The sequence below is a fragment of the Bacteroides sp. 14(A) genome, assembly GCF_000526555.1.
Taxonomy (GTDB): Bacteria; Bacteroidota; Bacteroidia; order Bacteroidales; family Bacteroidaceae; genus Bacteroides; species Bacteroides cellulosilyticus.
Genome location: NZ_JAGH01000002.1, coordinates 403700 through 634385, shown reverse-complemented (window position 1 = coordinate 634385; position 230686 = coordinate 403700). Strand labels below are relative to the sequence as shown.

The 230686-nt window shown below is 42.1% G+C and carries 151 protein-coding genes and 4 pseudogenes (2 of these 155 cut by a window edge); 93 read left to right on the top strand and 62 right to left on the bottom strand.

All coding sequences use genetic code 11. The features are described from left to right. Nucleotides 1-2232: the 3' portion of a DNA mismatch repair protein MutS gene (gene mutS, locus K429_RS0110110; RefSeq protein WP_033160351.1), read on the top strand. The gene continues 357 nt to the left of window position 1, outside the view; only the last 2232 of its 2589 coding nucleotides appear in the window; its start codon lies beyond the left edge, outside the window; the stop codon is at nucleotides 2230-2232. Between the two features lie 31 nt (nucleotides 2233-2263). On the opposite strand, the gene K429_RS0110105 is transcribed toward mutS, so the two are convergent. Beyond that, complete coding sequence (locus K429_RS0110105) at nucleotides 2264-6337, bottom strand: hybrid sensor histidine kinase/response regulator transcription factor (RefSeq protein ID WP_026366818.1); 4074 nt, start codon at nucleotides 6335-6337, stop codon at nucleotides 2264-2266. Between the two features lie 226 nt (nucleotides 6338-6563). Here K429_RS0110105 and K429_RS0110100 point away from each other — a divergent pair, with 226 nt between their 5' ends. Both K429_RS0110100 and K429_RS0110095 read left to right on the top strand, forming a co-directional pair. Beyond that, on the top strand, nucleotides 6564-10172 hold the full coding sequence (locus K429_RS0110100) for a glycoside hydrolase family 38 C-terminal domain-containing protein (RefSeq protein WP_026366817.1): 3609 nt from the start codon (nucleotides 6564-6566) through the stop codon (nucleotides 10170-10172). A gap of 35 nt (nucleotides 10173-10207) precedes the next feature. After that, nucleotides 10208-11614, top strand: a complete 1407-nt coding sequence (locus K429_RS0110095) for a hypothetical protein (RefSeq protein ID WP_026366816.1) — start codon at nucleotides 10208-10210, stop codon at nucleotides 11612-11614. Between the two features lie 65 nt (nucleotides 11615-11679). On the opposite strand, the gene K429_RS0110090 is transcribed toward K429_RS0110095, so the two are convergent. Beyond that, nucleotides 11680-12768, bottom strand: coding sequence for an acyltransferase (locus tag K429_RS0110090; protein ID WP_022209628.1), 1089 nt, complete (start codon nucleotides 12766-12768; stop codon nucleotides 11680-11682). 91 nt (nucleotides 12769-12859) lie between these two features. Then, nucleotides 12860-14809 (bottom strand): glycoside hydrolase family 97 protein, encoded by a 1950-nt coding sequence (locus K429_RS0110085; protein WP_026366815.1) that lies wholly within the window; start codon nucleotides 14807-14809, stop codon nucleotides 12860-12862. Nucleotides 14810-15012: 203 nt separating this feature from the next. Here K429_RS0110085 and K429_RS0110080 point away from each other — a divergent pair, with 203 nt between their 5' ends. From K429_RS0110080 to K429_RS0110040, 8 genes and pseudogenes are all read left to right on the top strand, one after another. Then, nucleotides 15013-15525, top strand: a complete 513-nt coding sequence (locus tag K429_RS0110080) for a hypothetical protein (protein ID WP_026366814.1) — start codon at nucleotides 15013-15015, stop codon at nucleotides 15523-15525. Nucleotides 15526-15841: 316 nt separating this feature from the next. Further along, a complete protein-coding gene (locus K429_RS0110075) occupies nucleotides 15842-17782 on the top strand; it encodes a discoidin domain-containing protein (protein WP_026366813.1) in 1941 nt (646 codons plus the stop codon). Between the two features lie 97 nt (nucleotides 17783-17879). Then, nucleotides 17880-18320: a DUF1573 domain-containing protein gene (locus K429_RS29410; protein WP_026366812.1), complete on the top strand. Its 441-nt coding sequence runs from the start codon at nucleotides 17880-17882 to the stop codon at nucleotides 18318-18320. Between the two features lie 308 nt (nucleotides 18321-18628). Further along, a pseudogene (locus tag K429_RS0110060) lies at nucleotides 18629-19147 on the top strand (bacteriocin fulvocin C-related protein); the annotation flags it as partial. A 38-nt stretch (nucleotides 19148-19185) separates the two neighbouring features. Beyond that, the gene (locus K429_RS0110055) at nucleotides 19186-20229 is read left to right on the top strand and encodes a TlpA disulfide reductase family protein (RefSeq protein WP_197031238.1); all 1044 of its coding nucleotides are present in this window, start codon (nucleotides 19186-19188) and stop codon (nucleotides 20227-20229) included. Beyond that, on the top strand, nucleotides 20226-21803 hold the full coding sequence (locus K429_RS0110050) for an O-antigen ligase family protein (RefSeq protein WP_026366808.1): 1578 nt from the start codon (nucleotides 20226-20228) through the stop codon (nucleotides 21801-21803). Before K429_RS0110055 ends, K429_RS0110050 begins: the two co-directional genes overlap by 4 nt. 161 nt (nucleotides 21804-21964) lie before the next feature. Then, the gene (locus tag K429_RS0110045) at nucleotides 21965-22684 is read left to right on the top strand and encodes a hypothetical protein (protein WP_155923397.1); all 720 of its coding nucleotides are present in this window, start codon (nucleotides 21965-21967) and stop codon (nucleotides 22682-22684) included. A gap of 59 nt (nucleotides 22685-22743) precedes the next feature. Continuing rightward, nucleotides 22744-23511 carry a hypothetical protein gene (locus K429_RS0110040; RefSeq protein WP_026366806.1) on the top strand — a complete coding sequence of 256 codons (768 nt, stop codon included), beginning with the start codon at nucleotides 22744-22746 and terminating at the stop codon, nucleotides 23509-23511. A 216-nt stretch (nucleotides 23512-23727) separates the two neighbouring features. Here K429_RS0110040 and K429_RS0110035 read toward each other — a convergent pair whose 3' ends face one another. The 6 genes from K429_RS0110035 to K429_RS0110010 all read right to left on the bottom strand — a co-directional run bounded on the left by K429_RS0110035 (nucleotide 23728) and on the right by K429_RS0110010 (nucleotide 30440). After that, nucleotides 23728-24003, bottom strand: a complete 276-nt coding sequence (locus K429_RS0110035) for a Txe/YoeB family addiction module toxin (protein ID WP_026366805.1) — start codon at nucleotides 24001-24003, stop codon at nucleotides 23728-23730. After that, entirely contained in the window at nucleotides 23991-24281 is a 291-nt protein-coding gene (locus K429_RS0110030) for a type II toxin-antitoxin system Phd/YefM family antitoxin (RefSeq protein WP_026366804.1), read from the bottom strand. Before K429_RS0110030 ends, K429_RS0110035 begins: the two co-directional genes overlap by 13 nt. A 253-nt stretch (nucleotides 24282-24534) precedes the next feature. Then, nucleotides 24535-25377, bottom strand: coding sequence for an alpha/beta hydrolase (locus K429_RS0110025; protein WP_026366803.1), 843 nt, complete (start codon nucleotides 25375-25377; stop codon nucleotides 24535-24537). A gap of 19 nt (nucleotides 25378-25396) precedes the next feature. Continuing rightward, nucleotides 25397-27682, bottom strand: coding sequence for a GH92 family glycosyl hydrolase (locus K429_RS0110020; RefSeq protein WP_026366802.1), 2286 nt, complete (start codon nucleotides 27680-27682; stop codon nucleotides 25397-25399). Nucleotides 27683-27915: 233 nt separating this feature from the next. Next, nucleotides 27916-29676 (bottom strand): AAA family ATPase, encoded by a 1761-nt coding sequence (locus K429_RS0110015; protein WP_007211236.1) that lies wholly within the window; start codon nucleotides 29674-29676, stop codon nucleotides 27916-27918. A gap of 125 nt (nucleotides 29677-29801) precedes the next feature. Next, on the bottom strand, nucleotides 29802-30440 hold the full coding sequence (locus tag K429_RS0110010; protein WP_022208499.1) for an HU family DNA-binding protein: 639 nt from the start codon (nucleotides 30438-30440) through the stop codon (nucleotides 29802-29804). Between the two features lie 338 nt (nucleotides 30441-30778). On the opposite strand from K429_RS0110010, the gene K429_RS0110005 reads away from it, so the two are divergent. Then, nucleotides 30779-32044, top strand: a complete 1266-nt coding sequence (locus tag K429_RS0110005) for a VapE domain-containing protein (RefSeq protein WP_026366801.1) — start codon at nucleotides 30779-30781, stop codon at nucleotides 32042-32044. Between the two features lie 93 nt (nucleotides 32045-32137). Here the strand turns inward: K429_RS0110005 and K429_RS0110000 are convergent. Then, a pseudogene (locus K429_RS0110000) lies at nucleotides 32138-32977 on the bottom strand (IS3 family transposase); the annotation flags it as partial. Continuing rightward, a complete protein-coding gene (locus tag K429_RS0109995; protein ID WP_025726501.1) occupies nucleotides 32962-33483 on the bottom strand; it encodes a helix-turn-helix domain-containing protein in 522 nt (173 codons plus the stop codon). The gene K429_RS0109995 and the pseudogene K429_RS0110000, both read right to left, overlap by 16 nt. A 151-nt stretch (nucleotides 33484-33634) precedes the next feature. Between K429_RS0109995 and K429_RS0109990 the strand changes: the two genes are divergently transcribed. Then, complete coding sequence (locus tag K429_RS0109990; RefSeq protein WP_025726057.1) at nucleotides 33635-35293, top strand: IS1182 family transposase; 1659 nt, start codon at nucleotides 33635-33637, stop codon at nucleotides 35291-35293. 125 nt (nucleotides 35294-35418) lie between these two features. Here K429_RS0109990 and K429_RS0109985 read toward each other — a convergent pair whose 3' ends face one another. The 22 genes from K429_RS0109985 to rbsK form a co-directional block, all read right to left on the bottom strand. After that, nucleotides 35419-36561 carry an acyltransferase gene (locus tag K429_RS0109985; protein WP_026366800.1) on the bottom strand — a complete coding sequence of 381 codons (1143 nt, stop codon included), beginning with the start codon at nucleotides 36559-36561 and terminating at the stop codon, nucleotides 35419-35421. Nucleotides 36562-36627: 66 nt separating this feature from the next. Further along, nucleotides 36628-38784 (bottom strand): TIM-barrel domain-containing protein, encoded by a 2157-nt coding sequence (locus K429_RS0109980; RefSeq protein WP_026366799.1) that lies wholly within the window; start codon nucleotides 38782-38784, stop codon nucleotides 36628-36630. Between the two features lie 34 nt (nucleotides 38785-38818). After that, entirely contained in the window at nucleotides 38819-40855 is a 2037-nt protein-coding gene (locus K429_RS0109975) for a beta-L-arabinofuranosidase domain-containing protein (protein WP_026366798.1), read from the bottom strand. Between the two features lie 7 nt (nucleotides 40856-40862). After that, nucleotides 40863-43388, bottom strand: a complete 2526-nt coding sequence (locus tag K429_RS0109970) for a glutaminase family protein (RefSeq protein WP_026366797.1) — start codon at nucleotides 43386-43388, stop codon at nucleotides 40863-40865. 72 nt (nucleotides 43389-43460) lie between these two features. After that, the gene (locus K429_RS0109965; RefSeq protein WP_026366796.1) at nucleotides 43461-44432 is read right to left on the bottom strand and encodes a DUF4973 domain-containing protein; all 972 of its coding nucleotides are present in this window, start codon (nucleotides 44430-44432) and stop codon (nucleotides 43461-43463) included. A gap of 24 nt (nucleotides 44433-44456) precedes the next feature. Then, nucleotides 44457-46490, bottom strand: a complete 2034-nt coding sequence (locus K429_RS0109960) for a RagB/SusD family nutrient uptake outer membrane protein (protein ID WP_026366795.1) — start codon at nucleotides 46488-46490, stop codon at nucleotides 44457-44459. Nucleotides 46491-46502: 12 nt separating this feature from the next. Beyond that, nucleotides 46503-49616, bottom strand: a complete 3114-nt coding sequence (locus tag K429_RS0109955) for a TonB-dependent receptor (protein ID WP_231501838.1) — start codon at nucleotides 49614-49616, stop codon at nucleotides 46503-46505. A 5-nt stretch (nucleotides 49617-49621) separates the two neighbouring features. Further along, nucleotides 49622-50965, bottom strand: coding sequence for an IPT/TIG domain-containing protein (locus K429_RS0109950; RefSeq protein WP_026366793.1), 1344 nt, complete (start codon nucleotides 50963-50965; stop codon nucleotides 49622-49624). A gap of 83 nt (nucleotides 50966-51048) precedes the next feature. Further along, nucleotides 51049-53523, bottom strand: a complete 2475-nt coding sequence (locus K429_RS0109945; protein WP_026366792.1) for a glycoside hydrolase family 3 C-terminal domain-containing protein — start codon at nucleotides 53521-53523, stop codon at nucleotides 51049-51051. A gap of 31 nt (nucleotides 53524-53554) precedes the next feature. Continuing rightward, the gene (locus K429_RS0109940) at nucleotides 53555-56029 is read right to left on the bottom strand and encodes a glycoside hydrolase family 3 C-terminal domain-containing protein (RefSeq protein ID WP_026366791.1); all 2475 of its coding nucleotides are present in this window, start codon (nucleotides 56027-56029) and stop codon (nucleotides 53555-53557) included. A gap of 25 nt (nucleotides 56030-56054) precedes the next feature. Continuing rightward, nucleotides 56055-57761: a family 43 glycosylhydrolase gene (locus tag K429_RS0109935; RefSeq protein WP_026366790.1), complete on the bottom strand. Its 1707-nt coding sequence runs from the start codon at nucleotides 57759-57761 to the stop codon at nucleotides 56055-56057. 36 nt (nucleotides 57762-57797) lie between these two features. Further along, entirely contained in the window at nucleotides 57798-58502 is a 705-nt protein-coding gene (locus tag K429_RS0109930) for an SGNH/GDSL hydrolase family protein (protein ID WP_007211220.1), read from the bottom strand. Between the two features lie 14 nt (nucleotides 58503-58516). Continuing rightward, complete coding sequence (locus K429_RS0109925) at nucleotides 58517-59980, bottom strand: glycoside hydrolase family 125 protein (RefSeq protein WP_026366789.1); 1464 nt, start codon at nucleotides 59978-59980, stop codon at nucleotides 58517-58519. A gap of 29 nt (nucleotides 59981-60009) precedes the next feature. After that, a complete protein-coding gene (locus K429_RS0109920; protein ID WP_026366788.1) occupies nucleotides 60010-61209 on the bottom strand; it encodes a glycoside hydrolase family 76 protein in 1200 nt (399 codons plus the stop codon). A 557-nt stretch (nucleotides 61210-61766) separates the two neighbouring features. Beyond that, the gene (locus K429_RS0109910) at nucleotides 61767-63392 is read right to left on the bottom strand and encodes a trehalase family glycosidase (protein ID WP_026366786.1); all 1626 of its coding nucleotides are present in this window, start codon (nucleotides 63390-63392) and stop codon (nucleotides 61767-61769) included. Between the two features lie 89 nt (nucleotides 63393-63481). Further along, the gene (locus tag K429_RS0109905) at nucleotides 63482-64474 is read right to left on the bottom strand and encodes a nucleoside hydrolase (RefSeq protein WP_026366785.1); all 993 of its coding nucleotides are present in this window, start codon (nucleotides 64472-64474) and stop codon (nucleotides 63482-63484) included. Between the two features lie 25 nt (nucleotides 64475-64499). Continuing rightward, nucleotides 64500-65441 (bottom strand): nucleoside hydrolase, encoded by a 942-nt coding sequence (locus tag K429_RS0109900; RefSeq protein ID WP_026366784.1) that lies wholly within the window; start codon nucleotides 65439-65441, stop codon nucleotides 64500-64502. Nucleotides 65442-65452: 11 nt separating this feature from the next. Further along, nucleotides 65453-67066, bottom strand: coding sequence for a hypothetical protein (locus tag K429_RS0109895; RefSeq protein WP_155923396.1), 1614 nt, complete (start codon nucleotides 67064-67066; stop codon nucleotides 65453-65455). Nucleotides 67067-67073: 7 nt separating this feature from the next. Beyond that, nucleotides 67074-68795 carry a RagB/SusD family nutrient uptake outer membrane protein gene (locus K429_RS0109890; protein ID WP_081750861.1) on the bottom strand — a complete coding sequence of 574 codons (1722 nt, stop codon included), beginning with the start codon at nucleotides 68793-68795 and terminating at the stop codon, nucleotides 67074-67076. 12 nt (nucleotides 68796-68807) lie between these two features. Beyond that, complete coding sequence (locus tag K429_RS0109885; protein WP_081750860.1) at nucleotides 68808-71900, bottom strand: TonB-dependent receptor; 3093 nt, start codon at nucleotides 71898-71900, stop codon at nucleotides 68808-68810. A gap of 124 nt (nucleotides 71901-72024) precedes the next feature. Beyond that, nucleotides 72025-73029 (bottom strand): GRP family sugar transporter, encoded by a 1005-nt coding sequence (locus K429_RS0109880; protein WP_022392447.1) that lies wholly within the window; start codon nucleotides 73027-73029, stop codon nucleotides 72025-72027. 24 nt (nucleotides 73030-73053) lie between these two features. Further along, the gene (gene rbsK, locus K429_RS0109875; RefSeq protein ID WP_007211206.1) at nucleotides 73054-73962 is read right to left on the bottom strand and encodes a ribokinase; all 909 of its coding nucleotides are present in this window, start codon (nucleotides 73960-73962) and stop codon (nucleotides 73054-73056) included. 307 nt (nucleotides 73963-74269) lie between these two features. Here rbsK and K429_RS0109870 point away from each other — a divergent pair, with 307 nt between their 5' ends. After that, a complete protein-coding gene (locus tag K429_RS0109870) occupies nucleotides 74270-75811 on the top strand; it encodes a hypothetical protein (protein WP_022208727.1) in 1542 nt (513 codons plus the stop codon). Nucleotides 75812-75861: 50 nt separating this feature from the next. On the opposite strand, the gene lgt is transcribed toward K429_RS0109870, so the two are convergent. The 6 genes from lgt to K429_RS0109835 all read right to left on the bottom strand — a co-directional run bounded on the left by lgt (nucleotide 75862) and on the right by K429_RS0109835 (nucleotide 80781). Beyond that, nucleotides 75862-76695, bottom strand: a complete 834-nt coding sequence (lgt, locus tag K429_RS0109865; RefSeq protein WP_022208728.1) for a prolipoprotein diacylglyceryl transferase — start codon at nucleotides 76693-76695, stop codon at nucleotides 75862-75864. Nucleotides 76696-76723: 28 nt separating this feature from the next. Next, the gene (locus tag K429_RS0109860) at nucleotides 76724-77632 is read right to left on the bottom strand and encodes a ketopantoate reductase family protein (RefSeq protein WP_022208729.1); all 909 of its coding nucleotides are present in this window, start codon (nucleotides 77630-77632) and stop codon (nucleotides 76724-76726) included. Between the two features lie 13 nt (nucleotides 77633-77645). Further along, on the bottom strand, nucleotides 77646-78749 hold the full coding sequence (ychF, locus tag K429_RS0109855) for a redox-regulated ATPase YchF (RefSeq protein WP_007211200.1): 1104 nt from the start codon (nucleotides 78747-78749) through the stop codon (nucleotides 77646-77648). A 115-nt stretch (nucleotides 78750-78864) separates the two neighbouring features. Then, complete coding sequence (locus K429_RS0109850) at nucleotides 78865-79611, bottom strand: TonB family protein (protein WP_007216621.1); 747 nt, start codon at nucleotides 79609-79611, stop codon at nucleotides 78865-78867. 10 nt (nucleotides 79612-79621) lie between these two features. Continuing rightward, complete coding sequence (locus K429_RS0109845; RefSeq protein WP_007216622.1) at nucleotides 79622-80248, bottom strand: HD domain-containing protein; 627 nt, start codon at nucleotides 80246-80248, stop codon at nucleotides 79622-79624. A 140-nt stretch (nucleotides 80249-80388) separates the two neighbouring features. Further along, nucleotides 80389-80781, bottom strand: a complete 393-nt coding sequence (locus tag K429_RS0109835) for a DUF3836 domain-containing protein (RefSeq protein ID WP_026366780.1) — start codon at nucleotides 80779-80781, stop codon at nucleotides 80389-80391. A 117-nt stretch (nucleotides 80782-80898) separates the two neighbouring features. Here K429_RS0109835 and K429_RS30665 point away from each other — a divergent pair, with 117 nt between their 5' ends. Further along, the gene (locus K429_RS30665) at nucleotides 80899-81042 is read left to right on the top strand and encodes a hypothetical protein (protein ID WP_165440435.1); all 144 of its coding nucleotides are present in this window, start codon (nucleotides 80899-80901) and stop codon (nucleotides 81040-81042) included. Between the two features lie 18 nt (nucleotides 81043-81060). On the opposite strand, the gene polA is transcribed toward K429_RS30665, so the two are convergent. Then, nucleotides 81061-83886: a DNA polymerase I gene (polA, locus tag K429_RS0109825; protein ID WP_026366779.1), complete on the bottom strand. Its 2826-nt coding sequence runs from the start codon at nucleotides 83884-83886 to the stop codon at nucleotides 81061-81063. An 86-nt stretch (nucleotides 83887-83972) separates the two neighbouring features. Between polA and K429_RS0109820 the strand changes: the two genes are divergently transcribed. Continuing rightward, entirely contained in the window at nucleotides 83973-84947 is a 975-nt protein-coding gene (locus tag K429_RS0109820) for a polyprenyl synthetase family protein (protein WP_007211194.1), read from the top strand. On the opposite strand, the gene K429_RS0109815 is transcribed toward K429_RS0109820, so the two are convergent. The 7 genes from K429_RS0109815 to mnmG all read right to left on the bottom strand — a co-directional run bounded on the left by K429_RS0109815 (nucleotide 84948) and on the right by mnmG (nucleotide 92074). Continuing rightward, entirely contained in the window at nucleotides 84948-85652 is a 705-nt protein-coding gene (locus tag K429_RS0109815) for a DUF1266 domain-containing protein (protein WP_026366778.1), read from the bottom strand. A gap of 331 nt (nucleotides 85653-85983) precedes the next feature. Next, on the bottom strand, nucleotides 85984-86886 hold the full coding sequence (gene deoC, locus K429_RS0109810) for a deoxyribose-phosphate aldolase (RefSeq protein ID WP_007216626.1): 903 nt from the start codon (nucleotides 86884-86886) through the stop codon (nucleotides 85984-85986). After that, the gene (locus K429_RS0109805) at nucleotides 86873-87211 is read right to left on the bottom strand and encodes a nucleotide pyrophosphohydrolase (protein ID WP_026366777.1); all 339 of its coding nucleotides are present in this window, start codon (nucleotides 87209-87211) and stop codon (nucleotides 86873-86875) included. Before K429_RS0109805 ends, deoC begins: the two co-directional genes overlap by 14 nt. Next, complete coding sequence (gene dtd / locus K429_RS0109800) at nucleotides 87211-87663, bottom strand: D-aminoacyl-tRNA deacylase (protein WP_007216627.1); 453 nt, start codon at nucleotides 87661-87663, stop codon at nucleotides 87211-87213. Before dtd ends, K429_RS0109805 begins: the two co-directional genes overlap by 1 nt. Before the next feature lie 101 nt (nucleotides 87664-87764). Then, the gene (uvrC, locus tag K429_RS0109795; RefSeq protein WP_026366776.1) at nucleotides 87765-89591 is read right to left on the bottom strand and encodes an excinuclease ABC subunit UvrC; all 1827 of its coding nucleotides are present in this window, start codon (nucleotides 89589-89591) and stop codon (nucleotides 87765-87767) included. 26 nt (nucleotides 89592-89617) lie between these two features. Further along, nucleotides 89618-90142, bottom strand: a complete 525-nt coding sequence (locus tag K429_RS0109790) for an adenine phosphoribosyltransferase (protein ID WP_007211188.1) — start codon at nucleotides 90140-90142, stop codon at nucleotides 89618-89620. Between the two features lie 57 nt (nucleotides 90143-90199). After that, the gene (gene mnmG, locus K429_RS0109785) at nucleotides 90200-92074 is read right to left on the bottom strand and encodes a tRNA uridine-5-carboxymethylaminomethyl(34) synthesis enzyme MnmG (protein ID WP_007211187.1); all 1875 of its coding nucleotides are present in this window, start codon (nucleotides 92072-92074) and stop codon (nucleotides 90200-90202) included. A gap of 1492 nt (nucleotides 92075-93566) precedes the next feature. On the opposite strand from mnmG, the gene K429_RS29835 reads away from it, so the two are divergent. The 34 genes from K429_RS29835 to K429_RS0109595 all read left to right on the top strand — a co-directional run bounded on the left by K429_RS29835 (nucleotide 93567) and on the right by K429_RS0109595 (nucleotide 156780). Next, nucleotides 93567-94556, top strand: coding sequence for a zinc ribbon domain-containing protein (locus K429_RS29835; RefSeq protein WP_026366774.1), 990 nt, complete (start codon nucleotides 93567-93569; stop codon nucleotides 94554-94556). Nucleotides 94557-94606: 50 nt separating this feature from the next. Next, complete coding sequence (locus K429_RS0109765; protein WP_026366773.1) at nucleotides 94607-98074, top strand: protein kinase; 3468 nt, start codon at nucleotides 94607-94609, stop codon at nucleotides 98072-98074. A gap of 15 nt (nucleotides 98075-98089) precedes the next feature. Next, nucleotides 98090-101419, top strand: coding sequence for an AAA family ATPase (locus tag K429_RS0109760; RefSeq protein ID WP_231501837.1), 3330 nt, complete (start codon nucleotides 98090-98092; stop codon nucleotides 101417-101419). Between the two features lie 30 nt (nucleotides 101420-101449). Continuing rightward, entirely contained in the window at nucleotides 101450-102076 is a 627-nt protein-coding gene (locus tag K429_RS29830) for an FHA domain-containing protein (protein WP_081750859.1), read from the top strand. Between the two features lie 63 nt (nucleotides 102077-102139). Further along, nucleotides 102140-102889 (top strand): PP2C family serine/threonine-protein phosphatase, encoded by a 750-nt coding sequence (locus K429_RS0109745; RefSeq protein WP_007216636.1) that lies wholly within the window; start codon nucleotides 102140-102142, stop codon nucleotides 102887-102889. Between the two features lie 124 nt (nucleotides 102890-103013). After that, entirely contained in the window at nucleotides 103014-103595 is a 582-nt protein-coding gene (locus K429_RS0109740) for a hypothetical protein (protein WP_007211176.1), read from the top strand. Between the two features lie 306 nt (nucleotides 103596-103901). After that, nucleotides 103902-104609, top strand: a complete 708-nt coding sequence (locus K429_RS0109735) for a DUF2589 domain-containing protein (RefSeq protein WP_026366769.1) — start codon at nucleotides 103902-103904, stop codon at nucleotides 104607-104609. A gap of 53 nt (nucleotides 104610-104662) precedes the next feature. Next, entirely contained in the window at nucleotides 104663-105295 is a 633-nt protein-coding gene (locus K429_RS0109730) for a DUF2589 domain-containing protein (protein ID WP_026366768.1), read from the top strand. A gap of 236 nt (nucleotides 105296-105531) precedes the next feature. Then, nucleotides 105532-105987 carry a DUF2589 domain-containing protein gene (locus tag K429_RS0109720; RefSeq protein ID WP_026366767.1) on the top strand — a complete coding sequence of 152 codons (456 nt, stop codon included), beginning with the start codon at nucleotides 105532-105534 and terminating at the stop codon, nucleotides 105985-105987. 240 nt (nucleotides 105988-106227) lie between these two features. Further along, entirely contained in the window at nucleotides 106228-108045 is a 1818-nt protein-coding gene (locus K429_RS0109715) for a glycoside hydrolase family 2 protein (RefSeq protein ID WP_026366766.1), read from the top strand. 21 nt (nucleotides 108046-108066) lie between these two features. Next, the gene (locus K429_RS0109710; protein ID WP_026366765.1) at nucleotides 108067-112017 is read left to right on the top strand and encodes a two-component regulator propeller domain-containing protein; all 3951 of its coding nucleotides are present in this window, start codon (nucleotides 108067-108069) and stop codon (nucleotides 112015-112017) included. Nucleotides 112018-112168: 151 nt separating this feature from the next. Then, a complete protein-coding gene (locus tag K429_RS0109705) occupies nucleotides 112169-113461 on the top strand; it encodes a Gfo/Idh/MocA family protein (protein WP_026366764.1) in 1293 nt (430 codons plus the stop codon). Further along, complete coding sequence (locus tag K429_RS0109700) at nucleotides 113458-113706, top strand: hypothetical protein (protein ID WP_007211166.1); 249 nt, start codon at nucleotides 113458-113460, stop codon at nucleotides 113704-113706. The genes K429_RS0109705 and K429_RS0109700 overlap by 4 nt, the downstream gene beginning before the upstream one ends. 41 nt (nucleotides 113707-113747) lie before the next feature. Further along, a complete protein-coding gene (locus K429_RS0109695; protein WP_007216643.1) occupies nucleotides 113748-115166 on the top strand; it encodes a Gfo/Idh/MocA family oxidoreductase in 1419 nt (472 codons plus the stop codon). Nucleotides 115167-115204: 38 nt separating this feature from the next. After that, nucleotides 115205-116545 (top strand): DUF1080 domain-containing protein, encoded by a 1341-nt coding sequence (locus tag K429_RS0109690; RefSeq protein WP_026366763.1) that lies wholly within the window; start codon nucleotides 115205-115207, stop codon nucleotides 116543-116545. 82 nt (nucleotides 116546-116627) lie between these two features. Further along, nucleotides 116628-117473 carry an FAD:protein FMN transferase gene (locus tag K429_RS0109685; protein WP_007211163.1) on the top strand — a complete coding sequence of 282 codons (846 nt, stop codon included), beginning with the start codon at nucleotides 116628-116630 and terminating at the stop codon, nucleotides 117471-117473. Nucleotides 117474-117856: 383 nt separating this feature from the next. Continuing rightward, complete coding sequence (locus tag K429_RS0109680; RefSeq protein ID WP_026366762.1) at nucleotides 117857-121186, top strand: TonB-dependent receptor; 3330 nt, start codon at nucleotides 117857-117859, stop codon at nucleotides 121184-121186. Nucleotides 121187-121197: 11 nt separating this feature from the next. Next, nucleotides 121198-123018 (top strand): RagB/SusD family nutrient uptake outer membrane protein, encoded by a 1821-nt coding sequence (locus K429_RS0109675; protein ID WP_007211160.1) that lies wholly within the window; start codon nucleotides 121198-121200, stop codon nucleotides 123016-123018. A gap of 94 nt (nucleotides 123019-123112) precedes the next feature. Further along, entirely contained in the window at nucleotides 123113-124663 is a 1551-nt protein-coding gene (locus K429_RS0109670) for a sulfatase (protein ID WP_026366761.1), read from the top strand. A gap of 51 nt (nucleotides 124664-124714) precedes the next feature. Beyond that, nucleotides 124715-125677 carry a glycoside hydrolase family 43 protein gene (locus K429_RS0109665; protein ID WP_007211158.1) on the top strand — a complete coding sequence of 321 codons (963 nt, stop codon included), beginning with the start codon at nucleotides 124715-124717 and terminating at the stop codon, nucleotides 125675-125677. Nucleotides 125678-125864: 187 nt separating this feature from the next. Continuing rightward, nucleotides 125865-129890: a hybrid sensor histidine kinase/response regulator transcription factor gene (locus K429_RS0109660; RefSeq protein ID WP_026366760.1), complete on the top strand. Its 4026-nt coding sequence runs from the start codon at nucleotides 125865-125867 to the stop codon at nucleotides 129888-129890. A 537-nt stretch (nucleotides 129891-130427) separates the two neighbouring features. After that, nucleotides 130428-131531, top strand: coding sequence for a glycoside hydrolase family 105 protein (locus K429_RS0109655; RefSeq protein ID WP_007211155.1), 1104 nt, complete (start codon nucleotides 130428-130430; stop codon nucleotides 131529-131531). A gap of 51 nt (nucleotides 131532-131582) precedes the next feature. Then, the gene (locus K429_RS0109650; RefSeq protein ID WP_033160348.1) at nucleotides 131583-134303 is read left to right on the top strand and encodes a sugar-binding domain-containing protein; all 2721 of its coding nucleotides are present in this window, start codon (nucleotides 131583-131585) and stop codon (nucleotides 134301-134303) included. A gap of 9 nt (nucleotides 134304-134312) precedes the next feature. After that, the gene (locus tag K429_RS0109645; RefSeq protein WP_026366758.1) at nucleotides 134313-136175 is read left to right on the top strand and encodes an FAD-dependent oxidoreductase; all 1863 of its coding nucleotides are present in this window, start codon (nucleotides 134313-134315) and stop codon (nucleotides 136173-136175) included. Nucleotides 136176-136212: 37 nt separating this feature from the next. Next, nucleotides 136213-137361: a glycoside hydrolase family 130 protein gene (locus K429_RS0109640; RefSeq protein WP_026366757.1), complete on the top strand. Its 1149-nt coding sequence runs from the start codon at nucleotides 136213-136215 to the stop codon at nucleotides 137359-137361. Nucleotides 137362-137425: 64 nt separating this feature from the next. Further along, complete coding sequence (locus tag K429_RS0109635) at nucleotides 137426-138532, top strand: glycoside hydrolase family 105 protein (RefSeq protein WP_007211151.1); 1107 nt, start codon at nucleotides 137426-137428, stop codon at nucleotides 138530-138532. Between the two features lie 25 nt (nucleotides 138533-138557). Next, entirely contained in the window at nucleotides 138558-141530 is a 2973-nt protein-coding gene (locus K429_RS0109630) for a glycosyl hydrolase 115 family protein (RefSeq protein WP_022209895.1), read from the top strand. 269 nt (nucleotides 141531-141799) lie between these two features. After that, a complete protein-coding gene (locus K429_RS0109625; RefSeq protein WP_026366756.1) occupies nucleotides 141800-144346 on the top strand; it encodes a glycoside hydrolase family 31 protein in 2547 nt (848 codons plus the stop codon). 299 nt (nucleotides 144347-144645) lie between these two features. Beyond that, the gene (locus tag K429_RS0109620; protein WP_026366755.1) at nucleotides 144646-147399 is read left to right on the top strand and encodes a trehalase family glycosidase; all 2754 of its coding nucleotides are present in this window, start codon (nucleotides 144646-144648) and stop codon (nucleotides 147397-147399) included. Between the two features lie 327 nt (nucleotides 147400-147726). After that, complete coding sequence (locus tag K429_RS0109615; RefSeq protein ID WP_007211147.1) at nucleotides 147727-150849, top strand: TonB-dependent receptor; 3123 nt, start codon at nucleotides 147727-147729, stop codon at nucleotides 150847-150849. A gap of 34 nt (nucleotides 150850-150883) precedes the next feature. After that, a complete protein-coding gene (locus K429_RS0109610; protein ID WP_007211146.1) occupies nucleotides 150884-152704 on the top strand; it encodes a RagB/SusD family nutrient uptake outer membrane protein in 1821 nt (606 codons plus the stop codon). Nucleotides 152705-152712: 8 nt separating this feature from the next. After that, a complete protein-coding gene (locus K429_RS0109605; RefSeq protein ID WP_007211145.1) occupies nucleotides 152713-153744 on the top strand; it encodes a family 43 glycosylhydrolase in 1032 nt (343 codons plus the stop codon). A gap of 65 nt (nucleotides 153745-153809) precedes the next feature. Further along, nucleotides 153810-154736: a family 43 glycosylhydrolase gene (locus tag K429_RS0109600; protein ID WP_081750903.1), complete on the top strand. Its 927-nt coding sequence runs from the start codon at nucleotides 153810-153812 to the stop codon at nucleotides 154734-154736. 22 nt (nucleotides 154737-154758) lie between these two features. Next, a complete protein-coding gene (locus K429_RS0109595) occupies nucleotides 154759-156780 on the top strand; it encodes a hypothetical protein (protein WP_026366753.1) in 2022 nt (673 codons plus the stop codon). Nucleotides 156781-156959: 179 nt separating this feature from the next. On the opposite strand, the gene ybeY is transcribed toward K429_RS0109595, so the two are convergent. Both ybeY and K429_RS0109585 read right to left on the bottom strand, forming a co-directional pair. After that, on the bottom strand, nucleotides 156960-157370 hold the full coding sequence (gene ybeY, locus K429_RS0109590; RefSeq protein WP_007211142.1) for an rRNA maturation RNase YbeY: 411 nt from the start codon (nucleotides 157368-157370) through the stop codon (nucleotides 156960-156962). A 19-nt stretch (nucleotides 157371-157389) separates the two neighbouring features. Beyond that, a complete protein-coding gene (locus K429_RS0109585) occupies nucleotides 157390-158622 on the bottom strand; it encodes a nucleoside recognition domain-containing protein (RefSeq protein ID WP_026366752.1) in 1233 nt (410 codons plus the stop codon). 208 nt (nucleotides 158623-158830) lie between these two features. On the opposite strand from K429_RS0109585, the gene K429_RS0109580 reads away from it, so the two are divergent. The 19 genes from K429_RS0109580 to K429_RS0109495 all read left to right on the top strand — a co-directional run bounded on the left by K429_RS0109580 (nucleotide 158831) and on the right by K429_RS0109495 (nucleotide 183427). After that, nucleotides 158831-160789 carry a sialate O-acetylesterase gene (locus tag K429_RS0109580; RefSeq protein ID WP_026366751.1) on the top strand — a complete coding sequence of 653 codons (1959 nt, stop codon included), beginning with the start codon at nucleotides 158831-158833 and terminating at the stop codon, nucleotides 160787-160789. Between the two features lie 271 nt (nucleotides 160790-161060). Continuing rightward, nucleotides 161061-163055 carry an ATP-binding protein gene (locus K429_RS0109575; RefSeq protein ID WP_026366750.1) on the top strand — a complete coding sequence of 665 codons (1995 nt, stop codon included), beginning with the start codon at nucleotides 161061-161063 and terminating at the stop codon, nucleotides 163053-163055. Nucleotides 163056-163101: 46 nt separating this feature from the next. Continuing rightward, entirely contained in the window at nucleotides 163102-163803 is a 702-nt protein-coding gene (locus K429_RS0109570) for a DNA alkylation repair protein (RefSeq protein ID WP_026366749.1), read from the top strand. 587 nt (nucleotides 163804-164390) lie between these two features. Continuing rightward, nucleotides 164391-166337, top strand: coding sequence for a histidine kinase (locus K429_RS0109565; RefSeq protein ID WP_231501836.1), 1947 nt, complete (start codon nucleotides 164391-164393; stop codon nucleotides 166335-166337). A 183-nt stretch (nucleotides 166338-166520) separates the two neighbouring features. Beyond that, complete coding sequence (locus tag K429_RS0109560; protein WP_026366747.1) at nucleotides 166521-167168, top strand: response regulator transcription factor; 648 nt, start codon at nucleotides 166521-166523, stop codon at nucleotides 167166-167168. A 12-nt stretch (nucleotides 167169-167180) separates the two neighbouring features. Then, on the top strand, nucleotides 167181-168071 hold the full coding sequence (locus tag K429_RS29405; RefSeq protein ID WP_155923395.1) for a DUF5683 domain-containing protein: 891 nt from the start codon (nucleotides 167181-167183) through the stop codon (nucleotides 168069-168071). 24 nt (nucleotides 168072-168095) lie between these two features. Next, on the top strand, nucleotides 168096-169166 hold the full coding sequence (locus K429_RS0109550) for a carboxypeptidase regulatory-like domain-containing protein (protein ID WP_026366745.1): 1071 nt from the start codon (nucleotides 168096-168098) through the stop codon (nucleotides 169164-169166). 49 nt (nucleotides 169167-169215) lie between these two features. Continuing rightward, nucleotides 169216-170667 (top strand): hypothetical protein, encoded by a 1452-nt coding sequence (locus tag K429_RS29400; RefSeq protein ID WP_026366744.1) that lies wholly within the window; start codon nucleotides 169216-169218, stop codon nucleotides 170665-170667. Nucleotides 170668-170704: 37 nt separating this feature from the next. After that, nucleotides 170705-171250 (top strand): L,D-transpeptidase, encoded by a 546-nt coding sequence (locus K429_RS0109540; RefSeq protein WP_155923394.1) that lies wholly within the window; start codon nucleotides 170705-170707, stop codon nucleotides 171248-171250. Nucleotides 171251-171357: 107 nt separating this feature from the next. Beyond that, nucleotides 171358-171555, top strand: coding sequence for a TonB family protein (locus K429_RS31165; RefSeq protein WP_007211113.1), 198 nt, complete (start codon nucleotides 171358-171360; stop codon nucleotides 171553-171555). 20 nt (nucleotides 171556-171575) lie between these two features. Next, the gene (locus tag K429_RS31160; protein ID WP_253298468.1) at nucleotides 171576-171659 is read left to right on the top strand and encodes a hypothetical protein; all 84 of its coding nucleotides are present in this window, start codon (nucleotides 171576-171578) and stop codon (nucleotides 171657-171659) included. Between the two features lie 60 nt (nucleotides 171660-171719). After that, on the top strand, nucleotides 171720-173111 hold the full coding sequence (locus tag K429_RS0109530; protein ID WP_026366742.1) for a hypothetical protein: 1392 nt from the start codon (nucleotides 171720-171722) through the stop codon (nucleotides 173109-173111). Nucleotides 173112-173369: 258 nt separating this feature from the next. Further along, a complete protein-coding gene (locus K429_RS0109525; protein WP_022209876.1) occupies nucleotides 173370-174239 on the top strand; it encodes an energy transducer TonB in 870 nt (289 codons plus the stop codon). 550 nt (nucleotides 174240-174789) lie between these two features. Beyond that, nucleotides 174790-176421: an ATP-binding protein gene (locus K429_RS0109520; RefSeq protein ID WP_026366741.1), complete on the top strand. Its 1632-nt coding sequence runs from the start codon at nucleotides 174790-174792 to the stop codon at nucleotides 176419-176421. A gap of 123 nt (nucleotides 176422-176544) precedes the next feature. After that, nucleotides 176545-177576: a Holliday junction branch migration DNA helicase RuvB gene (gene ruvB, locus K429_RS0109515; RefSeq protein ID WP_007211106.1), complete on the top strand. Its 1032-nt coding sequence runs from the start codon at nucleotides 176545-176547 to the stop codon at nucleotides 177574-177576. Nucleotides 177577-177705: 129 nt separating this feature from the next. Next, nucleotides 177706-178002 (top strand): endonuclease domain-containing protein, encoded by a 297-nt coding sequence (locus K429_RS28585; RefSeq protein WP_226810676.1) that lies wholly within the window; start codon nucleotides 177706-177708, stop codon nucleotides 178000-178002. A gap of 144 nt (nucleotides 178003-178146) precedes the next feature. Beyond that, entirely contained in the window at nucleotides 178147-179592 is a 1446-nt protein-coding gene (locus K429_RS0109505; protein WP_022209873.1) for a lipopolysaccharide biosynthesis protein, read from the top strand. Nucleotides 179593-179645: 53 nt separating this feature from the next. Then, a complete protein-coding gene (locus tag K429_RS0109500) occupies nucleotides 179646-181016 on the top strand; it encodes a TIGR00341 family protein (protein WP_022209872.1) in 1371 nt (456 codons plus the stop codon). A gap of 275 nt (nucleotides 181017-181291) precedes the next feature. Then, a complete protein-coding gene (locus K429_RS0109495; RefSeq protein ID WP_026366740.1) occupies nucleotides 181292-183427 on the top strand; it encodes a S46 family peptidase in 2136 nt (711 codons plus the stop codon). Between the two features lie 33 nt (nucleotides 183428-183460). Here the strand turns inward: K429_RS0109495 and K429_RS0109490 are convergent, their stop codons facing one another. Beyond that, nucleotides 183461-185773, bottom strand: a complete 2313-nt coding sequence (locus K429_RS0109490; RefSeq protein ID WP_026366739.1) for a TonB-dependent receptor — start codon at nucleotides 185771-185773, stop codon at nucleotides 183461-183463. A gap of 280 nt (nucleotides 185774-186053) precedes the next feature. Here K429_RS0109490 and K429_RS0109480 point away from each other — a divergent pair, with 280 nt between their 5' ends. Continuing rightward, a complete protein-coding gene (locus K429_RS0109480; protein WP_007211098.1) occupies nucleotides 186054-187733 on the top strand; it encodes a tetratricopeptide repeat protein in 1680 nt (559 codons plus the stop codon). 79 nt (nucleotides 187734-187812) lie between these two features. On the opposite strand, the gene ahpF is transcribed toward K429_RS0109480, so the two are convergent. The 3 genes from ahpF to K429_RS0109465 all read right to left on the bottom strand — a co-directional run bounded on the left by ahpF (nucleotide 187813) and on the right by K429_RS0109465 (nucleotide 191330). Beyond that, nucleotides 187813-189372 (bottom strand): alkyl hydroperoxide reductase subunit F, encoded by a 1560-nt coding sequence (gene ahpF / locus K429_RS0109475; protein ID WP_026366738.1) that lies wholly within the window; start codon nucleotides 189370-189372, stop codon nucleotides 187813-187815. Between the two features lie 348 nt (nucleotides 189373-189720). Continuing rightward, nucleotides 189721-190287, bottom strand: coding sequence for an alkyl hydroperoxide reductase subunit C (gene ahpC / locus K429_RS0109470; RefSeq protein WP_007211096.1), 567 nt, complete (start codon nucleotides 190285-190287; stop codon nucleotides 189721-189723). 116 nt (nucleotides 190288-190403) lie between these two features. Then, complete coding sequence (locus tag K429_RS0109465) at nucleotides 190404-191330, bottom strand: hydrogen peroxide-inducible genes activator (protein ID WP_026366737.1); 927 nt, start codon at nucleotides 191328-191330, stop codon at nucleotides 190404-190406. Nucleotides 191331-191546: 216 nt separating this feature from the next. Between K429_RS0109465 and K429_RS0109460 the strand changes: the two genes are divergently transcribed. Together K429_RS0109460 and K429_RS29820 are read left to right on the top strand one after the other, a co-directional pair. Further along, nucleotides 191547-192038 (top strand): Dps family protein, encoded by a 492-nt coding sequence (locus K429_RS0109460; protein ID WP_007216682.1) that lies wholly within the window; start codon nucleotides 191547-191549, stop codon nucleotides 192036-192038. An 81-nt stretch (nucleotides 192039-192119) separates the two neighbouring features. Further along, a pseudogene (locus tag K429_RS29820) lies at nucleotides 192120-192362 on the top strand (hypothetical protein); the annotation flags it as partial. Between the two features lie 1239 nt (nucleotides 192363-193601). Here K429_RS29820 and K429_RS0109445 read toward each other — a convergent pair. From K429_RS0109445 to K429_RS0109435, 3 genes are all read right to left on the bottom strand, one after another. Continuing rightward, nucleotides 193602-194405, bottom strand: coding sequence for an IS3 family transposase (locus K429_RS0109445; protein ID WP_231501878.1), 804 nt, complete (start codon nucleotides 194403-194405; stop codon nucleotides 193602-193604). A gap of 50 nt (nucleotides 194406-194455) precedes the next feature. Further along, entirely contained in the window at nucleotides 194456-194617 is a 162-nt protein-coding gene (locus K429_RS30870) for a hypothetical protein (RefSeq protein ID WP_231501835.1), read from the bottom strand. Between the two features lie 373 nt (nucleotides 194618-194990). Beyond that, on the bottom strand, nucleotides 194991-199298 hold the full coding sequence (locus K429_RS0109435; protein ID WP_026366735.1) for a two-component regulator propeller domain-containing protein: 4308 nt from the start codon (nucleotides 199296-199298) through the stop codon (nucleotides 194991-194993). Nucleotides 199299-199451: 153 nt separating this feature from the next. Here K429_RS0109435 and K429_RS0109430 point away from each other — a divergent pair, with 153 nt between their 5' ends. Further along, complete coding sequence (locus tag K429_RS0109430; RefSeq protein ID WP_022208186.1) at nucleotides 199452-202490, top strand: TonB-dependent receptor; 3039 nt, start codon at nucleotides 199452-199454, stop codon at nucleotides 202488-202490. Nucleotides 202491-202513: 23 nt separating this feature from the next. Further along, nucleotides 202514-204394 carry a RagB/SusD family nutrient uptake outer membrane protein gene (locus K429_RS0109425; protein ID WP_026366734.1) on the top strand — a complete coding sequence of 627 codons (1881 nt, stop codon included), beginning with the start codon at nucleotides 202514-202516 and terminating at the stop codon, nucleotides 204392-204394. A gap of 217 nt (nucleotides 204395-204611) precedes the next feature. On the opposite strand, the gene K429_RS0109420 is transcribed toward K429_RS0109425, so the two are convergent. The 5 genes from K429_RS0109420 to K429_RS0109400 all read right to left on the bottom strand — a co-directional run bounded on the left by K429_RS0109420 (nucleotide 204612) and on the right by K429_RS0109400 (nucleotide 210414). Then, on the bottom strand, nucleotides 204612-205478 hold the full coding sequence (locus K429_RS0109420) for a DMT family transporter (RefSeq protein ID WP_007211083.1): 867 nt from the start codon (nucleotides 205476-205478) through the stop codon (nucleotides 204612-204614). An 80-nt stretch (nucleotides 205479-205558) separates the two neighbouring features. Next, the gene (locus tag K429_RS0109415; RefSeq protein WP_007211082.1) at nucleotides 205559-207532 is read right to left on the bottom strand and encodes a DEAD/DEAH box helicase; all 1974 of its coding nucleotides are present in this window, start codon (nucleotides 207530-207532) and stop codon (nucleotides 205559-205561) included. 106 nt (nucleotides 207533-207638) lie between these two features. Beyond that, nucleotides 207639-208706, bottom strand: coding sequence for a tyrosine-protein phosphatase (locus K429_RS0109410; RefSeq protein ID WP_022208189.1), 1068 nt, complete (start codon nucleotides 208704-208706; stop codon nucleotides 207639-207641). A gap of 185 nt (nucleotides 208707-208891) precedes the next feature. Beyond that, nucleotides 208892-209821, bottom strand: a complete 930-nt coding sequence (locus K429_RS0109405; RefSeq protein ID WP_007211080.1) for a carbohydrate kinase — start codon at nucleotides 209819-209821, stop codon at nucleotides 208892-208894. After that, on the bottom strand, nucleotides 209809-210414 hold the full coding sequence (locus K429_RS0109400) for an SIS domain-containing protein (protein WP_022208190.1): 606 nt from the start codon (nucleotides 210412-210414) through the stop codon (nucleotides 209809-209811). Before K429_RS0109400 ends, K429_RS0109405 begins: the two co-directional genes overlap by 13 nt. A gap of 155 nt (nucleotides 210415-210569) precedes the next feature. Between K429_RS0109400 and K429_RS0109395 the strand changes: the two genes are divergently transcribed. Both K429_RS0109395 and K429_RS29815 read left to right on the top strand, forming a co-directional pair. Next, a complete protein-coding gene (locus K429_RS0109395) occupies nucleotides 210570-211817 on the top strand; it encodes a pitrilysin family protein (protein ID WP_007211078.1) in 1248 nt (415 codons plus the stop codon). Between the two features lie 305 nt (nucleotides 211818-212122). Beyond that, nucleotides 212123-212323 carry a hypothetical protein gene (locus K429_RS29815; RefSeq protein ID WP_231501834.1) on the top strand — a complete coding sequence of 67 codons (201 nt, stop codon included), beginning with the start codon at nucleotides 212123-212125 and terminating at the stop codon, nucleotides 212321-212323. A gap of 126 nt (nucleotides 212324-212449) precedes the next feature. On the opposite strand, the pseudogene K429_RS28575 reads toward K429_RS29815, so the two are convergent. Further along, nucleotides 212450-212892: pseudogene (locus tag K429_RS28575) on the bottom strand (DUF6266 family protein); the annotation flags it as partial. Between the two features lie 552 nt (nucleotides 212893-213444). Between K429_RS28575 and K429_RS0109380 the strand changes: the two are divergent. The 17 genes from K429_RS0109380 to K429_RS0109305 all read left to right on the top strand — a co-directional run. Continuing rightward, entirely contained in the window at nucleotides 213445-215457 is a 2013-nt protein-coding gene (locus K429_RS0109380; RefSeq protein ID WP_026366732.1) for a hypothetical protein, read from the top strand. 135 nt (nucleotides 215458-215592) lie between these two features. Continuing rightward, a complete protein-coding gene (locus K429_RS0109375) occupies nucleotides 215593-216873 on the top strand; it encodes an alpha-L-arabinofuranosidase C-terminal domain-containing protein (protein ID WP_026366731.1) in 1281 nt (426 codons plus the stop codon). 2 nt (nucleotides 216874-216875) lie between these two features. Further along, the gene (locus K429_RS0109370; RefSeq protein WP_026366730.1) at nucleotides 216876-218819 is read left to right on the top strand and encodes a transglutaminase domain-containing protein; all 1944 of its coding nucleotides are present in this window, start codon (nucleotides 216876-216878) and stop codon (nucleotides 218817-218819) included. A gap of 37 nt (nucleotides 218820-218856) precedes the next feature. Continuing rightward, the gene (locus K429_RS0109365; RefSeq protein WP_026366729.1) at nucleotides 218857-219963 is read left to right on the top strand and encodes a hypothetical protein; all 1107 of its coding nucleotides are present in this window, start codon (nucleotides 218857-218859) and stop codon (nucleotides 219961-219963) included. Between the two features lie 154 nt (nucleotides 219964-220117). Next, entirely contained in the window at nucleotides 220118-220357 is a 240-nt protein-coding gene (locus K429_RS0109360; protein ID WP_026366728.1) for an NVEALA domain-containing protein, read from the top strand. Continuing rightward, on the top strand, nucleotides 220341-221417 hold the full coding sequence (locus K429_RS0109355; protein ID WP_026366727.1) for a BF3164 family lipoprotein: 1077 nt from the start codon (nucleotides 220341-220343) through the stop codon (nucleotides 221415-221417). The genes K429_RS0109360 and K429_RS0109355 overlap by 17 nt, the downstream gene beginning before the upstream one ends. A gap of 40 nt (nucleotides 221418-221457) precedes the next feature. Continuing rightward, nucleotides 221458-221769, top strand: a complete 312-nt coding sequence (locus tag K429_RS0109350) for an NVEALA domain-containing protein (protein WP_007211069.1) — start codon at nucleotides 221458-221460, stop codon at nucleotides 221767-221769. 33 nt (nucleotides 221770-221802) lie between these two features. Beyond that, complete coding sequence (locus tag K429_RS0109345) at nucleotides 221803-222810, top strand: BF3164 family lipoprotein (protein ID WP_197031237.1); 1008 nt, start codon at nucleotides 221803-221805, stop codon at nucleotides 222808-222810. A 335-nt stretch (nucleotides 222811-223145) separates the two neighbouring features. Then, the gene (locus tag K429_RS0109340) at nucleotides 223146-224027 is read left to right on the top strand and encodes a DUF1573 domain-containing protein (protein WP_026366725.1); all 882 of its coding nucleotides are present in this window, start codon (nucleotides 223146-223148) and stop codon (nucleotides 224025-224027) included. 6 nt (nucleotides 224028-224033) lie between these two features. Beyond that, nucleotides 224034-224639, top strand: coding sequence for a hypothetical protein (locus K429_RS29395; protein WP_007211065.1), 606 nt, complete (start codon nucleotides 224034-224036; stop codon nucleotides 224637-224639). A 136-nt stretch (nucleotides 224640-224775) separates the two neighbouring features. Continuing rightward, nucleotides 224776-225117, top strand: coding sequence for a BF3164 family lipoprotein (locus K429_RS31270; protein ID WP_007211064.1), 342 nt, complete (start codon nucleotides 224776-224778; stop codon nucleotides 225115-225117). A 40-nt stretch (nucleotides 225118-225157) separates the two neighbouring features. Further along, nucleotides 225158-225718, top strand: coding sequence for a hypothetical protein (locus K429_RS0109330; protein WP_026366724.1), 561 nt, complete (start codon nucleotides 225158-225160; stop codon nucleotides 225716-225718). Continuing rightward, complete coding sequence (gene lepB, locus K429_RS0109325; RefSeq protein WP_026366723.1) at nucleotides 225718-226608, top strand: signal peptidase I; 891 nt, start codon at nucleotides 225718-225720, stop codon at nucleotides 226606-226608. Before K429_RS0109330 ends, lepB begins: the two co-directional genes overlap by 1 nt. After that, a complete protein-coding gene (locus K429_RS0109320; RefSeq protein WP_044096599.1) occupies nucleotides 226590-228275 on the top strand; it encodes an O-antigen ligase in 1686 nt (561 codons plus the stop codon). Before lepB ends, K429_RS0109320 begins: the two co-directional genes overlap by 19 nt. Nucleotides 228276-228307: 32 nt before the next feature. After that, nucleotides 228308-228745, top strand: a complete 438-nt coding sequence (locus K429_RS0109315) for a hypothetical protein (protein ID WP_026366721.1) — start codon at nucleotides 228308-228310, stop codon at nucleotides 228743-228745. 31 nt (nucleotides 228746-228776) lie between these two features. Beyond that, complete coding sequence (locus tag K429_RS0109310; protein ID WP_118434428.1) at nucleotides 228777-229748, top strand: BF3164 family lipoprotein; 972 nt, start codon at nucleotides 228777-228779, stop codon at nucleotides 229746-229748. Nucleotides 229749-229912: 164 nt separating this feature from the next. Further along, nucleotides 229913-230686 carry the 5' portion of a 6-bladed beta-propeller gene (locus tag K429_RS0109305; protein ID WP_231501833.1) on the top strand. 366 nt of this gene lie beyond the right edge of the window, so the window shows 774 of its 1140 coding nt (coding positions 1-774); it begins with the start codon at nucleotides 229913-229915; its stop codon lies off the right edge, out of view.

Here is a 230686-nt window from a genome sequence, read left to right as displayed (position 1 = left end):
TTCCTGGCTGCCGTACATTTTGGTAAGGGAACGTGCGGTGTGGCATTTCTCGATATATCTACGGGTGAGTTTCTTACAGCAGAAGGGCCTTTCGACTATGTAGACAAGCTATTGAATAACTTCGCGCCCAAAGAAGTACTTTTTGAACGTGGTAAGCGGGGGATGTTCGAGGGAAATTTCGGAAGTAAGTTCTTTACTTTCGAACTAGACGACTGGGTATTTACAGAGACCACCGCCCGGGAGAAACTTCTGAAGCATTTTGAAACGAAGAATCTGAAAGGTTTTGGTGTAGAGCATCTCAAGAATGGTATCATCGCTTCGGGAGCCATCCTGCAATATCTCATTATGACGCAGCATACCCAAATCGGGCATATCACTTCTTTGGCACGTATTGAAGAAGATAAATACGTCCGTCTGGATAAATTCACGGTCCGTAGCCTTGAGCTGATAGGCAGCATGAATGATGGAGGCAGCAGCTTGCTGAACGTGATTGATAAGACTATCAGTCCGATGGGTGCCCGTTTGCTGAAGCGCTGGTTGGTGTTTCCGTTGAAAGATGTACTGCCTATCAATGAACGCTTGAATGTAGTGGAATATTTTTTCCGTCAGCCGGATTTCAAAGAACTGATCGAAGAACAGTTGCATTTGATAGGTGATCTGGAACGTATCATCTCTAAAGTGGCTGTAGGACGTGTTTCTCCTCGTGAAGTAGTTGCATTAAAGGTAGCTTTGCAGGCTATTGAGCCTATTAAGGAAGCTTGTCTGGAGGCGGATAATGCTAGTCTGAACCGTATCGGTGAACAACTGAATATCTGTAAGTCCATTCGTGACCGCATTGAAAAAGAGATTAATAATGATCCTCCGTTGCTGATAAACAAAGGTGGTGTTATGAAGTCAGGCGTCAATGCCGAATTGGATGAATTACGCCAGATAGCTTATTCCGGTAAAGATTATCTGCTACAGATACAGCAACGGGAAAGTGAACTGACTGAAATTCCCAGTCTGAAAATTGGTTACAACAATGTATTCGGTTACTATATTGAAGTGCGCAATACACATAAGGATAAGGTACCACAGGAGTGGATACGTAAACAGACCTTGGCCAATGCCGAACGTTACATTACACAAGAGCTGAAAGAGTACGAAGAGAAAATTCTCGGCGCCGAAGATAAGATATTGATACTGGAAACCCAGCTCTACATGGAATTGGTGCAGGCTCTAAGTGAGTTTATTCCTGCCATTCAGGTGAATGCAAACCAGATCGCGCGTCTGGACTGTTTGCTGTCTTTTGCCAATGTGGCACGTGAGAATAACTATATACGTCCTGTCATCGAAGATAACGATGTTCTGGATATCCGCCAGGGACGACATCCGGTTATCGAGAAGCAACTTCCCATAGGAGAGAAGTACATTGCCAATGATGTGGTGCTGGATAGTAGCTCGCAACAGATCATCATCATTACCGGTCCGAACATGGCGGGTAAGTCTGCATTGCTGAGACAGACGGCGTTGATAACGCTACTGGCGCAGATTGGCAGCTTCGTACCTGCTGAGAGTGCACATATCGGTTTGGTAGATAAGATATTTACCCGTGTAGGTGCCAGTGATAATATCTCTGTCGGAGAGTCTACTTTCATGGTGGAAATGAACGAGGCGGCTGATATTTTGAATAACCTTTCTTCGCGCAGTCTGGTGCTTTTTGACGAGTTGGGACGAGGTACGTCTACGTACGACGGTATTTCTATTGCCTGGGCAATTGTAGAGCATATCCATGAACACCCTAAAGCCAAGGCACGTACGTTGTTTGCTACGCACTATCACGAGTTGAACGAGATGGAGAAAAGCTTCAAGCGTATCAAGAACTACAATGTTTCCGTTAAGGAGGTGGATAATAAGGTCATTTTCCTGCGTAAACTGGAACGTGGCGGTAGTGAACACTCCTTTGGTATCCATGTGGCAAAGATGGCAGGTATGCCGAAAAGTATCGTAAAACGTGCGAATGACATTCTGAAACAGCTTGAGGCGGACAATCGTCAGCAAGGTATTGCAAGTAAGCCGATGGCGGAAGTAGGAGAGACGCGTGGCGGTATGCAGCTTAGCTTTTTCCAGCTAGAAGATCCTGTGCTCTGCCAGATACGTGACGAGATTTTGAATTTAGATGTGAATAATCTGACCCCGCTGGAGGCATTGAATAAATTGAATGATATTAAGAGGATTGTAAAAGGGAAGTAAAGCTTCCCTTTTTTATTCTTATCCAGTGACGCTATTCGTTGATAGAATCCATATCTGTCAATTCTTTCTTCACACTATCCTTCTGCTGTTCCCTATATTGGCGTGGTGGCATACCGAAACGCTGGGAGAATAACTTATAGAACGTTCCGCGGTTATTGAAACCTGTCTTGTCCATAATTTCCTCAATGGTATAGTTCTTTGTCAGCAACAGTCGCTCGGCCATTGTGAGGCGATATTCTTTGATGATATCAGCAGGAGATTTGTCTGTTATAGGTTTTAATTTACGGTAGAACTGACGGGTGCTATAGCCCAGGTCACTGCTCAATAGTTCAACGGATAAGTCAGGGTTTGTGATATTCTTTTCTATGGTTTCTATCACCTTATCCAGGAATTCCTGATCTTCTTTGTGGATACAGTTCCCGTTTTCCACTTTGAATGAACTGAATATGGAACTATAATATTCTTTCAGGTCCGATTCTCTTTTAATCAATCGGTAGACTACTTTCTCTAAGTATTTTACATTGAAAGGTTTCGTCACATACACTTCTGCACCAGCCTCAATGCCTTTCACCTGATCGTCTTCGTGATGAAGGGCAGACAGTAGAATGAGTGGAATATGGCTCCATAACTTGTTTTGCTTGATTTTCTGGGCAAAGGAAAGCCCGTCTATTTCAGGCATCATCACATCTGAAATAATCAGATCCGGCTGCTTCAGTTCCAGGCTGGTCAAAGCTTCTGCAGCGTTATTGAAAGATAATACATTGTATTTATCTACAAATATTTCCGAGACGAACCATAACATAGAAGGATCGTCGTCAATGATCATAACCGTGTGCTTGGAAGTGTCAAAATTAACAGTGGTCTGTTCCAGTTCCATGGGCTCCGTATTTGTATTCAGAGGTCCTGTTGCATACACTTTTTGGGGTGTTTCTGCTTCCTGTGCAGTGGGCGATAGTTCCGGTAAAGTGACTGTAAATGTAGTTATCTCATTCTGAATACTGCTGACATTGATTTCACCGTTCAACAGAGTAACCATATTCTTACAAATAGCCAATCCCAGCCCATTCCGTGAATTCTTGCCATTCATTTCAAAAGAATCCAATATCTTATAGCGATCGAATATCTTTGCAAGATTCTCTTTCGCTATCCCCTTTCCTGAGTTGGATATATTAAGGGTTAGAAGCTGGTTTTCTACTTTCAGACCGATGGTGATATTCCCTTCTTCCGGAGTATATTTGAAGGCATTTGAGATCAGGTTATTGACGATCTTACTGAAACAACTGATATCCGTATTCCATTCAATGTCCGGTTCAATATCCAACCGATAGTTCAGATTCTTATTTTCAGCCAATTCACAGAAGGATTCCGCTATGTTCCGGAGTTTGTCTGATACGGATAATCTTTGGATAGAAAGCACCTTATGACCGGTTTCCAGCCTGCGGAATTCCAGCAGTTCCAGAATCAAGCCATTCAGTTTTTCTGTATTCTGCTGTATCATCTTCCCGTATTTGCGGATGTACGAATCAGATTGCGGGTAGGCAAGTATCTTTTCGCACGGACCATAAATCAGCGTCAGTGGCGTACAGAATTCATGAGTGATGTTGGTAAAGAAGCGCAGCTTGGATTCATAGACTTCTTCTTTCTTTTCCCGGTTCAATTTCTCAATCATGCGGTGCTGCTTCCGGCGGTATTGATGAACTATCCTGTAAACAGCAAGAATGCAGAACAAAGCGATTAATATGAAATAGAGAATATATGCCCAATTACTTAAATACCAGGGAGGAGTAATCTGAATCAGAAGTTTCTGCGGTTCGCACTCTTTTCCATTCATGTTATTCTTGTATTTCACTAACAAAGTATATTGTCCGGGTGCAAGATTGGAGAAGATGGCGCTGGCCGATGTTCCACTTTCTATCCATTGGCTGCTTACTTCGTCCAATTTGTAAGAATAAGAGTAATTGTTACCATTTATATAATCTATTGCCATAAAGTCGATGCAGAAGAAGTTCCGGCTATAATCCAGCTGAAGTATCTTCTTTCCTTTTTTGTCGTGGAGAAAATCATGAATATTGTATTCTTTTCCGAAGATAGATAATCCCTTTAGGTTTATTTGAGGCATATAGTCTGCCATAATATAAGCATTAGGCTTGACGGTAACAAATCCGTTTGTCCCTCCGAAGAATAAAGTTTCGGTCCGCGAGTCTTTATAGAAAGCTCCATCACTGAATTCAGTGACTTCCAGTCCGTTTTCCCGGTCGTAAGTCTGCCCGGTATTGGTTTTAGGATTGAACTTTACCAGTCCTTGATTCGTGCTGATCCAAAGGTTATTTTGCTGGTCTTCCAAAATGCCATGTACTGTGTTGTTTGAGAAAAGGTCAGCCCTGTCATGATAATGTGAGTAATCTTCATTGAAGTGAAGTAGTCCGGAACTGGTTCCCAGCCAATATCCTTTCTCATTTTTATAAATGGCGAAAATATCATTGGCTGTCTGACTGTTCACTACATTATCAAACCTGTATGGAGTTAGCTGTTCGGTTTCGACATTGAGCCGGTAGGCTCCATAGCCACGATTACCGAACCAAAGGATAGAATCATTCTCCTGGAAGGAGGTAAAGAAATAATTGGAAGCCATACGCCCGTCATCCAGAACAATTCTGGTAGCCGATTTAACGGAAGGAGAGCTACCGGCTTTATCCAAAATAACTTTTACGATACCTTCACCTACAGTGGATACCCATAAAGTGGTATCATTTAATTCGTTGATGGAGTGTACATATTTCACCTTCTTTCCATCGGCTATCACTGTAAACGCTTTCAGTTGTTTATTCTGGTATGAATAGTAGTTAAGCCCGTTTTCCGTTCCAATCCATAGCCTGTTCGCAGAACCGGGGGCAAAGCAATAGACGGTGTTGTCGGTTAAGGTACTGTTGCTGATGGAGATCCGGTCGAAAGAAACTGCTGCATTGGTTTCCGGAGAATAATTCCTGATACGCAATATACCTCCTCCTTTGGTTCCTATCCATAAGGTTTGTTCCTCGTCGTAGTAAACGGTACGTACGGGGTTGTTTATCTGGTATACAGGAGTATCCAGCAGTGTATTGGTAATGGAGAAAGCATCATTGAAATACATGTATACCCCTTGTCCGTCTGTTCCTATCCAAACAATATCCTGATATTTGTCCTTCATCAGACAGAAGATGCCGGAATGGATTTCTGTATCTTGCATCTGGTATTTTATTTTCTGATCGGACATATATTTCAATACGATCAATCCGCTACTTTTGAAGCCAATGTAATAGTCGTTTTGTTGTTTGATGATGGAAGAAACTTCTCCGCGTGTTTCGACTTCTGCTTTGAGATCTGCAATAAAGTATTGCTGTTGATTTCCGAAGTCATATTCATAGAGTGAGTAGGTCTTATCGATGAAATAGACCAGGTCTTCTTCTGCGAATGCCCATAATAACTGTTCGGAATGTTTGAAAAGATTGTTTGGGGTGAGGGCTATCTCTTCTTTATTCTTGATTATCTGATAGCTGCGGGTGTCATTATTCGAAGTGAATACCCATAGAATATTGTTTTTGTCGATGATAGTGGATAATACGTGTCCGAATGCTATTTGAGGTACTTCCAACTTTTGGAAGAGTTGTTTTTCCGGTTGATAGTAATAGATATATCCGTCGTCTTTTACAATGAAAAGGTCATTATCCCTGCTTTTTGCCATATAGTTCTTGTCTTTGAACTCCGTAAAGCTTTTGGATATCTGGAGTTTGGTATCCAGACGGTCCAGTCCATAGTTGGTCTGTATCCATAATACATCCTTTTCAGTCTCCATGATGTCGTTAATCAGGTTTCCGGATAATGGGGCTTTCGTCGGGTTGACAGGATTATATACATGGATATTGGTGCCGTCGAAAATATTCAGACCATCACATGAACCGATCCAGATGACTCCCTGATGATCCTGGTAAAGGGATAAGATAGCACTGTTGGATAAGCCGTTTTTGTTTGAAAATTGCCGTAGACTGTATGCATGAATCAAATGCGGAAAGCAGCATAAGATGCAGATAAGCAGTGAAACTTGAGGGAAGTAGTGTTTGTTTTTCATATCTGTATATCGGACTAATTAGGTATTGCAAAGATAGAGATTTATGGTAGGATATGGTTGGGAAGCATAGAAAAAAGAGTAATACTTTTCTGACTTTTTTGTGCGTTTTACAGCCATAGCCATGTAATTACACTTTTATGGCATAAATATAGGTATGCTTTTAGGCAAGTGCCGCTATTTTTGCGATTGATAAATATCTGTATTATTCACAATAGAATATTTTACTATGAAATTACCAGTTATCCTATTAGCATCTGCGCTGCTTTGTTCAGGTAGTATGCATGCACAGAGTGCAAAACCGGAGAAAAAAGCGAAAGCTTATATGGTGGCAGATGCCCACCTGGATACTCAATGGAATTGGGATGTCCAAACCACCATCAAAGAGTATGTTTGGAATACCTTGTCCCGTAATCTGTTTTTGTTGAAGAAGTATCCCGATTATATCTTCAATTTTGAAGGAGGTGTCAAATATGCTTGGATGAAAGAATACTTTCCCAGTGAATATGAGCAACTCAAAGCATTTGTGCGTTCAGGTCGCTGGCATATCAGTGGCAGTAGTTGGGAAGCATCGGATGTGCTGGTACCCTCTGTTGAGTCTTCCATTCGTAACATCCTGCTTGGACAGGAATATTACAGAAAAGAGTTCGGGACAGAAAGCACGGATATTTTCTTGCCCGACTGTTTTGGCTTTGGCTGGACGTTGCCTACTATTGCCAAACATTGCGGTCTCATCGGCTTTTCTTCGCAGAAACTCGACTGGCGTAACCATCCTTTTTATGGAGAGAGTAAACATCCTTTTATGCTTGGATTGTGGAAGGGGATTGACGGTTCTTCTATTATGCTTGCTCATGGCTATGATTATGGTAAGCGCTGGAATAACATTGACCTGTCGGAAGATAAGGAATTGTTGGGACTGACTAAGCGCACTCCATTGAATACGGTTTATCGCTATTATGGTACGGGTGATACGGGTGGTTCTCCCTCAATAGGCTCTGTCAGTTCTGTAGAGAAAGGTATCAAGGGGAACGGTCCGTTAGAAATAATCAGCGCAACGAGCGATCAGTTATTCAAGGATTATCTTCCTTATGAAAAACATTCGGAATTGCCCGTTTTCAACGGTGAATTGCTGATGGATGTACATGGAACCGGATGTTATACTTCGCAAGCTGCCATGAAGCTTTATAACCGTCAGAATGAACTTTTGGGAGATGCTGCCGAAAGAGCGGCCGTAGCAGCGGATTGGTTGGGTATAGCCGGTTATCCGGGTGAAAGTCTGACAGAAGCATGGAAGCGTTTCATTTTCCACCAATTCCATGATGACCTTACCGGTACCAGTATCCCACGTGCTTATGAGTTTTCGTGGAATGATGAATTGCTTTCATTAAAGCAATTTTCAGGTGTTCTGACAGCTTCGGTAGGGGCTGTTTCTGAGAAAATGGATACTCGCGTCAAGGGGATTCCGGTTGTGTTCTACAATGCACTCGGATTTCCGGTTACGGATGTAGCGGAGGTAGCGATTGAAGCTCCCAAATTCCCTAAAGGTGTCAGTGTTTATAATGCGGAAGGCAAGCAAGTTGCTTCCCAATTACTTTCTTACCGGAATGGAACTGTGTATTTATTGATAGAAGCAACTGTACCTGCTACAGGATATGCCGTGTATGATGTCCGACTTTCCGGAAGCCAGAAGCAGGCAGATTCTTTTGTTTCAGAAACAACAGTGGAGAACTCTGTTTATAAAATCTCATTGGATAAGCAGGGAGATATAATCTCGCTTTACGATAAGAAAAATAATAAAGAACTTGTTAAGGACGGCAAATCTATTCGTCTGGCTCTTTTTACTGAGAATGAATCCTATAATTGGCCAGCTTGGGAGATTCTGAAAAAGACTATTGACCGTGCACCTGTTTCTATTACTGAAGACGTGAAAATGAATCTGTGTGAGAATGGTGCCCTGCGCAAGACTTTGTGTATAGAAAAGCGCCATGGCAAATCGTTGTTCCGTCAGTATATCCGGCTTTACGAGGGAGAATTGGCTGACCGTATAGACTTTTACAATGAGATAAACTGGCAGTCAACGAATGCACTGCTGAAAGCAGAATTTCCCTTGAATGTTGATAATGAAAAGGCGACCTACGATCTGGGTATAGGCAGCGTTCAGAGAGGTAATAATATATTGACCGCTTATGAAGTATATGCCCAATATTGGGCGGATTTAACCGATAGTGACGGCAGTTATGGTGTTTCTATTATGAATGACAGTAAATATGGCTGGGATAAACCTGATAATCATACACTCCGCCTGACATTGCTTCATACACCCGAGACTAAGAACAACTATCCGTATCAGGACCGTCAGGACCTGGGATATCATACTTTCACTTATAGTTTGGTAGGACATGCCGGCGGTTTGGACAAGGCGCAGGTCGTTAAGGAGTCTGAAGTATTGAATCAGTGTCTGAAGGCTTTTGCTGCCGAGAAACATTCCGGAACATTGGGCAAAGCCTTCTCTTTCGCATCTTCGGACAATAGTAACGTTGTCATCAAAGCTTTGAAGAAAGCGGAAAGTTCGGACGAATATGTGGTGCGTGTGTACGAAACGGGTGGCAAAGCTCCACAAAATGCAGTGCTGACATTTGCAGGAACTATTACAAGTGCCGTTGAAGCGGATGGTACGGAGAAGAGTATAGGAAGTGCGGACTTCAGCGATAATCAGCTGGAAGTCTCCATACAGCCCAACAGCATCAGGACCTATAAAGTCCGTTTCAATGATAATAAGAAGGAAGAATTGCGATGCGAACAACTGCCTCTCAATTATGACCGTAAATGTTTCAGCTGGAACGAATTTCGTTGGGAGGCTAATTTCGAAGCCGGTTATTCTTATGCCGCTGAATTAATACCTGCCGATATAACTGTTAATCGTGTTCCTTTCCATCTGGAAACAAAAGAAGAAATGAATGGTATGTTATGTAGCGGAAATACCTTGCAACTGCCTGCCGGACATTCCTATAACCGTTTGTATATACTGGCTGCTGCGGCAACTGCTGAAGAAGATGTTAGAGGCGTATTCCAGGCAGGGAAGAATTTGCAGGAGATTGTTGTTCCTTCTTATACCGGTTTCATCGGACAATGGGGACATACAGGCCATACACAAGGCTATTTGAAAGATGCAGAAGTGGCCTATGTCGGTACACACCGCCATTCCGCTGAGGGAGATCATGCTTATGAGTTTACTTATATGTTCAAGTTTGCCATTGACATCCCTGCTAAAGCAACTGAGGTTATCCTGCCCGATAATAAAGATATTGTTATTTTTGCTGCTACATTGGTTGAAGAACCATATGCACCTGTTAAAGCACTATCTACTTTATTCCAGACTGCCAATGAAGATGATACCAGCTTGCAGAAGACAGCAGAACTGAAGATCAATCTGTTGAAACCGGAACATATCGTTGCTTGGTCGGGATATACCAACGACAATGAGAAACCTGCATTTCTCATTGATGGAAACGAGAATACTAAATGGTGCGATACCTCTATGCTTCCTAACTATATTGATTTTGATTTGGGAATGGAAAAGGAAATAAGCGGTTGGAAGATGGTGAATGCTGCTCAGGAAAGCTATTCTTATATCACTGGCAGCTGCTTCTTGCAAGGCCGGAATAACCCGAATGAAGCATGGCGCACATTGGACTTTGTAACCGGAAACAAGCAGAATGTTATCAACCGTTCTTTGGGTAAGACTGAGAAGGTACGCTATCTGCGTCTGTTGGTTACTCAACCGGTACAGGCCGCTAATGGCAAGGACACACGTATTTATGAGTTTGCAGTTTTTTAATAAGTATATAACATTATATCAATAACGAGAATATTATGAAAAGTCTTTTTGTTCTAGCTTCAGCTTTTTTCATAGCGGCAGAAGTAAATGCTCAGCAACTGACAACGGAAACTCCGTTAGTCGATAAAGCCTTTACACTTGCCACTAAGACATTATATAAAAATGCTCCTGACAGTTTGATTAAAGCCGGAGGGCAATATGGCGGTGAGTGGACACGTGATGTTTCCATCAATGCTTGGAATGCTGCCAGTCTACTTATACCGGAGAAAACCGCTTATTCTCTCTGGAGTGTTACAATCGATGACCGGAAGTTGATAGGACATCAATACTGGGATCAGATTATCTGGGTTATGGCTGCCTATGATTTCTATCTGAAAAACAACGATCTTAACTTTCTGAAACAAGCTTATATAGCTTCTGCTAATACAATGAAGAAATTGGAGAAGGAAGCCTATGATGAGAAATACGGTCTATTCACAGGCCCTTCGGTTTTCAACGACGGTATTGCCGGATATGAAGAGCCCATCTACGAACCTACCAATAAATCTTCTTATGTGTTGGACCATCCAGGATCAAAGACTATCAAGTGTTTGAGCACAAATTGTATTTATTTTCGAGCATATGAGTTGTTGGCTGATATGGCACGAGTGTTAGGAGATAAGAAGAATATTAAGGAATATAAGCAAAAGGCCTCTATCCAAAAGGAAAATATACGTAAATATCTCTATGATAAGAAACAGAACCGTTTGAACTATCTGATTGATGGAAATGGCAAAGTGCATGCTTATCAGGAAGGATTGGGTATTTCTTTAGCTATTTTGTTCCAGGTTGTGACTCCTCAGGAAGCAAAAAAAATCATCAACGGAGTTTATATGGGAAAATACGGTTTGCCTTCCATTTATCCAGCATTTAAACGTTTCTCAAAGGAGCATCCCGGTCGCCATAATCAGATTGTGTGGCCATTTGTCAATGGCTTTTGGGCGGATGCCTGTAGCAAGAGTGGACGAGATGACATCTTCATGAAGGAGATGATGAATCTTGCTGATTTAGCCATCAATAAGGGTAATAACTGCTTTTATGAAATATATAATGAGGATACGGGCAAGGTTGATGGAGGCTGGCAGCAGGGTGGCCAATGGAATTCTGTATATGATCAGACTTGGTCGGCTACGGGGTATATAAACATGGTTTTCAGTGGTTTGCTTGGTATGTCATTTTCAACTTCGGGGGTAACTTTTGCACCCAACTTTAAGTTGATGAAAGATTTGGGTTTTAAAGAACTTAAAGACTTGCGTTATCAGATGGGGACATTGGATGTTAAGATGGTAGGAACAGGCAGTAAGCTATCCACCATGCTGGTAAATGGTGTTAAGTATAACTTAAAGAACCCCATTGTCGCTACTCAAGGCCGGACAATCATAGAATTTGTAATGGCAGAATAGGCCATTATAAATGGTCACCCTCATGCTGAGAAGCGAGGCCAACTGAGCGAAAGTGTATTTGATATTTATCCTATTATCCATTTACTGCCCGGTATAAATGAGATGATCTTTGCTGTTACGAAACAGCAAATGAATGTACTCACTGCAATACAAGGTATAGCCGCAACGGTAGGCAGTGCCAGAGTGTGTTTGAATACTGTTACCCACAACCCGAGCCAGAATATATGCATGAGATACATGCCATAGCTGAGTTTTGATGCTTCTGTTAGAATTCGTGGGGGATTTGGGCGATTGATGCATGTGAAAATAAGGAATGTACCCGTTGTAAGAAGCACACAATTGATTGTACAGAAAGCCCATCCTATTTCTATTACAGGTGTGGAAAGAATTTCTCCGGGCACAGCCTGGATATAGAATGAATAAATGGTCCATACAGCTCCGATAATCATTAGAATACCTCCTACGGTGAGACGTTTGGAACGGTTCCATGTAAGGTGAACACGTATGTAATGTGCCAATACGAGGTATCCCAGATAGCCTGAGAAATACCATAGCATGTGGTACTCATTCCAGAAACATTGCCCCCATACTTCACCACACCAGCGGTTGAGATACGGCATACATGTTGATAACAGGAATAGCCCAATGAAGAAACGCTCTTCTTTCTTTGTGGCTTTACTCAGCCACGGTGATATGATGGGTATGAACAAATAAAGACTGATCAAAGGATACATAAACCATAAGTGTCCGGCCTGTGATGGGAAGTTCAGTAATATTCGCGACATATCGTTCAATGATGTCTCTCCATTGATCGCTCCCCACAACATTGGTAAGGTACTATAGAGTATCATGAAAATAAAAAATGGTGGCAGGATGCGTAAGCAGCGCTGACGGTAAAATTGCCATGTGGTCTGTTCTTTTTTCATCGGTGCAAGGAGGAAGGCGGAAACAATCATGAATAGTGGTACTGCCATGCGTGAGAAACCGTCGTAAACTGCTACCCATAGCCGGTCTGTTTCACTGGCCAAATAAGACTGAGGTCCTACCATATCTGTAGATCCGGCAGCGCCATAAAAGTTTTCACTGGCGTGGACCAAAATGACAAGGAAACATGCGAATACGCGTACATAATCTAAAAAAACAATACGTTTCATTTTTTATTTGAGTATTTCTGTTAATAATTTTGTGTTAAAGTAATTCTCAGGGGGAGGAGATTCAAAAAACTTCTCCGGATTAACTGTTAGATTATTCAATTACAGCTGCAAAACCACCATTGCGTGCCAGACTTATAGTTAACTTATCTCCCTTTCTAAGTGTACGCTCTTTCATACGATAATCCATAGCTTGGCGGTTAGCGTTTATTCCGTCTTCAAAGGAGGTCATACGGTAGGTTTGTCCTTCTTTCAGGAAGTTCAGGTTTAGTTCAAAGTCTCGTTGTTGCTCTCTATTATTGGTCATGCCACCGATATACCATTTATCTCCTTTGCGTTTGGCTACGATAGCGTATTCGCCAACTTTGGCTTTCAGAGCAATGGTTTCATCCCAAGTTTGTGGCACTTGGGTGATGAAGCGTGTACATTCGTCGTTACGGTAGTAGAGAGTTGGATTGTCTGCCATCATTTGAATTCCGCTTTCGAATATAATGAATAATCCCATCTGATAAGCGCGTGTACCGATACTGGCTGAATTGGGACGCTCGGAACGATAGATCTCCGGTTGCATACTCAGCATAGCGCCCGGAGTATAATCCATCGGGCCTACTGCATTTCTCATGAAAGGCAGATAAACGCTATTGTCCGGTTGGCATCCACCCATTTGCTCCATACCTCTTACTCCTTCATAAGAAAGGACATTGGGGTATTTGTATTCCAGACCTGCCGGTTTAAATGATCCGTGGAAATCGACGAACAGATGATGTTCGGCTGCTTCTTTGGCAACTCTTTCATAATAGTTTACCATCCATTGGTCGCTTCTGTCCATAAAATCAATTTTGACACCTTTCACACCCCATTTTTCAAATGTCTCGAACAAACCGAAGTTCTTTTCTACCGTTAACCATGTCAGCCAAAGTACAATTCCTACATTCTTTTCTTTACCGTAGCGGATAAGTTCATGAACATCCACTGTTGGATTGGGAGTATAAGGATCTCTTGTGGACATGGCCCAGCCTTCATCCATGAGGATATAAGGTATTCCATAGTGGGCGGCAAAGTCAATGAAATATTTATAAGTATCCAGATTACAGCCTGCTACAAAGTCTACATCCGCTCCGTAAGGGGTGGCACCATTCCACCATTCCCAGCTTGCCAATCCCGGTTTAATCCAAGAAGTATCCTTCAATACATTTTTTTGTGCGAGCTGATAGGTCATGGTATTCTCTATTAATTGTTCGTCGTTTGTGCTGATGACAAAGTAGCGCCAGGGGAAACTGCGTTTTCCATTGGTTCGGGCAATGTAGCTTGCTTCTTTCTCTATTTTGAGGCTACGGTCTCCGTCTTCACCGAATTCCAGAGGAACTTTAGGAAATATGGAAGACATGCTGTTATCGCCATTACTCTTAAAAAACAAAGCCGGATAGTCTGTCAAATCTGATTCACTGATCAGGATTTTATATTCTTTCTGTGTATCTATAAGTACAGGTAGGAGTATCATTGGATCTGACGTTTTCCATTCATTACTTTGTATGTGGCGGTACTCTTCTTCATAAGCTGTTTTAAAACCGCCCGGTTGCTGCACATGAAGCAGATAATTCTCCGGGAAGTTTATCTGAAGAGTTTCGCTGTTCACATCGATTATTCCTTTCTTATCTGTAATGAAACGATAGGCGACTCCGTCATTGAATGCACGGAATTCAATAGAATAATCTCCTTTGAATTTTAGTAGTAGTTGATTGTATGTGTTGGATACGATGGAATATTTTAGTGGAATTACCGGTGTAAGAGATTCGTTTATGCTTTTTCTGCTTACTTTTGTGAGTTTAGGATTGCTTCCCAATTGTTGGTTACCTACTTCCAATCGAAGAGCACATTGTTGCAGCAATATGTCGTTCCTGTACATCACGTCGTACTGAATCTTATCTGAAAGGTTAATGACTATCCGGAGGTTACCATCCGGTGATTGAAGTTCGTGTGCTTTTTGTCCGTACATGCACAGGATTGTGCAAAAACTTAGTAATAAAAATGATAGTTTTTTCATGATAATAGTCTTTGATTTCCTAATTTGCAAAGGTAGCGTGTGACATGAATAACCTAGTTATAGATTTGTGACATTATAGTACGTTTCCAGCCTTGTTAGATCTGTTATGCTATGATTCGTACTTTTATGTCGTCAATACGTTCATGTATTTGTGTATGGGCAGTTACCTTTGCATTTTAGTAAATAATTTAATAATTACTTTTATGTTGAAAACTACTATTTTACCAGTAAGTAAAAAGAAGCAGGTATTTTTTTATTTGAAAAGTCTGTTTATGATTGTATCTGCTACTTTCTTTTTGTCGAGTTGTAGCTCTAATAGTGATGTTCCAGTACCGGGCAATTTAATCAATGCGTTTGCTTTGATTGATTGGGATAATGTTCCGTTGCCTGAACTTACCCAAGAGGAAACTGCGTTGGTTGATTCTATTTCTAAATTGAAAGAATTTGTTGAATATCGTAAGTGTAATAAAGAGTTGATGAAGAAGATTACTCCTTATCTTGCAAAGATGAGTCCGGAAGAACAGGACGAACTTCGTAAGAATGGTACAGATAGTCTTTATTTATCGGAGTTTTCAGATAGAGTTCAGTCTCAATTGGATATTAAAGAAGAATTGAAGGCTATTGAGAAGGCTTATAAGACTTATGAAGAAGAAATAAAGGAACTGCAGTTGTCCGCATTCGAGAAAGTTGCATTGATGATAAAACTTTTTCAGTAATTGTTTTATCTATGGAATACATATTATTGAAACTTACCGATAATGCTGTGATCACAGTTGTTATGGCTATAAATAATATCAGGTAATTAGATTTCTGAGGAAGGAGCAAAAAACGGATAGATATGGACCGGATTGTGCATTGCGTGTAGTATACTTATGTGCGTAGTCATGATAATCTGGTGGTGCTATGTTGTATTGGAGGTTACTTTTGGTATTTGAGTGGAAAGGCCTATGCTGCTTTAAAAGAATAAGGTGCAACTTTGCGTATGGATTCAGATAGATAGAATCATTTTGAAAAACGATAAAATATAATGCGATGAAATTATCTACATTATACATATTACTCATTCCTTTGTTATTGTCGGGATGTTTTCATAGCGATATGCGATTGGAGAAGGCTTTAGTGCTGGCAAAAGAAAATCGTCAGGAACTGGAGAAAGTTCTGACTTTTTATAAAGACGATTCCTTAAAATTAGAAGCTGCTAAGTTTTTGATTAGGAATATGCCGGGGCATTATTCTTATACGGAAGCTATAGACACCTATTATAATGCTGTAGAAGTGCTTTTGGATAAGAGATACCCTATTAAAGATACCCGGGATTCATTGGAGAAGCTATCGAAGAGTTTTGATGCTTCTGTCTTCAAGACCGTTCCTGATGTGGAGGTTGTCAAAGCGGAATTGCTAATTGCAACTATAGAAGAAGCTTTCATGCATTGGAATTATGGAGATTGGGCTACCCAATTGACTTATCAAGATTTTTGTGAGCTTCTTCTACCTTATAAATCCATAGAGCTCCAACCACTTGACAATTGGAGAACACTTTATTTGGGACACTATAATGAAGGACTGGATGAATTGCAGTATTGTGACTTATATAAAAATTCCATAGTGCGAGCCGTGTGTGAAGTTAATAGAAACTTGCGAAATGGTGTGCAGCCTTATCTGTTGGAATATGATGCACCTATGATCCATCGGTTGTCAACAAAGATGAGAATTTCCTTTGGCGTTTGTGATGACTATGTGCAAATCGCTACTTCTGTCGTGAGAAGTAATGGTGTTCCTGTAGCCATTGATTTTACTCCGCAGTGGGCTGCGCGTGCTTCGGGACACTCATGGAATGTTATACTACCCAACAATGGAAAGTGTATGCCGTTTAGCGGAGTAGGCTCCGATCCGGGAGAACCACACATGCCTGATGAAAGAATGGCTAAAGTCTATAGGCAAACGTATGCGATCAATCCTGCTGTAGAAGAATTGGTTGAATCAGAAAAAGAAGAAAATCTACCCAAAACTTTTAAGACTCCGTTTTTTAAAGATGTTACTTCCGAATACATGCATTGCAGTGATATTGTGCTTAAAATTGAGAAGTGTAAGAACAAGTTTGTCTATTTATCGGTGTTTAATAATCGTGATTGGTTTCCGATAGCTTTTAGTAAAACTAAAAATGGGAAAGCGGTATTCAAAGATATGGGGCGTGATGTCGTTTATCTTCCTGTCAGTTGTGAGGATGGCGAGACAAAGCCGATTGGGGAACCTTTCTTACTTACAGCCAGAGGGGAAATAAAAGTATTGACGCCGCAAATGGAGAAAATACAAACGGTAGTTCTTTCGCGAAAATATCCATTATACAAGCATGTGTACGAAATATCTCAAAGAATTGTTGGAGGTATGTTTCAGGCATCTGATTATGTGGATTTTAAAGATACAGTGAACTTTCATAGAATAGAAAAGTGGGGTACAAGAGGAGAAGAAGTGGAGATTCGTTCCAGAGGGGCATATAGATATTGGCGATTCTTTAACCCGAGGGACTCACATTGCAATGTTGCCGAAATAGCATTCATCGATAGAGCTACCCATCAGCCGGTTTATGGTGACATTATTGGTACAGAAGGTTCTTGGCAGAATAACCCTGCTAAATGTAAAGAAGCGGCTTTCGATAATGATTTATTGACTGCTTTCGATGGGTCCGATGGGGTACAAGCATGGGTCGGAATGGACTTTGGCAGACCTGTTGATATTGAAAAGATTATTTATACTCCTCGTGGGGATGGTAATACTATTGAGATAGGTAATGAATATGAGCTTTTTTATTGGGGAAATGATCAATGGAATTCGCTCGGGAAAAGGGTAGCTACGACGGTAAGGTTACAATATGATAATGTACCAACGGGAACACTCTATTGGCTAAGAAATTTAACGAAAGGAAAGGAGGAGAGGGTGTTTGAATATAAAGATGGAAAACAGGTGTTTTGGTAGAATATTGCTTTTGCTAAATTATCTTTACATATATGAAGAACTCATATTTTATGAAAGATAGATTAAGTGTTTAACTATTTAATTACATGATATAATAATGAAAATATTTATTTTAATCCTAACTATAGTTGTTGCTTTAGTTGGATGTGCAGGAAAAGAAAACAATCAAAATAGAACAATTATTGCTATTGGAAATAGTAAGTCATCTAAAGATTCTTTAGCTGCTTATTTAGTGATTAGTCCTTCTAAATATGATTTTGGTACAATTAGCCAAAAAGAGCACCCTGAGTTGAATATCTATTTTAATATAGAGAATAAAGGAAGATCTCCTTTAGTAATCCAAAAAGCAGATGTTTCCTGTGGATGTGTATCTGTGGATTATCCTCAATATCCTATACCTTCTCAGGAGAAAACAAAATTGTTGGTGCATATAAAAACAACAAAGCAGTTAGAAACTTTTAATAAAGTTATTTTTATTAAATCTAATGCCAATAATGACGTTGAATTGATAAGAATAAAGGGGCGAATAACTAGGTAATGTTATATTATTAACTTAAAATCAAAGAATAAAAATACAATTATAATTCGATTATTAATTATCAATTATTTAAGGAATACTTATATGAATCGTTTAATATTTAAATAGGAAATTATGAATAAATTATTTAAAGGAGTGATGTTGGTTTGTTTTTTTACACTTTTTTCTTGTCAACAAGATGAGATGCTCTATTCTTGTGATCCTGAGGTTAATGAATATATAAAATCAAATCTTTCAGATATACAAACTATGTCAAGAAACAGGTTTCTTGAAATTGAGAGAGATTTACAACCGAGTATTTTAATGCATTTACTCCAGAACAAAAACAACTTATTTGGATTGAAAAATTCCAAAACATATTATCTCTGAGATTGACAAATAAAGAGAAAAAACACATTGAGTTATTAATTCAATATATAAATGAGAATAGGCTGTATTTTGAAGAACCAAAAGCATATGAAGATGATATCGCTATATTTGCTTATAAATGGACTCAATATGCAATGAATGTGTTAATGTGGGATAAGGAAATTATCTATAACATAGTATATGATCCGAGTACAGTCGTCCAAGATTCTCAAAATAGATTCATTATTCCTGAAGAAAATACTCATACAATGAGAGTCGGTATAACTTCTGGAAGATTAAAAACACGAACAGAACAAGACCCTCCTCCCTCAGTTAAATGTTCTTGTAACACAGGAGTTGATGACTGCGGCACCACTGGATTAATGACTTGTAAAAAGTGGGATTGTATTGCTATATATGGTTGTGGTTTCTTGTTTCAAGCTGTTTGTGATGGAGGATGTTATAGGAATGATTTATGAACACAACAATAGATATTTAAATGATAAAATTTGTTGTTATGGTATTATTTATATGTTGGGAGAATATTGCTTTCTCCCAAATTCATTATGTGGTTCAGGGAAATTTAAGTGAAGATTTTGATGGTAAGAAAGTTTGTCTTGTTTTGCTGGAGGAAGATAACTTGATAAGCGACAGTACAGTGATCATCGATGGAAAGTTCTCTTTTAAGGGGGAGTTGCTCCAATCTTGTTGGGTAGCGGTGCGAATAGATGGTTTAAACGGTATCTTTCTTGTATTAGAAGACGGAACTATACGTATATCTATTGATAATAACCATGTAAAATGTGAAGGAACATTAACCAATGATACATTTCAAAAGTATTGGCAAGAATATCAAGCACTGAATCAAAGTATTTTGGAGAATTATAAAAGGTTGGACAGCTTAAATGTGTACGGTACAGAAAGGAGGGAACTAATAAAACTGCTTCATGACCAAGAAGTAGAAAAAAAGAAAAACTTTGTAAAAGAAGTGGTGCATGATAATCTTGATAATATCATTCCAGCGTTTTGGCTCCGTCTTTTCCAAGAACTGATTACGGTAGATGAATTAAAAGTGATGTTAAGTAAAGCTTGTCTTGAACTGAAGACGAACCGTTTTATTCAAAAATTGGAAAGCGTCCAACAAGGTTGTTTCTATGTTGATGCTGAGTTAGAGAAGCTTGATGGCACAAAGATTAATCTGTCTCACTTTGTGGGAAAAGGTAATTACCTTTTAATTAATATATGGGCTTCATGGTGTGGCGCTTGTATTGCAAAATTTCCAGAAATGAATCTTATTGGAGAGAAATACTATGATTGTGGATTGAGAATTCTTACGATTTCAATAGATCGAGATAGGGAGAATTGGCGGAAAACTTTACAAAGACTTAAACCTCCCGGTAAACAAATGCTGGCAAATTACTCATTTGTCAATACGTATGGGATTAATAAAATTCCTGCATTAATGTTGGTTTCACCAGAAGGTGTGCTTATCAGGAAAAATTTTAGTATAACTGAATTAGAGAGAATTATAAATAATGAGAGGATAAATCATAGAAAATGAACACAATGAAGGTCTTCATTAATATAGAACACTGCCTTTTGGGGCTATTATGTACTATCAGCTTATTCGCTTATTCACATAATATGACTGATACCTTTATTGTGCCTAAATGGTGTTTTACAATTGGTATGTTGCTGTTGAGTACGTTTGTATTAATAATAAGGAAATGGTGCAATAAGCCATCTCTGATTGACTTATCAATATCTAGTTATATTATAATTGCAAGTTGCTTCTTTCAAGCGCTGTACGGCTGGGGGCAATGGTTGCAATGGGTACCTTCGAATAGTATTTATAGTATAACTGGTAGTTTTGACAATCCAGCGGGCTTTGCAGTAAGTCTTGTTGCAGGGTTACCATTTGCCTTATGGAGCTATAAGAGTATAAAAAGCAAAGCAGTACGAGTAGGCATTTATCTGACAGTTTTCATTATTATTTCTGCAATAATTTTGTCGGGATCACGCTCTGGGGTGATGAGTGTGATGGCTATTGCTGGGGTGTGCGGGTATAAATACATCCCTTTGAAGTCGAAAATAAAAGCCTCACTCATAATCGGCATTCTTTGCGTTATTATGATTGGGGGCTATTTCATGAAAAAAGGCTCTGCAGATGGCCGTTTGCTTATTTGGAGATGTTCATGGGAGATGTTTAGGGATGCTCCATTAGCAGGAAATGGAATCGGTTGTTTTAGGGCACATTATATGGATTATCAGGCTGATTTCTTTAAATTACGCTCAGATAGCGATTATGCAATATTGGCTGATAATGTGTTGTCACCTTTTAACGAATATCTGTCTTTACTGCTTAATTATGGAGTGATAGGGTTGCTTATCTTATTTGTTCTTTTCATGTTTCTGCTATATTGTTATCGAAATAATTGTAGATGTGATAAGCAAATGGCAATGCTTTCTTTGATAGGAATTGCAGTATTCTCACTATTTTCCTATCCGTTTACTTATCCGTTTGTGTGGATTATAGCATGTTTAGATGTATATGTAATAGTCAGGGGTACTTTTGCTTTTACAGTATCGGTGATATGGAATAAATCATTTTATATTTTACTGATGCTTCTCTGTTTAGGTGGAGGTTACAAGCTATATCAGCGTATAGATGCGGAGTATAAATGGAGAAAGATTGCTTATTTTACGACAGAAAAGAATTTGGATATGTATGTTGAGCTAAACTCTGTATTAGGTGGAGATCCTTACTTCTTGTATAATTATGCTGTGGCACTTCTTGATATGAACCGTATAGACGACAGTTTAGAGAAAGCGCTGCAATGTCGAGATTACTGGGCTGATTATGACTTGGAACTACTTTTAGGAGATATTTATAAGTCTCGAAAAGAATATGAAATAGCAGAGGAATATTATAAAAAAGCATCTCTTATGTGTCCTTGTCGTTTTATACCTTTACAACAAATGTTTGAATTATTCAAAGAAATAGGGGATGAAAAGAAAGCATTGGAAGTTGCTGAGAAGATTATAGAGAAACCTATTAAAGTAAAGTCTCTCATTATTTCGCAAATTAAATATAAAATGAAACGAGCATTGCAGAAATCTGGAGCTCAAATATGATATAGAAATTGATTATTAACTTTATAATTGCAATTAAGGAAAATAAATAGTGGAGTGTAGGATGGAGGTAGGGTAATACTCTAAGATATACGTAGTTTGTGTATACCTAAATAATGTAGAATCAAAATTACCATATAATATACAGAATAGAAAAGCTAAAAATGAAAAAGAATAAATTTGTTTGTTTAGTATGTATGATGTCGTTGGTTTCGTTAATTTCTTTGATTGGTTGTCAACAAGAAGAATCATTTGGCGAAGTGTGTGATAATGGAGATTATTTGAGTCTTCCTTCAAATGTGAATTATAATCAACTAACGAATGCAGATTTAAAAATATTATTTCAAGCATTTGCTCGTTTGGAAATACGAGAAAATGAAGATGGATTATTCGAAATAATTCAGAATCAAGGTATGGATATAAATATTTCTAGAGATTTGTTCGATTATTTTATGTTTATTAAAGAAGGTTCTAATGAAAGCATTTTATCTGACATTCATTTTGCCAGAAATAGAGTTCAGACTAGACAAGAAGAAGGAAGTGCCAATACTGATTGTGTGGCTCAGAGCATTGCTTATGCTACCGGAAAGAGTTATGGTGAGGTTAATTCATGGATTACTACAACGTATGGAAATAATGGGGTGCCTTCTGATAAATTTTATTTTACCATGAATCATTTTAATAATGGTGCACAGGTTTCATTTTCAATGTTTAATAGTATGTCTATTTCAGAGAGTAAAAAATATATAATAGTGATTAATCTTTCACATGCAGTAACTGTGGAATATAAATCAGGTAACAATATTATGTATTGGGATGCACAAAATAATCGAAGAGGCTTTTGCACTACTTCTAGTGTTACTCACATTTATGAACTAAGATAAAATATAGTTAAGCATGCAGGGGAATAAAAATACTCCTGCATACAAAAGCAAATTAAATTATGAAAATACTAATCTCATCATTCATAATCCTACTTCTTTCTTCAGCAAGTGTATATGCTCAGGGCTATCTTTTCAGAATGCACCGTTTTTATTGTACAGAGTTATTCAACATTGAGTTGAAAAAACCGAAAGGATTTAAAGTAATTAATGGACTTACTCCATTCAGAGTAAATGAGCAAAGACCTATAGGTATGTTTTATCAGATGGTCTTGTTGTCTAAGGATAAGGATTGCTTAATTCTCTTTCCTTGTTTTGATACATTTCCGAGTCATAGTATTGCTGCAAAAAGTATGGTTTATGGAGAAGTTGAAGCGGCATTGGGGGTAAATCCTGACAGTAGCACAAGAATAAAATTGGTTAATGATAAGTTTATGATTCAAGGGGCATCGGATTCAAAATCGAACAACGAAATGACTGAATTAGATACAGCTCAATATGTAAGTATAGTTGCTAAAGCTAATATGGAAGATTATTTTAACGCCGATACGGTATTTCTCTTTAAAGTTCGTCTTCCTAAACCTTATAAGGAGGTTTATAGTGAATGTATAGGAATAAATGTGATTAAAAAAGGATATCCGTCTTCAATGATGAAGATTCTATTGACTGAGGAAGGTAAAAAGAAAGAAGAAGAATATACACGGCTTCTTTTTAATAGCATACATTATGGTGATATTCTTTCGGATTTTAGTCTTGAAAAGAAAGCAAGAATTATTGAAAAAATGAAATATAGGTTCATATTTCATGGAAAGAAGTATGAGTCTTTTTGATTATAATGTCAGTTTATAGGCTATTTAGAAGTTTCTATTATTATAGCTTAGAATTATATAATTATGTCTTTAAAATTATGAATTTCTTCTTGAGTCTATCAGACTTTTATAACGACACTTACAAAGAGTTTACTTTCTATGATAAAGATCCTTCTTACTAAAAAAGGACATCTAACTTAAAAGATGTCCTTTTCAATTAATGTATATGGTATAGCGCTACTTCTTGGAATAATGAAATCTCATAGAGAAGATGTGAACCTCAATTATATCATCATTCACAGAGTAGACAAGACGATGTTCAGCACTGATTCGTCTTGACCATTTACCTGCCAATTCATATTTTAGCGGCTCTGGCTTTCCTAATCCTGTGTAGGGATGTTCTGCAATGTCATTCAGCAAAGCTGCGATTTTATTCAGAATAGCTTTATTGCCACTTTGTGAGAAGTAAAGATATTCCTTTCGTGCTTGTTCTGACAATGTTATTCTGTACATGACACCCTATTTAAGAAATCATCTATGCTTTCTCCTTCATTTTGTGATATAAAATTGCCATTCCTTATGTCTTCTTCGCCTTTGCGTATGGCCTCCATCATTTCAGGTGAGGACATGATATATTCAGTTTCTCTTAAAGAGTTATATTCATCCAGAGAAATCATCACTACTCCCTTCCCATTTCCGCGATTAATAATTACTGTATCGCAATCGTCAACTACTGCGTCAATGTACCCTTTTAGGTTCGCTCTTAAATCTGTATAATTAGCTGTTCTCATAATTCTTCCTTTCTGTTATATTATAATGCAAATATATGTACTTATATGCGTACTTGCAAGTTTAATTAGTTAATATTTGGAACTATCAAAAAATGAGTTCTCTACCAACTATCCGTTCGGAATGGTACCATAGGTAACTCTCCCGATCCACCAATATTTCCCGGCTGATAATCCTTGAAACAATAGCGTACTGCTACGGGATGAGAGACTTTATCCGAGGAAATCACCTAGGAAGAGTGCTATATATTCAAGTCTACTTTTCAGACTCCCGATTACGAATATATTCCAGTAAAATGTAGTGCGCGGGGCGCGACATTGTACCATGATCGAATCCGTCCAGTTCGTAGAGATAAGCTGCCGGATGGCCTGTTAGCTTAAGCATACGCCACATATAAGCATTTTCTTCGTAGCGGCCCAACATTTCACGTTCACGATCACCACAAATCAACAGAATAGGCGGACAATCTTTGCGGACGTAGTATAAAGGAGCAGCCTCATCAATCAATGGCTGAAGATCGGATATGCCTCTGTCTCTACGGTTTTGGAAGTGTGTGATCATCTGTCCACTGAATGGTATGAGCGCTGCAAACTTATCAACATCTACATCATATTTAGCCAGACGTCGTTTGTCTAACCCTATCATGGAGACTAAGTAACCGCCAGCGGAATGTCCGGCTAAGTAAATTTTGTTGGGGTCTCCTCCATAACGTTCGATATTCTTCATTACCCAGGCAGCCGCTGCGGCAGCATCATCCACGCAATCATCAGTAGTGATACTGGCGTTTATGGCTTTAGGGTCCTTGTTGCCTGCGCAGAGACGGTAGCTTACCCCGACAATACAGAGACCTTGCCCTTGCAGCTCTCTCGGGAGCTCACGGTCACCTACCGTCAGTCCCCCGCCGTGATACCATACTACAGTCGTAAAGTTTGCTTTATTTGCCGGATAGTAAACATCTAGCAAACATTTCTTCTGTACATACTCATTCTTGCTATCGGGACGATAACTGATAGCCTTATCCGTTCTGTATTCTTGTGCCAGAAGTGTACCTGCACATAGCAGCAGGTACATTAACCAAAGTGTTCTTTTTCTTTTCATATTGTTTGATATATCATGATTATTCCTCTTTATCTGAGAAAGAATAGGGGAAGCTATCTGGTTCTGTTCCGCGTTTATAGTTGGGTTGGCTGTTCATGTCGAACCTGATTTTGGCACCTTTTATCAATAAGGAGTGGTTCAGATAATTCTTGTCATACTTCTTGCCATTGTATCGTACATCACTGATATAGCGGTTTTCATCGCTGTTTAGGGGCGCAGAAATCTCGATAGTTTTGCCATTTTCCAGATGTATCTTGGCATTTCTGAAGAGTGGTGCGCCCAACACGTATTCGTCCGTACCCGGGCAGACGGAATAAAAACCTAATGCCGACATGACATACCAGGCTGAAGTCTGTCCGTTATCTTCGTCTCCGCAATATCCGTCAGGGGTTGGCTGGTAAAGACGATTCATCACTTCGCGTACCCAATACTGTGTTTTCCAGGGTTGCCCGGCGTAGTTATAGAGATAAATCATGTGTTGTATGGGCTGGTTGCCATGTGCGTATTGCCCCATGTCAATGACCTGCATTTCGCGCATTTCGTGTATCAGGCTTTGCCGGGTATTAGTGTTTGCGCCGAATACGGGCGGCGTAGTAAATACAGAGTCGAGCATAGCAACAAAGTTCTTGTCACCTCCCATCAGGTTAATTAAGCCCCGCATATCATGGAATACGGACCAGGAATAATGCCAGCTGTTTCCTTCAGTGAAAGGTCCCCACCATTCCACCGGATCGAAGTGCTGCGGGAAGTTGCCGTTGCGGTCTTTGCCGCTCATCAGGCGGTAAGGAGCATAGAACAGGTTCTTATAGTTCTGGCTGCGTTTCTTGTAGATGTCCAGTTCCGATGCGGGTCTGCCCAGTTTTTTCCCCATCTGATAGATACACCAGTCATTGTAGGCGTATTCAAGGGTACGGGCGGCACTTTGACCGATATCGGAAGGTACATATCCCAATTCATTGTATTCCTTGTAGCCCATGCGGCCGGAAGAAGGAACCGTGGGATGCTGGTTGTTTGCTCCATGCAACAAACCTTCATACATTTTCTCGGCATTCTGTTTGATGTTGCCTTTCACATAGGCATCTGCCACTACTGATGCGGAATTATTGCCTACCATGCAGTCGCGATGTCCCGGACTGGCCCATTCCGGGAAGAAACCACTCTCCAGATAGGCATTCAGGAAACCTTCTTCCATTTGTCGGCTCATGGAAGGGTATATCAGGTTAATCATTGGGAGTTCTCCGCGGAAGGAATCCCAAAAGCCGGTATCTGTAAAGAAGCGTCCGGGCATCACCTTGCCGGTGTGCGGGCTATAATGCAGGATGTTTCCCGCCGCATCAATCTCATGGAACGTCCGGGGAAATAAAACGCTGCGGTATAAACAGGAGTAGAAGGTGCGAAGTTGATCTTCGCTGTCCGATTCAACCTCTATTCGTCCGAGTACTTCGTTCCAGCGTTCTTTACCTTTCAGCTTTAGTTCTTCCAGATTCATTGAACCGAGTTCTTTCAGATTCTGTTCAGCCTGTTCGGGACTGATGAAAGAAGATGCGATCCGGGCACATACTTTTTCTCCCTTGCGGGTGGCGAATCCGATAATGGCGCCGGCATGATTTTCTTTAACGTCTGGTTGGCCTACTTTGATTTCACCATTGCTTACGGTTGCCGAGTAAGTGAAGGGCTTGTCGAAAGTAATGGTGAAGTAGTTCTTAAAGTTGGCCGGTACGCCACCGCTGTTTTTGGTCGTGTAGCCGATGATCTTATTCTCGGCCGGAATAACTTTCACATACGAACCATTGTCGAATGCATCAATTACTACATAAGAATCCTTGCTCTCGGGAAAGGTAAAGCGGAATATGGCTGCCCGCTCCGTAGGTACGATTTCTGTTGTAATATTGTGATCGGAGAGGAATGCGCGGTAGTAATAGGGCGTCGATACCTCAGATTTATGATTGAACCAGCTTGCACGCTTGTCCTGGTCGAATACGGGCTCACCTGTAATGGGCATGATGGCGAACTGTCCGTAGTCGTTTATCCAAGGGCTGGGTTGATGTGTTTGTTTGAAACCTCTGATACGGTTAGATGCATAGGTATAAGTCCATCCTTCTCCCATCTTTCCGGTTTGTGGGGTCCAGAAGTTCATCCCCCAGGGCATTGCGATGGCAGGATAGGTATTACCATTGGATAATTCGAAACTGGAGTCTGTCCCTACTAGTGGGTTTACATAGTCTACTATATCTTTCTTGCTTTGGGAGAATAAGAGAGAACTGGCTCCCAATAAGAATGATAAGAAAAGAATCTTTTGTTTCATGTTATTGGATTTATTGATATAATATTTCCTGCAAATATGGTGGTTTATAGTGATTTGCGTGTTATACATTTGTGACGTATATGTCTTCTTTCGTGACAATTAAAAAGAACTTTGCAGATAATTCAGTACGCACTGATTATCTGCAAAGTTCTTTCATCTTTCATTGTTGTCTCATTCATTGGCTTTTCCGCTGAAACTGCCGTCTGAAGGATGGGGAAGTGCTTTCAGGAAGATTACATTACTTCCTCGCACACCCGCATTTCCATCCCTTTATATACCACTACAATCTTGTGCAGTTGGGTGTGGCCGATGGCACGTTTCACTGTGTCCGTGTCGGCGTAGCGGTTGGCTTGGACAATGGCTTCTTGGCGTAATTCTTCCACGCGTGTTTCGGGGTCTTTATACTTGGCATACTTCAGTTCCACGATGTAACTGTGCGTCATGTCGGAGTAAATCTCCAGCATCGGACAGAGGAAGATGTCGACATATCCAGCCTGCGTGTCCTGTTCGGAAATGGGACGATAGAAGCGGTTCTGAGCAGTCATGGCGAGGGTGAAACCGTGGACGAAGAATTCGCCCTTTTGCTTGTCGCGCTGTGAGGCATAACGTTTCAGGCAGTCGGCGATGTAGTCGAAGTAAGCTTTCCAATCACCCCGATAGGCTAATGCGCTGGATAGTTCGCTCTTTTCATAGCTGCTGAAGCTGAGGTCGGCATCGTTGTAGGTATTCAGCAGATAGGTGTAGAGTTGTTCCTGTACCACCATGTTGGGGATGGTCAGTTTGGTTTTTCCTTCGTGCATGCCGCTGATGGTGAGCATCCCGAAATAGTAGAGCAAGCTCACGAAATTATCAGGATTGGTGATACTGGCGGCAGGGAAGCCGTCTTTCAGATCACCGGTGATAAATCCCTGGCTCACTAAAGTCTGAATGATGGAAGCGTCATGGGCAAATTCCTTGTCCTTGCGGATAAGCATGCGCAACTTCTCGTAGTCGATGCGGATATTGCTTTCTATCATGTTTTGCGGTGCTTTACCGCGTATAATGTAGTTTTTGACGAAGTAGAGCACCATATTGGAATTGTACATTGTGGTTTCACCGTAACAATCCTGCGCAAAACAGTAATTGTCGTACCATGGTTTCATCATTTCTATCAACTCGTCAACGGTATGATGGAAAGGGCTGGTGGTAGAATAATAAGTCAGCATTTCGCGTACTTCCTCTTCCGTGAAACCCATCATTTGATTGAAATCCGGTGAGAGTGAGTAGTTAGTACCGATGTTGAATCCGCTGGTCAGGTCGTCCATCGTCACGGGGCTTACACCGGTGATGAAGCAACGCTCGATACTGGAATAGGTGCCTGCTTTCACCTTGTTGAATAGATTCCGCAAATAACCTTCGCCATGCGTCTCGTCAGTGTATCGGCGTAAACTTTCGGGATTGGAAAGGATAGCATTGGTGAAGTGGTCGTATTCATCGATGAAGAGATACATTTTCTGTCCGGCACGCTCGCATGCCTGATAGATGAATTCCAGTTGCGCTACAGCTCCGCTTTTGGTGTGCAGTTCTTCCCAGGTGTCCGGGGGGAGGAGGTCGGCATATTTCTTACAAAAACTCTCGATGGTAGTACCGCAGTGTTCATCCAACCCTTTGCGGTAATCATTCAGCTCGCCGCTGATGCCGGAAAAGTTGAGATAGAGCACGAGGTAGCTATTTCGGTTCGGTGTGGGGTGTTCACCAATGTAGAGGCCACCAAAGAGGTCATCGAACTTATCGCGGGTGTTTACATCGTAGTAGTGTTGCAATATGTTCAGTGTCAGGCTCTTGCCGAAGCGTCGCGGACGGATGAAGAAAAAGAAACGATCCGCCTGTTCTATCAGGGGGATAAAGCGGGTTTTGTCTACATAATAATAGTCTTCGCGGCGAATAACCGCAAAGTTCATCATTCCGTAGGGAAGTCTCTTTCTGTTCGGTACTATATATTCCAATGGATCCATTTTCTGTCCTCCTACTATTGTTTTTTAATCTGTTGCTTTGTAGCATAACGACACAAAGATAACAAAAGTTCTTATAGCGACGATGCGTTTTCTTTCACTTATTTTGAAGGGAAGTGTTTCTAACTTTATCTCTTGAGTTCCGCATCCCTCGACATACCGTAATATCCCGGCATGGGGCGATAGATCGGCTGTGCACGTCTTCCTACATTTGTCAGTTTGCCCTCTTTTTGCAATCGTTGCAGATGGTTGTTGGCGGTGGTGCGTGCCATGCCGCATAATTCCTGGAAATCGATGCGAAGCAGCAGTTCATGTTCCGCGAAATACTCTTTCAAGCGCATATCTATCTCTACTTCGGAGAGTCGCAGGGAGTGGCGCGTGTATTTACTTTGGGTGGCTGTAACACCTGCCAATGCGGCTTTCAGACGAATGTCCGGGCGAAAACTAACGCCTTTCAAGCGTAGTTTCAAATGCTTGTTCTTGGTCTTGCGGGTCACTTTCTGTGTGGCCTCCAAAGTGGGGGAAAAATAGCCCAATCCCTCGATGTGCACCTCCCGACCTTCGCGTAGCTCTTCTCCGCAAAGCTGAGTTAAAGTGTCTATTGCGCTTTTTGCATCACCCACGCTGAGCGAACTGCGTTCGTGTACCCGATAATATAATTGCTCCATGCTCACTTTGCCGTTGAGCAACGGGCGGGGATGCAGCCCTCTTTCTTCCGATTCCCCTTCCGCGTTGGGGTTCTCGTACCAATCGTAAACTATTGCCATAATGCTTGTTTCTTAATGCTTTAAATGTATATACTTGTTGACTCGAAGGTGCTGTCTTGAAAGTGAACCACTGGAGTCGGTCGAGTGAATGACTGGAGTTGGTAGAATGAGTGACTGGAGTTGGTCGAGTGAACAACTGGAGTGGGCCGTTTATAAGTCAGCATACAAAGATAGTGATATTAGTAAGATTTACCTATGAAAGTCCTTACTTTCTTTCTAACTGTGTTCTCTGAAAAATAGTTGATGGAATGCTTGCAAAGCGCTTTCTCGTTGTAGTAAATTCGTAGCGTTGGTACTGACAAAACGAAACCTGTTTACTATTAAAATGAAAAGAAGTTATGAAAAAGAAATTAATGACATTGGAACAAGGTCGCTTGTTGCGCGAGGCACAACAGTTGTTGGCTTTATCGGAAAGGCAGAAAGCGAGAAAGAAAGCACCGGAGGCGTCGGAATCCGGAGACAGCACGAATACAACGGTTCGCCTGACGAGACAGGTTATGGATTTTCTGACGAAACGTTATGATTTCCGTTATAATCTGTTGACGGAAGAGACCGAATTCCGTCCTGCCGGGCAGCGTGATTTCGCTTTCCTGCCTGTTGGTAAGCGAAACCTGAACGCTTTCTGCATTGAGGCTCATGCTGAGGGTATCCCTTGCTGGGACAAGGATTTGAATCGCTATATCTATTCTACTTACATTCCCGATTATCCCCCCTTTCAGCTCTATATGGAGGAATTGCCACAATGGGACGGCGTTGACCGGCTGACACAGCTCGCCTTGCGGGTTTCCGACTGTCCGCATTGGGTGCAGGGATTTCACATCTGGATGCTGGGGCTTGCCGCGCAGTGGTCGGGGCTGGCAGGCATACATGCCAACAGTGTGGCGCCTATTCTTGTAAGTCAAGAGCAGGGACGGCAGAAATCCACATTTTGCAAGTCATTGATGCCGATGGTTCTGCGGCGATATTATGTGGATAATTTGAAGCTTACTTCGCAAGGGCAGGCGGAACGCCTTTTGGCGGAAATGGGCTTGCTGAATATGGACGAGTTTGATAAGTATGCCGAAAGCAAAATGCCGTTGCTGAAGAACCTGATGCAAATGTCTGACTTGAATATTCGTAAGGCCTATCAGCAGAGCTTCCGCCAACTGCCTCGTGTCGCCTCTTTTATTGGTACCAGTAACCGTTTCGACTTACTTACCGACCCTACGGGAAGCCGCCGTTTTCTTTGCGTGGAAGTGGAGCGGGTGATCGATTGTACCCATATAGAACATGACCAGATTTATGCACAACTGAAGGCGGAACTGCTTGCGGGGAGGCGTGATTGGTTCACCAAAGAAGAGGAGCAGGTGTTGCAGGTGCAGAATGAGGCGTTCTACCGTGTTTGTCCCGCAGAGGATGTTTTTCATAGTTATTTTCGTGTGGCGAATTCCGGTGAGAAGTGTATCGGTCTTACGGCTGCCCAGATTTTCAGGGAACTTCAGCAAAAGAATTCCGCTGCCATGCGCAGTGTCAATCCTATGCGCTTCGGCCAAGTGCTGCTGAAAGCGGGGGTGGTGCGTCGGCACACAGAGTATGGAAATGTGTATCAAGTGGTTAGGAGGTAATGAGACTGAAGAATGTTTCTGCAGTTGTGGTGACGGCTGAAAGAGGTTGTGTCAAAATGTGAACTGCACCCCAAAAGTTGGACAGGTTAAACATTATCCCGTAATAGAAAGAGTTCGGTATTGTACCGGGCTCTTTCCATTTAACCGGGCTTTGATTCTTTTATTATTATAATATTCAATATAGCTATCTAAAGCCTTTATAAAGGTTTCGGTCGATTCAAATTGCTCGGCATATAGAAGTTCAGACTTCATAATACCGAAAAAGTTCTCCACCATAGCGTTGTCAAGGCAGTTGCCTTTGCGAGACATACTTTGTACTATATGGTGTTCTTCCAAACGCTTACGGTAGCCGTAATGTTGGTATTGCCATCCTTGATCAGAATGGAGTATAAGGCCGTCAAGATTGTCGAACTTTGCAAACGCTTTATCCAACATATCGTATATCTGTTCCAGATTTGGGTTCCGGGAGATATTGTATGATATTATCTCGCCGTTGAACATATCCAATATCGGCGAGAGATAAAGTTTGACGGAACCGATATTTATCTGTGTTACATCTGTCGCCCATTTGCGGTTTGGAGCTTCTGCCGTAAAATCCCTGTCTATTATGTTTGGGGCAATCTTACCGACCTCACCTTTGTATGACCGGTAGCGCACCTGGCGTATTTTGCTTTTAAGCCCCAAGTCACCCATAAGCTTTTGAATGGTCTTGTGGTTTAACATAAAACCACGATTATGCATCTCCGCTGTCACACGGCGATAGCCGTAGCGTCCCTTATGCTCATGAAAAATCAGTTTAATCGATTCCTTTTCATTGGCATATCTGTCAGCGGCTTTAAGGCGATTCAGATGGTAATAGAACACAGAACGAGCCATCTTTCTTAACTCCAATAGCAAGTCAAGAGGATAATCCGACCTTAGTTCGTCGATGGTCCGTGCCCATTCAGAAGTGCTTGGGCTTTCTTTGCCTCGACTAAGGCCTTCGCTTTTTTTAGCAGCGCGTTCTCCGCCTTCAGGCGGAGATTTTCAGCCTGAAGCCTCTCAAGTTCCGTTTGCGGTTCTTTCTTCTTTGGGCGTCCCATAGGATATTTCGGTGGTCTTCCTCGGCGTTTGGACGGCTCAAGAGCCCCATAACCATACTTGCGTACTACGCTGACCCAGCGTTGTAGTGCCGTCTTGCCAATTCTGTATTCTACTCTTACATGGGCCAAAGGTACGCCTTTTTCTAATATTAAACGTACTACTTCTTCCTTTAATTTAACCGTAGGACGGCAATGGGATTGTTGTTCCAGTCCGGAACGACCATAGTGGTCCCACATTCTCACCCATGCCAATATCTCAGTCGCACTGATATGATACTCTTTCGACAAGTGCGCTATTGCTTCTCCTTGTTTTACTCGGCTAACGATGATGAGCCTTTGTTCATAACTGTACTTCATAAAAAACACCCCAAAAGTTTTATGTCTAACTTTTGGGGTGCAGTTCAAATGCTGGCACAACCTTTTTTTATGCGCAAAGCCCGGACTTTCCCAAGCCCGGGCTTTGTTATTACCCAAAGTTTATGTAACTTTAGGCATCAGTTTTTTCGTTATGGCAAAGTTACATTTTCGTCCTTACATTCCCAACCAAACCGTTCTTTTTCCACAAAGAATTGATGAAAACATAGCTGCGGACGATCCTGTCCGCATAGTCAATGCAGTTGTTGATAATCTCAATCTTGATAATTTCAAGAAGCTTTATAAAGAAACGGGGCGCTCAGCTTATCATCCCAAAATGATGCTCAAGGTAATTATCTACGCTTATATGAATAATATCTATTCCTGTCGTAAAATAGAGAAGCTTCTTTTGCGTGATATCCATTATATCTGGCTTGCCGGTCATGAGCATCCGGATTTCATAACCATCAACCGTTTCCGTAACCGTGTAAAGGAGGAAATAAACAACGTCTTCACGCAGCTGGTTCTTGTCCTTGCCGACAAGGGTTTCATCAGTCTTGACGTGGAGTATATCGACGGCACCAAGATTGAGTCCAAGGCCAACAAATATACTTTTGTCTGGCGCAAGACAGTCGAAAAGAACCGTACAAGGTTGCTGAATAAGATTCGCATCCTTCTGGAGCAGGTGGATGAAGCCATTATACAGGAGAACTCTGTAAAAGACACATCCGTGGAGTTGACTCCCTCCATGCTCTCTAATATAGTGGATGAACTCAAAGAAGTGCTGGAACACCAAGTAACACAGGACAAGGAACAAAAGAAAGCTCTGCGTGAAAAGAAAAAACAGGTCAGGGAACTTGAAGGGTATCGTGACAAGCTGATGGAATACGACAATCACCTTGAAGTCCTTGGAGAACGTAATTCCTATTCCAAGACCGATCCTGATGCCACATTCATGCGTATGAAAGAAGACGCCATGAAGAACGGGCAGACCAAGCCCGGGTATAATTTACAAATAGGTACTGAAAACCAGTTCATCATAGACTTCCGGCTGTTTCCCAACCCCACCGATACGCTGACCCTGATCCCTTTCTTCCACTCCTTCCAGCACCGCTATAACCGCTTACCGGGTATCGGTGTGGCAGACTCCGGTTACGGCTCGGAAGAAAATTACCGGTTCATGCAGGAAAATGGGATAGAGGCCTTTGTCAAGTACAACTACTTCCATAAAGAGCAGCGTCCCCGTTATACTCCCAACCCGTTCCATGCGGAAAGTCTCCATTACAATGCGGGGGAGGATTATTACGTTTGTCCGATGGGGCAACACATGAACCGCATAGGAACCAGACGTGACAAAACAGCGAGCGGATACATCACCGAAAGTGCCCGGTATAAAGCACAAAGATGCGAAGGTTGTCCTTTGCATGGAAGTTGTTTTAAAGCACAGGGGAACCGTATTATAGAAGTCAACCACCGGTTAAACCAATATAAACGGCAGGCACGGGAAAGGTTAGTTTCAGAAGAAGGAGTCAGGCATAGGGGCAGGCGGTGTATAGAACCGGAAGCTGTTTTCGGACAAATGAAATACAACATGGCATACAGGAGGTTCCGGCATGTGGGAGAAGACAAGGTGAAAATGGACTTTGCCTTCTTTGCCATAGCTTTTAATATCAAAAAGATGTGTGCAAAACTGAGAAAAGCAGGAAAGGAGCTCATTACACTTGCTAAATCTATATTTATTGGACTATTTATAACCCGATACAACGGGAAGATAGCAACTTGTTACCAAATGAATGAGAAAAAAGCGGCGTAGACAAAAGAAAAGATAACAGGACTATAAATTATAGAAAAAGGTTGTGCCAACGTTTTGACACAACCTCGTAAAGGTCGATAAATAAGGGAGATAGGATTATGAAAGCTATATGAAGCTGAATTTATTTACTTGATCTTACGTGCTCCTTTTAGAAAGCGATTGGTCAGCCATTTGCGTACCGGTTCGTCATAGAGCTTCAGGCAGGCATAAGCAAGAACGAAAGCTCCGACAAAGGTCAGTATCATATAAGGAAGACCTTCGGTGATGGTCGCATTATTATTGCATGCCCAGGCTGTATATGTGTATATCAGCGGATAATGAGTGATATAAACGGGATATGAGATATCGCCCAGGAACTTACAGATACCTACAGAGCGTTTTCCCGTTACTTTGCCACCGGCTCCCATCGAAACAATGACTGGGAAGATAAAGATAATGCAAAGTGCCTCGTAGAGTCCGTTCATCCAGAAGCCATCTTCACCGCCAATACGGGGAACGGAAAGAACTATTACAATCATCAGGCTACACCACCAGAATGCACGTTTCTTTACCCGTATGAGCCAGCCCAGACGTGAAAGCAGCAAACCTGCAAAGAACGGATAGAGCAAACGGACAAAGCCCACATACTGCTGTTCCCAATTCAATGCCCATCCGCCCACGATATCACCATTGGGCGCCGTAAGACAGAGATGCAAAGTGGCACAAGCTGCCAGAAAAACAAGGATGGACAAGGCAACCTTGTTGAACTTACGGACAAACAGTGCGTACAGGATATTGCCGATATATTCATAATAGAGCGACCATGCCGGCCCGTTCAACGGGTGCATTTCCGTCCACCCGCGAATGTCCCACTTCAAAGGAAGGGGAAGCAACGTACAGCCATAGAGCATGATTATCAGGACTGTTCCTACCGATACGTTATCTATATTGGGAAAACAGGGGGATTTCTGTAAGAAAAAGAAAAGGGCGCCGATAATGCTGCCCATAATTACCATAGGATGCAGGCGGATGACACGACGTTTGAAGAAAGTGCCGATACTCATCCGGTTCCAACGGTCATCATAGGCATAACCGATTACAAAGCCCGAAAGCATAAAGAAGAAGTCAACGGCAAGATAGCCGTGATTAATGATTTGTGCGAGATGGTTGCCCCCCGAATGTGCTTCAAGAAGATGGAAGGCTACGACCATAACAGCTGCCACTCCACGCAATCCATCCAGGATTTCATAATGCGGCTTTGAGGCGAGATAAATTGTCTGAGTATTCATTGGAGCATCAGATATTATTAGTTCAAGTATCGCACATTGGAGACATGCGATACTTGAATTATATATTTATAGTTGAATTTCAATTCCCTCTGTGAGGTTTCCACTTCCTTGACGTATACCTTGTTTGGTAACTACTTTTACAATGGCCATGTCCTTGTTTTCTGTCTGGTACTTGCCTGTTTTTCCTGCTAACTTCACAATTACCTTGTTATTTGCTCCCTTTTCGGCAGTGAACTGTTGCAAACTGTAGTTTCCTTTCTTGAAAGACCATCCTTCTCCTTCATCCCAGTACATACTACCACTTGCTTTGCCCTGTTCGTCCAGACAAACCAGTAGTGTGAGCGGATCTAGTGATTTCTCAGTAGTGTTCTGTATGATCTTCCCTGTAGGAATAATGGCTCCTCCACGTATTTTGAGTTTTGGCTGATATTTATCTTTATTGTCTCCGGGGAATAAGGAGAACTCTTCCCAAATACCTTTAGGCAGTGCTGCTTGTTCAGCCCAGGAAGGTATAACCAGTAGATCGCTACCAAGCAAGAATACTTTCTCCTCTCCACGCAAGGATAAATCCTTAGGATCGGCGAAGAAAGCTGGTTGCATGATAGGCATGCCGGTTTCAGAGGCTTCCTGTAATAAAGTATAGAGGTAAGGTAATAGCATGTATCTGCGTTCCAATGCTGTACGTGCCGCATCTTCTACTTCTTTACCAAATGCCCAAGGCTCTTTATCATTGGTTCCGGCACAGGCGTGAGCGCGGGAGAACGGGTAGAAAGCGCCTAGACCAATCCAGTGTCCCCACAAGTCTGCGTCCGCATTGAACAGGAACCCACCTATATCTGCACCGCTAAAGGGCTGTCCGGATAATCCCAGCGTGATAGACATAGGAATGGACATTTTCAGATGTTCCCATGAGGAGCCGTTATCCCCGGTCCAAGTTGCTGCATAGCGTTGTCCTCCCAAAAAGTTAGAACGAGTCAGAATAAACGGGCGTTTTTCGGGCCGTACAGCCTCTATTCCGGCTCTGGATGCTTTTACCATCAGAAAACCGTACACATTGTGATATTGCAGGTGACTACCGGCAGGTAAATTGCCACCACCCCGGTGAAAATTGTCTTCAGGCATGGTTCCAGTGGGAGTATTACTAATTTGAGGTTCGTTCACATCATTCCATACACCGTCTACTCCTTGTGCAAGGAAATCCTTATATAGGCCACTCCACCATTTAGATACTTTGGGGCATGTAAAGTCCGGAAAAGCTGCGGAACCGGGCCATGCATCTCCATTATACTCCTTTCCATCTGCAGTTTTTACCCATACATCATTTTCTGTTCCTGATTTGTAAACAAAATAATCGGGATCAACTTTTGCTCCCGGGTCGATCATCCAGGCACTGTGGAAACCACGCAAATGTAAATCTTGATTTAATTTCTTTGGATTTGGGAAACCTTTCGGGTTAAAAGTGAAGATGCGATATCCCTCCATGTAGTCAATATCCATCCATATAACATCACAGGGGATACGTCTTTCACGGAAGTTATCGGCAATTTCAAGTACGCGGCTATCTGGTGAATAGGAGAATCGGCATTGCTGATAACCCATTGCCCACCGGGGAATCATTGGCATGGTTCCAATGAGCTCTGACAGACCTTTTACAACAGCTTGGGGAGACTCTCTGTCAATGATGAAGACACGGAATAATTCACCTTCACTTCTTAACTCTATCTTGTCATCCATACTGGAGAGTTCGGCTTTCCAGGTAGTATCAAATAGAATACCAAAAGAAGTGCCGTCTTTGCGTACACCCATAATCCAAGGATGTGATTGATACAGGCGTTTACCGCCATCTACTCCATAGGCTCCTGAATCTGTGTTCCATAATTTAATCGTTTTGCCGTTTCTCAGTAGCGTACCGGTAACTTCACCACCTCCATAAAGGCTTGTGCCTTCAGGTACTGCCAGAGAAGCTCCTGCTTTTCCATCATTCAAGAAGAATTCCGGCATTAGTGTCCAGTTTGATGCCAGTTCGCCTTTTTTACGTGGTTCACTTTGTAGGGCAAATGATGGAATTTTCTTTGCATCATACCCTGTGGGTATGAATTGAGCAATACCGTCTCCAACCATGAAAGAGCGCTCGATATTCACTTGCTGTGTGCCGGCATGAGTGATCTGGATGCATACTGCCAGTAGGCAGATCATTGCTGTTTTCAGATGATTAAAATTCATATTGTTATTGATTTTAGTGATATTGTTAACTAAATTATTTTCCAACAATGGGGAATTCAGAGATACGTAGGGTGGTGCAACCATAAGGTATTAATGTGATTTCCTGTTCTTCTCCTTCAGCACCGTTGCAGAAGGAGAAAGGTTGAGGTCCTGCCATTTCATTGTAAACTGTCCATGTGGGAATAAGGCGGGCTTTCATCTTGATTTCAATCGGTGCATTCTCTTGATTCCAGGGGAATATTGATTGCTGTTTTTGGCTATCAATACTAACTTGTGCTATTTTATTCACTTGGCTGCGATCAAAGTCCACCAACCCATAATTCCAAGGTTCGGATGAAGTAACTTGATAATAATGGGGGCCATACCAGCTATTATTGAGATTTTCTTTTTTCCAGTTTTCCTTTATTTTAAGAGCATATACTAATGGGCCTCTTTCAATAGTCACAGCATTCTCGTACCATGTACTGGTAGAAACTTCCATGGGTAAGTGTAATTCTACATTGTCATTTCGCTTCCATATACGATTGATAACAGCGATCCGCCCTCCTTCAATGTATTGTTCTGCCTTGCCGTTTACTATTATCTCAGCACGTTTGCACCATTTCGGAATGCGTAAGTGTAGCGGGAATTCGACTTGTTTGGTTTTGTTCTTCACTTCTTTAATAGTGAAGGATATACGGTTATCCATAGGATAATAGGTATCTTCACTAATTACGACCGATACATTGTTACCTACTTTAGCTGTGACTTCTGATGGAGAATAGGTAAAGGCGGCAATACCATTATCGGGCGTTGCATACCATAAATGCTGTGTGAATTTTGGCCAGCCTTGATGCATATTTGAAAAACAGCAAGGATAGCCGGTCAATGTGCCGAAAGTAATATCCGTACCTTCATGATCCTGATCGAAATTACGGCGGTGACGAGTTACCATAATCTGGTTGGGTTGCTGGAAGTATTGTTTAGTCATGAAGTCGTCTGATATCTGGGTAGGCAGAGCATTGAAGGCTATGCGTTCCAGGTGATCGGCAAAATCAATATCTCCTGTAATTTCTACCATCTTTTCAAGGGAGTACATCAATTCTACAGCGGCGCATAATTCAGAACCCTGTGTAGGGTTGTTTCCATGTAATGCTTCATCTCCACCATACATTCCTTGTGGCTGTCCGTGAAATTGACGGATATCCTGAAACCCTCTTTTTACAGCATCAATGTATTTAGGATTGGTGTCTTGCTGATAATAAATGATCGGTTCTTTGATACCTTGTGCCAGATTTACACAGTGTATTGTACAGATGCGGCGCAAATCCCCTCGGTTTACCATATCAACAAAGCTGTAACTCTGTTGGTGCAATAGATGCCCTAATTCGAGTAAGAAAGCCTCCCCTGTGAGATTATACAGCCAATATACAGCCTGCAGGTTATCGCAGGCACGGAATTCAGCCCAAAAACTCCAGTGTCCTAGGGGTTTCTGTGATAAGGTATTTAGTTGATAACGGAAGTATTTGGTCATAAAGGTGATGATTCTCTCATCGTTGGTTGCCGAATAGTATTGTTGTAAGATTTTCAACATTACCATACGTGGCCACCAATCATGTGAATTATCACGCTGTAATCCCGGTTCACCCGGATAGTCTTTTGCCGGACCAAAAAAGCCGTCTTCGCGTTGGCTTTGCAAAGCCCATTCTATCCAAGGCTGCACCTTAGCTTTCAGTTCTTTATCATCCAGGATATAGGCAAGAGGCAATAAGCCGTCAATCCAATAAGGACCACGTTCCCATTGGTCACCATCACCTCCTAGCCAACCATTGCGTTCGCCCATGACTAAAGGATAGAGGGTGTCCATCTGTCCGGTGGCACCATTCTTTTGCCGGATTAGCATCTCTCTTAACCAACCTTGGGGCTTGATACTGCCCAAGGGAAGTTCTATTAATGGCTTTTGAAGTAGCGGATAGCGGTTATTTCTGTAGTTATCCGTTACGTCTTTTTGAGGTTCGACAGCTTGTAGAGTGCAGCCGAATCCGATTCCTACCAATAGGTAAAATGCTTTCTTGATAGTAGATATATTCATATTTATTCTATTTGCTACTGTGTATTTTATCCATTAAAACTTTTATCCAGTATCCACCAACCACTGAACGGGCTTTGAAGCCTACCATTTTGCCACTATCCGTATAAAAATAGTCACTCATAGGAACTCGTGATACGGTCTCATTGATGTACTTGTACAATGGGCTTACGAACTTTTCAAATTCCGTTTGATTGGCTGACATAGAGGCACTCCAGAGAATCCAATCCGATTTACTATAAGTGTTGCGTGAATCGAGTGGCAAGCCATACGTATTCTGTTTGGTCAGGTAGTAAGCAATTTCCTTTTTGGCGATTTCATCCGGAAACAGGTTTGTCTGCCACATTTTATCCCAAATCATGTTGTACTTTTGGCTCCAGGTGTCTTTACGGTCGAAGGCTAGACGGTAGTGATCACCCTCGCGGGCCATGCTTTCCCATTTGCAGGCCATATCTTTGGCAATGGTTATGTATTTGTCTGCTACATCATTCATGCCCAACATGCGTGCCATTTCACTGTAACCGGTGATACCCATTATGGCTTTCAGCGACAGGTTAGCATTATGTGCCCAGTGACCGGCAAAGTCGTCTGTACAGAGTTGATTCTCTGGATCGAGTCCATTCTCCACCAGGTAGTTAGTCCAGATAGTCAGCAAATCCCAGTATTTCTTGGCATAGTTGGCATTTCCTTCTATCATGGCAATGGTTGCGGAAAGAATAACCATGTTACCACTTTCTTCTACCGGCATGTCAGCGCCATATATCTGTCCGTTTGCTATCGGATATACCCCTAAATCGTGTGCCGGATAGGGTTTAGTCCAGCGTTTGCTGGCATTATAGTCGAAGATACTGGTCATCATGCCTTTCACCAGGTCTATATTGTAAGTCAAAAAGAGTGGAGTGGAGGGATAAGTTACATCTACTGTATTGATAAATCCGCCACTGTTATTTTCTTTGGAGAAAAATAGTAAGTTTCCGTATTTGTCGGTGAATAGCTTGTGAGCGGATATAGCTTGGCGATAAGCTGCGGAGCAGATCTCAGCGTATTGTTTGCCACCAGCTTTCAGGGCATCATCATAAATAGTTTCATCTTGCATACGGCAACGTTGCATAATCTGTAGGTAATTATCTCTTAATTTCTCAAATGCATCGAAGATAGACACTTTGCCTTCATGTTTCCAATACCCCATATATCTTTCATACATATATTCTATGGAGTAGATATCATCATATCCTAACATTAGGAATCCGGTATTTCCGGTTTTATCTACTGCACCCAGGTTGTGTACGAATGTCATGGCAGGTTGTTCTTCGGCACATTTTGCCCACCAGTTGAGTGTGGAAAGTCCACTTTTTCCGTTTTGTATGAAAGACCGCTTCATTTCATAATAATCGCCTAAACCGATTTCTGTTCCTGTTCTACTGGGAGTGGCTAAGTAAGCATACCCCCAGTCAATGCAGATTCCATCACCCTTATGATGGCATACAGGCTGATCTATGGTTCCAGCTTCTATATAGCGGATACCGTTTTTAGAAAATATCTTGGCGGATGTGGGCTGTGTGTTTTCATTGACAGCCAATTCCGGGGTAGTTTCAAAGTAAAGTTGCACGTCGTGTGCCTTTTTGTCTAATGATCGGACATGGTAAGAAATGTAATTTATAGGAGTAGACAATAAATCCAGATCATCAATCAGTTGCGGTGCTGTGAATACAACATCCAGTTCCACCGGACCGCATGTGAAAGTATAATAAGTTGAAGTTGCCAGTACATCTACTGAAGTTTGTACCGCTTCTGCTGCAAATTTTACAGCATCTTTCTTTTCACAATAGAGTCCGAAATCGACATAAGCGCCTCCGGTTGTGTTGTGGCAGTGGGCTGCTATAACGTTCTTTCCCTTGCGGAGTTTCTTTCTTGCTTCATCTGTAAGTTTTAGGTATACATTGTTTTTCCACTCTTCGCCTGTAGTAACAAGTTTTTCCCCGTTCAAGTAAAGTTCAAATACATCATCGTGGGAGTAAATGATGTAAAAATCTCTTTCAGATTCCAATTCGTTTATATCAAATGTACGTCGTACATAAATGTCGCTATTCTGTTCGCTCCATTCTGTATGGACACGTGGGAGATCACGGCTTCCGAAAGCGGCTTTTCCATGTTTCCATTCTTTGTCGTCGAAATCCAAAGATATCCAATTATCGGCTGGCTTTTTTCTTAAAAAAGTGCCTTCCCAGATTTCTGTGTCGGTCATTGGTGCTATGGCTTGCAGATCCAGTTTCTCTTTTCCCAGAAAACGGTAACTTTTACCATCTACACGCAATGCACCTATCAATGATTTGGGTGCATCGGTCCAGTGCAGAGTTGTTCCATCCATCAGTTTATCGCAGGGAGACCAAATAGAAAAATTGGGGTCTGATACGATTAAGGGGACAGAAGGAAGGCGTAACTCTACGTTCCTACTGGGACGATAGAGGTCGGTAGCATATGCTGTGGTGTATAATGCTATTGATAGGAGGAATAGTGTGAACTGTTTGGATTTCATGATGATTTTTAAAAAAGAATCATGAGAGTGTGTTGGGCACTCTCATGATTAGGGTGGATAAGATTAGATATATTACCAAATAATAGCCTGGTCTTCGTCTGGAACGGTTGTATTGATCTTACGTTCCATAGTAATAGAACCAAAAAAGCGATATGGAATATAAAGATCTGTATTGGGTATAAGTTCGTTATATTCGTATTCCATATTAATTTTAATATAGCGATGTTTTAGGTAAGGCTGTAAAGCATCCATTTCTTCTGAAATAACATAGTCTGCTGAAATGAATTTGAAGCCTATTTGATCAGCATGAGGAGCTTCTAATGTCATAACTCCTTCATCTTTAAAGTTTGCGATGATTTTATACAATTCGCGGTTTTCTAATTCTTCATCTGTTAATCCAGCATAGAAAAAAGCAGATTTATCATTTACTACTTTCAAAGTGCGAGTTTCCATAGCTACAGGCACTTGTTCATTATCACTTTTGTCACGTTGGTAAACTAGACCAGCCGTAGCGGAATAACTACCAGAATAGTCGTTAAATGGGATAATATTCAATAATGCCTTACGATAATGTTTGCGGTAGTTCACTTCATATTCTTGTCCTTCGGTAATGCTTAATGGTAAAATGTACTTATCTACCATATTCAAGTCACTTAATGTAAAATCGATATCCAGTATTCCTACACTGGTATTTTTAGGGATAGTGACTTGTTCTGAAGCTAGACTATAATACTTTTTGTCCAATTCAATATAATATAGATCGTCGCGATATCTGTAACGTTCGAAGTTCAGTTGTTTTAGTGTATCTGGATCTACTGCTATATTAACAGTCAAATCCTTTTCGTTCATAGTAGAACCACTTAAGATAACTGGTACCTGATAAGTTACTTTTCCTTCAGGTTTATATCTCAAGTAGATGTCAGCTACTCCATTTTTGCCGAATGATACGGCTTGCTTGTATAATTCGTCTTCCCATTCTTTATTGCAAGCGCAGAAAGTACATACAAGCGCAATAGTACATAAAATACGATATATTGTTTTCATAAAAAGTATTTCTTTAATAATGTATTAATCATAATAAGTCCAACCCGGATTCTGTGTTAAACGGGCATTCTTTTTCAATTCGCTGTGTGAAATTGGCCAAAAATACATTTTCTTGGTGAAAACAGCTGGTAATGATGGAACAACGGTAGGTATGTAGAATAATTCACGATTATTCTCACTTGAACTGATATTAATATTACAACCGTAAATCATTGTGGCTTCTTCTTCTGGTGCATCTTTCCAACGGCGTAAATCATAATAGCGATGACCTTCGGCAAATAGCTCGATTTGGCGTTCACGTTTCAGTTTTTTACGGAACTCATCTTTACTGTCGTATACATTATCTGCATAATTAGGTAATCCAGCTCGGATACGAATGGGCTCAATACCCTTAGCCATTTCATCCTTATCTCTACTGATAGTATAGGTCTTACTATTATCCCATGAAGCTATTTCATAGCTACCATCTAATTCATTCAAGGCTTCGGCATAAATTAACAAAACTTCTGCATAGCGTATAGCTGTATCAAATTTCGGAATGATACGACCACCATTCTTGTACGAATCTTGCGGGTTGTAGAACTTTTTAACGCCAATACCTGTTCGTAGATATAGTTCTCCTGTTTGTGCCACTTTACCGTCGCTCGAATCGTGATAATACCATGCACGATAGAAACGGTTGTAATCATCATAAGAAGTAGTCATTTCCCATACACTACCATTGTAGGCAACAGATGCATAGAAACGAGGTTCACGCTCGGCATATTGTAATGATACACCTTCCTTCAATGGTTTATATTGTTCTTCTGTATCTTGAGTCACAAAACCTGTTCTACGTTGGCTACCATCACCGCGTCCCAGATAATCATCTTTTCCTAAAACATCTTCACCAGTATTGGTATAGTATGCATCGCATTGCTTTAAACTTATGCCATGACAATTATAACCTCCCATTTGGAAAGGCATTTGATGTTGTACCATTGTTGAAATGTTTTCGCCTCCTGTGTTTGTACCACGTGTAAAAATCAGCTCAGGATTATTTGAAGCGATAAGGTCACCATTAAAAAGTGAACGATAAGATTCAAATGGGTCAATGTTTTGCCAACCTTCCGGCCAATCCTGTGTTGAATATTCCTTGTTTTCTTCTGTTACAGGTGGCATGATAGTCATAGGATAAGCTTCACCTCCATCGTTGTTGTAACGACGATCAGCTACATAGATTTTATATTTGCCAAGTTCCATTACATCACGAGCTGCAGCTGCGGCACGTGCCCATTTGGATTCATCATATTCTTGAGAAATCAAATGCTTACCTGTATCGTCAGTAAGATCAGCCATCTCTGTATTTCCATTGGCGATAGGACTTGCTGCGTAAAGCAATACTTTGGCACGAAGTGCTAGGGCTGCTCCACGAGTAGCACGAGCTATTTCAGTACTGGTGCGATCTTTTTCCAATTCCCCAGCTGCTATTTTCAATTCTTCAGATATATAGTCAGCACATTCATCATAACTGTTACGCGGTATGGCTAAATTTTCGTAACTATCTGAGTAGTCCATTTCACCATCGTTGGGAATAATGGGTATTGGACCATATTTACGCAATAATAGCCAGTAATAATAGGCGCGTAAGAAGCGAGCCTGTCCTCTTTGATCTGTGATTTCTTGTTCAGTCAAATCCTTATTACGATAAATATTCCGAATAAAGGTGGAAGCATCACGGATAGCAGTATAGCAATCTTGCCATGAACTCTGATAGGCATTTTCATCATACAATCCGTATTTTAGCTTACGATATTCACCTGTACGATCGCCAAAATACATGTCATCGGAGAAGTTATGGGGGGTATCCCCTTTGCTACACACGTCTTCATTCCATTTTTTTAGGTGTGAATATACACCTGCTAACCACTCTTCTGCATATGTTTTATCTTCAAATAGCTTTTCTTCTGTCATTCGATCATTGAAATAGCGGTCTACATCTAAATAGTCACTGCAGGAGGAAAATGTTGATGCTCCGACTGCCAATGCTACTGCTAAATATATATGTTTCGTTTTCATGAAATTAGTTTTTTAGAAAGTTACGTTCAAACCTAAAGTGAATGATTTGCTTAATGGATACTTCATACCATCACCGCTGGCTAATTCTGGATCCCAAAGATCCAAGGAATCCCATACAGCTAGATTATTGCCTAAAAAGTAGAGGCGGGCTTTAGTCATGCGGAGCTTGTTGGTCCATTTCTGTGGAAAGGTATATCCCACTTCAAGGGTCTTTAGGCGTAGGTAGGAACCATCGCGTAACCAAAAAGTAGAATTACGATAATTGTTACTATTGCCGCCATAACTGAGGCGAGGATACTTAGCGTTGGGATTTTCAGTAGCAGGATTTCCGGAAATCTCACTGGAGATCCATCGGTTACCTGGTTCTGCCCAGTCATTCAGAATATTACCCCAATCTCCATTAGAGAAAGCATATACAGCAGGACCATTGATGAAATAAGCTGACTGACCTGCTCCTTGGAAATGTATATTGAAATCAAAACCTTTCCAACTAGCGGAAAGTCCCAGACCGTAGATTAAGTTCGGAGTACTGGTAGAGCCAATAGGCACCACATCCAGATCGCTAATTACGCCATCGCCATTCACATCCTTATATTTTATATCACCAGGCATGTAGTCACCGAATGTTTGTTGTGGACTGTTACGAATGTCATCATAGTCTTTAAATAATCCTAATGCAATAAGACCACGAGCTTGGTTAAGACGATAGCCTTCAGTCATCTGATAAGCATAAGAGTTCATTTGCTCATCATACTCTATTACTTCATTCTTAGTATAAGTTAAATTACCACGTACTGTAAAATCTACTTGACCTATTTTTTCGTGATACATAAAGTTTCCATCAATACCTTTTGATTCCATTTTGCCTACGTTAGCCCAAGGTTGGCTGGTTACGCCAACTGTTTGTGGCAGATATTGACGTTTCATGAAAATTTGATCACGAGTATCTTTATATATATCTAATGTTAAGGAGAATTTATTATTCAAAAGTGCCAGGTCTATACCTAAGTTGTGTTTCTTTGCTCTTTCCCATGTGAGGTTCATGGAACCGATTTGTGAGTAGTGATAACCGTTAAAGCTATATGTATTATTTACATCACCATAATTCCAGCCATCCATTGTTCCGAATGAATTTAAGTAGGGGAAACGGTTTAGCCATTCGTCGCTATCAAGGCGATCGTTACCTACTTCACCATAAGAATAACGTATTTTGAACATGTCTAGCCATTTTATGCGACTTTTGATAAATTTTTCTTCTGCTAAATTCCAACCAACAGATATTGCAGGGAAGAAACCGAATTGATTGCCACTTTCAAAGTTCTCAGAGCCAGTGTAACCGAAGTTAAATTCTGCAAAGTAGCGATAGTCATATCCATATGTAACACGACCAGAAAAACCTTGTGAGCGGCGAGCGACAGCTTTCATTATATCATCTCCTACATCAGCTGTCTTTACTTTTTGGTATTGGAAATATTTTAATGTTCCACCGATATCGTGTTTATTTCCAAATAAGTGATTGTAGTGTAGTTCGGCTTCTAAATTTTCATTACGGTAACCGTCTGTATAACTAGATTGAGTCATTAGCTGCTCTTCTGCTACTCGGTTCATTACCAAATTTCCGTTTTCGTCACGGCGAGCTTCAGCTTGCCACAGTTCTGGACGTTTAGTACGGTTATTTTCGTTTTTATTTTCAGTATCAAAGCCATAACGTCCTACGAATTTTAAGCCTTTAGTAATAAAATCCAATTTTTGTTCTAAAGTTACATTAGTCTGAATCTTGTTTAGCCATGTTTCTTTATAACCAGTTTGAGTCGCCATTACCCATGGGTTCATTCGATTGTCGGTTCCTGTTGTTGGAATTTTACCATCCGAGTACATCAAAGGAATACTAACAGGATTTTGTCCTGTAATAGATCCCCATATATCATCATTGCTCATACCAGGTGTATTTTGTAAATCTAATGAACCGCCGATACCTACGCTGACGAGGGTCGTTTTTGTTACATTTAAGTCTGCATTCATACGGTAGTTCCAACGATTCAGGTTGGCGTTTGTATTATAGTCTTTTTTCAAGCCTTCATCGACATTATACATACCTCCTTGATTCAAGAAGCCGACAGAAACAAAGTAACGTGCGGTAGAACCACCGCCACTGATATTGATGTTAGCGCGTTCTGTCCAAGCACCATCTCTTAGTAGTACGTCTTTCCAATCCACATTAGGATATAGATCAGGGTCTAATCCTTGATTTAAAATTCCTATTTCTGTTGCTGTATATCGAGGCTCTTGATTGCGTGTAACCAAAGCTTCATTTAACATGTTGGCATAGGTAATACCATCTACAAATTCTGGAGTACGTGTACGTGTATTATAACCACCTTCCATTTTTACATCAATATTGACTTTACCTTCTTTACCGCGTTTGGTTGTAATCAAAACTACGCCATTTGCACCTCGTGAACCATAAATGGCTGTGGCAGAAGCATCTTTTAATACAGAGAATGATTCAATATCTTCAATATTCAGTTCATCCATAGATCGTTCGAATCCATCAACTAGTACTAAAGCACTTGAATTGGCTCCAAATGTGGAAATACCACGGATCCAGAATTCAGAAACTTCTCCTGGTGCGCCAGACTTCTGCATACCGATGATACCAGCTACGTTACCGGCCAATGCGTTAGTGATACTAGTACTTGCTGCTCCTGAGCTTTTTAGTGAACTTAAATCTACTGTAGTAATAGCTCCAGTAATAGTAGCTTTTTTTTGTACACCGGTACCGGTAATGGTAACTTCGTCCAATACACTGGTACTGGAAGGTTTCATGTTAATATTTAGAACATTACGTCCTTCTATAGGTACTTCCTGTTTATCGTAGCCTATATAGGAGAAAACCAATATTTGATAAGAAGAAGCTTTAATACGGAACTTACCATCAATATCTGTGATAGTACCTAAGCCCGGTTGATCTTTTACTACAATGTTTACACCAATCAGAGGTTCCTTATTTTCATCGAGGACAACTCCTTTAATTTCGGACATATTTTTTTGGGCAAATGCTATGGAAAAGCATCCCAAAAGCAGTATCCATGTTAATATATACTTTTTCATACTTATGTTTTCCATTGATATTATTCTTTCGTGATAATGCGGATACGCTTATTATTTTTGTCCGCGATATAAAACTCACTGGTATTTTGATTATAAGCAATACCATGGGGGCGATTGAAACGTGCTTCTAGGCGCAAATCGCCATCGGCTAATCCCCATTCTTGATAACGTCCAGCAAAAGTCGTAACTTGTCCGTTTGGTTCAACTTTACGAATAAGATTATTATTTTGGTCGCATACATAGAAGTTTTCGTTTTCATCAAAACAACCTTGTTGAGGTTCATTGAAACGGGCTGTAGTACCAGGCCCATCTGTATATCCTGAACTACTTTTGCTCCCACACAATAGATAAGGCTGCATAAACTTGCCTGTTGCATAATCAAAATTGGTGCGGTAAATACAATGATGTCCCATGCTGACAATATAAGCGAAATTACCACTTGGAGCGATTATCATTGCGGAATTAAATCCATTATCAACACGGAATATTTGTTCTTTATCATTGGTTTGAAAATTCCATTTATAGTATTCACCACCATTCCAACGATTGAAAAATAAACCATTGGTTTCTGGGTGGACATCTCCTCCACAGCAACTCTTCATTCGTACCAAAGTGTTCCAAGAGGAAAAACTTTCTTTTTTCGGGTCGTTACTACGTTCTGATACGGCAACAGACACTCCCTCATCACTTGAATCTTGGTCATTGAAGATATATAATTTGCTGTGGTCTGAATTAAAGGCAATACTACGTGGATGATCGACGCCACTTCCTGTACGCCATAAGGTTGTTACTTGTTCGTTAATTAAATCGATTTTACGTAAACCTTGATAATCTTCCAATAAATAAAGAATACCTTCGTTATCCATTTCTAACCAATATGGGTCTTGGAATTGGGCATCTTCGAAGTTTCCGTCTTTGATGGTACTATTACCGTCAATATCTACATGTCCAATTAATGTTTTTACTACTAAAGAAGGAATATATTCAAAATTTTTTTCTGAGACAACTTCTTGTGTATTGTTTCCAGTTCCTACTGATACTTTTACTTTACCTACTCCAGCTTTTCTGGGTACAAAACAATAGATACATGTACCATTGGAACTAATTAGTACTGCTTCTTTGTCATTAACAGTCACCTTGATGTTCCTCAAATTACTTCCGAAATTATTACCATATATTAGGAACTGTGCTCCTCCAGCTCCGGATTCTGGTGTAAAACTTGTAATTGTAACTGGCTGAGAAGGGTCATATATAGCAGATGTTCCACTATCATCCTTGTCATCTTTACAGCCGACAACACCTAAGATAAGGAGCAGTACTAATAAGTACCACTGCTTGCATTTAACATTTAAATGTGCTTCCATAAAAAATTATTAGAGTTAAAAAATACTATTGTTGAATTAATTCTTGTTTGAAGGCTCAAAATCAAGACTTTGAGCCTATCTATTTAGTGAATTTGGATAGATTTCTGTCCCTTGATATCTCTTGAAGAAAAACCTAGCATGATATTATAGATACCCGGATCTGTGACAAATTGTTTATCAATTGTGCTATAGTAAGTAAAAGCATCTTTTGGAAGGGTCATTGTAACAGTTTTTGTTTCACCTGCTTTCAAAAATACCTTTTCGAATTTCTTCAATTCTTTTTCCGGCCGATCTACTATACCACTTTTATCTCTTCCTACATAAGCCTGTATAACTTGTGCTCCATCTCGTTTACCTGTATTGGTCAGTTTACAGGTAACTTTCACAGTACCATCAGCATTGGGAGCTGAGGCAACCATATCAGAAAGCTTGAAAGAAGTATAAGAAAGGCCGTAACCAAATGGGTATTGTACATCACGTCCCAGTTTGTCGTAACCACGATAGCCGATGTAGATACCCTCGGTATATTTCACATGTTTGTCACCGTCGGGATCGTGATAGCTATTGTAAGCAGGATTGTCTTCCCATTTCTTCTCAAAAGTCATTGGTAGTTTACCGGAAGGATTAACTTTACCAAATAGCACGTCTGCAATAGCATGTCCACCTTCTTGCCCGGCATACCATCCCCAGAGTAATCCCTTTAATGAAGGTTCCCAACTTTGCATTCCAATGTTTCCTCCGGCATTTACTACACCTATAATGGGCTTTTTACATTTAGCTATTCTCGCTATCAGTTGTGAATCTGCTTCAGGAAGGAAGAAAGAACGATCGCCACCTTCTGCTTCCGAATCAGAGCTATGTCCAAAACAAGCAACTATCATGTCAGCTTTGTTTAAGTGTTCAATAAACAAATCTCTTGTTTCATTTTTACGTTTCCATGTGAAGCTTGCAGCAGCACCACCACCTTCCTGGAAGTATTCAAAGCGTATCCGGTAGTTTACACCAGCTTGCAAAGTTCTGGCGATTGTAGAGGTTCTGAAACCACCTACTTTCCATTCATCAGCTACTAACTCATCATTGATGTACATGCGATAACCGTCATCGCCACCTGCCAGAAATTCATACTCAGCTGTTTCTGCCGGACGGACAATTCCGCTCCAACGTACAGAATAATGTTCTTTGGACATGCCTTCAATGGAAGTACCGCCACTCCATGAATAATTTACTTTTTGTTCGGTTCTCTCCAATAGCGGTTTCCCTTCAAGATGTTGATTGGTGAAATATTCTGCATGAAGTCCTTTCTCCTGAAGTTTCTCATTCGTGTACATGATTTCGGGCATGAAGTCCATCTCATCTACATACTCTACTTTTACTCCATAGCTTTCGCCCACTTCGCGGATACCGTCGAAGGCACCTACATAATGAAATGGAGTTACATTACCACTACCACCTCCACGAACGTAACCATTAGCATTCTTGCCAACTACTACGATATGTTTGGTGCTTTTGGGATTGATAGGAAGAACGTTTTTCTCATTTTTGAGTAATACAATACCTTCCTGGGCAACTTTCAGTGCAGTAGCTACTGATTCGGGATCATCCAATGGGATACTGTTATCCACTTTGGTTCCATCTTTGAATCCGAAAGCAATGAGAACACGCAAAATGTGGCGTACTTTTTCATCAATCATATCCATAGATATAACGCCTGTTTTCAAGTAATAAGCCAAATCTTTCGGATTCATTTTCTCTCCACCAGCCATTTCTAAGTCCAGGCCACCTTTTACAGCAGGTACGCAATGATGAGTAGAACCCCAGTCAGACATTATAACTCCATTGAAACCCCATTGGCCTCTCAATACTCCTTTCAGTAACCAAGGTGCTTCAGTTGTCCAAATGCCATTTACCAAATTGTAGCTGGTCATTACTGCACCTACTTCTGCTTCTTGTACCGCAGCTTTAAAAGCCGGGAGATAAATTTCGTGTAATGTACGTTCATCAATATCGTTGCTGATATTGTTACGATCATAATCGGAGTTATTGGCGATGAAGTGCTTCACAGTGGCCATTACACCTTGATCCTGTACACCCTTGATATAGCCAACAGCTGTGCGTCCTGCCAGATAGGGATCCTCGCCCATATACTCAAAGTTGCGTCCACACATGGCCGCACGATAGATATTCACTGCCGGCCCTAGCAAAATATTGATGCCTCTTGCCTTACAATCGCGACCTAATGCCTTACCATATTCGTAAGCCAGGTTTTCGTTCCAAGTGGCTGCCAGCATTACTGTGGCAGGATAAGCTGTAGATTTACCGTGAGTACCCAATCCTTGGGGACCATCTGTCATTTTCATACGATTGATGCCCAGACGATCAATGTTCCTTGTGTACATCCAATCAACACCACCTACGTAGGATAGCTTTTCTTCTACGGTCATCTGCTTTAACAGTTCCTCTACCTTTTGGTCTATATCAGGGGTATACCATTTCTGTGCTGATACGGTCAGAAAACTGGATGCAAGCAAGAGTGCCGCGCATAGTTTTTTAGTATTCATTGTTTTAGGAATTATAGTTTTTAGTTATGGACTACTGTATTTGAATTGCTTTCACTGCCTTTATATCTCTTGAAGAGTAACCTAACATGATGTTGTAGGTACCGGCATCTGTAACGAATGATTTAGCATTAGTGCTATAGTACGTGAATGCATCTTTGGGTAGTGTCATCTTGATTGTCTTTGATTCACCTGCTTTCAGGAATACTTTCTCGAACTTTTTCAGTTCTTTTTCGGGGCGTTCAATCGTACCTCCTACTTTACCTACATATGCTTGTACCACTTGTGCACCATCGCGCTTACCACTATTGGTCAACTTGCAGGTCACTTCGACAGAGCCGTTTGTATTTTGTTTGGATACTGATACACCGGACAAATTGAAAGTAGTATAAGACAGGCCATAACCGAAAGGATATTGAACGTCGCGTTTCAGTTTGTCATAGCCCCGATAACCAATGAAGATACCTTCTGTATATTTCACATGCTTATCGCCGTCGGGATCATGGTAACTGTTATATGCGGGGTTGTCTTCCCATTTCTTTTCGAATGTCATAGGCAGTTTACCAGATGGGTTTACTTTACCGAATAAAACCTCACCGGCAGCTGTTCCGGCTTCCTGACCTCCATAGAAAGCCCACAGAAGAGCATTCATGGAAGGTTCCCATTCCTGCATCTCAATATTGCCACCTGCGTTTACGATACCTATAACAGGAGTCTGGCTCTTGAAGATACTTGCTAGCATTTTCTTATCTTCTTCTGGTAAACCAAATGGACGGTCGTGTCCTTCGCCTTCCGTATCAGAGTTGTGTCCAAAGCAAGCTACTACCAGGTCTGCCTTTTTTAGGTAGTCTGCAAAATAGTCAGTGTTATCACCTTTCACTTTCCAACGGAAATCTACATTAGCTGAACCACCTTTCTGATAGTATTCAATCGTAATCTTATATTTTGTTCCGGCTTCTAGTTTTTTAGTGATATTGGTTTTGTGATAGGCTCTTGCCTCCCAATCATTGATAGCTGTTTCACCATTAATAAACATGCGATAGCCGTCATCTCCACCGAGTGTGAACTCGTATTCAGCAGTTTTATCCGGACACATTACGCCACTCCATCTAACTGCATAGAATTCTTTGGGCATATCGTTGAGGCCTGTTCCCGTACCACTCCAAACATAATTGATTTTCTTTTCAACTTGCGAGACTATAGGGGCACCTTTGAAATCTATATTATTAAAATATTCGGCTTTGAACCCGGCTTCCTTTAAATCATTACCTGTATACATAATTGCGGGGAAGAAATCAAATTCATCCAGAAATTCTACTTTAACTCCTTGGCTGATTCCTTCTTTTTGAATACCATCGAACATATTTACATAGTGAAATGGAACAACTGCACCGCTACCTCCACCATGTACATAACCTTTGGCATTCTTTCCAGTTACTACAATGTGTTTGTACTTGTTCGGATTAATAGGAAGGATATTTTTTTCATTTTTCAAAAGTACCATGCCTTCACGAGCTACTTCCAAAGCGGTTGCTGTGGATTGAGGGTTATCCAAGGGTATATTACTATCTGCTTGAGTACCATCTTTGAATCCAAAAGCAATTAGGACACGTAAGATATGACGTACTTTTTCGTCAACCATATCCATTGTTACATCACCTGTTTTTAGGTAATAAGCCATATCTTTCGGATTCATTCTCTCACCACCTGCCATTTCAAGATCTAAACCACCTCTGGCAGCAGGTATGCAATAGTGTGTTGAACCCCAGTCAGACATTACTACACCATTGAAGCCCCATTGATCTCTTAAAACATCTTTTAGTAACCAAGGAGATTCCGTTGTGTAAACGCCGTTTAGCAAATTGTAACTAGTCATTACTGCACCGACTTCAGCTTCTTGTACAGCAGCTTTGAATGATGGGAAATATATTTCATTCAGAGTTCTTTCATCAATATCGTTACTGATGTGATCACGGTCATAGTCGGAATTGTTTGCAATAAAATGCTTGATAGTTGCCATAACTCCTTGGTCTTGTACACCTTTGATGTAACCCACTGCTGTGCGTGAGGCTAGATAAGGATCTTCGCCCATGTACTCGAAATTACGTCCGCATAGTGCTGAACGGTAAATATTTACGGCAGGACCTAATAAGATGTTCACGTTTCTTGCCCTGCAATCACGTCCCAATGCTTTGCCATATTCATAAGCTAAGTTTTCATTCCAAGTTGCAGCCAACGTGATGGTAGCGGGATAAGCCGTTGATTTACCATGAGTACCCAATCCTTGAGGTCCATCGGTCATTTTCATACGATGAATTCCCAGACGGTCAATATTTTTAGTGTACATCCAGTCTACACCACCTATATAGGCTAACTTTTCTTCAACTGTCATTTGGCTCAAAAGTATGTTTACCTGTTTTTCTACATCAGGTGTAAACCACTTTTGGGCAGATACCATGAGACAATTGGCAGCTAATAAACATAAAACTGTAATTTTTTTAATCTTCATATTTTATTGTATTAGTTATTAGTACTTAATCTATTTTGATAGGATTACTCTGTTTCCCTTTTCCTGATTCATTAAAAGCTTCAATGGTGATGTAATATGAAATATTACAATCGAAGAAACCAAATTCAGCTTGACTGCCACGTACCATGACCGCATTATCAATGTGTTCGGGAGAGATACCCCAGCGGATAATATATCCGTCGGCAACAGGTTGTTTTGTCCATGAGAATGCAATTCTTCTTCTGTCTTTCCCTCTGTTTATGTTTAATCCGGTAACAATCTGTGGGGTTTTGCCTTTAGCCTTACCGAACAAGCGCATATCTGCTATAGAAAAGTTTCCAACAGCAAACTCTTTCTTATTTTTTATGCGAACAAAGCGCGTCTTTATAACTTTGTCAAGGAGGACTAATTCATAAATCTGATCTTTAGTGTTCTGAGAACGATCTACTATTGTCTTCCATTTTATACCATCAAGAGAGGCCTCTATAATGTACTGATAGATAGGAATCACTTTGTCACGTCGATAAGTTTGAAAACTTTCATCGGCAAAACTGACTTGTATGGCTGATAGTTCCATTGGAGTTCCTAAATCCATTTCTAGCCATTCTCCTATTTTACCGGAAGCAGCTGACCACCAGGTTTTAATATTTTCATCGGCCGCCATGGCAGCTGTATGTGATTCTAAGGAGGAAGATGCTTTCATTTTTTTTCCGTAAGAAAGCAGATTCATATCAGCAGAAATATTATATCGGCTGAAGTCTACTTTTTTTTCAGGCAGAATGAAAGGAAAATCGGTATAGTCGGTTATTGCGTGGGCATATCCATCCTGATAATAGGCCGGGAATATGCCAATCCGGCGTTCAAAGTGTTCTTTAGCAGAAACAATCATGGTACCTACATACCAATTATTTCCATAACGGTCCTTAAATGGATGACCATGACCAGCACCGGTAATAAATCCTCCCGGTTTGATGGCGAAAGGAGCACCCGGCATACAGGTATAGGGTCCTAGAGGGTTTCTGGCAGTGTAAACTCCTGTGCAGTAGCTAGTAAATTCTGTACCAGGAGTTGCATACATCAAATAGTAATAATCGCCTTGACGGGTGATACAAGGAGCTTCATTCCAACCTTTCTTATCATATTGTTCATTTTTCTCACCGAAAACTTCCCAACCTAAACGATCAGAGGAATGGGGTATCAGGTCTACTTCAGGACTTATGGCTCTGAAACTGTTCTCAGGATCTACTTCAAATCCCCTGATAGGTTCATTATCTGAGCATCCATAATATAGATATACCCGACCGTCATTGTCTTGGAAAAAAGCAGGGTCCCCCAATCCTCGCAATTCATATTTCACTTCTTCCCATTCATCTGTTTCTGGATTGGTACTTTTGTAAATTCGGCTTTCTCCCATTCCCAAATAATATATTGCACCTTTGTACACGAAAACAGCGGGTGCCCATACCTCTGCGGCTTTTAGAGTTTTGGTTTCGATATAATCCCAGTCTCTTAGATTGGAAGAGTGCCAATATCCGGAAGAATGAGATGCGAATAGATAGTATTGGTCTTTAAATAAGATAATAACGGGATCAGCAGCTTCACGTCGGCAAACACCGTCTGTTTGAAACCGATAACTCAGATTCAAGGGATTGGACATAATAATCTTTCCTTGTTCTTGAGCCTGTACTTCACAGGTTATGATTAGTATGATTAAAAAGAGGAACTTTTTCATACTGTATTGTGTTTAAGGTAAATTATGGGTTACTATTTATAGAGCCTTATCAATAGCTTTTTTGATTAGGCTTTCCATTATCGTATATCCTTCGGAGTTCGGATGTACTCCATCTTTGGTGTATGCCGGATTCAATGCTCTGTTGTTGCCTGTCACCATTGCTTGATAATAGTCAACATAGGGTATTTTATTCTTTTTGGCATATTCCTTGATTCTGTTATTGAGAGAAACGATCTTATCTGCTCCGTCTTTGATGGAAGGATTCCACCCAAATGAGGCAGCAGGTAAGGTAGAGGTCAGGATAACCTTTATTCTATTGGCTTTTGCCAATTCAGCCATTGATATGATATTTCCAAACGTGTATTCTTCATTATAAGGACTTGTATTTTCTGCTATATCATTGGTTCCAGCATTAATCACAACCAGCATAGGAGAAAGTTTGATGACATCTTCACGGAAACGTAATAAGAACTGATAAGAACTTTGTCCACTAACACCACGTCCTATATATCCATTGTCTTTAAAGAAGTTAGGATGTGTATTTCTCCACCCTTCAGTGATAGAGTTGCCCATGAAAATAACCCTTTGTTCTTTCTTACCGGGTTGTGATAGTTCCCGGTTTTCTTTTGCATACCGGTTCAATCCTCCGAAGTCTCGATTCTGAGCGTTGCCCTCTGCCCATGACATGCAAAGGCAGAAAGCACCCAGATAGACATAATTTATAATCCTCGGTATTTTCATGGTATATTTTTTCTTTAAAGGCTATTTAATAATTCAAGCTTTCCTTCATTTACCAATTTCAGTATCAGCTCTCCAAAAAGAGTATTCTGCCATGCAAACCAGGCGCGAGTAAAGTTTGCCGGATCATCTTTGTGGAAAGATTCGTGCATAAAGCCTGTACCTGCATCCGTATTAATCAACATCTTGATACATTCTTTAATTTCTTGATCGTCCTGACTGGTGAAGGCTTTCATCATGATGCTCATGGGCCATACCATATCATATCCGATGTGAGGACCGCCAATACCTTCTCCCGCTTTCCCTTTGAAAAAATAGGGATTATCTTCGCTCCATACGAAGCGGCGGGTATTCTGATAAATAGGATCGTTCACATCCACATCACCCAGATAAGGCATAGCGAGCAGACTGGGCACATTGGCATCATCCATTAGCATATGGTTGCCGAAACCATCCACTTCGAAAGCATAAATAGTGCCGTATTTCGGATGATTGTAAGTGGCATACTTCTGCAAAGCCAACTCTACTTCGTCAGCCAAAGCTGTACATTCCTGGGATAAAGAGCTGTTATGGTTTACAGTTGAAAGAATTTCCGCAGCTTTTCTCAAAGAAGATACAGCAAAGAAATTCGACGGAACCAGAAACTGAAGTGTGGTGGCATCATCCGAAGGACGGAAACAGGAAACGATGAGTCCGACAGGGTTGACCGGAGCACCCAGACCATTATTGTTCAGCGTATCGAGAGCACGCTCTGTCTTGCGTTGAAATTTGTAAGGACCTACACCGTCTTTGCGTTGCTGTTCTTTGAACGTTTTCAGGATGTTGGTGATAGCCTCTATCCATGCTTCGTCGAAGACGCTGGCATCACCAGTCTCTTTCCAATATTGGTAAGCCAGTCGGAGAGGGTAGCAGAGGGAGTCTATTTCCCATTTGCGTTCGTGCAGTTCGGGTTTCATGTCTGTCATATCTGACATCCAGTCGCCACCAGTAGGGCCATCGTTGTATCCGTTGGCATAAGGATCGATATTGATGCACATGAATTGACGACGGATTACGCCTTCTAACATCTTCTTCAGTTCAGGGTCTTTATGTGCCAGTTGCACGTATGGCCAGACTTGTGCACCGGAATCACGTAACCACATGGCATGGATGTCGCCGGTATAGACAAATGTATCGGGTTTACCATCCAGCAAACGGTAATGTACGGTGGTATCCAGTGTGTTCGGGAAACAGTTTTCGAACATCCATGCCAGCTTGGAATTGGTCAGTAACTTTTTTACCCGCAGGATTTCGGCCTCTACGGCTTTAGACGTGTAGAGTCTGTTTTTTACGGCAGGACGGTTTGTCTTGTAGGCAGCGGCTATCTGAGCATGATTCACCACTGTGGTGTTGTCCTGTTTCAGGGATGGTTCCATAGCTTTGGCATTGTTGTGCATACAGAACAACGCTACAGCGCATAAACCGATATTTCTCTTTTTCATGTTTTTAGGTATTAGTATTTTTTTTCTTATTATTTGATGGCTGCAAGGCGGGCATACATTTCTACCATGGCAGCTTGTGTAAGTAACCATCTTCTGTTATCCTGGGTCTTTCCGCTGGAGTCTGTGTTGAACAGTCCTTTCTCATCCCGTGCATGTCCCCAGGCGTAATCCAGACTTTTGCTGAAAGAGTCCAGATAAGTTTCGTTTTTATCCGCTTGATAGAGCTCGATAAAACCTCTCAGCATGACTGCAATGAACCATACATCTCCTTTTTTCAATAGTTTGAATGGTTCTCCGTTTTCCGGTGTATAGTCCTGAAAGAAGTAGTTATGGCATCCTTTAGCGATGTTTTGTGCATCAGTCAGATACTTCTCTTGGCCCGTGAACTGGTATAGCAGGCTGGCTGACTGCATCATTTGTCCACTGTTGTAGGCAAATTTGGCTTTGTCGACTTTTCCGTTCAGATTGATATTATCAAAGTATAAATAGTCTGTAGAATCTTGCAGGTTTGTTTGCGTCCATTCATAGAGGCGTTGCCCTTTTACGAAATAAGCACTGTCTTTAGTAGCTTCGAAAAGCTTTAATGCGAAGACTGAGCCGGGAGCATTTGAACAAGTGTTCTTGGATTCTTTCCTTTGTTCGCACCAATAGATACCACCTCCCAGGTTATCATCCGTACCGCTTTCGATGAAGTTCCAGATGAGTTGTGCTTTCTGTAGATATTTGGGTTCTTTAGTGAGCATATATGTATCGGTGAAATCGATGCCTAACCAGACATTGTCATCGTAGAAACGATCGGATTGCGGTGCACTGTTGATATATGAAGCATAGGCTTCGGGAGTTCTCCGGGTATCGAAGTATTCTTCCAGACCTACCAGTACTTTATTGTCGAGTACTGATTTGTACTCTTTATCTCCTGTTGTGGCGAATAATGCATTTACGGCTGAGAAGGTTCCAGAATAGGGCCATAAATAAGAATAGAGATTGGGCATATTCTTTTGTTCCTCAGATGCCAGATAGGTTGCTGTATACTCTCCGATATTGGAAGGGTAATTTTCACGTAACAGGCATGTACCGGAAACGGAATAGTTCAGGTATAAAGAATCCAATGTTTGCTTAGCTCGTGTTAAGGCAAGTTCGTTGCCCACGATAGCTTGTTTTTGCGTGTCGCAACCTGCTATTGCCAGTACACACATTAATAGACTGAAAAGCGTTTGTTTTGAATTCATCATTCTTAGTTTAAATAGTTATGTATGTTTGTATATTCATTTTTCTTTTCTTAGAAAACAGGTAGTAGTTTTAAATCTGAACTACCTGTTTTTTGTTCTCCTGTTTTGGAATCTTTCTTACCTATTTGTTTTGTTACCTATGATATCTTTTTCTGTTTGCAAAGTTACCGGTATGTGTCAGATATGATATATGATTTCACGACATAAATGTATTCCTGAGGGGAAATGGCATAAAAATAGATAGATGTGTCACAAAAACATAAAGCAAGAGTAGGGGATCACAGGCTACACGGATTTGCACAGATTAAAAATGAATCATATCAGATAATCCGTGTGAATTGGTGTAATTGATAATGAAGAGGATTTGTGGATGCAAATATAAAATTTTTATATTTGCAGGTATAGGACGGAATACTAATTCTACAAATAGTTATGAAGCATGCACTACGTATGGCTATGCCTGTATTTCTATTCCACGTACTGATACATGGTGTGCTATTGAACCTGATCAACTGGGTTTAAATATACTGTCGGATGATTATTGCTTTTATGTATAGTCAAGGAAAATCTTTCTTATTTGCAATAGCAAAAGCACGATATACCCCATTGGTCCATCCAAATCCATCTTGATTGGGATATTCTCCGCCACCGGTATCTTGTAAATGAACTACATCATACTTTTCTAACAATTTATGAGTGTGATTGTATACAGTCTTAATCATGGTCATCCAGCGGGTTCGTAAGGTATCGGCTATCTCCGTGTGATGATAATTTCTGAGAGCTATATAAGTAACCCATTGTAGTGGTGCCCAACCGTTGGGCGCATCCCATTGCTGACCTGTTTGATAGAGGGTGGTTGTCACTCCACCGGATTTTAAGAAATCTTTTACAATTTTATCTGCTACAGCTTGTGCTTGTTCTTTCGTGGCAATTTTGGTATATAACGGATAAACACCTGCCAATGAGAAATTATCTGTCATTTGTTGTGTACACCAGTTGTAGTCCATGAAGAATTTCTTCTTCTCATTCCAGCAGTATTTTAAGATTGCAGTCTTGCGGGCTTCTGAGAATGTTATGTACCTGTTGGCTTCTTCGGGTTTATTAGTTAGCCGGTAAGCTTTTGCCAGACTTTTTTCCAAATGATATAACAGACAATTTAGATCGACAGGAATAATGTCTATTGTGTGGATGGAATATAGATTATTGTAATCTTTGAGCCAACGACTTGAGAAATCCCAACCTGATTCTGCACCTGAACGCAGGTTGCGATATAGTTGCTTTTCATTCAGATGAGGCTGGTTCATCTTTAATTGTCCGGCGGTTTCTATATCATTACGATACATTTCTTCGCGTGGCGTGTCAAAGTGATCATAATAGCGATTCAGGACTTCACCACCTTTCATCCGGATACAATGGAGACTATCTGGATTTTCGTCAGATAAGCTTTCACGCCCTTGCATCCAGAAATCATATTCTTTTTGGAGTTGGGTGATATATGTTGTGTACGGTTGATCTGACGATTTGTTGGCTGCTAGAGCTTCTATCATGTGTGAAAAGAAGGGAGGTTGCGAACGGCCTGCATAGTAGCTGCGATTACCATTGGGGATGAAACCTAACTTATCAATCAAATCTGCAAAATTCTGGATCATACTTTCTGCCATTGCAGTTTCATTATCTGCAAATAAACCTAGCATTGTGAAATAGCTGTCCCAGTAATAAATCTCACGAAAGCGCCCTCCCGGTACAATGTAGGCATGATCTAGAGGAATTAATGTACTGGAATGGGCAGGTAAGTTGGCTTCCCGATGCAGTGCTGTCCATAGCTTTTTGATGTGAGTATCTATGTCACTGCTGTCGGTAAATGCAGGTGTTGTTGAGACAAGGTTGAAGTTCTGCTTAATGAATTGTTCCATTAGGCGGTAATCTTGTTTTCCAGCAAAGGAGTGGTAATTGTCCAGGATTTCTTTCATCGGGCGTTTGGGAGTACAATCTAGGAAGTCTTTGGAATCGGCAAATAAGCAGTTGGGACCGAATAGCGAGTCGTTTATCAGAATGTCTTGAAATAGCGGACCATATAATTGCTGTGGAGGAGTCAGAATAAAGCTTTCTAGTACGGGATTTTTTCTAAATTGTGAACAGGCTCCTGCTATGCAGATGGTTGTAATGGCTATAAAGCTTTTCATAAACAATTGTATTCTCATATAACTTGTAATTGAAAAGAGAGAAGGAACTGCCAGATTGAGGATGTTGAGGCAGTTCCTTCTGATAATGATTATTGTTTATTCTTTAATGTAGAATAGAAGTCACTGATTATAGCATCCTTATCGAAATTCTCCCACAAGAAAATTTTTCGGGGATTATCGGGGCGCTCTATCCAGATATTATTCTCCATGATCGGGCAGGGAATTGTCTGGGTATGTGCCCATTCCGGATTCTTAACGATAGCGACCGCAGCCATATCGAATAGAGCTCTTGAAGGGGGATCTCCATGACATTCAGCATTACTGAACAAGTTGACGGAATAGTCGCCAAAGTTAGTAAAGCTCTCTCCATGGCGCCCTATAACGGGAGCTTTAGCTTTCGGACCCAAACCAGGCATTATTTTTTGGATTTCTTCCAGACTTGCTTTTACAGCATCCGTTCCGCTTGGTTCATTGTAGCGTGCCGGTACCAGTTCGATGTGGATGCCGCTTTCCAATACGTAATTCATGGAAGGAACATCATCTTCCAAATTGTATTCACCGGGACCGGGATAATTTGATCCTAACCAGATTAGTCGTATGTTATCGGTAATACTTGGGTCCTTCTTTAGTGCCAAAGCTATGTTGGTTAACTTACCTACGGCTAAAATGGGTAATTTATTCTCCTTAGAATACTTATGAGCCTGCTCAATAATGAAATCTACTGATTGATGTCCGTCGTAGTCAGTGAGGTCCAGAAAGTCTTTTATTTCTCCGAATGAACCTTCTGCGCCAATCAGGAGCTTGATTGATTCTTCACGATTACACAGTTTGATGACTCTTTCGGCTTCCTTGTAATGTTCACCAATATCTCCTCCATTCCGGGTTGCATTGGTGGTGATACCTAAAATATTGAATACATCATCATTCAGCATCAGATAGGCAAGTGCATGTTGGTCGTCAAGCTCATTATTGGCATCCGTATCGAAGATTATATCGATCTTATGTGGGTTCTCTGCTTGTTTGCATCCGGCACATAGACAAAGTATGCTGATGAACAGGATACAGATTGTTTTCATTTTCATAATTCCTCTTTTTTAAAGTTATACTTTATATGTTCTTTCTACAGATTAAATAGTCGATGACATGCTGATATTCTTTCGGTGTGAATAAGGGAGCTATGTAATGTAAACGCCCTTCTTCCATGTCTAGGGTTACGCCATTTTGCAGGACGATGTAACTATCCCATTTTTCTTCAAAGAAATCTTTTCCTCTAACTGCATATAATACAGCATATGAGTCCCAACTGCACCTTCCTTCAAACTTGTTGTCAAACCATCTGTAATAAGCCTCTCTGACTGGCGAATCAGGTTCTGTTTCTAAACAGGCTCCCGTATATACATCTCCGCCTAATTGGGTTATTATGATGGGGGTAGGCCACTCTTTCAATACCTTTTCTGTCGTTGACACAAGATTATGGCGTACAAAATTAAAATCATCTTTTATAAGTCCTCCCATAGCAACCACTTTTTTTACCTTCTGGGCAACTAAATCTTTATGACTGCTCAAAAGTAATTCCAGGTTATTCAGAAATCCGATACTGATAATGGTAACGGACTGATCCGGCTGTCCGGACAGTGTTTCTACATATACGTCTAGGGAACTTTTTATCTTGTTGATATCATCAGGTGTGTCGTGAGGATATTTTGCAAGATAAGATAGATATTTAGACTGATCAGGATCTTCGAGTTGCCCTTTGTATATCCCTATCGGAATTTCTCCACGTCCATACCAAGTATTTATGGCGTCGATGGCTGCTGCGCCGTCCTTATGTGTTTCATTGAAACATACAGCCAGAATTTCTGCTTTATGTTGATCAGCGTATGCGTGTAGTACGGCTAATGCTCCTACATCGTCCACATCAAAACACATATCGGTATCGAAGATGATTTTTACCGGCTCCTCTTTTCCGCCACCTTCAGGTTCCGAAGGTGTATCTGCTGCGCAGCTGCAAAAGCTAAACAGGCAACATAAGAATGCTATGTATTTCATATATACTGTATTTATTTGTTTAGAGTAGGTAATCCAGTGGGTAGTCCATCCGTAATGATAACATAATCTATATTCATTTCATATCTGCCGGATGCCAGATCGTTATTCCAACCATCCCGTGGCCAAATCAGCACGTAATCGAACTTTTCCTTAAAGTTGGGATAGGCTCCGCCTTGTAATCCCCATTCTTCCACTCCTTTCAGTAATTTTATGAGGTCATATGTACGCCATTCCCATTTCTCTTTTGTATCAAAATAGAACCCCATGACATTTTCTTGTGCTGTTGCTTCCGGATAAACTTCCAGGGCACTATTATTACATCCTGGATCAGCCCATGGTTCTCCTTCTTTATTGCCGGATGCTGCTTGGTAAAATACAAAATCGATAAAGCCGCTATGCTCTCCGGTGTTTACAGCGAACGTCAGATAGGGAGCCTTCATCTCACTTAAGTTGAAACCTACCCCGTTGTTATCGTTCTTAATAGCAAATTTATAGCTTTTAAAGTTCTCATCATGGTGATTAATCATCGAATAGTAATGTGTTCCGGAAGGTACTATTGAAAAATTACTTAGATCTCGTCCATAGAGCGAAAGAAGATCGCTAGCCCAAGAGGTCACTTCAGTTGTGGTTTCCGGTTCGCCGTCTTCAAAGTCGAAGAGTACAATTTTGCGAGGAAGTGCTCCGTCCGTAATAACCATCTTTGCAATATTCAGCTGGAAGCCTGGATAAATATCTGCTCCGTAGTCCCAACTGTTCCGAATGAACAATCCTGCGCTTTTTATAGTATTAGGTAAGTCTTTGCCTAACATGCTTTTTAAAGAGAAAGAATACCATAACCATTTATTGTCAGTCTTCATATAGTGCTTTTTTTCTCCATTGGCAAAAGTACCCCCTACAGAATGTGAAGGATCGAAATCTTTGACTTCATCATTGATAACAAGGCTGAGGTAGGCTATATCGTTTCCGGTATTGATCAGTACAGATACATAGGGGTCGGCATATTGAGCAATGTTAAAGCCATTTCCGTCATTGTCGTAGGTATAGTTTCCATAAGGGATGTTGCCTCCTTGTCCTGCAGGTTCATTCGGTGGGAATAAAGTAGTATCATTCATTGAGTAGAAATGGTCATAACCAGTAGGCGGGGCTATCGGGTTCAGATCATAGCCTTCGGACTCAAAGTTTTTGGCTTCAGTCCAAGTCGACTTAGTCCAATACGGAGAGAATTTAGTATTGGAGAAGTCTAGGATTGTGATTTCTTTAGGTATCTCAATAATTCCACTGTTCTCAACCGTTATGTTCACCTGGTGGGTATATTTTTGCTTATAGATATTCTGTAATACAAGTTTGCCGGATATGCATGATTCGGTTACTAATAGTTTGGCTGTTTTGTAATCTTCGGATATGGATACAATTTTCGTATATCCGTCTCCAATTGTTGCTGTAGTCAATTTCTCGAAGAAACCTGTCAGATGTAAGGTATCACCTACTTCTACTTTAGTACGGTCTATGGTTTCTATCGTAGGAGCAGGAAAGTTGATATCATAATCATCAGTCCATTTCTGTTCGTCTGCACAGCCTAAGCAAAGCAGGACGAGAGCTGTGTATATTAATTTATTGCATTTCATAATTGCATTATTTATAAAGGTCAATAATCTGGGTCAGATTCCATTTGATTGCTTCTTCACCGGGAAGCGGAAAGATTGGAATATCCTTTACACCTCTGGGACCCTGAATACATCTTGCGGTGCAATTGGCCCGTAGGTCTATATTGGCAAAGCGCAGTTCGGTAGCAGTAGGATCTTTGGAGGTAGCTCTTACTATATCCAGTCGGTCTAAATATCTGCCGGTACGTACCAGATCCCAATATCTCATGTCTTCCAGTGCCAGTTCTACACTTCTTTCATGCCAAATGGCTTCCAATAATTCCTGACCTGTTGTTGTCACTTTAGGTAAGTTGTTTGAATATCCGGTATTTACGTATGTACTTCCTTTCCCCAAAACAAAGCCTTTTGCAAATGTACTGTTTCTGGCTCTTTGTCTGACCATCTCAAGTTTATCTAAAGCTTCGGATTCTTTGCCTTGATGATAAGCTGCTTCTGCATTCATTAACAGCACATCGGCATACCGGATTACCCTGACGTTGCGTGAGCTGTTGCTGGTAGCTGTCATCAGATCCTTAGCTTCAAGTTCAGGATCTATGGCTAGGTGTCTGTTATAGTATTCTGATTGCATGTCGGATAAGTCATAATTACGTTTCATGCCGTATACAATACCATCGTTATAGTTGGGACCATATACCGTACAGGTTAATCTTGGATCTTTATCTTCAAATTCATCAACCAGTAGTTGGCTGGGCTGGTAATATCCCCATCCACCAGGTAAACCTTCGTTTTGTGCAGAACGTATACCACAACGAATTTGTGATGTAGTACCAATGTCTTCGCGGGAGGTTCCCGATCCGCTGTTCAGCACGGAAGAACTACCGAACTGGATTTCGAAAATAGATTCGATATTGTTTTCTCCTTCCGGTTCATGGATGGTAGCGTAGTTATTGGCTAAATTGTATTCTCCGGACTTGATGACCAAGTCTGTATATTTGTATACAGAATCCCAGGCTGCAATCTGGCAATCTTTATCCATACCTTCCTGTAGCATGTATAAACGTGCAAGCATGGCTTGAGCGGCTCCTTTGGTAGCTCTTCCTATGTTTTTGCTTTCATATTGATTCTTGGTAGGAAGCCTGTCTATTGCTTTTTCAAAATGACTGGCTGCTATTTCAAAGCATTCATGCAGGTTCTTTTGAGGAATCTTACCATACGATTCAGTGGGTATGATTCCTTCTGTAATAGGTATGCTTCCGAACATCGTTGTTAATCTTAAAATATTCATTGCTCTCAAGAAATATGCTTCGCCTTCTATACGTTGTTTTAAGGATTCTGATATAGGAGCTTCTCCAATGTTTTCAAGGACGTAATCACAACGATAAATACCATCATAACATCTCTTCCAGGTGCAATATAAGATAATTTCATCCGTGTATGGACGCCATTCTATCATTCTTTCTAAATCATCAAAGTCCCCTTTGTGAGATCCCATTTCTGCAAAGTCAGCCATGATTTCACCGATGTAGAAAGAGTGTGATTCCAGTAAACCATCACTCCATCTTTCATGAGAGGCTAAACTGTTGTATGCTGCATTTATGGCTAATTCCGCATTAGTTTCATCATTCATGAAGCTATCACCTGTTCGAATAGCTGTCGGATCGATATCTAGAAAGCTACATGAGGATACGAGTAATAGCATAATTAAGGAAGTTGTTCCTTTGCGCACTATATGTATAAATTGTTTTTTCATAACCTTATGATTTTAAAATTTAATATTAGCACCCAATGAAATAACTCTGGATAAGGGGTAAGTACCATAGTCTACTCCGCCATTGAGTGTTCCGAATGAAACAGGTTCAGGATCCCAACCTGTATAGCCTGTTATAGTGAACAGATTATCTGCGGAGACATAAAATCTGATATCTGACATCTTTATCTTTTCGCAGATACTCTTGGGAAGATTGTATCCTATCTGGATGTTTTTCATTCTCAGATAACTGCCATCTTCAACGAACAGATCGGAGAAGGTACTTGTATTTCCGTTTATATCAGCTACATCCAGACGGGGGATATTGGTGATATTGTCTTTGGTAGAGCGGTTCCACATTCTTGCACTCCAGTTACTCTTTATGTTGGAACCGTTGATGTAAACATATTGTCCATTTACAATTTCATTTCCATAGGAGCCTAACAGATAACAATTCAAATCGAAATTTTTCCACTTTAAGTAGATATTAAGTCCTGAAACAAAGTCGGGAATAGCACTGCCTAAGTATTGACGGTCGTCATTCTTATCAATACGGTGGTCATTGTTTGCATCAACAAACCATACATCACCAGGTTGCGCAGTAGGTTGATAACCCGGATATTCAGCATGAAGTTTATCCAAGCTTTCTTTAGTAAAGATTCCATTGGTAGCTAAGCCATAGAAAGCACCGATTTCAGTACCGACGTCTGTGTAAGTGGTCGGGTCAAGGCGGGGAAGACTTCCAGCACGGATGGCTGTGGATGTGCCTAAACTCAGTACTTTATTTTTTACTGAAGTAATGTTCCAATTTACATCAAAGAAAAAGTCTCTGATATTCTGTTTATACCCCACTGAGAATTCGATACCTCTGTTTCTCATGGAACCAATATTGGAAGGTACTGCATTGTAGCCTACGTACATTGGTGCCAAAGGAGTGGCTATCATATCTCTAGTAGTATTTTGGAATAGATTAAAGGAAGCATCCAAGCGATTATTAAACAGAGAGAAGTCCAGGCCTATGTTGAAGGTTTCTGTACTTTCCCATTTGATATCTTTATTAGCTAATTCTGCCGGATAATACCCGTTTACAATCGTATTGTTCAGAACATAATTATTACTTTGTGAAGTTATGGTAGATGCGTATACATAGGGATTATCCAGAGAGTTCTGATTACCTACAATACCCCATCCTGCCCGTAGCTTCAATCCGGAAATAACGTCTACATTGGCTAAGAAATTTTCTTTCTTGATATCCCATGCTACTGCTACGGACGGGAAATATCCCCATCGGTTACTACCTACGAATTTGGAACTTCCGTCACTACGTATGGTGGCAGTCAATAAGTATCGATTCAGGAATTTATAGTTGACACGAGCAAAGAAAGACAATAAGGCTGATTCGGAATAGTTTCCTTTTATTCCTTTTCTTTCTTGATTGCCTGCGAGGTCGAAATATTGCTGATTGGGATCGTATGGGATATCATATGCGATTCCATATGCGTATCTATTGGTGAATTTTTGCATTTCCATTCCGGCCATACCATCAATAGAGTGATTATTTATCTTTTTGCTGTAAGACAGGTAGTTAGACCATAACCAGGAGGTTCCACATTGGAAACTTTCGTATAAGCTACTTTCTTGATTATACGTATTTTGGTCGACATAGTATTCCGGATAGAAGCCTTTTCCTCTGGTGGTTTGTTTGTCATAACCGAAACGTGAAGTCAGTGACAGGTCTTTCACAAAAAGGTCAGTAAATGATAATGCAAAATTGGCTACCAGACGGTTTACATCTGACATATTGTCGTATTGAGAGTTATCTATCAATAGTGCCGGGTTAGTCGCTTCGATCTGGCTAAAAGTCTTGGAACCGTAATTGTTGGTGTTAGTATTCCATGCTGCAGCTATCGGATCCATGTATAAAGCGGATGTCAGTACACTGCCATTGATATCATGCTTTTGGGAAGTAGAATATGAAATATCTGCTTCTAATTTGGCGTGTTTTGAGAACTCGTAGTTATTATACAATCTGATATTGAACTTTGAAAAGTCATTGTATTTGACGAGACCTTCATTATGCGTGTAAAGCAAAGACAAAAGATAAGAATTCTTACCACTGGAGCCGGAAAGGCTTAGCTCGGCATTATGTACCGGAGTCATCTCTTTGAAGACTTTATCTTGCCAATCTGTTCCTTTGTAATGATTATCTATGACATATTGGGTAATAGCATCATCTGCTGCAGACAGGGATACATTTGAGTTAGCGTAGGCTTCCCTGTACAAAGTTGCAAATTGCCAGGCATTGAGCATGTCTATTTTCTTGCTGGCAGATTGGAATCCAATACTATAGCTGCCGTTTGCATGAAATTGATCCTTTCCACCTTTTTTGGTAGTGATGAGGATAACTCCATTAGCACCTCGTGAACCATATATGGAAGTTGCAGAGGCATCTTTTAATACTTCTATATTCTCAATATCATTAACCCCCAGATAGTTGATGTCACTGATCTGAAAACCATCAACGACATAAATCGGATTGCTGTTATTGATGGTTCCTACACCTCTGATTCTGACAGTAGCGTTTTCACCCGGAGCTCCTGAATTCAGTGTGATATTTACACCGGACATTTTCCCTTGAAGTCCACTAAGTACATCTCTGGAACTGGTTTGAGTCAGTTTGTCACCTTTTACAGAAGCTACGGCTCCTGTCAGGTCGCTCTTTTTGACACTGCCATAGCCAATGGCCACTACTTCTCCGAGCTCAACAATGTTGTCTTTCATGATAACATTGATGTACGTTTTCCCTTTCAACACGATTTCTTGTGTCGTCATTCCTACGCAAGTAAATACCAAGGTTGCGGAATTTAAGTCGGAAATTCCTGTTATCGCAAAATTTCCGTCTAAATCCGTTGTGGCATATTTCTCATGGTTTTTCAACGTAATAACAACTCCGGGGAGAGGGATTTTCTCACTATCCGTAACTTTTCCTTTGACGGTAGCTGTATTCTGATCAGTTAAATAATTCTCAGCCAAAGCCTTTTGCGGCATTATCATGAGAATCAATGAAAATAGTAGGCATAAATTAATGCCTAATTTGAGTGTTTTCATGAGTCATATTATTAAAATTAATATTACTGTTTGAATTAGATATATGGTTGAAGCAATTTTCCTCCTTTTTCACTCCGTGAGAGGTAGAAAAAGAAAGCGTTTATAAATAAGAGTGAGGAGCCGGTTAATTAGCTCCGGAGATAATAATTGCTCCTAAACCGGATATAAACAGAACGAACATGCAGGCCAGAAGAATATTTACCGCACGGGAAGAGCCTTTGAATTCTTTCCAGATAAATATGCCCCACAAGGCTGCAATCATGGGTGCTCCTTGTCCTAGTGCGTAGGAAATAGCTGCACCGGCTTTTCCTGCTGCAATATAACTGAGAGCCGTACCCAATCCCCAAATAGCTCCTCCCAGCACTCCGACCATGTGTGTGCTGAACTTGCCTTGGAAATACTCCTTATAGCTCACGGGAGTACCTACAAACGGCTTTTTCATCACGATGGTATTGATAATGAAATTGCTTATGAAGATACCTATTGCGAATATAAAGAATGCTGAATATGGAGTAGCCATTGTGGGGGTAGGTGACTCAAAATTGTTCAAGTCCATGGCGGCAGCAACAAACCGATAGAAGAAAGACATCAGTACACCGGCTATAATGGCAATGATAATCCCTTTCTTATTGATGCTGCTTCCTTTCTGATTCATCTTTCCGGCAGCTATGGCATTAAAGATTATGGCTAATACAACGAGTGCCACACCACTGAACAGAATTACTGCATCACCTTTAGGCTCACCGAAATAATTGACGAAAACACCTAATACCAAGGCTATGCCGACTCCTAAGGGGAATGCTACCGTAAGCCCTGCCATAGAAACGGAAGCTGATAAGAGGATGTTGGACAGATTGAATATGACGCCTCCTGCAAAAGCGCTTGCATAGTTCTCCATACTGATCTGCTTCAAATCTTCAACAAAACCGCGTCCGGCATCTCCCGTACTGCCCAGGGTGAAACCTAAGAGGAGAGAGAAGGCAAGGATACCGATTACGTAATCCCAGTAGAATAATTCGTAACGCCAGGTTTTCCCGGCAAGTTTCTGTGTATTACCCCACGAACCCCAACAAAGCATCGTGACAACGCAGAAAATAACTGCTAATGAATAACTGTCGACTATAAACATGGTATTAGATTTTTAAATTACTATTTATAAAACATCAATTTCTTTACGATAGGGTAGGGAGGGCTGGGCTCCCATTCGGGTCACAGTGATGGATGCACATTTATTTGCGAATTTAACTGCATTCAACACATCTACATCTTCGGATAAAGCGACGCACAATGCACCGCAGAAAGTGTCTCCCGCTGCTGTAGTGTCTACGGCTTTAACTTTGGGTACGGGCACTTCATGAAATGTATCTTTCTCTTTAATCAGTGCTCCTTTGGAACCAAGAGTGATAACCACGATATCCACTCCTTTGGCACTGATAATATCCGCGGCTCTACGGGCGCTTTCCCAATCGGTCACTTTGATTCCCGAGAGTATTTCAGCTTCCGTTTCATTGGGAATGATCATATACAGGTTCTGTAATAATTTGTTGGAGAGTGCCCGGGCGGGTGCCGGATTCAGGATTACTTTGATACCCTGTTCGCTGGCTATCTGAGCGGCATATTCCACTGTTTCTATGGGAATTTCCAGTTGCATCAACAAGATGTCACCTTTTTCAATGGTAGGCTGTGCCTTCCGGATGTCTTCGGGACTCAATGAACCATTGGCTCCGGAAGCGATGGCGATGCTGTTTTCTCCATTCATATCCACCATAATTAGCGCTACACCTGAAGGAAGTGTGAGATCTGAATAGATATTTTCAACATGGATTCCTTCGTCTTCATATTGTTCTATGGAACGTTTGCCGAACAGGTCGTTTCCGGTTTTGGCAATGAAGTGTACATTCCCCTTTAGTCTGGCAGCAGCTACAGCTTGGTTGGCTCCTTTGCCTCCGGGATTCATCATGAAACTACCACCTATGATTGTTTCTCCCGGTACGGGAAGACGGTCAGCTTTGATGACCATATCTGTATTACAACTACCTATTACAATAATATTTTTGCTCATGGCTATTTTATTAGTTTAAGATTAAATAATCGGGAACTGTGCTTTCTTTTTCTATGCCAAAAGTATGCGATACATAATACATAAGCAAACAAAAAGAGCACAAATATAATACTGGTAAAATTATATAATTCTGTTAATTGATGTGTTAAATAGTTGATATACATCTGTTTGTATTTGTGTTATATGCTTTATTTTAATATTTGTAATATAGGTAAAAGCTATATTATTCCATGAAAAGATTGCTTTCTTTCGTTTTTTTCTCTACCTTGCTTTCGTTAAGATGTGTTTTTATAAATCTGCTAATGCTATGTTGAAGTCCGAATCACTCATTCAATTGATTAATAGTCTCACGAAACAAGAGAAGAAAGAGTTCTCCATGTATATATCCAATAAGCCGGAGAAAGATTATATTTTTCTTTTCAGGTTGATTGATGATAAGAAGATAAGCGATCCTGAGGAGTTGAAACAATGCTTTCTGAAAGCAAAACCTACTTCTTCTTTCAATACGGTGGTTATTTACCTGTTTGATCTGCTGATAGAGATATTGACAAAACTGAGAACAGAGCAGGATAGCTATTATCTGTTATTCAATGAGCTGCTGCATGCCAGGGTGTTGTATGAGAAATCAATGTATCAGGAGTGCTTCCAGGTACTGAAAAAAGTGAAGGAAAAAGCTGTCTATTATGAGAATCATTTTGCACTGCTTGTGGCGCAAAGGCTGGAACTGAATTATCTCTTGACTCTGGATTTCGAAGAGGTGGATGAAAAGAAGCTCCTGAACAAGCAATATAAGATGAATAATACCCTAAAGAATATCAGGCAGCTGAATGAACAGTCTTCATTGCATGAGTTATTGAAGTTGAGAATGCTTAATAGGGGAGCTTCACGATCATTGGAGGAAACACAGAAGTTGGATGATCTGGTGACGAGTGAGATCAGTATCGTGGCAAGTGCAGGCGTCGAAAACTTTGAGATAAAGAAAAACCACCAGCTTTTTCAGGCCAATTACTTTATGATGGTGGGAGATTACAGAGCAGCCTTCAATTCGTTTGTGGAACTGAACAAGCTGTTCGAGGAGAATACGCATCTGTGGAATAATCCTCCGGTATATTATCTGATGACTGTAGAAGGAATGTTAGAGAGTCTTCGCATTATGCATAATTATGAGGGTATGGATTACTTTATAGGGAAGTTGGAGAAACTGTCTTCACCGTCATCGAGTTTTCAGTTGAATGTAACTTATGTGATATTCATATACAGGCTATTTTCCTATATCGATAGAGGAGAGTTTGAACAGGCGGGTTTGTGGATTGCTGAACATCAGGCTTCACTGATTGATAAAATGGCCTTATTAAAAGAACAGCAACAGGCGGAAATGTCCTTGTATGTCGCCTTGATCCATTTGGGGAACGGGGAGTACAGGAAAGCCCGGAAACGGTTGAGTACGACTATCGGGAGAGGACACCTATATTCTCTGCCACTGTTTCGCACCATTAGGATCGTGAATGTGATGATTCATTATGAGTTGGGGGATGTAGACTATATCCAGTCCGAAGTTCGCTCTATTAAGCGGGAAATGTCCAAAAACAAAGGGTATAATCTGAAGGTAGAATCATTTCTGCTTAAATTTCTGAATTACTCTTTCGTTGATACGAATCGGAAAAAGCGAGCGAGAATATGGGAAAGCATGGCGGAAGAGGTTCATACTTTGTATGCGGATAAATATGAGACTCAGATTTTACGTAAGTTCGATTTTGTGGCATGGGTTGAGGCCAAGATATTTGAAGTTCCCTTAAGTGATATTCTGAAGCGGGAGCATGCCTCGAAGAGTAAGTGGCAACGTAAATAGTGTAAATGAGCATGCATCAGAATCGTGTCTGATACATCCTCATTTTTCTTTTATTTCTGTGTTTTCTTCTTTCCGTAGAAGAACATGAAATACACTCCTATGATTACAAACGGAACACTGAGCCATTGTCCCATATTCAGTGACATGCTATTCTCGAAATCTACCTGATTCTCTTTCAGGAATTCTACGAAGAAGCGGAATACAAAAATTTCTGTCAGACAGAGTCCGAAGAAGAAACCACGATGCAGCTTCTTGCCGTAATTCTTATACAGGAAAATCATCAGCAGGAAGAAAATGAAGTAGGCGATTGCTTCGTAAAGCTGTGCCGGATGCCGGGGAAGCATATCTACCCGTTCGAATACAAATGCCCAAGGCACATCAGTCGCTTTGCCGATAATTTCAGAATTCATCAGATTGGCAAGGCGGATGAAGCAGGCGCAGATAGGAGTTGCTACGGCAATCATGTCCAATACGTCCATATAGTGCATTTTCATCTTGCGGCAGTACAGCCATAGGGCTATCATCAGCCCCAGCGTGCCTCCATGACTGGCGAGACCTGCATAGCCGGTCCATTTCCAACCTCCATCGGGCAGGAACTGTATAGGCAATATCATCTCCCAGAAATGATGAAGATAGTATTCCGGCTGATAGAACAGGCAATGCCCCAGGCGTGCTCCGATGAGGATGCCGAAAAAGCAGTAAAAGAACAGCGGTTCAAACTTGTCATCGCCGATTTTTTTGTCTCTGTACTGGTAGCGGACTACGAAATAGGAACAGGCGATACCGATGACCCATAACAGACCATAATAGCGTACGGGAATATGACCGAACAGATTGAATAGTTCGGGGTTTGGGTCCCAATTGATGCTGAGTAATGGAAGCATAATATATTTTTTTATTAAGTTTATTGTTTCAACTTCTGAACTTCTCCGCCACCATCCGATACGTCGGAATGTCGATTCCTTGTTCCTCAGCAGCAGTAATCATATCGAATAGCAGTCCTTGTACTTCGCTTTCATGTCCTTTGGCTATATCCTTCTGCATGGAGGCGGTACTTTCCGGGGCAAGTTTGTCGATTACTTTGAGGTTATACTCCACAATGTCTTCTTTGAACTCAATACCCAATTTCCGGCCCAAAGCGGCACTTTCTTCTGAAAGACCAATGAATGTATCCCGAACCTTACCAGGCTTTTGTACTTCGCCCATAGGCACATCGTAATAAGCTCCGGTAACAGCCATGGCAGAGATGAAAGACCACTTCACAAAGGTATCCCGATTGATGTCCGGAGATATCTCTGCTTTGATGCCACTTTCTTCTAAATCCTGCCGAACAGCCTCCAACGTTCCACGGGGAACAACCGTGTCTTTATGTGCTCCGTAAACCAAGCGGAATATCTTTCCCATCTGGGTAATTTCACCTTTACCTGATACGAAACCGACAATATAAATACAGCCGTCCAGTACCGTTACTCCGGGTACAAGGCGCTGAATGCGCGGGCCTGTCCCATATACATTGAGAATAGGGATGACAATAGTGTCTTTATGCGATACACGCTTGATCAGGTCAGTGATAGAATCAACCGAATAGCCTTTGACACATACGAAAATGACATCGGCACTGCCGTTATATTCTTCGGCAGTATATGCTTTTACCGGTAGTGTATGTTCACCTTTCAGATCAGAGTGCAGACGCAATCCATGTTCGCGTATGGCAGTCAAGTGTTCGCCGCGGGCTATACAAGTCACATCTTTCCCGGCAAGAGAAAGAAAAGCGGCGATACTGCCTCCTACGCCGCCTGTACCGGCTATGAGATATTTCATAACCTGTAATTGATTATACGTTAAACCGGAAGTGCATGATATCGCCATCCTGCACTATGTATTCTTTTCCTTCCACGCCTAGCTTTCCGGCTTCTTTTACAGCAGCTTCGCTGCCATATTGCAGAAAGTCTTCGTACTTGATAACTTCAGCGCGAATGAAGCCCTTCTCGAAGTCTGTATGGATAACGCCGGCGCATTGCGGAGCTTTCCAGCCTTTTTCATACGTCCAGGCACGTACTTCTTGTACACCGGCAGTGAAGTAAGTTTGCAGGTTCAGCAGGCTGTAGGCTGACTTGATGAGGCGGCTTACACCTGACTCTTCCAGTCCTACTTCTTCGAGGAACATCTGGCGATCCTCATAAGTTTCCAGTTCGGCAATATCCGCTTCTGTTTTGGCGGCTACCACTAATATTTCGGCATTCTCATCCTTGACGGATTCCCGTACCATATCTACGTATTTATTACCTTTTACAGCACTTGCTTCATCTACGTTGCATACGTACATCACAGGTTTGGAAGTCAGCAGGAAGAGTTCGCGGGCAAGTTTTATCTCATCTTTAGTTTCAAAGACTACGGTGCGTGCTGATTTGCCTTGCTCCAGTGCTTCTTTGTACTTTACCAGTACGTCATAGGCCAGTTTAGCGGTCTTGTCTCCACCGGTCTGCGCTTGCTTTTGTACTTTCTGTATGCGTGACTCGATGGTTTCAAGGTCTTTCAGTTGAAGCTCATAATCGATGATTTCCTTGTCACGTACGGGGTTTACGCTTCCGTCTACATGTGTCACGTTTTCGTCGTCGAAGCAACGCAGCACATGGATGATAGCGTCTGTTTCTCGGATATTTGCGAGAAATTTATTACCTAATCCTTCACCTTTGCTGGCACCTTTTACCAATCCGGCGATATCCACGATTTCCACTGTAGTGGGGACAATTCGTTGCGGATGTACCAGGTCGGCGAGCTTATTCAAGCGCTCATCGGGTACGGTGATTACACCTACATTCGGTTCTATTGTACAGAAAGGAAAATTTGCTGCCTGCGCTTTTGCGTTTGACAGACAGTTGAAAAGTGTTGATTTACCTACGTTCGGCAAACCAACAATACCACATTGTAAAGCCATTATCTATTTTGTTATTACTTATTTTCTTGCTGCAAAGATAGGTATTCTTCTGTTTATCTGATAAAAGATTAGGTTTTAATTAACGTTGTCCTATGTCTTTCAATGCTATGTAGCGTTATTCTGTATATTGTTTCCATATATCTATATGGAAATAGACAGGCAATATAAAGGTACTTTCTACACACAAACCTCTTTGTCTGGCAGGCTTCCAAGCTGGCATGGAAAGAACGAGGCGTTTTGCCTCTTGATCCAGCATTGGTGATACACTCCGGAGGATTTTAGGATCGGTAGCTTTACCCTTTTCATCAATAGTGAACTGTATTAGTACTTCTCCTTCTTCTCCTTGCTTAAAAGCTTCCTGAGGATATTGTTGGTTTTCTTTGAAGAATTTGTATAAAGCTTCTTCACCATCTGGGAAATAGGCATCTGCATATACAAGTTCAAACGTACCATCACGGTCGTCTTCATAAGGTTCACCTTTTTCAATGATTTTCTTATCTTTTCTTACATGTACATTTTTCAATCTTTGAATACGTGGTTGCATTTGTACTATGAAGCCGGTAGTATCTTTCTCCTGTAATTGTCTGTATGCATCTTCTTTTCCTGCATAGGTAAAGTATAGGGTTTCTTTAGGTTTGGCATCTATGTAGAAATTTCCGTTTGAGTCTGAAATTGTTCCACGCATACTTCCGGGTATGTAGATACTTACCTTGGGGAGAGCGTTGTTATCTGTATCCACAACCTTTCCCTTAAAGAATATCCTGTCTGGATTAAGTGGTTCAAAAGGTCTGATTTGCGCTTTCAAAAATGAGGGAAAGAATAGTAATATGCCAAGTATGGCATTATAATAAAGTGCTTTCATTATTGGAGGTTTAATTGTTTTTTTCTTCTGAAAATAATTTGTTGAATGTTTTTTTGAGCAACTCTTCGTTTAGGATAATAGTTTGTAGTTCTTTCAGGCGTTCTGTATTTTTGGAGTCTGGAAGCCAGAGTTTCAGATATCCTCCAGGCGCATATTTGTCCATTAAATGCTGATGAAAACGTTGATAGTGCCATTCTTTATCTGCTTCTGGTTGTTGTTTCAGTCCGTATTGTACCGTGCGGCGTAGAGTGATAGTGGGGTCAATCACGCGATCTGCTTCTGCGACTATTTTTCCGTAAATACTCCGAGGTTCATGGTCCGTAGATGCCCGATGGTCTTCTACCGCTTCTTTCATTGTTTCTATTTCTATTTCATTAAACCATTGGCGGAGAGTGACATCTTGCTTCAGAATCTCACCTGAAATTAGGTGATGTGTAGCACGATCATGACAAAGTCCGGTGTCGTGGTAAGCGGCAATAGTATATGCCATACTTTCATTTACATCATACTGTTTGGCAAGTGAAAGGCTCTCTTCTATAACGGCCTGTACGTGCGAGAGGTTATGAGCCTTGTCGAACTTCTCATAACGTGGAATGATTTCTGTTTCAATGTAGTGGGTGAGGTTGGCAGGTATCATAAATAGATGTTTTTTTTGAAAGGCAAAGTTATGAAAAAAGCCGGAATACATCGCGTATTCCGGCTTTCATTGGTGTACAAAACTTATAAAGGTTTCGGTTTGTTCAATTTGTTAGAATTTTAAGAGAGTATCTGTAAGATTTACAGGCTTGGATTGTCCATTGTAACCGTCATGTCAGGTACAAGGACGTATGCTTTTTGTTTGCTGTTCCATTTATAATAAGTGGTAGTGATACTTTTTCCCTGATAGGCATAGCAAATGCGGAGGTCGTTTTCCCAAGTATTCTTTTGGCTGTTCCACTTCATAGTTTCGCTTTCCGTCATACGTTTTTGGTCATCATACTTGTAGCTGTACTTCATGTAGTTTGCTAAAGTTCCACTGTCTATCTTGTAAACGGTTTGCCCAACCATCATTCCGTCTTTCTCTTCCGAATTGTAAATAAGGTTGTTTTTGTTAGCTGCAGAAGCTGCCATAGCACTAAAAAGAATAACTGCTGATAAAGCAACTGTTTTTAAAAATACTTTTGTTCTCATGGTTCTATATGTTTTTAAGTTATCTCTTACTATATTCTATCAATATGTCATTGAATTCGCTGCAAAGGTACGTATTTAATTGACATAAATATCATATATGAATTAAATATAGTCAAAATGTCAGATATGATTGCTTTCTTATGCTTTCTTTTTGCCAAGATTGATGACAAAAAAATATCCGGCAGTGATGTTGCCGGATATTATGGTGAGCAAACTGTATTTCGAACAGATTACTTCAGTTGCTTTCTGATTGTAAGTTAAATAAAGTTATAGGTGGAATTAATGGGCTTCCAACCAGTTTTTTCCCCACCCACAATCGGCTCTCAGGGGTACGTGCATGCGATATGCGCGTTCCATTTCTTCAATTACAATTTGTTGCACAAACTCTTTTTCAGCCTCTGGAACGCTGAAATTTAGTTCGTCATGGACCTGTAAAATCATCTTTGCTTTCAGATTGTTACTTTGAAAGCGTTTGTAGATGCGTGCCATGGCAACTTTAATGATATCAGCTGCACTTCCCTGGATAGGCGCATTGATGGCATTGCGCTCTGCATATCCGCGTACGGTTGCGTTGCGGGAGTTGATATCGGGTAGGAAACGTTTGCGGTGGAAGATCGTTTCCACATATCCTTGTTCGCGTGCTATCTGAATACTTTTATCCATATATTCACGAACTTGCGGGTAGGTTTCGAAATATCCGTCGATCAATTCTTTGGCTTCTTTACGGTCCACATTCATACGTTCTGCCAATCCAAAGATAGAAATACCGTAGATGATACCGAAATTGGCTGTCTTGGCTTTGCGACGCATGTCGGAAGTGACGTCCTTTATGTCTACCTTATATATTTTAGCAGCAGTGGCGGCATGGATATCATAACCACTGAGGAAGGCGTCAATCATATTCTTATCTTCGCTTAGATGCGCCATAATGCGCAACTCTATCTGTGAATAGTCGGCGGAGAAGAACTCGCAACCATCGTCCGGAATGAAGGCTTTACGGATTTCCTTACCGTCTTCGTCGCGGATAGGAATGTTTTGCAGGTTCGGGTTGCTGGAACTGAGTCGTCCGGTAGCTGTGACTGCCTGGTTAAAAGAAGTATGAATACGCCCTGTGCGTGGATTGATCAGCAGGGGGAGAGCATCGATATATGTTCCTAATAATTTCTTCAATCCACGGTATTCGAGGATCTTTCCGATAATCTCATGTTTATTGCGCAGGCTTTCCAGCACCTCTTCCGAAGTGACGTATTGTCCTGTCTTGGTTTTCTTCGCCTTATCCGTAATCTTCAGTTTGTCGAACAGGATTTCGCCCACCTGCTTGGGTGAAGCTATATTGAACGTTTCCTCTGCCAGTTCATAGATTTCTTTTTCTATCTCTTGCAGGCGGACAGTGAAATGTTCGGAGGTTTGTTTCAGCGCTTCGGTATCAATGCGCACCCCGTTACTTTCCAGATTGGCGAGTACGCGTACGAGCGGCATTTCTATTTCATAGAAGAGATGTTCAACCCCCTGTTTCTTCAATTCTTCTTCAAGTACATTCTTTAGCTTTAAAGTAATGTCTGCATCTTCGCATGCATATTTGTAAACTTCTTCTGGTGGAAGGTCCCGCATGTTCTTTTGATTCTTTCCTCTCGGGCCGATAAGTTCATCAATGTGGATGGTTTGATAATGCAGATAAATTTCTGCCAGATAATCCATGTTATGACGAAGTTCGGGTTGCAAAACGTAATGTGCGATCATGGTGTCGAAAAGTTCACCTTTCACTTCTATCCCGTAATTTTGAAGGACAAGAATATCGTACTTGATATTTTGTCCGACTTTCATTGAAGTTTCATTTTCGTAGAGCGGCCGGAACTCATTTACTATTTTTAACGCTTCTTCCCGTTCTGCCGGAACCGGAACATAATAAGCCTGATTTTCGGTATCGCTGAAGCTCATCCCTACCAATTCTGCTTCCATTGGTTCGGCTGAAGTGGTTTCTGTATCTATTGAGAGAATTTTCGTTGTAAGCAACTTTTTAATAATTTTGCTCCTTTTCTCTTCTGTATCAATGAGTTGATAGTCGGCATTGATGGTTTCTAAACGCGCGAGATTTGAATTTTTGGAATCTTCCGGCCCGTTGGACGCAAATTCTTCAAACAAATTGCCTTGAACCGGACCGTTATTTTGAGTAAAAAGCGGGCCTGGTGAAAAAAGATCGGGAGCAACGGAAGAAGGGGAGGGGGAACTACTCTTCTTGAGTACACGGTCAATGAGTGTACGGAATTCCAATTCTTCGAAAATTTTCCTGAGTTCTTCTTCATTCGGTTCTTCACGAACGAGAGCTTTCATGTCAAGTTTGATGGGAACATCGATTTTGATTGTTGCAAGGAATTTGGAGAAGATAATCATTTCCCGGTTATTTTCGACTTTCGTCTTCAATGCACCTTTTAGTTTATCGGTGTGCTCCAGAAGATTTTCGATACTGCCGAATTCACTGATCAGCTTTTGTGCGGTTTTCTCTCCGACGCCGGGACATCCGGGAATATTATCGGAAGCATCCCCCATTAATCCCAGCATGTCAATAACCTGCTGGGTGGACTGAATGTCAAATTTAGCTTTTACCTGTTCTATTCCCATAACCTCAAACCCGCCGGTATGTTTGGGACGGTACATGAATACATTTTCAGATACTAATTGGCCATAGTCCTTATCGGGAGTCATCATGTAAGTGGTAATGCCTTGTTGCCCTGCCTCAGTGGCAAGCGTGCCGATGACGTCGTCGGCTTCGTATCCCGCTACTTCCAGGATGGGAATGCGGTATGCACGTATAATATCCTTTATAATAGGTACGGAAAGGCGGATAGCTTCCGGAGTTTCCTCACGTTGTGCCTTATATTGTTCGTAGGCCTCATGGCGGAAGGTCGGTCCGGCGGGATCGAAAGCGACTCCGATGTGAGTAGGGTTCTCTTTTTTGAGTACTTCTTCCAGGGTATTTACAAAGCCCAGAATGGCGGAAGTATTGAACCCTTTGGAGTTAATCCGAGGGCTCTTGATGAACGCGTAATAGGCGCGATATATCAATGCATAGGCATCGAGAAGAAACAGTTTATCGTCAGAATTCATATATTTATCCTTTTTTTCATGGTAAAAGTACAAAAAAATACCGTATTAAGTGTTTTATTACTATTTTTGTGGGAAAATAGCGATGCATGGACAACTCATCACTCATAAAAACTCCGATAGCGGCAGAACTGGACGATTTCAAAAAGCTGTTTGACAATTCGCTTACCAGTTCCAACTTTTTGCTGAATGAAGTAATCTCACACATTCGACAAAAGAATGGGAAGATGATGCGTCCGATTTTGCTGCTGCTTGTGGCAAAGCTATATGGACGGATTTGTCCCGAATCACTTCATGCGGCGGTTTCCCTTGAATTATTACATACGGCCAGTCTGGTACACGATGATGTGGTGGATGAAAGCACCGAGCGTCGCGGACAGCTGTCGGTGAATGCTATTTATAATAATAAGGTAGCGGTACTGGTGGGTGACTACCTTTTGGCAACTGCACTTGTGCAGGTAGGCAAGACGCATAATTACGCTATTATTGATGTGGTTTCCCGTCTGGGACAGAATTTGTCCGAGGGAGAACTTCTTCAACTTTCTAATGTAAGTAATCTCCAATTCTCCGAAGAAATCTATTTTGATGTGATCCGTAAGAAGACGGCTGTGCTCTTTGCAGCTTGTACCAAATCGGGTGCTCTCTCGGTAGGAGTGACCGATGAACAGGCGGAATTTGCGCGCCAGTTCGGTGAATATATCGGTCTTTGCTTCCAGATTAAGGATGATATATTCGACTATTATGATAGTAAGGAGATAGGTAAGCCAACAGGAAACGATATGTTGGAAGGCAAACTGACCCTTCCCGTTCTTTATGCCTTGAACTCTACCAAGGATGAAAGTGCGGAAGAGATTGCCGTCAAAGTGAAAAATGGTACTGCCTCGGCCGATGAAATCGCCCGATTAATCGAATTTGCCAAGCAACAAGGTGGCATTGAATATGCAGTGCAGACCATGTTTGCCTATAAGGAAAAAGCACTTTCATTATTGGCGTCCTTGCCTGATTCAGATGTAAAAGCCGGCCTTGCTGCTTATTTGGATTATGTAGTGGACCGCGATAAATAATCAACCAAACTTACATTTTACCCAAGGGCTTTCGGGACTTTCGGTCGAAAGCAGGAAATAGCGGATTGCTTCCTGGAAGTTCTCTTCGCCGGGATAGCTCATGATTTGTCCTAACAGGAAGCTTTTGCCTATCTCTTTCCAGCAAGCGAATGTTTCACGGCATTTCTTACCGGCAAATTCTATATACTTCCAGGCTTCTTCTTCGGCTAAAAGTCCATAGTCATAAGATACGCGAGCGAGACTTACCAGATGCCCTAAATCCCATGCTAATATACCTCGTTGGAGGTCTTCATTGGTTATTTCGATTGTGTTATTCTCTTTGATGTACACCAGGAAGTCACTCAGATTTCTGCAATATTGTACGAAGCGATCGATGCCAAGAAAGCGTTCTTTGATGAGTGCTTCGCGTTTTTTTTCGTTATGCTCCGATAGAAAAAGAGAAATCATGATGTTGTATGCACTGCGTTCTCCTTCCTCTTTGAGAAAGTTAAATACCAGTTGAATGTTAGGTTTGTCTTTTAGTCTTACGGCTAAAGAAAGATGTCGGGATAGCTCCTCACGACTTCTTCCCGTAGTCAGACTGTTTGTGTAAAAAAACTCTTGCTCTCCGCTCATCAGTCCGATGAGAAGGGCTTGTTCACGATTTCGGTTCACAGGAGGTGCCTGTGGATTCCGATGGAAGAGGGGTGCCGAATTTGTTTCCATACTCTTATCTTTACGTTTGTTATCAAAAAGCGTGAGAACTGTTACTTGTACCATTCCTGAGGCTTCGGCAAACCTTCTATGAAATACAAGCAACAGTCTCACGCCTATTCGATATATAACAAGAGTATATACACGAAAGTGCGTGAGACCCGTTTGCTCATTACCTTTCATAGATTGAATTTTGCCGAATTCCAGGAAAAAGGTAATAAATGAAACGTTCTCTAATACAATGCTTTAGCCAAAACTCTATTGGCTTATGTTGTCGCAAAGATAGGAAAAGTTTCGCTTTTCCTATCAAGCTTCTTTAGTTTTTATTATGGTATGGAAGCTCTTAGAAGAACTTCATTTCCATGCCTTTGATGTCCGAAAGCAGAAGATTGGCCAGGCGGCTGGTGCCCAAGCGGAACCATTGGTTGTTGAGCCATTCTTCGCCAAGCACCTCTTTGACGATAGTGTAGTAGATGACAGCGTCATTTACAGTATTAATGCCTCCGGCAGGTTTGAAACCTACTTTATTGCCGGTTTTATCGTAATATTCTTTAATAGCCCGGCACATTACATAAGCAGCTTCCGGGGTTGCAGCGGGTTGTTGTTTCCCGGTAGATGTCTTTATGAAATCTGCGCCCGAATACATGGATAGGATAGAGGCTTTCATGATATTGGAAGCACTCTTCAGAGCGCCTGTTTCCAGAATCACTTTCATGTGATGTTCCTTGCAGACATCTTTCAGTTCCTGTATCTCTTCGCACATGTTTTCGTAGTCTCCACTCAGGAATTTGCCTACTGAAATTACGATATCTATTTCGTCTGCACCTTCCATCAGTGCCATGGCGGTTTCTGCTACTTTTACTTCTGTGAAGGTTTGTGAGGAAGGAAAACCTGCCGAAACACAGGCTATTTTTACATCCTCTACTTCCAGGGTACTCTTTACGATTTCTGCGAAGTTAGGGTAAACACAGATAGCAGCGACATTCTCCAAATCTGGGAATTCTTCGTCGAACTGATTTACTTTTTGAGTGAATTTCATCACGCTTTCATCGCTGTCCGTAGTGTTCAGTGTAGTGAGATCAATGCAGTGGAACAAGAATTTCTTGACCTCCTCCGTATGGTTTCCGGGCACTTTTTCTGCAATGATTTTCGCTACCTGGGCAGCTACTTCCGTATCGTCCAGCTGTGTGTTGTACTTTGCCAATGCGGCATCATACTTGTTCTGGTTAGGTTCATTCTTCTCCATGGTCTTGCAATTTAGGATTATTGATATGGCGGGTGTTATCCCGTTGGGTTTTCTTCTCCAGATTGCGGGCAAACGCTTCAGTGACGTTTACACCTGTCTGATTGGCAATGCAGAGTAGTACCCAGAGGACATCCGCTATTTCGTCTTCGATATTATCTTTTTCTCCTTCTTTGAAGGATTGGTCACCGTATTTGCGGGACATAACTCTTGCCAGTTCACCTACCTCTTCAGTAAGGACAGCCATATTGGTGAGTTCGCTGAAATAGCGTACACCATACTTTTTGATCCAGCAATCTACCTGATGCTGAGCTTCTTCTAATGTCATCATTCCTTGTTTTTTGTATCCATACAGATGGTCACAGGGCCATCGTTCAATAATTCTACCTTCATGTCGGCACCAAATTCTCCGGTACCTATTTCTTTGCCTAATAGAAAACTCAAATCTTTGCAAAACTGTTCATACAGCGGAACAGAAATATCGGGCTTTGCTGCACGTATATATGAAGGACGGTTACCCTTCTTTGTAGAAGCATGCAAGGTGAACTGACTGATTACCAGTATTTCACCGTTAATGTCGAGGATTGATTTGTTCATTACTCCATTCTCGTCGTCAAAGACACGCAGGTTGACAATTTTTTTGCAAAGCCAGTCAATGTCTTCTTGTCCGTCTGTTTCCTCAATACCTACCAATATCAGAAGCCCTTTCCCTATAGCGGACTTGCATGTTCCGTTGATTGTAACAGAAGCGTGTCCGACACGTTGTATGACTACTCTCATGTTCTTTTTATCCTAATCTTTTAAAACTTTTCCGGATGCAAAGTTACGAATAAATTCGTGATTGCCTGCAATTTGTATGTATGAATATGTAGAAGTAGGGGTTAACTCCTAAAATATTCTTCAATAACTTTTGCTTTAGCTGCTCCTGTAACCTTCGTAAGCGCCTCCAGGGATGCTTCTTTTATGCGCTTTACGCTTTTAAACTCTTTTAGCAGAGCTGCTTTAGTCTTTTCTCCAATGCCTTTTATCTCATCCAACTCGGAAGCAATCTGTCGTTTACTGCGTTTCTCGCGGTGGAAAGTAATGGCAAAACGATGTACTTCATCCTGTATCTGCGTCAATAATCGGAACAGGGGAGTATTTTGTTTTAAACCGATAGTCTGTGGTGGAAAGCCATAAAGCAGTTCGGATGTGCGGTGTTTGCCATCCTTGGCAAGTCCGGCAATGGGGATATTCAGATTTAGTTCGTCCAGAACTTCTTTCACGGCGCCCATTTGCCCCTTTCCACCGTCGGTGATAAGGAGGTCGGGTAGGGTTGCTTTCTCCTCAATAGCGCGCTGATAACGGCGTCTTACGACTTCTTTCATGGAGGCGTAGTCGTCTGCGCCTACTACGGTCTTGATATTGTACTTCCGGTAGTCTTGTTTTGAGGGTTTGGCTTTCTTGAATACCACGCAGGCGGCAACCGGATCGGAGCCTTGGATATTTGAGTTATCAAAACACTCTATTTGTATGGGTAAATGTTCAAGGTGTAACTCTTCCTGTATCTCTTTCATCAAGCGGACGCTGCGCTGTTCCGGATTCAGCTTTTCGGCTTGCTTCATGCGATCGGCCTTATACTGCTTTACATTCAGAATGGAAAGATCCAGCAGTTTCTTCTTATCCCCTCGCTGAGGTATTGTAAAGATCACGTCTTTCAACTCCATATCCACCTCGAAAGGCACGATGATTTCGCGTGAAAGGCTCTTGTATCGCTCTCTCATTTCAATGATGCCCAGTTGGATAAGTTCTTCTTTGGTTTCATTCAATCGTTTCTTGTACTCGAATGTAAAAGCCTGGTTGATTGCCCCGTTTGTGATATGCAGATAATTGATAAATGCGGATTTGCCATCGCTGTCTTCCTCTATGGAAAAAACATCGATATTATGCAGAACATTGCTTACTACCTCTGACTTGGCACGGTAATTTTCAATCAGCATGTATCTACTCTTGACCTTTTGTGCCTCTTCAAACTTCATTTCGGCAGCCAGTTCCTGCATTTGCTGAAAAAGCATCCGTTGTATTTCCTGCGTATTACCTTTGAGTATTTCCTTGATTTCTCCGATGTTTTTCATGTAATCATCCAGTGATTGCTTCCCGACGCAAGGTCCGGCGCAGTTCTTGATATGATATTCCAGACAAACATTGAATTTTCCTGCCCGGATATTTTCGGGTGAAAGGTTCAGGTTGCAGGTGCGTAACGGATACAGGTGCTTGATAAGATCGAGCAATGCATTCATGGAAGGTACATGGCTGTAAGGGCCATAGTAAGAGGAACCGTTGCGTATGATTTTACGTGTCTTGAATATCCGGGGAAAATACTCGTTTTGAACGCAAATAGACGGATATGTCTTGTCATCTTTCAACAAGACATTGTACCGTGGCTTATATTTCTTGATGAGATTATTCTCCAGCAGCAAAGCGTCTTCCTCAGAGTTCACCACAATGTATCGGATATCGGCTATTTTGCTGACGAGTACTCTTGTTTTCCCCGGTTCGTGTTCTTTGTTGAAATAGGAGGAGACCCTTCGCTTTAAGTTTTTAGCTTTACCTACGTATATGATAACCCCTTCGGTATTCAGATATTGGTAAATACCGGGGCTCTCCGGAAGGTTCAATACAATTCCTTTCAGATATTCGCTGGTTTTAAGTTCAGGGTTATTCTCCATGTGGTTCTCAGGTCTCTTCTCTTTGTTTATAATGAAAGTACCGACTGTACGTCTACGTCTTTGTTGAATAAGTCTATTCCGTGCAACTCCTTCAGTTCTATGATGAAGTTTACATATATTTTCTTCGGATTCATCTTTTGTACTAGTTTGCAGGCAGCCTCCATTGTTCCGCCTGTGGCGAGCAGGTCGTCATGTAGCAAAACTACGTCGTTCTCGTTGAGGGCATCCTTATGTATCTGAATGGTGTCTTTGCCATATTCTTTATCGTAGCTTTCCTCAATGGTTTCTGCAGGAAGCTTTCCGGGCTTGCGGATAGGAATGAAACCTGCACCCAAGCGGGTGGCGAGAATAGGTCCCATAATGAAGCCTCTCGATTCAATGCCTACCACTTTCGTGATACCTTTGTCCTTGTACATTTCATACAATGTATCTGAAAGTTCCTGGAGTCTTGCAGGATCTTTAAACAATGTAGTTACATCGTAGAATAGAATTCCCGGAATAGGGAAATCAGGAATTTCCCGAATGCTTTTTGCAAGAGTTTCTTTGCTCATAATCAGTATTTTTAATGCGTTTATTGAATTCTTTGTTTCACGTGGAACGTGTTCGCTTTATCTGCCCGAAAGCACCAGTAATACGTTTATATCGCTTGGTGATACGCCCGGAATCCGGCTTGCCTGAGCTATCGTTTCCGGATCAATCTTCACTAGCTTCTGTCTTGCTTCGGTGGATAGGGATTGAATGGCATTATAATCAAACTTCCCTTTTATTTTGATGCTTTCCAGACGAGCCAGTTTATCTGCAATCATTCGTTCACGTCCAATGTATCCTTCATACTTAATCAGGATTTCAGCTGCCTCAATTATTTCTTCTTTTCTTTCAGTAACTTTATCCAGCTCCCGGCGGAAAGCGCTGACATGCTCCGCCATGTTTTCAAGCGTAACTTGCGGACGGTTTATAAGGTCGATCAATTTGCATCCTTGGCGAAGGGGAGTGGTACCCAATTGCTCCAATACCGGATTGATTAATGCCGGTTTCATCGAATAGTTGCGAGTGAATTCTATGATACTATTGATCGAGTCACGCTTCCGTTTCAGTAACTCATAACGGTCGCTCTTTACGAGTCCGAGTTTCCATGCCTTTTCGGTAAGACGCATATCTGCATCGTCCATACGTAGCAGGATGCGATATTCGGCGCGCGAAGTAAACATACGATAAGGTTCATCCACGCCTTTGGTTACCAAATCATCGATTAATACGCCGATATATGCTTCGTCTCGTGCAAGGGTAAATGGTTCACCGCCGTGACAGTTTATATGTGCGTTGATTCCGGCAATGATTCCTTGTCCGGCTGCTTCTTCATATCCGGTGGTCCCGTTTACCTGCCCTGCAAAGAATAGATTTTTAATTTTCTTCGTTTCCAACGTATGTTTTAGTTGGGTAGGGTCAAAGTAGTCATACTCGATAGCGTATCCGGGACGATAAATCACCAGATCTTTGAATGCGGGAACCTTTTTCAGCGCTTCTATCTGTATATTCATCGGGAGTGATGAAGAGAAGCCATTTAAATAAAGTTCCTGAGTTGTTTCTCCTTCCGGTTCCAGAAAAAGCTGGTGTTGCTCCTTATCGGGGAAAGTAACTATTTTAGTTTCGATGCTGGGACAGTAACGTGGACCGATACTCTGAATCTGTCCGTTGAAAAGGGGAGAATCCGGCAACCCTTCACGTAATACACGGTGTACTTCCTCGTTCGTGAAGCAAGTCCAGCATGGGAGTTGTTTTAAGTGGCGTACACTGGTATCCAGGAATGAGAATTTATGAAAGTCACATTCTCCATCCTGCGTTTCCATGTATTCATAGTGCACACTCCGTCCGTCTATGCGAACAGGCGTACCGGTTTTCATGCGTCCGTATTCAATGCCATGTCTTGCGATGGATTCGGTTAATTCGTAAGATGCAGGTTCTGCCATACGTCCTCCGGCAAGTTTGGTACGTCCTACGTGCATTAATCCGTTCAGGAAAGTGCCGGCGGTCAGTACGATACACTTTGCACGGAAGGTTACATCGAGTAAAGTGGTTAAGCCTACCACTTCTCCGTTTTCAACGAGAATTTCACGTACTGTATCTTGCCAGATATGCAAGTTGGGAGTATTTTCTAAGATTTCACGCCATGCCCAGATGAACTTATTGCGGTCACATTGTGCACGGGGGCTCCACATTGCGGGGCCTTTGGAACGGTTCAGGATACGGAACTGGATGGCGGTCTGATCGGTCACTAATCCCATATATCCACCTAAAGCATCTACTTCGCGTACAATTTGTCCTTTGGCAATACCGCCTACGGCAGGGTTACAACTCATTTGTCCTATCTTATTCATGTCCATGGTGATAAGACAGGTTTTTGAACCCAGATTTGCCGCAGCAGCTGCGGCCTCACAACCGGCATGTCCGGCGCCAATCACGATAACGTCGTATTTAAACTCCATTCATTCAATGTCTTTAAAACAGTGCAAAGTTACGAAAAAAACTACTACTCATCCAGTTTTTCTTTTTCTTATCATTGTTTAAGGGATGGTTAGTGGCTTGTGAAATCTTTATTTCTGACGGGTTATGAATTAATTCACCACAGAGTAACACAGAGTTTAATCAATTTGAAATCACAAGAATAGAACTCCGTGAAACTCTGTGTTACTCTGTGGTGAAAACTCATTACTAATACATTTTTGAGAGAAATGCTCTTTCAGTCTTTCAGCCCTCCCGAGCTCCCTGTTCATCGACATTCTGGCTGAAACTTCAGCCTGCTTGTTGTTTCAGGTATCTTTCAGCCGGAACACCGATGAACAGGGAGCTCGGGGAAAACTGAAAGAAGAAAAAGAATTTTTTATGACTTAGTAATGCTTAAAAAATAACTTGATATAAATGGACGTTCTATTTCTCCAATTGGGAAAAAATAAATAGGGGGATAAACGATCATTTATGTACCAAACTGTTTTATGAAGAATGATCAAATTCTCTTTGAAGAATATTTGACCTGAAAACTGAACTCTACAGAAACTATACATTTATAGGAGAATAATCCTTGGAAAGGGTTACATACCGCCGTCTATGCGGGGGAAAAAGCTAAAAATGCCGGATTACGGATCTATACGGTATCTACGTTAAATACGGGATATCTTATTGTGTTATAGCAAGTTGATCTGTAGAAATGAAGTTTTGGGCGTGAGGGTAGGGAACTTACCCTCACGCCCAAAATTTACTCTCACTCACACTTAATGTTTAGTCTATCAACCGCTTATTTCAAGAGTGAGAGTAGTGAGGGTAAATCACATCAACTTTTATTTAGCGCTCAGCTTTGATATATAAGTACCCGAAATGCCACACTTAAGTGTTTGAAATGCCGCATCTGAGTACCTTAAATGCCACACTTAAACACCTGGAATGCCATACTTCGCACTTCTTCAAGTGTGGCATTCCGGTTACCGAGATGTGGCATTTAAGGTACTCAGATGCGGCATTTGGAGAACTGTTTTTCGAGGATATAGGAGCATCTGTATTGGAAAGACTGAACGCTCTTATTTCATTCCGCTCTTTTAGCATCTATATATCGGTGGTATTGGATATATAGATACTGCATGCCCGATATATAGATGCGACATGTTCGATATATAGATGCTGCGCGTCCGATGTATATAGCTAATATCCAGAATATGAGTTGAATTTCTGTTGGTTATGTTTTGTGCACTTTTGTAGGGTTATGAATTAGTTTTCACCACAGAGTACCACAGAGTTTCACAGAGTTTAATCAATTTGAAATCAAAAGAATAGAACTCCGTGAAACTCTGTGTTACTCTGTGGTGAAAACTCATTACTAATACAAAAAAGAGTTTTTTCTATCTGCCGCCATCGTATTCCGCAAATAATTTGATATATTTGGAAACTTAAAATCTGGATGGTCAACTTATAGTCTGAATACGGTTTATGGAACAGCAACATCAATCTTTATCGGAACAACAGATAAAGGCGCAGCAGAAGACTTCGGGGAAACAGGCGGAACAGCCGCAATGTTGTCCTAATTGCGGGACACCTTGTCACAGTGGTGATAAATTCTGTGAAGAATGTGGCATGGCGCTTAAAGGAACTTCATGTATGCGTTGTAACTCTCCTGTTCAGCCTAATTGGGAAATATGCCCTCATTGCGGACAAGGGCTTCATGCAGAATTGTGCTCATTCTGCGGTGCCTCGATGGAAGCGGATGATTTCTTCTGTCCTGATTGTGGCAATCCTCGCACAGGGATTATCTGTCCTGACTGCAATACCCTTAATTTCCGCAGTTTTTGCCGAAAATGTAATCGTCCCCTGAATGAGATGGCAATGCAGGAAATGCAGAAGGCGAAGAAAGAGCCCGTCTTTCAGGAAATGCTGGCATTGGCGCAGGAACTTGCTGATTTGGAAGAACAAATACTGAATACTGTCTCTGAAGAAATTCCGGTAGGGGAACCGGAACTGCCCCCTGTAGAATTGAGTGAAGCCGATAAGAAACTGATACAACAATATAAAGATCTCTTTTCAGGAAGCGGTTCTCTTGAAGGAATGCAGGTTGCCAGACCTGAACCGAAAGTGGAGGAACCTGTTCAAACTCGTCCGAAGATACAACTGAATGTGAAGAAGGTAGATCTTGACGAAGCAAAGCAATCTTATAAAGAGAAACTGGAAGAGATGAAGTTACTGATGGAGAAACTTCGTCCGGAAGGAGATATGACGCCACAGATGCAGCGGAATTACTATTCGGCAAGGAAATTGCCTGTTTTGCGGAAATCCGTAACAAAAGCGCCTGTTTGCTGGATATGTAACCTCTGCGGTTGCCACCATAGTCACCCAAGTGAGTGTGCCCAGCCGGAACTGGGGGGTACTTGGGTATATGAAGATGTGGTGACTGTTACAAAAACCTTTGAGTATCAGGATGATTGATCCTTCAGGGTGCCTTGCCGGATTGGCTAATCTTAAAACTATATAGAATTATGAGCGACTTGAGAGACAGTGATAAAACACTGCGTCCCGGTAGTGCGGACGGTGATAAAACTTTGCGCCCTGCCCTGAAAGCCGAGAAAACCCTTCGCCCTGGTGAAGAAGAAAAAACTCTTCGCCCGGAAGATGATAGTAAGAAGACCTTGCGCCCTGGTGTAGCTAACATTGACAAAACTCTGCATCCCGGTGGAATGGAGGATAAGACGTTGCGTCCGGTTTCGTCAGATGATGCGACCTTACGTGCCGAACAGCAAAAGGCGATTGAGGCTATCACTCGCCAGCATGATACGGAATATCTTATTAAAGGGCTGAATTACAGGGTTATAAAGGTAATCTCGGATGGAACGGGAGAAGCTCAGATCTTTCTGGTGGAAAATAAGGGAAAGCAGTACGTACTAAAACTCTATTATGTTGGTATTGAGCCGCCTCCTAATCATCAGATACTTGAAATTATAAGACAAACTCCGCGCTCGGGATTATTAGTGGATATCATAGATCATGGTCAGTGGGATAATCCGCGTGTTTCCGGTGAATTGAGGCATTATGAAGTAATGACTTACTGTAAAGGAGGCTCTTTGGATAAAATAAATCTGAAAGGAGACGAAAGAAGGCTTTGTGAAATTGCTAAACAAGCTGCTGCCGCCATTGATTTCTGCCATAAGCATGGGTTTATTCATCGGGATATAAAGCCGGGTAATTTCTTTTTTGCCGATGAGAATCAGAATCAGGTACTGCTGGGCGATTTTGGTATTTCGGTAAGATGCGATCAGAATGGAGTTGCCCGTACGGACCAGGCTCGTACCCGCATTTATGCAGCTCCCGAAATGTATTATACGGTTCCCGGTGAGAATCGGGTGGAGATTGACACGAAGAGCGATTTTTACTCTCTTGGTATGGTTTTGCTCTGTCTGTGGATGGGCGAGAAAGAGTTTAAAGAAAGAGAATTTGAACTGATGAAGCGTAAACGCACGGGGGATTTGCCTTTTCCTGCGGATTTATCGGGACGAACGCTGCAATTAATAAAAGCATTGACCGCACCTCAGCCGGAAAAACGTTGTGGATTTACCGAAATCGTTCGTTGGGCTCGGGGAGAGGATGTATTCAGTGATTTTGTCGGGCAGGAAAGTAAACGTCGTTTCAGTATTATTTTTAATGCCGGAAAGAATCAGATAGCACATTCACCCGAACAATTGGCTGATTTTATGCGACAGGATCAGAATCTTGCCATTAAATATCTCTATACCGGTAAGCTTACTAAATGGCTGAATGATAATCAGCGGCCGGAATTGGTTTCGGAAATCGAAGATATTGTGGAAAAGCGCTATCCGAAAGACCAGACTGCCGGGCTGTATGCCGCCTGTTATACGCTCAATGTGGATATGCCCTATTATGATGTCAAGGGACGCCCGCGGACTACCGCCGAAGAAATAGCGCAATCTCTCATTGAGAACTTCAACACTTACCAGACTACCTTGGCGAATGCGAACGATCCCCTGTTTCTCTTTTTTAATGCGCACGATCTGAAGCGGCTTACGGATAATGCAGCTCCCTTGTTTAATAAAAAAGGTCGCCAAAGGGAGGCTTTATGGCGTTTGATCTATGAACTTGATCCTTCACGTCCTTATGAATTGATCGATGAAAAGGGGAATTTGGGGCGTTGTAATACACCGGAAGAAGTTCTTCATTATGCTTATAATCATATGTTGAGTGCCGACTCGTGGAATGATTTGGCAGAAGAGTCTTTCCTGATATGGTTGGCAGGCCGTGATAAAGGATTGGTAGGGAAGATACGTACTCAATTGAAAGGCTTCAGTACATCGGATGCTGCGGTAACTTACGGTGTACTTTATAATTTGAGTCCTAAAGTTTCCTTCACCCTGCAAATGGACGAGACAGCAAATAATTATTATTTCACACATACTCAAATAGCCCAATTCATCAATCAACAGTTGATGGTTTACAAGAATACACCGAAGAATGATCCGGATCATGAATATGCCGATTATATTCTCGGTATGCTCTCAAGTCTGAAAGGTTCGCGGCTCTATTTCTATCTGAAGTCTAAGGGTGTGTATGAGGATAAGATTGAATGGATAAATTATTGCTTTGAACTGAAATCCAAAGATAATCTCCGGAAAGCAGGTCCTTACAACTGGATAATAGCTACTTTCAAGATGATCAAGGGATTGGGTGCTTTACCTTATTATTACTTCAAGGATAGTGATAAGAGTATAACCGATTTGGACGGATTGAGGTCCATTCCATCGAAAGAAGTTAAGGCAGAACTGGAGAGTGGATATTTGAGAGACTGGCTTACTACTTTCTTTCAGGAGAATCCGTTGAAGAATCTTTCTCCCAAATTCGCATACGAGCAGGAAACGGTGAAATATCTCGAATTCATCGAAAAAATAGATAGTAAAGATACAGATGTTTCCAATTTCCGTATTGCCACCAATTTTGTGAATAAGAACCTGCGGAAAGTGCGTTTGCGTTGTAGGACGCTAACGGTGATGCGTGTCTTGCTGGGAATACTGTGTTTCATTCCTATTTTGGCTTTTGCGGTTGCATTATGCTTCTACGGGCTTCCGTTTACAGAAAACCCGTTGTCCGGTTTCTCTGTCGGTTCCATTGTGACGATGGGTATCATCTTCGGTATTCTTATTTTTGTAACTTCTGATTTTGAGAATCTTATCGGAAGTGCTATTTTAGGTTTTATTGTGGGGGCAATTATCTACTATACAGTCTATTTTGTGCTGGATCTCATCATGCCTTATGCTCATTATGTACTGGCTGGACTTTTGCTCCTACTGGCTTATTATCTGATGAAAAGCTGTTATTTCAAGCTTCCGGTTGAGCGGAGGTTGCATGATCATTTGCTGAATCCCGGTTTTGAGGAAACAGGCTTGGAGCCATTGCATTTTGCTTTTAAGACGAGTGTGGGGACACACTTTGAGTCTTCTATTGGCGGTGAATCGGCACAATATGCTAAATATCTGAAAGATTGTATCCGTAAGTTTTCTTATCGTGCTGTACTTTCCATGGTGGTGGTAGGTTGGCTGGCCTATTTGTTTGTGCAATATACTCCGGCATTCGGACTGGATGCCTCCCGTTTTCTGCAAAACGATGGAAAGCTTAAAGAACTGGTAGGTACATGGGAGGGTACGTTTGAAGGGCGTAATGCTACGCTGAACATAACGACAGCAAACTCGGAAGGCTTGAAAGCTACCATACATGTGCAATATACGAATCTGACCAATGAAGCACTGACGGGCACTGTGAATACCGTTACGAATACTATCCATTTTGACGATGTATACAAGAACGGTACTCTCGACGGGCAGTATAACGGTACGTTCACCGGCGATGGAATGGATGCTTTTGAAGGTACTTATGAGAATTATACGACCAAAAAACAAGTGAACTTCAGTTTCAAAAAAGCGAAAGCAGATGTAGAGAACTGATAAATGAAGATGACTATGAATTGTCCGAAATGTAATAAGCCGAACCGTGAAAAGGCTGTTTTCTGCAAATGGTGTGGTACCAATGTGGTTACTAAAGCTACCGAACCGCTGCGTGAGTTGGTGGGGATGGAAACCGTCAAGAACCAGTTGCAGGATTTGGTAAATACTTGTGAGTCGCTCGCTTTGCGTGCACAGCGTAGTGGCATTTCCATTCGTCTGGGCATGGACATGATTATTACGGGAAATACCGGAACCGGTAAAACCAAACTGGCAGGAGTATTGCAAAAACTATTGTATTCCAGTGGTATTATCAAGAAGCCTGCCATGAAAGTAGTGGATGCAGTGGATTATGAGGAGTTTGCCAAAGAGTGGGAAAAGAATACCGCCGATCTGAAAGGGGGGATTCTTTGCATTGAAAATGTGCAGAAGCTTTTGCCTTCGGGTGCAGCCAATGATATCAATAAGCTTGATAAGCTGTTCAGCTGTATGGATAAGTGGAACAATGATCCGATAGTCATTCTTTCCGGGCTTTCATCGGCCTTTAAAGAGTTTCTGGTATCCAATCCTGATGTGCGCAATCGCTTTGAGTATTACTTCGATCTGAAAGATTTCAGTATGGAGGAACTGAAGCAGCTTTGTATCCATGAACTCAAAAAACGTTATGGGATTGCATTGAGTGAGGAAGCGGATGCTAAATTGGAACGTGTGTTTAAGAATGAGATGCGACAGAAATCAGATGATTTCGGGAATGGGCATTTGGCTGTGAAAAAAGCGGCTGATATCTTTGCCAATACTATCAAGCGCGATCCGAATGCATCGGTTGCCATTCCTGAGGATATTCCCGGTAAAGAGTTCCGGCAGAAGAGTTATGAGGAGATCATGGCAGAGCTGGATGAGTTTGTCGGTATTGATGAAATCAAGGCAACGGTGCAGAAAATCATTAATAAGATAGATTTTGAACGGGAACGGAAAGGTGCCGGAGCAAAGCGGGAGGTCAAAGATCATTTTCTGTTCCTTGGTAATCCGGGGACGGGGAAGACAACGATTGCCCGTATCTTTGCTGATATCCTGAATTCGCTGGAAGTGCTGCCCATCGGTCAGTTGGTGGAAGTTTCGCGAAAGGAGCTGGTTGCGGGATATGTAGGTCAGACGGCCTTGGCAGTGGAAAAATATGTGGATATGGCTATGGGCGGAGTACTGTTCATTGACGAAGCCTATACATTGAAGCAAGGTGATAATGACCAGTTCGGTCAGGAGGCAATTGATACGTTGCTGAAACTGGTAGAAGATCGTCGCGGGCAGTTTGTGGCTATTGCTGCCGGATATACAAAAGAGATGGGAGAATTTTTGAGTTCCAACTCGGGGATGGCCTCCCGTTTCAATGAAACGGTGACTTTCCGCGACTATAAAGCCGATGAATTGACGGAAATCTTCCGCCGACAGGTGAAGAAAGAGCATCTGACCCTGGATGAAGAGGCCGAGGCATTTATCCGTAATTACTTCTCGAAGATGTACCTGACCCGTACACGCAATTTCGGTAATGCCCGTGAGGTACGGAACGCAATGGATCGTGCAATCAAGAATCAGGGAGTCCGGTTGCTGGAACTGAAGGGTACACCGGATTATGATGCGTCTATGGTGCATGTACTGACGCGTGCCGATATTGAAGGTGAAGAAAGCAAAAATATCAAGAGTCTGGACGTTGTACTTGCTGAATTGAATGAATTCGTCGGTATGGACAGCGTAAAAGCAGAGATACGTGCGTTGGCGAACAAGATAGCCATGGACAAGGAAATGATGGAAATGGGTATTGCTGACGCTGAGGTGACTCCTGTACACATTGTGCTGACGGGTAATCCGGGGACAGGTAAGACCACCATCGCCTGTAAGTTGGGAGAGGTCTTTAAAGCCATCGGTCTGCTGCCTACCGATAAAGTCGTGGAAAAGGAGCGTAAACATCTGATAAGTACGTATCAGAATGAGACGGCCAAACTTGTGGATAAGGCTTGTGACGAAGCAATGGGCGGTATTCTTTTTATAGATGAAGCCTATGCTCTGATGCCTATCAGTGCGGGTGGAAGTAAGGATCAGACTGGAGTAGAAGCCGTGGAGGCACTAATGACCCGAATGGTGAAGGATGCCGGGAAATTTGTGGTTATCTGTGCCGGTTATCGCGCTGAAATGGAGGAATTTGTCAATAATGCCAATCCGGGCTTCCGACGCCGGTTTAGTAATTTTCTGCATATCGAGGACTACTCGGCAGACCAGTTGATTTGTATTTATCGTTCTCTTATCAGGAAGAAAGGGAATATACTGACACCGGATGCAGAAGAGATGCTGATTAAGTTAGTCGATGAAATGGTGACATCGAAAGATGAGAACTTTGGAAATGCAGGGGAAATGGTGAAACTCTTTGAGAAAACCAAAGCCCGCCGTGCCAATCGGCTGGCACAATTACATGCCGGAGGACAGACCTTGACTCGCGAAATGTACCTGACCATCGAGGCGGAGGATATTCCGTATGATCCGCCAAAGATGATCGATGAAGAAGAGTGTATGGCTGAATTGAACCAATTGATCGGATTATCCAGCGTGAAACGTGAAGTGAAGGAGATTGCCGATTATATCAAAGTGGAGCGTGCTAAGGCGGAAGCTATGGGTAAGAAATTCCAGGGTGTAGTGGATCACTATCTCTTTGTCGGTAATCCGGGAACGGGAAAGACTACTGTGGCGCGTATCATGGGAAATATTTTCTACTCATTGGGTGTATTGCCCAGCAATCGTTTGTTGGAAGTAACCCGTAAGGATTTGGTAGAAGGCTATGTGGGGCAGACTGCCACTAAAACGGCACGGGTTGTAAAGCGTGCGGTGGGTGGTGTATTCTTTATTGACGAAGCTTATTCACTGATGGGCGATAACTTCGGGCAGGAGGCTACGAATACCATTTTGCCGATGTTGCTTGATTATAAGGGGAAAATGGTTTGCATTGCTGCCGGGTATCCGCGTGAGATCCGCCAATGGATTGATACGAATTCCGGTTTGGAATCCCGCTTTACCAAGGTGATTCATTTTGAGGACTATAATCCCGATGAATTGGCGCAAATTTTTAGGATGAAGGTGAAAAAGGATAAGCTTACACTGACTCCTGAAGCAGAAAATGCCATGCGTGTTTACTTCACGGATTTATATAATCGTCGTGAACGTAATTTTGCCAATGCCCGTGAAGTGAATAATTATTTCGATCGGGTGAAAAAGAATCAGAGTTCCCGTCTTCGTCACGAAATGGAGCGTCCTGGCTTTAATCCGGCAAGTTACAGTATATTGTTGCCTGAGGATATGGGATAATTGAATCACTAATCGTTAATTACTAAAGAAATGAGTACATTAGTCAACTGCCCTAAATGCAGAGTTGAAATAGAAAGTGATAGTTACTATTGCGATCAATGTGGTGTTGAACTGTATATTTGCCCTCAATGCCATGTGTTTGGAAAGGGGAAACGATGCACGCAATGCGGTCAGCCGTTAGTATCCGCTGCAAATCAAGTGGTGTCACCTGTGCATCCTTCGACTTCTTCCGTGAATTCCTCGGCTTCTTCTGTGAGTCCGGCTTCCTCTAAAGCTGTTGCACCGAAACCTTCCAGGCCTGTCCACGTATGCCCGGCTTCCTCTGAGCCTGAAAAGACAATGCGTCCGGGAGTATCCGTACCTCCACTTCCTGTACGTTTGGTTTGTTCTGCCGCAGGCATTCGTTTAGGTTTGGGAAATGGTGCGGTGATTGGGCGTAGAAAGGGTGATTATGTATCTGCATTCGCTTCTCAGGGATATGTTTCCGGTACCCATGCCCGCTTACAGAAGAGCACCTCCGGACAATGGGAAATAGTGGATCTGGATTCTACCAATGGTACGTTTGTAAACGGTAACCGTCTTTCGCCGAATGTACCTGCGGTGTTTAGCATCGGAGATATCGTTCGTATAGCCAATCTTGATTTTAAGGTTGAATAGATTTGGATGGAATAGAGATAATTTTAATCGTAGGTTGTAATCATTAAATCGCAAAATTACCTTATGTTATTATTGAAATGTCAGCTTGCCAGTGATATGGGGTGCATACGTACCAATAATGAAGACATGATACTTTTCAATGGAGGACTTTATCGTGACGAAACATACGAACAGAAGTTTGAACTCATTCCTCAGGCTCGATTTACGGCTTTTGTAGCGGATGGTATGGGCGGACACGAAGGTGGAGAATTTGCCAGTGAGTTGGCTACCCAGGCATTCGACCGTTTTATTACCGATCTTCCTTCCGATCTTTCCCATGAGGTACTGTCCGGCGAGATAAAGAATTGGGTGAATGAAACTCATGCTCTGATAACAAACAAGGGTGTTGAACTTCCTCAATACGAGGGAATGGGAACCACTTTTGTAGGCATGTTCAGTTATGAAGAGCGCATCTATATGGTGAATATTGGAGACAGTCGCCTGTATCGTTATCGTGGCGGTATTCTGAAACAACTTTCGTCGGACCATTCTATGCGGGAGCTGACCGGAGATATGACTACTCCATCCAACGTAATATATAACTCTTTGGGTGCCGGAACATCTGCTTTTGCCGATTTCACCGAATTAACCGGTCAATTATTGGATGAAGATCTCTTTTTGATTTGTTCCGATGGTTTAAGTGATATGCTTACAGATGATCAGATTGAAGAAGTTCTTCATCAAGAACCTACTGCAATCAATCTGATAGAAGCTGCAAAGGCGGCAGGTGGTAGAGATAATGTGAGTGTTGTGCTTCTGCGGGTAACAGAATAGAAAGAGGTAGCGGATCAAATGAACCATGTAGGTTTGTGAGTCAGCTTTTTTTGAAATATATATTGCTATTTCTTTATATTTTTATTTTCTTTGCTGTCAGATAACCGAATATTTTAAAGTGAAGATGCAGTTTCCATTTATCTATCTGATCGTTTTCTGTTTACTCGTGATTCTTTTTCTGGTCTGGTATATTCAGCGGACAAAGCAGCGGAAGAAGTTTCTCGAACAGGAGCATAAATACGATCAGGCTTTATTGGAAGTACATGCGATAGAGACTGAGTATTATATTTCTTTATTGAGGGATAAACAAGAAGAAACTCAAAAACTGCTTTCTCAGAAAGAAAATGAAATCAGAAAATTGGCCGATGAAAAGGCGCAATTATGCAATGTGATCTTTAAAGAGACATCCATTTATAAAACAATAGAACGGCTTAGTCGTCAGGACAAGACTAAAAACAAACAGGATTTACGTATTTTATTGGAAAATGAGCAGAAGAAACTTCGTTCTACTATTATGGAGATATACAAGGACTATATAGAGTATCTGCACCAAACCTATCCTAAATATACGGAAGATGATTGTCTATTTTCATGCCTCTCAATTTGTGGGTTAGATGATTTTACCATTGCTCTTTGCTTTGGGAATGTCAATAAGCAAATTGTGGCTCAAAGGAGGCATCGGATAAAATTGAAGGTTGCTAATTAGCCTGCTTTTTGAAGATTGTTATTACTTCTCTTTGTAAGTAAGTGATAAATAGCTAATTGTGAAAATTAGATGTTATCACTTATATTCTCTTTTTATGCTTTTATGTCACTAACTTTGTCACATTACGAATCGGGATAAATGTGAAAGGCATATGGGTGAACGCATTACTATTAGTTTTTATCCGGCGGAAAAGCCTAAGAGGAAAAAAGGATTTTTTGCTCGCTTATTCGAATGCATAAAAAGATGGATTAAGAGACTTCTGAGTTTTAGTTAACATATTTAATAACTTCTTCAAAACGCATTATTATGGATACAAATTTATTGTCGATGTCGCAGCAATTCTCCGGGCTGCCAATGGAAAGCTTAATCGGAGGTCCTTTGAATGCAGCCGCTAAGGCGAATTCTGCAATGGCTCTTACGCAAACAAGGTTTATGTTGGATACTTGTTTCAACATGGCGAAGGAGGATAAAGATGGGAAAACAATTCCGCCCCAGTATGAGCCTATCATGATTGATATGATTCTTACTAGAAGTGTTATTTTAGAGGATAAAGATGGAAAGGTTTCTGTTACCCCTGCTTCTACAAAATTCACTTTGCCTCTTTTGACTATTCTGCCAATTAATTCATTAGCTGTGGAAACTGTGGATATTAATTTTGAAATGGAAGTAAAATCCAGTTTCTCTGAAGACGATAACAAAACATCTGAAAGCGCAAGTTCAGGTTCCGGTAGCTTTGAAACTAAATTGGGTTGGGGACCGCTATCTGTATCTATAAAAGGATCAGCCAGTTATTCTTCAAAGGATTCTGCTACTCATAATACACATTATGAAAAGAGCAATTCTGCCAAATATACGGTAAATGTACATGCTGGTCAGCTGCCGCTTCCTAAAGGAGTAAATACTATAATTGAAGCATTTACGCAAGCAATTCAGCCTATAGAATTGACGCCTGCGAAGACACCTGAAGGAGGAAATACTGGAAATGGAAATGCTGGAGGAGATACAACAACTTAATGATAAAATTCCAGCTTTCGGAGAAATCTAATATTAAGTAGAAATAAACGATTATGTCTGAAAACGAGCAAGGTACATTCAAACCTCAATTTGGGGCAGAACTTAACATTGAATCAATCATTGGCGCACCTTTGGTGGCGGCCTCGAAAGCCAATGTTATGATGCTGACCGGGCAGGCTCAGTTCTTGCTTGATTATTGCTTCACAAAAGAGGAGGGAAGCAACTTGCGACAACCTCTTATGATAGAGATGGTACTGAGTCAGCCGGTTGTTGATCATACGAAACAACCCACTGATCCAGGATACATCTCTATCAACAAAATGGCTTTTCAGGTTCCTTTACTGTGCTTATTGCCTTTAAATTCTCTTGCAATAGATAAGATCAATGTGGACTTTGATCTGGAAATCACATCGGTGGGTTCTTATGATTATAAATCGCAAGTAAATGCGGGTGTGCAGCTTGTAGAGAAGAAGGCGGTTCTGAATGGAAGAATTGCTCCAGCCAAACAGGAATATAAGAAAAACTTCCGTGAACAATATGATAGTACTTTGTCGAGCCGTCTTAAAGTGAATATACATGCGGGCAGATTACCTTTGCCTAAAGGAGTATTGACTTTACTTGATTTGTATACAAAATCGATACAGCCCATACAAAAGATAGATAAACAGTCGGAAAAAGAAGAATAGAAGTATGATAGATCAATATATCCCATGTCCGGTATGTAGGACTCAAATACCCATTGATTTGCATTTGCTAATTCAAGGTGTGCAATTCTCATGCCCTAATTGTCAAGCGGCGATTGGGTTGGCGTCGGAAAGTCGCTCAGTAGTGAGTGAGGCGGTCGACAACTTTGAAAAGTTGAAGAAGATGGCACCTCAGAAAAAGTAAAATAGCATAATGTCGAATCATAAAACTCATCGATATGATTAGCTTTAAATTGTTTGTAGAGGCTATCCATCATGCCATTGTAAGTGCCAGCGACTCACTGATGGATAAGAATGAAGGTTTGCTGGATAAGTATTTTGAAAAGCCTGTTGGCGGGGAGGGGAAAAATAAAGGGGCATTGGTTCCGAAGATAGTGCAACTTGAATATCCTGCTTTGGATGATACCGGAGCAGTTACTACTACAACAGTTCAGGTCCCTTTAATCACATTGGTACCTGTTACGGCTTCTAAAATAGAGAAGGCTACTGTTACGGCAGAATTTGCCTTGGAAGTTATAAACGATGAACTACAGATCAGCTTCCCTAATAAAAAAATATCAGAAAATGCTACGGTGGGAAAATTGGAGATTGTTATTTCGCCACAAGAATTAACGGATGGGTTGGAATTGATTATCGAGGGATATGCAAATGCTTTGAAACGACAGATAACCTGACAGAAAAGGAGCTTTTCTTGAGAATTAAGTCTTTGCAAGGTGTTAACCTCTTGTTTTTATAATTTCCCATCTCCTTTATTTTTTGCTATTGGATCTCACAAATTGGTATGTTTTTCTCGTGTATCTTTCTATCTTAGCGAATAAATGGAAAGATTATTGCATTTATTGAGTCAATTGCGTTATTCTGAAAATAAATTTGTAGCTAACTTTGCTTCCAAACATTAAATAGAGTTACATACCATGAAAAAATTATTCATCTCGTTATTTTTAGTAACGTTTTTTATTTTGGAGAGTTCGGCTCAATGGAAACCGGCCGGAGATAGAATAAAGACAAAGTGGGCAGAACAGATCAATCCTTCCGATGTATTGCCCGAGTATCCAAGGCCCATCATGCAGCGTAATGACTGGAAAAACCTGAATGGTTTGTGGGATTATGCTATTATTGATAAAGGTGGACGTATTCCAACGGATTTTGAAGGCCAAATTCTCGTACCTTTTGCTGTAGAATCGTCTTTGTCCGGAGTAGGAAAAAGAGTGAACGAAAATCAGGAAGTAATCTATCAGCGGAGCTTTGAGATACCTTCAGCCTGGAGAGGAAAACAGGTTTTGCTACATTTTGGTGCCGTTGACTGGAAAACCGATGTATGGGTGAACGATATTAAGGTTGGAAGTCATACCGGAGGATTTACTCCATTCTCCTTTGATATAACTCCTGCTTTGTCGGCTAAAGGTAACAACCGTCTGGTTGTAAAGGTTTGGGACCCTACGGACAGAGGCCCTCAACCACGTGGTAAGCAAGTCAGCAGACCGGAAGGTATCTGGTACACTCCTGTAACAGGTATCTGGCAAACTGTATGGCTGGAACCTGTTGCTGGTAAACATATTGAGAATCTTCGTATTACTCCTGATATTGACCGTCATCTGTTAACGGTAAAAGCTGAACTGAACACCAACAGCACATCAGACTTCGTGGAGGTGAATGTGTATGATGGTAATCAATTAATTGCTGCCGGTAAGAGTATTAATGGGGAACCTGTAGAAGTGGCAATGCCTGAAAATGCAAAACTGTGGAGCCCTGATTCTCCTTTTCTCTATACTTTGAAAGTTACTTTAAAAGAGGGGAATAAGATTGTGGATAAGGTGGATAGCTATGCGGCCATGCGTAAATATTCCACTCGCAGGGATGCCAATGGTATCGTACGTTTGGAACTGAATAATGAAGCGCTGTTCCAGTTTGGCCCGCTTGATCAAGGTTGGTGGCCTGACGGTCTGTATACGGCTCCTACGGATGAAGCTTTACTGTACGACATTCAGAAGACAAAAGATTTTGGTTATAATATGATCCGTAAACATATTAAAGTAGAGCCTGCCCGTTGGTATACATATTGCGACCAGCTTGGAATTATTGTGTGGCAAGACATGCCGAGTGGTGACCGCAACCCGCAATGGCAGAACCGGAAGTACTTTGATGGTACGGAAATGAAGCGTTCAGCCGAATCAGAAGCTTATTATCGCAAAGAATGGAAAGAAATAATGGACTGTCTGTATTCTTATCCTTGCATTGGTACCTGGGTGCCATTTAATGAGGCTTGGGGACAGTTTAAGACCGTTGAAATTGCTGAATGGACGAAACGATATGATCCGACCCGTTTGGTGAATCCAGCAAGTGGCGGTAACCATTATACTTGTGGTGATATGCTTGACCTGCATAATTATCCGGCACCTGAGATGTACTTGTATGATGCTCAGCGTGCAACTGTTTTGGGTGAATACGGTGGCATCGGTCTTGTTCTGAAGGATCATATCTGGGAGCCGAACCGTAACTGGGGTTATGTTCAGTTTAATTCTTCCAAAGAAGCTACGGATGAATATGTGAAGTATGCCGATATGCTGTATAAGATGGTAGACAGAGGATTCTCCGCAGCTGTCTATACGCAGACTACTGACGTGGAAGTGGAAGTGAATGGCCTGATGACCTATGACCGTAAGGTTATTAAACTGGATGAAAAGCGTGCTAAAGAAATAAATACACGTATCTGTAATTCGTTGAAAAAGTAATCTTCCGGGAAGGAGGAGGTTATGAACCGAACGATTATAAAGCTTTTCTTTTATTTGTGCATATTGACGGCGTTGCCGTCATATGCACAAAATGCTGTTCATTACTATTTTAAGACAATGGACATCCGGAACGGTCTCTCACAAAATACGGTATATCAGATTTTGCAGGACAGGAAAGGCTTTATGTGGTTTGGGACTAAAGACGGCCTGAACCGTTATGATGGTCTATCTTACCGCGTATACAAAAAGGAAAATTCCGGTTTAGGCAAGAATTTCATTACTGCACTTTATGAAGACCATGAAGGGAATATCTGGATAGGGACGGATGGGGGAGTCTTTATCTATAATCCGGTGCTTGATTCTTTCACAGCTTTCAATCAGACAAGTGATAAAGGAACTGTCATTAAAGACTTCGTAACCATGATTGGAAGCGATGAATACGATAATATTTGGATATCGGTGGAGAATCAGGGCTTGTTTTGCTACAACCATGAGAAAAGGTTACGGAATTATCTGCATGATTCGGGCATGTCCAATGTAGCTCGTTTCTGGCTTAACGAAAGTACCTGCTGGTTGGCTTTGTATGCTGACAATCTTTACTACACAAAGGATAATTTTGAAAGTCCGCTACAACCTTTTAAGGATGCAGATGGCAATGAGATATTTAAAGGAGATATCATTAACTGGCATGTCAGTGGGCCGCACAATTGCGTTTATATAGCTTCGGTTAACGGATTGACTGAGATAAACTTTACCACCGGCAAAACTCGCAGATTGTTGAACGCTTATGTACGCGTATTGCAATTCAAATCCGATGATGAGCTGTGGGTAGGTACGGAATCTGGTCTGTATATATACAATCTGGCAAATGATAAGGTGACACATCTGTCGGTTCCTGATCAGGATGATTCTTATGCATTGTCGGATAACGCCATTTATTCACTGTGCCGTGACAAGGAAAATGGTATGTGGATAGGTTCATATTTCGGTGGTGTGAACTATTATCCATATCAATGGACTTATTTTGAGAAATTCTATCCAAGAGATGATCTCAGGCACTTCGGGCGTCGGGTACGAGAAATATGCGAAAGCAATGACGGTACGTTGTGGATAGGTACCGAAGATAAGGGATTATTCAATTATGACCCTGCAAACGGTAAAATAGTGCCTTTTGATCATCCTGCCATTTACAAAAATGTTCATGCACTTTGTCTGGATGGAGATGATCTATGGGTGGGCACTTTTTCCGGTGGGTTAAATCGGGTGAATTTGCATACCAGGCAAGTGAAGCATTATTCCAGAGGTAAAACTCAGAACTCTATGTCCGCTAATGATGCTTTTACCATTTGCAAAACCACTACAGGCGATGTCTGGATCGGTACAACGGCCGGTCTGCTGAAATACAACCGCTCTTCTGACGACTTTACACGCATTGCTGAACTGAAGAGCATGTTCACTTATGATATATTGGAGGATTTCAACGGCAATCTCTGGTTTGCTACTTTCTCCAATGGAGTCTTTTGCTATAATGTCCGAAGTCAGAAGTGGAAAAATTACCTGTCGAATGAAAAAGACTCTGCTTCGCTCTCTTACAATAAGGTGATCAGTATCTATGAAGACAGCAGAAAATGTCTGTGGTTTATGACCTTGGGTGAGGGCTTCTGCCGTTATAATCCGGAGACGGATAACTTCACCCGCTATGATATGTCGAAAGGTTTTCCAAGTAATACTATCTATAAGATGGTGGAGGATAAGCGGGGAAATCTCTGGCTTACAACTAATAACGGTCTTGTCTGCTTCAATCCGGAGACAGAGAGCAAGCATGTCTATACCACGGCCAACGGATTGTTGAGCAATCAGTTTAATTTCCAGTCCGGATATTGTGACAGAAAAGGACGTATTTACCTGGGCAGTATCAATGGGTTTATAGCTTTTGACCCAGAAACTTTTGTAGAGAACACTTTTCTTCCTCCGGTGGTCATTACTGATTTTTACTTGTTCAACAAGCGGTTATCAGTGGATAGTCCGGATTCTCCTATGGAGAAGAGCATTACTTATTCAGATGAAATAGAGCTTGATGCCAATCAGAATTCCTTTTCTCTTCAGGTGGCTGCCTTAAGTTATCAGGCTCCCGAGATGAATCGGTTAGAGTATAAGCTGGAGGGTTTTAACAGTGAATGGTATACGGTAGGCAGGAACTCCATGATCAATTACTCCAATCTGCCTTACGGAAGTTATACGTTGCGTATAAAGGGATCTAATAGCGACGGTAAATGGAATGAAGCGCAACGTGTGCTTAAAATACGTATTCGACCTCCTTTTTACTTGTCTACCTGGGCCTATGTCGTTTATGTACTATTGGCTTTATGTTCTCTGGTTGCCGTTATTTTCTATTTTAGGAGAAGGACCCAACAGAAGCATCAGCAGACCATGGAGAAGTTTGAGCGTGAGAAGGAGAGGGAACTGTACACGGCTAAAATAGATTTCTTCACGAATGTAGCTCATGAGATACGTACGCCGCTTACACTCATAAAGAGTCCGCTTGAGAATGTGTTGTCGTCCAAATCGGTATCCGATGAAATCAGGGATGATTTGGAGATAATGGACCTGAATACAAATCGGCTGCTCGATTTGGTCAATCAGTTGCTCGATTTCAGAAAAACGGAGACGCAAGGATTCCAACTGAATTTTGTGGAATGTGATGTGTCGGATATCCTGCAAAAGACGTGTAAACGTTTTAGACTTTCGGCACGTCAGAAAGAATTGGAATTTGTTATTGACTCTCCCGAAACGGTGTATGCTTCGGTCGATAAGGAAGGCTTGACCAAGATTATCAGTAATCTGCTTTCCAATGCCATCAAGTATTCTGAAACTTATATCCGCGTTAGGCTGTATGTGGAAGAAGATAAACTGTTGTTTTCGGTTTGTAATGACGGTCCTGTTGTTCCGGCAAAAATGCGTGAAGAGATTTTTAAGCCGTTCATCCAGTATAAGGAGGGAGTCTTGAGCTCTGTATCCGGTACCGGTATTGGGTTGGCATTAGCCCGTTTGCTTGCCGAACTGCATGAAGGTGCATTATACATGGAAGATTCCATGGAATGTAATTGTTTCCTGTTGTCACTTCCGTTGAAGCATGTACAAACTGTTACAATAGAACGAAAAGAACCGGTAATGAATGAAGAATTATCCGGAGAAGGAGAACCGGAAACCGGTCGTAAACAATGCCGGTATACCCTGTTGGTTGTAGAAGATAGTTTGGAGATGCGGTTGTTTGTGACTAAACAATTGTCATCGGAATATCAGGTGCTGACAGCCGTCAATGGTATAGAAGCGTTGAAAGTGTTGGGAGAACATACGGTCAATCTGGTTATTTCTGATATTATGATGCCCGAGATGGATGGATTGGAACTGTGTGAACATCTGAAGTCGGAGCTCGATTATAGTCATATTCCCATTATATTATTGACAGCTAAAACCACCCTTCAGGCAAAAATAGAAGGTATGAGGCTTGGTGCGGACGTTTACATAGAAAAACCGTTCTCTGTGGAATACCTGAGAGTATGTGTGTCTAACTTGTTGAGTAACCGCGAGAAGTTGCGGGTTTCTTTTGCTCATTCTCCTTTTGTACAAGCTAACAGTATGGCGATGACTAAAGCAGACGAAACCTTTCTTAAAACATTGAAAGAAGTAGTTGTGGCCAATATGCAAAATCCTGAATTCTGTCTTGATGATATGGCGAGCCTGCTGAATATGAGCCGTTCGAGCCTGAACCGGAAAATAAAAGGGATATTGGATTTGACCCCGAATGATTACATTCGTCTGGAACGTCTGAAGAAGGCGGCACAGCTGTTGCAGGAAGGAGAATGTAAGATCAATGAAGTGTGTTACATGACTGGGTTCAATACCCCTTCTTACTTCACAAAATGCTTCCAGAAGCAGTTTGGAGTTCTGCCTAAGGACTTTATAAAGTGACAACAGGGGCGATTGGTACTATTTTCGCATTGTTTGGATAAATATTTATACTCTATATCTCAATATTTTGCTATTTTTGGACTGTCATTTTATATCGCTGTTCCGCCTTCAGTAAAAGACGGGAAATAGGCTTTATTTTAAAGATTATATTATGAAAGATACATTGATCAGCAGGAGAGAGTTTCTGAAAGATATAGGGATGATTGGAGCCGGAGTGCTGTTATCGGCAAGCCCTTGGCTTTCTGCTTTTTCGGAAGTTGTAGAAACATCCGGTGAAAAGTGCCGTCTGGCTATTATCGGTCCGGGTTCAAGAGGACGTTTTTTGATGAGCTTTCTGGTACAGAATCCTAAAGTAGAAATTGTGGCATTGTGCGATATCTATAAGCCTTCTATTGAAAAAGCACTGGAATTGGCTCCGAAAGCTAAAGTTTATGACGATTACCGGGAAATACTGGAAGATAAAACCGTTGATGCCGTACTGGTAGCTACTCCTCTTAACTCCCATTGCCAAATAGTGCTGGATGCTTTTGATGCCGGCAAGCACGTGTTCTGTGAGAAATCTATAGGCTTTACGATGGAAGAATGTTTCCGCATCTATAATAAGCACATCAGTACGGAGAAAGTATTCTTTACCGGGCAGCAACGTCTTTTTGATCCGCGATACATTAAGGCCATGGAAATGATTCATGCCGGTACTTTCGGTGAGATAAACGCCATCCGTACTTTTTGGAACCGGAATGGAGACTGGAGGCGGGAAGTGCCTTCACCTGATCTGGAACGTCTGATTAACTGGCGTCTGTATCGCGAATATTCCAAAGGACTGATGACTGAACTGGCTTGCCATCAGTTGCAAATAGGGAGTTGGGCACTGCAAAAGCTTCCCGAGAAAGTGATGGGACATGGGGCTATCACCTATTGGAAAGACGGTAGGGAAGTATATGATAATGTAAGTTGCATATATGTGTTCGATGACGGAGTGAAGATGACATTTGATTCTGTCATATCCAATAAATTCTATGGTTTGGAAGAACAAATCATGGGTAATCTGGGGACGGTGGAACCGGAGAAAGGTAAATACTTCTTTGAAAGTGTTCCTCCTGCACCTGGATTTTTGCAGATGATTAACGAATGGGAGAATAAAGTGTTTGATTCCTTACCTTTTGCCGGAACTAGCTGGGCACCGGAAACTGCCAATGAAAACAAAGGGGAATTTATTCTGGGAGAACGACCTAAATCGGATGGTACTTCTTTGTTGTTAGAAGCTTTTGTTGAGGCTGTTATTACCCGTAGGCAGCCAGAACGCATAGCTGAAGAGGGCTATTATGCAAGTATGCTTTGCCTGTTGGGCGATCAGGCCTTACAGGAAGAACGGGTACTATACTTCCCCGATGAATATAAAATCAATTACCTGAATCATCAAGCTAAAACACCTGAAGCCGTATGAAAAATACAGTCATTACTGCCCGCCGGAAAAAGATAGAACTGCTGACTTTGCTGGCGTGCTTCATTATAGGCAATCTGGCAAATCTGTATGCCATAATTTCTTATGAGACACCTTTCTCGGAGATGCTGACATCCTTTTTCTATGTCCTCGCGTTTTCGGGCGTGCTTTATGTCTTTTGGACAATCCTGCGCATTCTGTTCTATGGGATAAGAAGTCTGTTTTTGAAGAAAAGAAATGCGGCCTGAAGATGATCAAGACTCAGTAACTTAATTAATACCAATGATATATGACGACACGAAGAGATTTTTTGAAAACGATGACAATGGCTTCTGCCGGACTGGCATTCGGAGCCGGTGATGTGCTGGGAGCCCGTGCTTCCACGACGCAAAGGAAAGTGACGGATAAAGTGAAGATTGCCTATATAGGCATTGGAAACCGTGGCGAGCAGATTATAAACGATTTTGCCCGTACCGGTATGGTAGAAGTTGTGGCTCTGTGCGATGTGGATATGGGAGCCGCTCACACCCAGAAAGTGATGAACCAGTATCCTAAGGCGAAACGTTTCCGCGATTTCCGTCAGATGTTTGACAAGGCGGGCAATGATTTTGATGCAGTAGCCATAGCTACTCCCGATCATTCACATTTCCCTATCAGTATGCTGGCTTTGGCATCAGGTAAACATGTGTATGTGGAGAAACCTCTGGCACGTACTTTCTATGAAGGAGAATTGCTGATGCAAGCTGCACTGAAACGTCCGAACCTGGCTACACAGGTCGGTAACCAAGGACATTCGGAAGCTAACTATTTTCAGTTCAAGGCGTGGATGGATGCCGGTATTATCAAGGATGTAACGGCTGTGACGGCACACATGAATAATCCCCGTCGCTGGCACAAATGGGATACCAATATCTATAAGTTCCCTTCCGGCCAGCAACTGCCGAAAGACATGGAGTGGGATGCCTGGTTGGGAGTAACTCCTTATCACGAATATAACAAAGACTACCATTTGGGACAGTGGCGCTGCTGGTACGATTTTGGAATGGGCTGTCTGGGTGATTGGGGTGCACATATCCTGGATACGGTTCACGAATTCCTGGAATTGGGATTGCCCTACGAAGTGTCTATGAAATATGCCAACGGACATAATGACTATTTCTTCCCTTATTCTTCCACTATCCTGTTCCGTTTCCCTCAACGTAAGGGTATGCCGCCGGTTGACATTACATGGTATGATGGTCTGGACAATCTTCCTCCTATCCCTGCCGGTTATGGGGTATCCGGTTTAGATCCTAATATTCCTGCAACTAATCAGGGAGATACGCCGGCCTCCAGTCTGAACCCCGGAAAGATTATTTATACAAAGGATTTGATATTTAAGGGTGGAAGCCATGGCAGCACACTTTCCATAATACCAGAGGAGAAAGCTAAGGAAATGGCAGGTAAACTGCCGGAAGTACCTAAGAGTCCGTCGAATCATTTCGAAAATTTCCTGTTGGCTTGTATGGGACAGGAAAAGACCCGCTCACCGTTTGAAATTAACGGTGTGCTGGGGCAGGTATTCTCATTAGGAGTGATTGCTCAACGTCTCAATACGCAAATATTCTTTGATCCTCGCACCAAGCAGATTACAAATAATGAGTTTGCGAATGCAATGTTGGCCGGCGTACCGCCTCGTAAAGGATGGGATGAGTTCTATAAACTGTAATTGCATAGTATTAAATAATCAATAGAAGAAATATCAATATGAAAAAGAATTATTTGTTGCTTTTGTTTGTGTTTTGTGCATCTGTGGTTTCGGCGCAAAACTGGGAGCCGCTTTTCAATGGGAAGAACCTGAGTGGCTGGAAGAAGCTGAATGGTAAAGCCGAATACAAAGTGGTAGATGGTGCTATTGTCGGCATTTCGAAGATGGGAACACCTAACACATTTCTGGCTACAAAGAAGACGTATGGTGATTTTATCCTGGAGTTTGATTTCAAAGTAGATGATGGCTTGAATTCGGGTGTGCAGCTGCGCAGTGAAAGCAAGAAAGACTACCAGAAAGGACGCGTGCACGGCTATCAGTTTGAGATTGATCCCTCTAAGCGTGCCTGGTCGGGTGGCATCTATGATGAGGCCCGTCGCAACTGGCTTTATCCGCTGACACAAAATCCGGCAGCTAAAAGTGCTTTCAAGAACAATGAGTGGAATAAGGCTCGTATCGAGGCTATAGGTAATTCTATCGCTACCTGGATCAATGGAGTGCCTTGTGCCAATATCTGGGACGATATGACCCCTGCCGGTTTTATTGCTTTGCAGGTACATGCTATCGGTAATGCTGCCGATGAAGGAAAAACAGTCAGTTGGAAGAATATCCGCATTTGTACAACAGACGTAGAGCGCTACCAGACAGACCGGAAAGCTCCGGAGATAAATGTTATCCCCAATACCATCTCTCCGAACGAAGCAAAAGAAGGTTGGACACTTCTTTGGGACGGTAAGACTTCAGAAGGTTGGAGAGGAGCCAAATTGAATTCTTTCCCTGAAAAGGGTTGGAAAATGGAAAACGGCATCCTGAAAGTGATGAAGAGTGGTGGTGCTGAATCTGCTAACGGTGGCGATATCGTAAGTACCCGCCAATACAAAAACTTTATCCTGAAAGTAGATTTCAAGATTACTGAAGGCGCTAACAGTGGAGTGAAATATTTCGTAAACCCCGATATGAATAAAGGAGCCGGTTCGGCTATTGGTTGCGAGTTTCAGATTCTTGATGACGATAAGCATCCTGATGCTAAATTGGGCGTGAAAGGAAACCGTACATTGGGTTCACTTTACGATTTGATTCCTGCTCCGGCAGATAAACCTTTCAACAAGAAAGATTTCAATACGGCTACGATTATCGTGAAAGGTGACCGCGTAGAGCATTGGCTGAATGGTGTGAAGCTCATCGAATACACACGTCAGAACCAGATGTGGGATGCACTGGTTGCATATAGCAAGTATAGAGATTGGCCTAACTTCGGTAATTCAGAGTCTGGAAACATTCTTCTGCAAGACCATGGCGATGAAGTTTGGTTTAAGAATATAAAGATCAAAGAGTTGTAATTAATAGTATGTCTTTGAAAAGGGTGAGTTGCAGAATTGTGGCTTGCCCTTTCATTTTTCTTTAGGAAACACAGACTTGAAAATGCCGGACGTTATTAAACATCTTTATAAATATTCACCTTCTCAGGGTGGCTTGCTTTATGCCTGGTTTCCATCTATGCATACACGTGTCGATATAATGCTGTGTGGCAGGCAGGGGGAGGACATTTTACTGTCGGTAGTCGATGCGGTGTACAAAATGCTGTGTCGTTTAGAAAAGATGGCCAACTATTATGATGCGGATAGTGAACTGGCATATTTGAACCGGACTGCTTCTGTACATCCGCAACAGGTCAGCCACGAGCTTTATGATATGCTTACTTTCTGTGTAGATTGCTATACCCGTACCGCTGGATGTTTTGATGTAACTATTCATTCGGCTGATTATACACCCAATTTAATCCGTAGTGTTCAACTATCACCTCAGGAGCGTACCCTTCTCTTTTTGCAACCGGGAGTGACTATCAACCTTTCCGGATTCCTGAAAGGATATGCTTTGGAAAAAACACGGAAATTACTGCAACATTATGAAGTGAAGGATGCATTGATCAATATGGGAAACAGTTCTGTATTGGCTTTTGGGCATCATCCCTTGGCTGATGGATGGAAGGTCGGTTTTGGACAGGGCGCTGTTCTAAACGGGAGGAAACCGCAGGAGTTGCTTCTTCAGAATGAATGCCTCACTACTTCCGGTAATGATTCGCATGAGCGAAAACATATTATTAATCCCCGGAACGGAAAACCGGTGGAAGGGAAAAGAGAAGTAGCGGTGGTTACGGACAATGGTGCCATAGGCGAAGTTTTGTCGACCGGTTTATTTGTAGCTGATGCCCGTCAGCGGGAAATACTGGAAGCGGAGTTCCGTCCGCGTTTGATTCTTGATCTCTAAAACAACTTCTCAACTGAAGTAGTGGGATATTTAAATCGTATCTGAGTCGTATCTGAGCCGTACTTGCTCCGTACATTCTTCGCTCAGAAGTACCTCTGGACGAAGAAACTACGGATTTGATACGGAGCAAGTACATCTCGGGTATTCTGTATGCAAGAATAAGACCTGTTTGTACAATATCTGTGTCAGAGGTATAGCCGGATACACTACTAATACCTTTTTGCCTCGATTATTCTATAAAATGATTTTTTCGTTCTATCGGAAATTGCACATAAGCGCTACCTTTGAATGGCTGGATTCAGCTTGTTAGTATCCGGAAACTATCAGGAAGAACCGGTTTTATGGAAAACAAAAAATGATGTTTAATTAAAACTTTAAATCTTATGCAGGTAAATACAAAATTCCTCGTGTGTTCGCTTATATATATGGGGAGTCTTTCTGCGAACGCGGTGGGATCGTCTTCTTTGGCAAATGAAACGGTGCACGTATCTATCCTTTCGGCGGATCAAACAAAAAATGAACGGAACATTACAGGACGTATAATCGACGGAGATACCGGAGAGGCTCTTATTGGAGTCAGTATTCTGGTTAAAGGAGCCTCTATGGGTACGGTGACCGATGTTGATGGGAAGTTTTCATTGTCTGTGGCTACAGGAGATGTCTTGGAGATATCGTATATCGGCTATAAAAGCCAGTCGATAGTGGTTGGCAATCAGAGTGTCTTGGACATCAGGATGATGTCCGATAACGAATTGTTGGATGAAGTGGTAGTGGTGGGCTATGGCTCTCAGAAAAAAGTGAATCTGACGGGCTCTGTTGCTACAGTTAATTTTGATGATAAGACCTTGTCGCGTCCCGTAACTACGCTTGCTTCTACTTTATCGGGTATGGTGGCCGGATTGAATGTGATGCAGACATCCAGTAAGCCCAACTCAGAATCATCTACTCTGCGTATTCGCGGTACAGGTACTTTAAATGATTCTGCACCATTGGTGCTGGTCGATGGAATGGAAATGTCGCTGAATAATGTCAATCCTAATGATATCGCTTCTATCTCCATCCTGAAAGATGCCGCTTCGTGTGCTATTTATGGTAACCGGGGTGCTAATGGTGTTATTCTATTGACTACCAAGAAAGGTACGGACGGGAAAATCAACGTGACCTATTCAGGAAAATTCTCCTATAATACACCGGCTAATCTGATCCGTATGGTTTCAAACTATGCCGACTACATGGAATTTATCAATGAGGCTTCGGACAATGCAGGGCAGGCACAGGTGTTTAGCCAAACTACCATTGATACGTGGCGTGCAGCGGCCAGCAATCCGAATGGAATATCCGAATCGGGTTACCCGAATTATGTGGCCTATCCGAATACGGACTGGTACGATGAGGTGTATAATCCGAAATTGATGCAAGAACATTCTATTACGCTTACCGGTGCGGAAAAGAGAACCCGGTATAGCCTGAATGCTACGTATGTGGATAATCCCGGTCTGGTGGTGAATTCAGGAATGAAGAAATATTATATGCGCAGTAATCTGGAGTCACAGGTTGCCAGTTTCTTGGCTGTGGGGCTGAATGCATGGGGTTATCATGTAGATCAGGAAAGAAATAATGTTGATAATCTGAATGGTTTGCAAATGCAGAAAAGTACACCGGGAACCTATCCGTATTACGATGGGAAATATGGAGCTCCCGAAGCCCTCGAAGAAGATCCGGTAGTTAACAATCCGGCCTATTATCTGAATAGTGCGGGAGGCTTTTATAAAACAACGAAATTCTTTGTGAATCCTTATATTAAGATTGATTTCCTTAAGAACTTCCATTTGACTTCTAACTTCTACTACGATCATTATCGGCAGGAGAATCTGTGGCATTATTCCGATTATCAGGAAAGATTTTCATTCCAACGTGGAGAAACTATGAATGTTCCTCCTACTTCCGAATTGCTTGCGGAGTACCCTGTGAAATATTATATTGATGGAAATCAGAGCTGGAAAAATACTACCACCTTAAACTGGGGACAGATTTTCAAAGGTAAACACGATGTGGCAGCCTTAGTGGGCTATGAGGAATTCCGCAAATGGGCACGTACTACCGACATTAGTAAGAAAGGGATGCTTGATACCAGTCTTACAGATTTTGACGCATTGACGGAGCCTGATTATATCGATGGAAGCACTACAGAGTTTTCATCTCGTTCTGTCTTTGGTCGTGTTACTTATACGTATGATTCCCGTTACTTATTTGAGGCGAATGTCCGTTATGACGGTTCCTCCCGTTTTTCTCCGGAGAACCGCTGGGGTATATTCCCATCCTTTTCGGCAGGGTGGCGTTTGTCGGAAGAGAAATTCATGAAGAAGATGAATTGGCTCGACAACCTGAAACTACGTGTTTCCTGGGGACAACTCGGAAATAACTCAATCGGTAACTATGAATGGCAGGCTGTTTATGCTACGGCTCCCCATTATGCTTTTGGCAACAAGGAGGTTCCCGGACTGGGCATGGGAAGTTTTTCCAACTATAACCTGGAATGGGAGACAACTACGGTTACCAACCTGGGTATCGACTTCTCTATGCTGAAAAACCGTTTGAGTGGAACAGTGGAGGTTTATAATAAGTTGACGGACGGTATCTTGTATAATCCAACTTTGTCACCTACTTTGTCTGGGTTCAGTTCTCCCCGACAGAATATTGCAGAGGTTACTAATAAGGGACTTGAAATAACCTTAGGTTGGAATGATCGGATCGGTTCTGTCTCGTACGGCATATCCGGAAACTTCTCTTACAACAAGAATGAAGTAACCAAATACAAAGGAGAACTTGTCCGCGGATGGCAGCAGAATGCGGATGGTAGTTCCACTTATTATACCAATTTGGGTGAGGTTTCAACAGGAGACTTGCAGCGTGTTTTGGAAGGGCACATGATCAATGAATTTTATGTGCTGAACGTATATAAAGGCAATAGAAACTATTTTAATGCCGATGGTACGGTAAATCCGAAAGGAGGGCCTTCTGACGGAATGATCCGTACGGAAGATGATATGAAATGGTTGCAGGCCATGACGGATGCCGGATATAAGTTCTATCCGAAACAGGGAATCGGCAAGAGTAATATCTGGTATGGTGATATCATTTATGCAGACTTGGATGGAGATGGCATTTATGGTGACGACGATGACAAGGATTTCCAGGGTTATTCTAAAACACCGAAGTATTACTTCGGCTTCCAGACAAACCTGTCATGGAAAGGCATTGACTTCTCTATGAACTGGGCTGGTGCTGCCGGATTCAAAATCAACTGGTATCAGTCTGGTGAGAATAGTAGTATAACCTGGTTTGGGTATGGAATGGGTAAAGATGTAGCTTATGACCATTACTTTTACGATCCTGAGAATCCGAATGACCCGCGGACAAATCTTACTTCGGCAAATCCCCGTCTCACCATGGATAAAGCAGCTCAGGTAAGTGTTTCCGGCCAGCATATTCTACATAATGGCAATTATCTGAAACTGAAGAATCTGACAGTCGGCTACACGCTCCCCAAAGATTGGGTACAGAAGGTGTGCATGCAAAATGTGCGTGTCTATGTTTCGGGAGAGAATCTGTTGACGATTACTAAGTTCAAAGGTATTGATCCTGAAATGATGAGTGGAGTGGGCTATGCTCCTATGAGACAATATGCTTTTGGTGTAAATGTTACTTTCTAAAATTAAATGGTATGAACAAGATAAATATAAACAAAGGAAGAAATCTGATGAAAACGATGGCCGCAGTGGTCCTTGTGGGAATGTCAACCGCAGGTTGCGTAGATATGGATTTGTCACCCAATGGAAAGCCGGCGGAAGGGAATGTATGGTCGACTCCTACCTTGGCGGAACAGACGATAGCGGGTGTGTATAATCAATTGTATGTGGATTATAGCGATGTTGCCAACGGGTGGTTTGATATATGGTCCAGTACTATGGATTACGGTATAGGTATAGCTCCTACTTTCAATTTCTTATTTGCGACAAATTCTCCGAGTTCTGTTAAAGGGAGTTCTGCTCCCTGGCAAAGATTCTATAAGGGAATTATCAAGGCAAATGATGTGATTGGCAATCTGCCCACGGTCGAGGGATTTGATGAGACTAAAAGAAGCCGCTATATTTCAGAATGTATGTTTCTGCGTTGCTGGTGGTATTACAGGCTGAATATCTTGTATAATGGAGTTCCTTACTATAAAGATCCGATTAAGGATATTGATGAGGCAAAACTGGCACGTTCCACTCAGGATGAAGTCTGGGGATATATAGTGGATGATCTGACTTCCTGTATCAATAATCCGGATTTGCCGGATAAATACAGTTCGGATGATGCCAATTACGGGCATATTACAAAAGGTGCAGCCTATGCTTTAAGAGGCAAGGTATATCTGTGGATGAAAGAATGGAAAAAGGCGGCTGATGATTTTCAGGCAGTAAAGGATTGTGGATACACGCTCTATAAAGGTGCGGGTGAGGAGTCATACAAGAAACTGTTTAAGGTGGAAAATGAGCGTTGCGATGAAATGATATTCTCTTTGCAATGTCTGGATCATCCGGATTATACGCAGAAGAAGAACAGAGGTTTCGGTAACAGATGCTTGCCGCCCGACCCTTCAGGCAATGGATTAGGGTGGAATAATTATATTATAAACCCGCAGTTTGCCGAGTCTTACGAAAATAGAGACGGTAGTAAGTTCAATTGGGATGACATTATCCCCGGATATAATGATATGGGCATTGATAAGCGTATGGTGTATTTCCTGCGGAATAACATCACGGAGACTGAAAGAAAGAACGCAGTAGCTGCGGGGGCTGATATGTCCAAATATGATGCTTCCGGTAACGAGGAGAGGATTAAAAAAGCCTATGAAAACCGTGATCCGAGAATGGCAATGTCCGTTATAACCCCTTATGCCTCTTTTCTTGGTGGGGTTGAAGGAACTCCTAAAGAGTATGTGATGCGTTATCCTTTCCGTTCTTATACCACATATGGGGATTTGAAAACAGATACAAGTTTGAAGTTCTATTACTTAAATCGTAAGTTTGTGGGTGAAGGATTAGAGTTACCGAACATATATTCTGAATTGGATTTGCCGTTTATCCGTTATGCGGATGTTCTGTTGAATTGGGCGGAGGCATTGAATGAGTTGAATGATCTTCCCGGAGCCATAAGCAAAGTGAATGAGGTGCGCGAAAGGGCAGGAGCCCAATTACTGGGAACCAACGAATTTACTCAGGTTACAGGAAAAACAGATATGCACCAGCGTATCATGAACGAACGCCATTGGGAATTAATAGGTGAAGACGTGATTTATTTCGATGAGATTCGCTGGAGAACCTGGAAAGATCTGAAGTTCTATAAGGACAAAGAAGGCAAGATGAATGGTATGACTCAGATATGGGGAACCAGAACTAATAATTATGCCTGGGGAGGAGATCATTACTGGAGTCTTCCGATACCGGCGAGAGAAATGCAAATGAATCCTAATATGGTGCAGAATCCGGGTTGGGATTGATGTGATTGAGTCTCTGCATACTTCATAATCTCTTTATAGGGGTTATGGAGTATGTGTCGTTTTTTATATGGTTATTAATTAAAATCAGATAGTTATGAATTTTAGAAAACATCTTTTCTCAGGAATCGTTCTCCAGGGAATAGGTTTGTCTTTGTTTGCACAGACAGATAAACCTAATATCGTAGTGATAATGACGGACCAGCAACGTGCCGATTTGTGTGGACGTGAAGGTTTTCCTATGGATATTACTCCATTTGTCGATGAATTGGCACATCAGAACGCTTGGTTCGATAAAGCGTATACGGTTATGCCGGCCAGTACTCCTGCACGTTGTTCCATGTTTACCGGTCGTTTTCCAACTGCAACTCATGTACGTACCAATCACAATGTGCGTGACATTAATTATGCGAAAGACTTGGTAACCGTTCTGAAGGAGAATCATTATAAAACAGCTTTAGTAGGTAAGAATCATGCTTATCTGAACTCAAAGGATATGGATTTCTGGTCTGAATATTCTCACTGGGGGAAGAATAAACCGGTGACGGAAGGAGAGCGTGCTATTTCCAAATTCTTTAAAGAGGCAGTCGGGCAGTATCTGGAACCTTCGCCTATACCTTTGAAAGATCAGCAACCTACGAGAATTGTGGATGAGGCTATAGAGTGGATAGATAGCCAGAAGGACAATCCGTTCTTTGTATGGGTTTCATTCCCTGAACCGCATAATCCGTATCAGGTTTGTGAACCTTATTATTCAATGTTTGCACCGGATAAGATTCCGGCTGTGAAGACTTCACGTAAGGATGTATTGAAGAAGGGAGAAAAGTATCAGATTCTGGCGGAACTGGAAGACGCTTCTTGTCCTGATCTTGAAAGAGACCTGCCTCGGTTGCGTGGAAATTATATGGGGATGATTCGTCTCATTGATGATCAGATCAAACGCTTGGTTGAGGAGCTGAAGGAAAAGGGACTATTCGAGAAAACTATCATCGTTGTTCTGTCCGATCATGGAGATTATTGCGGTGAATACGGACTAATTCGTAAGGGAGTAGGCTTGTCTGAGTCTCTAACCAGAATACCGATGGTTTGGGCAGGCTATCAGATAAAGAAGCAGCCTAAAGCTATAGATGCGCATGTTTCGTTGGCCGATCTTTTCCCTACTTTCTGCACTGCGATAGGTGATTCAATACCGGTAGGTGTTCAGGGACGGAGTTTGTGGCCTATGTTGACGGGTAAAGAATATCCGAAAGAAGAGTTCTCAAGCGTTGTTGTACAGTTAGGTTTTGGCGGAGAAGATGTTCCTTTGGACGATAGCTTGACTTTTGAGCAGGAAGGTGCGCTGGGACCCAATAAGGTGGCTCATTTTGACGAATTGAATACATGGACTCAAAGTGGAACCTCCCGAATGGTACGTATGGGTGACTGGAAACTGATTATGAATAGTTATGGAAAAGGGGAACTGTACAATTTGAAGAAAGATCCGTATGAAATTAATAATTTATTTGGAAATCCCAAGTTGATAGATAAGCAGAGCGAGTTGCTGACAAAATTGTTGGCCTGGGAATTGCGTTTGCAGGACCCGTTGCCATTACCAAGACATCGTTATCATTTTAAGCGGAACCCTTATAACTATCATTTTACTGACTAATGAAGCATGTATTCAGGTTGTGTCAATAGAGTATTATCGAAATAGAATTGTATGAAAAAGAATTTATTTCTTGTCTGTTTGTTTATGTTTGGAACATTGGCATCTTGCCAATGTTCCTCTAAAAAGAGTGCTGACAATGCTGTTGTCAATACCACTGAAACACCTGTGCCTTTGGGTGATCCGTTCATTTTGCTGCACGATGGAGTATACTATGCCTATGGTACGCATTCGAATAAAGGAATTGAATTTTATACCTCCGATGACTTGCTGACCTGGAAGTATGGAGGGTTGGCATTGAATAAGGAAGATTCCTGGGCGGACCGTTGGTTCTGGGCTCCTGAGATTTATTTTGTAAATGGGAAATTCTATATGTATTATTCGGCAGATGAACATATCTGTGTAGCGGTTGCGGACTCTCCCACGGGACCGTTTGTTCAGGATAAGAAGGAGCCGATGATTGCTGATGAGAAGTGTATTGACAATTCTCTGTTTATAGATGATAACGGTACGCCTTATTTATCCTTTGTACGTTTCAATGACGGTAACAACATTTGGATAGCGGAGTTGGAAAAGGATTTGATTACTATCAAGAAAGAGACAATGCATCCTTGCCTCCATGTAACTCAGGAATGGGAGAAAGTCTGGCCTCGCGTGAATGAAGGTTCCTATATTCTTAAGCATAATGGAATTTATTATATGTCTTATTCTGCTAACAGTTATGAAAGTCCATTTTATGGTGTAGGCTGTGCTACGGCTACCGATCTGATGGGTACATGGACGAAGTATGATGAAAACCCTTTATTGCAAAAGCCCGGTAAGCTGGTTGGAGTGGGGCATAGTGCTATGTTTACGGATAAAGCCGGCAAGCTTCGCATAGTCTATCATGCTCATAAAGATAAGGATAACATTCATCCGCGTGCCATGTACATCGGAGAAGTTTCGTTTGAAAATGTCGGTGGAGTGGACCGCATGAGAATTAGTGAAGAGTATATAACCCCTAAACTTGTGAAATGACGCTTGTTTTGAGTCACAGAACTTCGATGAAAAGGGCTATTTTTATCGAAGTTCTGTTATAAACCGTTGTTTGATTGATTTTCTTGAATCTTAAAGGGACGATATTTCTATTTATTGAAATGTTTCTTTTATTGTTTATCGTCAAATTGGGCTATATTTGACGTATGAATCTATAAAAAGCACGAAAATGAAGAAAAGAATAATAGCCCTTATTAGTTTTCTTTGCTATATCATTTGCTGGGCACAAGCAGCAGATGAACATTACTATTTCAAAAATCTCAGCATTCAGGATGGGTTATCCCAGACTACAGTCAATGCTATTATACAGGACAAGAAGGGATTTATGTGGTTTGGTACCAAGGGTGGACTGAGCCGATACGATGGGATGTCATTCCGGAACTTTAAACGTGATATGACTGATAATCATAGTTTGGGAAACAATTTCGTGACTTGTCTTTATCAGGACAATAAAGGGAATATCTGGGTTGGTACAGATGCCGGGGTGTATATTTATTATTCTGACCAGGAGATTTTTATTCCATTTGACCGTCTGAGTGGGGAGAATACAAAGATAGAACGGACTGTTTCCGCTATTTCGGGAGATAAACAGGGCCGGGTATGGATAGCGGTTGAAACACAGGGACTCTTCTGTTATGAGCCGCAAAAAGGCCAACTTCATAATTATACATTGAATGAGTTCTCAGCCAATGTACAGAGCGTTGCTTTTGATAATAGTGGAACAATCTGGGTAGGATTTTATGGCAATGGCCTGTTCTATTCCAAGGATAATTTAAAAACGCTTCACCCTTATCTTTCCCCGAAGGATAGTGATGAGGTTTTTAAGGATGATGTTATCATGAAGATAGTTCCGGGAGCATATAATTGCATCTATATAAGTTCCATAAGAAAGGGAGTGCAGGAGTTGAATCTGACTTCCGGTAACCTGAGAAATTTGCTGTTGATGGATGAAACCGGTGAAATGGTATATAGTCGTGACCTGTTGGTAAATTCGGATAATGAACTGTGGATAGGAGCTGAATCGGGAGTTTATATCTACAATCTTCGTACGGACAAGTATGTGCATTTGCATAGTTCTAAGGATGATCCTTATTCGTTGTCCGATAATGCCGTTTATTCGTTGTGTGAGGATCGTGAAAGTGGCATCTGGGTAGGTTCATATTTTGGGGGAGTAGATTATTATCCGAAATCCTATACTTATTTTGAGAAGTATTATCCGAAAGATGGGGACAATAATTTGCAAGGCAAACGGGTTCGTGAGTTTTGTCAGGATAATAAGGGCATATTATGGATTGGCACCGAAGATGGTGGTTTGAACCGTTTTGATCCGAGCAGCAAGACCTTCTCATTCTTTGCACCCAGTTCCGGGTTTACGAATATTCATGGGCTCTGTATGGTGGGTGATAAGTTGTGGGTTGGAACTTTCTCTAAAGGTTTGAAAATTGTAGATACTAATACCGGTAATATCCTGAAAACCTACCAGAAAAATGGTTCTCCACGTTCATTAATTGATAACAGTATCTTTGCTATTTGCAGAACAACGACTGGTGATATTTATTTGGGAACGATGTTCGGTCTGTTAAAATACAATGGACAAACGGATGACTTTGAAAGGATTACAGAACTGGCCGGCAGGTTTGTATATGATATAAAGGAGGATTCGGGCGGTAACTTGTGGCTGGCAACCTATGCGAATGGCGCTTATTGCTATAATGTGAATGAAAAGAGATGGAAAAACTATGTGCACAATGAGGGTAATCAAGAGAGCCTTCCTTATGATAAGGTTTTGAGTATTTTTGAAGACTCCCATCGCCAGATCTGGCTGACTACGCAAGGAGGTGGTTTCTGTCTGTTTCATCCTGAAACGGAGACTTTTACCAGCTATAATTCATCCAACGGATTGCCTAATGATGTCGTTTACCAGATTGTAGAAGACGCGGAGGGTCTGTTCTGGTTGACTACGAATAGTGGGTTGGTACGTTTTAATCCTGTAACTAAACAGGTGAAGGGATATACTACGGCCAATGGATTGCTTGGTGATCAATTTAACTACCGTTCCAGCTATAAGGATGAAGCCGGTAACATTTATCTGGGTAGTATTGATGGCTTTATTGTATTTAATCCTAAGACATTTACAGAGAATAAGAACCTGCCGCCGGTGGTGATTACCGATTTTATGCTGTTTAATAAAGAAGTTCGTGCCGATGAAGAAAATACTCCTCTTGATAAGAGCATTACTTTCTCGGACAGTATTACCCTTCAGGCTAATCAGAACTCATTTTCCTTCCGTATTGCAGCCTTGGGTTATCAGGTGCCGAAAATGAATAAATTGATGTACAGATTGGATGGCTTTGATAAGGACTGGATAACTGTGGGGGAAAGCCCTATTGTGACTTATTCCAATCTGTGGCATGGCGATTATCAGTTTCGTGTGAAAGCGTCCAATAGTGATGGTATTTGGGGACCCGAAGAACAGTTGTTATATATCCATATCCGTCCTCCTTTTTATCTTTCCATCTGGGCTTATTGCATTTATTTATTGTTGTTTATTGTTTGCTTTGTATATACTTTCTGGTATTTCAAGCAACGTAGCAGCAGGCAGCACCGCCGCCAGCTTGAGAAGTTCGAACAGGAGAAAGAACGTGAGATTTATAATGCCAAGATAGATTTCTTTACGAACGTAGCACATGAAATCCGCACTCCGCTGACATTGATAAAAGGACCTTTGGAGAATATCATTCTGAAAAAGCATCTGGACCCGGAAACTCATGAAGATCTGAACATCATGCAGCATAATACGGAAAGGTTGCTGAACCTGACGAATCAACTTCTGGATTTCAGAAAGGTAGAGAGTCAGGGATACAGTCTGAACTTTACCAAATGTGATATTACTAATGTTTTGAGAGAGACTTATATGCGATTTAGTTCCCTTTCGCGCCAGAAAGGTCTCGACTTTACATTGGAGTTGCCGGATGAAAACTTCTGTGCGCATGTCAACCGTGAAGCTTTTACGAAGATTATAAGTAATCTTTTAAATAATGGGATGAAGTATGCTGATAGTTATATGCATATAAAGCTGGAAGTAGATCAGGAAAAGCAGGCTTTCTATGTGGTGACTAAGAACGACGGAGTAATCATTCCTGATGAGATGAAAGAGGAGATCTTTCAGCCTTTTGTTCGTTTTAGCCAAAAAGAAGAGGGAAAGGTTACTACAGGTGCGGGTATTGGTTTGGCTCTTTCCCGTTCGTTGGCAGAGCTCCATCGTGGCACTTTGGTCATGGTTCAGGGAGAAGAAGCGAACATTTTCCGCTTGACACTTCCTATCACCCAGGATATGGTCATAGCTCTGGATTCTGATGTAGAGAATAAAGATGCAGAGTTGCAAGCGGAAACATCCGGTGAATCCTATCCGGATGATAAATTGGAAGGGAAACATTCGAAAGAAAGCAAACATATGGTTTTGGTTGTAGAAGACAATCCGGAAATGCTCGCTTTCATCGAACGTCAGTTATCGTCTCAATATGCTGTAATCACCGCTACCAATGGTAAAGAGGCTTTGGAAGCTTTGGATAGTAATTTCGTAAATCTGGTGGTGAGTGATGTCGTTATGCCATTGATGGATGGTTTTGAACTTTGCAAGACTATAAAATCGAATGTAGGTTATAGCCATATTCCTATTATACTTTTAACTGCAAAGACAAATATCCAGTCTAAGATTGAAGGAATGGAACTGGGAGCGGACTCTTATATTGAAAAGCCTTTTTCACCGGAATATCTCCTGGCTGTGGTTTCCAATCTGATAAATAACCGGGAGAAACTTCGCAGGGATTTTGCTAAATCTCCTTTTGTTGCGGTCAATACAATGGCATTGACTAAGGCTGATGAAGAATTTATCAAGAAGCTGAACGAAATAATTCTTTCTAACCTGTCAAACCAGGAATTCAGTATGGATGATATGGCAGAGAGCCTGAATATGAGCCGTTCCAGTTTCTATCGTAAGATGAAGGGAGTATTAGACTTGAGTCCCAATGAGTATTTACGCATAGAACGTTTGAAGCGTGCCGCCCAATTATTGAAAGAAGGTGAGAGCCGTATCAATGAAATCTGTTATATGGTCGGGTTCAATTCTTCTTCTTATTTCTCTAAATGCTTCCTGAAGCAATTCGGGGTACTTCCGAAGGATTTTGCCGGCTAAAGGGGGAGCATCTGGAATTTCCGGTGTATGAGTTAAATCATCGGCATTGGAAGTCTTGAACGTCTTTCTTTTTTCTGTTCGTTTTGCATCTATATGTCGGTGGCGTTGGATATATAGATACAACGTATTGGATATATAGATGCAACACATTGGATATATAGATGCAATACGTCCGATATATAGATGCTGCACGTTCTGTCTATACAACTGATTGCCGGGAAAGTTTAAACTCATGTACCGAATGTTCCGGACGCTCCGGCTAAAGTAAGTAAGAAGCAACTTGTGCAAAGAAATGGGATTTTTCAGTAAGCTCAGGATGACGGAGTGAACAAATTCATTGATGACTGATATTTAGTGGCTTTATTTGGAATAAAATTGTGGCTTTTATGCGATTTTGAGATGTTTTTTCTATTTATTGGAATGCTTATTTCGTATTGAGAAGATACTGTGCGCTATCTTTGTAACCGTCTCATAAGAGATTATACCATGATAACAATTATGTGTTTCTTAATGTCTAATAAATAAAGAATTAACCTTATGTGTAAGAAGTCGTTATTATTGCTGTTTTTACTTCCTTTTCAGTTCGTATTCGCTCAAACAAGTTTATTGACCGATTTTCCCGAGGGATATACCCCTAAAGAAGTCGGTAAACGTCTTGCATATCATTTTGTAGATGGAAAGCATATGCTTCATATTGGAAAGTGGATTAGTTATCCGGAGACTTTTACCTGGAATGGAGGGCTAAAGTTTGCTGCACTTACCAATGATCAAGAGCTTGTGAAGCTTTTGCAGAACAGATTTGAGCTTCTGTTCACAACAGAAAAGGCCTTATTGCCTATCATGAATCATGTGGATGTAAATATGTTCGGTAGCTTGCCTTTGGAACTGTATAAGATTACAAAGGATCAACGCTATCTGGATCTGGGTCTTCCTTATGCCGATACTCAATGGCAACTCCCTGCAAACGCCAAACCGAAAGAAAGAGAATGGGACCAGAAAGGTTATTCCTGGCAGACCCGTTTGTGGATTGACGATATGTACATGATTACTATTGTGCAGACTCAGGCTTACAGAGTTACCGGTGATCGTAAATATATAGACCGTGCTGCAAGAGAGATGGTGATGTATCTGGACGAACTGCAATGTCCGAATGGTCTTTTCTATCATGCTCCGGATGTTCCTTTCTATTGGGGAAGAGGTAATGGATGGATGGCTGCCGGTATGGCTGAATTGTTGAGCAGCTTGCCCGAAGACAGTGAATATCGTCCACGTATTCTGCACGGTTACCGTACCATGATGAAAAGCCTGAAGAAATATCAGTCTTCAAACGGTTTGTGGCATCAGTTGCTGGATCATCCCGATTGTTGGCTCGAAACTTCAGGATCTGCCATGTTTACCTTTGCTTTCATTAAAGGAGTGAAGAATGGCTGGTTGGATGCCAAGGAATATGCACCCGCTGCCCGCAAAGCATGGATGGCTATGGTGAAATACATAGATGAAAATGATAATGTGAAATCTGTTTGCGAAGGTACCAATAAGAAGAACGACAAACAGTATTACTATGATCGCAAACAAAATGTAGGTGATTATCATGGACAAGCTCCTTACCTCTGGTGTGCCGTTGCACTTCTGGAGGAATAAGATAGCATTACTTTAATAATCTCATATCGAAAATCTATTTATACTTATAAGATGAACATAAGCAGTTGGGTGAAGGCCCTTACCTTTGTTGTACTGTTGTTTTCCTATTCGACAGTAGTAACCGGACAAACCAAAGTAAATGATGTCAGAGACTCTGAACGCCTCTGGCTCGACTCGGAAATTACCCATAATGGAGACTATCAGTGGAAAATGATAAAGGCAGGAGATGTAGCAGATCCTGGAGAAAAGGTTTCATTGTCAGATTACCCGACCGCGAACTGGTTGCCTGCCATTGTGCCCGGTACAGTTCTGAATTCATTGGTACATAACCGGAAATATCCGGAACCTTATTACGGAATCAACAATAAGATCGAATCCAAATTAATACCGGATATCTCTGAAACCGGTCGTGACTTTTATACCTACTGGTTCCGGACTGAATTTACAGTTCCCAAATCATTTGAAGGAAAACATGTCTGGTTGCAAGTGGATGGTATCAACTATCGTGCCGAAGTATGGGTGAATGGAAACCTGCTCAGTACTATTAAAGGTATGTTTATGCAGGATTATATTGACGTGACTGACTTTGTGAAGATAGATAAGGCTAACGCATTGGCTATAAAAGTATATCCGGTTGATGTCCCCGGCAGTGCCAAACCCAAGTCCTGGGGTGCAGTGGGTGAGTTCCACAATGGTGGAAACGGAAATATCGGATTGAACACTACTATGCTGATGACCGTAGGCTGGGATTTTACTTTCATGGATGGTATCCGTGACCGTAATACGGGGATCTGGAAAAACATCTCTCTCTATGCTACCGGTAAAGTAGCGTTACGTCATCCTTTTGTGAAATCCGAACTGCGTAAACCTGGTTATGACCAGGCACGTGAGTTCATTTCTGTGGAAGTTGTAAATCCTACTACCGGATTTAGCGGAATTAATTGTACGGTAAGAGGTGAGATTACAGGTGAAAATATAACTTTCGAGAAAAAGCTTAAAGTTTTGCGTGGAGAAGAGAAAATCTTGTCTTTTTCTCCGGATGAATTTCCTCAATTAGTGATTAACTCTCCTCGTTTGTGGTGGCCTGTGAACAAAGGTCCTCAAAACCTGTATGAGTTGAAAATGACCGTATCCATCGATGGAGTAGTTTGCGACTCGGTTAAAACAAAATTCGGTATTCGTGAGATTACTTCCGATACGAATACGCCTGATAAGTCACGTGTCTTTTATGTCAATGGCAAGCGTCTCTTTATCCGTGGAACGAACTGGATACCGGAAGCTATGTTGAGAACTTCTGACGAGCGTACGTATGCCGAACTGCGATATAGCCGTCAGTCGGGTGTCAATCTTTTACGCATGTGGGGAGGTGGCATTGCCGAATCCGATTATTTCTTCCAGTTGTGTGATGAGATGGGACTGCTGGTATGGCAGGAATTCTGGATGACGGGTGATACACGCCATCCGAACGATAAGGGCAATTATCTGGATAATGTGGCATCTACTGTGAAACGTATCCGCAATCATCCTTCTCTGGCTTATTATGTAGCCTCTAATGAAAGTACCGAGGTTACAGGTACCCCTGAATTATTGAACAAACTGGACGGTACGCGAGGATATCAGATGCAGTCAGAATGTGCCGGAGTGCATGATGGAAGTCCGTATAAGCAGGTGAATCCGATGCAGCATTATGAAAATACGGCATCTCCACGTGGAAGCCGTGTCGATGGTTTCAATCCGGAGTATGGTGCGCCTACACTTCCCACAGTGGAAATTCTTCGTGAGATGATGGACGAAAAAGATCTCTGGCCTATCAATAAAGAGGTGTGGGATTACCTGGATGGAAATGGTTTCCACTTGATGACTACCATGTATACTGATTTGGTGAACAACTATGGAAAGTCATCCTCTATTGATGAGTTTGCTCAGAAAGGACAACTGTTGGGTGCCATTAACTCAAAGAGTATCTGGGAAGTGTGGAATTACAATAAGTTGGATTATGGTGATCGCTTCTGTTCCGGACTCTTGTTTTGGTATCATAACTGCTCCATGCGTCAGGTATCTTCCCGTATGTGGGATTGGTCTTTGGAACCCACTGCTTCTTTGTACCATACAGCCAATTCATTGGAGCCACTACATGCCCAGTTCGATTATCTGAAGAATACAGTATCTGTGGTGAACGATTATTATCGCTCTTTTAATAATTACAAAGTGATAGCACGGGTATATGATATCAATAGCCGGAAGGTATATGAAGAATCTGCTTCCGTGAATCTTCCGGAAGATGGAGTAGCCAATGATGTACTGACCATCCGTTTTCCTGAAAACATCTCTCAGGTTCACTTTATCAAGTTGGTGCTGAAAGATGAGAAGGGTAAAGACGTTTCTTCCAACTTCTATTGGAGATCAAATGATAAGTATGAAGGCAGTAAGACTCTGACCGGTCCTGCATCTTCAGGATTTGAAGACTTGAGTAAGCTGAAAGCGGCTAATGTGAAGCTCTCCTATAAAGCGCGTCAGGCAGACGGTCGCTATTTCGTAGACATTACATTGAAGAATACCTCCGGTGGTATCGCTTTCTTTAATCAGTTGCAATTCCTCAATTCCAAAATGAGTCCGATACGCCCGTCGTTCTATTCGGATAACTTTTTCTCTCTGGTTCCGGGTGAAAAGAAAACTGTCACCATTGAAACGGCGGAAGAAAAGTTGACTGAGGGAGCTGTTCTGGTATTGAAGGGTTGGAATGTAACTACTCAGAAGTATAAACTCAAATAAAAAAATAACGTGAAGAGATTCCATATTCTTACTGTTCTGTTGTTGCTCAGCTGGGGGATATCCGCTCAAAATCATTTTGATATTGTGGTGGTAGGCGGTAATCCCGGTGGCATAATGGCGGCGATTGCAGCGGCCAGGCAAGGCAAGACCTCGGTTATATTGGAACGTACCCAACATATTGGAGGACTTCCGGCCAACGGACTGGGAGCTACTGATATTGCTACCCGGGAGGCAACTACCGGTCTGTTCATGGAGTTTACTTCCAGAATCAAGCAATATTATACAGAACGGTATGGAAAGAACTCTCAGCAGCTGAAGGATTGCAGTGACGGCTTTCATTTCGAACCGTCTGTTGCAGCCTCTATCTATCAGGATATGCTGAACGAACATAAGGATAAGATTACCGTGCTTCTTATGCGGCAGTTCGATGCTGAAGATCAGAATATCACTCTCAGAAACGGGCGCATTGAAAGCATCTGTATACTGAATCGTGAGAATGGAGAGAAAGAACTTTATCAGGGTGACATCTTTGTGGATGCCACTTATGAAGGTGATCTGGGTGCTGCGGCAGGTGTGCCTTTCCGCGTAGGCAGGGAAAGCAAAGCCGAATTCGGAGAACCCGGAGCAGGAAGAACCTATGAATACTGGAAAAGTCTGCCAGCCAGTGGTAGCACAGGAGAGTCTGATAATGCAGTCCAGGCATATAACTATCGCCTTTGCCTGACTAATGATCCTGATAATCGTGTCCTCTTTCCGAAGCCGGCATCGTATAACAGGAACGAATATGTCTCACTGATTGAAGATGTATGGACCGGAAAGAATACTCAACGGGCCATGCTGAAGGTAACTGATGAAATGATGGAAGAAAACCGTCGTCATATCGCTGGCGGTAACCAGACTAAACTTCCAGGAGACAGTTGGGGAATCAGAAAACTGAGCAGTATCGTGAAACTGCCTAATCAGAAGACAGATGGCAATAATCAGCATGCTGCATTTATCTCTACTGATCTGCCGGAAGAGAACTGGCCTTGGCCTACTTCTTCCTGGGAGTGGAGAGATAAGTTTGCCAAACGTCTGAAAGATTATACATTGGGTTTATTCTGGTTTGCCCAGAATGATCCGGAATTACCGGAGCATTTCCGTAAAGCAATGCTAGAATGGGGATTAGCTAAAGATGAATATCAGGATAATGAATATTTTCCCCGCCAGGTCTATGTGCGTGAAGGAAGACGCTTTGAAGGAGTTTACTTCTTTACTGCTAAGGATGCTTTACCCACTGCACCGGGCAAACGCCCGCCTTTGCATGGCAGTAGCGTGACAGCCAGCCATTATGCACTCGATTCGCATGCTGCCAGAAAGCGGGAAGCCGGAAGAGTACATTTGGATGGATTCATCAGCTACCCTACAGCAGTGTATACGGTGCCTTTGGGCGTGATTCTACCCCGGAATGTAGATAATCTGCTATTACCTGTACCTGTATCCGGTTCGCATATCGGATTCTCCACATTGCGTATGGAGCCATGTTGGATGGCATTGGGGCAGGCGGCAGGTATCGCTGCTTCACTGGCTATTGACCGTAAAGTTGCTGTTCAGGATGTGGATATGTCCATATTGCAGGATTTGTTGATCGACCAGAAAGCAACGCTGATTTACTTTCGTGACTTGCGTCCGGAAAATACTGGTTTCCATTTGGCTCAATATATGGGATTGAGAGGGTATTTGCCCGGATGGGATGCGGATTTGCAAGGAACGGTCGATGAAAAGACGTTGCAGGACTGGAGTACATTATGTGGGTTTAAGCCCCGAGCTGTTCCCGGAAAAACAACCCGATTGGAAGTATTGACCGAGATTTATAAACATATTCGTCAATAAAACGATAATTTTAACCATGCGAAACATAGATATTAAGATGAAGTTAAAACTCATAGTCGGTTTGATAGGAGTGCTGTCATTGAGTAGTTTTTCTACTCTGCCTTCTTCAGATGATACCGATAAGAAAGAACAGGAGAACTGGGTAATTGGCCCATTTCATCGTCCTGAAGGTGTCAATCCTGTACTCACTCCACAGCCTACTTCTTTCTATTGTCCGATGCGCAAGGAACAGGTGAAGTGGGAGGAAAGTGATATTTTCAATCCTGCTGCCACCGTGAAAGATGGAAAGATTGTCGTGCTCTATCGTGCTGAAGATAACTCGGCACAAGGCATCGGGAAGAGAACTTCCCGTATCGGGTATGCTGAAAGCGTGGATGGAGTAACTATAAAGAGATTCGACAGCCCGGTACTTTTCCCCGGTGGAGATGATTTTGAGAATATAGAGTGTCCGGGTGGTTGCGAAGATCCGCGAGTGGCAATGACCGAAGACGGATTATACGTGATGCTTTATACGGCGTGGAACCGGAAGACCCCCCGTCTTGCGGTGGCTACCTCCAGAGACTTGAAGAACTGGACCAAGCACGGTCTTGCTTTTGAAAAAGCGTATGACGGGCGTTTCGCCAGAATTGCTACCAAGTCAGCCTCCATGCTTACCAAGGTGAAAGGTGGGAAACTGGTTATCGATAAAGTAGATGGTAAGTACTTCATGTATTGGGGAGAATATGCTGTGCATGCAGCTACTTCCGACAATCTTACAGACTGGTATCCTGTGCTGGATGAGAACAACGAGTTGTTGAAAATAGCCAGGCCGCGTAACGGATACTTCGACAGCCAGATGACTGAATGTGGTCCTCCTGCTATTCGTACCAAACAAGGCATCGTATTGATGTATAATGGTAAGAATGATAAAAAGAGAGGCGATGCAAATTATCCGGCAGGTGCTTACTGCGCTGGTCAGCTCCTGTTTGATTCCAAAGATCCTTATAAAGTATTGGGCCGTTTAGACAAGCCTTTCTTCATGCCTGAAGCTTCTTTTGAGAAGAGCGGGCAGTATAAGGACGGAACCGTGTTTATCGAAGGATTGGCCTATTATAAGAAGAAGCTATATCTTTATTACGGCTGTGCAGACTCCAAAGTGGCGGTAGCCGTGTGCGACGACACCAAGAAACTATTGAAAGTGAAGTAATATCAACGGATATTCCAGAGAAAGTAAATTATTGTAATGTTTAATAGATAGAATTCAAATTGTTATGTACAAGAAAGTATTCGCATTATTATTTTTATTATCATCTTTCCAGTTGCTAATCGCCCAGACTAGTCTTCTGAAGAATTTTCCCGAAGGGTATACTCCCGATGAAATCGGCAGACGTATTGCCTACCGTTTTGTAACCGAGAAACATGCATTGCATGCCGGAAAATGGATTGGTTATCCTGAAACCTTCTATTGGAACGGTTCTCTTAAATATGCGGCGGCAGCCAAAGACAAAGCGCTCATCAAGCTTCTGCAAGCCAGATTTGAGCATCTGTTTACTACCGAAAAGGAGTTGTTGCCCATCAAGAATCATGTCGATCTGAATATGTTCGGAAGTTTGCCTCTGGAGCTTTATTGGGTGACGAAGGATGAACGCTACAAAGAACTGGGATTGCCTTATGCCGATACCCAATGGGAAGTTCCCGAAGATGCCAAACCAAGTGAGAAGGAATGGGCAGAGAAGGGCTATTCATGGCAGACACGTCTTTGGATTGACGATATGTACATGATTACCATTGTACAGACACATGCCTACAAAGTGACCAATGATAGCAAATATATAGATCGTGCAGCCAAAGAGATGGTGATGTATCTGGATGAATTGCAACGTCCCAACGGTCTCTTCTATCATGCACCGGACGTACCTTTCTATTGGGGGCGCGGAAACGGATGGATGGCAGCAGGTATGGCAGAATTGCTTCGTTATTTGCCCAAGAAGCACAAAGACCGTCCCCGCATCATGGAAGGCTACCTGACCATGATGAAAAGTCTGAAGGAATATCAGAATCCGGAAGGTCTGTGGAATCAATTGCTCGATGATCCCGAATGCTGGACTGAAACATCGGGTTCTGCCATGTTTACCTTCGCTTTTATTACGGGGGTAAAGAACGGATGGCTGGATGCCAAAGAATATGCTCCGGCAGCCCGCAAGGCATGGATGGCTTTGGTGACTTACCTTACCGAAAAGAATCAGGTGAGAGAAATCTGCGTAGGTACCAATAAGAAGAACGACAAGCAATACTATTATGACCGTCCGCGTCGTACTGGTGATTTTCATGCGCAAGGACCTTACCTCTGGTGTGTGGTCGCCCTGATGGAGAAGTAACTTATAAATTATCAATAAATAAACCATGAGTATTTTTAAATCTGTTTTATTAGGAGGTATGCTGCTACTGAGTTCTTCAGTGGCGCTGGCTCAGGTTTCGCTATCGCAAAATAGTAGCGGATCCAACGTATTTAGTCTCGTAGGCAAGAAGGATAAAGCCTGCGTGTACTATGACGCACAAGATTTTGAAGTTGTAAAAACAACGGCGGGACTATTTGCGAATGATGTGAAAGAGGTGAGTGGACAAATTCTGGGCGTTGCTACTACCAAGGAAGCTCCTCAGAAGAATTGTATCATTGTCGGAACCTTGGGTCATAATGAATGGATTGACCAGATGATTGCGAAGAAGAAACTAGACGTGGAACCTTTGAAGGATCGTTGGGAAAGCTATCTGGTGCAACTCGTTCGTAATCCGCTTCCTGGTGTAGACAAGGCATTGGTTATTGTGGGTAGCGACCGCAGAGGTGCTGCTTACGGATTGCTGTCCGTGTCAAGAACTATCGGTGTATCTCCCTGGTACTGGTGGGCAGATGCTCCTATTGTCAAGAAGGATCAGTTACACCTGAAAGTAGATAAATATATATCTAAAGAGCCTACTGTGAAGTACAGAGGCATTTTCATCAATGATGAAGACTGGGGCCTCTACCGTTGGTCGAAGAGAAACTTCGAGAAAGAAGTGGGTAACTTCGGTCCCCGGACTTACGCTAAGGTTTGCGAACTGTTACTCCGCCTCCAGGCCAACTATTTGTGTCCGGCCATGCACGATGCGTCTATGGCATTTCACCGCATTCCCGAGAACAGAGTGGTTGCAGACCGCTTTGCCATCATCATGGGTTCTTCTCATTGCGAACCGTTATTGTTTAATACGGCAAGTGAATGGAAGCGTGATAAAATGGGTGAGTGGGACTACATCAATAATAAAAAAGGCGTAGACAGTGTGCTGAATGCACGCGTGAAGGAATGTGCTCCCTTTGAAAATGTATATACGCTGGCATTACGCGGACTGCACGACAGAGCCATGAATGCAAGCAATGATATGGGCGACCGGAAAGATATGCTTCAGGAGGCTCTGATGGCACAAAGACAGATGTTGATTGATGCCATTGGTAAACCGGGTGAAGAGATTCCCCAAGCATTTACTCCCTATAAAGAAGTGTTGGATGTATATGACGAAGGTCTGGAACTACCGGATGACGTAACAATCATCTGGCCGGATGATAACTATGGTTATATGAAACGTCTGAGCAGCCCGAAGGAACAGAAGCGTTCGGGCCGTTCGGGTGTGTACTACCATTCTTCTTATCTTGGTAAGCCTCACGATCATCTTTGGATGAACACGATTTCTCCTACATTGATGTATGAAGAACTTCGTAAAGCGTATGATGCAACGGCAGATCGCATCTGGTTGCTGAATGCCGGTGATATCAAATCCTGTGAGTTCGCTGTTGATTACTTCCTGACGATGGCTTTCGATATTGATTCTTTCAACTTTGAAAGGGCAGCTAACTACCGTACCGAATGGCTGTGTGGTATGTTGGGCGACCAATACCGCAACGAATATCAGGATGTGGTTAATTCTTTCTATAAGCTGGCTTTCGCGCGTAAACCCGAATTTATGGGATGGGGCTACCAATGGACTACTGATAAGCACGGGAGAGAACGGAATACGGATACGGACTTTTCGCTTACCAACTATCGTGAGGTGGATAATCGTTTGAGCGAATACCGTCGTATTGGAAGCACCGTAGAGAAGATCTTGAACAGTATGTCGGACGAGAAACAGAAAGCATGCTTCTACCAGACACTGTATTATCCGGTGAAAGGGTGCGAGTTGTTGAACAGAATGATACTGGACGGACAAAGAAACCGCTGGTATTCTATTCAGCAGAGAGCATCAACCAAAGAACTGGAAAAATCAGCGAAAGCCTGTTACGACAGTTTGGAAGTAATTACCAAGGGCTATAACTCGTTGCTTGGCGGTAAGTGGGATCATGTAATGACGATGAAACAGGGATTTGCCGCTGCTTATTTTGAACTTCCGAAATTGAGAGATGTTGAATTGGCTCCTACTGCTTCTTTAGGCGTAATGGCCGAAGGTGAGGCCGTGTTGAAAGGTCTCCAGAGTTTCCATTCATTGCCATGTTTCAATACTTACTTGCGCCAGTCTTACTATGTAGATGTATTCAACAAGGGTGCTACTCCGCTGAAATGGAAAGCTGCTGTAACAAATGACTGGATTTTAGTTAGTAAGAAATCCGGAGAGACTGCTACTGAAGAGCGTATCGAGGTTTCTATCGACTGGGCGAAGGTTCCTGCCGGTGAAAGAATACTTGGAACACTGGATATCACTTCTGATCGCGGTGAGAAGGAAAGTGTCTATATCTCCGTCTTTAATCCTACTTCTCCTTCATTGGCCGAAATGGATACGCTGTTTGTTGAAAACAACGGATATGTTTCGATAGATGCGGCAAGTTTCCACCGTAAAGTGGAGAATGATGCCATTAAGATGATTATGATTCCGAACCTGGGATGCGAGAATACAGCTGTACAGTTGGGTAATCCTATCGCTCCGGCACAACGTACCGCAGGACGTAATACACCGCGCCTGGAATATGATTTCTATACGTTTGAGCAGGGATCAGTAGACGTTTATACGTATGTGCTGCCTACATTCCCCATCAGCAAGGATAGAGGATATGCCGGACATGAAGCAACAAATGTTGAAACCAAATATGGTGTATGTATAGACGAAGGTCCGGTAATGACCCCATCTACTTCTTCTTTCGAATATGCCCAGATCTGGTATGAAAGCGTATTGAAGAATTGCAGAATCAACAAGACCACTCTCCATATCGATAAACCGGGTAAGCATACGGTGAAAATCATCTGTGGAGATGCAGGAACAGTTCTGCAAAAGGTTGTGTTGGACTTTGGCGGTATGAAGCGTTCCTATATGGGACCGCAACCTACCAGAAATGAACAAGAGGTTGCTAAATAAAAGCCATTGTGAACGGTGAATAGAATTGCTTCCTTGCTTGAATAGCAGGAAATTCTTAAAAAGTATTGCTATATAATTGCTTAAATGGAAGATGTAGGATTCGATAGAATCCTACATCTTTTGTTTTGATACGAATCTTCTATTTATTGAATCGTTTTTAAGGTGTCAGACTGATATAATTCCCTATTTTTGTTGTCGTTATATTACATATAGTCTAATGTTACGTAAAGAGATATCGAATTCAGAAACCATTTAAAATCAATAGTACCATGATGAAGAAGTTGATACTTATCCTTTGCATTTTGCAGGGTGTCCTGTTGTCACTGCGAGCGCAGGGTGAACAGCAGAATATTGCTTATACTGATAACAATGTACGGTTTACGGTCATATCGGATGGAACGCTCCGTTTGGAGTATGCTCCGGATGGAAAATTTGTAGACGACAAGTCTTTTATTGCAGTAGACCGTTTATATCCGCAGGTTGATTACAAACTGAAGACAAGGGGGGCATGGATTGAAATAACCACCTCCAAGATGAAAATGCGTTATAAAAAAGACAGTGGGCGGTTTACGAACAATAATCTGATAATCGAAGCTGTAAAGGGGGCATTCCCCTTCACCTGGAAGCCTGGAATGCAACAGAAAGGCAATCTGAAAGGTACATATCGCACTCTTGATGGGATGGACGGTGATACACAGACTCAAACTTGGGTGTCTGATACGAAGAAAGGGGATAAACTGAAACTGGAAGACGGCCTGTTGGCAACTGATGGCTGGTCGCTCATTGACGATTCCCGCGGACTTTTGTTTGATAATGATCCGGACTGGGACTGGGCTAAGGAACGCCCCGCTAATGAAGGGCAAGACTGGTACTTCATGGCTTACGGACATGACTATAAGCAGGCTTTGAAAGACTATACTCTTTTTGCTGGTAAGATGCCGTTGCCTCCCCGTTACGCATTTGGCTATTGGTGGTCGCGTTATTGGCTGTATTCTGACAAAGAGTTTCGTAATCTGATTGATAATTTTCATACTTATCAGATACCTTTGGACGTGTTAGTGGTAGATATGGACTGGCATTATACCGAGAAAGGTAAGGGGGGCTGGACAGGCTGGACCTGGAACAGGGACTTATTTCCGAATCCTCAGGGTTTCTTGAAATACCTGAAACAGAATAACGTGAAAGTGACACTTAACCTGCATCCGGCAGACGGAGTGGCCGCTTATGAAGAGAAATATCCGGAGATGGCTAAGGACATGGGTGTAGACCCGGCTACAAAGCAGACGATCCCTTGGATAAATTCAGATAAGAAGTTCATGAAGAATATGTTCAAGAATATCCTGGCTCCGATGGAAAAAGACGGAGTGGACTTCTGGTGGCTGGACTGGCAGCAGGGAATGTTCGACTCAAAGATGAAGAATCTAAGTAATACCTGGTGGATTAACTATGCATTTTTCAGCGATATGGAGCAACGTCGGAAGACACGTCCGATGCTTTACCACCGCTGGGGAGGATTGGGAAATCATCGTTATCAGGTAGGGTTCTCGGGTGATGCTGTGATTTCATGGAAATCACTTGATTTCCAACCCTATTTCAATTCTACAGCTTCCAACGTGTTGTACGGCTATTGGAGTCATGACCTGGGTGGGCATATCGGTAGCCAGATAGATCCCGAAATGTATACCCGCTGGCTACAATTCGGAGCATTAAGCCCGATTATGCGTACCCACTCCCAGAAAGGGGCTAAGCTGAATAAAGAACCTTGGGTGTTCGACAAGGAATATTGTGATATCATCCGTGAAACGATTCGCCAACGCTATGTGATGGCTCCTTATATCTATACCATGGCTCGTAAGGGGTATGACGACGGATTGTCTCTTTGTCGTCCGATGTATTATGATTATCCGGAGAACAAAGAAGCTTACGACTTTGGCAATGAGTATATGTTTGGAGATGACGTTCTGGTTGCACCGGTCACTACTCCAGCCAAGGATGGTTATGCACAGGTACGTGTATGGTTGCCGGAAGGAGAATGGTACGAATGGCATACGGGAGCTTTACTGGAAGGTAACCGGATTGTAGAACGCTCTTTCGCCATTGATGAATATCCAATTTATGTAAAGGCGGGTGCCATACTTCCTTTGTATTTGGAGAATGTGATGAACCTTAACAATAATGACGAAGAAATAGCGGTGACGGTGTTTCCCGGTGGAAGCGGTACAGCGGCGTTTAATTTGTATGAAGATAACGGAAATGATAAGAATTATGCATCCGAGTATGCCGTGACTAAGCTGACTTCTGCCCGTAGTGGTAATGAGCAAACGATTGTTATCGGCAAGCGCGAAGGTGGCTATAAAGAAATGCCTCTTGCCCGTCCGTTCACGGTGAAAGTGCTTTCATCTCTGCTTCCCCAGTCCGTCACGGTAAATGGAGTTCCGGCAGAATACAGATATTCGGCTGAAGACTTTGCATTACTGGTAGATTTGCCGGAATTGCCTTGTAACCAGGAAAAAGTGATTAAGATCATTTATCCGTCTGGGAAAGTGGATATGAACGGACTTTTAGGGGCATCCAAAAGAATAGCCCGGTCTATGGAACAACTGAAGTATCGTAATTCGTATATTGTCTTTAAAGAAGAGTTCGGCAAAATGGGAAGTCTGAATGAGGCTGTGATGTATGCTCCGTCTGAAATGCCCGCTTTGATTGCTGATTTCTGGAAGAGTTATCATGAATTGCCTTCGGTATTGGAACGGCAGGGTTTGAAGAGCGAGCAAGCGACATGGTTCCTGCAATCCGTTTGCTGGGGTGAAAAGTAACTCCGGATATGTCCGGAATAGGAGTTACTGAATGATGTATCAGTGGTTTGCTTGTTGGGATTTATGGAATTGGATAATACTCTTTGTTTCTTTTGCAACTCTTTGATTATTAGTAGGCAAAAGTGTTCTATAATGAGGTAACGACTGAATAGGGATGAAGTAACGAGTGAATGGCAATGAAGTAACGACTGATATAGGTTAAGGCAACGACTGTTTCATAATGTAGGATTGCTGTAAATGATTCTGTAAATTAATGATGAAAGTGCACATAGTGCCGAATACTAAAGCTATAGTAATAGATGAAACGATACTTGATGACATTTCTGACCGCAATTATGACCCTTTGCTGTGCAGGAGCTGTTTTTCCTTTGCCTTCTTCGGGCAATAGCCATGATATTGCATCATTGCATGCATGGGGGCCTTATTCAAAACGCTATGCCGGTATCTCGCACATACCTGATATGCGTAAAGGGATACGTTTTGACTTCTCGGTGATGCCCGGGTATTACCGGAACCGTCAGTTGGTGCCGCATGTCCTGTTCGAATCATCCTACTATCCGTGGGAAATAAATCCGGAGATGACCCGCATCACTTACCGCTATGAACTGGAGTGGAAAGACCGGGTTTATACGGATGTCACCTATCACATATTGGATGATAACCGTACGTTGGTCGGGATACATTGCGTCAACAATACGAGTATGCCTCAAAATCTGGTATTGAATCAGATGGCATATATAGATTATCCTGAGACATATCCGCAGGTAGCGGTTTCGGATACGTCCGGCCTGCAATGGTATAATGCCATTGACTATATTGAGAATGAACCTGCCAGTAAATCCCCTCAATACAAACTGGTGTATGACGGATGGCAACGGAATGAGGAGCGCAGTACTTCATCACTCGATGGTTCCATACTGGGAAGAGGGTTCGGCAGGAATAAAGGTGACCGGTTGAGCTATCTGGTAAACATTCTTCCGGGGCAGGAAAACGGGGCGATAGGTCTCCGGTTTAAGATGAAGAAAGGAGAGAGTGCCGTACTGTGTCTGAAAGGACTGGTGGAACAATCTGTAGAATTGGAAGGTACGGGGGAATTCTCTTTCTTGTCAGTTCCTTATAATGGAAAGAAGGCCGGAGAATATAAACTGGAACTTGTTTCGGGCAGTACTGTTGCAATCAGTCTGGATGGATTCTTTATAGGGGATGTTGACGGTATAAACAAAGTAAATGTGGTCCGTACACCGATTCCTTTCACTCCTGTAATGGAGGTGGGAGAAACCAAACAGGATTTTATACTGAAATACAAGGATTGTGACAACTATTATGGCGTGGCCTGGAACTACCAACATTCGGAAGTGAGGGAGATACTGAACGGTGAATTGGAGTCTTTCTTCCGTAGAAGGGTACATGAACATGTATCTTCAAGGCTGATTGGAGACAGGAACTGGCATTATGCCAATGCTTTTTTGCGCCCTATCGTACTGGAACCTGACTCGGAACAGACCATTTACATGCTGGTGTGCAGTGGGAATAAAGAACAGGTGAAGCAGGAACTGCAAGATTTCCATTCGACACCGGATAAACTGGTCGCACGGATCAGTTCTGCGGAAAAAGCGAAACCTGAAGACCAGGTGTTGCCAGGCGGAGAGAAGTATCTTCTGGGGAATCGTTTGCTGCAAGCCTCACTCTTGTCGAATATCGTATATCCGGTTTATACGCAGAAGGAATACATCAGACATTTTACGCCGGGTAAGAATTGGAACAGTCTTTATACCTGGGACTCCGGCTTCATTGCGTTGGGACTGATTGATGTGGACCCGGTCAAGGCTTTCGAATGTATCAAGGCTTATACGACTCCGGTGGGGAGTGAATCGGCTTTTATCCATCACGGTACCCCGTTACCCATTCAGATGTATGCTTATGCTGATTTGTGGAACAATAGCCTGTCACAGGAAGCACTGAGATTCTTATATCCCAGGCTGAAACAATATTTTGATTTTATGGTCGGAGCTGATTCGTATTCACCTACCCGAATGGCAGGTTCCGGTCTGCTTCGTACCTGGGATTATTTCTATAATTCCGGTGGATGGGATGATTATCCGCCTCAACATGCATTACGTGGTAATAAATCGCAGTATCAATCGGTGACTCCTGTGGTAACCTCTGCTTATTATCTGCGGGCGGCGAAGATTCTGCGCCTGGCAGCGAAGGAACTGGGGCTGAAAAAGGATGTGAAGGCGTATGAACGGATCATCAAACTCTTGTCGTACGGCCTGCAAAATTACTCTTGGGATGAAGAAAGCGGATACTTCGGATATGTAGTCCATGATTCTCTGGGAAATGCGACAGATATTTTCCGGTATAAGGATCAATCTAATTTTAATAAGGGACTGGATGGGGTCACCCCTTTGGTAGCAGGTATTTGTTCTCCCGCTCAAGTGGGCCGGTTGATGGAACATTTGTTTTCTCCTGACGAACTGTGGACTAAAGTCGGGCTCTCAACGGTCGATCAGTCTGCTCCTTATTATAAAGAAGATGGATATTGGAACGGTGCTGTCTGGTTTCCCCATCAGTGGATGATGTGGAAGGCTCTTTTAGATTTGGGTAAAGGGGAAGAGGCTTACCGGGTGGCACATACAGCTCTGGATAATTGGGAGAAGGAGTGTGAAGAAAGCTATTTCACATTCGAGCATTTCATCATTTCGTCGGGGAGAGGGGCAGGGTGGCACCAGTTCTCGGGGCTTTCATCTCCTATATTAAATTGGTTTGCAGCATACTATAGGCCGGGTAAAGTCTCCACCGGTTTTGAGGTATGGATTACAAAGAGTGATTTTAATGAGAATCATTCCAGATATAAGGCTGAACTTTCTTTTGATGATTCGACAAAACCTCATGAGCGTTGCATGATTGTCTGTATGGATGCAGGGCATCAATATGAAGTATTCTTTAACGGAAAGCCGGTTCAGTATAGGTCTGGCCATGCAGGAATGTTAGAAATAACTCTGCCGGCTACGAATAAAACAGGGGAACTTGAAGTTCGAACTCTTGATTAGATTATTTTCTGCGAGAGGCATATTTTCTTTCAGATTCGATATCTCTAGAACAAAGGCGTGTTCTATTAAGGATACGCCTTTGTTGTTATTCTGAAACTTTATAAAATTGACTAGTTTCGCAGCTTACAGCCTATGAATAAAATGATAGATACGTCCCTATAATTGAGATTATTGTGTCTATTGCTGCTTTAAACCTTTCTAACGCGTGATTTGGGACATTTTTTCTTTTTTTAGAGATAACTGTATTATTGATTGCTTATTTGAATATCTATTTTTGTCTTGCTTTAAAGCCAAGTAAGTCTTTACATTTTTTTAAAATTTAATATTATGAAGCAGAAAATTTCAAAATGCTTTTTTGATGCAAGGGTTAGGATGTTACTCCTCCTCCTGATTTCTACAATTTATGCTCAAGCCCAATCGGGCAGAATCGTTACGGGTGTCGTTAAAGATGCCACAGGCGAAACAGTAATCGGTGTAAACGTTACTGTAAAGGGTAATGCTGCTTTGGGTACTATTACCGATTTAGATGGTAAGTATTCATTGAACGTTCCTGCGCAAAAATCTACTTTAGTATTCTCATTCATTGGTTACCAAACGGTAGAAAAAACGATTGATGCCAATGCAAGAACTCTGAACGTTACATTAGTGGAAGATTCTAAGTTGCTGGATGAAGTTGTTGTGGTGGGTTATGGTACGATGAAAAGAAAGGATGTAACAGGTGCCGTGGCACACGTTGGCGAGGAAGTGACAAAGAATAGAGCTGCAACAAATGCTCTTGACTTCCTGGTTGGTACGGTTCCCGGTGTGCACATCACTCCTTCTACTGATGCAGGTGGCGGCGCCTCCGGGCTTCTGATCCGTGGTAAACAATCGTTGAAGGCCAGTACTTCTCCTTTGATTGTTTTGGATGGTGTGGTATTCTATGGTAACATTGATGATATTAATCCGAATGACATTGAAAGTATGGATATCCTGAAGGATGCCAGCTCTACTGCTATTTACGGTTCCAAAGGATCGGCAGGTGTTATTCTTATCAATACCAAGAGAGGTTCTTCCGAGAAGCCCATTATCAACGTAAGTACAAAAATAGGTGTTTCACAAGCTACTTTTATGCCGGAGATGCCTACTGCTGAACAGTATATGCAGAGACGTGTTGATTACTTCAAAACAATTGATTACTTTAAGCCGGGCGAACAACAGCATGGTTTGGGATATTATGATAATCCCAATAGTCTGCCCGATGGCGTTTCTCGTGAACAATGGGCAAGCTATGACAGCTCTTTCTCCGGTGATTATATTGAAACCTGGATGCAACGACTGGAATTCAATCCTATTGAGGTTAACAACTATAAAGCCGGTAAATTCGTTGACTGGATGGACCTAGTTTATCAGAATGGTTTGAGACAGGATTACAATGCCTCTGTTTCCGGTAAGACGGCAAGAACCAACTATTATGTGTCGTTGGGTTATACTAATAATGATGGTATCGTAGTAGGTGATCAATTCCGTGCTTCAAGATCGCGTGTGAATTTGGATACTGAGATTACGAAATGGTTGAATATTGGTTTGAATGCGCAGTTCGTTCATAAAGGCTCGGATGATATTAAGGCAGATACGGGCGCGGCTAAAGCAGCCAGCCCCTTTGGAGACGTTTATGAGGCTGATGGAAGTATCAAGGTTAGACCTTGGGATGACAACCGTATTGCCAACCCATTACTGAACCGTTCAGTGGACGAAAAATACTACAGAACGCAGACGTTTAATTCAAGCGTTTATGGTAAGTTAACTCTTCCTTTTGGATTTACCTGGCAGACAACTTTCAATGTGCGTTACGGCTGGAGAAAGGATTACTATTTTGATTCTGATATCAAGCCGGGTGTAGTAGCAGGTGGTAAAGCAAAACGTGTGGACTATTCAGACTATGAATGGAGCATTGATAACATGTTGAAATGGAACCGTACATTTGCTAATATACATAATTTCGACTTCACTTTTGTATATACTGCTGAAAAATATCAGAACTGGCAAAGTACGGGAAACAATGAAGGTTTCCAGCCGAATGGCGCACTGAGTTATCATGGTATTCAGGCCGGTATAACTCCTACTGTCAGTGCAAATGACGAAATGCAGACTGGTAATGGTTTGTTGTGGCGCTTGAATTACTCTTTGATGGACCGTTATTTGCTGACAGGTTCTGTACGTCGTGACGGTTTCTCAGCTTTCGGACAGAATAATCCTTTCGGTGTATTTTCTACAGTTGCTGCCGGATGGCGTATATCAGAAGAGAAGTTCTTGAAGGATGTTGAATGGATTAACAACCTGAAGTTGCGTCTTTCCTGGGGACAAACCGGTAATCGTGACATCGGCCGTTATGCTGCTTTCTCAAGATTAACTATTACCAACGTTATTCAGGATGGGGTAAACTATAAAGGTGTATATCCTTCAAGTTTGGCTAACAGAGACTTGAAATGGGAAACTACTACCGGGTTCAACTTCGGTGTTGACTTTGGATTGTTCAAAAACAGACTGAGCGGTTCTGTAGAACTTTATAAGAATAAGACGAATGACTTGTTGATGGACCGTGCTATGCCTGAAATCTCAGGATATGGTAAGATCGCTTCTAACCTGGGAGAAATTGCTAACCAGGGGGCTGAGTTAACTTTGTCAAGTGTAAATATCAATACTTCTAATGTACGTTGGAATACCACCTTCACTTATTCTACTAATAAGAATGAAATCAAACACCTGTACGGCGATATGATTGATGTGCTGGATGCCGATGGTAATGTTATCGGTCAGCGTGAAGACGATGATGTACAGAACGGTTGGTATATCGGACATGCTATTGATGAAATCTATGATTATAAGTGGATTGGCGTATGGCAACTGGGTGAAGAATTGGAAGCTGCAAAATATGGTAAGCAACCGGGTGACCCGAGACTACTGGATGTTAATAACGATGGTAAGATCAATGATGACGATAAGCTCTGGTTGGGTACAAAAACTCCGAAGCATCGTATGACGTTGAGCAGTGACCTGAATTTGTTCAAATGCATCAATTTCTCTTTTGTACTGCGTGGAGAATTCGGTTGGATGGATATTGATAACCTGCCGAGAAACGAAACTAACCGTTACTACAATACTTCAAACTCTGTTTGGACCGAGTATTGGACACCATGGAATCCGAATAGCAAATATGCCCGTTTGGGTGCAAACATCGATAGCCCGGGTGTGAACATTTACGAAAAGAGAAACTACGTAAGAATGCAGAATATGGCATTGTCTTATACATTCCCGAAGAAGTTGATCAACAAGTTTATGATTGATAATCTAAGATTCAGTATTAATGTGGATAACGCATTCGTTATTTCTAAATGGAGAACTTCTGATCCTTTGACTAAGGCCATTACTCCACGCATCTGGACATTTGGTGTAGACATTACCTTATAATCTGATAGAACGATAATTAAATAAAGATATTCAAATGAAAACAAAGAAATATATACTAAAAGGTCTGGCAACTTGCCTGATAGCTGCCAGTCTTTCTGCTTGTGTTGATCTTGAACCGAAGGCGATGTCGTTCCTGACACCGGAGAACACTTTTGTTGATAAAGCAGGTTTGGAAACCATGCTTCGCCTCTGCCGTAAACAGATGAATTTTGAATGGTTTGGAGACGCTTTCAACTCTGGAAACTGTGAAACCTATTCTGTATATGAATATGCTTGGTCTGACTTGGCTGTTATGGGAGGTCCTGAAACGAAGGAAATCCACAATATGGTGACTCAGCTGACCCCTACCACCAATATGTATCTGCACCTTCGTTACTGGGTTTTCGGCTGGAACGGTATCAAGTATGCCAATACGGTTATTACCCGTGCTCCTGAAGCTGACGGTATGGCTTCGGAAGAAGACAGAAACGCTTGTTTAGCAGAAGGATATTTCCATCGCGCTTATTGGTATTATCTGCTGACTAACCAATTTGGAGATGTACCTTGGATCGGAGAAGAAATTACCGGTGCAAAACTGGACTTTAATACCGTTTCCCGCAAAACTATCTTGGCGAATATCAAGAAAGATATGGAATATGCTGTACAATGGTTACCTAAAGAAGTAATCCGTGGTGCTGTGAGCAGAGCCGCAGGTGAACATTTACTGGCTAAGATATGTCTGGCTACCGGTGACTTCCAACAGGCGGTAGATGCAACAACTCGTTGTATCAATGATTATGGATTGCGTCTGATGACCGAACGCTTCGGTATCAATATGGATGATAAGAGTAAGGACGTATACAACGACCTATTCCAGGAAGAGAATATCAGTATTGTTGAGAACAAAGAAGGCATTATGATCGGTCAGGAAATCTACGGTCTGGACGGATGTTCTTCTCCAAGTGGTTCAAAACGTAAGCGTAACTTCGTGCCGCAGTGGCATGCCGGAAGCAAAATGAAGACACCGGACGGAAAGAACGGAACGACTGATGCATCAGGCATTTATGATGGATACGAACAGTTGGAAGAACTGGGTAGAGGTCTTGCCAAGATACGTCCTACCAACTATGCACAATATGAGTTGTGGAAGGATTGTGGAGATGATATGCGTCATAATTCCAATAACTGGTATGATAAGTCACGTATCAAATACAATCTGCCAGCTTCAAAGGGTGGTAGTGCCGCTTACTTCGGTCAACCGGTTAATCCTGCTTACTGCACCGATACCATGCGCTGTTATTTCTCTTTCCCGATTGTGAAGGTTCTGATTGATAAGGATGATCCGAATGCAGGAGGTAAAGTACCTGTAGGTGGTTTCACAGACCAGTATATCTTCCGCCTTGCCGAAACTTACTTGAATAGAGCTGAGGCTTACTGGTGGTTAGGCAAGAACGATCTGGCTACTGAGGATGTGAATACAATCCGTCGCCGTGTGAATGCACCGGAACTCTCATCCGTTACACTGGAAGATATCCTGGATGAAAGAGCCAGAGAATTGTTCCTGGAAGACCATCGTAAGACTGAGTTGACTCGTATTGCCTTCCTGAAAGCAGAAAAGGGTATAGATGGATATTCACTCAATAACTTTTCAGAAAAGAACTGGTATTATGACCGCATGATGGAGAAGAATAATTTCTTTGCAACAGAATATTATTATTCAACCAATGCATTTATCATGAAGCCGTATCACGTGTTGTGGCCCATTCCGCGTAATGCCATAGAATCCAACACTCAAGGCCGTATCAATCAGAACTATGGTTACGACGGTTATGAAGATAATATCCCGGTAGAAGAACTTGAACAAAGATATAAATAAGATAATATATGAGAAGTAAATATATATTGTTTGCCTTGGCTCTGACAGGAGCCTTGGCATCCTGCTCGGACGACGATAATAAGGGAACAGCAAACTATAAGAATCCTTATTCAAACCCCTTGACTGATTACAGCGCAGCTGACCCTACAGTCTGGAAAGAGAATGACCATTCATTCTATGTATATGCCACCAATACATCTGTAATCCGTAAGTCGGAAGACTTGATTCACTGGACGGACGGAGGCAAGATGTTTGCAACAAAACCTACGTTTGTTACGGAATCGGGTGCAGCAGTCTGGGCACCGGATATCGAAAAGGTGGGTGATAAATATATCTTGTATTTTGCCATGTCTGCCATGGGCAAGCCTGCAACTGCCGGTATCGGTATTGCTTCGGCTGACTCTCCCGAAGGTCCTTTCACATTGGATATATCGGTAGACGGAAAAGGAAAGTTGTTCACTTCAAGTGAAATTGATGTAAGAAACTCCATCGACCCTTGCTACTTTGAAGACAATGGACAGAAATGGTTGGTTTGGGGTAGTTTCAACGGTTTGTATGCTGTGAAGCTGAATGAAGACGGTACGAGAGTATACCCTGACATTGCAACAGCCAAGAAAGAAAGAGTGCAGGTTGCGGGTACTGCTTTTGAAGCACCTTACATTCATAAACGTGGCGATTATTACTACATGTTTGCATCTGTCGGTTCATGCTGTAACTCTATGTTGAGTACTTATACTACGGTTGTTGGCCGTTCCACTTCTTTCTTAGGCCCGTATGTGAATAAGAACGGAGAATCAATGCTGGACAATAAATATGAAGTGCTGATCAGAGCCAATGATCGTTTTGTAGGACCGGGGCATAACTCGGAAATCGTAACGGACAGTGAGGGTAATGAATGGATGCTATATCATAGTTATGACAGACACACCCCGAGCAAAGGACGCTATTTGATGATTGACCGGATTGTTTGGGAGAATGATTGGCCGGTGATTGCCGGTAATAGTCCATCTACCGAGGCAGAAGCTCCGGTTTGTAAATAAGTAATAGTGAATATATGCAGAAAATATTGTTAATCGGAGCCTTTGTCGCCATAAGCTGTTTGCTTATGGCGCAAGGGCCCGTCAAAAACTATCAGAATCCGGTTGTAAATTATAGCCTGCCCGATCCCTCTGTTATCAAAGGGGAAGATGGTTATTATTACCTGTATGCCACCGAAGATATCCGAAACTTGCCTATCCATCGTTCAAAAGACTTGGTGGAGTGGGAGTATGTGGGTACTGCTTTTACCAAAGGCACTCGTCCGGATTTTGAACCTAAAGGAGGACTCTGGGCTCCTGATATCAATAAAATAGGTGATAAATACGTGCTTTATTATTCCATGTCTGTCTGGGGTGGCGAATGGACCTGTGGTATCGGATGTGCCACTGCCGATAAGCCCGAAGGTCCTTTTACAGATCATGGAAAGATGTTCCGCAGCAATGAAATCAATGTACAGAATTCCATTGATCCTTTCTATATAGAGGATGGAGGAAAGAAATATCTCTTTTGGGGTAGTTTCCGGGGAATTTACGGCATTGAACTGTCGGATGACGGACTTTCTGTTAGGAAAGGTGCCAAGCTCCGCCAGGTGGCAGGAACAGCCTATGAAGGAACATATATTCATAAAAAAGATGGTTATTATTATTTCTTTGCATCTATAGGAACTTGCTGTGAAGGATTGAAAAGTACTTATACTACGGTTGTAGGTCGTTCGAAGAAACTTTTTGGACCTTATGTGGATAAAAATGGTAAGAAGATGCTGGATAACCACCATGAAATACTGATTCACAAGAATGAGGCTTTTGTAGGTACCGGACATAACTCAGAGATTGTAACGGATAAGGCGGGTAATGACTGGGTGTTTTATCATGCAGTGAGTACCAAGAATCCCGGAGGCCGTGTGTTGATGCTAGATAAGGTTGATTGGAAAGACGGGTGGCCATCCGTGTCTGGCAATTCTCCGTCATCAGAATCCGAAAGACCTGTATTGTAAAATAGTAAAATGAAGATTGAATATGAGGTTAAAAAGATTGTTTTTAGGGATAATGCTTTCTGCGGGCATTGCAAATATTGGAGCGGCAAACTATACTCCTGAGAATGTTTCTGTATCTTTAAAAGTTCCGGGAAATGATGCCAAACACTATTCATTAACTCTCCGGAAAGTGCAGGATGGTGTGTACGATTGTCAGCCTTCCGAAAATCTGCCGCTGGTCATTACCCGTCAGGTTACGGAGAAAGATGGAAAACAACGCATCAATGTTGTCATCAAAGCCTTGGAGAATGTGTATTTCAATTATGGAGAGCAGATAAAAACCGGTTATAAGCATGATGACTGTCAGTTCTATATGCCCGGTTTCTGGTATCGTCGTAACCTGCGTTCGCCCAAAGAGGCGCCTTCATTCCATACTTCGGATAGTTGGTTGGTGCGCGAGGACCGTTTGAGCACTCCACTTACAGCAGCTTTCAACTCTGCAAATGGTAAGTCAATGTCGGTTGTCCGCATTGATAAGTTTGACAAGGAGGCGCTGGCCACTCACAAAGAAGGAGAGGTCATTGTGTCCGGAGAAACATCCATAGGCTATACCGGATTTGAAAATGTGGGAGGTATGACTGTGCTTTCTTATGGTTTTCCATATCGGGAAGCTCCGAAAACTTATATTCGTAAATTGACTTTAGCTCCTTCTGTTGAGGCTTTTCAGTTGCTTCGCAAAGGAGACAGCATTACTCTGACCTGGGAGTTGGCGGAAATAGATGCCGCTGATTTTTCTGAGTGCGTGCAGCGTACTTGGGAGTATTGTTATGACACGAACCGTCCGCAGCCTGTCGATACACCTTATACGGTGGACAGAATGAAAGAAGTACTCAGTAATTTCTTTGTGGAAAGTTATGTGGACAATACGCCTACTCATTACTATTCCGGCGTGGAACTGAAAACGGCTACTTGCGATCATGTGGATGTTGCTGAAATCGGATTTGTGGGACGTACGTTGCTCAATGCTTTCAATGCACTGGAATATGGTGCGTTACAGAACCGCCAGGAATTGATGAATAGTGCCAACAGTGTTTTTGATACGTATCTTCAGAACGGTTTCTCTTCGGCAGGCTTTTTCAATGAGGTGGTACATTATAATCGTGGCTTTAAAGAATCCAAGCACAGTATCCGCCGCCAATCAGAGGGTGTGTATGCCGTGCTGAATTATCTGACTTACGAAAAGCAGCAGAAGCGCAAACATCCTGAGTGGGAGAAGCGTATCAAAGGAATTTTGGATAGCTTCCTGCGTTTGCAGAATGAGGATGGTAGCTTCCCGCGTAAGTTTAAGGATGACTTCTCTATTGTAGATGGAACGGGTGGAAGCACCCCTTCAGCTACCTTGCCTTTGGTGATGGCTTATAAGTATTTCAAGGATAAACGTTATCTGGAGAGTGCGAAACGTACGGTGGGCTATCTGGAGAAAGAACTTATATCTAAGGCGGATTTCTTCTCTTCAACCCTGGATGCAAACTGTGAGGATAAAGAAGCTTCTCTGTATGCCGCTACTGCTACATATTATCTGGCGCTGGTTACTAAAGGGGCGGAGCGTACGCATTATGCAGAACTGTCGAAGAAAGCAGCTTATTTTGCTTTATCCTGGTATTATACCTGGGACGTTCCTTTTGCCGAAGGACAGATGCTGGGTGATATCGGCCTGAAAACTCGTGGCTGGGGAAATGTATCGGTGGAGAATAACCACATAGATGTGTTTGTTTTTGAATTTGCCGATGTATTGAATTGGCTTTCGAAAGAATACGATGAACCTCGTTTCTCTGACTTTGCCCAAGTGATTTCTACCTCTATGCGTCAATTGTTACCGTACGAAGGACACATGTGTGGTGTGGCTAAAGTGGGCTTTTATCCCGAAGTTGTTCAGCACACCAACTGGGATTATGGTCGCAATGGAAAGGGATATTATAATAATATCTTTGCTCCGGGCTGGACAGTTGCTTCCCTGTGGGAACTCTTTTCTCCGGGACGTGCGGAGAAGTTCTTATTGAAATAAAAAGATGGATATAAAATACAACGTGCATGAGTCATAATCTCATGTACGTTGCATCTATATATCCTGCATATCCGATCTATATATCCTATACGTCCGATCTATATGTCCTGCGTGTCCCATCTATATATCCTGCGCATCCCATCTATAGATGCTCTAAACAGCTACTTTCTTTCGTTTCTTCATCGCATAGCCAGCGCTTTATTCTCTGCTGCCTCCATAATCTCCCGTTCTCCCGGTCCTTTATCATTAATACCGCAAAGATGCAGAATACCGTGGATAATAACCCGGTGTAACTCCGTTTCATAGTCACTGCCGAACTGCTCTGCATTTGTACGTACCGTGTCGAGGCTGATAAATAAATCTCCACTGAGGCGATTGCCCTCGCAATAATCAAAAGTGATGATATCCGTGTAGTAATCATGTTGCAGATACTGGCGGTTTACCTCAAGTATTTTCTCGTCAGAACAGAAAATATAGGCGATTTCACCGACTCTTTTCTTGTAAGTGGCAGCAACGGCTTTAATCCATTCTGTGGTTTGGCTTTTTTTGATGGCGGGCATTTCTACACCGTCTGTCTGATAGGAAATCATATCAATTAATAATTAAAAGTTAAAAGAAAAACAGATAGCTGATGATGATGGCGGCGATGATACCTGCAAAGTCCGCTATCAGTCCGCAGGTGACGGCATTACGCGTTTTAGTAATACCCACGCTTCCGAAGTAAACAGCCAGGATATAGAAAGTGGTGTCCGAAGCACCACGGGCTACGCAACTCATTCGTCCTACAAAAGAATCTGCACCATATTCCTTCATGGTGTCAATCATCAATCCGTTGGCACCGCTGCCACTCAACGATTTCATCAGTGCGGTTGGTAAGGCGCCTACAAAACTGGTATCTACGCCAAACAATCCCACTATGTAACCGATGCCGCTTACTAACATATCCATCGCACCGGAAGTGCGGAATACGGCAATACCCACCAGAAACGCTACCAGATATGGAATGATGCGCACGGCCGTGGTAAAGCCTTCTTTGGCACCTTCTACGAAGGCATCATATACATTGATTTTCTTCCATAATCCCCAGATAATGAACAAAAGAATGATACTGAACAGGATAACGTTGGCAATCAATGTGGAATATGTACCGATTTCTTCACGACCGAGTTGTATAAACAAGTAAATAAGTCCAGCAAAGAAAAGGCTGATGCAACCGATGAGGATAAGGATGGGCTTATTGATCAGATTGATGCGTTGAGCAATGCTGACAGCAATCACTCCTACAAGGGTGGAAACGGCTGATGTGATCAGTATGGGAATGAATATATCGGTAGGCTGTGCAGCGCCCATCTGAGCGCGATACATCATGATGCTGATAGGAATCAGGATCAGCCCGGAAGTATTGAGCACCAGAAACATGACCATCGGATTGGTTGCCGTATCCTTCTGAGGGTTCAGTTCTTGCAGCTCCTTCATAGCTTTCAATCCCATTGGTGTAGCGGCATTGTCCAGTCCCAACATATTGGCGGAGAGGTTCATAAAGATAGAACCCATGGCAGGGTGGCCTTTGGGGATTTCGGGGAAAAGACGGCAGAACACCGGACTCAGCCAGCGGGATAATGCGTTAATCATGCCGCTTTGCTCGCCGATCTTCATAATGCCCAGCCATAGAGAAAGGATACCCGTCAGGCCCAGCGATATTTCGAAGGCTGTTTTCGAGGAAGTGAATGTTGAATTGACAAGCTCCGTAAAGATTTCTGTGTTGCCCATAAACAGGAGCTTGATGAGTGCCACAATGAAAGCAATTACGAAGAATGCTACCCAAATGTAATTTAAAACCATAAAATAACGCGTTGATTTTCGTGCAAAAGTAGGAATATCTTTCTATTTAGCGTGATAAATGGAAAGATTATTGCATTTATTAGGGCAATAACACTATTTCGAATATGAAATTCTGGCTATCTTTGCTTTCTGATATTGCGACGGAATTAGAGGGAGAAGGAGTTAAAGAGGTTACTAACTCCGGACTCTCATAAAATAATTAACTGATATGAAAAACAAATGTATGTTAGTTGCAGCTTTGCTGTTGTTATCCGGTACAATCTCGGCCAAGGTTGTGTTGCCGCCGATGTTTTCGGATAACATGGTGTTGCAGCAACAGGCGGATGCCCCTATATGGGGTGAGGCAAAACCGATGAAAGCGGTAAAAGTAACCACTTCCTGGGATGGGAAGACGTATGAAACACTGGCTGATAAGGAAGGGCGATGGAAGCTTTCCGTTCGTACTCCTGAAGCGGGTGGCCCGTATGAGCTTACACTGACCGATGGTCAGAAACTGGTGTTGAAGAACGTAATGATTGGGGAGGTATGGATCTGTTCCGGACAATCCAATATGGAAATGCCGCTGAAAGGTTGGGGCAAGGTTCTGGATTATGAGAAAGAAATAGCCGTAGCCAATCATCCCAATATTCGTTTATTGCATGTGGAACATGTTACCAGTACGCAGCCGGAGACGGATATCAAAATCCGTGATAATGGCTGGCAGGTATGCTCACCCCTGACCGTTCCTGAATTCTCGGCTACCGCCTATTTCTTTGGTCGCGAAATCTCTGAAAAACAGAATGTACCCGTCGGGTTGATTCATACTTCCTGGGGAGGGACCAATGTAGAATCCTGGATAAGCGGGAAGGTGTTGCAAGAAATGCCGGACTTCAGTAAAGTAGTGGAAGATATTCGTGCAATGCCTGATAAAGCTGCGATGAAAGCGGACTATTTGAAAGCTTTGGAAGCTTGGAACAATCGTGTTGATGAAGGTTTTGCTGCCGGGAAACCGGTACGGGCTGAGGTTTCTTTGGATGATAAGGCTTGGGGCAAGCTGAACTTCCCCGGAATGGTGGACCAGCAAGGGCTTGGTGATTTTGACGGACTGATCTGGCTTCGCCGCACTGTTGATATTCCTGCATCCTGGGCAGGTAAGAAAGTGCAGTTAGTTTTAGGGGCTATTGATGATAATGATATAACGTATTGGAATGGTCGGGAAGTGGGCCGTACCGATGGTTATTCTGTTCAACGCAATTATACCGTTCCAGGTAAGCTGGTGAAAGCAGGACCGCTTACATTGGCTATCCGTGTGACAGATACAGGTGGTGGTTGTGGTATGCCGGATGAACTTTATCTCCGTTCAGACAATGGAGAACAAATTAGTCTGGCCGGTGAATGGAAATATCAGATAGCGGCCGATGCCCGGAAAGAGGGTATGTTTCCGAAGGATATGTCCGAGGACCCCAATCTGCCGACATCTTTATACAATGCTATGATCCATCCATTGGTGCCTTACAGTATCCGTGGTGCTATCTGGTACCAGGGGGAAAACAATGCTTCCCGTGCCTATCAGTATCGTGAACTTTTCCCGCTGGTTATCGAGAATTGGCGTAAGGACTGGGGACAGGATTTTCCTTTCTATTTTGTGCAGTTAGCCAACTTCATGCAAGTGTCTCCCAACCCCGTTGATTCTGACTGGGCGGAACTCCGCGAAGCACAAGCGCGCACATTGTCGGTAGCAAATACCGGAATGGCTGTAATCATCGATAAGGGCGATGCCAATGACATCCACCCGAAAGATAAACAGGCCGTTGGACATCGCTTGGCGTTGGTAGCCCGTGCTAATACGTATGGAGAACAAATACCTTATTCCGGTCCCGTTTATCGTTCCTATCAGGTGGACGGCGATAAGATTATCCTTTCTTTTGATCATACAGATGGTGGCTTAAAGAGTAGTGATGGGAAAGCATTGCAAGGCTTTGCCATTGCCGGTCGTGATCATAAATTCCATTGGGCGAAGGCAGAAATACAGGGTGATAAGATTGTGGTGAGTTCTCCCGAAGTACCGTATCCGGTTGCTGTGCGCTATGCATGGGCCAACAATCCGGTTTGTAACTTATATAATGGTGCCGGTCTCCCGGCTTCACCTTTCCGTACGGATGATTGGAAAGGGGTGACGCAGAAATAATCAGTGCGTTTGGTTGTATGGCGGCTCCGCTTATTATCAATTGTAAATTATTGATAATAAGCGGAGTTCTTTTTGATGCCACTTGGCGATAGATACTGTGAAGACGAACGTTTGCTTACTTATTGGCTGTTGTTATTCTAAATAATGCTTATTATATGCAATAAAAAGGTAAAAATCATCAATTGGTCTGTCTTGTGAGATAGGGGGATGTTTTATTTCATAGATAAAATATATCTTTATCATCGTATAACATACAACAGACAAATAACTTATGCTGAAAAAAACGATTCTTGCCTGTGTTCTTTTGCATTTGGTTGTAGGAACTATTTCACCTCAAAAGATAGATTCTATCGATATTAAAAGCATGCGTGCTTACTATAAACAGTATTTTAATGATCCGACTGATCCCATTGTTCTGACAGCATCGGATACATTATTTGATATGGCAATCAGGTGCAATGATACGGTGATGGCTAAGATAGCTTTGGGAGCCAAGGTAGACTATTACTATTACGGACAGGGCGAGAACCGCACGGATAGCATCATAGCCGGAGTAAATCGCTTAAAACAATATGCCAGAAGTGTCGGTAACGCTGAACTTTACTACTGGGCATGGGCTGCGAGGTTGGTTAACTATTATATTATACAGGGAGAATATAACATTGCTCTTCTTGAAGCTGAAAAGATGTTGCAGGAGGCCAAAGGTGAGAAAAAGCAGGGAAGTATTGCTGAGTGTTATTATGCATTGGCCAATGTGTATACGGCTAAAGGTTTAGTAAAAAAATCTCAGGAGTTTATGCTTAAAGAGATTGATATTTTTGAGAATGCCAATGTCTTTAGATATAATATATCCTGCCAGTATAGTGATGCCGCAAAGATATACATTGATCTGGGCGAAGCAGAAAAAGCTCCCGAATTGCTTAAAAAGGCACTCAAAACTTCTAGGTCTACTTATCATGAAGTGACGGCCAAGCTGGTTTATGTATCACTCTATCTTGCGCAAGGAGATACAGCAGCTGCCCGCAAGGCATTGGAGGAGTGTAGACAAATGTATATGGGAGAACCTTCAATGAAACGTCATATACACTATTTGTATGATGTAGAGATTGATTATAACTGGAGGGTGGGCAACTATAATAAGGCTCTTAGTGTATTGGATGAACGGGAAACCGAATTGAGGAAGAAAAACAATCTGACAACTTTGATGGCATTGAGAAAAACAAAGGCGGATATTCTTTGGGATATGAATCGTAAAGAAGAAGCAGCCGGGCTGTACCGCGATTTCCTGTTGGAACAGAAGAAGGAGAAAGAAAGGAATGAAGAAATCACTACCAGTGAGTTTGCTACCATGTTGAACTTGCAACAGCTCAATGCTGAGAAGGTACGGTTGGAAAAGATTTCTCAGAAGAAACAACTGCAAAATACCCGGACTATTTTATTCTCTGTACTAGGTCTTTTATGTATCGTCGTTATCTTTTTGTGGCAACAGAGAAAACTCAATGCAAAGTTGCATCGGGCAAAAAATAAGCTGGATGAGCAGAATCGTACATTAATCAAAGCCGAGGAGGAACTGCGCAAAGCCAAGGAAGTTGCTGAACAGAGCAATTGGTTGAAAACAATGTTCATTCAGAATATGTCCCATGAAATCCGTACTCCGCTTAACTCCATTGTCGGGTTCTCCGGGGTATTGGTTGATATGCTTGATGAAAAGGAAGACATCGGGCAGTATGTTGCATTGATTGAGAGTAACAGCAAGTTATTGCTGAAGTTGGTAGGTGATATCCTTGATATTTCCATTCTCGACAGTGAAGTTGAAATCAAGCATAATGCTGTTGATGTCAATGCCTGTTGTCAGGCTTCGATAGATGCGGCGGGGGCATCTTTCGATCCGGGCGTAAAGCTCATTTTTGAACCTGCCTGTGACGAGCTGATCATAAACAGTAATTATAGTTATATAGTGCAGGTACTTGATAACCTGTTGGGCAATGCATCGAAGTTCACTCATGTGGGTTCCGTTACATTAACCTATGAGGTTAAGAAAGAAGAGAATCAATTGATTTTCACGGTTACAGATACCGGAATCGGTATTCCCGTTGAGGAACAGGAACGTGTTTTTGAGCGCTTTGTGAAGTTGGATAACTTTAGTCAGGGAGCAGGGCTCGGTTTGTCCATTTGTCGTATTGTTGCCGAAAGGCTGGGTGGCTACCTGAGGATTGATAAAGGGTACACTCAAGGCACCCGTGTTATTTTCTGTGTGTCGATGTGAAGAATAAAATAAAAGCGATATTTTTGTATATTATTAAGTTCATATTATGCAGAAAACAAAGGAAATACAGCAGGAGCTGGAACAGTACATTGACCCGGTGAAACGGGAGTATCTTCCCAATTTCTTTAAAACTGGGAAAGGGCAATACGGAGAAGGTGACAAGTTTCTCGGTATTGTCGTTCCCAACACCCGTATGGTGGCGAAGCGGCATAAGGATGTGCCATTTGAGGTAATGGCGGAGTTGCTTCAAAGCGAATGGCATGAATGTCGCCTGTGTGCTTTGCTGATGCTGGTGGAACGCTTTAAAAAGTGCGATGAAAAGGGCAAAAAAGAGATATTCGACTTCTATTTGTCGCAGACTGCCCGTATCAACAACTGGGATCTGGTAGACTTATCTGCTCCGGGTATTGTGGGCGAATATCTCAAGGATAAGCCTCGTGATGTTCTCTATCGCTTGGCCGGAAATGAACTGCTTTGGGATCAGCGCATAGCGGTGGTTTCCACTTATGCGTTGATTAAAAACGATGATTTCATCGATATTTTAGCTCTTTCCGAGCATTTCCTTTGTACGCGTTACGACCTGATGCAGAAGGCCGTGGGATGGATGTTGCGGGAAATGGGAAAACGGAATAGAGACCTACTGGTGCAGTTCCTTGAAAAGCATTGTAAAGTGATGCCTCGCACAATGTTGCGCTATGCGATAGAGAAATTTCCGGAAGAAAAACGGAAAGAATTTATGAAGCGGTAAGCGGCAGACATACAATGTTGGCCACACTTTCGTCATTTGCGCCGCAAAAGTCCGGATAAGTAATCAGTGTGTCGCCTTCCCATTACGACTGAGGGTACTTCCCACTAGGACTGAGGGTACTTCCCACTAGGACTGAACTGGTGTTCCACTGCGACTGATCATGGTGGAACATCAAGTGTGTTGTTATACAGTAAGTTACGACGTATATGAAACATCTGTTCGCTCCTCTCCGCTGGGATATGAATTAGTTCACCACAGAGTAACACAGAGTCTCACAGAGTTTAATTGATTTGAAATCAGAAAATAGGACTCCGTGAAACTCTGTGTTACTCTGTGGTGAAACTTCATTACTGTATCGAAATAAATCAATTCTGCCAACAGGTAAAGAATAGATCTAAAATAGTGATTAGTAAGATTGAAAATAAATGATATGTGGTAAAAATGCCGGATAAAAATATACCGGATAATTTTCATTTTAAATGAAGACTCTTAACTTTGTCACAATTTCAGCTGACTGGAAGATGAAATTCCATATAGCATCATCATGTTGAATGGGAGTTTATAGTGTATGGTAAATTGTGATGAAGATGAAATTACTACTTTTATTGATGTTTGTTCTGGCAGGGTGTACGAGACCTGCCACCTTGGATCTGCAAATGAACAGTGAAGCCGATAGTCTTTACGAGGAAGCTTGTGCACATTATGAAAATGAAGAAATAGATAGTTGTACCTATAAACTGACAAAAGCTTTAGAACTATATCGTGAGAGTGGAGAAAACGAAAAGGTAGCTATCACCTGTTTGTCGTTGGGGCAATCCTACAATGGAATAGCTCAGACCGATTCGGCAAGGCCTTATTTACTGGAAGGACTGAAATATTGTGAAGAGAATACAGTGCTTGACAGTATCCGTGGAAGGTTACTTACTGATTTGGCAAGCTGTTATATGATTGAGGGGGATATCCGGGAAGCAACATCACAATATCTGACAGCTTTGGATGCCACCTCTAAATCCGGTGATAGTGAAGCCTATCTGACCAATTGCAGTTCGCTGGGTGTCGCCTATCGCAGAATAAACCTCCCGGACTCTGCTCTTTACTATTACGGCAAGGGACTTGAGGCAGCCATGAAAAGCAAGGATTATAGTGCTGTATCCAATCTGCATGCCAATATTGCCGTGATGTATATCTCTTTCAAACAGTTAGAAAACGCGAAGGAACATGCACAAGAAGCCATTACGTATGCCCTGAAAGAGGAAGATGCTTTGGACTGGTTGCAGGCTTACTACATCTGCGGTTCTCTGTTAGTAAAGACAGGGGAATACGATCAAGCGATCAATTATCTGCATAAGGCTTATGGAATAGCTTCCCAGCAACAATCACCACGTTTCCGGTTAAAAGTATTGTCAGCGCTGTTACCCGCTTTTCAGGCTACAGCACAAGATGATTCGGTGCGTTACTATCTGAATGTATGTGACCGCTTTCTGGATGAATTACCAGAAACGAGCCATGAAGCTATCGGTATTTATGAGACAAAAGCCCAACTCTTACTAAAGGAAAAGAAATATCGGGAAAGTTTGGATTTCTATCGAAAGTTGACGGGATTGATAAGCACAAATTCACCTACCGCTCCCTATGTGTGGTACAGCCGTATGGCCGAATGCTATCATAACCTGCAACAGCCTGATGAGGCTTACAGATATATGGAGCAGGCTCTCGAATTGCGTGATTCCCTGGCTGCACAGGAGGTGGAGAAGCAAATGAGTGAGCTGCAAGTGCGCTATGATACTCAGAAGAAAGAACTTGAAATTAAGCGTCTGAAAGAATTACAACAGCAGGAAGAACTTCGCAGTCTTCGGCTCACAATTTGGTTTATAGCTTTTATCAGCTTTATGCTTATCCTCTTGATCATTCTCTTGTATAAACGCAAGTTACAACTCAGCCGTAAATATATTGACGGAATGGAGAGCGAACGTGCCCGTTTGGCACGCGAACTGCACGATGGGGTGTGCAATGAACTTCTGGGGCTGGAAATGGAACTTAAATCGGGCTTTAATAGAGAAGAGGACAAATGTGAGTTGCTGGACAAACTAGGGCGGAGTCGTGCGAATATCCGTAGTATTTCGCACGAACTAATGCCTCCCGTATTTTCTGATGCCACTATTGATGAAATTATAACAGATTATATCGATCATCTGAATGTTCCTTCATCCATGCATCTTTCATTCGATGCTTCTACTACGTCCGATTGGAGTCTGGTGTCCTACAATGTGGCATATGAATTGTATCGTATTGTACAGGAAAGTATGAATAATATTCTCAAATATTCTTCCGGCACACAGATTTCCATTTCACTGTTAATGGATGGTGCGCATGTGCGGTTGGAGATATTCAGCAATGGAGTTATGAAGCGCTCTTCTTCCAAAGGCATCGGGATGCGCACGATGGAAGATAGGGTCAGATGTATGAACGGTACACTACATGTGGCTGCTGATGAGACCGGTGTATGCGTTACAGTTACGGCTCCTTTTAAATAAAGATTTATTCTGTACTAGTTTTCATGTACGGAAAGTATACCATAATATTTACCAACTGTCTATTGAAAAACTACGGAAAATGATAGTAGATTTAAATTAAAAATACCTTTCCTTTGCACAAAATAGTAAACATGATAACAGGGAGGACTAATATCTGACCACAAGCATATAAATAAAAGAAATATGGTGCAACTTCCATCGTATACATCGAAATACCATCTTCTTCTTATAGATGATCACCCTATTGTATTGGCGGGCATCCGTAACATTCTTGAAGTCTGTCCGGAAATAGGTGAAATCTATGCGGCTGACAGTGCTGCGAAAGCTTTGGAACTTCTTAAATCCCACGATATCAGTATTTGCATGGTCGACATAGAATTGCCGGACATGTCGGGTTTTGAGTTGATAGAACAGATACGTTTGCTCTATCCGGATATGCGTATTATTATTGAAACCATGCATAGTGAAGTGTGGATTGTCCGTCGGATGGTAAAGGCGGATGTAGATGCAGTGATTCTTAAACAGTCCGATCCGGAGAATCTGCAAGAGGCGATTTATTCTGTTCTGTCAGGACGTAAATATTTCTGTCCCCATTTCCGGAAATGCCTTCGGAAGCTTCCTCCTGAGATGCCGCAAGTACTCAGCAAGCGCGAACAAGAAGTGCTGAAATGCATATCCGAAGGCTTGAAGAGTAATGAGATAGCAACGAAATTATATATATCAGTTAATACAGTGGAGTTCCACCGTAAGCAGATCATGCTTAAGCTGGAAGCCAAGAATGCATCTGATATGTTGATAAAGGCTATTAAGAGTGGAGTGTTGGAGATCTGAAAATAAATAGAGATGAAAAAGACTGTTTTGAAAATCGGGAGGATGGTTGCCATTGCCTCGTCTTGTTTTTTGTTTGGTTTCGTTGATGCCTCGGCACAGAAAATACTTCGGAAATCAGAGAATATGCGTCCGGTATGGCTGGTAAGTAAGACTCCGGAAACCACCAATGAGACTTTTCATTATCAACTGGTCGAAGCAGAGAACGAGTCGTTGGAGAAAGCGCGGCATGATTGCCTGCTTGCCCTTTCCCGCTATATCGGGCAGGCCTGGAAGATTAGCGGGGAGGCTGAAACTGATATTCGTATGGAGCAAAAGAATGGAGCCTATACAGAATCATCAGTCTATAATTTCCATTACAAAATAGAGAATGAAGAGATAAGTGTAACTACTACCAAGTATGATGAATACTGGGAGTATGTATATTATCCGGGTGGCGGGCGCTATCATTGTTATGTGCTGTTTGGGGTGGCCGATGTTCCGGTTCCTAGGTTTGACCGTTTATCCTTTACCCGCAAATATGGTGTGCGGGGAATGGTACGTTCGTTGATCGTTCCGGGATGGGGGCAGATGTACAAAGGCAGCACAGTGAAGGGAGTGTGTATCTTGGGTGGTGAGGTGTTGCTTGCAGGTGGCATTATCGTTTCCGAAAGTTTGCGAAGCTCTTACGTCAAGAAGATACACGAACAACCTAAACATCAGCAGACATATAACACAAAAGCTGATAATTGGGAAAATGTACGCAATGTCTGTATTGGTGCGGCAGCAGCTCTTTATGTTTACAATCTGATTGATGCAATTGTGATGAATGGGCGTAAAAGGGCGGTGGTGCATAGACCTGTGCAGTTTGCCATGTATCCCTCGGTGGGCGAATGTAATGGGGTAAGTTTTGCTTTGAATTTTTAGAGATTTTATTATTAAAAAATAATCATGAAAACAAGTAAGGTAGGTTTGACGCTTCTCTTAGTATGTTGTGTGTGGGCGGTATTTATTGTGGCAGGATGTACTAAAGATGAAGTAGACACAACTGGCACCATTTATGGGATTGTGAATGATGCCGATAACGGTGAACCGGTTTCGGGCGTCTATATCGTTTTGAATCCGGGAGGTAAGACGGCCAATACGGGTAGCGACGGGCGTTTTGAGTTCCTCGACATGGAACCGGGACAGTACACCATTCAGATATCAAAGAATGGATATAAAACGAATACGAAACGCATTTCCGTTGTTGCAGGAGAGCAGACTTCCGGCGATATGGTGCTGGAACGGGGTGAGTCGCGTATCAAGTTGAGTACAAATTCGTTGATATTTGCCAAAGGAGAGACCTCTAAAACTTTTGATATAATGAATATCGGTACTTCCGGCTCTGTATCATGGAGTGTTGCATTTTCAGAGTCCTGGATAAAGATTGCTCCCGTAAGCGGAACTACAAGTCAAGGAAAGAGCAGTACGGTGGTAGTTAATATAGACCGTGAAAAGATAACTCAGGATGTGACTGCAAATCTGCTTGTTGAGGCTGACGGAGAATCCATGCCTGTGGCAATCAGCGTGAAATTTGGTGAGAGTGAAGGTGGTGGTGGAGATGAACCATCCGTAGGCAAAGGCTCGTGCGGAGAAATTGTTTCTTGCGATTCGGAGGTGAAGATAGAGTTTTTGTCGTGCGTGAAGAATGCCGATGCAGTGGAATTTCAGTTTCTGCTGACCAATAACCGAGAAGACTGGCAGGTTTGGTTCAACAGAGATCAATCGGACGGGGTGGATGACAAGGGAAATAGTTACCCCGGATATAATACAAAATTCTATGTAGGTAACTCCGATTCGTTTGTGACGAATGGAAATGCTGTGCGCTTTATGAAAGGGGTAAGTACGAAGTGCCGTGTTATAGTTCCCGGCATTAAGAACGAGGCTTCGTCCTTGCAACGACTCGACTGGGTTATCTCCAGTTCGCAGCCCTGGAATCCGCAGGTGAAGAAGATTACGTTTACCGAAGTGAAATGGTAAGATCAGGAATGGAAGAACTTTAATATTAATCTTATTAATTAGAATTACTATGAATTGCTATATACATCTGGATAAACCTGCGGTTGCAACTTGCCATGAATGCGGAATGGGGTTGTGCCGGGATTGTGTAGATAACTCTGCTTATACAATAGATAATCACCCTTTGTGTCATGATTGCAATCTAAAGCAGGCTTCTGCTGATCTTGCAGATGCAAAATCAAAGAAAATATGGTCTTTGGTGAAGTTTATTTTTGGTTCATCATTTTTGTTGTTGGGCATATCGATATATTCTTCTACCGGAGATATTATGAATGCTTGGATATATGCTGGTATTGCTGGTATTCCGGCTGCTTTCAGATCAACTCGTGATAGTAAACGTGAACAAGTGAGGAAAGGGGTGCGTGATGCTCTGACTACGGATATGATGGATAGCGTTTCCAATACATTTATCGATTTGTTGGTACGGATAGCAGCTATCATTATATTGGCTCCTATCACAGCGGCATTTGCTGCTATTAAGAATTTATTCATCTTTATTAGTAGTTTTGGGAAGGTAAAGAATGCTCAATTGGCTTATGACTACTTGTCTTCTGGGCAAGATATAGCAGAAGATGTGACGCCGGTAGGTGTATCAGATTCTGTAGTGCCTCAAATAGCGCCAACTACCACTCCTGATATACCGCAGCAAACCATCTTGGAAAGTGGAAACCTTTCTTCTGCGGGTGTTCCACAATCTCCTGTTTCTTATATACCGCAAGGGGCTTCGGCAGCAGTTATGCCGAAGAAAACAAATACGGGGTTGTTAGTGGGAATTGTTTTAGGAGTATTGCTGCTTGCAGGCGGTATTATGGGCTACTTTTTATGGTATGTGCCGTATGCTAAGGATCGTGACGCTTTGCGTACCTATGTATTGGCTGATAATGTATTTTTGCGTTCTTCACAAATGGCAGGCGTAGAGTATAATATCTTAGAAAAAATACCCTATGGATCGGAATTGATTACTTATAATAAGAATGCCGAGTGGGCATCTGTAAAAGTGAATGGAATAGAGGGATATATGGCTTCTCCATATTTGCTTACGCAGGCTGATTTTAACTTGCTGAATGGTGTATGGGGTGATACAGATTCCAGGATGTGTATTAGTTCGTCCAAATGCCGGTTGGCCATCCTTGATTTTTATAAGGATAATCAGTTGGCGAGCGGTTCCACAGGTTGGCAGATTTATACAAAAAACAAAGGGCAGAAGCCCAATACAGTGTTCTATCCTCGACTTTACGATAAAAGCAGTAAGTTTACTGATTTTGTTTTCGTTACAAAGAACAATGCGTCGGGTGAGCGTGTGGTGGTATGTTACTCATTTGATAATGAGACAGAAACTCCTGTATTCCGTTTCAAGTCAGCAGCTCCTTCCGAAGGCTACATAAAAAATGCTACTGTATCTTATGGGAAGATCAAAATTTCGTTTGATAATTATGAGACTGTAGAAATACCTCTTTATTAGTGACATTCTTTGGATGTGGAAATCTATTTGTAGAAATATGAGACGCAGTTATATTCTTATTTTGCTTTTGGTTGCGGTTTTGGTAGTGGGTGGAGTGTTTTATCTGGAATATCATCATCGGCAGGAACTGAGTAAAGTTCAGAATGCTTGTATCATCCTTATTTCTAAGCAGGAGATGAAGCTTCGCTTGATTGACTATAAAGGTCAGGAAATCTTTTGCGCTCCCGTGGCAACTGGTAAGAATGTAGGTGATAAACGGAAACAAGGTGATATGCGAACTCCTGAAGGAGTTTTCCAGGTGTCCGATATACAACGGGCTACGGACTGGAAACATGATTTTGGTGATGGAAAGGGAGAAATAGATGGTGCCTATGGAGACTTCTTCATACGTTTGCTTGTACCGGGGCACAAGGGGATCGGTATTCATGGGACCCACCTTCCCGAAAGTATAGGTACGAGGGCGTCAGAAGGCTGTATCCGGATGTATAATGAGGATTTAAAGAAATTGGTTAGTCTGATTTATCCTCCTCTTACCGTGGTAGTTACTCCAGGTATAGAGGATGAGGCAGCTAATCATTTATAATTTAAAGATATAATATGAAGTTTATAAAATTGTTATTATTGTCTTGCTCTTTTTCTTTACTATATGCTTGCTCACAATCTGGAAAATCCGGACAAGTTGGAAGCTTAGTGGATTCTCTAGTTTCGCCGGAATATCCGGGAGGAGTGACGGCAATGATAAAGTTTATCTCTCAGAATCTGGAATATCCGAAAGCTTGCCAGGAAAATGGAACGCAAGGAAGAGTGGGAGTACGATTCATAGTTGGTAGAGATGGCACTATATCCAATGTGAATGTACTAAAAAGCGTTGATCCTTTTTGGGGATAGCGGTTCGTGTTATCAAGGCAATGCCTCGCTGGAAACCTGGTATGCATAAAGGCAAGCCTGTTAGTGTAAGTTATGTGGTGCCAGTTAATTTCAAGCTGCAATGATGTGAGCTGATGAAAATAATGAAATGGTTTAGTGTATTAATCCTTAAAATAGTTGAAACAATGAATCAGAACCAATATTTAAATAGGAAGACGCTTCTGTTAGGGATTTTGGGAATCCTATTGCTGGGGCTTTCAGGATGTACCTCAAAGACTCCTTCGTTAAAGGGATCTTGGGAAATGTTTGTAGGTCAGGATCCGAGTCTGATAGGTCAAGAATATGGGGCGGATAATGTGACTTATTGCATGGAACTGGATTTCTCGGAGCGCACTTTCTCCGCTGATAATCTGCCGGATGGAAGGAACAGTTATGGCTGGATGGACTTCTCGACAATGAATCGTGTGTATCATTATGAAATAGATTCGGTTTCTTATATAGGCAAGAATCAGTATAGGGTAGTATCGGTGGATAGTTGGCTTGAGCAGAATGTGGATACGCTCACTTACAACCCGAAGACGAAGGAAATAACTTATAATTCTGACTGGAAATTTAAATTGAAGGATGATGGTACGGCCGTTTCTGGTGAATCTTCGTCTTTGCTTTCTGGGGTAGGTCCGTGGATTCTCATTTTGGCTGTACTGCTTGTCGTTTCGCTGATTTCTCTGAATGTATTGGATATCGAGGGTGTAATCCGTTTCTGGTTGCCTGCTTCGGGATTGTTGGTAATGAGCGTTTTGATATTGTCTTTAGTCTACGATGTATTCTATAATGGCGGCAATTTTGATATTGGTGGAAAGGGAGCTATGGATGTTCTGAAACTTTATGGTTCCGTTGTTTTGATTACAGCAAGTTTTCTGTTTGGCCTGTTCAGCATTATGTTATATCTGTACGAAGAATTCGGACGTTTCAGCAAACTTCCTACTGTTCTTTCGGCTGTGGTCGCTGTTGTGCTTCTCGTCATCCAAATTTTTACGGGGAATTTATTATTCGATATTCTTATGGATCACTTCTGGTCATCATTGACGTATCAGACGGGGTTGTTTGAATTCATAATGGCATTGTTGTTGGTGGCTGTTGGAGTCCTGTTTATAATACAGATGATTATACTAGCAGTTTCGCTGAAGGGCATTTACCGTATTGCGGTCTTGCTGATGTATCCTGTATTCTTTGCGGCGGGGGTGGTGCTGCTGATTTCATCAATGGCAGTGATGATTGTTGTAGTGATTGTCTGTTTGGTTGTTGTGTTTGGGTTGTCTTTTTTGAAAGCGAGTTTTAATTCAGTCGCCACTTATACACCTAATATTAACCCAAATGCCGACACAAATGCTAATACCGACATGAATACCGATACTAATGAAGAAGATTATGATGCGATTCTGAAAGGTGCCGGCACTTTGGGCGATGATGTAAAAGCTAAAGATATCAGCGCATTGGGTAATGGATCGCTCCTTAGAGGGGAGAACGGTGTAAAATATGAACGAGGAGATGACGGGAACTATAGGCGCATAGATTAATTATTGTTATAATATTAATTAAAATCAAAGATATGGAAAAGAAGAAGTCTTCATGGCATATTTGGGGGGAATATGCTATTAATGCTATCATAAGTTTAATGAGGCGGGTAATCTTACTTATACCGGCCATTGGTTTGATGCGCAACATCGTTATGGAGAGAAATTTGCTTTGGAGTATGACGACTCGGGACGGATGCGGAAGGGTATACTGATCAAGATGATATGGAATAATGTTGAACGATTAAAAGTTTAGAAGAGATGAAGAAAATACTTTTTCTATTTCTGTTGAGCCTGCTGACAATGACGGTTGCAGCTCAAAAATTCTCATGGCCTCCCAAGAGTTATCCGTTGTCTGTTCCATTTATTGTTTCGGATGAAGTGAAGTACTATTGGGGAGTAGATGCCATCGTTTGTGTCGGTTCCGAAAATGGGGGATATAAATTTCTCGTTATGGGAAGAGCCAATCATGATTTTACATCAAGCAGAACTATAAATATATATTATATCGATGCGGATAATAAACCCTCGATTGCCGGTGCCTACTATTTTCCTAAAGTGAAAGCAGGGCATGAGTTCCGGTTTGAGATTGTTTCCGCTTTTCCGGGATACACGCCTGTGGGATTCAAAGGATTCTGTATTTATGATGAGAGGTTGCGTATACCTGAAGAAGACACAGAAGCCGGGGCGAAAATAGGTTCACGCACAAGTGACGTTGATGCTGCGTATCATGACTCAGTACGCATAGCGGATTCGATTGCGACGGTGGCTGCCATTGAAGCTGAGCGTGCTGCACGTGTGGTAACGGCTCCTAAATATCCGGGAGGTACTCAAGCGCTGTACTCCTTTTTACGCAAAAACATGCGTAAGCCTCAGATTGCAATAGAAACGGCAGGATATGGTACAACTACAGTTCAGTTTATTGTGACGCGCAATGGTGAGGTAGTCGGTGCGGATTATAAAAGACGTTGTAATGAGCGTGTTGATAAAGAAGTGCTGCGTTTGGTGAATATGTTGAGTGGATGGACTCCGGCAACAAAAGGTGGTAAGCCGTGTGATGCCGTGGTACAGATTTCTATGTCGATATTTCCTTCATTTAATGCTTCAGCTCAATTTGTAGGAGTAAGGTAATAGAGGGAGTCTCTCGCTCTATTTATCAACATCTGTATGTCGGTGGCGTCGGATCTATATATCCAACGCCACCGATCTATATATCTAACATGTCCGATCTATAGATGCAACACGTCCGATCTATAGATGCTGCACGTCCGATCTATAGCACCGCATGCGAAGGAATTTTCTCATGCGGTGCTTTTGTATTGATATACGGTAAGGCTGTTTGTGAAAAGAGTTAACTTATAGGGATTATCTCAAAATAAATTAGTTATTTTGCAGAAAACAAAAAGTTGTGGTATGAAGTCACTGTACATCAAGAACTACAAAAATTTCAAGTAAAAAAACTAAGCCTCATTGGGGATAAAGACTACATGGGGAAATATTCCTTGTGCAGTCTTTTTTTATGATGTGTGATTGCATGTGAGCCGCAGAGGCAGAGTTTCTTTTCTGCATGAGTAAGCGGAGAAGGACGGAATGATGAAGCGAGGAAAGAAAATTAAGTGAAAAATAGATAGGGTTCATCAGTTTGTACTATCTTTGCTCAATAGAACCAAAATATGGAGACATGGATTGCGAGAAGCAGACAACCGAATATAAGAGTCTTCTGAAAATTAGAACAGGAGATAAAGGATTCAAAGACTTGTCCGTGACCTGTGTTGCTTTGGCAAATGCACAAGGCGGAAGAATCTTTATAGGTTACGATGACAAGAAGAAAGCCCCTTTGCCGGAACAGCATGTCACGCCCGATGAAGTGAATGAGGCAGTGACTAAATTGCGTAGCCTCTGTTTCAACGTCGGCCTTGTAGCTTCTGAAATATGTACTGATGATACCGGCAGCCAATACTTTATTGTTTCTGTTTCTCCTTCTATGCATTCTGTAGCTACTACCTCGGACGGACGTATTTACATTCGGGTGGCCGATAAATGTGAACCGGTGCGTAGCGAGGACTTGCAGCGTTTGGGCGAAGAGAAGGGTGCTTATCAGTGGGAATTGGTGAGGACCAAATACCTGCTTGATGGGGTTGCTTTGGATGCTTTGCGGCAGTTGGCGAATGATATTCGTAAATCATCCCGTGTGCGTCAGCACGTCAAGCAGATGGATGATGCAGAGTTGGCAGAGAACTATCATCTGGTTGATGAAGGTTATTTGACGAATTTAGGTGTTCTTTGGTTAGGTACAGCAAAGCAGAGAAGCTCTATCTGTTATCCTGCTACGGTTCAGTATATTGTTTATGATGTGCTTGAGCGGAAAGTACGAAAAGAAGAATGGCATGATAATCGGCTGAATCCTAAAGAGCTGCTTCTTGATATAGAACAGAAGGCTGTTGAGTTGACTTATTCGTATGAGTTTCCGAATGGTTTGTTTCGTAAACAAATACGGCATTATCATCCTAAGTTGGTACGAGAGTTGTTGGTCAATGCTTTAGCTCATAAATCCTATACCATTTCCAGTGATATAATGATTAAAGTTTTTTCTGACAGATTAGAAATCTCTAATCCGGGGGGGTTGCCATTGGGCATAACAAAAGATAATATTTTGCATGCCAAGCATCGGCGTAATCCTAATATGATAGAGCTACTGAGCGCTTTGGAAATGATGGAAGGTGAAGGCTCCGGTTATGATTTGATTTATGAACTGAATGCTATGGAAGCAAAGAATCCGCCTATGATAGAATCTTCGTACAATGAAGTTACAGTGATTCAAAATGCAGAGATTATAGATACAGAACTGCTTCCTTTGCTGGACTTTGTTTTGCAGAATTATCAGTTGACGCAAAAAGCATTTACAGCTTTTGGTATCATAGCCCGTGAGAAGAAGGTGTTCAGTACGCGGCTTTCTGCCATACTTCAGCTTCAAGAAGAAGACCGTTTGCGCAGTTATACAGATAAGTTGTTGAAAGATAATATTATCGGGAGGAATGGTGTGAAGAAAGGTACCCAGTTTTTTGTGAATCCCCAGTTGATAAAGAACGCAAAGGTAAATTTGAAGACAACTCTGAAAACAGTAGAACCTTATGTGTTGAGAACTCTAATTATGGAAGACTTGAGGGCACATCCTAAAAGTAAGATTTCGGAGATTGCGGGTCGGTTGCCGGAAACCGATTTGCAGGAGTTGAGGAAAATGATTTATTCGATGGTGGATGTGGAATTGATAACAGAAGGGGCTCGTACTGATAGACGTTATGCACTGAAATAAGTGGTAAAAAAAAAAAGAAATAAAAAAGAAATAGAAAAAGAAAAGGATTAAGTAGTTGATTATCAGTCTTAATTTTGTTTTTTATTCTTTTTCTAAAAAGATAAGAAAAGAACTAAATATAGAATGGAACGAGAAGATTTTGACATACGCGATAATCAGTTGACTAGTCGGGAACGCGATTTTGAAAACGCACTTCGTCCGTTGTCCTTTGAAGATTTCAGCGGACAGGATAAGGTGGTGGATAATCTGCGTATCTTTGTTAAGGCAGCCCGCTTGCGTGGCGAGGCGTTGGATCATGTATTGCTGCATGGACCTCCGGGATTGGGAAAAACGACACTTTCCAATATTATTGCGAATGAACTGGGAGTTGGTTTTAAAGTTACTTCCGGTCCGGTGCTTGATAAACCGGGTGATTTGGCAGGAGTGCTTACCAGTCTGGAACCGAATGATGTGCTGTTTATCGATGAAATTCACCGCCTTTCTCCGGTGGTGGAAGAGTACCTGTACTCTGCGATGGAGGATTACCGCATTGATATCATGATAGATAAAGGCCCGTCTGCACGGAGCATTCAGATTGATCTGAATCCGTTTACGATGGTGGGAGCTACTACCCGTAGTGGCTTGCTGACTGCGCCTTTGCGTGCACGTTTTGGTATTAATCTGCATTTGGAGTATTACGATGACGATGTGTTGAGCGGTATTATTCGTCGTTCGGCAGGGATATTGAATGTACCTTGCTCTACAAGGGCAGCGTCTGAGATCGCTTCCCGTAGCCGTGGAACGCCGCGTATTGCAAATGCATTGTTGCGTCGTGTGCGAGATTTTGCACAGGTAAAAGGTTCGGGTAGCATTGATACGGAGATTGCCAACTTCGCTCTTGAAGCATTGAATATTGATAAGTACGGACTCGATGAAATCGATAATAAGATACTTTGCACCATTATTGATAAATTCAAAGGCGGTCCGGTAGGGCTTACTACCATTGCTACGGCATTGGGTGAAGATGCCGGAACTTTGGAAGAGGTGTATGAGCCTTTCCTTATCAAAGAGGGTTTCTTGAAACGTACCCCCCGCGGACGTGAAGTGACTGAACTGGCTTATAAACATTTAGGACGTAGTCTTTACAATAGTCAGAAAACGTTATTTAGTGATTAACTATTAATTAATATCAGTACTACTTTCATATAGAAATGGTCAAACAAATCATTTCCAGTTCTCCTCCTCTTGGGAGGAGTACCCGAAGGGGGAGGTGGTAGGTAAAAAAAGATTCTTATGCAAACCATCATGAACAAATCCGACGTAACCGGTAATAGAAAGGAGTTACGCAATCATAGCACTTCTGCCGAAGCTACTCTTTGGAAAATGTTGAAAGGGAAACAAATAGCCGGTTTAAAATTTCGTTGTCAACATAGTGTCGGGCCATATATTCTTGATTTTTATTGTCCGCAGATAAAATTGGCTATAGAATTGGATGGTGAGGTACATAATAGACAACAGGATTATGATGAGCAACGTAGTTATTTTCTGAATAGGGTAGAAGACATTGAGGTGTTACGGTTTGAAAATAGGACAGTATTTTGAGAATCCGGAACAGATAATATGGGAGATAGAGGAAAAGTTTTCTTCCTACCACCTTCCCCCTTTGGGGTACTCCTCCTCCCGGGAGGAGGAGAATGGAGATAGTACTGTTAACCATTAATAATTAAACGTTAATCATTAAATAAAGTGGCGGGATTAAAAAGTTTAGCAAAAGAAACGGCTATTTACGGGGTGAGTAGTATTGTAGGGCGTTTCCTCAATTATCTGCTAGTGCCTGTATATACGATAGCTTTGCCTGCATCGTCGGGTGGCTATGGTGTGGTTACGAATATATATGCCTGGGTGGCATTGATACTGGTATTGCTGACGTGTGGCATGGAGACGGGGTTTTTCCGTTTTGCCAATAAAGGGCAGGATGACCCGATGCGGGTGTACTCTACCACCTTGTTGAGCGTGAGTATCGGTTCATTGGTATTCGTTGCTTTGGGATTGTTGTTTCTGGAACCTATTGCCGGATGGCTGGAATACGGCGAACATCCCTGGTATATCGGTATGATGATGATTGTGGTAGCAATGGATGCCATTCAAAGTATTCCGTTCGCTTATTTGCGCTATAAAAAACGCCCTATCAAGTTTGCTGCACTGAAGTTGCTGTTTATCTTCCTCAATATTGCACTCAATCTTTTCTATTATGTCATATTGGAAGGGAATGACGTGGGGTATGCCTTCCTCTTCAATCTGGTATGTACCTCTGTTGTTATGGTGTGCATGATACCGGAACTGAGGGGATTTACCTATGTGTTGGATAAAGAGTTATTGAAACGGATGCTTCGGTACTCTCTGCCGTTGGTAATTCTGGGTGTGGCAGGCATCTTGAATCAGGTGGCTGATAAGATTATCTTTCCTTTCGTTTATCCCGATGAGGCGGAAGCTACCATACAACTCGGTATTTACGGAGCTGCCAGTAAGATAGCCATGATTATGGCTATGTTTACCCAGGCATTCCGCTTTGCTTATGAACCTTTTGTATTTGGTAAGAGTAAGGAGAAAGACAGCCGTGAAATGTATGCCCAGGCTATGAAGTTCTTCATTATTTTTACCTTGCTTGCCTTTCTGGCTGTGATGTTCTACCTGGACATCCTGCGTCATGTCATCGGACGTGATTATTGGGACGGGTTACGGGTGGTGCCTATCGTCATGGCGGCGGAAATTTTTATGGGGATTTATTTCAACCTATCCTTTTGGTACAAATTGATTGATGAGACCCGTTGGGGAGCCTATTTCTCATTGACGGGCTGTATCATCCTGATTTTGATGAATATCTTCCTGGTTCCGAAGTATGGTTATATTGCTTGTGCCTGGGCTGGGTTTACAGGATACGGCGTTGCTATGCTGCTTTCTTACTTTGTCGGTCAGAAGAAATATCCGATACAGTACGATTTGAAGGCGATAGGCATGTATGTACTTCTTGCCGCTGTGCTTTATGTAGCTGCCGAATATGTATCGATAGACAATATCTATTTGCGTATGGCATATCGTACAGTTTTGCTGTTACTGTTTATTGCGTATGTCGTTAAGCGTGATTTACCGCTGAACCAAATACCAATCCTGAACAAACTCTTAAAACACTAAATGAGCCGCATGGTAAATTGTAAATTGTAAATCGTCAAATTGTAAATGATATGATGGAAACACCTGAACAAAACCGGAATGTTTTTGCCATTAAAAAGTTCCTGAGCGAGTACCTTGATCTGAGGAAGGACAAGGACAATGAGCTGGAAACAGTAGACTCCATCCGCAAGGGAGTAGAGTTTAAAGGGGCTAACCTGTGGATTTTGATCTTTGCCATCTTTATGGCATCGTTGGGACTGAATGTCAACTCTACAGCTGTAATCATAGGTGCGATGTTGATTTCCCCATTGATGGGACCTATCATGGGTGTGGGACTTTCTGTCGGTCTGAATGACTTCGAACTGATGAAGCGTTCACTGAAGAGTTTTCTGATAACCACCCTGTTCAGTGTAACTACGGCTACTATTTTCTTTCTTGTAAGCCCTGTTGCCGAAGGGCAGTCGGAGCTTCTGGCACGTACTTCACCTACGATTTATGACGTATTCATCGCATTGATGGGTGGTCTTGCCGGTGTAGTTGCCCTGTCTACAAAGGAGAAAGGAAATGTGATTCCCGGTGTTGCCATTGCTACGGCTTTGATGCCGCCACTCTGTACGGCAGGTTACGGGTTGGCAACGGGGAATCTGGTTTATTTCCTCGGAGCATTCTATCTTTACTTCATTAATTCGGTATTCATCAGTCTTGCCACGTTTGCCGGTGTGCGTGTGATGCACTTCCAGCGTAAAGAGTTTGTGGACAAGAAGCGGGAGAAGAAAGTGCGCCAATACATAATACTCATTGCCGTGCTGACTATGTGTCCGGCCGTCTACTTGACGGTAGGCATTATTCAGAGTACTTTCTATGAGAGTGCCGCCAATCGGTTTGTTGCCGAACAGCTTTCTTTTGAGAATACACAGGTATTGGATAAAAAAATCCATTATCATGGCAACAAAGACAATGAAATACGCGTGGTACTGATCGGACAAGAAGTTCCCGAAGCTTCGATTGCCATTGCCCGCAACAAGATGAAGGACTATAAGTTAGGTGAAACGAAGCTGATCGTTCTTCAGGGAATGAATAATGAAGCTGTGGATATTTCTTCTATCCGAGCTATGGTGATGGAAGATTTCTATAAAAACAGTGAGGAACGACTGGTGGAACAAACAAAGAAAATTACAGTGCTGGAACAGAGTCTGGCAAGATACAAATCTTTCGATGAATTGGGCAAAACGATCGTTCCGGAGCTAAAAGTTCTCTATCCGTCAGTGAAAACTGTTTCTATCTCTCATGCCATAGAACTGACGGTTGATTCGGTACGGACAGATACCATTACGCTTGCTGTGCTGAAGTTTGGCAAACATCCTGATGCCCATGAGAAACAGAAGATTACCGAATGGCTGAAAGCACGTACTGGAGCGAAAAAACTAAGACTGATTGCAGAATGACGCAATTGGAAAGTATATCATACTAAATTATTCAAAATGAGAGTATGCCATGAGCTAAATCTAACTAAATTCTCCTCCTTCGAGAAGGAGGAGTACCCGTAGGGGGAGGTGGTAGCTGAAGTTATAAAGGACTTATTAGTCATAAAATAAGGATTTTTTTTACCTACCATCCCGCCCTTTGGGCATCCTTCCTTCTCGAAGGAGGGGAAGTGAGTTAGATATTTCTTATATACTCTTAACTTAAGATATAAATTGTAATTTAAACCAAGTATAGAATGAAGCTAAAGTGTATCCTAATTGTAGCTTGCAGCCTCTTCACGTTGACGGGACAGGCGGACGAAGGTATGTGGATGCTGGGAAACCTGAATAAACAGACCCGTAAGACTATGAAAGAACTCGGCCTGCAAATGCCTGCCGATAGACTATATAATCCGAAGAAACCGTCGTTGAAAGATGCGGTAGTCAGCTTTGGAGGGTTTTGTTCCGGTGTGGTAGTGTCGGAAGACGGGTTAGTGTTTACCAATCATCACTGCGGTTTCAGTAGTGTGCAGCAACATTCGTCGGTGGAGCATGATTACCTGAAAGATGGTTTCGTAGCCCGTAGCCGTGCGGAGGAATTGCCTAATCCGGAGCTTTATGTTCGTTTTCTGCTTCGTACGGAAGATGTAACCAAGCGTGTGCTGGGAGCCGTTAAACCTTCGATGAGCGAGATGGAACGTTCCAGTGCGGTAGACTCTATGATGATGGTAATAGGCGGTGAGGTATCCCTGAAAGACTCCACTTTGCTTGGCGTGGTAGATGCTTATTATGGAGGCAATGAGTTCTGGCTCTCCGTTTACCGCGATTTCAACGATGTGCGGCTGGTGTTTGCACCTCCTTCCTCTGTTGGTAAGTTCGGTTGGGATACGGATAATTGGGTGTGGCCTCGGCATACAGGAGATTTCTGTGTGTTTCGTATTTATGCAGACCGCAAGAACCAGCCTGCCGATTACTCCCCCGACAATGTTCCGTATCACCCTGAATATGTAGCGCCGATTTCACTGGATGGCTATAAGGAAGGCTCTTTCTGTATGACGATAGGCTATCCGGGAAGTACGGAACGTTACCTTTCTTCATTCGGTATCGAGGAAATGATGAATAACTCCAATCAGGCGCAGATTGACATCCGTGGCGTGAAGCAAGCCATCTGGAAACGTGAAATGGACAGTAAAGACAGCATACGCATTAAGTATGCTTCCAAATACGATGAAAGCTCCAATTACTGGAAGAACAGTATCGGTGTCAACCGTGCTATCCGTAAGCTGGGAATCCTGGAGAAGAAACGTGAAATGGAACAGGAAATTCGTCGATGGATACAGCAAAACCCGGACGAACGTGAGAAACTTCTTCAACTATTTACAGACCTAGAACTGAATTATAAGAACCGCCGGGAGGTAAATCGTGCACAGGCTTACTTTATCGAGTCCTTCTTATATGGACCGGAATTAGTGCAGCTTGCACTGAAGATTCTGAACTTCGATTTTGAAGGGGAGCAGAAAACAGTTATTGCCGCCTTGAAAGATATCGTTGAGCAATACTCTAATTTGGATCTGGATATAGACAAGGAAGTATTTACGGCACTGTTGAAGGAGTATCGCTCAAAAGTGGATACCACTTTCCTGCCGGAAATCTACCATACTATCGCACAGAAATATAATGGGGATGAGAAAGCTTTCGTAGATAGTCTTTATGCAAGTTCTGAGTTGACTACTCCCCGTGGTTTGAAACGCTTTCTTGAACGGGATACTACCTATCAGATTTTCGATGATCCGGCTATCTCGTTGGGCATTGATATGCTGACGATGTTGTTCGATATGAATATGCAGATGCAGGCACCTACTACGGAGATCATCCGTGGGGAACGCTTGCTGAATGGGGCTATCCGTCGGATGTATACGTCTCGTAACTTTTATCCGGATGCCAATTCCACCATGCGGCTGAGCTTTGGAACGGTATGCGGTTATACTCCCTTTGACGGAGCGGAATATGATTATTATACAACGACAAGGGGTGTCCTGGAGAAAGTAAAAGCTCATGTGGGTGATGTTGATTTTGCAGTACAGCCGGAGATACTTTCATTACTCTCTTCGGGCAATTTCGGAAGATATGCCGATGAAAAGGGCGAAATGAAGGTGTGCTTCATCTCTAATAATGACATTACGGGTGGCAATAGTGGTAGTGCGATGTTCAATTCGAAAGGTGAATTGCTGGGGTTGGCTTTCGATGGAAACTGGGAAGCTATGGGCAGTGATATTCTTTATGAACCGAAGATGCAGCGTACCATCGGGGTGGACGTGCGCTATATACTGTTTATGATTGAGAAATACGGGAAAGCAGGGAACCTGATCCAGGAATTGAATATTCTCAATTAGTGGACGGGCCCCTGCTTTTCGTGAGGGAGACAATTACTTGCTTCCGGACAAGATTCCGGTATCGGTATCCCTGTTGTTGATTCTTCTGCCTTGGCTGTTGCGCTTCTTTCCGAAGTCAAGGCTGAAGGATGCATTTACCATGAACAAAAGCCTTAAGTTCTTGGAATACGCTAACTGGCGGTAGGGAGCCGACTTTGATAAGTTTTCTATTTCCTGTTCATACTTCTTGGTAAACGGGTTCAACACTCCGGCAGAAAGGCTCCATTTCTCCGTATTATATCCTGCCATGATGGTGTGCAGCTTCTCCTCTTTAGTCAGTGTTTCACCCCACAGAGTGTGGTTGCTGGTATTCATTTCTGCCATCAGTACCCAGTTCTTGTACATTGCCATCAGACTGCCTCGCAGTCCTGCATTGGTGTGTGTATGCGTGTAGGTGTTGCCATAGCTGATATAGCGGTTCAGAAACGGAGTGATTTTAATGGAGATATACTCTTTGTAAGGTCGTATTTGTATAGCTGTCTCCAGATTGATCCGGTGGAAACCTTTATGATTCTCGGTAGTGCGGACAAAATACCCGTCCTCATAGTAGGTATTTTCCATAATCGGCTTATTGTCATAACTATATCTTCCAAATAAATCGACAGATACATACTTGCTTTGCCAACTGGCAGACAGTGTATTGGCATAGAATGTAACAGACTTTAAGTCGGGATTTCCTTTGCGTATCTGATACTTATCCATTGCTTGCGAGATGTCGTTCAGATCGGACAGGGAAGGAGCATACCCCGACACGTATCCGTTGTATCTGAAAAACCACTTCCCGTTGATAGAGTACGACAGGCTTAAGGAAGGTTTGACTATATACTTCTCGGAAGAATACTGCTCCTGACTGTTATAAGTTCTCATGGCTCCAATCCCTACTGTGTAGTTCAGAGCTTTTATCTTTGATTGATATTCGGCAAATAGGTACGTTTCGGCCGTATTCATCGTGATTTTATTCTCTATATTACCCGAATATCTATTTTGCAAATAGGCCTGTGTATGCTTGATACCTCCGGTAAACTTACCCGTACTGAATTGTTTTTCGTAGATACCTTCTCCAATGATGGAGTACTTCTCACCTTTGGTTTCTGAATAGATATCCGTATCGTTATTGTCATTATTAAGGGCTTTCTGAATAAAAGTCCGTTCATTCTTGCTGTCCAGATAAGAAGCCACTATATCTGCATAGATTGTCTGCTTGTTTTTCAGATTCCTCTGGTAATAGATATCCAACGAAGGGATAACTACTTTGGAGGTAGAAAGGTCGGATATGGAGTAAGAGGTGTCTCCTTCATACAATGTACTGATTCTGTCCGACATGGAACTGGGAGTATCGCTGTATTGATTTCTGAGAGCAATATTGAGAAGTTGTTTGTCATTATCCTGGTAGCTGTAATTGAGGTTGAAGTTAAGGTTATCATACTTTACTTTGGTAGGTTCTCCCACTTCTCTGTTCTCCTGATAAGCCTCCGGAAAGTGGAAACTTTCATAGTTTTCGCGTGTCCACTTCAGATCTCTCTGTCCCCAATATACGGTAGTGCTGAGCTCTGACTTATTGAAGTGGTATTTGGCGGCGAGGTTATGTTCGCCATATCCCGTATCGGGTACTCCGTTGGTGAGATCGGCAGAGATACTCCCTCCTGATTCTCTTCTCTTTACAATGTAGTTCAATACAGCTCCTGCATTTCCATAACGTGCGCCGGGATTGTCTATATATTCGATGCGGATCACATCTGTCGGGCGGATGGCAATTATTTCAGCTTGAGTCACTTCTACGCCGTTAATCCTAAGTTGCACATTGTCTCCTCCGGGAATCGTGATGCTGTTGTCTATCGGATTGATCAGAATGCGCGACAGTTGTAGATTTCTCAGTAAGGAAACTCCGTTGGAAGCGGCTTTAGTCTGCATTTCGGTCGGGAGGATAATTTGCCGGTCGGTCTTTTTGATGATGGGGCTGGCTGTGACGGTAACACCTTCCAGCATTACATTGTCGGGTGATAAGGGCAGTTCTCCCAGATTCAGGTTGGCTTGCAGGTTGCGGATGGAGAGATAGGAGTTTTCATATCCGACGCATGAGATACATAAGATATAATCTCCATCGTTTACTTCTTTCAGCAGGAAGCCGCCACCGTTATCTGTGGCAACTCCGGTGATGAATGTTGAATCCTGAGTCAGCAGGCTGACATTGGCATACTCGATGTGCTGATTGTTACTCTCATCGATGATTTTCCCTGTGATTTTGTTTGCCGCCATCAGGGAGGTACATAGGAATAATACTCCTGAAATGATACTTAGTCTCTTCATTTTTCTTATTATTTTTAGTGATTATTTCTGTTCTTTGAACATGACAAAGGTAGGGGGAACGGGGGAGAAAAACGGTTTATATATGGCACTAAATAAAGTGCAATGGATTTTGCAACTATCTGATAATTAAAGTGTTTTGAACTGCAGTTTATAGAAAAGTTTATATCTTCCTATTTCAAGTTTATATATAAAGAAAAGTGCAAAAAATGGGATGCCGTAACTTCCGTTAATTGATAAATATCTATCTTTGCAAAGACTTAAAGCAAGAAGGAAGGACGGCATGAAAGCATTGAAACATGGTTTGATAGGTTGGGTATGCGTGCTGGCATTGGCAGCATGTGCAGAAGCCCTGCCGTCGCAACGTATCCAGATAGAAAAGGCGGAGCAGATGTTACAGCAGAATGCAGAGGAGGCGATTGCTCTGCTTCGGTCGGTGAAAGATCCCGAAATATTGCCGGATTCATTGCGGGCACGGTTTGCATTGGCTATGGGGCAAGCCCACTATAATGCGCATTGGGTGATGAATGAAGACTCTTTGCTATTATATGCTCTGGATTATTATGGAAGGCCGGATGTACGCGACACATTACAGTTACTGCGTACCTATAAACTGGCGGCGCATTACTTCTACGATAGCGAGAGATATAAAGAAGCCACTGAGATGATGGCCGAAGGGAATCGCATTGCAGCCCTGCGTGGTGATACGGCAGCCCGTCTTGATTTGCTGCGGTCCGTAGCGAATATAGGGGAAGGTAATGATGACTTTGAAGGTCTGATACGCTTGCAGAAGCAATTGATAGCTATAGAGCCTGATTCCACCCGGCGATATTCCAATTACAACAGTCTGGCGATATCATACTACTGTGCAAATCAGAATGATTCTGCGCTGCTGGCTCTCCGTAAAGCTACCGAATGCCTGTATACATCCGCAGACTCTCTAAAGGCGTTATACTATGTGATGCGCAACTATGCTGATATATTGAGTGACTCCGGGAAGAATCAGGAAGCTATCAATTTGCAACGCCATAGTTTACAAGAGTATAAAGAGACGAAACATCCTTTCGAGTCCTTATCTTATTATGCTCTTTCACGTTATTTCCTGAATATGGGGCAGGTGGATTCCGCCCGCTACTATATACAAATGGGGGATAGTGTGCGTTCGCCCTATATTGACCAGGACTTATCGTTAGCAAACTTTTATCTGGTACAGAAAACGTTGATGAATTATATAGATAGCCGTTCTTTTACAATCCGGGATGTGGCGTTCTTCTCAAACCGGTTGTATAACAACTTTATCCGTGACCAACGGGTGATAGCCCAAAAAGGGAAGGTGCAATTGTTACTCCAACAGCAGAATATGAATCTGCAACTGGAAAAACAGAAAGAACGGACCTTCTTTGTCGGAGTGGTGGCTCTCTGTATTTTGTTGTTGCTGACTGTCGTCTGGTATTTGCAGCGAAGAAAGCATTTACTCGTGGAAAAGGAAGAAGAACTGGAGGCCTTGCGCCGTCTGCTGCATGAGACGGAAGGCGATGAAAGCGGCAATAATGATAAGTTTGTCAAGAAGATGCTGCTTCAGCAGTTAGGTCTGATACGTATTGTGGCTACGAATCCCAGTTCCGATCATCAGGAGCTATTGGTACAGATGGGACGGATAGCCAATAAAGATGTAGCGGTGGATGATTTGCTGGTTTGGAGTGATTTATATAAGACTATCGACATGGTACATGATGGCTTTTATACCCGTATCAGTCAGAAGTATGGAAATATCCTGAATGAAAAGGAACTGCAACTCTGCTGTTTGTTAAAGTCGGACTTTTCGACGAAAGAGATTAGCGTGGTTATCCAGCAAAGCATACGGACGGTGTATCAACGTAAGACGGTCATACGGCAGAAATTGGACATGGCAGAAAAAGAGGATATCGTTGAATTCCTTTCTTGTAAACAGATAGGTAGATGATTGACAGTACTATCTTAGTTCTCCTCCTCCTCGGGAGGAGGGGAACTAAGATACTCTATCCGCGTCGTCCGCGTACCTATTATGCAATTCCCCGGATGCGGTCATCAAATGCCGACAGTGCCGCCTTTGCACCTTCACCCATTGCAATTACTATCTGTTTGTAGGGAACGTTCGAAACATCTCCTGCCGCATAAACTCCCGGAAGTGTGGTGCGGCAAAAAGCGTCGATCTTGATTTCGCCTATTGGAGTCGTTTCCAGCATGTCACGGAAAGGAGCGCTATTGGCTGCCAAACCAATCTGTACGAAGATACCATCCAATGGGAAATCCCGTTCTTCACTACTTACACGATCTTTGACGCGGATAGCAGTTACCTTATCACCGTTTCCCACTACCTTTGTGGTCTGTGAAGAAGTGAAGATTTCTACATTCGGCAAGCTTTTCGCCTTTTCTTGCAGTACCTGGTCAGCTTTCAGCGTATCCGCAAATTCAAAGACAGTCACTTTCCGGCAGATACCTGCCAAGTCGATGGCTGCTTCTATACCGGAGTTTCCTCCACCGATAACGGCTACGTCTTTTCCCTGATAGAACGGCCCGTCGCAATGCGGACAAAAAGCTACTCCTCTGCCTATATACTCCGTTTCACCATCCACATTCAGTTTGCGCCAGCTTGCACCGGTGGCGATGATAACACTGGGAGATATGAATACTTCACCGCCCACTACTGAAATCCTCTTTTCTTTTCCTTGAAGCTCCGCCTTCTCTATTTTACGGTCTTCAAACAAGTCGATGGGATAATGATTGATATGGCTTCTTAAATTGTCTGCCAACTGTGCACCTGTAGTCTGCGGTACGGAAATCAGGTTCTCGATTCCTACGGTTTCCTTTACCTGACCACCGACTTTTTCAGCTATAATAGCTACCCGTAATCCCTTGCGGGCTGAATAAATCGCAGCTGAGGCACCTGCCGGCCCACCGCCTAATACAAGGACATCATAAGTCCGTGAGATAGGTTCTGCATTTCCCACAGGTTCGGAGCCGAACATTTCTTCCAGCTTTTGCAGAAGTTCGCCTAAGGTGCCGCGTCCTACATGAAGCAATTTACCGTTGGCATAGACGGACGGTACGCCTTGTATTTTCAATGCATCCACTTCTTCCTGGAAAAGAGCACCGTCTATCATTTCGTGTGTGACCTGTCCGTTCAGCAAAGCCATTATATTCAGGGCCTGCACCACATCGGGGCAGTTGGTACATGTCAATGATACATAAGTCTGCAATGAAATAGGTCCTTTCAACGCCTGGATACGTCGGCTGATGGCTTCATCAGGAAGATTTTTCCCCTTTCCATCGGCATTCAGTACTGCCAGAAGCAAAGATGTGAATTCATGACCGTTCGGTATTCCGCGGAATTTGACACCGGTTTCTTTCCCGTTTTTCAGTAAAGAGAATTCCAACTTCGGTTCTTCGGTTTCAGTTACCTCACAGGAGAGTTTATCGGAACATCCTGCTACATCTTTCAGCAACTCTGTCAGTTCCTGTGCGCTTTCGTGCCGGGGATGGCAGGTGATATGAAAAGTGTACTGCGTTTCCAGGTTTTGGAAGACGCTGCGTACTTGATTTAAAATGCTTGTTTCTAACATAACAGTCTATATTAATGTATTCCGTTGGCGGGATTAATTCGTTTCTATAGGGTTATGAACTAAATGATAAATAATCTTTTAGACGCGGATGACACGGATGACGCGGATCTTTTTTTATCCACTTTTATAGCGCAGCCTTTTAAATCCGCGTTATCCGTGTCATCCGCGTCTAAAAAATAATATACCGAATGGCGCTAATCACTTATCACCAAACACTAATCACTTTTATTCCTTTCTTTTTTCGATATAAACTAATCTCGCCAACGGGTACTAATGTAAGATAAAAGAGGCCCCCTCTATGTGTGCAATGGATAAAGGGGACCTCGCTAATAAAAAAGGGATGTGAACTTAAATTTTACCAACCAAATCTATACTTGGTTTCAGTGTTTCGCCGCCTTTCTTCCATTTTGCGGGACATACTTCACCGTCGTGCGTTGCAACGAACTGTGCAGCTTCTACCTTGCGGAGAAGTTCGTCGGCATTACGTCCGATGTTATTGTCCTGTATTTCGGCAATCTTGATTTTGCCTTCGGGGTTCACGACAAATGTGCCGCGGTAAGCCATACCTTCTTCTTCGATCATTACACCGAATGCACGAGTCAGCACGCCTGTAGGGTCTGCCAGCATCGGATACTTGATCTTACGGATACTTTCGGATGCATCGTGCCATGCTTTGTGCACGAAGTGAGAGTCGGTACTTACTGAGTATACCTCTACACCCATTGCCTGGAATTGCTCGTATTTTTCAGCGATGTCCACCAGTTCGGTAGGGCATACAAACGTAAAGTCTGCGGGATAGAAGAAGAATATTGCCCACTTGCCTTTTACGTCTTCGTTAGTTACTGTTTTGAAACTTCCGTTCTGGAATGCCTGAACTTTGAATTCAGGAAGCTGAGAATTGATAATTGGTTCCATAATCTTTTTTGTTTTAAAAGGTTTAGTACTTTGTTTTACTGATGCAAAAATATAGCATCTTTTGCCGATAGAACAAAAAAAACGATTGAAAAGATTTATGGGCCGATAGACGAAATCTATACAACGCACTGAGTTGCCCGCAGGGACAGCATTTCGCAGGGTACAGAGGCTTGTATTTCTTTTGTGAGTACCTCCAATAAAGTGGTTCGTATGAAATGTTCGTTGGTGATGAGAATGATCTGCCGGGTAGGAGTGGGAATGGCAAAGGGGCGCACCAACTCTTTCTGTGTATCGTTGAGCTGATCGATGGCAAGTTCAGGAATGAAGGTAACACCTTTACCGCTTTCTACCATACGCATGAATGTCTCCATGCTACCCAGATGATAGGCGATCTGGCTGGCTTGTGCCGCCTTCATCTGACAGAAGCGGACTAACTGGTCGCGGAAGCAATGTCCCTCGTCAAGCATCCAAAGCTGTTCGTCGCTGAGATCGGAGGTACGGATAATCTTATTATCGAACAGTTTGCTTTCGCGCGCGATATAAGCATAGAATTGTTCGTAGAATAAAGGTATCTGGCGGAAGTCATCCTTTTCAGGCAGGGTGGCGATGAGGCCGGCATCTATCTCTCCTTTTATAAGAGCCTGTTTGATGTCCTTCGTCTTCATCTCTGTTACGCGGATATCCAATTTAGGATATTTCTTCATCAGTTGCGGAAAGAAGCGGGGCAACAGGTAAGGGGCGATGGTGGGGAGTATACCTAACTTAAAGACACCCGATAAGGAGTGCTTCTCTTCTTCAATAATATCCTTTATATGGCCTGCCTGTTCCAATACGATACGGGCTTGCTCTATTACAAGTTGTCCGACTGGAGTAGGACAGATGGGCTGTTGGCTGCGGTCGAATATCTTGGTGTCTAACTCGTCTTCCAGTTTCTGTATCATGGCACTCAGGGTGGGTTGAGTTACACGGCAATGTTCCGCGGCTTTGGCGAAATGGCGGAACTGACTAACGGCAAGAATGTATTCCAGTTGTTGTAAAGTCATGATAAATAAGGGGTTTGAACGGGTTATATAGATTCTGTCTATGCAAAGATAGAAATTATCTGTTTGACAAGCATGGGTTTCCGCCTTATCTTTGTACAAAAAACGAAGAAAGGCTGCATCTCAGCATAATCAAGCAAGCTTGCTTCTGCCTTCGATTTGCACTTTCTTTGCAACAGAAAAAAGAAAAACAGTATAAATTATTAAAACCATAGAATTATGAAGACTTTAAATTATATCAAGTTAAATGAATCGGGAGTAGCTAACGTAGTATCTGCATTGCATCAACTTTTGGCAGATTTCCAGGTATATTACACGAATCTGCGCGGTTTCCACTGGAACATCAAGGGACATGGTTTCTTCGTATTGCACGAGAAGTTTGAAAGTATGTATGACGACGCAGCCGAGAAGGTGGACGAAATTGCAGAACGTATCCTGATGCTGGGTGGTGTACCCGAAAACAAGTTCAGCGAATACCTGAAAGTTGCAAAGATCAAAGAAGTATCTGACGTGGCTTGCGGCAGCGATGCGGTTAGCAATATTCTTGAAACTTACGGATACCTCATTGGTGAGGAGAGAAAGATCATTGAACTGGCTAATGAAGCAGGCGACGACGTTACTGCCGACCTGATGACAGGCTATCTGAAAGAACAGGAAAAGATGGTTTGGATGCTGGTTGCTTTCAGCACAAAAGGATGCACAGACAAATAATATATAGGTTTAGGTGATAAATGATGGAAAAGGTGATGAAGTGGTGGAAACACTGCTTGGTCACCTTTTCTTTTTTTCTAAAAATACTACCTCTCAATAGTAGATGTAGTGGCAGTCTTAACAGATAGCCCTAATCCACGCAAGTATTGGCGTGTATTGAAAACACGCCTAAAAAAGAAGGCAGTGACTTCTCCGCACTATTCAATCTATTCCATCGCCTAAGGCAGAACCTTTTAAGTTATGGATGGGCAAGTGGCTGTAGAATATCTTGACCAAATGCAAGGCCCCGAACTTTCCATTAACCAAGCATTAATGGACTACAGAGTGTCGGCATTTCCCGCTTTATTGAAATTGTACGCGTATTCGGAAGAAGACTATCGCTTGACTATGGTCGGAAAACAATACTCTTTTCTTCCGCAGTCATCGGCTACCAAGGTTTTGAAATGGATCAGAAACATTCGCCTCGCCCTCAAAGGGATAAGCCTGATGGCGGCTTGTGCTCTGATTGATATAGCGTTGAATCTGGAAGATATATTGAGTTTCTTCGAGTCAGGAGGAAGATCCTATTTTCAGTATGATGTGGCGCAGGATTTCTTGGCGCCTATCCTTGTTACACTGGGTGTATTGATAGGTGATATCATGCATTTGGCCGGATTGTATGGCATGGAAGATTTGTCGGGAAGCGAAGATGCGAAAGCGATGACGAAGGTGCATAAAGGCTTCTGTTCTTTTGTTGATAGGTTATATTATTCCGGGTGTAGGCTCAGTGATATCATTGATAGGATATGTGATATATTATCTGGCGTGGAAGAATAATATTTGCAAGGCATCGTTTGTGGAAGTGAAGTAACTGTGCCCTAATTTATGCAAATATCTCCTTTCTGTCGGTTTTTGAGAGAAATGCTCTTTCCGTTCTTTCAGTCTTTCAGCCCTTCCGAGCTCCCTGTTCATCGGCATTCCGGCTGAAACTTCCGACCTGAATGTTGTTTCAGGCATCTTTCAGCCGGAATGCCGATGAACAGGGAGCTCGGAAGGGCTGAAAGACTGAAAGACTGAAAGAAGAAAAAGTTTTTTTATGACTTAGTAATGTTAAAAAATAAATAGAGGGGGATAAACGATCATTTATGTACCAAGCTGTTTTATGAAGAATGATTAAGTTCTTTTTTGAAGAATATTTGACCTGAAAACAAGTAATGATGTGATCCGGTACAAGTAATGTTGTGGGTGATTACATTGCTTGTTCTCATCCATAACAAGCAATGTAATTTCAGGCAATGATCACCCCATGACTATGCTTGGATTTACTTTACACTTTTGTTTTGATATATACTGCTTTTCTTCACAGTTAAAAATAGTCTTCCTGTTTAAGTTTACATCTTGGATTTTACGTTCCTGATAAACTTTACACATTCCCTTGCCGGTTATAAATATATACATCTTCTATAGATGTGTATTTTTCCATGCCCCAATTAGCCATTAATTATATATCCGACAAGGAATATTATGAAAAACACCACGGTGGTTTGCCTTAGCTCTTTGGAGGCGTGAAGCCTCCAAAGAGCGTTAAGCTGCCGCGCTAACCCTCATTTCCTTGGGTGTTTTCATATTATTACTCCTGTGTGGGCGTATATTATTGTAGAAATCAATAATCCGGGCTATCCTGATTCTTGCTTCGACAATATTCCCGGGACGTTTCTCCCTGTATAGCCACTCCTGTTTTATAATTCCATTTACCCTCTCGGCAATCGCATTGTCAGTGGGATTTCCGTCTTCTGTCATACTAATGGAAATATTCATTTCCTTGAGCCTGTCCACATATCTATTACAACAATATTGTGCCCCTCTGTCCGAGTGATGGGTCAGTCGTGTGAAATCAGCCTCGGGAAACATGGTTATGGCCTGGTTGAGTGCTTGCAGAGTGTTCTCCGCTACAAGACTCTCGGACAGGGTCCAGCCTACTATCTCATGGGTAAACGCGTCAGTAAGCAAGTGGAGATAGCAGATGCCGTCGTCCGTTTCAATATAGGTGATGTCCGCCACCCATAACAGGTTCAAGGTGGGAGGCTTATATCCTTTTATACGGTTCTTGTACATCCGGTAGTTATGGTTGGAGTTGGTGGTATGACGGCGTTTTAAGGCGGGAAGCATGAGCCCCTTGCGACGCAGCAGGCGGTAGAAGCGGTCACGCCCCATCAGCTTGCCTTCATATATATCCCGCAAAATGAGAAACAGCTTGTAAGCGCCAATACCGGGTGCCAATGTGCGGATTTCCTGCACAAGCCCGATGACTTTTACTTCCGTGAGAATTCTCTCCGAAAGAACCCTGGAACTTACCGAATAATATCCTTCCCGGCTTTTGCCAAACAGTGAGCACAGGCATCCTATGGAGGTCTTGGGATGCCTGTGACGAAGGCTGTTTACTGCTTGGCGCCAGCTTTTTTTAATAAATCGACGCCATATTCTTCACGACCGATTTTGAGAACTTCATTCAGAGCTTCATTACGAAGTTCGGAATATTCCAGAGCCTGGCGTAGGCGAAGGATTTCAGCCTGCATTTCTTGCTCGCGCGATGGGGGCATGCCTTTTCAGGCTTGGGGGATTTCTTCTGACGCATCTTCGATAGTCGGATTAGTAACTCATCCGACAAAGATAAATCTTTTTCAGACAAGACAAAGGCTTTTTCCCATCTGTGCATCGTGCCGCAGTGCAGACCATATTTCTTTTCTATGAAATATTTTGTCGAACCGCTACAGTAGTAGTCTATTAATACCTGATGCTTAAAATCTAAGCTAAACGTACGTTTGGAGAGTGAGTCTTTTTTCATCTTTACAGCTTTTTAGTGTTAAAATGGTGTAAAGTAAATCTGTATTAAGACATACCGTTATGAATTAATTCTTTTAACTTCTAAACGAAGTGATAACTCCTTTAACTCCTGCGTATGAATTATGTAGGCTAACCCAAATGTTTTTTCCTGTATTCCGTAGGAGTCACCCCATAAATCTGCTTGAAGCATTTGCTGAAATGCTGTGAATCTTTGAAGCCGACCTTATAAGCCACTTGGGTAAAGTTATCCGACCCCTCTTCTATCAGCTCTGCCGCTTTCTTCAAACGTATGTTTTTGATGAGCTCCATCGGTGAGATACCTATGAGCGTCTTTATCTTTTTGAATAGGGCGGAGCGGCTGATTCCTGCTTCTTCAACAAGCGTATCTACGCTCAAGTCCGGATGATCCAGATGTTTGTTGATGAAACAGACAATCCCGTCCAGCAAGTCTTTATCGGCTTGCGGAAGTGAGCGAAGCTCTTCTTGCTCTTCGGAATCGATATTGCTTTCTTCTTTATTTTGTATGAGTTCTGAATAATACAGTGCCTGAATCCGCTTTCTTTGTCTGATGATATTCCATATCTTGGCTATCAGATAACTCGCACTGAAGGGCTTGGTTATGTAATCATCCACGCCCAATTCCAAACCTTCATTTTGATTTTCCACATCTGCCTTACTACTCAGTAAAACAATCGGTATGTGGCAGGTATAAGTATTGGCTTGTAGCTTCTTGACCATTTCGATCCCTGTCATTTCCGGCATTACAACATCGCTGACAATCATATTCGGCAGGTACTTGATTGCCTTTTCCAATCCCTCTTTTCCATTGGAAGCCGTGATCACACGAAACTCTTCGGAAAGAATCGTATGTAAGAAGAAAAGAAGCTCCTGATTATCATCCACCACTAAAATGGAACTCTTGCCGCAGTCCTTACAAGCCTCTTCTTCTGCTTCGTAATCGTCTCTCAGAAAGAGAGTATCATTCTGGGACAGTTGAGGCCGTTCATCATAATCTGATAGAATGAACTCCGTTTCAGGTGCAAAATGCTCTTTTCCTTTACGGAAGTAGATGGTGAAAATGGAACCCTCGTTTATTTTGCTCTGTAAAGTGATTTTGCCTTTGTGTAACTCTACCAGTTCCTTGACTAAAGACAACCCTATGCCTGTACTTTGTTTCTTGAAGATGTCGGAACTCACGTAATTCTCGAACCGGTTAAAGATACTTTTTTGTTTTTCCTGACTGATGCCATATCCCTGGTCGGATATTTGCAGAATGATATTGGTATCAGTTTCCTGAACAGACAGATGTATGACTGTTCCTTTGGGTGAATATTTAAAAGCATTCGTGATCAGGTTGAAGAGAATGCTTTCCAATTTATCCGGATCTGCCCATAAAAATAGAGGCGATTCTTTAGATTCAAAGGTGATTTCACTTTCCCGTTGGATGGCAATTGACTGGAAATTATTTATAATATGTTCGATGAATGCGGCTATTTCTATTCTTTGTACTGTAAGTTTGGACTCATTCTGTATCTTCTGCAAATCGAGTACCTGATTGATGATTTTCAGTGTATGTTTGGTGTTTCGTTTTACCAGAGCCAGGTCTTGCTGAATGACAGGACTCAAGTCCTTTTGTGAGAGCATGTGGTCTATGGGGGCTACGATCAGTGTGAAAGGGGTACGTAGTTCATGAATCATATCTGTGAAGAACTTGGTTTTTATATCTAAGATATGCTTCTCTATTGCAACCCGGTTTCTGAGTTTATAGATAACAAACAGAATATAGGTTGAAATGGCAACAATGAGGATAAATATAATGAAATACAATATGGTACCGTAAATGGATTCCCAGAATGAAGGCAATATGGTGATGGAAATCTCCTTTATCTTATTACTCCATACTCCGTCACTGTTGGTTGATTTAACTTGGAAACAATAGTTCCCTTTAGGAATGTTTGTATAGACTGCCATACGGTTGTTTTTTACATAGTTCCAGTTGTCAAAGCCTTTCAGACGGTAGGCGTACTCTATCTTATTGGGGAATTTCATGTCCAGTGTCTCATAATTGATGCTGAATGAGTTCTCCTTGTGGCTGAGGGTTATGCCGGAAGACCGGTAGGAGGGTTCCTTTTTTTCTCCGTTTATGTGGATATCTGTAATGATGAGGTTGGAGGTATAGCTGTTCCTCTTCATTTGCTGAGGGATTATTGATAATAATCCTCTGTCTGTTCCAAACAGCATTTCATTGTTTGAGAGGCGACAAGCCCTGCTGTCCGTCAGTAGGAGCCCTTCGGGTAGAAATCTGTTATCATATATTTCAGTTGAATCATTCTCCAGAAATAGACGGTACAGTCCGTTTTCCGATGGAATCCACAGATTACCTTCATTATCTTCCGCCAGCGTCAGCGGAACGTTGGAGATCATCTGTGGAGATGAATAGTTTTTGAATATCCCGTTGCCTTGCTCGTCAAAGCCCGTAAGCTTGTCGAGGCCTCCACCGAAGGTTGCTACATAGATTTCATGTTTGCTACTTTCGAAAATATCATAAACATTGTCGCAGCTGAGGCTATTCTTTGCATTACCGTTGCGCACGATGGGGGTATAGGTCAACTTGTCTTTGCTCCATTTACACAGCAATATACCTGATGTGGTTGCCAGCCAGATGTTATCCAGATGATCTATGCAGATATTCTTGATTCTTGAAAAACGGGACGGATAGTCTGATAGTTTATTGCCCGAATGGATAAAGCGCTCATTTCCGTTTGCATCTTTAGTTATCTGATTAAGTCCGCCACCCAATGTGCCCACCCAGATTCTGCCCTGCTTATCCTCTTTCAGGGAAAAGATGAAGTTACAATTCAGACTGAATATGTCAGCCGGATTTGCTTTATAGTATTTGAGTTGAAAGTTCAGTTTGCCTTGAGGTACTAATTTTATAATTCCTTCATTGCGTGTTCCCATCCATATATTTCCTTCTTTATCTTGCAGCAAAGCATATATGGCACCAAGATACTCTGTCTGATGAGACAACTTTCCGGTGGAATTTAAGAAGCCAAGGAAGTTTTTATCCTTGTCATATACTTGAATATCCCCATTCTTGCCTCCGACCCAAATGTTGTGGTCAGCATCTTCCATTATACTTCTCAATTCGTTCGTGGACGGATATCCTTTGACGTCAGGCACCGAGAGAGTGAAAAGATCATTCTTGAAAGATACCTTTATAAGTCCTTTCGGCTGTCTGGCAATCCACAGGTTGTTTTGGTTGTCGAAGTAGATCTTCTTTATTCTGGGTTGCCTTGATTCCTGGCTGTTTCTGCTGATCGAGAATAAAAGGAACTCATCCGCCTTTTCATCATAATAGTTCAGGGCTTCATTCTTGGAGAATACCCACAGTCTTCCGTTGCGGTCTTGTGACAGGGAACGTTGCGAGTTGTTATATTCTTGTGTTTTTAGCTGATAATGCTTATAGTACGTGCTGAATGGTTTGATGCGGGTAATCATTGCCGTGTTTTTGTAGGCCACCCATATATGTTTCTGATTATTATCTTCGTATAATGCATTAATCTGGTTGCTTAACAGTTGATTCGAGGTGGTATAGTGGGTACCCTCTCCCTGATACCCTTCCGTCAGAAAGAAGCCGTCATTTTCTGCTATGACAAGGAAATGCTTGGAATCATAAGCTTTGATTCTTATTAGGGGGCTGGTGGTATTGAACTTCAGTATGGAATGCGTATCTTTTTTAGGGTCGTAGATGTAGAGTTGCCCGTTGTCTGATCCCAGAATAAACATACCTTCCCACTTTCTGAAACTATAAAAGCGGTTGGGGGAAGATAAAATAGGTGTGAGTTTGCCGTCTTCTTTCGAGAATTTGTAAATCCCCCTGTCAGCGATAATCCAAATGATATCCTGATTTTGAACAAGACTTATGATACTACGGACTTGGGATGAACTATCAAGAATTTGCAGACAATCCATCGTTTCTTCATTGGGTCTGATTCTTAACAGGCGTCCGTCAGTCTGGAATACCCAGGTATCTCCATCGGAAAGGGTAAATATATTTTGGACAGGAGCCGTTTGCGAAGCAAAATGATCGAACTTGCTGTTCTCCGGAGAAAAACGGTAAAGCGAGTTCTCATCATCTAATAGCCACAGCTGATTATGAGCGTCTATCTTTATATCATCAATCCGGTTGGTAGCTAAATCATTCGAATCTCCGGGCAGTACTCTGTAAGTTACAAATGAATGTCCGTTGAAACGACAGATTCCATTCCAGGTGGTGAACCACATATATCCGTTTCTATCTTTCGTGATGCCGGTTATGGTTTGTTGCGGTAGTCCGTCTTCAATGCTGTAGCGGGTAATAACATGTTGTGGCTGCCCGAAAACCGGCGGACAGAACCAAAAAGTGAGTATGAGTATTGATAGGTATAATTTCATTTTGTATTTATTGATTTTTTAATCGGAAAAACCGATATGTCGTTATGTAATAGACGGACAAACACAATTCTTGTACGCTCATACAAAGTTAAAAAACATTCGTTAGGTAATTTTGCGACAAATAACCTTTATTAATTAATTTATTTGGAATTGATGAAAACATCTATTAATCTGAAAAACATGCGAATATTGCTTAGTATGCTATTCGTTTTCCTGAGTGTCAATGCTGTTGCACAGAACATTACGGGAACTGTAAAGGACAATCTGGGAGAACCCGCCATTGGTGCTTCCGTAGTTGAGAAAGGGACAAGCAATGGAACGATTACCGATGTAGACGGTAAGTTTACTTTGAAAGTCTCAGGAAAGTATCCTATTGAAGTTTCATACATAGGATATATGACGCAGGTGATAAATCTGAAAGGCAAAACTTCTTTGAACATTATTCTGCAAGAAGATACGAAAACACTGGATGAGGTGGTTGTGGTCGGTTACGGTACAGTGAAGAAAGCTGACCTTAGCGGTTCTGTCGTATCTATAAATAAGGAGGATATCAAAGGTACTCCGACAAGCAATGTGATGGAGGCCCTTCAAGGTAAGATTGCAGGTGCCGATATTATGATGGGGTCCGGTGCAGTAGGCGAGGATGTGGACATCTTGCTGCGTGGTTCCCGTTCTATAAACGGCAGCAATGAACCTCTGTTTATCATTGACGGTGTGCAGGGAGCCAGTTACAATCAACTGAACCCGAGTGACATTGAACAAATTGATGTATTGAAGGATGCATCGTCAACTGCCATTTATGGTTCGGCAGGTGCCAACGGTGTTATTATTATCACTACAAAACGCGGTGCAGCCGGAAAGGTGACTGTGAATCTGGATACAAAGTACAGTATCTCGGGCGGAGCTAACTTTGTGCATGGTATGATAGGTGATGAGTGGTATCAGTATCAGAGGGAATATTACCGTACTAAGAATGGTGATTATCCGGAAAATTTCTTTCAGATGTATAACTCTGAAGCCATACAACAGGCTTATGAGAACAACCAATGGATAGACTGGATTGATGAGGCTACACAAGGAAATGCTTCTCAGAAAGATGTGAACTTATCCATACGGGGCGGAAGTGATAAGATCAAGGTCTATTCTTCTTTTAGCTATAACAATACGGAAGGTTTACTTTCTAATGAAAATCAGACGCGTTACGGAATGAGGTTTAATGTGGACTATGACATTCGCAAATGGCTGAAGATAGGTACCAGTTCAGCGCTTACTTATACAATCAAGAATTCGCGAGGCAAGAATATCTTCACTAAATCGTTGACTGCATTTCCTCTGGGTAAGCCCTATGATGATAACGGCAACATCAATGTTGAATTTATCGAAGGAGAAACCTCGCCATTCGGAGATGAAATAGAGAATCAGTATGCCAATGAAACCCGCACGATTTATGCCAATGTCAATGGGTATCTGGAAATTATTCCATTAAAAGGACTTTCATTTCGTTCGCAGATCAGTACCACGCTGAGTAGTTCACGTAACGGACAGTATATTGGCGAACATTCTTTGCAAGGAGTTGAAAACGGGTATTCGTCACCTTATGCATACATCAATAACAATTATGGGTATAGCTACTTATGGGATAATATCCTGACCTATAACTTTGACTTCCTCAAAGATCATAAAGTGACGTTGACCGGTGTGACTTCATGGAGCCATGGACAGAGTGATTACAACAATATGCGAGCTTCCGGACAACCACTTGATTCGTATTTGTTTCATAATATGGCTTCGGGGATTACGAAACATGGTGTACAATCCTATTACTCCCAGAATCAGAAGATGTCTTATGCTTTGCGCTTCAATTACGTATACAAGGATAAATACATTGCTTCATTCACCACACGCTGGGATGGTGCATCCCATCTGGCTGATGGACATAAGTGGGAGTCATTCCCTGCTGGTGCACTGGCATGGCGTATCTCACAGGAACCTTTTATGCAGAGTACGGAAAAATGGCTGAGTAACTTAAAACTCAGATTGAGTTATGGTGTTACCGGTAACTCCGGAGGTATGGGAGCCTATTCTTCACAGACCGGAGCAGCGACTTATTCGGCTGTTTCCATCGACGGTGTGTTGAGTTCTATGAGCCAACTTGTCTCTCCTTATGGAAACCCGTCTATTGGTTGGGAAAAGACATACCAATGGAATTATGGTGTGGACTTGGGGCTGTTTAATAATCGCATCAATCTGAGTGTTGACTTTTATGATTCAAAGACAAAAGACCTTTTATTCAGCCGTACATTACCTATAACTTCTGCTATTACGGCCTGGGGATCTCCCATGACTACTTGGCAAAACATTGGTGAAACCAGCAATAAGGGGTATGAAATACAGTTGTCCACTGTGAATATACGGAACAAGAACTTCGAGTGGTCTTCATCCATATCCTATACTCACAACGATGAAAAGATTGTAAGTCTGCCTGACGGTGACCTTATTGCCAAGAAATTGTTTGAAGGACATCCTATCAAGACATTCTATGACTATAAATATGCCGGAATATGGGGAACTGCCGAAGAGGAAGAAGCCGCAAAATACGGGTGTCAACCGGGTTATGTGAAAATAGAGACAGTGGAACAATTCACTACAGATGAGAATGGAAACCTTGTGGGAGACGGTGGAGTACATACTTACAGTAATACACGTGACCTTCAGATATTAGGTTCTAATGTGCCTGATGGTATCTTAGGCGTAAACAATACATTTAAGTATAGAAATTTTGATCTGAGTGCTTTTGTTATGCTAAGATATGGACAAATGATAGATAGTAAAACTATCGGATGGTACTCTACTAAAAACAATAACCAACCCAAAGGTACTGACTACTGGACTCCTGAGAATCAAACCGCTTATTTCCCCCGGCCGGGTATTGCCAGTACTACGGGAATAGAGTCTTTAAGGTATATTGATGGTTCTTATGCCAAGATAAAGAACATAACCTTAGGGTATACTTTCCCGAACAAGCTGTGTAAGCGCCTGGGAATTGAAAAGTGTAGAATTTATGGAACTGCATATAATGTATTTGTCCTGCCGTTTAAGAGCGAATTGAAGCATACAGACCCTGAAAACAACGGTTCTGATACCTTCCCGCTTTACAAAACTTATCTCTTGGGACTTAATGTATCTTTTTAACTAATAATTCAATAAGAATAGGTATGACTACGAAAATAAAAAACTGGCTGACTGTAACAGTAATGGCAGTGACGATAAGCAATGCTTCTTGTACACTTGATGAATATAATCCTTCGGGATACACTATGGATGCGTTGTCCGTTTCGGTAGAGGGCTATCAAACCATACTTAATAATGTTTATTTCGGTATGGAAAGAGCACTGTATGGATATGGACAGTTCATGCTCATGACTGAAGGGGGAACAGACATCTGGACTTCACAGAAAAATGGTGATAACCTCTACCTGAAATATGGTATGGGTTCTGACTTTGCTAATAACATGATGGCTAACACGTTGAACTGTTGTTATGATGGTATCTGTTATTGCAATCAGGCAATTGTGAAGGCTGATAAAGTTCCTTTCACTACCGATGAGGAAAGAAACAAAAAGGTTGCGGAAGCTCATTTTATGAGAGCGGTATATTACTATAATCTGGTGGAACAACTGGGGGGGGTGAAATTGCAAATGGCTCCAGTAGAAAATGTAGATTTACATCCCGGTAAAGATACTCCGCTGGATATCTATGAGAAGTGTATTATTCCGGACTTAGAGTTTGCGGCACAATGGTTACCGGTGGAAGAAAGGACTACCCGTCCTTCTAAAAAATCGGCAATGGGTATGCTGGCCAGAGCCTGTCTGCAATCCATAGAATATGATTCTTCTAAAAAGTATGCACAACGGGCTTTAGAGGTAGCCAAAGAAATGATGGAAGACTGCAAAGCGGGAGGAGCGACTCTGGGAGTATCTATGTATGATAATATAGAGGAAGTTTTCGCTGAAAGCAACAATTTTGAGAATAAAGAAGCCTTATGGAAACACCGCTATGTGGTGGGAGGTGTAAGCAACCAGGCTTGGATCATGAACCAGAATGATGAGCAGTTCTATTGTCCGCTTACAGCTTTCTCAGCCATTCAGTTTAAGACGGATTTACATTCCGGTAATGAATATGATGGTTTGTCCGATTATCAGATATGGGGCAGACGTGCAGGCGGAAGCTTTATGCCTTCAAAATATCTGTTGGACTTGTATGTACAGGAAGATGGCACTTTGGACCCCAGATATCATGAGTATTTTCAAACTTCCTGGACAGGGAATAAAGACAAAGGTCAGGCATGGAGCGAATCACAAGTGAAGCAGTTTGATAAGAATCTGGATTCTCCTGAAATATCAGCAATGGTACCTGATCCGATAACCGGTGAGTTGGTACGTCAGTATACCAAAATTCTGTTTGGTGAAGCGGCGCTCGAATTTATCCGTCCGGGAGATGAAGGATATGCAGAAAAGGTAGCGGTAAAGAAGGACTCAAAAATCCTGTATGTTGACTACAAGGATTTGTATGCTGAGGACAACACGGTGATTATGGATTATCACAGAGATTATGATAATACGGATGTAGTCAGCCCTTGGCTCAGTTTCTATCCGTCGTTGATGAAGCATAACAGCAGCAATTATTACGTTAATAACTTGAGCAAGAAACGTCTCGGAAATCTGAATGCTACCTTTATGATGCGTACTCCTGAGGTTTTCTTAATAGCTGCTGAGGCCGATATTTACGTAAATGGCGGAGCAAATGCGATGCAATACATAAATCAGGTTCGTGAGCGTGCCGGTGCCAAGGCTCTGTCCGGTGCGGCAACAGTAGAAACAGTATTGGATGAACGTGCCAGAGAATTGTGTGGGGAGTATGTACGGTTCTATGATTTGAAGCGTACAGGGAAGTTGACCAGCACCTATCTGAAGTCTACAAATCCTGATGTCGGTCAATACTTTGTAGATGGCAAACATGAGGTAAGACCATTCCCGCAGTCATTCCTGGAGAATCTGGAAGAGGGTGGTGGCTATTACCAGAATCCGGGGTATTAATATATTAAATTCAAAAATAGATAAGAACGTTGAATTGGATGTTCAAGGATTTCATCTGCCTGTGAAGGTAGATGAAATCTTGTGTTATAGCTATATATCGGAAGTGTTGCATCTATATATCGGATGTACAGCATCTATATATCGGACATGCAGTATCTATATATCCAACGCCACCCATATATAGATACTAAAAAGAGCAGGCTGAAAGCAGGACATTCTATTTTTTCAGTATGATCACCGTAACCGCCGAAATAATCAATCCGATGCCTAAGGCGATGCTTTGAGTGAAAGGTTCTCCAAAGATGAGAATACCTACACAGACGGCAGTCACAGGCTCCATGGCTCCCAATACAGAGGTGAGTGTGGAGCCTATGTTTTTAATGGCGCGTACCAGTGCCAGATTAGATATTACGGTCGGTACCAATGCCAGCATCACCAGGTTTCCCAGGGTTATCCGGTCCGGGATGGCCTGTACTCCGACTCCTGTCACTGTCATTCCGGTGAAAAGAAGGATTCCGCCAAAAAGGAAAACATAGAATGTCATTTTCAGCCCCTTCATTTCAAGGGATTTCAGTTGACTGACGGTGACCAGATAGAGCGCGTAGCCCAAAGCAGAGAGCAGAACGATAAAAATACCCAGTAAAGTAACAGTCCCTGTCGTATCTCCATGCGAAAGGAAGAAAACTCCGCTTACCGCTAAAGCGATTGCTGCTATACGCCAAGGGGATTTCTTTTCGCGGAAGAAAATCATCATAATAAGCGTAGTCAGCACCGGATACATGAAATGAATGGTAGTAGCTACTCCGCTTGACATGAACTTATATCCCCAGAACAGAAAAACAGCGGAACAGTCATACAGGAATGCCAGCAGGAGAAGTGGAAGTATCTCTTTCCGGCGGATGCGGAAAGACTGCTTGTCGAGCAACAGTATACAGGCCAGTGCCAGCATGGCAAAGAGGAAACGGTAGAGCAGTATGGACCAGAACTGCATGCCCTGATGCATGGCAGGAATGGTGAACAGCGGAATAAGTCCGAAGCTCGCCGAAGAGAGAAGGCCATATAAGAATCCGTTTACTTTGTTCACGTTAATAAGTGATTAGTGGTTAGTGATGAGTAATTAGCAGTTGCACTAATCACTCATCACTAACCACTAATCACTATTAATCATTTCTTCTTAGGTGCCCGTCTTGCCCAGCCTTCTTCGCTGAAATCGGGCTCTTTATCACGGAACTCCTTGTTGTCGCCTTGAAAGAACTGTCTCCAATCGTCTTTCTTGCCGCGGGCGTCGGTATAGCCACGCTCTTCGCGGCTTGGTTTGCTTTTCTTTTTGTCAGCCGGAGCACTTTCAGATTTACTTCTACTTTTTCTGGGGGCATCGCTACGTTTTCCAGATGCATCACTACGCTTTTCGTCTTTGAAGCTGCGTTTCTTGCCTTCAAATTCCTTCTTGCCGTAGTTGTTGCCCTCACTCTTACGTCTGCCTTTGGGAGCTTCCTTGCCTTCTTCGCCGGCAATTTCTACAGATACCTTTCGGCCGTTCCAGTTCGCACGGTTCAGGGCTTTCACTACATTACCTGCCTCTTTCTCATCTACTTCGAAGAATGAGAAGTTCTTCATCAGGTCAATGCGCCCCAGCTCCACGCGTCCGCGGGTATTACCGTTCAGTAGGCCTATCAGCTCATTTGGGAAGAAATTATCCATCTTACCCAGATTGATGAACAGTCGGGTGAATCCCGGATCTGCTTTGCGGCTGTTGCGATCACCGGTGCGTTCGCTGCCGCCTCTGCTGTTGCGTTCGCCACGGCTGTCGGTAGGCATTTCTATTTCTTCGCGATTGCGGTAATATTCTGAGAAGCGGTTAAATTCATGAGAAACCATACGCTTGATCAGGTCTTCTTTGCTCAACCAGTCCAGTTTACGGTATATTTCAGGCATGAAATCAGCCATATCTTCCTCATTCACCTTCACCTTTTCCAGGTCATCGATTACTTTCAGCAGCTGTTTCTCGCAAATCTGTTTACCGGTAGGCATTTCACCAACAATAAACTTCTTGCTGATAATCCGTTCGATTTCACGCATTTTACCTTTCTCGCGCAGGTTGATGATGGCGATGGAAGTACCTGTCTTTCCGGCACGTCCTGTACGTCCGCTACGGTGAGTGTAGCTTTCGGTATCATCCGGCAAGCCATAATTGATGACGTGAGTCAGATCGTCCACATCCAGTCCGCGGGCGGCAACGTCCGTGGCAACCAGGATTTGCAGGTTGCGGATACGGAATTTCTGCATGACGGTATCACGTTGTGCCTGGCTTAATTCTCCGTGCAGTGAGTCAGCGTTATAACCGTCCTGCATCAGCTTGTCGGCAATCTCCTGCGTTTCTTTTCGTGTACGGCAGAAAATGATACCATATATTTGCGGGTAATAGTCTACGATGCGTTTCAGGGCAGCGTATTTATCTTTGGCATGAACGGTGAAAACCACATGCTTCACATTGCTTGTGCTTTCATTTTTCCGTCCGATGGTGATTTCTTTGGCGTCACGCAGATATTTCTTTGAAATGCGTGCAATTTCCGGGCTCATAGTGGCGGAGAATAACAGGGTGTTACGCTCTTGCGGTACATCGGCAAGAATGGCGTTGATGCTGTCCGTGAATCCCATGTTCAGCATTTCGTCAGCCTCGTCCATCACTACGTTTTGGATGGTGGTGAGGGATACCGTTTTGCGCTCCATCAGGTCGAGCAAGCGTCCCGGGGTGGCGACAATGATATGTACACCCTGTTTCAGGGCGCGTATCTGGCTGTCTATGGATGAACCACCATATACAGGCAATACCCTCAATCCGGTGATGTATTTGGAATAATCATTCAGATCACCTGCAATCTGCAAGCAAAGTTCGCGTGTAGGGCAAAGTATAAGGGATTGTGGAATCCGGTTCTTTACATTAATTTTCTGGATAAGTGGTAAGCCGAATGCGGCGGTTTTCCCCGTTCCTGTTTGTGCAAGTGCTACAACATCATTATTTTCTCCTAAAAGGTAAGGAATCACTTCCTCTTGTACCGGCATGGGACACTCATATCCCATTTCTTCAATGGCGCGGCGTATCTCCGGCGACAGACCGAGCTCTTCAAAATTCTTCATTAAATCTTTGTATATCTTTATATTCGGGCACAAAGATAGAACAAATTTAGTGATTAGTGATTAGTTATCAGCGATAAAATTGAATAACAGTGCTATTTTTTTATTACTAATCGTTTTTCACTAGCAGAATGCTTTGCAGCTTCTTTATTTCTTCTTTGGTGAGTCCGATAGCTCTTTGCAGATACGTGTCTACATCACCGTACCGACGCTCTATTTCCTCCTTGGCGGCGTTCAGGAAATCTTCCCTTGCCGAATAGATGGTCGTAATGGCCTCTTGCGAGCGTGTGGGCAGGTTGTAGGCATAACTGGAAGCGCTGGGAATGTTGAAGTAATCGTTGCTTAGGCGGTAGTCTTCCATAATGATGTCGCTGTTCACGCCGAGGGAGGCGAGGATCAGTGCCGAAGCAATGCCGGTACGTCCTTTGCCGGAGGAGCAATGGATAACGACAGGGTAATTGGTACTGTTCAGCAAGATATCAAATATCTGGCGATACTCTTTATGATAGTGCATTACCAATTCGCGGTTCATCCGCTCCACCATCCGGTAGACGGTGTCGCTTTTTATTTTCTGTTCCTGAATGCCTTTCAGGATATCTTCCATATCTCCCGTTTTTATAGGGACATGTATTACATTAAATCCTTGTTGCAGTGGGGTGTGACCTTTTAATTCCGATTCTGAGCGCAGATCGATGATGGTCTTGATGCCTATATTCTTCAGTTCCCTGCGTGAGTAGCATTCCAGACTGTCTATCTGTGCAGAACGATAGAGCATGCCCCAACGCACCCTCTTTTTGGTAGGGTATGACGGATACCCACCCATATCACGGAAGTTTTGTATGCCGGGGATATTGACATTGCGGGTAGCAATCTTTACGCGATATTTATCATTGAATACGAGGGTGTAGTAATAACGCTTGGTAGGGTCTGTGGTGACAATCGTCATTCGCTGATCGGAAATGTTTGCTATGGCTACCGGAGAATCCTCGGGGATATTATTCGGATCAGTCGAAGCATATACCTTTACGTTCCCTTTGATGAGAGGGGCTATTTCCCATTTGACGATACTGTTCCCAACGTTATTTTCTTCGCAAACAATGGAAATATGAGGAGCTGTGCCGCTACAAGCCGGTAGCAGCAATACACATGTTAGCAAGTTCAACAGATTTCTATACATAGTTTTTTTGTCTGAGCATATATATGCAAAGATAATGCAAACCGAGAGCAGAATAAAATGAACTTGTTCATTTCTTATGCCGAGGTGCAGCTTATCTTCGCTTTGTTGCAAAGATATGTATTCTGATGACTTTTGTTATTCCAGGGCACAGAGTTTCACAGAGTTTTTTCTCCTTTAACGGGGATTTAGTTAACGGGAGGCAACTGCTTGGCAAATTCCGGTGATATAGAGTTGTTGAAACTCCGGCATACATCTGCTGCAAACTCGATGCCGCAACGGATAATCTTGTCCCAGGTGTCCTCGCTTATCTGTCCTAAATCACAGTAACGCACGTCGTACTTCAATAAGCCATAAATAATACCGGCATTAAAGTTATCGCCTGCGCCAATAGTGCTGACTGCTTCCAATGGGGGAATAGGATACTCTTTGGTGATGCTATTCGTGCGTAGTGAGATTTCTTTGGCTCCGGCAGTACAAAGGAAGTTAGGGCAATAAAAACGAATTTTGTCTTTATATACCTTGTCCACTTCTCTTTGATTGTACATATAGAAAAAGTCTTCTATAGATCCGCGCACAATGTCGGCATATTCCAAATTTTCGATGATGGTGGACGTCAGCTTGATAGCCTCGCTTTTGTGCGACGACCGGAAGTTGGGGTCATAGTACACGATTGCTTTCTTCTCGCGTGCCTGTTCCAGCAAATCCAGAACCTTTTCGCGCAGCACCGGATTCAGGGCAAAATAGGAGCCGAAAACCACGATGTCGTCTTCTTCCAGTTTTGGGAAAACCACGTCCAGCCGTTGCTTGGGATAATCTTTGTAGAAGATGTATTCCGCATCACCATTCTCGTTGAGATAGGCCAGTGATACCGGGGATTTTCCATCGGGAAATACGTTGACATAGTCAGTAGACATGCCGCTATCCCGCATGGATTGCAGGATTGTATTACCTACCCGGTCGTTTCCTGTCTCACTGATAAAGCTGACGGGAACACCTGCCCGTGCCAATGACACGACGCCATTGAATACTGAACCGCCCGGTACGGCAGCTGTCGGCTGGCCGTTGCGGAAAATGATGTCAAGAATCGTTTCTCCTATACCAATTACTTTTCGCATAATTTTCTTGATTTTTCACCCAAATAGCCACCGTGATGGCGTTTGGAGTAGTCTCCAATAGTAAATCCTGTCTGTTTCATGACTTGTACCACAAGGATGTCGCCGATAACGGTCATCACAGTGGTCGAAGTGGTGGGAGTCATACCTAAAGCACAAACTTCCTTTGGTTTTCCTGTGCTGAGGCATACATCGGACTCGTGTGCCAACGGACTATCCGGATTTCCGGTAATAACAATAAACTTGAGGTCTGGGTTCAGATTATGAGCCAATTGTGTAAGTTCAACGATTTCACGCGTCTTACCGGAATTGGAAATCAGCAACAGCAGGTCGTTCTCCTGCAAGATGCCCAAGTCTCCGTGTTGTGCTTCGCTGGGGTGCAGAAATACGGAAGGAATACCTGTGGAACAGAATGTCGTAGCAATGTTCATGGCAATCTGTCCGGCTTTTCCCATACCTGAGGTCACCAGTTTCCCTTTCCGCCGGTGAATCTGTTCCACGATAAGTTCTACCGCACGCTCGTAAGCGTCTGTCACGGGGATGTTCAGTACGGCTTGTGCCTCTTTCTGCAAAAGCTCTTGAATGGATTCAATCATTATACTATTTTTGTTAGTAGTTAGGTTATAGCCTACAAATATCTGCAATTTTCCATAAATGGCAATAAGTTTTATTGTATTTTTGCTTTGCGAAGATAAGGGGACCTCGTCAAATTGCGCTATCTTTGCGCCCTCAATTAGTTTCAAACGTCAGAATGAAGAAGTTAGCACTATTACCCTTGTTGGGACACCATCAATATACTCTTGCCAATGGTTTGCGTATTATTCACCAGCCGTCATTTTCCGATGTGGCTTACTGTGGTTTTGCAGTTGATGCCGGAACCCGTGATGAACTGGAGAATGAACAGGGCATGGCGCATTTTGTGGAACATCTTATTTTTAAGGGTACTCAGAAGCGGAAAGCCTGGCATATACTCAACCGTATGGAGAATGTGGGCGGTGACCTGAATGCTTATACCAACAAGGAGGAAACAGTGATCTACTCTGCTTTTCTTACCGAACATTTCGGCCGTGCGTTCGAGTTACTGGCGGATATTGTCTTTCACTCTACTTTTCCGCAACGTGAGATTGAAAAGGAAACGGAAGTGATTATTGATGAGATCCAATCTTATGAAGACACCCCTTCCGAACTTATTTTCGATGATTTTGAGGATTTAATCTTCCGAGGACATCCGTTGGGACGCAATATCCTGGGGAATCCTGAGCTGCTGAAGACCTTTCACAGCGAAGATGCCGCTGCGTTTACTTCCCGTTTCTATCATCCGGGGAATATGGTGTTCTTTGTGTGGGGAAACCTGTATTTCAAGCAAATCATTCGTTTGGCAGAGAAACTGCTTGCCGATGTTCCAGCGGTGACGGTGGATAACCGTCGTACTCCGCCGTCTCTTTATACGCCCGAAAAACTGGTGGTGCATAAGGATACGCATCAGGCTCATGTGATGATAGGCAGCCGTGGCTATAATGCGTACGATGATAAGCGTACCGCGCTCTATCTATTGAATAATATTCTTGGCGGGCCCGGTATGAACAGTCGCTTGAATGTTTCTCTGCGTGAGCGTCGCGGCCTTGTCTATAATGTAGAGTCTAACCTGACTTCTTATACGGATACCGGGGTTTTCTGCACTTATTTTGGTTGCGATCCCGATGATGTGGATACTTGTATGCGTCTGGTGATGAAAGAGCTTAAAAATCTGCGTGATACAAAGATGACTTCGCTACAACTCGCAGCTGCGAAGAAGCAACTTATCGGACAAATAGGTGTGGCTTCGGATAATAATGAGAACAATGCTCTCGGCATGGCGAAGACTTTCCTGCACTATAATAAGTATGAAAGTTCCGAAGCGGTTTATCAACGTATTGAACAAATTACTCCGGAGATTTTGCTGGAAGTGGCGAATGAGATGTTTGCAGAAGATTATCTGTCGACGTTAATTTATCGCTGATTGTCGTTTACTTAATGGGATTTTGTGTATCCTCTTTCCGAGCACAAAAATAATCTGGCCCGGTGTAGCCATAAATCAAAAATGGATTAGTTATTTTGTTCATAAGCAGATGTTTATATGTAGCAATAACTTTCCGCATTTCCAAAAGTTTCGTAGCAAGTTAGAATGATTATTATGAATATAATTATTATAATTTGCAATAATCTAAAGCAGGATAATCATGAAGAGTATACAAGTGAATCCCTTTATCATAGGTACCTATCTATCAGTCCATTTTTGCGGATTTAACGGAGCGCCAGCGTGAGATGCTCCGTGCGATAGCTGCCGAAAATGTTGCTGTCAATGTGACTTCCGGTGAGTTTGTGCGAAGATATGATCTGAAATCACCCAGTTCCGTACAGTCTGCTCTGAAAGGGCTTTCCGGTAAGGGTATAGTATGTACCCTTGACGGGTACGTTATTAATGACCGGCTGTTTAGGTTTTGGATAAAGCTGAATCCGATCTGATGAAGTACATAAGGCGGAAACCTCCTGGTCCGGTGCAGGTAAGTCTGTTTGGTCTACTGTTACCGTCAGGCGAATGCTATTGGCCACGCAACTCCCGTCGGCGCTGCGAAAACTGAGGTAGGCTATCAATTCATCGTCCTGCCAGTCGGAAGGAAGTTGAAGTTCTGCATGTCGGGCGGAACGTAGGGTGGCTTCCGTATCGTAAACAGCTGTTTCTTCGTCTTTGTTATATACTAATAACATGGCTATGTCCGTATCTTCTGCATTTCCCATGCCAATGTTGTCCTGCCATTTAAAGTGCACCTTATTTCCGTTTTGTGTGGCTGTACCTTCGAATACCGGCATCAGGGTTCCCATAGAAACCAATGCCCGGTCAAAATCTATTTTGATTTCTTTTCCACTGCCAGTCACGGCTCTTTTCAGAGTGTAGGACATAACGGAGTTGAACGCGGATTGCTGACTTTGGCGGCCCGTGTGCGTATATAGTAGTTTGATTTCCAGCGGAACCCTACTATCGGTCCCACTTTACCGGAGAAACCTCCGAGAATGCCCTGGTTGATAATTCCCATGATATCGTGTTTTTAATTACTTGTTTCTGTCACTGCGCAAATATATGGAAAATAAATCTCTTCAACCCGCTCCCTGTGATTTTTGCGTTCATTTGCGTCATTTTGCGTAGATAACTCTTTGATCTTCTTTATTGTATTATGACCTGTCTCCGTTACACCCGGAATGCACTTGCTCCGTACCAAGGCCGTACTTTCTCCGGTCAGAGGTACCTGTGAGTGGAGATGGTACGGAGCAAGTGCATCCCGGATATGGTTTAGATAGGGTTTGTATTGCAATGAAACACTCTTGTTATAAGATAATTTCGGTTAGTTAATTTTCAAATGTGAATTCGTAAAATATTGATGTTGTATTTAAAATCTATTGCTTGTAATATGAATTTATTAAATGTGTAATCTGAATTTTAATCATATATTTATAATTTATTGAATATATAATAATATTATTTATTATATTTGTGGTTATTATGGTTTATGTTTATGAAATAAAACACTATGCCTTTCGTGAAAGGTCTCAATAGAACTCTTTAATAAAACATAGATATTAAAAAAGTAATGAGCAACTTGAGGTTTACCTTATATCTGGTATTGATTTTTCTCGTCGCATGTCGGCAAGAAAGTTCGTTAGAACGCGCATTAGCAGCTTCCGGGGATAACCGGAAAGAGTTAGAATTGGTTTTGGATTACTTCAGGGGAGATAGTTTGAAGTATAAAGCGGCTTGTTTTCTTATAGAGAATATGCCGGGAGCTTTTGCCGTGGACGAAAAAATTGTGGCAGCTTGCCAGCCTTTCTACCAAATGTATGATTCATTGTCGCATACCTACGATTATGATTCTCTGTCTATATACGACCAGTATCCCAGTGGTAAAGACTGGGGAAGGCAGATAGACAGCTTGTGGAATGCATATTCCAGCTATAATAATGAAAAGCTGAAAAAGGATATGTGTATTGATATTAAGACCATTAAAGCTTCCCGGTTAATAACGGAAATTGAGCAGGCGTTTCGGGTATGGAAAGAGAATGTCTATACCCGAAACTATTCTTTTGAAACTTTTTGTGATTACATTCTGCCTTATCGCCAGGGAAACGGTTTGTTGGTGGATAGTGCACGCCAGGTATTCTACAGTAGGCATCACGGACAGTTTTTTGCCAATCCCGGAAAAAATATGATAGAAGAAGCGGATTCTCTGTTACGATTGTATAGTTACATAGGGCATTCGGGATTTCATGCTACCGGTATTCCTATATGGGATGTTGCTACCTTAGAGAAGTTACGTCACGGGCTTTGTACGCACAAATGTTGGCATAACGCATTGTTGTTTTCTTCTTTAGGTATAGCGGCTGCCACTGACATCGTTCCTGCATGGGCCAATAGGGGAAGTTCTCATTCGTGGAGTGTATTGATTGAAGAGGGAGATATTCATCCTTTTAATCCCTTTTGGGAACAGGACTTGTGGCAGTATAAGCGCCTTTACAGCAATATGGATTATCATAAATACTGGGGACGCTTCCGTCTGCCTAAGGTTTTCAGGAAGACATACCGATATTATATGGAAGGGCCGCTGGCAGATGGAGTGCCTGCTAAGGATATACCTGAAGCCTTCAGAAGTTTAAGGAAGAAAGATGTTTCGCATGAGTATTTTGATACGGTGAATGTGAGGATAAAGCTGCGTAAGATGCCTTCCGGCACGAAGTATGCGTATCTGTGCGTGTGGAATTATAATAACTGGAAACCTGTTCATTGGGGAAAAATAACCGGGGATGTGGCGTTGTTTTCGGGAATGGGGAAAGACATTGTTTATTTGCCCATGTACTGTATGGACGGAGAGATGGTAGTGGCGGCTGATCCTGTATTAGTACAGAAAGATGGAAAGGTGCGAATACTTTATCCGGAGGATACACGGGAAGAAATGGTGACTACACAGTATACAGGAGTACTGGCTTATCCATTGAACAGGTATAATAACGGGATCATAACCGGAACAGTACTTAAGGGAGGGAAGGTTTATGGTAGATGGGGAGATACTTTGTGTGTATTTCCGGAACAAATAGAATTGAATAGCCAACGATTGCAAGTGCAATCCAAAGATTCGGTACGTTATGTACGGATGATGTTGCCCGCAAAAGGGGTGGCACTTGGCGATTTGAAATTCTATAAAGAAACTTTTTCAGGCAAGGAGCTTGTGAAGAGTGTTCGTTGGATGACATCATTGCCTTTGTCTTTCAAAGGGGAACCAGCTGATAATATATTTGATGCATGGTCTTCTACAGGTTATAGAAGGCCGCTTGATACAGATTATGTAGATTTGGATTTAGGGGAATGCTGCCTGTTGTCTGAGGTGAGTTTTTGCCCTTATCTGGATGTGGAGTATAAGGAAGATGAAATTTATGAACTTTGCATATGGCAGAATGGCTGGCAGGTTATTACGAGTGGTAAAGGAGGGAAGCCTCTGCGTTTTACAGATGTTCCTAAAAATGCATTGTGGTTGATCAGACCTTCTTCTCAAAAGGAGCGGAAACATGTACGCCCTTTTGTATATGAGAATGGGGAGGTTTATTGGTATTAAAGAGAGGAGAAGGAGCATGATTTGTGCAGGTAAGACACGTTTTTATCCCCTTATTGGTTTGATTGTATACCTAAGAGGTGGATAAAAATAGCTTACTTTGTTGGTGGAAATGGCAAAACCTTTAAAACCTATATTATGATACTATTAGGAAAAATGCACAGTCATGTATGGAATACTTTTATTTTATCAGCTATCCTGCTCAGTTCTTGTTGTCCGCCTCCTGTTGATGATGAAGTTTATATAAATATTTATCAGAATATGTCTATAGAAACGATTCCTGTTGAGAATGTGATTGACACCTGTTATCGTAAAAGTCCGGAGTTCTTCTTTGCTAATTCTGCGATATTTGACAAAGAACCACGCGGGAAATTTCTGCTCCATGCGCATGGCTACGCATGTAAAGTAGATAGCGGTAATATGCTGGCTACGCTGGCCGAAGTAGCTTGGCACATGGGGATGGAGCGGAACGGGGATCTGGTTCGCATAGACTTCGACTCATTAATTGTAAAGGATGATAATGAGAGTAGACTCAGCGCCGACTATGCACGAGCCATGTCTATGGAGAATACCCCGACCTACATCGTAGAAATCAGTAAAACGCAAAGTGCTCCATCGCCTGTCAGAATGGAAAAAGGCATGATAGGATTTGGCTCATGGGATACGGAGGTAGAGTTTAAGGATATTCGGATAGAGGCGGATGGAAAAAACATTCATTATGATGTGTCCCGTTGCCGAGCCGATAGCGGGGAGTGGAAAGTGCGGGATGGCATATTGATGCAAACTTCCAGACAACTGCGTACCAGAGCCGTTTTGCCCGATTTCATCGGGAATGAATATGTACTTACGTTCAAGGCACGGCGCACAAAAGGCAATGAGGGCTTTTTTCTCTATTATGGTGTATCGGCGAACGGGAAAAAGGGATATTGTGTCAATGTGGGAAGATGGGGTAACCGCTTCATTAATATCGAAGATATGGAGGGTGAGGTAGTGACCAAGATATTGCCTTGGCATCTGAAGAATAGTCGTTGGTACGATGTGAAATTGGTGAGTACGTCCAAGGGTGCGGAGTTTTATGTGAATGGGAGATTGGTGGTCGGTTATAAGCCGGTCATGCCCCGACAGTTTTATGCTGCCGGATACGATGAAGAGGCGGGAGAGACAGTGCTAAAGGTGGTTAATGCGGCAAATGTTCCTTATAAAGTAAGGTTCCATCTTGCGGGAGGTACACGGGTCGAGACGAAAGGACATGTGCTTACATTGGCGGCCGCTACCGGCATGGACGAGAATACGGCAGAGGAGCCTAAACGTATTTATCCGCGTGAGAGTGAATTCCGGGAGTTTGGAGAGTTGTTTGATTACGAATTCCTTCCTTTCTCTTATTCGGTAATGAGAATAAAAACACAAAAAAGAAGATGACAATGAAGAAGATTCTTTCAATAATAGCCCTTTCCATCGCAGTAATGGCTTGTGGCGGCAAGACGAATTTAGAGACGGCACTGATACAGGCAGGTGATAATCGCGCGGAGTTGGAAAAGGTGTTAAATCACTATGCTGTGGATTCGCTGAAGTATAAGGCCGCCTGTTTCCTGATCGAGAATATGCCCTATCATTACTACTATACGGGCGAAGAGGTGAATTATGAAAAACAATTTTTCAAGATGCTTCATGAAACGGCTTTGTCGCCCGAAGTGATTGCGGATTCCCTGAACCGTGGGAGAATGAACGAACAATTTGGTAGGACAGAGTTGAAGTATGATATTCGGGAGGTGGATTCCGTCTATTTGGTTCACAATATAGACTGGGCATTCAAGGTCTGGCGTGAGCAGCCTTGGGGCAAGAAGGTTTCTTTTGAGAACTTTTGTGAGTATGTGCTTCCTTATCGCGTGGGGGATGAATGTCCGGTGGAATGGCGCGAACGGCTTTACGATAAATATAATTCTCTGTTGGACAGCATTCGTCTTAAACCCGAGAGTGTTTTCCCCTGGATTGTGGCGGATGCACTGCTGGATTCTTTGAAGAAACGTTCTCCCCGTTTTGTTTCTTATTCTTATGCCAAACATAGCGCAGGGCCGGAAATTGCGGACTGGCTGTCCGGTAACTGTGAAGATTTGGCGGATGCGTTTACTTACATCTGTCGCTCTCTGGGCATTCCGAGTGGTTGTGATGAAATGCTGATGCGTGGTGATAACAATGTGCCCCATTACTGGAACTTTGTACCGGATGATCATTGCGACGCTTTCTTCTGCTCGCTTCTCTATCCCGGTCCTCTTATCCAATCGCACACTTACGACGCACCCCGGGGAAAGGTTTATCGCCGGATGTTCAGTATCAACCGGGACATGATGAAAATGATGAGCCAACCGCCGGAGAAAATACATCCTACTTTCCGCTATCCGTTGATGCTGGATGTAACAGATATTTATTCTGATTGCGAACAGACGATCTGCATCCCTGAGTCACGCTTTCTTATCCGGCCGGAGCGGGATGAGCTTATCTATTTATGTCTTCCTTCACACATGGAGTGGGTTCCGGTAGCCGTCAGTAAGTATAGGAATGGACAGGTAAGTTTTGAAAATGTCGATGGAAACGCTGTTTTTTGCCTGTCCTCTTACCGTGATAAACAGTTGGTGCCCATGACTGTTCCTTTTTGGGCTCATAAGGAATTGAGTTATTTCCGATATTTCGGTAACGGAGAGGGGGAGGAACGGGTTACGATTCTTCATAAGTTCAACCTGTTTATTGAACCATTCATCGACCGTATGGTGGGCGGGGTATTCGAAGGCAGCAATGATGCGGGATTCCGGACAAGAGATACTTTGTTTGTGATTGAAGAGAAACCCGTACGGCTTCAGAATGTGGTTTATGTCAGTAATCCGAAAGAGTATCGCTATTTGCGCTACTACGGACCTGCGGGTAGCTACTGCAACGTTTCGGAAGTCGGGTTTTACAGGGAGCCGAATGATATGGTTCCGTTGCAAGGAAGGGTGATAGGTACACCGGGAAGTTTCGGGGGCGATAAGGGGCATTGGTATATGAGTGCCTTTGATGGTGACCCATACACTTCTTTTGATTATAACCAGCCGGATGGCGGTTGGGCAGGAATTGATTTGGGAAAACCTGTTTCGGTTGGTAAGATAGTCTTTACTCCGCGAAATCGCGTTAATTTTATTCGCAAAGGTGATAAGTACGAGCTTTTCTATGCCGGAAAGGGAGGCTGGATTTCTGCGGGAACTACGGTGGCTAATTCCGATTCATTGGTTTATAATGTTCCTAAAGGGGCGTTACTTTATCTGAAGAATCATTCGGGTGGGGTGGATGAACGGATCTTTGAGTATGTGGATGGGGAACAGGTGTTTTGGTAGTAGCAGATAATGATAAGTCATAAAATAGAATTGGATTATGAATAGAAAAAACGCTTTTGGTAGAGTTCTGCTGATAGTATCATTGACAGCAACTTTGTGTTTATCAATAGATATTATTTATGGATATCTGACGAAGGAGCGGAGCTGGAATGAGCAAATGCGTACTTCCCTTGTCGGCGTATTGGAAGATAGTATGGAGAAACGTGGAAAAGAAGATGTGTATATAGTATCACATTCCTATAGCAGAAGAGATTTTAAAGATGATAGCCCGAAGATAGTTACAATGGATGTAGGAGAAGGCCCTAAAGAATATATTGTACCTGCCTATAAGCATTATAATAATATAGCGGAGAATCCTACAGAGAGACTTTTCGACAGTGTTATATTGGAAGAACAACCTTTAGCGGCAGATTCTTTGAATATGCTGTGGGATAGACTTTTGGTTAAAAACGGTATCTCTGGTACTGGCAATATACGTGTTTCAGTCACAGATTTATCGGAGAATATATCTATGACTTATGCAAAAGATACTCGCTATCTGCCTCTATCAGATAGCTTGTTCTCTTATTACATAGGCTATCGCTGTGAAGTCGAGGTGACGGCTTTTGCGTCGCCTTTTAATTATTGGCGTAGTATGACTTTATGGGACTGGATGGAAATCTTCTTTCTTTTGTTGTCCGTTGTGTTTTTCTTCTGGATTTGGACTGTTTATAACAGACGTTCTGTTGATGCTTGCGAACATGATAATTTCGGAAGCGTAGCTGCTGAGGAAGAAGAGTTGGTGGTTGTCTTGAAAGAAACTGTGTCCTGTATCTATCAACTGGGAGATGATGTTTTGTTTGATCCGGCAGATAGACTGTTGAAGAAGGGAAATCAAATAAAGAGTTTATTGCCACAGGTTTCCGCTTTATTGCTTGGGCTTTTAGAGGCTGACGGGTATTGTATGTCTATATCGGATATTTGCCTGTTGTTATGGCCGGATGGCAGTGGACGTTCTGAACGGGTACATACTGTTGTAGGACGGCTTCGCTCTTCTTTGGCTGAAATGTCATCGCAAATTTCAGTTATCAGCGGAAATTCGAAGTATCAGTTGAAAATAGCCCATTCCATCGAAGAAAAGACACCGTTGGATGATGTTTTGTAGAATTAGTGAAAATCTAACATAATCTTACAAAACCTATCAAATTCATCAAATATAATGTCTGACAGGTTTTGTCAGACGTTATATTTGTTTTTATGCTCTTTGGACTGCTACCTTTGTAGAGGAATCAAATGGAATTATTGGTTAAATGAAAAATATGAAAAAGAAAGTTTTGCTTGCAGATATGTCACTTCTGGTTATGACGATTGTCTGCTATGGCTCTTTTCATGAGGAAAAGACTGAAAGTGCTTTGCTAATGGAAAATATTGAAGCATTGGCGGGAGGAGAAAGCCATGTTCCTATGCATTGTGTAGGTTCTGGGACAGTTGATTGTCCGATAAATCATGAGAAAGTTAAAATTGTAGCAACCGGTTATAGCCTTGAAGACTTGTACTAACATATTGCTAATAGTGCTTCTTGTCTCGGCATGTGCCTCTGCGCCTGAGAAAGGAATTCCTTATAATGACTTTCCAGTTACGGAACAGTTATCTGGACAAACTGTACCATTAGATACTGCCATATTTCGTTTCCCTTATCGGATTCGGGTACAGGGTGATACCGTAGCTATACTGGATTTGCATGCTTCGGAGCACTTCATTCAGCTTTTTCATTATCCTGATTTCTCATATATAGCTTCTTTGGGCAGGCGCGGAGATTCACCGGAAGATATGCTTTCTGCCGAGAATCTCCGTTGGGATGGAAATTCATTGTGGATGTTAGATGCAAATAAATCGCAATTAACCAGGTATAGTTTGTCTTTATCCGGCGACTCACTCCTTCGTGAGGAAGTGGTGAGTCTGGATAAAGAAATTCTCCGGGCATTAGACTTTGTGGTATATGATGATTCTACTTTTATCGTTCCTGATTATTCAGGAGAAAGTCGTTTTTGTTGGATAAACCGAAAGGGTAAGCTACTGCGCAAGATGGGAGAGATTCCTTCTGTTAATGAAGAGGTTTTGAGGCAGGCTCGTCCTGCTTTGGCACAGGCATGGCGTAGTTTCATTGATTATAATCCTCGGAATGGAGTTTTGGCGGCTGTTACTCAATTGGGAGAAGTTCTTGAAATCTATAACTTGAAAGATAGTACACATGTGGTTCGTATTGGTCCGCATGGCGAGCCGAAGTTCAAAGTTGCGGAAGGCTATGGTATTCCTACGGGAATTATGGGGTTTTGCGATGTGCAGGTGACGGATAGTGCTATCTATGCGGTGTTTCAGGGACGTACATTCAAGGAGATTACAGAAGCGACACAGAGAGGGGATATGACGGATGGAGGATGGTATGTATATGTGTTTAGTCTGGAGGGGGAGCCGTTGAGGAAATATGAGTTGGATCATGCTATTTATGGTATGTTTGTGGATGGTCAGTTTAGGACTCTTGTTGTTGTAGATATAAATAAGGATGAGCCAATGGTGAAGTTTTGTTGTAATAAAGAAAAGTATACTTTAGGTAAATAGTGCAAACTATTGATATAAAAATAATTAATAAAAAGTTATCATGATGAAAAAATTAGTATTTATTGGTTTAGCTGTCTTGGTTGTGACAGTGGTTTGTTATGACGTGTATGTAATGCATAATAAAAATTATGGATTGACGGATTTGGTACTGCCTAATGTAGAGGCTTTGGCAGAATATGAATCAGATATGGCTGATCCATTAAGATTAAAAAAATGTTATCTATATGCCGGCACTGATTTGCTTCCCGATGAACCTGCAGAAATTGTCGTAAAATGTAATGGCTGTGCTACGGTGAAATCTACCATGCATGTGGGTGATGCCCATTGTATAGGTTCACAAATAATATACTGAAAAATGTTGCTTATTTAGTGAGAAATGTATCTTATGACGAAGAAAAATATTTGTTTATTACTGACTTATGCTTTGATTACTGCATGTGCCGGGCAGGTGGGTGCGCAAAAGCAAGTGTCTGCACAGAAGATAGAGCCATTTCCTGTGAAGAAGTTATTGCATGCAGAAAAAATAAAAGTAAATGAAGTATTTTCGCTTGATGGGATAAAGGTAAAAAAAGGTAGTCTTTTTGTAACAGACTCAAAAAGTAATGACACTATGTTGTATCAATATTCTCTACCTGAATTCCAGTGTATATATAAAGGAGGTGCAAAAGGAGGAGCAGAAGATGAGTTTCAAATTTTTCCCGCGTTTTGTAAAACAGTCTCTGACAATATATATATTTGGGGATATACTCCATTCACTATTAAAAGTTTTGCATTGGATGATACCAACCATCTTTCTTTTGAAAAAAAAATAGAATTACCGATCTCTGTTAATATGGTTAACTTTATGAATATAGTCAATGACTCGCTACTAATATATAGTGCATATCCTAGTAAACTTGATATAGAGAAAATCAATTTGAACACTCAGCAGATAACTGGTAGAATCTCACTTGAGATGGAAAGTCATAAAGAAACGTTTTTTGATAAAAACAGGGGATATTTGGCCGCTAACGATTCTCTGATAATCTATGCCTATACCTATAAAAAACAAATCGATATCTATGGAGTGGATGACATGAAACTTCGGAAAAGACTTGTTGGTGAGAATACGGTACCTCATATTGTAGTTGGTGATGTTAAAGAAACCGAGTTCCGGCAGCGCGAGTTGGTGGCAGGTAAGCATTATTTTTATATAAGGTGTCGAAAACCCAAAAACATGGAGGGTTGCTTTATAGAAGTATATGACTACTCGGGACGCTCAATTGCTCAATACGAATTGACAGAAATGTTATATGCTTTTGATGTGGATGAAGATAATAGTACTATATATGGGTATAATAGTGACATATTTGAGGATGGTTTCTTAAAATATACTTTAAACGGCAGTGAATAGTGTGTTTTTTGATGATTTGTTTTCACCTTTATTTCATATATTAATAGGGGGTAGATTGATTTAGAAAATAATGTGGTTTTATTATGATGAACGGGTGTAGGTAAGTGTTATTTCTATGCACGAGGTCAAGGCAAGAGAAGAAATGTATTATAGATTTTTTTGATTACTCCGGTCATTCCATAACCAAATATACTTTGGATACTATATCGAATCCCTTTGATGTGGACGAAGAGAATAGAATTATCTATAATTATAACAGTGAATTTTTTGAAGACAGTTTCTTGAAGTTTACTTTTTTTAGTTTCTTATGGTTTAAGACTATAAAGCAATTTGTCATGAAGAGATTATTAGTAACTATATCGTTTATCATTACGGCAATACTTTTCTTTTCTTGTACGTATATAAAAAAGGAGGATGAGATAACTCGTTTAATATCCGAATGGAGTAGAAGGGAAATACTGTTTCCTAAAGAAATATATTTCACAGTATATGGGAAAGATACCGTAAAATATCCAACGAGACGTTCCCGCTATTCAATAGTTAGCTATGTAGATTCTGTCGGTTGTACAAGTTGTAAGTTACAACCTCATATGTGGAAAAAATACATATCCATGTTGAGTCCTGCCAATGGAGAGGAAATCCCAGTCTTGTTCTTTCTATGCCCTACAAATAGGGATGAACTGATAAATTTATTAGTAAGTAACTATTTTGATCATCCGGTATGTATTGATGAGAATGACACTTTTAATAAATTGAATAAGTTTCCTGATAAGATAGACTTTCAGACTTTCTTGTTGAATGAGGAAAATAGAGTTGTTGCTATGGGAAATCCCATTCATAATCATAAAGTTAGGGATTTATATATAGATATAATTCAGGGAAAGCAGATGACTTATGAGAATGAGAAGATAAAAACGAAGGTCAATGTAAAAAACATTAATTTGTTTTTAGGTACTTTTGATTGGAATCAAGAACAAAAGGTTGAGTTCATTCTTGAGAATACAGGTGATAAGCTTTTGGTGATAGATAATGTGGTTACTTCTTGCGGCTGTGTTACGATCGGTTATTCTGGGGAGCCGATTCGTCCAAAGGGCTCTGTTTCTTTACTGGTAACGTATAAAGCGGAACAACCGGAACATTTTGATAAAACCATACAAGTGTATTGTAATGCAGAATCTTCGCCTATTTTGTTGAAACTTACAGGAGAGGCTAAATGAACGGGGTTGAAAGATAAATATACATACCTAAAGGGTAAGTCTTTGGTGAAGTGGCAATTCTTTGATTTTAATATGGGAAAAGGTATAAAGAAGATATTTACTTTTATGATATTACTGATAGGCCTGTCTGCCTGTACTGTAAGGTCAACAACTGAAATATATGATACATTTGATGCAACAAGTTCCTTATTAGGGGAAAAACATGATATTCCTCCAATAATGCTATATCCTAAGAATATCTTTCTAAAAGATTCTTTCTTGGTAGTCTTCAATGAAAAGATAGATACCTGTTTTCAGGTATTTGATAAAATTGGTTTTGGATATAAGTATGCTTTTGGCATTAAAGGAGAAGGACCTGATGATTTAATATTGCCAGCAAGTCAATTGGTTGCTAATAATCATAATGAAACGATTGTGTTAGATATGAATCGGTTTAAGAAGATATCTTTTGTAAATGATCAACCAACTATTTCCAACTTAGAGTTTTCTGGTGCTCAGCCGTTTTATAATGGTTTGATTAAGTTAACCGATTCCTTATATATCTGTGATTCCGGTTTAGAAGAAGAGAATGAATATGCATTTATTTATCCGAATGGAGAACTGAAAAAATAGGGAGTTTATCCTGAAGGGATAGAACGCTTTGGCAATTTGCTATCACGAAATCAAGCTTATACCAAAATCAAGGTAGCTCATCCATCCGGTAAGTATTTTGCGGCATTTTATACAAATTCTCGAAAGCTGCGGATATATGATATATCCGGGAATATGCTACAGATATAGAGTTGAATATTTTACCGGGAGAACAAGAGGTCCATTGGAAGTAGAGAATAGGTATATATATGCTATTGGGGCTTATGCTACTGAAAACTATATTTATACTTTAAATTTAGATATGACTCCCCAGGACATATATGCTGGAAAGTATTACCCTTCTTTACAAGTCTTTTCGTGGGAGGGTAAACCTTTGAAACAATATAAATTGAATTGCTATATAAGTGCTTTTACGATCGATGAGGCCAGCCGGACAGTTTATGGAGTGTTTGCAGAGGATGAAAGTTCTATATATACTTTCAATTTGGATCATTTGTAGTAATGAATGTTTGAAATGTTAACGGTTAATCAGTTAGGTTATGAGAAATTACTTATTTCTTTTAGTAGTTATATTCTGCACCTGTGTTAGTGCACAGAAAGTTTCGTATGTAACATTGTGGGGTGATACTTATGTCATGAATATGATCAAGGGATGGGAACTTTCTACTGGAGAAAAACTATATAAGAAACCGGCAAGGAGAACCGTAAGAGGATATGAAGCGACTCAAATAACGCGGATACGTCCCAAGAATTCAATAAAGGATATGGGAGCGTCTATTTCTATAATGGAGTTTAAAGAATGTAGATCTTACAAACTTATACAGAAGCAGGATAGCTTGAATTATTTAAAAGATACTTCTATAAGCTCTACTGTTTGGGATGTACAGAGTTCGGAGAAAGTGAAGCGATCAGTGGTACTGACATATAAAGCTAATAAGCATCCGGAAACAGGAGAGAGTCAGATATTGAAGATAAAGACATGGTATGTTCAGGGAAAAAAGAATACTTATTTAATTTCATTTGCTACAACGGAGGAGCAGATTTGGGCTAAAGAGTTGCCGGAAATGGAAAAAATAGCTTTATCCTTGAAGGAGATGTGATGGCTTTGAAAAGAAAACTCTCTTGGTTTGTCGACAAGTTGTTAAACTTGTTTTTGATAGGCTGTGGATTAGTGGCTCTGTGGGTATTACTTCAAGTAACCTGTATTGCCACTTTTAGGATTCCTTCGGACTCCATGGAGCCTGCTTTGCTTCCGGGGGATAACATTCTGGTGAATAAGTGGGTGATGGGTGCCCGTATCTTCAATATTTGGGATGCCGCAGAAGGAAAAGAAGTTAGGATTTTCCGCTTGCCGGGGTTAGGCGAGATTAAGAGAAACGATGTATTGGTTTTCAATTTTCCTTATCCGGCCCGGTGGGACAGTATCGGCCTGAATTTAATGACTTATTATGTGAAGCGTTGTGTGGCATTGCCGGGCGATACATTTGAAATAAGTCAGGCGCATTATAAAGTGCGCGGTTGTAATATGCCGTTAGGAAACGTAGATTCTCAGGATGGGTTGAGGCGTATCATAGAGAATGGGAGAGAAAGGGATTGGGGAATTGTCATGAGTGGTTATCCTTATAATGAATTGGTAAACTGGGATATTATGAATTTCGGTCCTTTGTATCTTCCCGCTAAAGGGGATGAGGTGGAAATGAATCCTGAACATGCCGCTTTCTATAAGAATGCAATAGAGTGGGAACAAAGAAAGAAACTCTTCTTGCGTGGAGATACCGTTTTACTGAATGACAGTGTGATATATGCTTATCGCTTTAAAGAGAATTATTACTTTGTTGCGGGAGATAAAGTGATGAACTCTCAGGATTCCCGCTATTGGGGACTGTTGCCAGAACCTCTAATCGTGGGCAAGGCTGTCAGGATATGGAAGTCGGTAGATAGGGAGAAGGATAGGATAAGATGGGATAGAATATGGAAGAGAATAGAATAAAGATATGGATACATAAAATAAAAGACACAGCCGTTGTGTTGTTACATTTTCTTGCTGTTTGCTCTCCACTGAGCCTGGTCTGTGTAACAACACCTGAACTTCTTGCCGGAGAAACTATCGGGCAGTGGGTTTGGTTTGGAAAGGCTGTATTGTTTTCGACCGGTTGTATCGTTGTAGTCTGTCTGCTTCAACTTTTCTATGGTTCTTCTAGGAAGGAGATGTTATCCTTTTCGTCTTTTTCCGCTTGTGTATCATGGAGTCTGATACTTCTTGGAGGAATTGAAGCCGTTTGGGGATTATGTCAGTTGTATGGCTTTTCTGCTTCCGGTCATTTTCGTTATGCACTTACCGGTTCTTTTTTTAATCCCGGTCCGTATGCCGGATATCTGGCAATGGTACTACCTGTCTGCCTGCATCATTATATGCAATTCGGAGCATGGAAGTGGATGAGCGCTTCTTTAAAGTTGGAGAAAGTGGCGGCGGGAGTAGTGGGAGTACTGATTCTTTGCGTATTACCGGCTACAATGAGCCGTTCGGCCTGGGTGGCTGCCGTGATAGGTTGTGTATGGGTGATATACATGCATCGGGATAGGCATAAATGGAATATACTATGGAGAAGGTATAAAAAACGATATATCTCTTATGGGATAGGGATATTTTTTGTGTTGATAGTGGGAGGTGCCGGGGCTTTCTTCTTGAAGCCGGACTCTGCTCTGGGACGTTTGTTTTTATGGAAAATAACCTGTCAGGCTATAATCAAGTACCCTTGGGGATGTGATAAGGGATTCGCTTTTGCTTATGGTGAGGCGCAGGAAGCTTATTTTTCCCAGGGAGATTATGCCGGGTGGGAAGAAAGGGTGGCCGGAAGTCCGGAATATGCATTTAATGAATATCTGGAATTGATTCTGACACAGGGGCCTGTCATCTGTATAATGCTGATGGTGATTACTCTTGCCTGTTTATGGGCGGGGATACAGTTCAGACGCTACGGTGTGTGTGGTGCAATTATCGCTTTGCTTATTTTTTCTTTTTCTTCTTATCCTATGCATCTTCCTACTTTCATTGTAGCCTATGTGTGCTTGTTGCTGGCTTGTGGGATAGGGGATATAATAGCTAAACCGGTTGTTTTATCTGCTTGTCTTATTATATGGATAGGCGGTTTTCATGGCAAGTGGCAACGGGAAAAGGATGCTTGTCGGGACTGGGTGAATGCCCGTATGCTTTATCATGCGGGAGCCTATGCAGCGGCAAATGCGGCTTATGATAAGCTCTATCCGCAACTGAGAGAGAAAGGGACATTCTTGTTTGAATATGGGCATAGCCTTCATAAGGCGGGGTTTTATAATGAGTCTAATAAATATCTGGATAAGGCTCTGGTATATTGCGCTGATCCAATGATACTGAATGTCATTGGCAAGAATTATCAGGCACTGCGTTGCTACCATTGGGCAGAGGAACTTCTTCTGGCTTCGGTTCATCGTTTGCCCGGGCGGATTTATCCTTACTATTTGCTGGCGAAGCTATATGCCGAACCGGAATTTCTGAATAGGGAGAAGTTTGAGGAGATGAAACGAATAGTGCTGATGAAAGCGCCTAAAATTCATTCTACGGCCATTGAGGAGATGCGCAGAGAGGTAGAGGAAATAGCAAAGGAACTGGAAAAGTAATTAGGAAAATATTATAAAAACAAGAGATGTATATGGAAACTTACAGTGATAATTGGAATTCTTGCTTATTGTTCAGAAATAAGCAACTGACAAAACAACTGAAAAACTATCAGGAAGCATCAGTATTGGCAGATTGCTCATCTTCTTTATTATTGGCCATGAGCCAGTTGTTGCGACTTCATCAGCATCCGTCTTATGGCATTGTCAGGGATGATATCGAATGGCAAAATCTGTTTACCGTTATCGATTGGTTTTATGGGAACTGCCTGTCGGAAGAGTTGGTTGATTACTGTTTAGGACCTCAGGAATTAAAGTTGTGTTATCTGGTGCGTGCCCGACTCTGTAACAAGGCTGTTGCAGCTCTTTTCAATATTACTTCCCAGTCGGTATTGAAAACCAAACAGCGCATAAAGAATAAATTGTCCTTATCTGCTACGGATAGCCTGGACCGGTATATACAGCAAATATAATGTAGTTACCTCTTATTTAATTTAGACTCAGATGAAATATAATTCAACATGTGTGTTCTTAATGGCTTGGATGCTAAGTGCATGCTCTCAACCTCGTGTAGATGGAACCATTTTTTACGAAAGTAAAAAGGTATTTGCAGAAAAGATTCCTGTAAGCGAAATGTTTTCTCCTGATTTCGTCACAAAATCAGGAGACTATTTTATTATTTCAAGTTCACGATCTGACACAACATTATTCCTATATGAGACTCCTTCATTGACATTTAAAAATGCCACAGGTATAAAAGGAAATGGTCCGGATGAGATCCAAATGTTTCCTATGTTTTGCCATACATTAGATAATGATTATTTATATATAAGAGGTTATTCCCCTACGTCAATCAGAAAAATATCATTAGCTCTTGATGGTAACTTATTGTTTATTGATGAGTATGAATTGGGTAAATATGATGAATATAATTTCATGAATATTATAAATGATTCTTTATTTATATATTATAGCAGTAATCAACTTGCCATTACAAAATATGATTTGAAGAATCAAACTGAACTGGATAAAATAAAACTGGAAAAAGATGACGATAATGAGTCTTATTTCTATTCTAATAGAGGAATTATTGCTGCAAATGATTCATTTGTGGTTTATCCTTACATCTATAAAAAGCAAATAGATATCTATGCCGTGAAAGATTTTAAGTTGGTAAAAAGAATTAATGATGGTAAGCATTATCCCGAAATTATAGCTAATGACATTGAAGATATAACTTATCACTATCTTAATGTCTATGCGGGGAAGAAATATTTTTATGCTTTGTATGTTGGACATAAGGAGGATGATAATTTCTTAGGCAGAACTTTAGAGGTCTATGATTATGAAGGGAACCCGATAATCAAATATACATTTGATATAATTCCTTTTTATTTTGTAGTTGATGAAGAAAATGGATATATATATGCGACTAATGCACACTATGAAGATTATTTATTAAGGTATAAACTGTAATTTTGCGGACAGTATTTCTATTCCTCCGGTATTGCTGTCTGTCAAGAACAGGAAGATGTGATCTATACTTATAATATACCTTAATTTAGATTTTTTTTAATATGAAACTAATGCTGAACATAAATAGGAAATCATATAGCCTAATAGTGACAGTCATAATTCTTATGTCATCCTGCCGCCAGCAATCGTTGCCGAATAGTTTAGAGGCAATCAATATAATAAATAAAGACCGCCCTATTGAATTGGATATATACGATATAGTGGACAGCATTAGTTATATTCCTTTAGAAACTTCGGAGAAGTGCTTGCTGGGTGAACTCCAAAGGACTAAGAGGGATGGTGATTTTTATTTTGTCGAAGATACTAAAGGGCTATTTGTCTTTGGTAAAGACGGACGTTTCCTGAATGAAATCGGTCATAAAGGAAATGCCCCCGGGGAATATCTCTATATGGATAATTTCTATTTGGACCGTAAGAATAAGCAAGTCTGCATTATCAACAATGTACAAAAGCGAATATTACGATATGCGTATGATGGCACTTACATATCTATGAGCTACCTTGAGGATAAAGATGCCAATATAGAGTCGGCAATGTTGTGTGATGGAGGAGAACTTTTAGCATTTTATCCTTTGCCTAATGATCTTTTTCATGTGGATAGTGAGTATCGCGTCTTCAGAGAGAAAGGAGATACATTAGCTTCGGAAAGGATAATGGATGCAAAGGCGTTGACAACTAAAGATGCTTTTTACCCTTTCTTGTACTTTCCAATGGTGACCTTCAACAATAAGTATTTCTTGGCATCTGTGTTTTCTAATGAACTTTATCAATATGAGAATGGCAAGACTTTCCCGGTTTATCATGTCGATACCTCCGCTACCATTCCTGATGAGGCTTTCCTGGATGAGCACAAAGATCTGGACTTTTTTGAACTGCTA

What these genes read in the sequence shown, in the direction of transcription:
- K429_RS0110040 (WP_026366806.1), top strand. Translation starts at nt 22,744, where the DNA reads ATGAAAATACTAATCTCATCATTCATAATCCTACTTCTTTCTTCAGCA.
- K429_RS0109575 (WP_026366750.1), top strand. Translation starts at nt 161,061, where the DNA reads ATGCTGAAAAAAACGATTCTTGCCTGTGTTCTTTTGCATTTGGTTGTA.
- K429_RS0110055 (WP_197031238.1), top strand. Translation starts at nt 19,186, where the DNA reads ATGGTATTATTTATATGTTGGGAGAATATTGCTTTCTCCCAAATTCAT.
- K429_RS0109460 (WP_007216682.1), top strand. Translation starts at nt 191,547, where the DNA reads ATGAAGACTTTAAATTATATCAAGTTAAATGAATCGGGAGTAGCTAAC.
- K429_RS0110050 (WP_026366808.1), top strand. Translation starts at nt 20,226, where the DNA reads ATGAACACAATGAAGGTCTTCATTAATATAGAACACTGCCTTTTGGGG.
- K429_RS0109595 (WP_026366753.1), top strand. Translation starts at nt 154,759, where the DNA reads ATGAGGTTAAAAAGATTGTTTTTAGGGATAATGCTTTCTGCGGGCATT.
- K429_RS0109700 (WP_007211166.1), top strand. Translation starts at nt 113,458, where the DNA reads ATGAAAAATACAGTCATTACTGCCCGCCGGAAAAAGATAGAACTGCTG.
- K429_RS0110015 (WP_007211236.1), bottom strand. Translation starts at nt 29,676, where the DNA reads ATGGATCCATTGGAATATATAGTACCGAACAGAAAGAGACTTCCCTAC.
- K429_RS30665 (WP_165440435.1), top strand. Translation starts at nt 80,899, where the DNA reads ATGTCAGATATGATTGCTTTCTTATGCTTTCTTTTTGCCAAGATTGAT.
- K429_RS0109630 (WP_022209895.1), top strand. Translation starts at nt 138,558, where the DNA reads ATGAGTATTTTTAAATCTGTTTTATTAGGAGGTATGCTGCTACTGAGT.
- K429_RS0109970 (WP_026366797.1), bottom strand. Translation starts at nt 43,388, where the DNA reads ATGAAATCCAAACAGTTCACACTATTCCTCCTATCAATAGCATTATAC.
- K429_RS0110005 (WP_026366801.1), top strand. Translation starts at nt 30,779, where the DNA reads ATGAAAAAGAAATTAATGACATTGGAACAAGGTCGCTTGTTGCGCGAG.
- K429_RS0109680 (WP_026366762.1), top strand. Translation starts at nt 117,857, where the DNA reads ATGCAGGTAAATACAAAATTCCTCGTGTGTTCGCTTATATATATGGGG.
- ychF (WP_007211200.1), bottom strand. Translation starts at nt 78,749, where the DNA reads ATGGCTTTACAATGTGGTATTGTTGGTTTGCCGAACGTAGGTAAATCA.
- K429_RS0109615 (WP_007211147.1), top strand. Translation starts at nt 147,727, where the DNA reads ATGAAGCAGAAAATTTCAAAATGCTTTTTTGATGCAAGGGTTAGGATG.
- K429_RS0109735 (WP_026366769.1), top strand. Translation starts at nt 103,902, where the DNA reads ATGGATACAAATTTATTGTCGATGTCGCAGCAATTCTCCGGGCTGCCA.
- K429_RS0109330 (WP_026366724.1), top strand. Translation starts at nt 225,158, where the DNA reads ATGAGAAATTACTTATTTCTTTTAGTAGTTATATTCTGCACCTGTGTT.
- K429_RS0109375 (WP_026366731.1), top strand. Translation starts at nt 215,593, where the DNA reads ATGATACTATTAGGAAAAATGCACAGTCATGTATGGAATACTTTTATT.
- K429_RS0109600 (WP_081750903.1), top strand. Translation starts at nt 153,810, where the DNA reads ATGGCGCAAGGGCCCGTCAAAAACTATCAGAATCCGGTTGTAAATTAT.
- K429_RS0109640 (WP_026366757.1), top strand. Translation starts at nt 136,213, where the DNA reads ATGAAGTTAAAACTCATAGTCGGTTTGATAGGAGTGCTGTCATTGAGT.
- K429_RS0109965 (WP_026366796.1), bottom strand. Translation starts at nt 44,432, where the DNA reads ATGAAAACAATATATCGTATTTTATGTACTATTGCGCTTGTATGTACT.
- K429_RS0109925 (WP_026366789.1), bottom strand. Translation starts at nt 59,980, where the DNA reads ATGAAAAAGAGAAATATCGGTTTATGCGCTGTAGCGTTGTTCTGTATG.
- K429_RS0109985 (WP_026366800.1), bottom strand. Translation starts at nt 36,561, where the DNA reads ATGAATACTCAGACAATTTATCTCGCCTCAAAGCCGCATTATGAAATC.
- K429_RS0109605 (WP_007211145.1), top strand. Translation starts at nt 152,713, where the DNA reads ATGAGAAGTAAATATATATTGTTTGCCTTGGCTCTGACAGGAGCCTTG.
- K429_RS0109950 (WP_026366793.1), bottom strand. Translation starts at nt 50,965, where the DNA reads ATGGAAGCACATTTAAATGTTAAATGCAAGCAGTGGTACTTATTAGTA.
- K429_RS0109530 (WP_026366742.1), top strand. Translation starts at nt 171,720, where the DNA reads ATGAATCAGAACCAATATTTAAATAGGAAGACGCTTCTGTTAGGGATT.
- K429_RS0110030 (WP_026366804.1), bottom strand. Translation starts at nt 24,281, where the DNA reads ATGAGAACAGCTAATTATACAGATTTAAGAGCGAACCTAAAAGGGTAC.
- K429_RS0109790 (WP_007211188.1), bottom strand. Translation starts at nt 90,142, where the DNA reads ATGAGCAAAGAAACTCTTGCAAAAAGCATTCGGGAAATTCCTGATTTC.
- K429_RS0109660 (WP_026366760.1), top strand. Translation starts at nt 125,865, where the DNA reads ATGAAGAAAAGAATAATAGCCCTTATTAGTTTTCTTTGCTATATCATT.
- K429_RS0109940 (WP_026366791.1), bottom strand. Translation starts at nt 56,029, where the DNA reads ATGAAGATTAAAAAAATTACAGTTTTATGTTTATTAGCTGCCAATTGT.
- K429_RS0109675 (WP_007211160.1), top strand. Translation starts at nt 121,198, where the DNA reads ATGAACAAGATAAATATAAACAAAGGAAGAAATCTGATGAAAACGATG.
- K429_RS0109930 (WP_007211220.1), bottom strand. Translation starts at nt 58,502, where the DNA reads ATGAAAATACCGAGGATTATAAATTATGTCTATCTGGGTGCTTTCTGC.
- K429_RS0109980 (WP_026366799.1), bottom strand. Translation starts at nt 38,784, where the DNA reads ATGAATTTTAATCATCTGAAAACAGCAATGATCTGCCTACTGGCAGTA.
- K429_RS0109380 (WP_026366732.1), top strand. Translation starts at nt 213,445, where the DNA reads ATGAGCAACTTGAGGTTTACCTTATATCTGGTATTGATTTTTCTCGTC.
- lepB (WP_026366723.1), top strand. Translation starts at nt 225,718, where the DNA reads ATGGCTTTGAAAAGAAAACTCTCTTGGTTTGTCGACAAGTTGTTAAAC.
- K429_RS0109990 (WP_025726057.1), top strand. Translation starts at nt 33,635, where the DNA reads ATGGCAAAGTTACATTTTCGTCCTTACATTCCCAACCAAACCGTTCTT.
- K429_RS0110020 (WP_026366802.1), bottom strand. Translation starts at nt 27,682, where the DNA reads ATGAAACAAAAGATTCTTTTCTTATCATTCTTATTGGGAGCCAGTTCT.
- K429_RS0109765 (WP_026366773.1), top strand. Translation starts at nt 94,607, where the DNA reads ATGAGCGACTTGAGAGACAGTGATAAAACACTGCGTCCCGGTAGTGCG.
- K429_RS0109400 (WP_022208190.1), bottom strand. Translation starts at nt 210,414, where the DNA reads ATGATTGAATCCATTCAAGAGCTTTTGCAGAAAGAGGCACAAGCCGTA.
- K429_RS0109715 (WP_026366766.1), top strand. Translation starts at nt 106,228, where the DNA reads ATGAAAAAATTATTCATCTCGTTATTTTTAGTAACGTTTTTTATTTTG.
- K429_RS0109860 (WP_022208729.1), bottom strand. Translation starts at nt 77,632, where the DNA reads ATGAAATATCTCATAGCCGGTACAGGCGGCGTAGGAGGCAGTATCGCC.
- ruvB (WP_007211106.1), top strand. Translation starts at nt 176,545, where the DNA reads ATGGAACGAGAAGATTTTGACATACGCGATAATCAGTTGACTAGTCGG.
- K429_RS0110035 (WP_026366805.1), bottom strand. Translation starts at nt 24,003, where the DNA reads ATGTACAGAATAACATTGTCAGAACAAGCACGAAAGGAATATCTTTAC.
- K429_RS0109585 (WP_026366752.1), bottom strand. Translation starts at nt 158,622, where the DNA reads ATGGTTTTAAATTACATTTGGGTAGCATTCTTCGTAATTGCTTTCATT.
- K429_RS0110025 (WP_026366803.1), bottom strand. Translation starts at nt 25,377, where the DNA reads ATGAAAAGAAAAAGAACACTTTGGTTAATGTACCTGCTGCTATGTGCA.
- K429_RS0109310 (WP_118434428.1), top strand. Translation starts at nt 228,777, where the DNA reads ATGAAATATAATTCAACATGTGTGTTCTTAATGGCTTGGATGCTAAGT.
- K429_RS0109415 (WP_007211082.1), bottom strand. Translation starts at nt 207,532, where the DNA reads ATGAAGAATTTTGAAGAGCTCGGTCTGTCGCCGGAGATACGCCGCGCC.
- ahpF (WP_026366738.1), bottom strand. Translation starts at nt 189,372, where the DNA reads ATGTTAGAAACAAGCATTTTAAATCAAGTACGCAGCGTCTTCCAAAAC.
- K429_RS0109945 (WP_026366792.1), bottom strand. Translation starts at nt 53,523, where the DNA reads ATGAATACTAAAAAACTATGCGCGGCACTCTTGCTTGCATCCAGTTTT.
- K429_RS0109975 (WP_026366798.1), bottom strand. Translation starts at nt 40,855, where the DNA reads ATGAATATATCTACTATCAAGAAAGCATTTTACCTATTGGTAGGAATC.
- K429_RS0109805 (WP_026366777.1), bottom strand. Translation starts at nt 87,211, where the DNA reads ATGACATTAGAAGAAGCTCAGCATCAGGTAGATTGCTGGATCAAAAAG.
- K429_RS0109650 (WP_033160348.1), top strand. Translation starts at nt 131,583, where the DNA reads ATGAACATAAGCAGTTGGGTGAAGGCCCTTACCTTTGTTGTACTGTTG.
- K429_RS0110090 (WP_022209628.1), bottom strand. Translation starts at nt 12,768, where the DNA reads ATGAAACGTATTGTTTTTTTAGATTATGTACGCGTATTCGCATGTTTC.
- K429_RS0110010 (WP_022208499.1), bottom strand. Translation starts at nt 30,440, where the DNA reads ATGGCAATAGTTTACGATTGGTACGAGAACCCCAACGCGGAAGGGGAA.
- K429_RS0109435 (WP_026366735.1), bottom strand. Translation starts at nt 199,298, where the DNA reads ATGAAATTATACCTATCAATACTCATACTCACTTTTTGGTTCTGTCCG.
- K429_RS0110105 (WP_026366818.1), bottom strand. Translation starts at nt 6,337, where the DNA reads ATGAAAAACAAACACTACTTCCCTCAAGTTTCACTGCTTATCTGCATC.
- mnmG (WP_007211187.1), bottom strand. Translation starts at nt 92,074, where the DNA reads ATGGAGTTTAAATACGACGTTATCGTGATTGGCGCCGGACATGCCGGT.
- K429_RS0109410 (WP_022208189.1), bottom strand. Translation starts at nt 208,706, where the DNA reads ATGTATAGAAATCTGTTGAACTTGCTAACATGTGTATTGCTGCTACCG.
- K429_RS0109695 (WP_007216643.1), top strand. Translation starts at nt 113,748, where the DNA reads ATGACGACACGAAGAGATTTTTTGAAAACGATGACAATGGCTTCTGCC.
- K429_RS0109635 (WP_007211151.1), top strand. Translation starts at nt 137,426, where the DNA reads ATGTACAAGAAAGTATTCGCATTATTATTTTTATTATCATCTTTCCAG.
- K429_RS0109405 (WP_007211080.1), bottom strand. Translation starts at nt 209,821, where the DNA reads ATGCGAAAAGTAATTGGTATAGGAGAAACGATTCTTGACATCATTTTC.
- K429_RS0109815 (WP_026366778.1), bottom strand. Translation starts at nt 85,652, where the DNA reads ATGGAAACAAATTCGGCACCCCTCTTCCATCGGAATCCACAGGCACCT.
- K429_RS0109345 (WP_197031237.1), top strand. Translation starts at nt 221,803, where the DNA reads ATGACGAAGAAAAATATTTGTTTATTACTGACTTATGCTTTGATTACT.
- K429_RS0109935 (WP_026366790.1), bottom strand. Translation starts at nt 57,761, where the DNA reads ATGAAAAAGTTCCTCTTTTTAATCATACTAATCATAACCTGTGAAGTA.
- K429_RS31160 (WP_253298468.1), top strand. Translation starts at nt 171,576, where the DNA reads ATGCCTCGCTGGAAACCTGGTATGCATAAAGGCAAGCCTGTTAGTGTA.
- ybeY (WP_007211142.1), bottom strand. Translation starts at nt 157,370, where the DNA reads ATGATTTCCTATCAGACAGACGGTGTAGAAATGCCCGCCATCAAAAAA.
- uvrC (WP_026366776.1), bottom strand. Translation starts at nt 89,591, where the DNA reads ATGGAGAATAACCCTGAACTTAAAACCAGCGAATATCTGAAAGGAATT.
- K429_RS29410 (WP_026366812.1), top strand. Translation starts at nt 17,880, where the DNA reads ATGAAAATATTTATTTTAATCCTAACTATAGTTGTTGCTTTAGTTGGA.
- K429_RS0109885 (WP_081750860.1), bottom strand. Translation starts at nt 71,900, where the DNA reads ATGAAAACACTCAAATTAGGCATTAATTTATGCCTACTATTTTCATTG.
- K429_RS0109665 (WP_007211158.1), top strand. Translation starts at nt 124,715, where the DNA reads ATGAAAAAGAATTTATTTCTTGTCTGTTTGTTTATGTTTGGAACATTG.
- K429_RS30870 (WP_231501835.1), bottom strand. Translation starts at nt 194,617, where the DNA reads ATGCCCCCATCGCGCGAGCAAGAAATGCAGGCTGAAATCCTTCGCCTA.
- K429_RS0109560 (WP_026366747.1), top strand. Translation starts at nt 166,521, where the DNA reads ATGGTGCAACTTCCATCGTATACATCGAAATACCATCTTCTTCTTATA.
- K429_RS0109960 (WP_026366795.1), bottom strand. Translation starts at nt 46,490, where the DNA reads ATGAAAACGAAACATATATATTTAGCAGTAGCATTGGCAGTCGGAGCA.
- K429_RS0109480 (WP_007211098.1), top strand. Translation starts at nt 186,054, where the DNA reads ATGAAAGCATTGAAACATGGTTTGATAGGTTGGGTATGCGTGCTGGCA.
- K429_RS0109850 (WP_007216621.1), bottom strand. Translation starts at nt 79,611, where the DNA reads ATGAAAGCACTTTATTATAATGCCATACTTGGCATATTACTATTCTTT.
- K429_RS0109465 (WP_026366737.1), bottom strand. Translation starts at nt 191,330, where the DNA reads ATGACTTTACAACAACTGGAATACATTCTTGCCGTTAGTCAGTTCCGC.
- K429_RS0109655 (WP_007211155.1), top strand. Translation starts at nt 130,428, where the DNA reads ATGTGTAAGAAGTCGTTATTATTGCTGTTTTTACTTCCTTTTCAGTTC.
- K429_RS0109520 (WP_026366741.1), top strand. Translation starts at nt 174,790, where the DNA reads ATGGATTGCGAGAAGCAGACAACCGAATATAAGAGTCTTCTGAAAATT.
- K429_RS0109890 (WP_081750861.1), bottom strand. Translation starts at nt 68,795, where the DNA reads ATGAAAAAACAATTTATACATATAGTGCGCAAAGGAACAACTTCCTTA.
- K429_RS0109910 (WP_026366786.1), bottom strand. Translation starts at nt 63,392, where the DNA reads ATGAAAAGCTTTATAGCCATTACAACCATCTGCATAGCAGGAGCCTGT.
- K429_RS0109565 (WP_231501836.1), top strand. Translation starts at nt 164,391, where the DNA reads ATGAAATTACTACTTTTATTGATGTTTGTTCTGGCAGGGTGTACGAGA.
- K429_RS0109370 (WP_026366730.1), top strand. Translation starts at nt 216,876, where the DNA reads ATGAAGAAGATTCTTTCAATAATAGCCCTTTCCATCGCAGTAATGGCT.
- K429_RS0109745 (WP_007216636.1), top strand. Translation starts at nt 102,140, where the DNA reads ATGTTATTATTGAAATGTCAGCTTGCCAGTGATATGGGGTGCATACGT.
- K429_RS0109525 (WP_022209876.1), top strand. Translation starts at nt 173,370, where the DNA reads ATGAAGAAAATACTTTTTCTATTTCTGTTGAGCCTGCTGACAATGACG.
- K429_RS0109350 (WP_007211069.1), top strand. Translation starts at nt 221,458, where the DNA reads ATGATGAAAAAATTAGTATTTATTGGTTTAGCTGTCTTGGTTGTGACA.
- K429_RS0109360 (WP_026366728.1), top strand. Translation starts at nt 220,118, where the DNA reads ATGAAAAAGAAAGTTTTGCTTGCAGATATGTCACTTCTGGTTATGACG.
- K429_RS0110045 (WP_155923397.1), top strand. Translation starts at nt 21,965, where the DNA reads ATGAAAAAGAATAAATTTGTTTGTTTAGTATGTATGATGTCGTTGGTT.
- K429_RS0109670 (WP_026366761.1), top strand. Translation starts at nt 123,113, where the DNA reads ATGAATTTTAGAAAACATCTTTTCTCAGGAATCGTTCTCCAGGGAATA.
- deoC (WP_007216626.1), bottom strand. Translation starts at nt 86,886, where the DNA reads ATGGAGAAGAATGAACCTAACCAGAACAAGTATGATGCCGCATTGGCA.
- K429_RS0110085 (WP_026366815.1), bottom strand. Translation starts at nt 14,809, where the DNA reads ATGAAAAAACTATCATTTTTATTACTAAGTTTTTGCACAATCCTGTGC.
- K429_RS0109430 (WP_022208186.1), top strand. Translation starts at nt 199,452, where the DNA reads ATGAAAACATCTATTAATCTGAAAAACATGCGAATATTGCTTAGTATG.
- K429_RS0109620 (WP_026366755.1), top strand. Translation starts at nt 144,646, where the DNA reads ATGAAACGATACTTGATGACATTTCTGACCGCAATTATGACCCTTTGC.
- K429_RS29400 (WP_026366744.1), top strand. Translation starts at nt 169,216, where the DNA reads ATGAATTGCTATATACATCTGGATAAACCTGCGGTTGCAACTTGCCAT.
- K429_RS0109320 (WP_044096599.1), top strand. Translation starts at nt 226,590, where the DNA reads ATGGAAGAGAATAGAATAAAGATATGGATACATAAAATAAAAGACACA.
- K429_RS0109710 (WP_026366765.1), top strand. Translation starts at nt 108,067, where the DNA reads ATGAACCGAACGATTATAAAGCTTTTCTTTTATTTGTGCATATTGACG.
- K429_RS0109895 (WP_155923396.1), bottom strand. Translation starts at nt 67,066, where the DNA reads ATGAAATGCAATAAATTAATATACACAGCTCTCGTCCTGCTTTGCTTA.
- K429_RS0109550 (WP_026366745.1), top strand. Translation starts at nt 168,096, where the DNA reads ATGAAAACAAGTAAGGTAGGTTTGACGCTTCTCTTAGTATGTTGTGTG.
- K429_RS31270 (WP_007211064.1), top strand. Translation starts at nt 224,776, where the DNA reads ATGATATATCCGGGAATATGCTACAGATATAGAGTTGAATATTTTACC.
- K429_RS0109880 (WP_022392447.1), bottom strand. Translation starts at nt 73,029, where the DNA reads ATGTTTATAGTCGACAGTTATTCATTAGCAGTTATTTTCTGCGTTGTC.
- K429_RS0109490 (WP_026366739.1), bottom strand. Translation starts at nt 185,773, where the DNA reads ATGAAGAGACTAAGTATCATTTCAGGAGTATTATTCCTATGTACCTCC.
- K429_RS0109685 (WP_007211163.1), top strand. Translation starts at nt 116,628, where the DNA reads ATGCCGGACGTTATTAAACATCTTTATAAATATTCACCTTCTCAGGGT.
- dtd (WP_007216627.1), bottom strand. Translation starts at nt 87,663, where the DNA reads ATGAGAGTAGTCATACAACGTGTCGGACACGCTTCTGTTACAATCAAC.
- K429_RS0109315 (WP_026366721.1), top strand. Translation starts at nt 228,308, where the DNA reads ATGGAAACTTACAGTGATAATTGGAATTCTTGCTTATTGTTCAGAAAT.
- K429_RS0109760 (WP_231501837.1), top strand. Translation starts at nt 98,090, where the DNA reads ATGAATTGTCCGAAATGTAATAAGCCGAACCGTGAAAAGGCTGTTTTC.
- K429_RS0109625 (WP_026366756.1), top strand. Translation starts at nt 141,800, where the DNA reads ATGATGAAGAAGTTGATACTTATCCTTTGCATTTTGCAGGGTGTCCTG.
- K429_RS0109870 (WP_022208727.1), top strand. Translation starts at nt 74,270, where the DNA reads ATGTTGAAGTCCGAATCACTCATTCAATTGATTAATAGTCTCACGAAA.
- K429_RS0109905 (WP_026366785.1), bottom strand. Translation starts at nt 64,474, where the DNA reads ATGAAAATGAAAACAATCTGTATCCTGTTCATCAGCATACTTTGTCTA.
- K429_RS0109540 (WP_155923394.1), top strand. Translation starts at nt 170,705, where the DNA reads ATGAGACGCAGTTATATTCTTATTTTGCTTTTGGTTGCGGTTTTGGTA.
- K429_RS0109995 (WP_025726501.1), bottom strand. Translation starts at nt 33,483, where the DNA reads ATGAAGTACAGTTATGAACAAAGGCTCATCATCGTTAGCCGAGTAAAA.
- K429_RS0109690 (WP_026366763.1), top strand. Translation starts at nt 115,205, where the DNA reads ATGAAAAAGAATTATTTGTTGCTTTTGTTTGTGTTTTGTGCATCTGTG.
- K429_RS0109740 (WP_007211176.1), top strand. Translation starts at nt 103,014, where the DNA reads ATGCAGTTTCCATTTATCTATCTGATCGTTTTCTGTTTACTCGTGATT.
- K429_RS0110080 (WP_026366814.1), top strand. Translation starts at nt 15,013, where the DNA reads ATGTTGAAAACTACTATTTTACCAGTAAGTAAAAAGAAGCAGGTATTT.
- K429_RS0109570 (WP_026366749.1), top strand. Translation starts at nt 163,102, where the DNA reads ATGCAGAAAACAAAGGAAATACAGCAGGAGCTGGAACAGTACATTGAC.
- K429_RS0110095 (WP_026366816.1), top strand. Translation starts at nt 10,208, where the DNA reads ATGAAAAGTCTTTTTGTTCTAGCTTCAGCTTTTTTCATAGCGGCAGAA.
- K429_RS0109340 (WP_026366725.1), top strand. Translation starts at nt 223,146, where the DNA reads ATGAAGAGATTATTAGTAACTATATCGTTTATCATTACGGCAATACTT.
- K429_RS0109730 (WP_026366768.1), top strand. Translation starts at nt 104,663, where the DNA reads ATGTCTGAAAACGAGCAAGGTACATTCAAACCTCAATTTGGGGCAGAA.
- K429_RS0109835 (WP_026366780.1), bottom strand. Translation starts at nt 80,781, where the DNA reads ATGAGAACAAAAGTATTTTTAAAAACAGTTGCTTTATCAGCAGTTATT.
- K429_RS0109845 (WP_007216622.1), bottom strand. Translation starts at nt 80,248, where the DNA reads ATGATACCTGCCAACCTCACCCACTACATTGAAACAGAAATCATTCCA.
- K429_RS29405 (WP_155923395.1), top strand. Translation starts at nt 167,181, where the DNA reads ATGAAAAAGACTGTTTTGAAAATCGGGAGGATGGTTGCCATTGCCTCG.
- K429_RS0109500 (WP_022209872.1), top strand. Translation starts at nt 179,646, where the DNA reads ATGGAAACACCTGAACAAAACCGGAATGTTTTTGCCATTAAAAAGTTC.
- K429_RS0109610 (WP_007211146.1), top strand. Translation starts at nt 150,884, where the DNA reads ATGAAAACAAAGAAATATATACTAAAAGGTCTGGCAACTTGCCTGATA.
- K429_RS29835 (WP_026366774.1), top strand. Translation starts at nt 93,567, where the DNA reads ATGGAACAGCAACATCAATCTTTATCGGAACAACAGATAAAGGCGCAG.
- K429_RS0109955 (WP_231501838.1), bottom strand. Translation starts at nt 49,616, where the DNA reads ATGGAAAACATAAGTATGAAAAAGTATATATTAACATGGATACTGCTT.
- ahpC (WP_007211096.1), bottom strand. Translation starts at nt 190,287, where the DNA reads ATGGAACCAATTATCAATTCTCAGCTTCCTGAATTCAAAGTTCAGGCA.
- K429_RS0109705 (WP_026366764.1), top strand. Translation starts at nt 112,169, where the DNA reads ATGAAAGATACATTGATCAGCAGGAGAGAGTTTCTGAAAGATATAGGG.
- K429_RS0109425 (WP_026366734.1), top strand. Translation starts at nt 202,514, where the DNA reads ATGACTACGAAAATAAAAAACTGGCTGACTGTAACAGTAATGGCAGTG.
- K429_RS29830 (WP_081750859.1), top strand. Translation starts at nt 101,450, where the DNA reads ATGAGTACATTAGTCAACTGCCCTAAATGCAGAGTTGAAATAGAAAGT.
- K429_RS0110100 (WP_026366817.1), top strand. Translation starts at nt 6,564, where the DNA reads ATGAAATTACCAGTTATCCTATTAGCATCTGCGCTGCTTTGTTCAGGT.
- lgt (WP_022208728.1), bottom strand. Translation starts at nt 76,695, where the DNA reads ATGCTTCCATTACTCAGCATCAATTGGGACCCAAACCCCGAACTATTC.
- K429_RS0109395 (WP_007211078.1), top strand. Translation starts at nt 210,570, where the DNA reads ATGAAGAAGTTAGCACTATTACCCTTGTTGGGACACCATCAATATACT.
- polA (WP_026366779.1), bottom strand. Translation starts at nt 83,886, where the DNA reads ATGAATTCTGACGATAAACTGTTTCTTCTCGATGCCTATGCATTGATA.
- K429_RS0109495 (WP_026366740.1), top strand. Translation starts at nt 181,292, where the DNA reads ATGAAGCTAAAGTGTATCCTAATTGTAGCTTGCAGCCTCTTCACGTTG.
- K429_RS29815 (WP_231501834.1), top strand. Translation starts at nt 212,123, where the DNA reads ATGCTCCGTGCGATAGCTGCCGAAAATGTTGCTGTCAATGTGACTTCC.
- K429_RS0109720 (WP_026366767.1), top strand. Translation starts at nt 105,532, where the DNA reads ATGATTAGCTTTAAATTGTTTGTAGAGGCTATCCATCATGCCATTGTA.
- K429_RS0109365 (WP_026366729.1), top strand. Translation starts at nt 218,857, where the DNA reads ATGAATAGAAAAAACGCTTTTGGTAGAGTTCTGCTGATAGTATCATTG.
- K429_RS28585 (WP_226810676.1), top strand. Translation starts at nt 177,706, where the DNA reads ATGAACAAATCCGACGTAACCGGTAATAGAAAGGAGTTACGCAATCAT.
- K429_RS0109580 (WP_026366751.1), top strand. Translation starts at nt 158,831, where the DNA reads ATGAAAAACAAATGTATGTTAGTTGCAGCTTTGCTGTTGTTATCCGGT.
- K429_RS0109920 (WP_026366788.1), bottom strand. Translation starts at nt 61,209, where the DNA reads ATGAATTCAAAACAAACGCTTTTCAGTCTATTAATGTGTGTACTGGCA.
- rbsK (WP_007211206.1), bottom strand. Translation starts at nt 73,962, where the DNA reads ATGAGCAAAAATATTATTGTAATAGGTAGTTGTAATACAGATATGGTC.
- K429_RS0109820 (WP_007211194.1), top strand. Translation starts at nt 83,973, where the DNA reads ATGGACAACTCATCACTCATAAAAACTCCGATAGCGGCAGAACTGGAC.
- K429_RS0110075 (WP_026366813.1), top strand. Translation starts at nt 15,842, where the DNA reads ATGAAATTATCTACATTATACATATTACTCATTCCTTTGTTATTGTCG.
- K429_RS0109900 (WP_026366784.1), bottom strand. Translation starts at nt 65,441, where the DNA reads ATGAAATACATAGCATTCTTATGTTGCCTGTTTAGCTTTTGCAGCTGC.